Annotated in this window: 194 protein-coding genes, 3 tRNA genes and 2 pseudogenes (1 of these 199 cut by a window edge); 95 read left to right on the top strand and 104 right to left on the bottom strand. The window is 41.7% G+C overall.

Annotated features, from left to right (window positions below; all coding sequences use genetic code 11):
• Positions 1-882 precede the first annotated feature (882 nt).
• The 3 genes from NSTC745_RS18750 to NSTC745_RS18760 all read right to left on the bottom strand — a co-directional run bounded on the left by NSTC745_RS18750 (position 883) and on the right by NSTC745_RS18760 (position 3,015).
• Positions 883-955 (bottom strand) — tRNA-Arg (locus tag NSTC745_RS18750).
• Positions 956-1,002: 47 nt separating this feature from the next.
• Entirely contained in the window at positions 1,003-2,193 is a 1,191-nt protein-coding gene (locus NSTC745_RS18755; protein ID WP_445638487.1) for a murein hydrolase activator EnvC family protein, read from the bottom strand.
• A gap of 60 nt (positions 2,194-2,253) precedes the next feature.
• Positions 2,254-3,015: an alpha/beta fold hydrolase gene (locus NSTC745_RS18760; protein WP_445638488.1), complete on the bottom strand. Its 762-nt coding sequence runs from the start codon at positions 3,013-3,015 to the stop codon at positions 2,254-2,256.
• An 81-nt stretch (positions 3,016-3,096) separates the two neighbouring features.
• Here NSTC745_RS18760 and NSTC745_RS18765 point away from each other — a divergent pair, with 81 nt between their 5' ends.
• Positions 3,097-3,495 (top strand): nuclease A inhibitor family protein, encoded by a 399-nt coding sequence (locus tag NSTC745_RS18765; RefSeq protein WP_445638489.1) that lies wholly within the window; start codon positions 3,097-3,099, stop codon positions 3,493-3,495.
• 84 nt (positions 3,496-3,579) lie between these two features.
• Here NSTC745_RS18765 and NSTC745_RS18770 read toward each other — a convergent pair whose 3' ends face one another.
• On the bottom strand, positions 3,580-4,425 hold the full coding sequence (locus tag NSTC745_RS18770; protein WP_445638490.1) for a DNA/RNA non-specific endonuclease: 846 nt from the start codon (positions 4,423-4,425) through the stop codon (positions 3,580-3,582).
• Positions 4,426-5,424: 999 nt separating this feature from the next.
• Between NSTC745_RS18770 and NSTC745_RS18775 the strand changes: the two genes are divergently transcribed.
• From NSTC745_RS18775 to NSTC745_RS18795, 5 genes are all read left to right on the top strand, one after another.
• Positions 5,425-6,627 carry an ABC exporter membrane fusion protein gene (locus NSTC745_RS18775; RefSeq protein WP_445638640.1) on the top strand — a complete coding sequence of 401 codons (1,203 nt, stop codon included), beginning with the start codon at positions 5,425-5,427 and terminating at the stop codon, positions 6,625-6,627.
• 119 nt (positions 6,628-6,746) lie between these two features.
• Positions 6,747-7,919 carry an ABC transporter permease DevC gene (gene devC, locus NSTC745_RS18780; RefSeq protein ID WP_445638491.1) on the top strand — a complete coding sequence of 391 codons (1,173 nt, stop codon included), beginning with the start codon at positions 6,747-6,749 and terminating at the stop codon, positions 7,917-7,919.
• A 180-nt stretch (positions 7,920-8,099) separates the two neighbouring features.
• Positions 8,100-8,804, top strand: a complete 705-nt coding sequence (locus NSTC745_RS18785; protein ID WP_445638492.1) for a DevA family ABC transporter ATP-binding protein — start codon at positions 8,100-8,102, stop codon at positions 8,802-8,804.
• Positions 8,805-9,661: 857 nt separating this feature from the next.
• Positions 9,662-10,597 (top strand): M23 family metallopeptidase, encoded by a 936-nt coding sequence (locus NSTC745_RS18790; RefSeq protein ID WP_445638493.1) that lies wholly within the window; start codon positions 9,662-9,664, stop codon positions 10,595-10,597.
• Positions 10,598-10,716: 119 nt separating this feature from the next.
• Positions 10,717-11,262: a late competence development ComFB family protein gene (locus NSTC745_RS18795; protein ID WP_096539836.1), complete on the top strand. Its 546-nt coding sequence runs from the start codon at positions 10,717-10,719 to the stop codon at positions 11,260-11,262.
• 351 nt (positions 11,263-11,613) lie between these two features.
• On the opposite strand, the gene NSTC745_RS18800 is transcribed toward NSTC745_RS18795, so the two are convergent.
• Positions 11,614-12,645: a L,D-transpeptidase gene (locus NSTC745_RS18800; protein WP_445632281.1), complete on the bottom strand. Its 1,032-nt coding sequence runs from the start codon at positions 12,643-12,645 to the stop codon at positions 11,614-11,616.
• 234 nt (positions 12,646-12,879) lie between these two features.
• On the opposite strand from NSTC745_RS18800, the gene NSTC745_RS18805 reads away from it, so the two are divergent.
• The 3 genes from NSTC745_RS18805 to NSTC745_RS18815 all read left to right on the top strand — a co-directional run bounded on the left by NSTC745_RS18805 (position 12,880) and on the right by NSTC745_RS18815 (position 14,875).
• Positions 12,880-13,074 (top strand): hypothetical protein, encoded by a 195-nt coding sequence (locus tag NSTC745_RS18805; RefSeq protein ID WP_096539840.1) that lies wholly within the window; start codon positions 12,880-12,882, stop codon positions 13,072-13,074.
• Between the two features lie 369 nt (positions 13,075-13,443).
• Entirely contained in the window at positions 13,444-14,100 is a 657-nt protein-coding gene (locus NSTC745_RS18810; protein ID WP_096539842.1) for a sigma-70 family RNA polymerase sigma factor, read from the top strand.
• Between the two features lie 157 nt (positions 14,101-14,257).
• Positions 14,258-14,875, top strand: a complete 618-nt coding sequence (locus NSTC745_RS18815; RefSeq protein WP_445632282.1) for an anti-sigma factor family protein — start codon at positions 14,258-14,260, stop codon at positions 14,873-14,875.
• 915 nt (positions 14,876-15,790) lie between these two features.
• On the opposite strand, the gene NSTC745_RS18820 is transcribed toward NSTC745_RS18815, so the two are convergent.
• The 3 genes from NSTC745_RS18820 to NSTC745_RS18830 all read right to left on the bottom strand — a co-directional run bounded on the left by NSTC745_RS18820 (position 15,791) and on the right by NSTC745_RS18830 (position 19,179).
• Positions 15,791-16,579, bottom strand: a complete 789-nt coding sequence (locus NSTC745_RS18820; protein ID WP_445632283.1) for a PspA/IM30 family protein — start codon at positions 16,577-16,579, stop codon at positions 15,791-15,793.
• A 163-nt stretch (positions 16,580-16,742) separates the two neighbouring features.
• The gene (locus tag NSTC745_RS18825) at positions 16,743-17,498 is read right to left on the bottom strand and encodes a PspA/IM30 family protein (RefSeq protein WP_445632284.1); all 756 of its coding nucleotides are present in this window, start codon (positions 17,496-17,498) and stop codon (positions 16,743-16,745) included.
• A 331-nt stretch (positions 17,499-17,829) separates the two neighbouring features.
• The gene (locus NSTC745_RS18830; protein ID WP_445632285.1) at positions 17,830-19,179 is read right to left on the bottom strand and encodes a hypothetical protein; all 1,350 of its coding nucleotides are present in this window, start codon (positions 19,177-19,179) and stop codon (positions 17,830-17,832) included.
• A 347-nt stretch (positions 19,180-19,526) separates the two neighbouring features.
• On the opposite strand from NSTC745_RS18830, the gene NSTC745_RS18835 reads away from it, so the two are divergent.
• Together NSTC745_RS18835 and NSTC745_RS18840 are read left to right on the top strand one after the other, a co-directional pair.
• Entirely contained in the window at positions 19,527-20,069 is a 543-nt protein-coding gene (locus NSTC745_RS18835) for a DUF721 domain-containing protein (protein ID WP_445632286.1), read from the top strand.
• Positions 20,070-20,580: 511 nt separating this feature from the next.
• Complete coding sequence (locus NSTC745_RS18840; RefSeq protein WP_445632287.1) at positions 20,581-20,895, top strand: hypothetical protein; 315 nt, start codon at positions 20,581-20,583, stop codon at positions 20,893-20,895.
• 127 nt (positions 20,896-21,022) lie between these two features.
• Here the strand turns inward: NSTC745_RS18840 and menB are convergent, their stop codons facing one another.
• Positions 21,023-21,856 (bottom strand): 1,4-dihydroxy-2-naphthoyl-CoA synthase, encoded by an 834-nt coding sequence (gene menB / locus NSTC745_RS18845; protein ID WP_445632288.1) that lies wholly within the window; start codon positions 21,854-21,856, stop codon positions 21,023-21,025.
• 159 nt (positions 21,857-22,015) lie between these two features.
• Here menB and NSTC745_RS18850 point away from each other — a divergent pair, with 159 nt between their 5' ends.
• Entirely contained in the window at positions 22,016-22,840 is an 825-nt protein-coding gene (locus NSTC745_RS18850) for a DUF2887 domain-containing protein (protein WP_445632289.1), read from the top strand.
• Between the two features lie 28 nt (positions 22,841-22,868).
• Here the strand turns inward: NSTC745_RS18850 and NSTC745_RS18855 are convergent, their stop codons facing one another.
• Both NSTC745_RS18855 and NSTC745_RS18860 read right to left on the bottom strand, forming a co-directional pair.
• Positions 22,869-23,123 (bottom strand): XRE family transcriptional regulator, encoded by a 255-nt coding sequence (locus NSTC745_RS18855; RefSeq protein WP_445632290.1) that lies wholly within the window; start codon positions 23,121-23,123, stop codon positions 22,869-22,871.
• Between the two features lie 106 nt (positions 23,124-23,229).
• A complete protein-coding gene (locus tag NSTC745_RS18860) occupies positions 23,230-24,537 on the bottom strand; it encodes an NF041680 family putative transposase (protein WP_445632291.1) in 1,308 nt (435 codons plus the stop codon).
• Positions 24,538-24,827: 290 nt separating this feature from the next.
• Here NSTC745_RS18860 and NSTC745_RS18865 point away from each other — a divergent pair, with 290 nt between their 5' ends.
• Entirely contained in the window at positions 24,828-25,496 is a 669-nt protein-coding gene (locus NSTC745_RS18865) for a hypothetical protein (protein ID WP_445632292.1), read from the top strand.
• Positions 25,497-25,703: 207 nt separating this feature from the next.
• Here NSTC745_RS18865 and NSTC745_RS18870 read toward each other — a convergent pair whose 3' ends face one another.
• Positions 25,704-25,886: a hypothetical protein gene (locus NSTC745_RS18870; RefSeq protein WP_445632293.1), complete on the bottom strand. Its 183-nt coding sequence runs from the start codon at positions 25,884-25,886 to the stop codon at positions 25,704-25,706.
• A gap of 54 nt (positions 25,887-25,940) precedes the next feature.
• Complete coding sequence (gene menD, locus NSTC745_RS18875) at positions 25,941-27,791, bottom strand: 2-succinyl-5-enolpyruvyl-6-hydroxy-3-cyclohexene-1-carboxylic-acid synthase (protein ID WP_445632294.1); 1,851 nt, start codon at positions 27,789-27,791, stop codon at positions 25,941-25,943.
• Positions 27,792-28,082: 291 nt separating this feature from the next.
• On the opposite strand from menD, the gene folB reads away from it, so the two are divergent.
• The 3 genes from folB (at position 28,083) to NSTC745_RS18890 (ending at position 31,285) form a co-directional block, all read left to right on the top strand.
• The gene (gene folB, locus NSTC745_RS18880) at positions 28,083-28,451 is read left to right on the top strand and encodes a dihydroneopterin aldolase (RefSeq protein WP_445632295.1); all 369 of its coding nucleotides are present in this window, start codon (positions 28,083-28,085) and stop codon (positions 28,449-28,451) included.
• Positions 28,452-29,025: 574 nt separating this feature from the next.
• Positions 29,026-30,306 carry a diguanylate cyclase domain-containing protein gene (locus NSTC745_RS18885; protein ID WP_445632296.1) on the top strand — a complete coding sequence of 427 codons (1,281 nt, stop codon included), beginning with the start codon at positions 29,026-29,028 and terminating at the stop codon, positions 30,304-30,306.
• A gap of 418 nt (positions 30,307-30,724) precedes the next feature.
• Positions 30,725-31,285: a sugar O-acetyltransferase gene (locus NSTC745_RS18890; RefSeq protein WP_445632297.1), complete on the top strand. Its 561-nt coding sequence runs from the start codon at positions 30,725-30,727 to the stop codon at positions 31,283-31,285.
• Here the strand turns inward: NSTC745_RS18890 and NSTC745_RS18895 are convergent.
• Positions 31,282-31,662 carry a calcium-binding protein gene (locus tag NSTC745_RS18895; RefSeq protein WP_445632298.1) on the bottom strand — a complete coding sequence of 127 codons (381 nt, stop codon included), beginning with the start codon at positions 31,660-31,662 and terminating at the stop codon, positions 31,282-31,284. The genes NSTC745_RS18890 and NSTC745_RS18895 overlap by 4 nt on opposite strands.
• Before the next feature lie 1,190 nt (positions 31,663-32,852).
• Between NSTC745_RS18895 and NSTC745_RS18900 the strand changes: the two genes are divergently transcribed.
• On the top strand, positions 32,853-33,539 hold the full coding sequence (locus tag NSTC745_RS18900; RefSeq protein WP_445632299.1) for a hypothetical protein: 687 nt from the start codon (positions 32,853-32,855) through the stop codon (positions 33,537-33,539).
• 487 nt (positions 33,540-34,026) lie between these two features.
• On the opposite strand, the gene NSTC745_RS18905 is transcribed toward NSTC745_RS18900, so the two are convergent.
• Complete coding sequence (locus tag NSTC745_RS18905; RefSeq protein WP_445632300.1) at positions 34,027-35,568, bottom strand: phytoene desaturase family protein; 1,542 nt, start codon at positions 35,566-35,568, stop codon at positions 34,027-34,029.
• A 77-nt stretch (positions 35,569-35,645) separates the two neighbouring features.
• Between NSTC745_RS18905 and NSTC745_RS18910 the strand changes: the two genes are divergently transcribed.
• Both NSTC745_RS18910 and rbsK read left to right on the top strand, forming a co-directional pair.
• Positions 35,646-36,047: an HNH endonuclease gene (locus NSTC745_RS18910; protein WP_445638641.1), complete on the top strand. Its 402-nt coding sequence runs from the start codon at positions 35,646-35,648 to the stop codon at positions 36,045-36,047.
• Positions 36,048-36,168: 121 nt separating this feature from the next.
• Positions 36,169-37,128 (top strand): ribokinase, encoded by a 960-nt coding sequence (gene rbsK, locus NSTC745_RS18915; protein ID WP_445632301.1) that lies wholly within the window; start codon positions 36,169-36,171, stop codon positions 37,126-37,128.
• A gap of 50 nt (positions 37,129-37,178) precedes the next feature.
• On the opposite strand, the gene mreD is transcribed toward rbsK, so the two are convergent.
• The 3 genes from mreD to NSTC745_RS18930 all read right to left on the bottom strand — a co-directional run bounded on the left by mreD (position 37,179) and on the right by NSTC745_RS18930 (position 39,744).
• Entirely contained in the window at positions 37,179-37,814 is a 636-nt protein-coding gene (gene mreD / locus NSTC745_RS18920) for a rod shape-determining protein MreD (protein WP_445632302.1), read from the bottom strand.
• Between the two features lie 26 nt (positions 37,815-37,840).
• Positions 37,841-38,638 (bottom strand): rod shape-determining protein MreC, encoded by a 798-nt coding sequence (gene mreC, locus NSTC745_RS18925; protein WP_445632303.1) that lies wholly within the window; start codon positions 38,636-38,638, stop codon positions 37,841-37,843.
• 98 nt (positions 38,639-38,736) lie between these two features.
• Positions 38,737-39,744: a rod shape-determining protein gene (locus NSTC745_RS18930; RefSeq protein WP_445632304.1), complete on the bottom strand. Its 1,008-nt coding sequence runs from the start codon at positions 39,742-39,744 to the stop codon at positions 38,737-38,739.
• 369 nt (positions 39,745-40,113) lie between these two features.
• Here NSTC745_RS18930 and NSTC745_RS18935 point away from each other — a divergent pair, with 369 nt between their 5' ends.
• Positions 40,114-40,479 carry a single-stranded DNA-binding protein gene (locus NSTC745_RS18935; RefSeq protein ID WP_096539884.1) on the top strand — a complete coding sequence of 122 codons (366 nt, stop codon included), beginning with the start codon at positions 40,114-40,116 and terminating at the stop codon, positions 40,477-40,479.
• Between the two features lie 87 nt (positions 40,480-40,566).
• Here the strand turns inward: NSTC745_RS18935 and NSTC745_RS18940 are convergent, their stop codons facing one another.
• The gene (locus tag NSTC745_RS18940; protein WP_445632305.1) at positions 40,567-41,316 is read right to left on the bottom strand and encodes an SIMPL domain-containing protein; all 750 of its coding nucleotides are present in this window, start codon (positions 41,314-41,316) and stop codon (positions 40,567-40,569) included.
• Between the two features lie 222 nt (positions 41,317-41,538).
• On the opposite strand from NSTC745_RS18940, the gene NSTC745_RS18945 reads away from it, so the two are divergent.
• The 5 genes from NSTC745_RS18945 to murI all read left to right on the top strand — a co-directional run bounded on the left by NSTC745_RS18945 (position 41,539) and on the right by murI (position 49,607).
• Positions 41,539-41,952, top strand: coding sequence for an EVE domain-containing protein (locus NSTC745_RS18945; protein WP_445638642.1), 414 nt, complete (start codon positions 41,539-41,541; stop codon positions 41,950-41,952).
• 86 nt (positions 41,953-42,038) lie between these two features.
• Positions 42,039-43,493, top strand: a complete 1,455-nt coding sequence (locus tag NSTC745_RS18950) for a cation:proton antiporter (RefSeq protein ID WP_445632306.1) — start codon at positions 42,039-42,041, stop codon at positions 43,491-43,493.
• Positions 43,494-44,346: 853 nt separating this feature from the next.
• A complete protein-coding gene (locus tag NSTC745_RS18955; protein ID WP_445632307.1) occupies positions 44,347-46,218 on the top strand; it encodes an N-acetylmuramoyl-L-alanine amidase in 1,872 nt (623 codons plus the stop codon).
• Positions 46,219-46,728: 510 nt separating this feature from the next.
• The gene (locus NSTC745_RS18960; protein ID WP_445632308.1) at positions 46,729-48,612 is read left to right on the top strand and encodes an N-acetylmuramoyl-L-alanine amidase; all 1,884 of its coding nucleotides are present in this window, start codon (positions 46,729-46,731) and stop codon (positions 48,610-48,612) included.
• Between the two features lie 128 nt (positions 48,613-48,740).
• The gene (murI, locus tag NSTC745_RS18965) at positions 48,741-49,607 is read left to right on the top strand and encodes a glutamate racemase (RefSeq protein WP_445632309.1); all 867 of its coding nucleotides are present in this window, start codon (positions 48,741-48,743) and stop codon (positions 49,605-49,607) included.
• A gap of 62 nt (positions 49,608-49,669) precedes the next feature.
• Here murI and NSTC745_RS18970 read toward each other — a convergent pair whose 3' ends face one another.
• The gene (locus NSTC745_RS18970; protein ID WP_096539897.1) at positions 49,670-49,867 is read right to left on the bottom strand and encodes a hypothetical protein; all 198 of its coding nucleotides are present in this window, start codon (positions 49,865-49,867) and stop codon (positions 49,670-49,672) included.
• Positions 49,868-51,015: 1,148 nt separating this feature from the next.
• On the opposite strand from NSTC745_RS18970, the gene sds reads away from it, so the two are divergent.
• Positions 51,016-51,987 (top strand): solanesyl diphosphate synthase, encoded by a 972-nt coding sequence (gene sds / locus NSTC745_RS18975; RefSeq protein ID WP_445632310.1) that lies wholly within the window; start codon positions 51,016-51,018, stop codon positions 51,985-51,987.
• 572 nt (positions 51,988-52,559) lie between these two features.
• Here sds and NSTC745_RS18980 read toward each other — a convergent pair.
• Entirely contained in the window at positions 52,560-53,033 is a 474-nt protein-coding gene (locus tag NSTC745_RS18980) for a hypothetical protein (RefSeq protein WP_445632311.1), read from the bottom strand.
• A gap of 204 nt (positions 53,034-53,237) precedes the next feature.
• Between NSTC745_RS18980 and hetZ the strand changes: the two genes are divergently transcribed.
• The 4 genes from hetZ (at position 53,238) to NSTC745_RS19000 (ending at position 58,684) form a co-directional block, all read left to right on the top strand.
• Entirely contained in the window at positions 53,238-54,440 is a 1,203-nt protein-coding gene (gene hetZ, locus NSTC745_RS18985) for a heterocyst differentiation protein HetZ (RefSeq protein WP_445632312.1), read from the top strand.
• A complete protein-coding gene (locus tag NSTC745_RS18990; RefSeq protein ID WP_445632313.1) occupies positions 54,433-55,413 on the top strand; it encodes a PatU in 981 nt (326 codons plus the stop codon). The genes hetZ and NSTC745_RS18990 overlap by 8 nt, the downstream gene beginning before the upstream one ends.
• Before the next feature lie 569 nt (positions 55,414-55,982).
• On the top strand, positions 55,983-58,307 hold the full coding sequence (locus NSTC745_RS18995; protein ID WP_445632314.1) for a transglutaminase TgpA family protein: 2,325 nt from the start codon (positions 55,983-55,985) through the stop codon (positions 58,305-58,307).
• Positions 58,308-58,393: 86 nt separating this feature from the next.
• Positions 58,394-58,684 (top strand): type II toxin-antitoxin system Phd/YefM family antitoxin, encoded by a 291-nt coding sequence (locus NSTC745_RS19000; RefSeq protein ID WP_445632315.1) that lies wholly within the window; start codon positions 58,394-58,396, stop codon positions 58,682-58,684.
• 336 nt (positions 58,685-59,020) lie between these two features.
• On the opposite strand, the gene NSTC745_RS19005 is transcribed toward NSTC745_RS19000, so the two are convergent.
• From NSTC745_RS19005 to NSTC745_RS19020, 4 genes are all read right to left on the bottom strand, one after another.
• On the bottom strand, positions 59,021-59,347 hold the full coding sequence (locus NSTC745_RS19005) for a DUF433 domain-containing protein (RefSeq protein WP_445632316.1): 327 nt from the start codon (positions 59,345-59,347) through the stop codon (positions 59,021-59,023).
• An 87-nt stretch (positions 59,348-59,434) separates the two neighbouring features.
• Positions 59,435-60,232, bottom strand: a complete 798-nt coding sequence (locus NSTC745_RS19010) for an ABC transporter permease (protein WP_445632317.1) — start codon at positions 60,230-60,232, stop codon at positions 59,435-59,437.
• A gap of 1 nt (position 60,233) precedes the next feature.
• On the bottom strand, positions 60,234-60,998 hold the full coding sequence (locus tag NSTC745_RS19015) for an ABC transporter permease (protein WP_445632318.1): 765 nt from the start codon (positions 60,996-60,998) through the stop codon (positions 60,234-60,236).
• Positions 60,999-61,039: 41 nt separating this feature from the next.
• Positions 61,040-61,993 carry an ABC transporter ATP-binding protein gene (locus tag NSTC745_RS19020; protein WP_445632319.1) on the bottom strand — a complete coding sequence of 318 codons (954 nt, stop codon included), beginning with the start codon at positions 61,991-61,993 and terminating at the stop codon, positions 61,040-61,042.
• Between the two features lie 467 nt (positions 61,994-62,460).
• On the opposite strand from NSTC745_RS19020, the gene NSTC745_RS19025 reads away from it, so the two are divergent.
• The 4 genes from NSTC745_RS19025 to NSTC745_RS19040 all read left to right on the top strand — a co-directional run bounded on the left by NSTC745_RS19025 (position 62,461) and on the right by NSTC745_RS19040 (position 64,734).
• Positions 62,461-63,063: a hypothetical protein gene (locus NSTC745_RS19025; RefSeq protein WP_445632320.1), complete on the top strand. Its 603-nt coding sequence runs from the start codon at positions 62,461-62,463 to the stop codon at positions 63,061-63,063.
• Positions 63,064-63,510: 447 nt separating this feature from the next.
• Positions 63,511-63,777: an extracellular matrix/biofilm regulator RemA gene (gene remA / locus NSTC745_RS19030; RefSeq protein ID WP_073639751.1), complete on the top strand. Its 267-nt coding sequence runs from the start codon at positions 63,511-63,513 to the stop codon at positions 63,775-63,777.
• 168 nt (positions 63,778-63,945) lie between these two features.
• Positions 63,946-64,545, top strand: coding sequence for a guanylate kinase (gmk, locus tag NSTC745_RS19035; protein WP_445632321.1), 600 nt, complete (start codon positions 63,946-63,948; stop codon positions 64,543-64,545).
• Between the two features lie 66 nt (positions 64,546-64,611).
• The gene (locus NSTC745_RS19040; protein ID WP_445632322.1) at positions 64,612-64,734 is read left to right on the top strand and encodes a hypothetical protein; all 123 of its coding nucleotides are present in this window, start codon (positions 64,612-64,614) and stop codon (positions 64,732-64,734) included.
• 26 nt (positions 64,735-64,760) lie between these two features.
• Here the strand turns inward: NSTC745_RS19040 and NSTC745_RS19045 are convergent, their stop codons facing one another.
• The 3 genes from NSTC745_RS19045 to NSTC745_RS19055 form a co-directional block, all read right to left on the bottom strand.
• Positions 64,761-65,282: a photosystem I reaction center protein subunit XI gene (locus NSTC745_RS19045; RefSeq protein ID WP_445632323.1), complete on the bottom strand. Its 522-nt coding sequence runs from the start codon at positions 65,280-65,282 to the stop codon at positions 64,761-64,763.
• 255 nt (positions 65,283-65,537) lie between these two features.
• Positions 65,538-65,687 carry a photosystem I reaction center subunit IX gene (gene psaJ / locus NSTC745_RS19050; RefSeq protein WP_445632324.1) on the bottom strand — a complete coding sequence of 50 codons (150 nt, stop codon included), beginning with the start codon at positions 65,685-65,687 and terminating at the stop codon, positions 65,538-65,540.
• A 38-nt stretch (positions 65,688-65,725) separates the two neighbouring features.
• Positions 65,726-66,220: a Photosystem I reaction center subunit III gene (locus NSTC745_RS19055; protein ID WP_445632325.1), complete on the bottom strand. Its 495-nt coding sequence runs from the start codon at positions 66,218-66,220 to the stop codon at positions 65,726-65,728.
• Positions 66,221-66,555: 335 nt separating this feature from the next.
• Between NSTC745_RS19055 and tsaD the strand changes: the two genes are divergently transcribed.
• Positions 66,556-67,605 carry a tRNA (adenosine(37)-N6)-threonylcarbamoyltransferase complex transferase subunit TsaD gene (gene tsaD / locus NSTC745_RS19060; RefSeq protein ID WP_445632326.1) on the top strand — a complete coding sequence of 350 codons (1,050 nt, stop codon included), beginning with the start codon at positions 66,556-66,558 and terminating at the stop codon, positions 67,603-67,605.
• A gap of 163 nt (positions 67,606-67,768) precedes the next feature.
• On the opposite strand, the gene NSTC745_RS19065 is transcribed toward tsaD, so the two are convergent.
• Entirely contained in the window at positions 67,769-68,680 is a 912-nt protein-coding gene (locus tag NSTC745_RS19065; protein ID WP_445632327.1) for an alpha/beta fold hydrolase, read from the bottom strand.
• Positions 68,681-68,897: 217 nt separating this feature from the next.
• The gene (locus NSTC745_RS19070) at positions 68,898-69,617 is read right to left on the bottom strand and encodes a hypothetical protein (protein ID WP_445632328.1); all 720 of its coding nucleotides are present in this window, start codon (positions 69,615-69,617) and stop codon (positions 68,898-68,900) included.
• Between the two features lie 505 nt (positions 69,618-70,122).
• Between NSTC745_RS19070 and NSTC745_RS19075 the strand changes: the two genes are divergently transcribed.
• From NSTC745_RS19075 to NSTC745_RS19100, 6 genes are all read left to right on the top strand, one after another.
• Positions 70,123-70,671, top strand: coding sequence for a GNAT family N-acetyltransferase (locus tag NSTC745_RS19075; RefSeq protein WP_445632329.1), 549 nt, complete (start codon positions 70,123-70,125; stop codon positions 70,669-70,671).
• 301 nt (positions 70,672-70,972) lie between these two features.
• Positions 70,973-71,046: transfer RNA gene (locus NSTC745_RS19080), tRNA-Pro, on the top strand.
• A gap of 862 nt (positions 71,047-71,908) precedes the next feature.
• Entirely contained in the window at positions 71,909-72,727 is an 819-nt protein-coding gene (locus NSTC745_RS19085) for a Tic22 family protein (RefSeq protein ID WP_445632330.1), read from the top strand.
• A 25-nt stretch (positions 72,728-72,752) separates the two neighbouring features.
• Positions 72,753-73,643, top strand: coding sequence for a peptide chain release factor N(5)-glutamine methyltransferase (prmC, locus tag NSTC745_RS19090; RefSeq protein WP_445632331.1), 891 nt, complete (start codon positions 72,753-72,755; stop codon positions 73,641-73,643).
• Between the two features lie 190 nt (positions 73,644-73,833).
• On the top strand, positions 73,834-74,436 hold the full coding sequence (locus NSTC745_RS19095) for an L-threonylcarbamoyladenylate synthase (protein ID WP_445632332.1): 603 nt from the start codon (positions 73,834-73,836) through the stop codon (positions 74,434-74,436).
• A gap of 209 nt (positions 74,437-74,645) precedes the next feature.
• A complete protein-coding gene (locus NSTC745_RS19100; protein ID WP_445632333.1) occupies positions 74,646-75,560 on the top strand; it encodes a sensor histidine kinase in 915 nt (304 codons plus the stop codon).
• A 583-nt stretch (positions 75,561-76,143) separates the two neighbouring features.
• Here the strand turns inward: NSTC745_RS19100 and NSTC745_RS19105 are convergent.
• The 6 genes from NSTC745_RS19105 to NSTC745_RS19130 form a co-directional block, all read right to left on the bottom strand.
• Positions 76,144-76,611 (bottom strand): GNAT family N-acetyltransferase, encoded by a 468-nt coding sequence (locus NSTC745_RS19105; RefSeq protein WP_445632334.1) that lies wholly within the window; start codon positions 76,609-76,611, stop codon positions 76,144-76,146.
• Positions 76,612-76,728: 117 nt separating this feature from the next.
• On the bottom strand, positions 76,729-77,121 hold the full coding sequence (locus tag NSTC745_RS19110; protein WP_445638643.1) for a hypothetical protein: 393 nt from the start codon (positions 77,119-77,121) through the stop codon (positions 76,729-76,731).
• 162 nt (positions 77,122-77,283) lie between these two features.
• Positions 77,284-78,267 (bottom strand): protein translocase subunit SecF, encoded by a 984-nt coding sequence (secF, locus tag NSTC745_RS19115; RefSeq protein ID WP_445632335.1) that lies wholly within the window; start codon positions 78,265-78,267, stop codon positions 77,284-77,286.
• The gene (gene secD, locus NSTC745_RS19120; protein ID WP_445638644.1) at positions 78,264-79,676 is read right to left on the bottom strand and encodes a protein translocase subunit SecD; all 1,413 of its coding nucleotides are present in this window, start codon (positions 79,674-79,676) and stop codon (positions 78,264-78,266) included. Before secD ends, secF begins: the two co-directional genes overlap by 4 nt.
• 224 nt (positions 79,677-79,900) lie before the next feature.
• The gene (locus NSTC745_RS19125) at positions 79,901-80,884 is read right to left on the bottom strand and encodes an alpha-ketoacid dehydrogenase subunit beta (protein WP_096539961.1); all 984 of its coding nucleotides are present in this window, start codon (positions 80,882-80,884) and stop codon (positions 79,901-79,903) included.
• A gap of 899 nt (positions 80,885-81,783) precedes the next feature.
• Positions 81,784-82,074, bottom strand: a complete 291-nt coding sequence (locus NSTC745_RS19130) for a helix-turn-helix domain-containing protein (RefSeq protein ID WP_096539965.1) — start codon at positions 82,072-82,074, stop codon at positions 81,784-81,786.
• A gap of 312 nt (positions 82,075-82,386) precedes the next feature.
• Between NSTC745_RS19130 and NSTC745_RS19135 the strand changes: the two genes are divergently transcribed.
• Together NSTC745_RS19135 and NSTC745_RS19140 are read left to right on the top strand one after the other, a co-directional pair.
• On the top strand, positions 82,387-82,503 hold the full coding sequence (locus NSTC745_RS19135; RefSeq protein WP_445632336.1) for a DUF6888 family protein: 117 nt from the start codon (positions 82,387-82,389) through the stop codon (positions 82,501-82,503).
• On the top strand, positions 82,500-82,712 hold the full coding sequence (locus tag NSTC745_RS19140; RefSeq protein WP_445632337.1) for a DUF6887 family protein: 213 nt from the start codon (positions 82,500-82,502) through the stop codon (positions 82,710-82,712). Before NSTC745_RS19135 ends, NSTC745_RS19140 begins: the two co-directional genes overlap by 4 nt.
• A gap of 148 nt (positions 82,713-82,860) precedes the next feature.
• Here NSTC745_RS19140 and hemB read toward each other — a convergent pair whose 3' ends face one another.
• Both hemB and NSTC745_RS19150 read right to left on the bottom strand, forming a co-directional pair.
• A complete protein-coding gene (gene hemB, locus NSTC745_RS19145) occupies positions 82,861-83,841 on the bottom strand; it encodes a porphobilinogen synthase (RefSeq protein ID WP_445632338.1) in 981 nt (326 codons plus the stop codon).
• A 440-nt stretch (positions 83,842-84,281) separates the two neighbouring features.
• On the bottom strand, positions 84,282-84,641 hold the full coding sequence (locus NSTC745_RS19150; protein WP_445632339.1) for a DUF4870 domain-containing protein: 360 nt from the start codon (positions 84,639-84,641) through the stop codon (positions 84,282-84,284).
• A gap of 125 nt (positions 84,642-84,766) precedes the next feature.
• Between NSTC745_RS19150 and prfC the strand changes: the two genes are divergently transcribed.
• The 5 genes and pseudogenes from prfC to NSTC745_RS19175 all read left to right on the top strand — a co-directional run bounded on the left by prfC (position 84,767) and on the right by NSTC745_RS19175 (position 94,765).
• On the top strand, positions 84,767-86,395 hold the full coding sequence (gene prfC, locus NSTC745_RS19155; protein WP_445632340.1) for a peptide chain release factor 3: 1,629 nt from the start codon (positions 84,767-84,769) through the stop codon (positions 86,393-86,395).
• 286 nt (positions 86,396-86,681) lie between these two features.
• Complete coding sequence (locus NSTC745_RS19160; RefSeq protein WP_445632341.1) at positions 86,682-88,922, top strand: M48 family metalloprotease; 2,241 nt, start codon at positions 86,682-86,684, stop codon at positions 88,920-88,922.
• A gap of 678 nt (positions 88,923-89,600) precedes the next feature.
• The gene (locus NSTC745_RS19165; protein ID WP_096539977.1) at positions 89,601-90,101 is read left to right on the top strand and encodes an RNA recognition motif domain-containing protein; all 501 of its coding nucleotides are present in this window, start codon (positions 89,601-89,603) and stop codon (positions 90,099-90,101) included.
• A gap of 1,326 nt (positions 90,102-91,427) precedes the next feature.
• A pseudogene (locus NSTC745_RS19170) lies at positions 91,428-92,693 on the top strand (glycosyltransferase family 4 protein); the annotation flags it as partial.
• A 338-nt stretch (positions 92,694-93,031) separates the two neighbouring features.
• Positions 93,032-94,765, top strand: coding sequence for an Rqc2 family fibronectin-binding protein (locus tag NSTC745_RS19175; RefSeq protein WP_445632342.1), 1,734 nt, complete (start codon positions 93,032-93,034; stop codon positions 94,763-94,765).
• Positions 94,766-95,528: 763 nt separating this feature from the next.
• Here the strand turns inward: NSTC745_RS19175 and NSTC745_RS19180 are convergent.
• The gene (locus NSTC745_RS19180) at positions 95,529-97,151 is read right to left on the bottom strand and encodes an iron uptake porin (RefSeq protein WP_445632343.1); all 1,623 of its coding nucleotides are present in this window, start codon (positions 97,149-97,151) and stop codon (positions 95,529-95,531) included.
• Positions 97,152-97,463: 312 nt separating this feature from the next.
• Here NSTC745_RS19180 and NSTC745_RS19185 point away from each other — a divergent pair, with 312 nt between their 5' ends.
• The 4 genes from NSTC745_RS19185 to NSTC745_RS19200 all read left to right on the top strand — a co-directional run bounded on the left by NSTC745_RS19185 (position 97,464) and on the right by NSTC745_RS19200 (position 100,576).
• Positions 97,464-98,483, top strand: coding sequence for a metal ABC transporter substrate-binding protein (locus NSTC745_RS19185; RefSeq protein ID WP_445632344.1), 1,020 nt, complete (start codon positions 97,464-97,466; stop codon positions 98,481-98,483).
• Between the two features lie 106 nt (positions 98,484-98,589).
• Complete coding sequence (locus tag NSTC745_RS19190) at positions 98,590-99,390, top strand: metal ABC transporter ATP-binding protein (RefSeq protein WP_445632345.1); 801 nt, start codon at positions 98,590-98,592, stop codon at positions 99,388-99,390.
• Positions 99,391-99,558: 168 nt separating this feature from the next.
• Positions 99,559-100,428, top strand: coding sequence for a metal ABC transporter permease (locus NSTC745_RS19195; RefSeq protein ID WP_445632346.1), 870 nt, complete (start codon positions 99,559-99,561; stop codon positions 100,426-100,428).
• Positions 100,429-100,503: 75 nt separating this feature from the next.
• Positions 100,504-100,576 (top strand) — tRNA-Phe (locus tag NSTC745_RS19200).
• A 222-nt stretch (positions 100,577-100,798) separates the two neighbouring features.
• Here the strand turns inward: NSTC745_RS19200 and NSTC745_RS19205 are convergent.
• The 3 genes from NSTC745_RS19205 to NSTC745_RS19215 all read right to left on the bottom strand — a co-directional run bounded on the left by NSTC745_RS19205 (position 100,799) and on the right by NSTC745_RS19215 (position 102,780).
• Positions 100,799-101,671 (bottom strand): hypothetical protein, encoded by an 873-nt coding sequence (locus NSTC745_RS19205; protein ID WP_445632347.1) that lies wholly within the window; start codon positions 101,669-101,671, stop codon positions 100,799-100,801.
• Positions 101,672-101,701: 30 nt separating this feature from the next.
• On the bottom strand, positions 101,702-102,085 hold the full coding sequence (locus NSTC745_RS19210; protein ID WP_445632348.1) for a hypothetical protein: 384 nt from the start codon (positions 102,083-102,085) through the stop codon (positions 101,702-101,704).
• A 188-nt stretch (positions 102,086-102,273) separates the two neighbouring features.
• Complete coding sequence (locus NSTC745_RS19215; protein WP_445632349.1) at positions 102,274-102,780, bottom strand: hypothetical protein; 507 nt, start codon at positions 102,778-102,780, stop codon at positions 102,274-102,276.
• 354 nt (positions 102,781-103,134) lie between these two features.
• On the opposite strand from NSTC745_RS19215, the gene NSTC745_RS19220 reads away from it, so the two are divergent.
• On the top strand, positions 103,135-103,365 hold the full coding sequence (locus NSTC745_RS19220) for a helix-turn-helix domain-containing protein (protein WP_445638645.1): 231 nt from the start codon (positions 103,135-103,137) through the stop codon (positions 103,363-103,365).
• A 345-nt stretch (positions 103,366-103,710) separates the two neighbouring features.
• On the opposite strand, the gene NSTC745_RS19225 is transcribed toward NSTC745_RS19220, so the two are convergent.
• The 5 genes from NSTC745_RS19225 to NSTC745_RS19245 form a co-directional block, all read right to left on the bottom strand.
• Positions 103,711-104,559 (bottom strand): hypothetical protein, encoded by an 849-nt coding sequence (locus tag NSTC745_RS19225; RefSeq protein ID WP_445632350.1) that lies wholly within the window; start codon positions 104,557-104,559, stop codon positions 103,711-103,713.
• Positions 104,560-104,564: 5 nt separating this feature from the next.
• Complete coding sequence (locus NSTC745_RS19230) at positions 104,565-106,841, bottom strand: hypothetical protein (protein WP_445632351.1); 2,277 nt, start codon at positions 106,839-106,841, stop codon at positions 104,565-104,567.
• Positions 106,831-107,082 (bottom strand): hypothetical protein, encoded by a 252-nt coding sequence (locus NSTC745_RS19235; protein WP_445632352.1) that lies wholly within the window; start codon positions 107,080-107,082, stop codon positions 106,831-106,833. The genes NSTC745_RS19230 and NSTC745_RS19235 overlap by 11 nt, the downstream gene beginning before the upstream one ends.
• Before the next feature lie 329 nt (positions 107,083-107,411).
• Positions 107,412-108,230, bottom strand: a complete 819-nt coding sequence (locus NSTC745_RS19240; protein WP_445632353.1) for a LamG-like jellyroll fold domain-containing protein — start codon at positions 108,228-108,230, stop codon at positions 107,412-107,414.
• 333 nt (positions 108,231-108,563) lie between these two features.
• Positions 108,564-108,890 carry a hypothetical protein gene (locus NSTC745_RS19245; RefSeq protein WP_445632354.1) on the bottom strand — a complete coding sequence of 109 codons (327 nt, stop codon included), beginning with the start codon at positions 108,888-108,890 and terminating at the stop codon, positions 108,564-108,566.
• A gap of 534 nt (positions 108,891-109,424) precedes the next feature.
• On the opposite strand from NSTC745_RS19245, the gene NSTC745_RS19250 reads away from it, so the two are divergent.
• From NSTC745_RS19250 to NSTC745_RS19260, 3 genes are read left to right on the top strand one after another with little or no spacing between them, the layout of a single operon-like run.
• The gene (locus NSTC745_RS19250; RefSeq protein ID WP_445632355.1) at positions 109,425-109,766 is read left to right on the top strand and encodes a hypothetical protein; all 342 of its coding nucleotides are present in this window, start codon (positions 109,425-109,427) and stop codon (positions 109,764-109,766) included.
• Between the two features lie 49 nt (positions 109,767-109,815).
• Positions 109,816-110,190 carry a hypothetical protein gene (locus NSTC745_RS19255; RefSeq protein ID WP_445632356.1) on the top strand — a complete coding sequence of 125 codons (375 nt, stop codon included), beginning with the start codon at positions 109,816-109,818 and terminating at the stop codon, positions 110,188-110,190.
• A 4-nt stretch (positions 110,191-110,194) separates the two neighbouring features.
• Complete coding sequence (locus NSTC745_RS19260; protein WP_445632357.1) at positions 110,195-110,599, top strand: hypothetical protein; 405 nt, start codon at positions 110,195-110,197, stop codon at positions 110,597-110,599.
• 443 nt (positions 110,600-111,042) lie between these two features.
• Here NSTC745_RS19260 and NSTC745_RS19265 read toward each other — a convergent pair whose 3' ends face one another.
• Both NSTC745_RS19265 and NSTC745_RS19270 read right to left on the bottom strand, forming a co-directional pair.
• Complete coding sequence (locus tag NSTC745_RS19265) at positions 111,043-112,212, bottom strand: site-specific integrase (RefSeq protein ID WP_445632358.1); 1,170 nt, start codon at positions 112,210-112,212, stop codon at positions 111,043-111,045.
• Between the two features lie 1,273 nt (positions 112,213-113,485).
• Positions 113,486-118,300 (bottom strand): amino acid adenylation domain-containing protein, encoded by a 4,815-nt coding sequence (locus NSTC745_RS19270; protein WP_445632359.1) that lies wholly within the window; start codon positions 118,298-118,300, stop codon positions 113,486-113,488.
• 951 nt (positions 118,301-119,251) lie between these two features.
• On the opposite strand from NSTC745_RS19270, the gene NSTC745_RS19275 reads away from it, so the two are divergent.
• From NSTC745_RS19275 to NSTC745_RS19285, 3 genes are all read left to right on the top strand, one after another.
• Positions 119,252-119,560: an RNA recognition motif domain-containing protein gene (locus NSTC745_RS19275; RefSeq protein ID WP_445632360.1), complete on the top strand. Its 309-nt coding sequence runs from the start codon at positions 119,252-119,254 to the stop codon at positions 119,558-119,560.
• 70 nt (positions 119,561-119,630) lie between these two features.
• Positions 119,631-119,819 (top strand): 30S ribosomal protein S21, encoded by a 189-nt coding sequence (gene rpsU, locus NSTC745_RS19280; RefSeq protein WP_015115835.1) that lies wholly within the window; start codon positions 119,631-119,633, stop codon positions 119,817-119,819.
• A gap of 263 nt (positions 119,820-120,082) precedes the next feature.
• On the top strand, positions 120,083-120,493 hold the full coding sequence (locus NSTC745_RS19285; protein ID WP_445632361.1) for a hypothetical protein: 411 nt from the start codon (positions 120,083-120,085) through the stop codon (positions 120,491-120,493).
• A gap of 155 nt (positions 120,494-120,648) precedes the next feature.
• Here NSTC745_RS19285 and NSTC745_RS19290 read toward each other — a convergent pair whose 3' ends face one another.
• From NSTC745_RS19290 to NSTC745_RS19325, 8 genes are all read right to left on the bottom strand, one after another.
• A complete protein-coding gene (locus NSTC745_RS19290; protein ID WP_445632362.1) occupies positions 120,649-121,101 on the bottom strand; it encodes a DUF1392 family protein in 453 nt (150 codons plus the stop codon).
• A 246-nt stretch (positions 121,102-121,347) separates the two neighbouring features.
• Positions 121,348-121,719 (bottom strand): hypothetical protein, encoded by a 372-nt coding sequence (locus NSTC745_RS19295; RefSeq protein WP_445632363.1) that lies wholly within the window; start codon positions 121,717-121,719, stop codon positions 121,348-121,350.
• Positions 121,720-121,835: 116 nt separating this feature from the next.
• The gene (locus NSTC745_RS19300; protein ID WP_445632364.1) at positions 121,836-122,960 is read right to left on the bottom strand and encodes an RNA-guided endonuclease InsQ/TnpB family protein; all 1,125 of its coding nucleotides are present in this window, start codon (positions 122,958-122,960) and stop codon (positions 121,836-121,838) included.
• A 435-nt stretch (positions 122,961-123,395) separates the two neighbouring features.
• The gene (locus NSTC745_RS19305) at positions 123,396-126,422 is read right to left on the bottom strand and encodes an NHLP bacteriocin export ABC transporter permease/ATPase subunit (RefSeq protein ID WP_445632365.1); all 3,027 of its coding nucleotides are present in this window, start codon (positions 126,420-126,422) and stop codon (positions 123,396-123,398) included.
• Between the two features lie 2 nt (positions 126,423-126,424).
• Positions 126,425-128,728 carry an NHLP family bacteriocin export ABC transporter peptidase/permease/ATPase subunit gene (locus NSTC745_RS19310; protein ID WP_445632366.1) on the bottom strand — a complete coding sequence of 768 codons (2,304 nt, stop codon included), beginning with the start codon at positions 128,726-128,728 and terminating at the stop codon, positions 126,425-126,427.
• A complete protein-coding gene (locus NSTC745_RS19315; protein WP_445632367.1) occupies positions 128,715-130,160 on the bottom strand; it encodes an NHLP bacteriocin system secretion protein in 1,446 nt (481 codons plus the stop codon). The genes NSTC745_RS19310 and NSTC745_RS19315 overlap by 14 nt, the downstream gene beginning before the upstream one ends.
• Positions 130,161-130,244: 84 nt before the next feature.
• Positions 130,245-131,624 (bottom strand): radical SAM family RiPP maturation amino acid epimerase, encoded by a 1,380-nt coding sequence (locus tag NSTC745_RS19320; RefSeq protein WP_445632368.1) that lies wholly within the window; start codon positions 131,622-131,624, stop codon positions 130,245-130,247.
• A 191-nt stretch (positions 131,625-131,815) separates the two neighbouring features.
• Positions 131,816-132,112, bottom strand: coding sequence for an NHLP leader peptide family RiPP precursor (locus tag NSTC745_RS19325; protein WP_445632369.1), 297 nt, complete (start codon positions 132,110-132,112; stop codon positions 131,816-131,818).
• Between the two features lie 312 nt (positions 132,113-132,424).
• Between NSTC745_RS19325 and NSTC745_RS19330 the strand changes: the two are divergent.
• Positions 132,425-132,874 (top strand): annotated as a pseudogene (locus NSTC745_RS19330) (helix-turn-helix domain-containing protein); the annotation flags it as partial.
• A 674-nt stretch (positions 132,875-133,548) separates the two neighbouring features.
• Here the strand turns inward: NSTC745_RS19330 and rtcA are convergent.
• From rtcA to NSTC745_RS19345, 3 genes are all read right to left on the bottom strand, one after another.
• The gene (rtcA, locus tag NSTC745_RS19335) at positions 133,549-134,601 is read right to left on the bottom strand and encodes an RNA 3'-terminal phosphate cyclase (protein ID WP_445632370.1); all 1,053 of its coding nucleotides are present in this window, start codon (positions 134,599-134,601) and stop codon (positions 133,549-133,551) included.
• A 172-nt stretch (positions 134,602-134,773) separates the two neighbouring features.
• Positions 134,774-136,105, bottom strand: coding sequence for an FAD-binding oxidoreductase (locus NSTC745_RS19340; protein ID WP_445632371.1), 1,332 nt, complete (start codon positions 136,103-136,105; stop codon positions 134,774-134,776).
• Between the two features lie 51 nt (positions 136,106-136,156).
• The gene (locus NSTC745_RS19345) at positions 136,157-136,288 is read right to left on the bottom strand and encodes a hypothetical protein (protein ID WP_445632372.1); all 132 of its coding nucleotides are present in this window, start codon (positions 136,286-136,288) and stop codon (positions 136,157-136,159) included.
• Positions 136,289-136,485: 197 nt separating this feature from the next.
• Here NSTC745_RS19345 and NSTC745_RS19350 point away from each other — a divergent pair, with 197 nt between their 5' ends.
• Positions 136,486-136,716 carry an addiction module protein gene (locus NSTC745_RS19350; RefSeq protein WP_445632373.1) on the top strand — a complete coding sequence of 77 codons (231 nt, stop codon included), beginning with the start codon at positions 136,486-136,488 and terminating at the stop codon, positions 136,714-136,716.
• Entirely contained in the window at positions 136,713-137,021 is a 309-nt protein-coding gene (locus NSTC745_RS19355; protein WP_445632374.1) for a type II toxin-antitoxin system RelE/ParE family toxin, read from the top strand. The genes NSTC745_RS19350 and NSTC745_RS19355 overlap by 4 nt, the downstream gene beginning before the upstream one ends.
• Positions 137,022-137,089: 68 nt before the next feature.
• Here NSTC745_RS19355 and NSTC745_RS19360 read toward each other — a convergent pair whose 3' ends face one another.
• The 3 genes from NSTC745_RS19360 to NSTC745_RS19370 all read right to left on the bottom strand — a co-directional run bounded on the left by NSTC745_RS19360 (position 137,090) and on the right by NSTC745_RS19370 (position 139,879).
• Positions 137,090-137,917, bottom strand: coding sequence for an ABC transporter permease (locus NSTC745_RS19360; RefSeq protein WP_445632375.1), 828 nt, complete (start codon positions 137,915-137,917; stop codon positions 137,090-137,092).
• A gap of 93 nt (positions 137,918-138,010) precedes the next feature.
• Complete coding sequence (locus NSTC745_RS19365; protein WP_445632376.1) at positions 138,011-138,763, bottom strand: ABC transporter ATP-binding protein; 753 nt, start codon at positions 138,761-138,763, stop codon at positions 138,011-138,013.
• 30 nt (positions 138,764-138,793) lie between these two features.
• Entirely contained in the window at positions 138,794-139,879 is a 1,086-nt protein-coding gene (locus tag NSTC745_RS19370) for an ABC transporter substrate-binding protein (protein ID WP_445632377.1), read from the bottom strand.
• A 191-nt stretch (positions 139,880-140,070) separates the two neighbouring features.
• On the opposite strand from NSTC745_RS19370, the gene NSTC745_RS19375 reads away from it, so the two are divergent.
• Entirely contained in the window at positions 140,071-142,083 is a 2,013-nt protein-coding gene (locus NSTC745_RS19375) for a protein kinase domain-containing protein (RefSeq protein ID WP_445632378.1), read from the top strand.
• A 356-nt stretch (positions 142,084-142,439) separates the two neighbouring features.
• On the opposite strand, the gene NSTC745_RS19380 is transcribed toward NSTC745_RS19375, so the two are convergent.
• Positions 142,440-143,507, bottom strand: coding sequence for an ABC transporter substrate-binding protein (locus NSTC745_RS19380; protein WP_445632379.1), 1,068 nt, complete (start codon positions 143,505-143,507; stop codon positions 142,440-142,442).
• Between the two features lie 21 nt (positions 143,508-143,528).
• A complete protein-coding gene (locus tag NSTC745_RS19385) occupies positions 143,529-144,011 on the bottom strand; it encodes a tetratricopeptide repeat protein (RefSeq protein WP_096538866.1) in 483 nt (160 codons plus the stop codon).
• Between the two features lie 283 nt (positions 144,012-144,294).
• On the opposite strand from NSTC745_RS19385, the gene NSTC745_RS19390 reads away from it, so the two are divergent.
• From NSTC745_RS19390 to NSTC745_RS19405, 4 genes are all read left to right on the top strand, one after another.
• Positions 144,295-145,554, top strand: a complete 1,260-nt coding sequence (locus NSTC745_RS19390; RefSeq protein WP_445632380.1) for a GTP cyclohydrolase II — start codon at positions 144,295-144,297, stop codon at positions 145,552-145,554.
• A 130-nt stretch (positions 145,555-145,684) separates the two neighbouring features.
• On the top strand, positions 145,685-146,893 hold the full coding sequence (locus NSTC745_RS19395) for a URC4/urg3 family protein (protein ID WP_445632381.1): 1,209 nt from the start codon (positions 145,685-145,687) through the stop codon (positions 146,891-146,893).
• A gap of 73 nt (positions 146,894-146,966) precedes the next feature.
• Entirely contained in the window at positions 146,967-147,602 is a 636-nt protein-coding gene (upp, locus tag NSTC745_RS19400) for a uracil phosphoribosyltransferase (protein WP_445632382.1), read from the top strand.
• A gap of 239 nt (positions 147,603-147,841) precedes the next feature.
• Positions 147,842-148,192: a DUF2294 domain-containing protein gene (locus NSTC745_RS19405; RefSeq protein ID WP_445632383.1), complete on the top strand. Its 351-nt coding sequence runs from the start codon at positions 147,842-147,844 to the stop codon at positions 148,190-148,192.
• 258 nt (positions 148,193-148,450) lie between these two features.
• On the opposite strand, the gene NSTC745_RS19410 is transcribed toward NSTC745_RS19405, so the two are convergent.
• The 3 genes from NSTC745_RS19410 to NSTC745_RS19420 form a co-directional block, all read right to left on the bottom strand.
• Entirely contained in the window at positions 148,451-149,056 is a 606-nt protein-coding gene (locus tag NSTC745_RS19410) for a DUF4360 domain-containing protein (RefSeq protein ID WP_445632384.1), read from the bottom strand.
• Positions 149,057-149,783: 727 nt separating this feature from the next.
• Positions 149,784-150,719, bottom strand: coding sequence for an ABC transporter permease (locus NSTC745_RS19415; RefSeq protein WP_445632385.1), 936 nt, complete (start codon positions 150,717-150,719; stop codon positions 149,784-149,786).
• Between the two features lie 90 nt (positions 150,720-150,809).
• Entirely contained in the window at positions 150,810-152,234 is a 1,425-nt protein-coding gene (locus NSTC745_RS19420; protein ID WP_445632386.1) for a CCA tRNA nucleotidyltransferase, read from the bottom strand.
• Positions 152,235-152,320: 86 nt separating this feature from the next.
• Here NSTC745_RS19420 and NSTC745_RS19425 point away from each other — a divergent pair, with 86 nt between their 5' ends.
• Complete coding sequence (locus NSTC745_RS19425) at positions 152,321-152,569, top strand: Ycf34 family protein (protein ID WP_190958542.1); 249 nt, start codon at positions 152,321-152,323, stop codon at positions 152,567-152,569.
• Between the two features lie 774 nt (positions 152,570-153,343).
• Here the strand turns inward: NSTC745_RS19425 and NSTC745_RS19430 are convergent.
• On the bottom strand, positions 153,344-154,636 hold the full coding sequence (locus NSTC745_RS19430; protein WP_445632387.1) for a hypothetical protein: 1,293 nt from the start codon (positions 154,634-154,636) through the stop codon (positions 153,344-153,346).
• A gap of 823 nt (positions 154,637-155,459) precedes the next feature.
• Here NSTC745_RS19430 and NSTC745_RS19435 point away from each other — a divergent pair.
• Positions 155,460-155,774 (top strand): hypothetical protein, encoded by a 315-nt coding sequence (locus NSTC745_RS19435; RefSeq protein ID WP_445632388.1) that lies wholly within the window; start codon positions 155,460-155,462, stop codon positions 155,772-155,774.
• 565 nt (positions 155,775-156,339) lie between these two features.
• Entirely contained in the window at positions 156,340-157,392 is a 1,053-nt protein-coding gene (locus NSTC745_RS19440) for a hemerythrin domain-containing protein (RefSeq protein ID WP_445632389.1), read from the top strand.
• 381 nt (positions 157,393-157,773) lie between these two features.
• Here the strand turns inward: NSTC745_RS19440 and NSTC745_RS19445 are convergent, their stop codons facing one another.
• From NSTC745_RS19445 to NSTC745_RS19490, 10 genes are all read right to left on the bottom strand, one after another.
• On the bottom strand, positions 157,774-158,970 hold the full coding sequence (locus tag NSTC745_RS19445; protein WP_445632390.1) for a M20 family metallopeptidase: 1,197 nt from the start codon (positions 158,968-158,970) through the stop codon (positions 157,774-157,776).
• Positions 158,971-159,100: 130 nt separating this feature from the next.
• Positions 159,101-161,131, bottom strand: coding sequence for an FAD-dependent oxidoreductase (locus NSTC745_RS19450; RefSeq protein ID WP_445632391.1), 2,031 nt, complete (start codon positions 161,129-161,131; stop codon positions 159,101-159,103).
• A 461-nt stretch (positions 161,132-161,592) separates the two neighbouring features.
• On the bottom strand, positions 161,593-162,789 hold the full coding sequence (locus NSTC745_RS19455) for a hypothetical protein (protein WP_445632392.1): 1,197 nt from the start codon (positions 162,787-162,789) through the stop codon (positions 161,593-161,595).
• Positions 162,790-162,923: 134 nt separating this feature from the next.
• A complete protein-coding gene (locus NSTC745_RS19460) occupies positions 162,924-164,300 on the bottom strand; it encodes a diaminopimelate decarboxylase family protein (protein WP_445632393.1) in 1,377 nt (458 codons plus the stop codon).
• A 253-nt stretch (positions 164,301-164,553) separates the two neighbouring features.
• Positions 164,554-166,440 (bottom strand): asparagine synthetase B family protein, encoded by a 1,887-nt coding sequence (locus NSTC745_RS19465; protein WP_445632394.1) that lies wholly within the window; start codon positions 166,438-166,440, stop codon positions 164,554-164,556.
• 6 nt (positions 166,441-166,446) lie between these two features.
• Positions 166,447-167,070: a DUF3859 domain-containing protein gene (locus NSTC745_RS19470; RefSeq protein WP_445632395.1), complete on the bottom strand. Its 624-nt coding sequence runs from the start codon at positions 167,068-167,070 to the stop codon at positions 166,447-166,449.
• A 109-nt stretch (positions 167,071-167,179) separates the two neighbouring features.
• Positions 167,180-167,368, bottom strand: coding sequence for a hypothetical protein (locus NSTC745_RS19475; RefSeq protein WP_445632396.1), 189 nt, complete (start codon positions 167,366-167,368; stop codon positions 167,180-167,182).
• Positions 167,369-167,497: 129 nt separating this feature from the next.
• A complete protein-coding gene (locus tag NSTC745_RS19480) occupies positions 167,498-167,752 on the bottom strand; it encodes a DUF7219 family protein (protein WP_445632397.1) in 255 nt (84 codons plus the stop codon).
• A 191-nt stretch (positions 167,753-167,943) separates the two neighbouring features.
• Positions 167,944-168,267: a hypothetical protein gene (locus NSTC745_RS19485; RefSeq protein WP_445632398.1), complete on the bottom strand. Its 324-nt coding sequence runs from the start codon at positions 168,265-168,267 to the stop codon at positions 167,944-167,946.
• A gap of 263 nt (positions 168,268-168,530) precedes the next feature.
• Complete coding sequence (locus tag NSTC745_RS19490) at positions 168,531-171,380, bottom strand: CHAT domain-containing protein (RefSeq protein ID WP_445632399.1); 2,850 nt, start codon at positions 171,378-171,380, stop codon at positions 168,531-168,533.
• Positions 171,381-171,714: 334 nt separating this feature from the next.
• Here NSTC745_RS19490 and NSTC745_RS19495 point away from each other — a divergent pair, with 334 nt between their 5' ends.
• Complete coding sequence (locus tag NSTC745_RS19495; protein ID WP_445632400.1) at positions 171,715-172,809, top strand: AAA family ATPase; 1,095 nt, start codon at positions 171,715-171,717, stop codon at positions 172,807-172,809.
• A complete protein-coding gene (locus NSTC745_RS19500; RefSeq protein WP_445632401.1) occupies positions 172,802-173,494 on the top strand; it encodes a DUF3226 domain-containing protein in 693 nt (230 codons plus the stop codon). The genes NSTC745_RS19495 and NSTC745_RS19500 overlap by 8 nt, the downstream gene beginning before the upstream one ends.
• Before the next feature lie 111 nt (positions 173,495-173,605).
• Here the strand turns inward: NSTC745_RS19500 and NSTC745_RS19505 are convergent, their stop codons facing one another.
• Complete coding sequence (locus NSTC745_RS19505; protein WP_445632402.1) at positions 173,606-175,183, bottom strand: alkaline phosphatase D family protein; 1,578 nt, start codon at positions 175,181-175,183, stop codon at positions 173,606-173,608.
• A gap of 118 nt (positions 175,184-175,301) precedes the next feature.
• Complete coding sequence (locus NSTC745_RS19510) at positions 175,302-175,850, bottom strand: PEP-CTERM sorting domain-containing protein (RefSeq protein WP_445632403.1); 549 nt, start codon at positions 175,848-175,850, stop codon at positions 175,302-175,304.
• Positions 175,851-176,518: 668 nt separating this feature from the next.
• On the opposite strand from NSTC745_RS19510, the gene NSTC745_RS19515 reads away from it, so the two are divergent.
• The 4 genes from NSTC745_RS19515 (at position 176,519) to NSTC745_RS19530 (ending at position 183,065) form a co-directional block, all read left to right on the top strand.
• Entirely contained in the window at positions 176,519-177,256 is a 738-nt protein-coding gene (locus NSTC745_RS19515) for a DUF928 domain-containing protein (protein WP_445632404.1), read from the top strand.
• Between the two features lie 167 nt (positions 177,257-177,423).
• Entirely contained in the window at positions 177,424-179,646 is a 2,223-nt protein-coding gene (locus tag NSTC745_RS19520; protein ID WP_445632405.1) for a CHASE2 domain-containing protein, read from the top strand.
• A gap of 248 nt (positions 179,647-179,894) precedes the next feature.
• Complete coding sequence (locus NSTC745_RS19525) at positions 179,895-180,203, top strand: hypothetical protein (protein WP_445632406.1); 309 nt, start codon at positions 179,895-179,897, stop codon at positions 180,201-180,203.
• 1,185 nt (positions 180,204-181,388) lie between these two features.
• Positions 181,389-183,065 (top strand): lipase/acyltransferase domain-containing protein, encoded by a 1,677-nt coding sequence (locus tag NSTC745_RS19530; protein WP_445632407.1) that lies wholly within the window; start codon positions 181,389-181,391, stop codon positions 183,063-183,065.
• Positions 183,066-183,301: 236 nt separating this feature from the next.
• Here the strand turns inward: NSTC745_RS19530 and NSTC745_RS19535 are convergent, their stop codons facing one another.
• The gene (locus tag NSTC745_RS19535) at positions 183,302-183,574 is read right to left on the bottom strand and encodes a hypothetical protein (RefSeq protein WP_445632408.1); all 273 of its coding nucleotides are present in this window, start codon (positions 183,572-183,574) and stop codon (positions 183,302-183,304) included.
• Between the two features lie 92 nt (positions 183,575-183,666).
• On the opposite strand from NSTC745_RS19535, the gene NSTC745_RS19540 reads away from it, so the two are divergent.
• From NSTC745_RS19540 to fdhD, 5 genes are all read left to right on the top strand, one after another.
• Complete coding sequence (locus NSTC745_RS19540; RefSeq protein WP_445632409.1) at positions 183,667-185,889, top strand: FdhF/YdeP family oxidoreductase; 2,223 nt, start codon at positions 183,667-183,669, stop codon at positions 185,887-185,889.
• Positions 185,890-186,616: 727 nt separating this feature from the next.
• Positions 186,617-189,532, top strand: coding sequence for a beta strand repeat-containing protein (locus NSTC745_RS19545; RefSeq protein WP_445632410.1), 2,916 nt, complete (start codon positions 186,617-186,619; stop codon positions 189,530-189,532).
• Between the two features lie 52 nt (positions 189,533-189,584).
• The gene (locus tag NSTC745_RS19550) at positions 189,585-189,800 is read left to right on the top strand and encodes a hypothetical protein (protein WP_445632411.1); all 216 of its coding nucleotides are present in this window, start codon (positions 189,585-189,587) and stop codon (positions 189,798-189,800) included.
• Positions 189,791-190,504: a Uma2 family endonuclease gene (locus tag NSTC745_RS19555; protein ID WP_445632412.1), complete on the top strand. Its 714-nt coding sequence runs from the start codon at positions 189,791-189,793 to the stop codon at positions 190,502-190,504. Before NSTC745_RS19550 ends, NSTC745_RS19555 begins: the two co-directional genes overlap by 10 nt.
• Before the next feature lie 6 nt (positions 190,505-190,510).
• Complete coding sequence (fdhD, locus tag NSTC745_RS19560) at positions 190,511-191,362, top strand: formate dehydrogenase accessory sulfurtransferase FdhD (RefSeq protein ID WP_445632413.1); 852 nt, start codon at positions 190,511-190,513, stop codon at positions 191,360-191,362.
• Positions 191,363-191,498: 136 nt separating this feature from the next.
• On the opposite strand, the gene NSTC745_RS19565 is transcribed toward fdhD, so the two are convergent.
• The 4 genes from NSTC745_RS19565 to NSTC745_RS19580 form a co-directional block, all read right to left on the bottom strand.
• The gene (locus tag NSTC745_RS19565) at positions 191,499-192,110 is read right to left on the bottom strand and encodes a hypothetical protein (protein WP_445632414.1); all 612 of its coding nucleotides are present in this window, start codon (positions 192,108-192,110) and stop codon (positions 191,499-191,501) included.
• A gap of 158 nt (positions 192,111-192,268) precedes the next feature.
• Positions 192,269-194,215 (bottom strand): hypothetical protein, encoded by a 1,947-nt coding sequence (locus tag NSTC745_RS19570; protein WP_445632415.1) that lies wholly within the window; start codon positions 194,213-194,215, stop codon positions 192,269-192,271.
• A 73-nt stretch (positions 194,216-194,288) separates the two neighbouring features.
• Complete coding sequence (locus tag NSTC745_RS19575; protein WP_445632416.1) at positions 194,289-195,275, bottom strand: glycosyltransferase family 2 protein; 987 nt, start codon at positions 195,273-195,275, stop codon at positions 194,289-194,291.
• A 77-nt stretch (positions 195,276-195,352) separates the two neighbouring features.
• On the bottom strand, positions 195,353-196,057 hold the full coding sequence (locus NSTC745_RS19580) for a TVP38/TMEM64 family protein (protein WP_445632417.1): 705 nt from the start codon (positions 196,055-196,057) through the stop codon (positions 195,353-195,355).
• Between the two features lie 288 nt (positions 196,058-196,345).
• Between NSTC745_RS19580 and NSTC745_RS19585 the strand changes: the two genes are divergently transcribed.
• Positions 196,346-196,759, top strand: a complete 414-nt coding sequence (locus NSTC745_RS19585; protein ID WP_445632418.1) for a VOC family protein — start codon at positions 196,346-196,348, stop codon at positions 196,757-196,759.
• A gap of 93 nt (positions 196,760-196,852) precedes the next feature.
• Complete coding sequence (gene ylqF, locus NSTC745_RS19590) at positions 196,853-197,734, top strand: ribosome biogenesis GTPase YlqF (RefSeq protein WP_445632419.1); 882 nt, start codon at positions 196,853-196,855, stop codon at positions 197,732-197,734.
• Positions 197,735-198,150: 416 nt separating this feature from the next.
• Here ylqF and NSTC745_RS19595 read toward each other — a convergent pair whose 3' ends face one another.
• Complete coding sequence (locus tag NSTC745_RS19595; RefSeq protein ID WP_445632420.1) at positions 198,151-198,771, bottom strand: hypothetical protein; 621 nt, start codon at positions 198,769-198,771, stop codon at positions 198,151-198,153.
• Between the two features lie 1,137 nt (positions 198,772-199,908).
• On the opposite strand from NSTC745_RS19595, the gene NSTC745_RS19600 reads away from it, so the two are divergent.
• Together NSTC745_RS19600 and NSTC745_RS19605 are read left to right on the top strand one after the other, a co-directional pair.
• Positions 199,909-201,555, top strand: coding sequence for an adenylate/guanylate cyclase domain-containing protein (locus NSTC745_RS19600; protein WP_445632421.1), 1,647 nt, complete (start codon positions 199,909-199,911; stop codon positions 201,553-201,555).
• Between the two features lie 96 nt (positions 201,556-201,651).
• Positions 201,652-201,999: a hypothetical protein gene (locus NSTC745_RS19605; RefSeq protein ID WP_445632422.1), complete on the top strand. Its 348-nt coding sequence runs from the start codon at positions 201,652-201,654 to the stop codon at positions 201,997-201,999.
• Positions 202,000-202,056: 57 nt separating this feature from the next.
• Here NSTC745_RS19605 and NSTC745_RS19610 read toward each other — a convergent pair whose 3' ends face one another.
• Complete coding sequence (locus NSTC745_RS19610) at positions 202,057-202,680, bottom strand: Uma2 family endonuclease (RefSeq protein WP_445632423.1); 624 nt, start codon at positions 202,678-202,680, stop codon at positions 202,057-202,059.
• 351 nt (positions 202,681-203,031) lie between these two features.
• Here NSTC745_RS19610 and NSTC745_RS19615 point away from each other — a divergent pair, with 351 nt between their 5' ends.
• Both NSTC745_RS19615 and NSTC745_RS19620 read left to right on the top strand, forming a co-directional pair.
• The gene (locus NSTC745_RS19615; protein WP_445632424.1) at positions 203,032-204,399 is read left to right on the top strand and encodes an NAD-dependent succinate-semialdehyde dehydrogenase; all 1,368 of its coding nucleotides are present in this window, start codon (positions 203,032-203,034) and stop codon (positions 204,397-204,399) included.
• Positions 204,400-204,526: 127 nt separating this feature from the next.
• Positions 204,527-206,170, top strand: a complete 1,644-nt coding sequence (locus tag NSTC745_RS19620; protein WP_445632425.1) for an acetolactate synthase large subunit — start codon at positions 204,527-204,529, stop codon at positions 206,168-206,170.
• 96 nt (positions 206,171-206,266) lie between these two features.
• On the opposite strand, the gene NSTC745_RS19625 is transcribed toward NSTC745_RS19620, so the two are convergent.
• Complete coding sequence (locus tag NSTC745_RS19625; RefSeq protein WP_445632426.1) at positions 206,267-206,503, bottom strand: hypothetical protein; 237 nt, start codon at positions 206,501-206,503, stop codon at positions 206,267-206,269.
• Positions 206,504-206,718: 215 nt separating this feature from the next.
• On the opposite strand from NSTC745_RS19625, the gene NSTC745_RS19630 reads away from it, so the two are divergent.
• From NSTC745_RS19630 to NSTC745_RS19640, 3 genes are all read left to right on the top strand, one after another.
• Positions 206,719-207,807 (top strand): ATP-binding protein, encoded by a 1,089-nt coding sequence (locus tag NSTC745_RS19630; RefSeq protein ID WP_445632427.1) that lies wholly within the window; start codon positions 206,719-206,721, stop codon positions 207,805-207,807.
• A gap of 2 nt (positions 207,808-207,809) precedes the next feature.
• Positions 207,810-208,031, top strand: coding sequence for a hypothetical protein (locus NSTC745_RS19635; protein WP_445632428.1), 222 nt, complete (start codon positions 207,810-207,812; stop codon positions 208,029-208,031).
• A 243-nt stretch (positions 208,032-208,274) separates the two neighbouring features.
• Positions 208,275-210,713 carry an AAA family ATPase gene (locus NSTC745_RS19640; RefSeq protein ID WP_445632429.1) on the top strand — a complete coding sequence of 813 codons (2,439 nt, stop codon included), beginning with the start codon at positions 208,275-208,277 and terminating at the stop codon, positions 210,711-210,713.
• 297 nt (positions 210,714-211,010) lie between these two features.
• Here NSTC745_RS19640 and NSTC745_RS19645 read toward each other — a convergent pair whose 3' ends face one another.
• A complete protein-coding gene (locus NSTC745_RS19645; RefSeq protein WP_445632430.1) occupies positions 211,011-212,027 on the bottom strand; it encodes a FecCD family ABC transporter permease in 1,017 nt (338 codons plus the stop codon).
• Between the two features lie 205 nt (positions 212,028-212,232).
• The gene (locus tag NSTC745_RS19650) at positions 212,233-213,084 is read right to left on the bottom strand and encodes a phytanoyl-CoA dioxygenase family protein (protein WP_445632431.1); all 852 of its coding nucleotides are present in this window, start codon (positions 213,082-213,084) and stop codon (positions 212,233-212,235) included.
• A gap of 326 nt (positions 213,085-213,410) precedes the next feature.
• Between NSTC745_RS19650 and NSTC745_RS19655 the strand changes: the two genes are divergently transcribed.
• Positions 213,411-214,349, top strand: a complete 939-nt coding sequence (locus tag NSTC745_RS19655; protein ID WP_445632432.1) for an alpha/beta hydrolase family protein — start codon at positions 213,411-213,413, stop codon at positions 214,347-214,349.
• A gap of 169 nt (positions 214,350-214,518) precedes the next feature.
• Here the strand turns inward: NSTC745_RS19655 and NSTC745_RS19660 are convergent, their stop codons facing one another.
• The 4 genes from NSTC745_RS19660 to NSTC745_RS19675 form a co-directional block, all read right to left on the bottom strand.
• Positions 214,519-215,142 (bottom strand): 4Fe-4S single cluster domain-containing protein, encoded by a 624-nt coding sequence (locus NSTC745_RS19660; RefSeq protein WP_445632433.1) that lies wholly within the window; start codon positions 215,140-215,142, stop codon positions 214,519-214,521.
• A gap of 240 nt (positions 215,143-215,382) precedes the next feature.
• Positions 215,383-215,550, bottom strand: coding sequence for a hypothetical protein (locus NSTC745_RS19665; RefSeq protein WP_445632434.1), 168 nt, complete (start codon positions 215,548-215,550; stop codon positions 215,383-215,385).
• Positions 215,551-215,658: 108 nt separating this feature from the next.
• Complete coding sequence (locus NSTC745_RS19670; RefSeq protein ID WP_445632435.1) at positions 215,659-215,841, bottom strand: hypothetical protein; 183 nt, start codon at positions 215,839-215,841, stop codon at positions 215,659-215,661.
• The gene (locus tag NSTC745_RS19675; protein ID WP_445632436.1) at positions 215,842-217,050 is read right to left on the bottom strand and encodes a tetratricopeptide repeat protein; all 1,209 of its coding nucleotides are present in this window, start codon (positions 217,048-217,050) and stop codon (positions 215,842-215,844) included.
• Positions 217,051-217,323: 273 nt separating this feature from the next.
• On the opposite strand from NSTC745_RS19675, the gene NSTC745_RS19680 reads away from it, so the two are divergent.
• The 4 genes from NSTC745_RS19680 (at position 217,324) to NSTC745_RS19695 (ending at position 222,157) form a co-directional block, all read left to right on the top strand.
• The gene (locus NSTC745_RS19680; protein WP_445632437.1) at positions 217,324-218,748 is read left to right on the top strand and encodes a protein kinase domain-containing protein; all 1,425 of its coding nucleotides are present in this window, start codon (positions 217,324-217,326) and stop codon (positions 218,746-218,748) included.
• A gap of 78 nt (positions 218,749-218,826) precedes the next feature.
• Positions 218,827-219,450: a Uma2 family endonuclease gene (locus NSTC745_RS19685; RefSeq protein WP_445632438.1), complete on the top strand. Its 624-nt coding sequence runs from the start codon at positions 218,827-218,829 to the stop codon at positions 219,448-219,450.
• An 889-nt stretch (positions 219,451-220,339) separates the two neighbouring features.
• Complete coding sequence (gene psbA / locus NSTC745_RS19690) at positions 220,340-221,422, top strand: photosystem II q(b) protein (RefSeq protein ID WP_445632439.1); 1,083 nt, start codon at positions 220,340-220,342, stop codon at positions 221,420-221,422.
• Positions 221,423-221,599: 177 nt separating this feature from the next.
• Positions 221,600-222,157 (top strand): cysteine hydrolase family protein, encoded by a 558-nt coding sequence (locus NSTC745_RS19695; protein WP_445632440.1) that lies wholly within the window; start codon positions 221,600-221,602, stop codon positions 222,155-222,157.
• Positions 222,158-222,314: 157 nt separating this feature from the next.
• On the opposite strand, the gene NSTC745_RS19700 is transcribed toward NSTC745_RS19695, so the two are convergent.
• The 9 genes from NSTC745_RS19700 to NSTC745_RS19740 all read right to left on the bottom strand — a co-directional run.
• Positions 222,315-223,283: a TauD/TfdA dioxygenase family protein gene (locus tag NSTC745_RS19700; protein ID WP_445632441.1), complete on the bottom strand. Its 969-nt coding sequence runs from the start codon at positions 223,281-223,283 to the stop codon at positions 222,315-222,317.
• Positions 223,284-223,741: 458 nt separating this feature from the next.
• Entirely contained in the window at positions 223,742-225,898 is a 2,157-nt protein-coding gene (locus tag NSTC745_RS19705; protein ID WP_445632442.1) for a CHASE2 domain-containing protein, read from the bottom strand.
• A gap of 146 nt (positions 225,899-226,044) precedes the next feature.
• Positions 226,045-228,120: an FHA domain-containing protein gene (locus NSTC745_RS19710; protein ID WP_445632443.1), complete on the bottom strand. Its 2,076-nt coding sequence runs from the start codon at positions 228,118-228,120 to the stop codon at positions 226,045-226,047.
• Positions 228,117-228,299, bottom strand: a complete 183-nt coding sequence (locus NSTC745_RS19715; RefSeq protein WP_445638646.1) for a DUF6760 family protein — start codon at positions 228,297-228,299, stop codon at positions 228,117-228,119. Before NSTC745_RS19715 ends, NSTC745_RS19710 begins: the two co-directional genes overlap by 4 nt.
• Entirely contained in the window at positions 228,263-228,646 is a 384-nt protein-coding gene (locus NSTC745_RS19720; RefSeq protein WP_445632444.1) for a phage tail assembly protein, read from the bottom strand. Before NSTC745_RS19720 ends, NSTC745_RS19715 begins: the two co-directional genes overlap by 37 nt.
• Before the next feature lie 221 nt (positions 228,647-228,867).
• Complete coding sequence (locus NSTC745_RS19725; RefSeq protein WP_445632445.1) at positions 228,868-229,215, bottom strand: hypothetical protein; 348 nt, start codon at positions 229,213-229,215, stop codon at positions 228,868-228,870.
• 121 nt (positions 229,216-229,336) lie between these two features.
• Positions 229,337-229,810, bottom strand: coding sequence for a phage tail protein (locus tag NSTC745_RS19730; RefSeq protein ID WP_445632446.1), 474 nt, complete (start codon positions 229,808-229,810; stop codon positions 229,337-229,339).
• Between the two features lie 140 nt (positions 229,811-229,950).
• On the bottom strand, positions 229,951-230,427 hold the full coding sequence (locus NSTC745_RS19735; RefSeq protein WP_096534267.1) for a phage tail protein: 477 nt from the start codon (positions 230,425-230,427) through the stop codon (positions 229,951-229,953).
• Between the two features lie 162 nt (positions 230,428-230,589).
• Positions 230,590-230,686, bottom strand: the 3' end of a protein-coding gene (locus tag NSTC745_RS19740) for a phage tail sheath family protein (protein WP_445632447.1). 1,562 nt of this gene lie beyond the right edge of the window; only the last 97 of its 1,659 coding nucleotides appear in the window; the start codon falls outside the window, past its right edge; it ends in the stop codon at positions 230,590-230,592.

Here is a 230,686-nt window from a genome sequence, read left to right on the forward strand (position 1 = left end):
AAGTCATAATAATACATTTTGCAAAATCTAGATAGTAGATTTGTGATTTTTTTTATTCATAATGGTTAACCGATGTAATTTAAACTACAGTCTGTAGCATAAGTGTTGTTGTTTAATACATATTGAATTACTGGAAAAGTTTTCGATCGAAGAATAATCAATAGCAATAATTTCTTGAAACAGATTAGCTGGAGTGATGACTACTCATCAAAACAGCTTTTCAAGTTACACGATAGCTACAGGCAGATTCAGTTAATTTATCATTTGGGTTAACAGCTTGTTATAGAAACAATAACATCCAGCACAATTAGTGAATTCAAGCTTTCCAGAGCATAAGCCGACAGAAGCCAGAATTCAAACAGGCTTTATCCTTGACTTTGAGACTGATTTTGCGTACTTCACTTTCTGGGAAATCCGTTGTTTATTTAAGCTTTCGTTAAGCGGTTTTTATGGGCTGCCCTTTTTCCAGATCGTCCGAAACAACTCATAGTTATAAAACTCCCCGACTTTTTATTTGAGCGTTTGAGAGATTTTACTGTTTACCTGGCTTAATTAAATCAAAAATGGATAAAGCAAAGCTAAGAGGATGTTTTAAAAATAGTGCCTCAGGCTTCCAAAGCTTTAAATTACTCTTATTCTCCTGGTTGTTTGAGAAAGCCCAAACTGTGAGTTTTCGCCACAGATATGATTAAAAGTACCAGGTACAATCGAATGTAGTAATGCGTATTACAAATTTTTGACTCTAGATATGGGTTTCTTCTCTTGTCCGCTCGTCCTGTTCGCTGATGATTCGGAACTAGCCAAACAAGCATGACAAATAGTAAGATTTAGGGGCACAACATGTTGCGCCCCTACGATTATTTGTACTTTTCTTAATTTCAACGAGCGCGGAGGGATTTGAACCCCCGACCCACAGAACCGGAATCTGTTGCTCTATCCACTGAGCCACGCGCCCTTAGTCTTCTGCATTATAGCACAGATGCGATCGCATTTGCTCTCGTATTAAAGATAATCGGCTGGATTAACGGGCGAACCATTACGGCGGACTTCAAAGTGGAGGTGGGGCCCAGTCGATAAACCTGTGGAACCAACAGCAGCGATCGCTTGTCCTCGTTCCACTGCTTGTCCATCACTAACATACAACTCGCTGGTATGTCCGTAGAGTGTGGTAATGCCATTGCCGTGGTCGATAATTACGGCTCTGCCATAACCACCATACCATCCAGCAAAAATCACTCTTCCCGAATCCGCTGCCCGAATTGTACTGCCGTAGCTAGCAGCAAAATCCAGGCCGGCGTGAAAGCGACGATAGCCGAGAACTGGGTGCATCCGCCAGCCAAAGGGACTGCTAGTAGCAGCATCGCTGGGATAAGCAAAAACCCCAGTTCCTTGAATCTTGATGGTTGTGCGGCTGTTGGTTTTTGCTTGCGCTGCTTCTGCTACCTTTTGCTGAATTAAGACTTCCAAATTTTGGGATTCTCTTTCTAGCTGATTTTGCGCTGCTTCTAAGGCGAGGCGATCGCTATTGAGGCGTTGAATCAATTCTGATTGTGATTGGGCCTGGGTTTGATAATCGGCTTTTTGTGCTAATAGTTGTTCGCGAATCAAAGCAATTTCGTTTTTTTGCTCCTCTACTTGAGTTTTTTGCTGATTTATAGAGTTTGCTTGGGCGTTGAGTTTTACCAAAATTTGTTGGTCTGCTTGATAAACTAACTTCAATTGATGGCGGCGACTGATAAAGTCGCTGATATTTTGACTTTCCAGCAAAACAGCCCATCCTTGACTCGCTGGCGATCGCTGGAGATAGCGCAATCGTGCTACTGTTGCTACTTGACGAGTTTCATAAGAACGTTGGGCTACAGCTAAATCATTTTCCAACTGTTGCAAGCGTTGGTTAGCAAGTTGCAATCGCGATTCACTCTCTTGAATATAGCTATCGGTGGTTTGTAGATTTTGCTTTAAACCAGTTAGGTTTTGTTGCGCTTGTTGTTGAAGATTTGTTAAGCGATCGCGTTCGTTGACCACACTCCGATGCTGCTGGTTCATTTGTTGCTGTTGTTGGCGTAGCATATCAATAGACTCTGTAGAATTGGCGTGTACTGGAATCAAAGCCAGACAAACCCAACAAATACAGCTAAATACAACAGATAAACCCCAAAAAATCTGGTTTTTTTCTAGAAATCGCGCTCTCATAGTGTGAGACTAACCAAAACGATGCTTTCATACACTATGAGGATTATTCCCAAAATCTGATTAATTCACTCTACTAGGGCGATCGTTAGTTAATACTGAGGCCAGATCGGCAGGACGAGATAAATGTGGGCAATGTCCTCCAGCCAGTTCTATGGCATCAACTCCCAAGCGCTTGCGTGCAGTGTAGCGCGACCATGCAGTAGATATTATCAAATCGTCAGTACAAAAAATATATTTATAATCTACATTTGGTAAAGCCTTCAAAGGATTGACTTCATAAATATATGCCATTGATTGCTGAGAACGCCTTTTTGAAAGCGCCCAGCGCATTACATCTGGTAGACAATCTTGATAGAAAATTTCCATTAATACGGCTTCATCTTCAAAGTCTCTACCAATAGAAACTGGATTAAACATATAAGGTTCATCATTAAATTGTTCGAGTTGACGTAAATCTTTTAGTTCGTAATTTAATGATTTGAGGCTATCAGAATCGAGATGATGAGAAAATTGGTCAATGGTACTGGTTCCTGGGCATGGAATCAGGGCGGTAAGGAATACCAATTCACGTACTTGATGGGCTTCTGCCACAAGGGGAATCACCGTACCAGCCATTGAGTGACCAACCAGCACAATATCATCATCAGTTTTTGGAAGCGTTTGCAATACTACATCCGCGAACTGCGATAAACTTGCAGATGCATCTTCAATCGGCAAATCCATTGCTACGGTTTTGTGACCTTGCGCTTCTAAGTAAGGAATTAGCAAATCCCAACACCAAGCGCCTTGGAAAGCACCATGAACTAGACAAAAAAGACTCATAGCGATTTCAGGTAAGTTTTCTAATGTGTGCTTATCTTCTACCTTACATCACCGTAAAAAGTTATCAACAACTAAAAGCGAATGACTAACAAAATAGCTGGAATTTTAAAACAATCTTCTGCTGATTTGTTAATGATGAGTGAATCAGAATACCCTTTTGAGGTTGTTTTCTGGACTGGGCCAGTTGACAGTCTCACAACTCAAAAATTACTCCAATTAACAAACCATCCCCAAGATTCGCAGGTTGAGGAAGTAGGTTTAGATTATTTCTTTCGGAATTGCGCCTATGAAAAAGAATGGCACGACGAACAACAGAAACAGAATGTCAAAAAATTTCAAACCCTTGTCCAGACGCTTAAAAATAACCTTAATGCAATCAAAGTTTATCGCATAGGTACGATAAATATTGATGTCTACATTCTTGGCAAAACATCATCCGGGGATTTAGCTGGTCTTTCGACTAAAGTTGTAGAAACTTAGCAGTTAATTGTTAATTCGTAATACTTGTCTGCCGCGAGTATTACGAATTAACAATTAAATTAAAGCTATGTAGCTTTAATTTAACTAGAGATTGTCAACTTTAGATTCGATCGCAGATTGAACAGATGTAGACACATTAGATAAGAAATTGTAGCCTGTTTTGAGTTCAATTGAATCAACAGAGACTCTATATGTTCTCCAATCGTTGTTTCTTATGCCTTGGCTATTAGGCATATCAACGCTGATAACCCTCGTGCTATTCGTAATCCCAGACGCTTCAGTACCGGGGTTAACGACTACAGCAATCTTCCAAACTCTATTCGGAACTTGAACTCTGCCATTAGCAATTGTATATCTAGTGCCATTCGAGCCAGTTCCACCCATACCGTAGGGCCCAGAAATAATATATAGTTCTTTACCTTGGCTCACTAAGCTTCTCAAATAGTTTTCTAATGAAGCCCAGGGTCCCTGATTATTATCTGGCGATTGTGGCACCATATTTGTCATCAAGAAGGTTGCAGAGTTATCAGTTACTGTTCTTGTTCTGTCAGCGGAAGGTGTCATATGTCCTCTATCAAACCCGCTACCAGAATAATCAGAGTCACTTACTCGATACCATCCTGTAGGGAGGCTGGTATCAGCGCGGAAGTCGTCTTGTCTTGGCGTTGAACCAAGCCACGACGAGTTTAATTGCCAAGACACCCAATTTGGAGTCCCTCTGTCACGGCTGTAACTGAGTGCATACTGGGATTTTAATAATAAATAGTTGTTTGGATATGAGACGTTTATTGTTGCATTACTTGGATTGCCTAATTTTAGATGCACGCTCGATGATTGTGCTTTCGTTGGGCGTAAATATGCAATGAGCGCTATAGGTAGGGCTACAGCTACACAAGGCAACAGAAATTTAAAAAGCCTAGTTTTACTCATACTTTTAGTATTGAAAGACACAATTAGTCTCTTAGGCTTATGTTCTAAAATCAAGTATTCAGTGATACAAAAAGCATAAAAACTGTAAATTATTAAGCTGATTTGAGAATATGGGCACAAATCCATAGTTTGTTGCAACATCTATCTCTTTAGTTGAGAAGCCAAGATGCACTTTTTCCTCACCACTACCAACCGTTTGATTTTCAAAGCAGGTCTATTATTTGATAAAAATAAGTATATTAATATATTTTGGCAAAATTCAATATTTTAAAAATATAAAATTTTATTGTAAACAAAAGTAAGTTGCAACTTTTACTGATAAATTACATTGTATTTAAAGACCGTAAATAACTTACTTAGGTAAAAAATAATTATAGTTTAGCTATTATTGCAATAGACATATATAGGAATCCAATTTGATTTCTGAAAAAATCTCAGTATCTGTAGGGGAGCCAGTGCGTTGCGGAGGTTCCCTCCGTTGTAGCAACTGACGTTGCGTTACGCCAGTCCGCTCAAGTCGGGAAACCCGCCCATGCGGCTGGCTCCCCTACGTATATTTCAAAAATCAAATATGAGTTCTATATCTTAAATTGATGTTTGGTGTATAGTTGCGTAGGTATAGGCTGTATTAAACCCAGCATCTATAGGAAATATGAGCATTAATTTAACCGATCGCAAAGACACAAATATTTAGTTTACTTACCTAATTTAGATCTGATTGTTGGCGCTGTTACAATCCGTAATTTCAGAAACGTTTACTATCACCATAAGTACTTTCATAAAACCACAGTAGTTCGCTAGTAACACAAAGCTCTGATTCATTAGATTTTGTTGTTCTACTATCTGGCTAAACCAGCTTATCTCAGTAAAATTCCAAAAATTTCCAATTTTATTAAGGGTTTTGCAGCGATCAATCAACAATTCTACATTTTGATTTTTCAATTCTGACTTCTTCAAATTGTTATTTTTTCTGCGCCACTAGTTAAGAGGTAATCTATGGTGCGAAACTCAAAGCTAGGGTACACAGCGTCCCCTAAGTCTATTCTGCGCCCATCCGTTGCTATAGGTATAATTGCATCTTTATTGGTTGGCGGAATAAGTTTTTATACAGTAAAACTCTGGCAAAATTCTGTCACTCAAGAATCGCAAGTGCCAGCAAAAAAATTGCCGCAGTTAAAAACGGTAACAGCCTTAGGAAGAATTGAGCCACAGGGTGAAGTAATTAAATTATCTGCTGCGGTGTCTGGGGAAGGAAGCCGAGTAGAAAAATTGTTAGTAAAGGAGGGCGATCGCGTAAAAGCAGGACAAGTAATTGCAATTTTGAGCAGCTACGATCGCCTCCTAGCAGCATTAAAAGAGACGCAAGAACAAGTCAAAGTAGCCCAGGCCAACCTAAACCGTACCCAAGCAGGTGCCAAACGCGGTGAAATTACCGCCCAAAAAGCAGCGATCGCCCGACTCAAAGCAGAACGCCAAGGCGATATTGACGCCCAAGCCGCGACAATTGCCAAATTTCAGGCCGAACTGCAAAACGCTCAAGCAGAAAACGGACGTTACGAGCAACTATATCAACAAGGAGCAATTTCCGCCTCCCAACGGGACAGCAAGCATTTAAATTTGGAAACAGCCCAAAAAAACTTGCAACAAGCCCAAGCGCAATTAAATCGCACCCAATCGACTAGCCAGCAACAAATCAAAGAAGCCACAGCCACACTCGATGGCATCAGCGAAGTCCGAGGCGTAGATGTAGCAGCTGCTCAAGCAGAAGTCAGTCGTGCCCTAGCAGCCATGAATCTCGCGGAAGTTAACCTCAAACAAGCCGAAGTGCGCTCGCCCCAAAACGGACAGATATTCAAGATCCACACTCATCCTGGCGAATTAGTATCAAATGATGGCATTGCTGATATCGGGCAAACCAGCCAGATGTACGTCATCGCCGAAGTTTACGAAAGCGATATTGCCAAAGTACATCCAGGGCAAAAAGTACAAATCTTTGGCGATTTTCTCTCGATTAAACTCCAAGGAATCGTAGATCGTAAAGGCTTGCAAGTACGGCGGCAAAATGTCATTGACACCGATCCTGCGAACAATATCGACAGCAGAGTAGTAGAAGTCCACATCCGACTAGATAAAGCCTCCAGCCAAAAAGCCGCCAACCTAACCAATATGCAAGTTAAAGCAGTAATTGAAATTAGTCATTAGTCATTAGTCATTAGTCATTAGTCATTGGTCACTAGTCGTTAATTATTCTCCCCTCTGCTTCCTCTGCCCCTCCGCTCCCTCTGCCCCTCCGCCTCCCTACTCCCCACTCACTCCAAACTATGGGATTGATTGAACAACTGCGACGCCGAACCCCTTTAGGATGGCTGCAACTGAGTCATGAAAAAAGTCGCCTGTTAGTGGCTTTGTTAGGCATTGCCTTTGCGGATCTTCTGATGTTCATGCAGCTGGGCTTTCAGACTGCGCTGTATGACAGTAACACCAGACTACATCGCAGTTTGCAAGCAGACATTGTTTTAATTAGTCCCCAAGCCCGTAATTTGCCAAGCTTGTCTACCTTTTCTCGGCGGCGACTTTACCAAGCAATGGATATACCGGGGGTGAAGTCAGCGGAACCGATGTATTTCAACAACACAATCTGGAAAAATCCTCTAACACACCGAGAGACGGGGGTGTTAGTTATCGGCTTTAATCCAGACAAGCCAGCCTTTGACTTACCAGATGTTAACCAGCAATTGCAGGCAATTAAACTCCCAGGTGCGGCCTTGTTCGATCGCGGTGCAAGAGGAGATTATCAAAAAGCGATCGCCCAAATTGAGGAAGGTAAACTCGTAACTGCGGAAATAGAACGCCGCACAATTATCATTAGTGGTTTATTCCAAGTCGGGGCTTCCTTCGGCGCTGAAGGTAACTTAATTACCAGCGATCGAGATTTTTTACGGCTATTTTCTGGGCGACAATCTAGCAGCGTCAGTCTAGGGTTGATTAAGGTAAAACCAGGCTATGACCCGAAAAAAGTGGCAGCAATGCTCAAAGCCTACCTACGAGATGATGTCAGAGTTCTAACCCATACAGAATTTATTGAATTTGAAAATAACTTTTGGAGAACAAATTCCCCAATTGGGTTCATTTTCAATCTGGGTGTATCGATGGGTTTTGTGGTGGGGGTAATCATTGTCTATCAAGTCCTCTCCACCGATGTTAATGCCCACGTTCGGGAATATGCCACCTTCAAAGCAATGGGATATCGCAATTACTACCTGCTAGGTGTGGTGTTTGAAGAGTCTTTAATATTAGCAGCACTAGGTTTCTTTCCCGGATTGGGAGTGTCCCTAGCACTTTACCAACTGACTCGCAAAGCTACAAATTTGCCCATGTACATAACACTGATTCGGGCATTACAAGTATTAGTGCTGACTATAGTTATGTGTGCAATTTCCGGTGCGATCGCCACCCGCAAACTCCAAGCCACCGACCCCGCTGATATGTTTTAAAAATTGTCATTGGTCATTGGTCATTTGCAAAGGACAAAGGACAAATAACCAATAGACCTCTTGCAAAAGTGCAAAAAGCACTTTTGTGGTGAAAGGCAAAATACCAAACCTTTCCCCTTTCCCTTTTCCCGACTTCTGCAAGAAATCTAATGACGACCGTCACGAGTAATGGATCTATTTATGACTAGTCAACCCGTCATCTCTATTAAAAATCTCGACCACTACTTTGGTCGCGGCTCACTCCGCAAGCAAGTTTTATGTAATATCAACTTGGAGATTAACGCCAGTGAAATTGTTATCATGACCGGCCCATCTGGTTCTGGGAAAACTACTCTGCTGACCTTAGTGGGTGGATTGCGTTCTACACAATCTGGTAGTTTGCGGGTGTTGGGGCGAGAACTGTGTGGTGCTAGCGCCCAAGAACTAATACAGGTGCGACGCCATAACGGCTACATTTTCCAAGCACATAATTTACATAGCAGTTTGACGGCAGTGCAAAACGTGAAAATGGCTTTGGAATTACACAAACATATCGGGTTAAAAAACATGCGAACTCGGTCAGCCCAGATGTTAGAGCAAGTAGGATTAGGCAACCACTTGGATTACTATCCCGATGAACTATCTGGGGGACAAAAACAAAGAGTAGCGATCGCCCGCGCCCTAGTCAGTCATCCCCAAATTATCCTAGCCGATGAACCCACCGCAGCCCTTGACAGTCAATCGGGACGAGATGCGGTCAACCTCATGCAAAAACTGGCAAAAGAACAAGGGTGTACGATTTTGATGGTTACTCATGACAACCGCATCCTAGACATTGCCGATCGCATCGTTCGTATGGAAGATGGTAAGCTCGACTCAAAAGTAAAACTCTCAGCCTGGAGCTAATCGGCTAAAATTTATAGCAAAGTGCTGAGTTTGTCATTCATCAATCATTACAAGTGTTGACTGTTGAGTTAGGAGTTATTTTCTTCATTTCCCCACTCCCCACTCCCTACTACACAAATTAAGTTTAAAAATCAAAGCGCATCCTATAAATTAGGGAAATTTGAGTTCAAAGCTCGATTATTTCGTCGATCTGTCGAAATTTCAAGCTTTAATCTCTATTATTGAAGCTTAGTAGTCCAAACGAAAAAAATTAAGTAAAACTACTGAAATTTTTTATATTTTACCAACACACAAAAAATCTGTTATTACTATGTAGATGGAGATTAGTAATAACATACTAAATTGAACTAGCTTTGTGTAAAATCCTAACGGGGTTAAATTTTTGGGTTATTTCTGGTACTTCCCCTCTGATTTAGCAAATTTAGCTGAATTGCTTAGACCAACTTTGACCTTAAAGTGTGGTATTGGTGTCCAGTTGAAGAAGTGTCCAGTTGATTCCCAGATTTTATTCAAGTACCATTATGTAGTGACTTTAACCAAAAAAAGTTTCTTTTGTTGCTTAACAAGCGATCCTTATGGCAAGCCACCAAAGAGGTTTTACCATCAATCAAGTTAAATTTTACAAACAATTACAATGTCATACACGTTAGTTATTAGAGTTAATAGAAATTTACAAATTCAGCTTACAAATCATTCTCCATTAGTAACTGTTCGCTGTTGACTTAATTTTCATAAGTGCCTAGACCATTGGGCAAACAAAATTTATGGCTTTCAACAATATCTGCTGTCAAAAGAAAATTCTACTAGTAATAAGCTAGTCTATTTTCCAACACAAGCAAGGGATTTATGGTAGCTCTATGATTACTGAGAATCGTATTAGCAATTCAAATAACAAGTTGCTCGACTTGAATGTCAAAAAATTGACAGCTAATGGCCGTGCAATAAATTTGTTAAAGGGAATCTTTGCTGTTGTGCCCATTACCTGGGCATTGCCTGTAGACGCTTTGCAAGTAAAAGTGGCTCCAACTAATCCTAAATTAGGGGATACACTTTCGGTAGAAATTAATTTAGATAACCCGGAGAATGGTATAAATCCAACAGTAGCTATTGGCAAAAACACATACCCAGCGTTTGAAATTGCACCCAATCAGTATCGAGCTTTTGTTCCTACAACTCCCTTGGAAAAAGCTGGAACTAGATCGCTTCGAGTGACAGGAGATGGTCAAGTGCAAAACTTGGCGGTGAATGTGCAAGATCGCAAGTTCCCCATACAACGCATTACTTTACCACCAGGTAAAGCTGGAGTGGACGCCACAGAGTATGAACTCATGCGCGTAGCAGCTTTCAAAGCACTACAAACACCAGAAAAGTATTGGAATGGAGTATTCCTCAAACCAAATGCAGGGCGCATGAGTACAAACTATGGTGTACGTCGCTACTATAATGGTAAATTTGCAGAGGACTACTATCATCGTGGTCTTGACTACGCTGGTGCTGCCGGTTCGCCCGTGATTGCTCCAGCCGCTGGGCGAGTTGCTTTGGTAGGTAGGGTATCCCAAGGATTTCGGATTCACGGTAACGTCGTTGGCATTGACCACGGGCAAGGAGTAACCAGTATTTTCATGCACCTGAGTCGTATTAACGTTAAAGAAGGTGATTTTGTCAAAGCTGGTCAACTCATTGGCGCAGTAGGTTCAACAGGTGCAGCCACGGGGCCACATTTGCACTGGGGTTTATATGTCAACGGGCTATCTGTCGATCCAACACCTTGGCGAACTAAGGTCGTGAAATAGTAGAGGCGGAATCGATCGCGTCTGTGTATAATTTGGATATTTTTGCCCAAACTAAGCAAAATCAATTGAATTGATACCGTCCCTACCTTCCTTGGCTAACATAAATGATGATAAGCGTTATGAGTATTGAAAAAATTGTAGAACAAGCTCTCCAGGATGGTTATTTGACGCCGGCAATGGAAGCAGAAGTCGGTAGAATCTGTGACAACGCTTCGGAACTCTCGATTGAAGAGTATATGGCGCTCGATCGCCTAATGGGTGCGCTATTGACAGGTGAGGTAGTGGCGGTACCTCGAAAACAATTCATTAACGTCATGGAAGAATTGGTACTCACAGAAGCGATCGCCAGAGTTGCTGAAATTGAGGCTACCAGCGAAAGTTCCCTTTCCCTTGATGTTGGTGACATTGCAGCCTACGCTCTCAATCGGCTACCACCCTTGTATGCAACTACAGAAGAAGGCGCCAACTACCAGCGCCAACGCGCTCAAGTAGAACTGCAAGAACTAATTTCACAGCAAGTAAATGAAGCGATCGGTCGTTACCTAGATCGACCTAATTTCTTCCCAGAACGACAAGCCTTGGGCAAAAGCACTGGCAATGAAGCTCTCGTGCAAATTGGTGCTTTACTTAAGGCATATGCGCCTAATTTTGAGCAAAAATTATAATTTTAAGAGTCATTGCTCATTGATCGTTTCCAAAAAGGACAAACAGCAAAGCCTGGGCGCTGGCTTGCAGCCAACAGATGCCAATTGCTTTCAGCCGGGAGACGCGACCAACGCAGTGGCTCAACTTTGTAACATAGGACAAATTACAAAACACAAAGTCTGAGTGTCGGCTTTTGACACTCAGACTTTTTAAAAGGGACAAAACGCAAATTTTGGCCGCTGGCTTCCAGCCAACAGATGCCACTTGCTTTCAGCCAGGAGACCCTAGTCGAGCAGTGGCTCAACTTTGTAACCGAGGATGAAGAAAAAATAACCAATGCCCGTTTGCCCTGTTTGCCCAATGCCCTTAACTCAATCACGCACTAACACAGTTGTTCCTAAACTGACTTGCTCGTACAATAATCTGACATCAGAATTACGCATTCTTAAGCAACCGTGAGATACAGCCGTTCCCAGCAGGTCAATATCCGGCGTCCCATGAAAGCCAATTTCATTCCGTCCATCTGACCAAAAGCCAATCCATCTATCTCCCAAAGGACTATTTGTACCCGACTGAAATACTTTGCCAGTAATCGGGTGACGCCAGACTGGAAAATGTCGCATGTGCATTACTTGGAAAGAACCCGTCGGTGTTTCCCAACCTTCCTTACCTATAGCTATTGGGTAGCTGGCTATTACCTCGTCTCCTGCGTATACGTAGGTACGGCGATCGCTTAAATCAACCACCACTTTTGTTTTACCAGATACTAGCTTATTAGATGGTATTTGTTGTGCTGAAGCTTGAGGCCATAGAGCTTTAGGCCAACTGTCCACAATTGGATTTTGTGTTTCTGCTTGTGCCACTAGCCGCGTGTTGGTTGGGGGTTCTGTGGGATTAGCTATATTTTTTTTAATTGTTTGGGACTTAGTTTCAGACTTCAACGCAGAAGGCTTGAGTGTAAAAGCTATTGGCTGAGTTACTTTAGGTAGATTTTTCTTAATTTTTTTTGACTTAGTTTGAGCCTTGAGTCTAGAAGACTTACGAACTGTTGCTTTAGCTACGTTCTTTTTAATTTTTTTCGACTGAGAACTATACTTAACAGCTGAAGACTTTGATGTTAACTTCCTTTCAACAGCTGAGCCTTGGACGTTTTCAACAGGAGGCATAGATGCGCCCAGCGCAACTTGTCCTAAACTCACCTGTGAGAAATTCTTCTTATAGGCTTCCTCTGGGCGGCTTCCTTGAGGATTGTTTAGGCTAGAGTCTTGCCGCATCGAAGCAGATGCAGACTTTTCAAACTGCCGTTGTGCCGTAGTAATGCGCCAATGCACAGCTAAAGACAAAAATGCTGTGCCAAAACAAAGCAACATTACCATACGCCCTACAGATTCATTTTTTACCATTGCTATTGCCTATTGTTTATCCCTGACGTATCCAACCGAAGAATTGGATGGCTTCATCATCCGATCGCTAAAAATTTATCAATACTTATCACTTCTGTTATAAATCTGCCAATAGCTCTGGGCAAACTAAGGCTATACGCGTCCCAGCAGCAAAAATTTAAGCGAGGAATATGATTCCTCCAAAGTTTAGGAGGTCGTAAGCCTCTACTCGGACTTTCTGGCACAACTTTGGAAATGCAGCAATCAATTATTAATGGTGTGGGTGGGAGAAAAACTATGTTTGAAAAACTATTCCTAGCAGTCACGATTACATTTTCCCTCAATTTCTTTTTTCAAGTTCACTTACCAGAACAAAATAACACTGGTGCTAGTTACGGGGTACAACCAGAACAATCAGCAACTATTCTGGTAAGAAAATCAAAAAAATAAACCACCATCATTGCCACCAGAGCAGCCCAACTTCTTAAAGATTATTGCCTAAATTTTAAAGGTATCAAGAAGTCAGAATTACAAAATTTTCATCTTCATCCTTATAACCAAATTTAATTATCTCGATCAAGCGTATATACCCAGTTGCTAAAAGTAACAAAATGTGCATATTTAACATACATTTGTTAGCTTATGGGTAACACAGAAATATCCAAGTAGTATAAGGATAAACAGGTTCTTTTTACTGCTATAAATTTAGCCAAACTTTTGTGCCTCAGTGTTCCAGTCATAAATCCGTCACCTTAGCAAGGAACTTGTGTCCTATTAGCAGGTCTAATAGAAAGGGATGATTTAGAGCCAGTACGATCTATGAGTCAGTCGATTACTGTATCCTGGTCAACGGTTGATGCAAAGTATCCAGAAGCATCAGTGCAAGTTGACAAACTTCCTAACCACGATTTAATTTTGCGTTGTCAAGCTGGACTGCGCCCCGATCGTGCTGCATTTGCGGAACTATTGCGCCGCTATCAAACCCAAGTAGATAGGGTTTTATACCATTTAGCTCCAGATTGGCCTGACAGAGCTGATTTGGCTCAAGAAGTTTGGATTCGAGTGTATCGGAATATTAACCGCTTACAAGAGCCGGCTAAATTCCGCGGCTGGTTAAGCCGCATTGCAACCAACTTATTTTACGATGAGTTGCGCAAACGCAAGCGGATTGTAAGTCCCTTATCACTTGATGCCCCCCGCTCAGTAGAGGATGGCGAGATGGATTGGGAAATTGCTGGTGATACCCCAGGGCCTGAAGAAGAACTAACAACCAGAGAATTTTACGAACAACTACGGGAAGCGATCGCGGATTTACCAGAGGTATTTCGTACTACTATTGTCCTGAGAGAAATTGAAGGCATGGCATACGAAGAAATTGCTGAAATTACTGGAGTTTCCTTGGGAACTGTCAAATCAAGAATCGCCAGAGCGAGATCCAGATTGCAAGCTCAGTTGCAAAACTATCTAGACTCCTAATTTACAGTATTTTGCCTCTGCCCAATGGCAGAATTTAAGCATTGATTAAGAATTACCACAAAGATGTAGAATACTTCCGCCATTAGGAGGAAAATTGAGTAATTTTTCCAAATTTTCGGTTCGCTTTACCCGTGTATGAATTGGTAATAATGTTAAGATGACTACTGATTCTCAGTTTAACGATCGTTCCCACTTACAACTTCCTGAAGATTTGTCAGAAGGAATGGCTGAGTATACCAATGAATCAACGGGTTTTATGGATATGGTGAAGCGCGATCGCTTCGAGTTATTAAGTGCTTATCTCGATGGTGAAGTCACAGCTGCCGAACGCAGGCAAGTGGAAGAATGGCTGGCCAACGATCCCTCAGTTCAATGCTTGTATGCCCGACTGTTAAAGCTAAGGCAAGGCTTACGGACTCTGCCAGTGCCGACAGCCCAACAGTCGCCAGAAGTAACAGCAAAGCAAGTATTGACACGTTTGCGCCGACGTTCTCGCTTGAACTGGATGGTTGGAAGCGCAGCCGCGGCGGCTTGTCTAATTGGTGCAGTATCTGGCTTAGTACCTGGTAACGGTTCGAGAACACCACAACTGGCACAACGACCACAAATACAGCCAGTACAAACGTCGTCGGAATCTGTAGTACCTCCTTCCTCGCTAATGGTGGGGCTAAATAACCCAGTAATTGAAATTCCGAAAGCAGCAGTAGCTTCTCCAGAAAATTCAATTTATCAGATACCACCCCAACGCCAAGACTCCAGAGACGACATAAATTAATTAATCGCAAAGTTAACAGATAATAACTTTACCTTGCAGTTAGACAAAGCCACTCCGCCAACCGTCAGGTTGGAAGACGCCTCCTAACTGGTCAACTCGCTCTAAACTCATTAAGTAAACTCAAGCCCAACCCAGAGAAAGGCACGCTCCCTGATAAGCCTCGATAGTTTTTCGGCTATAAAGGTTTTCTGACACGTCTCTAGCGGGGTGGTAACCTTCCAATACATCTAGCTGATTTAAAATCGCTGGGTTGGCAAAAGAAAGTAAATATCCCTAGACTTGGCTATCTCCCAGCGTCATCGCTGGGTAGTTCATCGGCAAAGCAAACAATTTGCCTTTTACAAAAGCTTTTTTGGCATCTACGATTTTGCCAGCACAAGATCTTTTATAGTTAGCTTCACCTCGTTTCTGAACTTTAGACTAAAGAAGAGCGAACGTCAGATAAGTAAGTGGACATAATTATTTAGAAGATGCATTTCGACCCTTCTCTACGAGAGGCTTCGCCAACGGCAAGCTCAGGGCATCGCTGCGCTCAATGCTCGAACCTTGAGAAAATGAGGGTTGAGTTTCGACTTCGCGGAAGTTGAGCGTAGTCGAAACTCAACCCTCGTCTTCTCAGGCATTGAGCATTGAGCGTACCCTTCGGGATCTTGCTTGGCGTAGCATCTCCCCTTGGGAGAATTCGAAATGCGTCTTCTAAATAATTGTGTCCACCTACTTATTTGAATTGATGGATGCAATATTGCTCCGAGCAAAAACCTGCTTGATTTCTAATTTTTTTAATTTTTCTTTTTGCTTGTGGTCAACTCACCTTCCTGAGTCATTTTGTCCTTTTTAGTCTCAAGTCCAGCATTAAAATGTAAAATCCCACAACCAACAGGCGTGGGACTGGCTCAAGTAAGTTTTTTGCCAATTTTACATTTGATCCAATTGTTTGCGTAGGGAATCTAACTCGGCATCAACCACATCATTAGACTTAGGAGCAGTAGTTTGTTGTTGGGTTGACTGTTGGGGCGGTAGTTGGGGTTGATTTTGTGGAGCCGCGGGTGGTAGCATTTGCGCTTTCAAAGCAGCTAATTCATCATCAACATCACTACCAGATTCCAACTGAGCAAATTGACTTTCTAAATCGGCACTTGCCAACTCTCCTGCTGACTGGGCGCGGGCTTCTTGCATCAAGACTTTTTCTTCCATCCGCTCGAAGGCAGCCATCGCACTGCTGGTATTCATGCCACGTACCATACCTTGGAGTTGTTCTTGGGCTTTGGCAGTGGTGATCCGAGCTTTGAGCATTTCTTTCTTGGTCTTAGCCTCAGAAATTTTGCTTTCCAGCTGGATTAAGTTGCGCTTGAGGGTTTCAACTTGAGTGCTTTGTTGATCTAAGCTAGCTTTGAGGGATGCGCTGGTGTCAGTATAAGTTTTCTTGCGCTCTAGGGCTTGTCTTGCGAGGTTTTCATCACCTTTTTGCAGTGCCAGTTGGGCATTGCGTTGCCACTTATTAATTTCATTTTGAGCATCAGTATACTGTTTATCAGTGCGTTTTTGGGCGGCGATCGCCTGGGCTACTCCCTGACGCAGTTGAACCAAGTCTTCCTGCATTTCCAGGATGGCTTGCTCTAGCATTTTTTCCGGATCTTCGGCTTTGTTTACTAGGTCATTGAGGTTAGCACTAACAACTCTTTTAATGCGATCGAATAATCCCATAACTTTGTTTTTCCTTGTTTTGGTTTACGCTCTTTGTTGGACAGTTAGCTTTTTTACTTTTTAATAGCTACCTATTTCAATGTAATCTTTCCGGTTTAGATCGGTGCCTCCCAACAACTCTTAATTGTTAAGATATCTCGAAGCTGTGCCAATTCACCCAACTTTAAGAGTCTTGTGTTTTGGGTAGCTGCTGTTGGGGAAGCTGCTCGATTTTCTGGTTGTCTTCCAAGAGGCGATTGTTGGGTTGCGTCTTTTCTGCCTCATTTAAAACTTGCACCTTCATGGCTGCCAATTCGGCATCTACATCATTAGTAGATTCCAACGACGCGAATTGTGTTTCCAAATCATCGCCACTAAGTTGAGCGATCGCTTCTGATTTTGCCTCAATCTGTAAAACTTTTTCTTCCATCCGCTCAAAGGCGTTGAGACTGCTGGTAGCAGAAACTCCACCGAGCATTTCTTGTAAGCGATAAGAGGCTTCAGCAGAACGAGCGCGAGCGATATACATATCTTTTTTAGTTTTCGCCTCGCCAATTTTTAACTCTAGCGATCGCATATCCTTTTTTAGCCTAGCCACTATCTCATTTTGTTGTTCTATCTGGTTAGAAAGAGCTTTTGTAGTTTCTTTATAAGCTTGGCGTTTAGTTAAAGCTTCCCGTGCTAAGACTTCATTGCCTTGTCGCAGTGCTAGCTGGGCGCGGCGATACCATTCTTCTGCTTGGGATTGGGCAGCAGCAGCTTGTCTTTCGGTGCGTTTTTGGGTGGCGATCGCTTGTGCTACACCTTGACGTAACCGCACCAAATTTTCCTGCATCTCCATGACAGTTTGCTCCAGAATCTTTTCTGGATCTTCTGCACTGCCTATCAAACTATTGAAGTTAGCGCGAATCACCCGCAGGATACGCTTAATTAACTCCATCTCTGCTCTCCATTCACGAAACTCAGTAGTGAGTGCTGACTGTTGAGTGCTAAATACTCAGTACTCTTAACAAATGAGAGGGAGTGGGTAGAGACGCCATTAACCCTTGTGTGTAGGGAATGGGCAAAGAAGGTGTTTGTTTCATTCATAACGAGTGGCGATCGCCGCTAGTCGAACGCTCCTAAGTATAAGTATTTTTGTAGTAGCGTACTAAACAACCAAGATTTTATATCTTCTACATCTCCACTCCGTACAAGTGATTAATCGCGTCTAGCCACTCTCTACTCCCCACTTAGCACCGTTATCTCATGGTATCGTACATTTTTACGACTCACGGCTCTTGAACTCGTGCTTTAATTCCTCTTGATTCTAGTAATCGCATATGTCTTTCTACTTGCTCTTTAGTCTTAAAAGCACCCAGAAAAACCAATTGTTTATTAGGTGATAAATAAGCATCGGGAATTATTTCCCGTGCCGAAGCTAAAGCACGACCTTGATTGTCTATCACTACGTGGTAAAACCCATCTGTAGATGGTTTGATTTCTGCATTTGGGCCAGGTGAGGTTTTTGGCTTTGGAGTCGGGGACATCGCAAGAGGTAAGGGCTTTGGTGTCGGTACGGGTGCTATGGCAATGGGATTTGTTGGTTTTAGGGGCGCGATCGGCTCAGGCAATGCGGCTTGAGGATTTGTCTGCGGGACAACTGGATTCGTTACAACTGGAGGCGTTGTTTGGGCTTTGGGTTTTAAGCCAACTACATCATTGGGGTCTCTCACTTCAGGAAACTCTTCGGCAGCCAGATTGGGATACTTAGGTATAGGTGTGCTTGGTGCCTGGATCTGAGATTGGGCATTGACGTTACTTGCAACTTCCTGAGTATTTTCTGGTGCGGCGGGCGAGTTACTATTAAACAACTTGGCTAAGTTCCACTGGGGCAAGCTTTTAGGATTAAAAATTACATAACCCAAAGTCAGACTCGCCACCAATAGCAGCAACATTGAGCCGATACCCAAAGGTGATAGTAAGCTGTCACTATAATTATTGGGTTTTTTAGTTTGTGGTTGTTCTTCTGTAAGGCTCCGCAACAGTGCTTCACTAGATTCAAGATAGTCATCTGGCTGCTTGAGTCCATCATCCGGTTGCACAAGATTTTCGCCGTTAGTATCTTTTACGACTGTTGGCACGATACTGCTAGTAAAGTTAGGCGGTGGTGGTGGAGGTTGAGTTTGTTTTTTAGCAGAATCCAACCTGGGGGGCACATTATTAAGATTACTCACTTCCTCAGTATTTACCGCCACTGGATCTGAGTCCGCCGGAGGATTAGGGGTTACAGATATCGCTGGTTCATCAATTTTTACTACAGATGAGGCTGGAGTTACCTGAGTATTCACAGGTACTGATACAGGCAAAGGTGGCGGTACATCGATCTTAGTTTCTCCTACTGATGGTGCAGTTATACTCAATGCTGTGGAAACGGCGGTGAACTGCTGAGATTGACTGTTGATGTAACTCCCAACACGGTATTGATTCGAGGATGCTGAACCAGTTCGCGTGCGTCGGTATCGAGCTAACTCTCGATCTAGCGGCACCTCTAAACTCGCTAGTGCTGCTGCTAGTGCTGGCTTCAGCTCAAGTGTTTTTGGCGATTGATTACCGGAATCATTCAGGGGGTTTTCAGTCATTACCTCTATACCTCAAACGTAGATTGCTGGAATTAACTTTAGACATATTTGTGCCAATATTAGCGAAAATTACTTAGAAGTGGGCATTGGCTATTGGGGATTAGGAAACAGAGATTTTCAGGCTTTGTTGTGAAGGATAGTTCATGAAGGTCTATCTTGAAAATAGGAAATAGGGCATTGGGGAAGCAGGAAGTGTAGGAGGTGTGGGAGGTGTGGGAGGTGTGGGAAGAGAGGGGGGCATAAATTCTCTTTCCCCCCACACTCCCCACACTCCCCACACTTCCCCATCCCCCCTCTCTCCCCACACTCCCCCATCCCCCCTCTCTCCCCACTCCCACGTTTTTACAATGTCGTTCAAATCAGTTAATGATATTTTAGGCATTCTCGAAAAGCAGGCTAAATGGCAGGAACAGCCATTTCAACAGTTGCTTAAATGTTGGGCAGAGGTTGTTGGTTCTGTGGCTGCTGGACATACTCGACCATTGTCGATTCAGCGCGATGTTTTGTGGGTAGCGACTTCTAGTGCAGCTTGGGCGCAAAACCTGACTTTTGGTCGCGCGGCTTTGCTTTTAAAGTTGAATAAAAAGCTGGCAACGCCGTTGGTTGATATTCGCTTTTCCACTGCTGGCTGGCAGCATCCATCTGTGGAGAGAAAACGGCAACAAACAATTTTGCCCCACGACCATCCGAGTTACGTTGGCGATCGCATTAGCAGCCCTGATAATACACCCAGTAGTCAAGATGCGAATGCGGCTTTTGGGCATTGGGCTAAGATTATGCAAGCGCGATCGCATGGCTTACCCCTTTGTCCGCAATGTGAATCCCCCACCCCACCAGGCGAACTTCAGCGCTGGGCAGTCTGTTCTGTGTGTGCTGCTAAGCAATTTTAAAGCCAGCCAATCCTAATTACTAAGCCAGAGGGAGTGTTGACTGATGACTGGGGAGATGGAGCGAAACTACGGCCACCACCCCACCATTCCAAACTCCAAATTTGTACAGACAAGGGTTAATCTACTCCTAACTCCTAACAAGAGTTCTAATTCTTGAGAAAAAATATATTTTCCTGCTAAAATATGCCGGGTGTGATAACAAAGCATACTATTTATCTATAATTATCTGCCTTAAGTTCTCCTTAAGGAAGAAGTTAAAAAAATCTATAAATCAAAAAGCTTAGTTTTAATCTTGATCCCTAATAACTTTTAGCCAAAATCTATAGCTATGCACTCTAATAAACATTGAAAAATATAACAAAAATATAAAAATATTCTAAAATTTATTTTTTCATCGGGATCGCTGAAACCTAGAGCAAATAATGATTTTTTGGCTTTCCTCCGTCTTTATATATAGAAGCAAAATATAAGGGTGAAATTCAGCCAGAAACGGCACTAATGATGAACCCAAATGAAACCTATTAAATCTTTAGCATCTGCCTGTAGATATTGCCGTCATTACCAGCCAGAAGGCCGCCGTGGCGGAGTGTGTCAGCAACTGGGAGCGCCAGTTCAAGCAAGCTGGAAGGCTTGTAATTTGGCGATCCCACCCTTTGCACCTTCTTGGGAAACTTTGGAAGATGCTTGGGGTTTGCCAGATGCAAAACCAGTTTTAGCTTGTTCTCAATCCTTAGTCTCAGATTTAGACAATCCTGCTCTTGCTCTTCTAGGGGAGACAACTATCTCTAGTTCACAAGAGGCTAAAACTAAAGCTGTACTTATTTAGTCACTCATTATTACTGGACTAGGTTCCTAGTCTGCTTAAAATAAGATTTGTTTTTAAGATTTTTAGTGCTGTAAACGTTGACATCTACCAAAATCGCACCCTTCAGGAAGGTGCGATTTTTGCAATTTTATGGTAGCCAAGGAAAAGAGCGAAAATCTGGCGGACGTTTTTCGAGAAACGCTTTTTTGCCCTCAGAACCTTCTTCTGTCATGTAATACAGTAGGGTGGCATTGCCAGCAAGTTCTTGTAAACCAGCTTGTCCGTCACAGTCAGCGTTAAATGCTGCTTTGAGACAGCGAATTGCGATCGGACTTTTTTCTAAAATCTCTTGTGCCCATTGAATACCTTCGGCTTCTAGTTGTTCGACTGGGACGATGCAATTAATTAACCCCATTTCTAAAGCTTGTTGTGCATCATATTGACGGCAGAGAAACCAAATTTCTCGTGCTTTTTTTTGCCCCACAATGCGGGCTAGATAGCTCGCGCCAAAACCACCATCAAAACTGCCGACTTTCGGCCCAGTCTGCCCGAAAATGGCGTTATCTGCGGCTATAGTGAGGTCGCAAATCAAGTGTAGGACATGTCCGCCACCGATCGCATATCCAGCTACCAAAGCGATCGCTACTTTTGGCATGGAACGAATCAAGCGTTGCAAATCCAGCACATTTAACCGAGGGACGCCACTATCATCGACATAGCCAGCATGTCCGCGCACGCTTTGGTCGCCACCAGCACAGAAAGCATATTTACCATCAGTGTGTGGCCCGTATCCAGTAAAGAGGACAACGCCAATGGTCGTATCTTCACGAGCATCGCAGAAAGCATCGTAAAGCTCAAAGACAGTTTTGGGGCGGAAAGCATTGCGTTTATGGGGGCGGTTGATGGTGATTTTCGCAATGCCATCGGTTTTTTGATACAAGATATCTTCGTAGGTTTTGGCAGTTTGCCAGTTGATTTGCATTGGTATGGAGTGTGCTGTTGCTTAGAGAATTTTATCGCGGACGTAGGGAGTTGCGATACCTGCGGTGGTCACTGAGCTTGTCGAAGTGTGGGCTAAGCCTACGCTAAGATTAATGTCTCAAGCTTTACAATCAGGGCTGGTAATTCATTAGCGATCGTAATGCGGCGCGACTCCATTTTCTACAAATTGTTCAAGCAATTTCCAGGATTGCTATTTGACTTAGTAGATCAACCACCCCCAGAAGCCGAAAACTACCAGTTTGAATCGGTTGAGGTTAAAGAAACAGCCTTCAGAATTGATGGAGTGTTTTTACCTCCCGCCAATGCAGTTTCTAAAATTGTTTTCTTTGCTGAAGTTCAGTTTCAGAAGGACGAAGATTTATATCACCGCTTCTTTAGCGAATTGTTTTTGTTTCTCTACCGTCACTCAATTCGTTACGATGACTGGTTTGGAGTGCTGATTTTTCCTTCTCGCAGTCTGGAACCATCAAATGTAATGATTCACCGCGCTTTATTGGAAAGTAGACAAGTCAGGCGAGTTTATCTCGATGAGTTGGGAGATTTACGACAACAACCTTTAGGATTGAGTTTAATGTTGCTAACAAATGTTACTTCTGAAACCGAAGCAGTAGAAGGGGCGCGGTTTTTGCTGGAACAAGCGCGGCAACAATCAGAGCAAGCGATAATTGATTTAGTGACAACAATTATTGTCTACAAGTTTTCTAACCTGAGTCGAGAGGAGATTGAAGCGATGTTGGGACTTAATCAGCAGGAACCACGGGCTATTCGGGAAGCTAAGGAAGAAGGAGAAAGAAAAATCGTTTTACGACAATTAAATCGGCGCGTGGGTAATATTCCTGATGCGCTTCTGTCTCAGATTCAAGGGTTATCGGTGGAACAGTTGGAAGCTTTAGCTGATGCTTTGTTAGATTTTTCTACTCTTGCTGATTTGGAAGGGTGGTTACAAAGTCAACCAAAAGAGTAAATTTTATACACAGGAGAAGGGCGATCGCTTATTCTACTTCTTCTATCTCATAAGCGCGATCGTCTAATTCTCCTAGTGCAGAAATAATCACAGGAGGTCTATCAGGAAATTCTGCTACAAGTTTTAGCTCTCCTCCCATAGCCTTAACATAACTACGCAATGTAGAAAGGAACAAGTCTGCACGTTTTTCTAGTCTAGAGACACTATCTTGACGAATTCCTAATAGTTCCGCCATAGATTCTTGAGTTAACTTTCTGGCTTTTCTAATATCTTGAAGTGTCATATTTTCGGCAATAAGCTCTTGACTGGAGTTTAGACTAAGCAACAAGAAACGACCCAGCAACGCTGAGTTGAAAAGAAACAGGCTTTAAAGATGAAAATCTAAGGTACTAAGCAGATTCTGGTTGCTTTTTGCGGGGCTTAGTTGTAGTTTTTTTGACTACGGGATAGCGAATTCTACGTTGTCGTGGTTTTCCTGGTTTCCAGCCTGGAGACTTTCCGCGAGGTTTAGGCGAACGGGCAGGAGTACCAATCACCGCAAAAATGCTCCCCATTGCTTGAGCAACTCTGCCAGGAGTCAAATTATCTAATGATTTCTGCCAAGGTAAAGGGTTATCAGCAACGATATCACGAGCCAACCACAATTCCCAAGTCATCACAGGCATGAGGTCACTCCAACGCTCACATTGCTTGGGACTACTCAATTTAGGTAATGTCCAGTGCAAGCGTTGCTTCAAAAAACGATACCAGTGGTCAACAGTAAAACGTCGGAGGTAGAGTTGCCAAACTTCTTCTAGTGGTGGCATTTCTTCCCCCACCCAAGCCAACCATAAAGGTTTTGATATACGTAGGTTGCCTTCTGCATCCAGACGCTCAACTCGAATCAGGGACATTGGGCGTGTCGCAGTTTGACGAAAGTGTAAATTAAACCACAAGCTCACCTTCACCCGTCCCAGTTTAGGATGGTTGACTTCTATACTCTCATTGGCTTCACTCCATGTGAGTGGTTCATTGAGTTTGAATTTGTCACCATGTTTCCTGGGTCGCCCTTTGCCAGAATATGGTGGTGGTGCGCCCCATAAACAAAGATTTGAACGCAAACGTACCAGAATATCTGCTTTGATATTGGTCGTCTTCAACACAAAAGGAGCGCAGCCATACTCACTATCCCAAACTGTAATTGGTCTAGTTGGTAAATGTTCACACACTTGCTGTAGTTGCCAGGTTGCCTTTTGTATCGGGTTTTCCCAACTGCTAATTCGCTCATGTCTCAAAGGTAACGCCCAACTGCCCGAATCCTCTGGTATCCAAGCAATGGTACTATATCCCTGACCAACGGTAATTGGTTTGTTTCCGGCTATGGTGACACTGCTGTGTTCAATTGTCCTCTCCTGCAAAGTTACCGCATCTGGGCGTGACCAAGCTGTGTGGTCGCCTGCTAACAACGGACGGCTCTGCGTTGGCATCTGTTTGATGTATAACTGCATCAATTTTTGTCGCTGTGGTCTGCTATCTTGTAATGCCTCGTAGATGCTTGGCCACTTACGTCTAAATACTGGTGATAGCGATAAATCTGCCAAACTGTAGGCGTTACGAGTCAGCAATATTGCATCCGTCAGTTCAAAAGTCACATCATGCGCTCTACCTAGATATCTGTACGCTGCTTGACGAAATTCTTCTAGTAAGGCACTTTTCATATTGGCAGGTGAGAGTTGGTGGTTCTTCTCTCAGCTTCTGCTAATAGGGGGACTGTGTTCAATCACACCCCTTATTTTTTCCTTTGAGGTCGGCTCTTTAGTCTAAACTCCAGTCTTGAGCGCGGGCTTCAATTTTTGCTCGATGTTGAGGTGAGAGTTTTTCCAGTACATCACTCAGTTTTGTTGTCATAAGTCAATTTTGCTTTTTATTTAAATTCATCTATATAAAAATATTATTACTGGGAACACTATTATTAGCATTTGTTTTCTCAGTAAAAGGATTTAAATATATGGATGACCTTAAAAATTTATTAAATCGTGCCTCATTTGAGGAGAGGAAAGCATTGGCAGAGATTCTTAAGGCATCACAACCAACAGCCGATTCTATTGTTGATCGTCTATGTGAGAAGAGCCAAGATCCTGCCAGCTATGTATTTAATGAAATATTTGATGATCATCCAAGTTATCAAAAAATAGTTAGGCGAGCTGCTAAAAAGTTAAACATCAAATGTAGTAAATATGAATCTGCTAGTGCAATGGAGGTCAAGATTGCACAGAAAGTTATGGAAACAATGTTAGAGAAAATGACACCAGAACAAAAGCGAGAAATGGAACAGCAGTTACAAAAAACAGCATCAGAATTTGATAAAGGAGGTGAATTATTAGGAGGTACTAGTATTTTTCTGGCTTTGACAGGTGCTAAATTGTCTGGTTTTGGTATTTATTTACTAGCTTCAACAACATTGGGTACGCTTACTGGCGTAATAGGAATTACTTTACCTTTTGTTGTTTACACAACAATGTCAAGTGCAATAGCCGTCATTATCGGGCCAGTTGGCTGGATAGGTGCAGGATTATTCACAGTATGGCAGTTGGCAGGCCCTAGTTATAAGAGAGTTATTCCAGCTATTCTTTATATTTGTGCTCTAAGAGCAAGGCTGGATGGTGGTTTTGCTTAATTCTTTTTCAATACGTCTGATTGTCTACACTGATTCCTCAGTTCGAGTTTGATTGCCGAGTTCAGCTTTAACTTCAGAATGTCTAGTACACTCTGGCGGAAGTTTACCTACCTTTAACAAGGGACTTAAGCCCCTTATTTGCTGTTTTTCTAGTTAATTATGATGGCTGGATTTCCGCCGTGCTGTACTAGCTATTTTGCCTCAACCTTAATGACGAACATCTTTAAGCTTAGTTATTTTGTTATCCACTACAACTACATATACTCCTCTAGTAAGTGGCTTTTGCACCATCCATTTGTCTTGCACTATAAACAATTCATAACCATTAATTTTTACATATTCAGTACCTTCTTCAACTGTCTTTCCAATCAGAATTCTTTCATCTATCATAATTTTTTATTGTCATGTACTAACTCTGAGTTATTATCTTAACTTCCAATATAGTTAAATCACAATATCCACAGCAAACTCCTTTAAATTCTCTTGTCGCCACTTAGCATCAGCTTTGCGATTTGTCTGCAACTCTAAAACTCGAATTCCTTTAGTAGGTAGCGGGTTCAATTTTTGCTGCAATTCTTCCCAAGAAATTATCAATTCATGCTGCACATTATAAGTAGCGCATAACTGTGCAAAATTAATATCCTGAGGAGTGCCGAAAAATTCTTCAAATGGTGGGTCAAATTTCGCAATGGGTAACATTTCAAAAATGCCGCCCCCATTGTTGTTAATTAACACAATTGTCAGATGTCCGACAAATTTATTGCGGATTAAAAAACCATTTGTGTCATGCAACAAAGCTAAATCTCCTGTTAGCATCACACTACTTTGCTGGCGATGGGCAATTCCTAAAGCTGTGGATAATGTGCCATCAATGCCATTTGCACCCCGGTTAAAATACGATCGCACTCTCAAATTATTCGGTTTCCAGAAAAATTCCACATCCCGCACAGGCATACTATTAGCAATAAACAACGGCGTTCCCGACGGTAGCGTCTGAGAAATTAACCAAGCTGCTTTCCCTTCAAATAATTCGTCCATATTCGCCATAGTTTGGTCAACAGCTGCCCTAAGTTGCGCTTCTGCTGCACACCACTGGCGGAGATAGTCGGGGGAAGATGGGGAAGTGTGGGAGGGGTGGGGTGGTGGGGTGGTGGGGTGGTTGGGTGAAATTCTCTCCCCATCTCCCCATCTCCCCATCTCTCCATCTCCCCCAACTCCCTCATCTTCCCAAAAAAACTGCTCTACACTCATTCGCAAATGCGTCGTCCTCCCGTGCAAAGGGTCGAGGTTTTGGTTGCTGTTGTCAATTACCCAACGTTGGGGTTGGTTTGCATCTATCCAGGTACGTAATTCTTTACTAGTAGGCATCTCTCCTATTTGAATCACCATTTCGGGTGCTAGCTGTTTAGCTAGTTGGTGATTTCGCAAAATCAGGTCATAGGTGGAAATTAAATAGGGGTTTTCGGCATAATTTCTCAGTGGGGAAAGTCCCTCTGCTAAAACAGGCCATTTGAGAGTTTGGGAAAGTTGAGCGATCGCCTTAGAATACTCCTGTGGTTGCTGCGGTTGGGCTACACCTGCAATAATAATGCCGCGATCGCATTGTTTCCATTCTTTGGGGATGGGGCATTGGGCATGGGGCATGGGGCATGGGGTAATGTTTGCGATTCCTCCAAAGAAGTCTTCGGGGTGGAATTGGGACTGTAAAAAACTCAAGTCAGTTCCATCGGGAACAGGTGCTAAAGGATCCCGAAAGGGAATATTCAAATGTACCGGGCCTTTTGTGGGGATTTGCGCGGTTTCCCAGCTATGAATTACCATTTGCCGCAAATAAGCTAACATTCCCATATCAGCAGAGGGTAAGGCTAGCTCGGTTTGCCAATTTGGGTAATTGCCATACAATCTCAACTGGTCTATGGTTTGCCCAGAGTGACAATCTCGCAGTTCTGGGGGTCTATCGGTGGTTAACACCAACAGTGGTACGCGGCTATATGAGGCTTCTATTACTGCTGGATAAAAGTTCGCTCCGGCTGTGCCAGAAGTGCAAAGAACTACTACAGGGCGTCCGGTTGCTTTGGCTTGTCCTAAGGCGAAGAAGGCGGCGGAGCGTTCGTCAAGCACGGAAATGGCTTCAATCTCAGGTGCTTGTTGAGCAAAGGCTACTGCTAAGGGTGTGGAGCGCGAACCAGGACAAATAATAGCACAAGTCAATCCCAGCTGCTTTAGTGTCTCTGTTAAGATATAAGCCCAAAGTTGATTAACATTTTTAAAGGCGATCGGCATCGAATCAAACATAGCTATAAAACAATCTTAAATTTTAGATTTTGTTTGGGGAAATTCAATTTAAAATCCGTCTTGGAAAGTTGGACAAGGAAAAGTTCGAGGCTCGGTTTTTGAACCTTCAAGGGTCAAAAGTAGCTTTTCCTCACCAATGCTCCCGATGGAAACCGACACTGCAAGGCGAGTTTGTTGGCAACAAAATTTCCAGACAGGCTAGCTTGACGCCACTTGATTTAACTTTGGGAAGGATGGCAATGTAGTGACTACACTTTCTACACAATGCACACAATTTGCTCTCAAACTTTTATGGACTGCATTTATTTAACAGGAATTCGCGGCTATGGCTACACTGGGTATCTGCCAGAAGAACAGGTGCTAGGACAATGGTTTGAGGTTGATGTGAGGTTATGGTTGGATATCTCCGCAGCGGCTAAAACTGACGCGATCGAAGACACTATAGATTATCGCAGCGTCATTAGCTTAGTACAACATCTGGTCAAAACTTCTAAGTTCGTTTTGGTGGAGAAGCTGGTAACGGTGATTGCAGATTCTATCCTCCAACAGTACGATCGCATCACACAAGTCCAAGTCACTCTCAGCAAACCTAGCGCCCCAATTCCAGACTTTGGTGGCAAAATCAGCATTGAACTGACTAAAAGTAAGTCCGATCTCTAAAATACAAAGCGTGCTTTAAACGACACCCATAAACTAGCAAAAACAGGGGTTTAACTGGTGTGTGGAAATATCTGACTAACAGAATTTTTCCTGCCATTTATTCCCCTTGTGCCTTCACTCGTTCTCAAAAACCTAAAGCCTTAAATAACCAAGTTTTAGATTATTCTTGCCCTTCTTCTGCTTCCTGGCTCCTTAAAAGTTTTTCTCTCAAAACCCACTTCAAAAGCAGGAAAGGAAAGATTAGTATGCTGTGAATTTAGGAAGTTTTATTCTTGATTAGTTTTTCGATAAATACTATACTAAATAATTTTACTTTTTATCAAGATAATTATTCTATATTGCTGAAGATCGATTTTTGATTCCTCATAATTTATCTCAGATATTAATAGCTTGATATTAACTGTATCTCATCGTCAAACTAGCTTCAGAGAACACAGATATTATCAAATGTAAATAACCTGCTGTTTGCTATTTACCAAGGTATTGAGAGATTGTTTATGATAAGATTATCGAATTTTAGATCGAGTTGATAGTAACAACGAAATCTCAACCTTAGCAAACAGGCTATCGTAACATGTTCCCCCGGAAAATCCTAGTTGTTGAGGATGAAAAAACCCTAGCCTCAAATATCAGAAAAATTTTACAAAACTTAGGCTATACCGTTTCAGAAATAAGTGAGTCTGGTGAAGAGGTAATAAAAAAGATAGCAGAAATTAAACCAAATTTAGTATTAATTGATATCTGCCTAGCTGGGGAAATTAACGGCGTGCGACTAGTGGATATTATCCAAAATAATTTCCATGTGCCTGCGGTCTATATCATAAATCGTTCCGAATATAAAATATTAGAAAACGATCGGCTAATTGAGCCTTTTAACTATATAATCAAACCATTTATTGAAAGGGATTTACATTTTGTGATTGAAATGGCTCTGTATAAACATCAGAGTGAAAAGAGATTACAGCAGGAAAAACAGAGGCTGACAGCAATTCTTAACAGTATCGGTCGCGCAGTCATTGTAACATATGAAAATGGTTGTATTCAAATGATGAATCCAATAGCAGAAATTCTGACTGGTTGGAAACAAAGCGAAGCTTTAGGCAAAGATTTAGAAGAAGTTGTTAGCTTAGTTGATAAAGATGTAGGAGAAGCGATTCAAAATTTAGCCATAGATGTAATCGAAGCAGGTGAAATTTCCAATTTACCAGAAAACTGTACGCTAATTTCCAAAGATGGGAAAGAAATACCAATAGAGGATAACTTTGCACCCATCCGCGATGGAGATGGCAATATTACTGGTGCAGTTTTAGTTTTTCAAGACATTACTAAACGCAAGGAAACAGAGGGACAATTGATCCGCAATGCGTTTTATGATGGATTGACAGAATTACCGAATCGTGTGTTATTTCTAGACAGGCTAAAACAAGCAATTGAACGTAGCAAACGCAAAAGCGATTATTATTTTGGAGTTTTGTTTTTAGATTTAGATAACTTCAAAGAGATTAACGATCGCTTTGGGCATGGAGTAGGGGATGATTTTCTAGTAGCGATCGCTAGACGTTTAGAGTCATGCTTACGTAGTGGCGATACTGTAGCACGATTTGGTGGCGATGAGTTTACCGTTCTTTTAGAAGATATTAGAGACGTTACTGACGCTACCAACGTTGCTAGACGTATTCAAGACTCGCTCAAGTTACCCCTTAGCCTCAACGGAAATCAACTACAAACTACAGCCAGTATTGGTATTGCTTTAAATTGTAATAGCTATGAAGAACCTGCAACCCTACTACGGAATGCTGATACTGCTATGTATCGAGCTAAACGCCAAGGAAAAGCTACTTATGCAATATTTTAGTACTGACTAAACCCTTTTGGGGTGAGTGTAAGGGTAATATAGCCCTAAAGTTTAATACCAATTTGAAATCAAAATACGCTATGGGTAAAGGCGTACAGCTGTCATACGAGTCAACTTAAGCCTTGGCGAATGGAATTCGCGGCTATACAGGCGAAGTCCGCCTGCGCGGACTAACGGATTTTGAAACCTGCGTAGGCAGGTTTTGTTTGTATAGACGCGGTTTCTAACCGCCCGTTTCGCGTTAAGTTAAGACCAATGACAGCTGTACGCCCCGACAGCAGATTTATGTGTCGCAAATATTTTTGAAAATGGTATGAGGTTGAAAGCGAATTAATTTATCAATAGCCATTTCCCTACACCCCGATTTCTTGACTAATGTGCAAAAATTACTCTGCTATCCATTGGGTATAAATCCGTCATGGAAAAAACCGAAAAACAGAAAATGCTTGCAGGCGAGTTATATTGGGCAGAAGATCCTGAATTAGCTGCCGAAAATAAACGAGCTAGTCGTCTGTTGCGAAAGTACAATTCTACAACCGAAGAGCAGCAACAGCAACGACAACAAATTTTGCAGGAACTATTTGGAAAAATAGGTCAACAAGTAACAGTCATACCACCTTTTCAGTGTGACTATGGCAGTAATATTTTCGCTGGGGATAAATTATATTTAAACTATGGCTGTGTAATTTTAGATTGTAATACAGTTCGCATTGGCGATAATGTTTTATGCGCTCCTTACGTGCAAATTTATACTGCCTATCACCCTACAGAACCGGAAATTCGCCTTTCTGGTAGAGAACTAGCAGCTCCAATTAATATTGGTAATAATGTCTGGATTGGTGGCAATGCAATTATTTGTCCCGGTGTAACTATTGGTGATAATACGACCATTGGTGCTGGTAGTGTAGTTACAAAAAATATACCTGAAAATGTTATTGCTGCTGGTAATCCTTGTCGCGTGATTCGGAATTTATCTTAAAATTTATACCCTCTACCAATCCAATAGAGCCAGTCTGCGATCGCTTCTTCAGTTTCGCTGTCAGTATCAATGGCTACTATTTCAGATAACTTGGCAGAATACACATCATCATCCTTACCATTAATATAAGCCACTTCCACCAACATATCTTTTAAGCACTCATCATCTGGTGCCATACCCAGGACTTCAACCGGTTTCTCCTCTACTGAACCTGATTTACGGTTCTTCTTATTCCATTTAGCCATAAATGGAAAATTCAGAGTTTCTTCCAGGTAGTAGTACCAACCCATAGCCCGATCTTCTTTATCTTCAGCATCTACAACGATCTCAGTTTGAATGCGATGCTCTCGGTTTTCGTCAAGTTCAACACTAGGCATAAAACAACGGTTTGCGTATGATGCACTATCTGGTATATCGTTTTAGCGACTGTCTGTCAATAAAAGGGAGTGGGGAAATGAGGAGTAATAGTTGAGTGTGGGGACAAGGACAATAACTCTTAGCTCCTCACTCAGCACTTCCATAACGCCAGAAACGCTAGTGTATTTAGTCTACCGCGATCGCTACCTCTATGAGTCTAGTACTCTACTATCAGACATCGCTTTACTTCTTAACCTAAACTTATAAATAAATTAAATATCGACTGATTTTTGATTACACCACAATAGTAAGCTAAAAGCTAGATAATAGTAATCAGGTATGATTAAACATAACTATATTGTAATCAGGTATTATGCCTAACACCTTATTCTTCAAGCTTTAGGCTCAATTATCATAAGTAATGTTTATTTATGTCTATATAATTTAATTTGAATTATTAATTGTATGAATTTAAAGATGCTATTAAATTGATAATTACTTTATTTAAACTTTAAAAACAATCTTATTTTCCTATTAACAGACTGATTTCCAAGCAACAATAGCCAACTCCTAAGATTGAACTAACAATTTAATAATAGACTTAAAAAAAAGTATGGTACTCTATAAAAAGAGTAGACAAGTATCTAGAAACATTGATGCAAACCATCATGAAATTCTATTTATGTATCTTCTTAGCAGCCACCTAACACTTATCTAGATTGTTTTTTGTCTAGAACCCCCAAAGAAAAAAGCTTTGTTGTTAAAATCCATAACTCACAATATGAAATCAGTGAATTTATAGGATTTAGATACTCAAGCTTAATACTAATATTTAACAGGTCTAACACTTTGAATTTTAGAGTTATGTTAACCGGAGGCAGAGCGTCTTCGGCTTTACTCGTGTATTTTCAGGAATTTTTAATGTGTTATTAAAGTAGCAATTAAACTTGTTATGCAAAATACAATGAAATTGGATTGCAAATTCAAAATATAAACAACAAAAAATTACAAAATATATCATCCAATTTATTTACAGCACTTTTCATTTGGATGAAATACATGCTTGGATACTAAATTATCATAAGGGCACAACATTGTTGTGCCGTTACTGTGGTCTATTCAACTGCAAATTGCTGTAGTTTGAAAATACAATCTCAATAAAATCTTTGAATTATCTAAAATCAAGCACATAAAATCAGGAGGATAATATATGCGTTTTTCTCACATTGGAGGAATTGTTGGTTGTACAACAGCAGCTTTAATAACAATTGCACCCATACAAGTAGAAGCTGCAACTTTTAAAGTGGAATCTGGAGTCACCAGTATCGATCGCGATCACGAAAATATTCTCAGAAGTATTGGGCTAATCATCACAGGTACTGAGGATACAGTGCCACCAATTCCCAGCGATTATTTAGTTGGCTTTCAAATCGACTCAGATACCAACTTTACCTTCAGTGACGAAGGTGGGTTTACTCCACTCTTTGGTACAATCGAACATATTGGTACTGTTACCTTTAAGGAGCAAACTACTGTTGGTAACTTCTCAATTGGTATTGCTCCCGGACGTACTGTTCCTAATGCCAGCGGACTTGTTTTAAGAGACACCATTTCGCCTGCAAATCCAATTTTGTTTGATTTGGGCGCTCCACAATCTGTGATATTTGACGAACAAAATTTAACTCTAACTCTGGCTGATGTTCAATTGTTCTTTTCTCCAGAGTTTGCTCAAACACTTGGTGACTCTAGTTTGGCAGGTTTATTTGCTGGAACTGCACGAATTGATGCTAAAGTTGCCGCCGTACCCGAACCTGGAAGTACCTTAGCAATTTTGGCTGCGGGTGCGGCTCTGTTGGCAGCTAGATTTTGTACTCAAAAAACTAAATACATTCATTAGAAGTCAGAAGTCAGAATTCAGAATTCAGAATTCAGGAGTCAGAATAGCCTTTTTTACTTCAATACGCTTGGGTTAAGCATTTTTTTCTTCTCTTTGCGTTCTACCCTGCGGGAAGCCGCTCCGCGTCTACGTTAAAAAAATTGACTTTGGCGTAGGGGCACAACAATGTTCATACCTGTCAACTTAAGTTCAAACACTTATCCCACAAGCGTTTTACCCCACCCCCAACCCCTCCCCTTGGCAAGGGGAGGGGCGATTTTGGCTTTAGACAAAATCGGGGTGGGGTAACGCGGAGCGGATCTTGATGGTAAGAGAGTAAATCCAAAATCGAGTTTTGACAAACGTTTCACGTTAAGTTGACACCAATGAACATTGTTGTGCCCTTACGATAATTTAGTATTCAAGCATGTATTCCATCCAAATGAAAAGCGCTGTAAGTACCTCATTAATTTATTCTGAATTCTGAATTCTGAATTCTGAATTGTTACTAAATGCATTTAATATTCTCAAGCATCTCTAAATGCTTGTTAACAGGTGCAAGAGTGTTGGCAGCAATCATCCCACTAGCGGCGACTGCTGGTAAACCAATACCAGGAAATGTCGAATCTCCACAGCACAACAACCCTGCTAAGGGAGTGCTGGGGCCGGGAAATATACCAGAACCAGCTGCAATTGCTGGGCCGTATGAACCTTGGTGACGACGCAGATAACGCTCGTGGGTTAAAGGTGTACCAACAAGGGTGACTTCGCAACGAGAGCGAATATCTGGAATAACCCGTTCTAGTGCTTGCCACATTACCTCTGCACGCGATCGCTTTTGTTCGGCATATTCTTCACTTCTTCTATCCATCCCCCGCCAAATAGCATACGGCTCATTTCCTGGAGTATAAACGTGAATCATATGCTTGCCTGGTGGTGCTAGGGATGAATCGAGAACTGAAGGAATTGATATGACCACCAAATTTTGAGGTGCTGTTACCCCCGCTTCCCAATTATTCACCACTACATAATGACATTGTAAATTTGGCTGTAATCCTTCGGCATTAATACCTAAATGCAGATGCATGAAACTATCGCACTCAGGCGTCGCTTGTCTTTGAGCGCGGAACTGTTTTGATGCTGCATTTTCACGTAAAAGCTTTAGCGTATCCCAAACCGATGCATTAGAAATTACTGCTTTGCGGGCGCGGATTTCTTGGCGATCGCGCAGACGCACACCCACTGCCCGATTACGCTCTACCAACACTTCCTCTACATGTGCGCTCAACATGAGCTTACCACCGTGACGCTGCAATCCTTGGACGAGGGCGTCAACTAAAGCACCACTACCACCAATCGGATAATCCAGCACCGCCCCAGGTTTATACCAGTCAGCAAACATAAATGCTACCTCTGCGGCGATCGTGCCATCTGCTGGCAGTCCCGAAAGCAGAAAACACAGCAAATTCAGCCAATTTTGAGTAAATTGGTCTTTGATAACACCATCCATAATTCGGCTGAAAGGCCCAGTCAGCTTGATGATACTTGCAATATGTTTCGCCATAGAAGGGGCAAATCGTCCCACAGTTTGAACTGCACCCAAATCAAAGCGTAATGCTGCCGGTGACATCGCCGTTGCTGCACTGGCCAGTGGTTCCATAATCCGCTGGAGTTGTTGCCATTGTGCTACAGCATCACGCCCGCGCAATTTCATCAACACTTCAGAAAATTGCTCAGCTCCAACTGACGTGTCAAAATAACCTTCTGGCAGATAACAGCCCCAAGTCTCGTAGGTGACGCATGGTAGTTCAGAGCCAATGGCATCAAGGACTTGGCGCAGCGGATTTGTCGAGGGACTATAAGAAAGCCCAGAGTAGAGAGACGGCCCACAGTCAAACTTGAAACCATTGCGCTCAAAAGAGTGGGCGGCACCACCAGGAATTGAATGACTTTCGCAGACTATCACATCAAAGCCATACCGCGCCAAAAGAGCAGCACAACTCAAACCGCCAATACCGCTACCGATGACAACTACATCTGTGTTTTGCATATCCTATGTTTGCAATGATGGTTTTTAAGTTTTGTTAAGCGATATTTGGCAGTATAGCTTGTTCCGATTGTTATAAAATCCCACTTATTAAGGACTGCGATCGCACCCTAGTAGTATGGGGCTGTTTTACCGTTGACCATATCATGCCGCAGTCTTTGGGTGGCTCAGATGAACTGGATAATTTAGCTTTAGCTTGTCATCGCTGTAATGAGCGTCACTATAATTTTACAGTAGGTACCGATCCTAAAACTCAAAAACAAGTCCCTCTTTTTCATCCCCGTCGGCAAAAGTGGTCTGAGCATTTTATTTGGACAAAAGACGGGAGAAAAATTTTAGGCACAACTCCTACAGGGAGAGCAACTAGCCATAGCTTTGACTTTAATGATGAACGTCGGGATGAGCCTTCGATTCAAGTAGCCCGTGGTTTTTGGGTAGAAGCGGGTTGGCATCCACCCCAATCAGATCCGCGTCAAGAATAAGAAAAAATGCCTTCTTGCTATATTCAGTTCCCACCAAATACCTAACTCCAAACAATTTAAGCACTGCGATCGCACCCTATACTATGAGGCTAAATAACTTGTAAGCTAAACAAAAATCACCATGACTATTATTGTTTTTGGCAGCATCAATATGGACTTGGTAGCCACAGCACCCCGTTTACCAGTCGGCGGAGAAACCTTACTCGGAGAAGATTTTTTTCAAGTTTCGGGAGGTAAAGGAGCCAATCAAGCTGTAGCCCTAGCCAGATTAGGAATTCCTACTCAAATTGTCGGGCGTGTTGGTGCTGACAATTTTGGTGTAGAACTTGTCAAGAATTTGCAAGCATCTGGCGTGCAGACAAACAATGTTTTCGTTGATGAAACTGTTAGTTCTGGAGTCGCCATCATCACTGTAAGTCAAGCTGGAGAAAATCAAATTGTTGTCATTCCTGGTGCAAATGGACGCGTCGATCGCGAAGATGTGCAACGATTATCTCAGTTATTACCAGAAGCTACAGCATTACTTTTACAGTTAGAAATTCCGATTTCTCAGGTGGTTGCAGCAGCGAAAGCAGCCAGAAGCGCAAACATCAAAGTCATTCTTGACCCCGCACCCGCACAATCTAATCTACCTGCTGAACTTTATCCATTGATAGACATTATCACGCCCAATGAAGTGGAGGCTGGGCAGTTGGTGGGTTTTGCTGTCGATGGAGAGGAAACAGCAGCCAAGGCAGCTGAGATTTTATTGCAAAAGGGGGTTAAATGTGCGATCGTCAAATTGGGAGCCAAAGGTGTTTTTTGTGCAACTGCCCATGAAAAATTTTTTGTACCAGCATTTCCAGTTGATGTAGTTGACACAGTAGCTGCTGGCGACGCTTTTAACGGCGGTTTAGCAGCAGCACTTTTTCAAGGAATATCCTTACATCAGGCAGTTATTTGGGGTGCAGCAGCAGGCGCTTTAGCCGCCACAAAATCAGGCGCACAAACCTCACTACCAGATAAGTTGACATTTGATGCTTTTCTCAAAGAAAAAGTTAAGCTCATTCAATCCTCTTTTAGAGACGGAATTTCACCCTGACTAATGACTATTAACGGTTAACAGTCATCAGCCAACACTTAACAGCCAAACTATTGCTCCAAAAATTTTATCCGCTGCCACCAAAGATTCAGGGGATAATAAACCACAGGCGCCCAGAGACTACTAAGAATCGCTGAAGCAAGGGCGACACGTTGGTAGTATGTCCAAATATCTCCGGCTTGGCTTAGGCTGTGCCCACCGTAGGCATTACCCATGAAAGTTAATTGCAAACCAAAGATAGTTTCTCCCAAAACTGCCATCACGAAGACAATTACAGCGATAGAAATAAAATCCTCTTCCATAAAGCGCTGTTTCTGGAGCAAACCAGTCAAAAGTCCCACTATACCTAAACTCAGGGCATGAGTAGGTAATGGTGATGTCATTCCATCTTGAAGTAGCCCCAAAATTATCCCCGCCAATGCTCCGGTAAACATTGTGCGCTTCACACTCCAAGCCACCACCCAAATTAACAGCCAGTTTGGGCCAATTCCCAGTAATTCCATACCTGGCAAGCGGGTTGGCAACAATAGTAAACATAACACCACAGACCCAACTGTCACCATCCAACCCATCAACTGACGTACAGCAGGATGCCAACGAGAAAGCGGTGGAATTTGGATTTTCGATTTTCGCTTTGGCGATTTTGGCTTTTTCTGTCTGCTGCCAACAAATGCAGGAATCTTCATTTTTGTGTGGATTTTTAAGGAAAAATTTACTTAGACTTTTGTACCGACTTTTCGGTTTCCAAATCTTGGTTTTCTAGCTTTGGATAAACAGCTACCCAATCTAGAAAGCGTATTGGCGGAAAAAGCTCAACTTTGGCTACCGAGGCTGGAAGTTTCTTTAAATTCAGCGACTTGATTCGTCCTACTGCCAACCCGGATGGAAATTTCTTGCTATAAGCAGATGTGGAAACTAAATCTCCTACCTTTGCATTTGGGACTTTTTCATAAAACTCCAGCACAGCCTCCGCAGAAAAATCTCCTCGCAAAACACCTTTCGCGGACGTGCGGCTAATTGTTACACCTACTTGACTCTTAAGATCGCTGATTAACAACACGCGGCTAGTATTGGGAGTTACACTTTCCACTAAACCGACCAATCCGCCATCCGCCTTAACTATATAGCCTTCCTGAATCCCAGAATTAGTACCCCGATTCAGGGTAACTTGTTGCCACCACTGGTCAGCACTACGTCCTACCACTCGCGCTGGAATTGGCTTTGATGCCAGTGGTTCTTTTTCCACATAACTCAATAAATTTTGTAACTTTTTCTTTTCGCTTTCCAAATCTACTATACGAGTTTGTAACTCTAATATCCGAGCATCTCTAAGACGTTCTTCTGGAGTTGGCCCTGACTGTAACATCTGCAACGGACGGGTAATTGTATAGTACGTTTCAAGTATCAACTCACCTTGAGTCTGTCGCAATATCCAAGCACTACCAGCTATTAGAGCTAACACCCCAATTTGCAACCCTTTATTATCCCACCAACGCCGTACTGTAACCATATATACCTTTATATACTTAATAATTAAGTTCTACCTGGATTCTATTTATATAAAACCCAAATAGAACTCAAATAGAACTCAAGTCTGATATTTTTTCGCTACATATTGCGAGAGCGAGCGCTGAAAACTCGTTCCATTTGCTTAAAGTTTTCTAACACACGACCTGTCCCCAGCACAACACAGCTTAGAGGATCGGCGGCAATGTGGGTGACAATCCCTGTTTCATGGCTAATCAGGGTATCTATACCTTTGAGCAAAGCACCACCACCAGCCAGCATAATACCTCTGTCAATAATGTCTGCTGCTAGTTCTGGAGGCGTGCGTTCCAATGTTCGCTTCACAGCTTCTATAATTACCGATAACGGTTCGAGCATACTTTCACGGATTTCTGGGCCTTTGATTGTTACAGTTCGTGGCAAACCAGAAAGTAAGTGTAAGCCCCGAACTTCCATCATCAGATCGTTATCATCGTTAGTGGGATACGCAGAACCAAGGCGAATCTTGATCTCTTCGGCAGTACGTTCCCCTATCACTAAGTTGTGCATTTTCTTCAGATACTGAACGATTGATTCAGTGAGTTCATCCCCAGCAATGCGTACTGATTCGCTCAGCACCGTACCTTGAAGACTTAGCACTGCAACTTCTGTGGTGCCGCCACCAATGTCAATGATCATGTTACCAGTAGGTTCAGTAACAGGTAATCCTGCTCCAATCGCCGCTGCTACAGGTTCATCAATTAAGTAAACTTCCCTTGCGCCGGCTTGTTGAGCTGCGTCCATCACAGCTCGCCTTTCTACTCCTGTGACGCCGCTGGGAATGCCAATGACAATCCTCGGTAAAATCAGGGATCTACCTTCATTTACACGTTGAATAAAGCTTTTGAGCATCAGCTCGGCAACCTCGAAGTCAGCGATTACGCCATCACGCAGGGGGCGCAGAGCAATAACATTTCCAGGCGTCCGACCGAGCATTTTCTTGGCTTCTTCTCCTACAGCCAAGGCCACCTTTTCAGTTTGATCGATGGCAACCACTGAAGGTTCTTGGAGTACAATACCTTTACCAGATACATAAACAAGAGTATTAGCGGTACCGAGGTCGATACCCATATCCCATGATGTGCGAAAGTTCCTGAAAAGCCCCACGCGTCTCTAAGCCCCCTATGTGCTACTTTTTGACTACAACAGTTAAGAGTTAATAGTGTTATATGCTATTCGTTTCTATCCTGAGTCCAGTAAACTAGACTATATTTTTATATAATTCCCAGCAATATTTACTATGTCTCAGGCATCTATTTTTTGATATTCTCTTGTTGACTTAGTATATCCGTATACTTTTATGTGTTTCCCCCAGTTTTATGTATAATTTTTCAATTCAATATATTGTTAACTCTTTAAGGGATTATTTTCAATAGTTTGGCAATCAGCTATGATGGGAGTCTAGCTCGATCGGTACAATTGTACTAAAAGGTAACGCACATGAGTATCAATGTTGTCACTCTTGTCGGTCGCGTAGGCGGCGATCCAGAAATAAAATATTTTGAGTCTGGTAGCGTTAAGTGTAGATTGACACTAGCAGTAAAAAGACGATCGCGTAACAGCGACCAACCTGACTGGTTTGAGTTGGAACTTTGGGGAAAGACAGCAGAGTTTGCAAAGAATTACGTGCAAAAAGGTAAACAAATTGCCGTTAAAGGTTCGCTGAAGTTCGACGCTTGGAGCGATCGCCAAACAGGAGTAAACCGCTCTAAACCAGTTATTCTAGTAGACCAAGTGGACTTATTAGGTTCTAGGCAAGATGGAGACGGAGGCGGAGGCGGAGATTTTTCGCCAGATAATTTCTAATTCGTCATTAGTCATGTGTCATTAGTCCTTTGTCCTAACTAATGACTAATGACCAATGACAAAGGACTAATAACTAATGACTAATGACTAATAACTAATTTGCAACGTTACAGATGCTTCTACTTCCTGTTCGCCACCAACTACAGGGGTGGAAGCATCAGCTTGTTGAGCTAACTTGGCAGCCTCAGCACGGAATAACACAGGTGGTCGAGGCGGACTGGCATTATTAACTTGAATGCTTACCACTTCTTTTGGTGACAAACCCAAGGCACTGAAAACGGCATTAGCTTGCTGCCTAGCATCTTGGGTAGCTTCTGCTAATGCTTGGTTTTGTGCCTTAGCGATCGCTTCATCATTCGCAACAAAACTAACAGCCTCAATTTGTGTTGCACCAGCTTTGACTGCACCATCTAGTAATGTACCAGTTTTCTCAATTGGAATGCGAAAACTTACGGTGTTATTGGCAGCATAGCCTGTAATGCGTTGCACGTTATTGTTGTAGCTATAAACTGGGTTGAGCCGGATACCAGTGGTTTGTAATTTGTCCACATTTTGGTTTTTTAGGAACGCAACCACAGCCGACGATCTGCGGGCAGCTTCTTGCTGTGCTTCCTGTGCAGTTTTAGCCTGAATTTCGACTCCTAAACTGACTTGGGCTATGGTTGTGGGAATTGCTTCCGTTCCCCGACCGTTAACAGTCAAGGTTCGCCACAATTTATCCTTTTCTTGTGCCAACGCAGGTAGTGTAAAAGTTGTACATAAAAGCAAAGTTAAAGACAGTATTTTCCACAAATTTCCAGATGGAAACGGAGAACCGGGTAAAGCGGCTCTAGTCATAAGATTTGCACTCCTCAGAACAAATGTTTTTAATTAAGCGTATATAGCAATCCCTTGGTGACTGTTGAAAGTTAACAGCCACCACAAGTTTTTCATAATTCAAATGCGATCGCTAGATACGATTTGTATGTTTATACTTTGACACCACCAGAATCAAAAGCGCGAATGGTTACATTTTTGGAAACTAAAAAAAATTACATTAATTTATTGGGAGATTTGGGTATGGCCTATTGGCTGCTGAAAACTGAACCAGAAAATTATTCTTACTTCGATTTGGAACGGGACGGCAGTACAATTTGGGATGGAGTCAACAATCCTCTAGCCCTCAAACATATACGCACCATGCTTATTGGCGACTTGGCGTTGATTTATCACACAGGCAAAGAACGACAAGTTATAGGTCTAGCAGAAATAATTAGTCAACCTTATATCGATCCAGCACTCAATGATAGCAAACGGGTAGTTGTGGATGTGCGGGCAGTGCAAAAAGTACAGCAACCCGTCACCTTAACGCAAATTAAACAAGATGAAAAATTTACAGACTTTGACTTGCTGCGACTTCCTAGATTGTCTGTAGTCCCGGTTTCTCAAATCTATTGGCAGCGCTTGATAGATATGACAAATGGCACAGATTAAGCTTAGAAGCTGCAAATTTAGTATCGAAAGACAGATGTTTTTCAGAAACGCGTCAAAATCAAAGAGAAGGATTTTCACAGAACCCAATGCATTTGTTAAATCCAATCAGCTTCTCTTTTCCTCTGCTGGCTAGCGCAACACAAGCCGCAGACAGTTCAATGGTAGTAGCAGCAGTGCTATTAAGCTTAGTAGTAATTTACCTCGCCAGCAAAGTTGGTGGAGAGTTATCCAACAAACTAGGTTTCCCGCCCGTCTTAGGCGAACTCGTAGGTGGTGTAGTAGTCGGTATCTCTGTTTTCCACCTTTTGGTATTTCCAGAAGGCGGCACAGACGCTTCTAATTCTTTGATTATGACGTTCCTACAAACTACTGCTGGTTTATCTCCGGAAGCGACTCCAGCGGTGTTTGCAGCACAGTCTGAAGTCGTTTCTGTTTTGGCCGAATTGGGCGTGATTATCCTGCTGTTTGAAATCGGTTTGGAGTCGAACTTAAAAGACTTAATGGCAGTGGGCATTCAAGCCACCATCGTCGCATGTGTTGGGGTGGCAGTACCCTTTGCTGCTGGTACCGTAGGACTGATGACTTTATTCGGTATCAGTGCTGTACCGGCAATTTTTGCAGGGGCGGCTTTGACTGCCACTAGTATTGGAATCACTTCCAAAGTGCTATCAGAATTAGGGCGACTCAATTCTAAAGAAGGGCAGATTATTCTCGGTGCTGCCGTGATTGACGATGTTCTAGGAATTATCGTCTTAGCAGTAGTTGCCAGTTTAGCTAAAGATGGCGTGGTAGACGTTAGCAAAGTCATTTATTTGATTATCAGTGCCACTGGTTTTATTTTGGGATCGATATTGCTAGGCAATGTTTTCAATAGGTCTTTTGTGGCGATCGCTGATAAACTCAAAACACGCGGTGGACTGGTAATACCAGCATTCATTTTCGCTTTTGCTATGGCATATCTGGCCGCTGTCATCCACTTAGAAGCAATTCTAGGAGCTTTTGCCGCAGGTTTAGTCCTAGAAGAAACAGATAAGCGCAAAGAACTGCAAATGCAAGTCTGTCCCATTGCCGATATGCTGGTGCCAATTTTCTTTGTCACTGTTGGCGCAAAAACCGATTTGGGAGTCTTAAACCCAGGAATTCCCGACAATCGCGAAGGCTTAATTATGGCAACTTTCCTGATTATAGTAGCCATCATTGGTAAAGTAATCACAGGCTTAAGCGTGTTTGGCCAACCGGAAATCAATCGTTTAGCCATCGGTGTGGGAATGATTCCTAGAGGCGAAGTTGGATTAGTATTTGCTGGTGTCGGCGCTGCTAGCGGCGTTCTCTCCAAACCATTAGGGGCAGCAATTATCATGATGGTTATCTTAACCACCTTTTTAGCTCCTCCCTTGTTACGATTCGTATTTCCAGAACCAAAAACCGCAGATTCAGAGCAACTCATTTTAGACGGTGCTTCTGGAACATCGCTGGTAATTGAACCACCCCAGTCTAAGGTATCAGTGCCAGAAGGAACCACAGAATCTCGCGATAGCTAATCGCTGGGGTATAGGGGATGGGGAATGTTGAGTGTTGATTGTTGAGCAAAGGCAAAGACTTTGAAGCTTCGTGAGGAGTTATTATTCTCCCCTCCACCCCTGTGCCCCATCTCCCTACTGACATTGGAAACTTCTCTCCCCAAATCTCCGTCCCGTGTGATTATAAAATTGTCGTTTGTTTACAGTTTCTACTAGTATTCTGAATGTTACTTATTTTCACTTTCCCCTTGCTCCTCATACGAATTTATATCCAGAAGCGTAATTTATAAATTTCTCTTCTCTACTGCCTCAAAAGTGAAACTTACGATTTTAAAAACCAGATTCTTACCAGTTTTAATTTGAAGATTTCTCAAATAATTGAGGAGTAGCAGCCTTAAAAAAAAGCTAGATCGACAGACAGTAATGGGAATTATTTACTTAGTGCATCAATGCCAACAAAGAATAAATAGTTATCAGTTATCTAGTTTTATTCAAGGCCAGAGTCCGCCACCTGTATAGGTGAAAGCTTTCGTGCGGATCTAAATCCCGATATCAAACCTGGCAATTTTTAACTGATAAATCATATTAATTGAAGTGTGCCTTTATACCAATTTAATCAAAAGGCATCAAAGCTCAAGTTTAGGTGGTGACGGTGTGATGATTTAGCAATGAGTTGAGATCTTGACCCAAGCAGTGCTGAGCGATAAATATCAACAAATAAGTCAAATAAAGCACATAAATATCAATTGTTTGGCGATTTAATCCAAGAGTTACACGAGGGTTTAGGCTTGTTGAAATGTGAATTTTAGTAACTCTGGACTATATACTCAGCACTACTGAAGGCTCCCATGAATGTGAATTAGGAGAAAAGACTGTGAAATTACACTGGTTACTACCCAGCGCTATTGGAACTATCTTGATGCTATCGTCGCCTGCAATGGCGGCAAGATTAGAATCTTGGCGCTTTGATGCCAATCAAAACAAACTGGAAATCAATACTGTGGGGGATGTTCAACCCCAAGCACAACTAATTTTCAACCCGACTCGGTTGGTAATTGATTTGCCAGGAACGACGTTTGGGCGTCCCCAGGTAACGCAACAGGTGGGTAATGGTATTCGTTATATCCGTGTTGGGCAGTTTGACGCCGAAACAACGCGTATAGTCGTCGAATTGACTTCTGGTTATACTTTAGACCCCAAACGAGTCAAATTTGCGGGTACGAATGGCGATCGCTGGACAGTGCAATTGCCTAAGCCAGAAGTTGATAGAGCATCACCTTCAACAAATATTTACAGTGTAGTAACCCCAGATAGTCCTCAGCCCGAACTCTCAAGAGTCGTCGCGGCTCCACGAGCTGCAACACAAATTGAGAGCCTACAAGTCACAGGCGATGGATTTTTCCTCCGCACCAGCGGTGCAAATCCTCCGGTTCAGGTAGTTCGCAGCCGCGATCGCGCTTCGGTTTTCATAGATATCTCTGGCGCATCTTTATCACCACGGCTTATACAACAAAGTAATCAGCCCGTTAACAAGTTCGGGGTTAGCCGCGTTGAATTCACCCAACTGCGAAGTCAACCCCCTGGCGTTCGTCTAACTTTGCGGGTAGATAAAAATAGCCCAGACTGGCGAGCAACTAAAAGTGGTAACAATGGTTTGGTAGTTCTGCCTACTCGCGTTGTCACATTACCTGGAAGTAATAATTTTGACAGCCAATCAGAACCTTCTTCTTTTCCCAGCCCACCATTGGCTAACAACTCACCAGCTACAATTGAGTCGGTGGAACTGGCTGATAATGGTACGCAACTACTAATTAGAACCGACCAAACTGTATCTGCTACAGGAGTTTGGGATAGAAACTCTGGTCTGTTCCGCGTCACAATTCCCAATGCTAAGTTAGCTCCCAGAGTCATAGGCCCTACCTTTGCTGCCAATAGTCCGATTCTCCGGCTACGCCTGCAATCCCAAGCACCCAACACAGTTGTTATCTTAGTTCAACCAGCAGCCGGAGTACAACTTGGGCAACCCAGCCGCATCAGCGACCAGCTTTTGGCACTACCGATACAAGGCTCTCGTCGAGTTGTCACACTTCCTGGCAGACCCCCTTATACTGTTCCTCCGCTACCACCGATAAACCGGGGCCCATTCCCAGACCCAAATAACCCCAATCCCCAACCTGCAAGGCAACCACAACGCCCATTTACCAATGGAAGAGTAGTAGTCATCATTGACCCAGGACATGGCGGTAAAGATTCTGGAGCTGTGGGTATTGGCGGATTACGGGAAAAAGACATCATCTTGCCCATTGGTAAAAGAATAGCTCAAATTTTGCAGCAAAATGGCGTCCAAGTAGTTATGACGCGAGATTCTGACTATTTTGTCACCCTTCCGGGACGAGTACAATTAGCAGAGCGAGCTAATGCTGATGTGTTTGTTAGCATTCATGCTAATTCAGCAGGTGCGGGGCGTCCGGATGTCAGTGGCTTGGAAACCTATTATTACGATAGTGGTTTGGGTTTAGCTCGCACTGTCCATAATAGTATTCTCCAAAGCATAAATATCAAAGATAGGGGAGTGCGACGAGCTAGATTTTATGTCCTGAGAAAAAGTTCGATGCCTTCGATTTTGGTAGAAACAGGTTATTTAACTGGTCGCCAGGATAACGCTAAACTCAGAAGTTCAGCTTACCAAAATCAAATGGCAGAAGCGATCGCTCGTGGCATCTTGCAATACCTGAAGAGAAGATAAGTAATTGTGTCTAAATTTTTGAGCAAATAAATCTAAATGGTTACTAATTAATACGTGATTATAATGAGGATATTGCTAGTGTTAAGAACAAATTCACCTCACTTCGGCTCATCACAACCTCAAACTTCCAGCTGGCATAATTCTAATTACTCAGTTGTAGGCAAAAAATAACCTATTTTTTTGTACTTTATGTAAAAAATTTAGGTATTCTTGCGGCGGAATAAGAATCGCTTGTTTGTTATTGTCATCTGATGCTTTGTACGTCTAATTTATAGCAATCCAACTTAATTTGCGAGAAAATATCGTACACCTAAAGGCAAGAGGCAATTAAGGAACTCCAAATATCTGGGCTAATGGCATGGCAAAATCGGATGAGCGTGCTATATTTTACGCCATTAGCTGTGTCCTAATAACAGCGCAAAACTCAAGTGTAGGCGGTGACGGTGTGAGGATTTGCCAATATGTTGAGATGTTGACGGCTCCCATGAATGTGAATCAGGAGAAAGGACTGTGAAATTACGCTGGTTACTACCCAGTACTATTGGAACTATCTTCATGCTGTCATCGCCGGCAATGGCCGCGAGACTGGAATCTTGGCGCTTTGATGCCAATCAAAACAAACTGGAAATTAATACTTTGGGAGATGTCCAACCCCAAGCACAGTTAATTTTCAACCCAACTCGGCTGGTAATTGATTTGCCAGGAACGACATTTGGGCGTCCGCAGCTAAACCAACAAGTTGGTGGTGCAATTAGCGCTATCCGCATCGGACAGTTTGACGAACAAACAACGCGCATAGTCGTTGAATTGACGCCTGGTTATACTTTAGACCCCAAACAAGTGAGATTTCTAAGTACAACTGGCAATCGCTGGATTGTGCAATTACCTACGCCAGAAGCCGGAAATGTACCTGCAAGAAATACTCAAGAGCAAGAAATAGCTACAGTAATTCCACCAAGAACACCTACAGCAGCGTTATCTCCAAGAAATATTTATAATGTGGTGACAACCGACACAGTTAATCCACTTAACAGGGGAACAGTTGTCGCTAGAGTTACTCAAATTGAAAGCTTACGAACCACAGGCGATGGCTTTTTTGTTGCCACCAGTGGCGCTAATCCTCAGATTAAAATAAATCGTACCAGCGATCGCCAACTAATTAATATTGATATCGCTGGTGCAACTCTCTCGCAAAACCTACAGCAGCGAGATGTACCCATTAATCGCTACGGGGTCAGTCGCATCCAGTTTTCTCAACTGGAAAGTAACCCGTCTGTTGTTCGTATGACCTTACAGGTAGACAAAAATGGTTCTGACTGGCGGGCAACTACCAGTACTATTGGTGGATTCGTGGTTCTGCCGAGTCGTGGCATTGCCCAGCTACCAAGCAACAATACTCCACCTGCCATAACATCTGCGAATGATTCACCTGCCACTATTGAATCTGTAGAACTAGCTAATAATGGCACACAACTATTAATTAGAGCCGACCAAACTTTATCTGCCACAGGAGGCTGGGATAGAACCTCTGGTTTATTCCGCATCACCATCAACAATGCTCGATTAGCTCCTAAAGTTAAAGGGCCAACTTTTAATCCTAATAGCCCTATCCTCCGCGTTCGCCTGCAACCACAAGCAGCCAACACTGTCACAGTCTTAATTCAACCAGCAGCCGGAGTGCAAATTGGCGAACTCAACCAAGTCGGCGACCAGCTTTTGGCTTTGGAATTACGACGCCCTGGTAATATACCCCCCATTGTTTTACCTCCGCTTCCATCACCAAACCAAGGTCAATTCCCCAGCCCTACAGATAATCCCCGTCCCACATCCCAGGCACGCCCCCCAGTTCATAATGGAAAATTGCTAGTAGTTATTGACCCAGGACACGGTGGTAAAGACTCAGGTGCCCCCGGTTTGGGCGGACTGTTAGAAAAAGATGTGGTCTTGCCTATTGGTAGAAGGGTCGCAGCGATTTTAGAACAAAATGGCGTACAAGCAGTACTAACACGGGATGCTGACTTTTTCGTAGAACTTCAAGGACGAGTAGATATCGCCGAGCGAGTTAATGCAACTTTGTTTGTGAGCATTCACGCTAATTCGGTTGATAATCGCCCGACTGTCAATGGCTTAGAAGTCTATTATTACGACAGTGGTTATGCTCTAGCCGAAGTAGTTCGTAATACGATTTTGCAAAATATCTCTAGCATTAAAGACCGGGGAACCCGCAAAGCTAGATTCTACGTTCTCCGGAAAAGCTCTATGCCCTCGATTTTAGTGGAAACAGGTTATATGACTGGTTACGAAGATAATCCGCGATTAGGATCGCCAGAGTATCAAAATCGGATGGCAGAAGCGATCGCTAGTGGCATTCTCAAATACTTACGCCAAAGGTAATATAGTAAAAATACTCATTTAAGAGGTGGTCTTTAAACTTGTTTTTAGTACAGAATTTAGTGGTAAATTTGTCAATTCTCTGCTAGATTCTGTATTTTATATCCCAAAACCTAAATCAATATCTGCCTGTGTATTCATCTTCCATTTTTGAAGGAAATCTTGACGATTTTTCTAATCAAGAACCCCAATACGCCCCAATCGGTATTTTTGATAGTGGTGTCGGAGGACTGACGGTACTGCGACAACTGTATCGCCAACTCCCGAATGAATCAATTGTTTACTTTGGGGATACAGCTCGGCTTCCTTACGGAATTCGTTCACAAGCAGAAATTTTACAATTTACCCGTGAAATCCTCACCTGGCTGCAACAGCAGCAGGTGAAAATGGCGATTATGGCTTGCAACACCAGTTCTGCCCTAGCCTTAGAAACTGTGCGTCAAGAATTTAGCATACCCATACTAGGAGTAATCCTACCAGGGGCAAGGGCAGCAGTCCAGCAAGGAAAGCGCATCGGTGTAATTGCCACCCCCGCCACAGCAAAGAGTAATGCTTATAAGCACGCTATACTCGAAATCAATCCAAATGTCCAAGTCTGGCAAGTTGGATGTCCAGAGTTTGTGCCACTCATTGAGCAAAACCGCATTTACGATCCTTACACTGCTGAAGTTGCACGAGCCTATCTAGAACCTTTATTAGAGCAGGAAATTGACACCTTAGTCCACGGCTGTACTCATTATCCGCTCCTGGCACCAGTATTGCGATCGCTCCTTCCCTCTCAAGTCCAGTTGATTGACCCAGCTGTTCATGTTGTCGCTGCTTGTGCCCAAGAACTAGACTTGCTAGGCTTAAGAAGCACCCAACCACCACTACCAACGCGCTTTGCTGTCAGTGGTTGTCCGCAACAGTTTTCTCAGTCCGGAGTTAAGTGGCTAGGCTATACACCCCTGGTTGAACAGGTTTGCTTCACCGATATCGCTATTTCCCAACCCCAATAAAATTAATTTGTCATTAGTCATTAGTCATTAGTTTTTCTTTGCGTCAGACCGTCTCCCAATGCCTATTGACTATTAACTGCTTCAGTCACATTTGTCCTAACTGATATCTCCTGCTCGTGTTTTACTTCAACAGATGAACCAAAACTTCTGGGAGCAGTCTTTGTACCCGTCCGTTTTGCTAGTGCTAATAACAGGTAGACTGTGAACAAATATCCAGACGCTAAAATAAAAATCATCATAGGCACACTTCCGTAAATCATTGTTCTACTAGCACCCTTGGCAACGAATACAAAATTTCATGAAATTAGTAGAACTTCAGCCAACCAAGTAATTTCTTGATGGCTGTAGTTTCCTATGGTAGATCTACCTATAGAGATAAAATTCTCTACGGACAAATAATCTTCTATAATGCAATTTTTAGCAGACCATAAATCCCACAGCAGCTAAGTTGCCAATAGACAACCTAATACTGCAATTCTCAGCGGTCTACTCGATCTGCCTTATTTTCGCTCACATTACTGTGACAGGAGCAACACTCGCGCCGAACATTGGCTAAAGGCGTGTAGCTTCAAGCCAACAGAGTTATAAAGCGTAACTTTATAATCTAATTGACCTAGCCTACCATTAGCGACCTTTGCTTAGCGTCTCGCAGAGAAGGAGCGCCACCCGAAGGAATTCCCATAGGGATATCCGATAGCTCCGAACTAGGAGTTTCGCATATCGTTGGAAAAATCAAAGAATTTATTCCCTTAATATCACCAACGAAAAGTTATTTTATACACACAGCTACCATGTCCGTAAAATCAACTAACAGGTGACTTAACTTTTGGCGTGTGAGTATTTTAAAAATTTAAAATTCCTATATTTTAGCGTAACACAACAGCCCTGAATTTTAAGCCTATTTGTCTGCTAAATTTCAAATTTTTTCAATAGCTAGACTTCGGTCTGGAAAAAAATTTAGTCCGATACTAACCAATCTAATCCAGATTTCGCCAAAAGAGTCAATCAGCAATAATACTTATCTTTTTTAGTTGTGTCTGTAGAGGTCAGCGTACAAATACGGCAAGTGGATACCCTGAAATTTTGCACCAGCTTATTTGATTGCTATTTTTGTCGAGTGGGCATTGCTCAAGCCTTATTTTTATATTCTAGGTAGTACCCTACACTCAGGAAAAATTTCATAATAGCTCAGTAACACGATCTTCTGCGAACACTTTTCCTATACGATCGGAAGTTATATTCAAATTAAGCATAATTGCTGATTGACAAAATAGCAATCTTTATAGGCAAACCGATATACTCAAGAGTATGGGATTAGCTAATGAAAACTTTGCGCTGGCACAGGGTTATCTTAAAATGAGTAAAGGATATGTAAACTTTCGTAACCTAAGTCAGAGTCCGCCCATCCATGACCCCAGCCACCTCCCTGTTTACCCCTGTGGAAGCAGACCTGCGACAACTAGCAGATAACCTCAAACAGCTAGTTGGAAATCGCCACCCCATTTTGTTTGCAGCCGCCGAACATCTATTCGGAGCTGGGGGAAAGCGTATCAGGCCAGCAATTGTCTTGCTAATATCGCGGGCAACAATGTTAGACCAAGAAATTACCCCGCGTCATCGCCGCTTAGCTGAGATTACCGAAATGATTCATACAGCAAGCTTGGTACACGATGATGTGGTAGATGAATCAGACGTGCGGCGAGGCGTTCCCACCGTTCATAGTTTGTTTGGTAACCGCATAGCCATACTAGCAGGAGATTTTCTCTTTGCCCAATCTTCCTGGTATTTAGCAAACTTGGACAATTTGGAGGTGGTGAAACTGCTCTCAGAAGTAATTATGGATCTAGCTACTGGGGAGATTCAGCAAGGATTGAATCGTTTTGATGCCAGCATCTCTATTGAAACTTACCTGCAAAAGAGTTATTACAAAACAGCTTCGTTAATTGCTAATAGTTCCAAAGCTGCTGCTTTACTAAGTGAAGTGTCGCGAGAAACTGTTGAGCATATGTACAGCTATGGTCGTCATCTGGGCATAGCATTTCAAATTGTCGATGACATTTTAGATTTCACTAGCACAGCAGACACTTTGGGTAAACCAGTGGCGTCGGATCTCAAAAGTGGTCATCTAACTGCACCGGTTTTATTTGCTTTAGCCGAAAAACCATACTTGGAAGTGCTGATTGAAAGAGAATTTGCTCAAGAGGGAGATTTAGAGCAAGCATTAGCACTGATTCAGGATAGTCAAGGTATACAGCAAGCGCGAGAATTAGCTGCTCATCATACTAAATTGGCTATCGAACATCTTGCAGTTCTCCCACCCTCAGAGTCCCAGCAGGCATTGATTAACATAGCTGACTATGGGCTGAGTCGGCTCTATTAAAAAATGATTTTAGATTTTGCGAAAAGTTTCTAGCAAGATCCCTCTGGGTGCGGAGGTTCACTCCGAACAAAGCTTTTCAAGAAGGATTTTTGATTAAATAATTAAAAAAATCTAAAATTTCAAAATGTCTGTTCGCGCAGGGTTTTTGCCTCTAGTGTTAACTCCCAGCACGAAACAGATATGTCTCAGTTGCCTAAGTCCCGTTAATAAAACCTACTCAAATATTCTTGGGTGGGAATTTTTGGCTCAGCAGAAGTTAAAAAAAATGAGAATTGTTCGCTAGGAACTGTTTTTAAATCAATTTTAGATATTTCAGAAACTTGAAACCTAACCCACGAATCAGCAGAACTTAAACAAAAAAATTGATAACTGTTCGCTAGGAACTGTTTTTAAATTAATTTTAGATATTGCAAAGTGATAAGCGAAAAAATGGGTTCGTAATAGAGCAAATTTTTGCAAACGGATTATAAATTGAAAATTTTTGAAAAACTTTTGAGCGCCAGAAATGGCGCTCAAAAGTTTTAAAAACAGATATTGGGTTGTATCGAAAAAATCTCACATCGCAAATTACTCTATGCAATATCAGGGGGTATGGGTTTAGGCGATCGCATCTTTCGCAGCTGTTGTTGCATGAGTTTTTCTAGCTCGCTTCGCCGAACTTCAAAGGTATGAGTGGTCTGACCCGGCGTTTCCAAAAAAACGATACTATCTACGGGTTGTAATGCCACCAATTGAAACAAAATATGGGTCGCGGGAACAATTTTAGTTAGCATTTGAGGGTCAAGCCCAGCAGTGGAAATTAGGGAGACATCCTGTATGGTAGGAAAAGCGTAAACCACTCGCTTTTCTAATCCTGGATTAGTGCGATTGCTCAACGTAGTTACAACCCAGTTGCCCTCCGAACTTTGGAGAATATAGTACTGGGAGTAACGTAATTTCTGAGCGATCGCTCTTAAGGCAGGAGAAATTGCTGAAATCAGATTTGGTGTAATACCATCGCGGGGTGCATTGTCAATCAGCAATTGAATTTGTGCTTCTAAATCCATAATGACTTGTATACGGCTCCTGGGTAATGGCAATAACATCTACAAAATGCGAACAATCCCATTAAATTTGGGAATAATAAAATCAGGCACATCTCAAACGTAGGTAGGGCCTGCATTTAGCTTATAAGCAAAACCCAAAAAGCCAACACCCACGGTCGTACAGGTTGTATTTAAATAACTTAAGGTCTTTTGAAAACCGAGACTATGAATTCAGCCGCAACCGCAACTATTCCATCTGCAACTTTTCTGGGAGAAAATTCTATTGGTGTGGAGGCGATCTTTCAACTCCTGTCCAGGGAGTTTCAGCAGTCAACCAAAGCTTCGCAACAGAATTGCCACGATGTAGCAAGACGAATCACCACCGAAGTCTACCGGATTTGCAGTGAAAGCAAACGCATCCAAGCTTCTGGGGCTGTGGAAAGCTCGGCACTCACCCTCGCCCGACATCGGCTGCAACAGTGTCTTAGGTACTATCAGTTAGGTTCAAATCGGGGCAGGGTAGAATTACACAGTACTTTGAGCGCTATTATTTATCGTTACATTAATCCTCCTCAGAAGCAATTGAGCTATCAAGGACGGCTGACTATAATTGAAGACTTTCTACAAAGTTTTTATTTAGAAGCATTAAACGCTTTCCGGCGAGAAAATCAACTCGGTGCCACTTACCGCCCACAAACGCTTCTGGAATTGGCCGAGTATATGGCATTCACCGAACGCTATGGTAAGCGACGAATTCCTTTACCAGGTCGTCAGCAACAGCTAATTATCCTCAGAGCGCAAACTTTTTCCCAACAGCAACCCCCCGAAACCAGCGTAGACATAGAACAAGCCGCAGAAGGTAGCAATAGTGATGGGGACGGTTGGGAAGAACCAGCCATTCAGCAATTGCGCTCCACAATGGCAACCCAAACAGAAGCCGAACCTGAAGAGGACTCCTTGCGTTCCGTCGTGATTACGGAATTAATGAATTACCTCGAACAACGACAGCAATCTGACTGTGCTGATTACTTTTCGCTTCGCCTTCAAGATCTATCAGCACAAGAAATTGAGTCGGTTTTGGGTTTAACCCCTCGTCAGAGAGATTACTTACAGCAGCGCTTCAAGTATCATCTAATTCGATTCGCTTTGTTACACCGTTGGGAATTAGTTCATGAATGGCTGGAAGCCTCATTGCATACCAACTTGGGCTTAACTCCCCAGCAATGGCAAGCATACACAGCGCAGTTGGACAATAAACAGCGGTCTTTACTAGATTTAAAGCAACAAGGACAAACCGACGAAAAAATAGCTAAAACTTTAGGGTTGTCAATGGCACAACTGCAAAAACGTTGGTTTAAGATTCTCGAACAAGCTTGGGAAATTCGTAACTCATTAGTGTCCGGATCTGGTGCATCTACTCATGAATAGTGACTCAGAATCCTTACAAGACGAGTGTCTCTATTGGTTATTGACAGGTAATGTCAAAAACGAGGAGCATCCCTCGTTAGAATGTAAGGAAAATTACGGGGTAGAAAACCTCTTCAAGGAAGCCACTGCTTCAAAAAACAGTGAGTCAGAACTGAGAGGAACACCCCAGGCCTTTCTACCGGGAGAAATTCCTACTGTGCAAGATCGTTTCCAAGCCGTCCTTAAGCGTCGGTTACAAATCCAAATCCAAGACCAACCACCCTTGTTTCCTTGGGAAACACAATTAACCGAGTATCCCGATTTTCTTGATGAGCCGTCAATGGCACTGGTTCCTAGCTGGGGATGGATGGCACAGCAGTCGAAGCTGAATCTGCCGATTCCACTGCCAGAAAGAGTTTTCCAGCAATTGCTAGAACAGTGTCAGGCCTTGGTTACATCTTCAGTGCCGCTGGGGGCAAAATTAGTTCAAGTGGTGGAGAACTTTTTCCCCAATGAATCTCAGGCACTCAATGATATCGCTGGTTTAGTGCTAAGAAGCACTTATCGTTCCGTGAATACTCTGGACAAAATGCCGGATATTCAGAGCGATTATTCAGATTTACAACCCCGTCAACAGATGGCTTTGTCATTGCTGGCGGCAAAACAATTGCTGGAAAATCTGACTCTACCACTTTCAGCAACTAGTCCAGTAGTAGAAAGACAATGGCTAACCAGTGTTGGTACTTTAAACATTAAAGTAGAGTATCAATCTGTAGGTAAACTTACGAAGTTACTCGTTCAAGCCGATTTACCTGTTAAAGGAACTTTGACATTGCGGGGAAGTGGTACTCTAGCAATGACAACATCTTCGAGTTCTGGATACCTAAGTGTAGAGTTAGGCTGCGAGCAACTTAACCCAATTTATACCTTAGAAGTTGAGTTCCCAGAAATAGACGAACAACCTTTGTTGTTTGTAATTAGTCCCACAATGTAGTCTAAGTTGCTACCGCTAGCACGCTGCGTACAATCAGCGCTGAATATATTAAGATAACTTTTCCCTAGCTGTTGTTCGAGGCTTTGTTTCTCTTTCAAGACTACTAAAAACAGGGTGCTTACTTAATGTAGGTTGCCAAATCTTAGGCAGGTGTAGACTCACCCAATAACACCAATTTTGGAATATAGCAGGGAACAGGCAAAGAAAGTCTGTTGGCGTCGAGGTTTTAGGATAAGTTGGTGTCCTAAACTATGCTTCAACTGCTATAAAAGCTTTGGCGAATCGAATTTGCGCCATACAAACGTAGGCGTTCGTGCAGCCTCTTTTAGAGAAGGGGCCTGCTTGTGCGGACTGCGGAAAATTGAGTAGTCACAAAGCCTGAGGAAGGAGTTAATTCGGTGCTTTGTGTTGATTTAGCCACGTCTCTATATTTACCAAGCTATCACTTTTCCACTTATAGACGCTTAAAAACAGGATAAGAAAACTTTCGCCAACGGGAATACTTGATAGTAGGGCGGCTAGTTCCGTCTTTACCATTGTTTCCGTCGGATCTACACCTTAGACTCGAAATGTTTAACTTATCCAGGATGAATCGGTTTTGGCGTCTCTCTACAGGTAATTTCAGGCAGCAAAATACACAGGGTTCGCCTTCGACAGAAGTGGAAAATTCAATTTCCTTGCGGGTGCTGGTGCTAGCGTTGGTTATTTTGGGAATTGTGGCGACGGATATCGCCGCCGAAACTTCATTTAGCCTTTGGGCGTTACCTTTGAGTGTAGTAGGTGCGGTTTGGAGTTACTATCGTCGCCGCGACACTAATGTTGCAGTAAAGTTCTGCATCGCTATTGGAATGTTAATAGCGTTGGGTACTTTCTTTGGGCGGTTAGTGACAGAGTTGAATGATACGCGGTTGGGTTTAGCAGAGTTATTAATTCAACTACAGGTGTTGCATAGCTTTGATACACCCCGCCGCAAAAATTTAGGTTATTCGATTGTTATCGGATTAATTTTATTGGGTGTGGCTGCAACGCTGAGTCAGACTTTAGCGTTTGCACCTGTGTTACTGTTGTTTTTAGCGATCGCTCTCCCAACCCTAGTTCTAGATTATCGCTCGCGCTTGGGTTTGCAACCATTAAAAATACAAAAAGAAAAGACCCCAAAGGATAAATTTTCAAGTTTAAATTTTAAATTTTTAATTGTTAATTTTTTTGTAATTGTCGGTCTCGGACTGGCAATTTTTGCTGTTTTACCCAGGTTACCTGGTTATCAATTAAGAAGCTTTCCTGTAAGTTCTCCAATTGAAATCAAGGGCAGTTTTACAGGACGTAGTATTATTAATCCCGGCTATGTTCGTGGAGGTAATGGTAACGATCGAGGCGATGGTACAGGACAGGGCAAAACTGGCGAACCAGGAAAAGTAGATAATAATTTTTACTACGGCTTCAATAGCGAAATCAACCAAAACCTGCGGGGAGAGATGAAACCTAAGGTTGTGATGCGAGTGCGATCGCAAGCTGAGGGTTTTTGGCGAGTGTTGGCATTTGACCGCTATACAGGTAAAGGATGGGAAGTTTCTCGTAAAGATGATGTTACCACCATCAGGCGGCCGCCCTGGTCTTACCAAATTTTTATTCCCCCACCTCTGATTTCTGGTAAAACTCAAGAAGTAGTACAAACTTATACAGTGGTGTCGGATTTGCCGAATTTAATTCCAGCGATGGCTAATCCCAAGGAAATTTACTTTCCTACACCAATGATTGCAGTTGATAAAGAAAATGGATTGCGATCGCCTGTGGAATTATCAGAAGGCGTGACTTATACAGTTGTTTCCGAAGTACCGCGCCGCGATCGGACTTTGTTAGGTCAAACTTCTACTAAATATCCACGAGATATTAAAGACCATTATCTCCAAATCCCGCCCGAAATTGCTGAAAAAGTCCAGCAACGCACCGAAGAAATCCTCACGAAGTACAATCAAAACCGGGTAGGAAAGTCTTCTAAAAACTTAGATTCAGCTTATGAAAAAGCTCTTTACTTAGCTCAATACTTGAAGCAATACTATTCTATTCCGCAAAATGCCTTAGAATTTCCATATTTGGATGAAAAAGAAGACTTGGTAGAAGCTTTTTTATTCAAATACAAAGGAGGCTATCCAGACCACTTTTCCACAGTTCTCACAGTGATGCTGCGTTCCATTGGCATCCCAGCGCGGTTGGTGGCAGGATTTAGTCCAGGAGAGTTTAATCCATTCACGGGAATGTATGTTGTTCGTAATACAGACGCCTACGCGATGACGGAAGTGTATTTCCCGAAATTTGGTTGGTTTGCCTTCGATCCAATTCCCAATCATCCGTTGATACCTCCGTCAATTGAGGATACTGAAACTTTTAGTGTTTTGCGACAATTTTGGCAGTGGGTTGCTGGATGGTTGCCTTCTCCGGTGACAGGTTTATTGAATAATGTATTTGGGACAATATTTAGCTGGATTGGTAAAGCGATCGCTTGGTTTTTAGCTTTATTTACTCAAGGTTGGTTGGGTGTATTGACTGGCTTAATCTTGGGTACTACCATTGCTTTCTTTGGTTGGGTAGCTTGGGGACAGTGGCGAGAGTGGCGCAATCGTCGATGGTTAAAGAAATTGCCAGCAATGGAAAGCCTTTATCAACAAATGTTGCAATGGACAGCGCAAAAAGGTTTGGGAAAACATCCAGCACAAACACCACTAGAGTATGCCAAAGTTTCATACCAACATCATGCCCCAGCAACTGCTGAGATCATAGATGAAATTTGTCAAGCCTATGTTAGCTGGCGTTATGGTGGACAGAATCCTAATTTAAATGGACTGCGACAAAGATGGTATGAATTGAAAAAGGGGACTGGCGATCGGGCAAACTAATTAAGGAAAGTTTTGAGAAATATCAGTTGACAAAATCAACAAATTATTTTTAGCATCTAATTAGATGCTTTTTTAATGCTGACTCTATGATTGATATTTCAAAAGATATACATTCTCTCACCGAGTTTAAACGTAATACGACTGAGTTTTTGCAGCGTATTAAGCAAACAAAACATCCCTTAGTTTTAACTGTCAATGGAAAAGCAGAATTAGTTGTTCAAGATGCAGAATCTTATCAGGAACTTTTAGATGCTGCTGAGTTAGTAGAAACTTTAAAGGGTATAAAACTTGGTTTGGAACAGATGCAAGAAGGAAAAGGAAAAAAAGCGGAAGATTTTTTGAATGAACTGTTTGATAAACTAGACAATTCTCAATGAATCACAAATATCAGATAATCATACAACCAGCAGCGCAAAAAGCAATAGAAGAAGCTTATTTTTGGTTGAGTAATGATTCTCCTAGTAAAGCTAGACTGTCGTTATAAGGATTATATAAAACTATTTTATCTCTATAAACAATGCCTTATCGTTGTTCTCTAGCATTTGAAAATGATTTTTTTGAGGAATAAATTCGACAATTACTTTATGCAAAGGGAAGAAATGCCTATCGAATTCTCTTTACTATCGTTAATGATAATGTAGAGATTCTGTTTGTACGACATACTGCTCAAAAACCGATGATAGATAAATCTGATGAGGAATAATTGTCGTGGGTTAGGGTTGTAGCTTCAACAAGCGAGAACGAATAACACTCAAATCAGGTTTAACATTGGACAAACGTTGCTGTACAGATTCAGCTAATTGTTCTCTGTGATTAAGGTATGCTTCTACAGCGTTTTGATGTCGAAGATAGTAACCAATGGTGCTATAAACATCAGACAATGATAGAGTCGAGTACCTTTGGACGATAGACTCAGGGGACGCGCCATCCTGAAAAGCTCGGATTACGACTTCTAACAAAACCCTTGAATTCCCAACTCGAATTGCTCCGGTTTCATCTTCTCTAAGAGGAGGTGTTTCGCGGTCTAAAATGAAGCTCATGGGCTAATTTCCCTGACTAACTTGACGTAATGGTAACTTAACTCAGGTGCGATCGCCCCAGCCCTAACCTGAAAGTACTACAAAGACTCAACCTCGCATTTGCATCAAATTTCCTGAAGAGTAGCGACGCAATCCTTGGTAAAACACAGCGACACTAACTAACAGCACTGCAATCGATCCAGCTACTGCTAATAAAGCATGAATCCAAGATAGCGATCGCAATGCCTCAATTGGTAAATAATTCACAAATCCAGCCGGAAGCAGTGTGTACAGCAGTAGCTTCACTGTTCCCTCAAACAAAGTTGCTGGATAAGTACTGAAGGTAAGCATGGCATTTCGCCACTGCTGTGTAAGTCCTTCGGAATTGCCTAGATAAAAGCTGAGGCTACCTATCAAAACATTAAAGCCCACGAATAATGTTGCTACCGAAACTGTCAACCCAGTAAACAACGCTAAATGCACTGCATCAGGCTTGACAAAAAACAAATAAACCCCATACCCAAACAGCAGATCCCCCCAAGATGTAGCATTCATCCGTCCCAGGAGTAGGTGTGGTAAAAGGGCACGTGGATACAACATCCATACATCCAACTGTCCCTGCACAATCAGACTTGTCAGTTGCAAAGCATTACCACAGACAGTATGAGCCAAACCAAACCCTGTTGCTGCGATCGCCCAGAGAGTAATTACATCTTGCACTGTCCAACCTCGTAGCACTGGGAAGCGTGTAAAAAACAGCCCCCAAAATGTCACCCAGACTAAATTATTAAGTACCATTGCCATCACTTGTGTGAGGAATGCACCGCGATATTCTAAGTGAGCGTTCAGATTGAGCCAAATATAAGCCCCAGCTAATTCTAGATAGGAAATTAAACGCCAGAACATCTCAACCTCCATGCGCGTGGATACGTTTCACTGCCGTGCGGTACACAAGCGCCACCAACAGACTTAGCACAACTATGGCAACTCCCTGCCGCACTAACAATTCACCAGCAAAAGTTAAATCGGGATGCACAAATAAACGCGCCGGGCCATATAAAATACTGGCAAAAGGTAGAGCTTGTAGTACTGGCTGCCAGTTTTCTGGTAGTAGTTCCAAGGGAATCAGCATCCCACCCAAAATCATGGTCAACCGGGAGTAAATGAGCATTAATCCGGTGGTGTTTTCCAGCCAGAAAGCTCCTAAGCCTACTAAAAAGGTTGCCAAAAAATCTAATACAAATGCCAGTGGTAGCACCGCTAGGAATAATAAAATTCCTCCGAAAGTTAAAGGAATTGTGCCAACAAACAGCAGTGCTACTAGGGAAGCGATCGCTACATTCAACCCAAAGCGCACTGTACGCTCTCCCAAAGTAGTCCACAGGCGATACAAAGGGTAGGATAGAGGGCGGATTAGTTGTACTGCCAGCGCCCCCGTCCGTACATCCTCGTCTACCTCCAAAGCAACCTGGGGACTGGAAAGGACGATAGACTCAGTGATACCCAAATACCAAAGCATCTGAGCCAGAGTTAAACCTCCCAACTGCTCAGCATCCGTCTGGGCATAAGTGAGACGCCACAGTTGTAGAAAGATGTAGAGAATAACAAACAGGAAAATTCCTCTGGAAGCAACTTCTCCGAAATAAGCCAGGTTGGAGCGAGCTGCCGTCAAGCCGATCCAAGTATATTTACTGAAACTGTTCGCTAAAATTATCAGGCTGCCTGAGCATAAATGTGTGCAATTACTTCTTCCAGTGGTGGGTCTTCAATCGCAATATCAGCCACCGAACCCGCCTGGAGAATTTCAGTCATCACAGTTTCAATTGGTGTGATGCGGGTATTAACCTCCAGCTTGAGACTATATTCGCCAGCTTTGAGTTGTGTCACTCCTGGGAGACTGATTTCGGCGGGGGAAGTATGGAATTTGACGCTGAGAATCTTTGAGCCAAGGTATTGGCGGCGCATTGCTGAAACTTTGTCATCGAGTACCACGCGCCCGTGATTGATTACCACTACTCGCTGGGCTACCTGTTCGATGTCGCCTGCATCGTGGCTGGTGAGAAATACCGTTACCCCTTCAGTGCGATTCCATTCGCGGATGAGGTCGCGTAATTCCTGACGAGCAATTACATCCAGTCCAATTGTGGGTTCGTCGAGGAATAATACTTTAGGTGTATGGAGTAAACTGGCTGCTACTTCTGCTCGCATCCGCTGACCTAAAGACAACTTACGTACTGGGGTATTCCAAAACGGGCTGAGATCGAAACGCTCAACTAGTTGGTCGCGACGTTGAATATATTCTTGGCGATTGAGATTATAGATTCGCGCTAGTAACTCCAAGGTATCGCGGGGAGGTAGGTGATACCATAACTGCGATCGCTGCCCAAACACTACCCCAATCTGGTAAGCTAATTCGCGTCGATTTCGCCAAGGATTTAATCCCAGTAACCTTGCTGTTCCAGATGAAGGCTGTAGTATGCCTGTCAGCATCTTGATTGTAGTGGACTTCCCCGCGCCATTAGGGCCGATGAAGGCGATCGCTTGACCATGTGGAACGCTTAAACTAATCCCATCTACAGCCACAATCTCTTTGTGAGTGCGGTTGCGTCCCCAACCCCTACTTAGAGTAAACGTCTTGGATAAATTTTCCAGTTCTACCGCTGCCATCACCGATGAACCCCTTTAGGTGATTTTGTAATACAAGTATAATACAAACCCTGGCAGTATCATAAAACCTAGATTTTTAATAATTTTAAATCCAAACGAAATCCGTTCTGCGATTCAAGGTTGTGATGCGATCGTTCATCTAGCGGCATTGCTTGGAAGTCCTGAGGATGAAGCGAATGAAATAAAGTATCTTACTATAATAACGAGCTGTTCCAAATATAAGACTCGAACAAAAATGGTTCGCCTTTTATATATTTGCTACAAAGGCTTTCGGTAACATATTAGACCTCTTGCAAAAGTTACTTTTGCAAGAGACGGGGAAAGGTTAAAGGTTAAAGGTTTTTTCTTATTCCTTTTCCCTTTCCCCCTTCCCCTGCTTCTGCAAGAAGTCTATTGCCTATAGCCTGTTGCGTACCTCCACAACTAATTTCACAAGTCATTTAGGAATGCTATAGGAGATGATTTGAATGGCTTACAGTGATTTTAAATTAAGTGAAGTCATCCAAAAGTTTGGGCTAAAAATTGATGAGCAATCGGGATTATTTGCCAATATTCAGGAAGAAGATTATAGCGATCTACTAGCAACTATTCTTAGAGAAAATGTTGATTTAGCTGTTTCTATCAATACAGAAAAAGCGCGTTCTGAAATGATAATTAGCCCTATATTGCTAGAAGTCAGGCGTAAATTAAATTATGAAATTAGTTTGTTTTCAGGCGTTGATTTTAATGTTGATACTCAGAATGGGTTGAATGGCTTCTGTGATTTTCTCATCAGTCTTTCAAAAGAACAGCTTTTTATTCGCGCACCCGTAATTACCCTTGTAGAAGCAAAAAATGAAAACCTCAAATTAGGGCTGGCTCAGTGTATAGCAGAAATGGTAGCAGCCGATTTGTTTAACGAACAACAAGGTAATTCTATTAAAAGAATTTATGGTGCTGTGACTATTGGCACTATTTGGCAGTTTCTTAAATTAGAAGATAAAGTAGTTTCTATTGATTTAAGTGAATATTACATTAAAGATATAAAGAAAATTCTAGGAATTCTATTAAGCGCAATTAAGCAAGGTTAAGTCAGTTATTAAAAAGTACTAGTTGATTTTTAAACTAGTAGCTAACGCAGGATATGAGACTTACAGTGAAAAAACATCCCATCGTAGCACAGCTGTGTTAGCTCACAAATGTATAAATTATTTGAGATAATTTATTTTTCGGAAGTCCCTATTAGATTTTTACTCTACCTTTACTGAGTAGCTTTTGTTCTAATTCTTTTTCCGACCTAGATACTTGTTTCCAAAAAATAATGTACATCAATCGACTAGCTGATACAAGTATGATTTTCACTATATCTTTAGGTAGATTTTTGGGAATTTTAGGTGATAAATAGCTAAAAAAGCAGACATTATTTAAAAAACTACGGCTGACGTGAATTTAAGCGTTGTAACTCCTATTTATTGGCGATAACATGGAAATAAGTTTACTAAAAGCTTCTCAAACCGCGTTCGATACTCAGTTTTTTTATGGACATTCAGCTAATCAATATTGGCTTTGGCAACATCGTGTCTGCCAACCGAGTAGTTGCAATTGTCAGTCCAGAGTCTGCCCCGATTAAGCGGATTATTACCGATGCACGGGACAGAGGTCAACTGATTGATGCAACTTATGGCCGACGCACTAGGGCTGTAATTATCACTGATTCCAGCCACGTAATTCTGTCAGCGATTCAGCCAGAAACGGTAGCGAATCGCTTTGTGATTTCCCGCGATCATCAGACTGTAGATAATTGACAAGCAGTGGGTTAAAAACCTTACTCTATTTGCAGCCTATCGGCAGTACCATGTGAATTAGACCAATTTTTTGCCACCAACGTTACAAATCCTGTAGTCAATGGTGGGCTTGGCCACGAATACAAGAGTAATAAATAATATCTATTGATTAATTCACAGGTTAAACGGATGATCCGAGTTTTACCCATCCAGAGTCGCGCTACTAGCAAAGAATCTCCAAATCTAGGCAGATTAATTGTTTTAACTGGCCCTAGCGGAGTCGGTAAAGGTACTTTAATGCGATCGCTCCTACAGCGTCATCCGGAACTGTATTATTCCGTATCCGTGACGACCCGTTCTCCCCGTCCGGGGGAAATTGATGGCAAAAGTTATTACTTTATTAGCCGTAGTAAGTTTGAACAATTAATCACTGAAGGTGAATTTTTAGAATGGGCGGAATTTGCTGGTAATTATTATGGCACTCCCCGTGAAGCTGTGCTTAACCAGATTAATTCTGGCAAGTTGGTAGTGCTAGAAATTGAGTTAGAAGGAGCAAGACAAATTCGTGCTTCTTTCCCCAGTGCCTTGAGCATATTTATTTTACCGCCTTCATTTGAGGAATTGGAAAAACGGATACGCTCTCGCGGTCAAGACTCTGAAGATGCGATCGGCCGTCGTCTGCAACGCGCCCAAGAAGAAATTAAGGCCGCAGATGAATTTGATATTCAAATCGTTAATGACGATTTTAAAACTGCTTTAAATGACATCGAAGCGGCTTTATTTGGATAACATAGCATTTTTAACAACATACCCACCCCTAGCATTAATCAACAAAGGACACAAAGAAAAAGCTTTGTGTCCTTTGTCATTTGTCCTCTGTTACAAAGTCTGAGTGGAGGAAATCTCTCCTCAGACTTTGCCGTTTATCATTTTTCTTTCGTTATCGATCGCTTTTTGCTACTAATTACTAATCAATAACTAATGACCAATGACTAATGACCAAATTAACCAAATAAACCTTGAATTAATTCCAAGTTACTGGTTAAAAAGTAAGCCACTACCGCACCACCAATACCACCAATTAAGAAAGAACTGGCAAAGTTATTCCAGCTTTCTTTGGAGTTAAAAGCATCTGTCGGAGGATTGGGTACAGTAACACTCTTGAGCGCTTTTGGAGGATTACTATTGGCATACAAAGATAAAGCGCCGGTCAAAACAACAACTAAACCGATCGCTGATAATAAACCAGCTAAATTAGCATTAGCTGTATCCCGCAGTGGGCCCAATTTAGCAAAGGGGCCAAAAATCCAGTAACCGTGAGCTGCTCCCACCTCTAGCGCACGCCTACCAGCACTTAAACCTGGACGATAAGCAGGTAAGTTATTAATGAACCACTTGATCAAGGGAGAAGAATTAACCGGAGTTTCTAGGTTACCTATTTGCGGATTACCGAATGCAGGAAAAACAACTTCCCGATTTCTCGGATCGCTGGGGAGATTTTTGGATGCATCTACAGCTTGAGCCATATTATGTTCGCCTTTGAATTAAAATGGTGGCATTTTTATATTAATAATAATTGTAGCTAAAGATGTCTTTTGCTTAGGAAATTTAGAAAAATTAATTTAGCTAATTTGAAAGCTGTGAAACTCGCAATATATAAACATAATCGCGAGTTTCAAAAAACTATTTTTCCTGACTATTTAGGCGAAAATTTTGTCTAGTTAGTCCAAATAGACTAACTAAACAATTTCAGATAATTGCCCTAGAATTTCATTTTCCGCTTATGGTAGTGGGTGGAAAAGTAAATCTGGGAAAAAGCGATTGAATTCAATCAAAATACCTGCTGTGATTGTCAGCCATATAGTAGCTGCCACTGGCGCTGTGGAAAGAAATTTAATCAAATAGGATGAGTTGTCGGTTTTATCTGCCATGAATTTAGTCTCCAAACAAATGAATTAGTGAAACTGGTTTAGCGGGGGGAAATAGGAATTTCGGTATCTTTCGCTGCTAATTTACCAGAGGTTAATTCTTGGATTGCTGCTAGCGGCCAAGTAAAGCCTGTAGCAATGATAGGTAGTGCCAAAGCCAGATCGATTTGGATTTCTTTTTGTTCGGGATCGGCTTCCTTTTTGATCGTTTGCAGATAGGTACGACCTACCCAGCCAATCCAGCCAGCAATATATAAAAATAGAATGCTAGGGATCAAAAAATCACCAGCACGATCTAAACGACCATCAACAATCAAGTGGGGGTAACCCTCAGGACCGCACAGCGCTTGAGAATAACGCTCAAATCGCTTTCTTCCTGATTCTGGGTCACTAGTAGTATTCCGGGCATTAGCAGCTAGCTCTTGAAAAGCGGGATTGTCTCTGCAAGGTGTCAAATTAGCCCCTAGAGCTTGTGCTGGGGGGGCAAAGTTGCACCACAGACAAATCGCTAAAATCAAAGCAAACAATCGTCGCATAGAGTGTTTCCTTTTATTACAAAACAAAAAGTTCTTTGTACAAAACGAAGCGGCTTGTACAGTCTTTATTTGCATAACTAGGAAGTCATCATACTCTTGGGTGGGAACCGAGTAAAGTTTCAGTAAATAAAAGTTAAAGCTTCTCAACCAAGATCGCGTGGGAAATGGAGAATGGGCAGTGGGGCCTAGTGAGTAAGAACTGCTGAGTATATTAATTTTTGTAGTAGGGTAGTAAGCAAGGACGATTTTGTTTGTGCTACTCAAAATTTAGGACTCAGAACTCCGAGTTTGGAACTTCCTACTGCTTACTCCCCATTCCCCATTCTCTACCCTCAATGACAACCGTTTTAGCAATAGAAACTAGCTGTGATGAAACTGCTGTCGCAATTGTGAATAATCGTCAAGTTTACAGCAGCATTATCGCTTCGCAAATTCCAGTCCATCAGCAATATGGTGGGGTAGTGCCAGAAGTAGCGTCCCGCCAGCACTTGGAAACGATTAATCAAGCGATCGCTCAATCTCTAGAGCAAGCCAAACTAGACTGGGATAAAATTGATGGAATTGCCGCCACTTGCGCCCCTGGACTCGTGGGAGCGCTGCTGGTGGGATTAACTGCTGCCAAAACCCTGGCGATGGTACATAACAAACCTTTTTTGGGAGTCCACCATCTCGAAGGTCACATTTACGCAACTTACTTGAGCGAGCCAAGTTTAAATCCCCCTTTTCTTAGCTTACTGGTTTCAGGCGGACATACAAGCTTGATTTATGTTAAAGATTGTGGTATTTACGAAACGCTAGGGCAAACCCGTGATGATGCTGCCGGGGAAGCCTTTGATAAAGTGGCGCGATTATTAAAGCTGGGTTATCCCGGCGGCCCGGTAATTGACAAACTCGCACAACAGGGAAATCCCCAAGCCTTCCCATTACCAGAAGGAAAAGTTTCTTTACCTAGCGGCGGGTTTCATCGTTATGATGCGAGTTTTAGCGGGTTAAAAACGGCTGTATTGCGTTTAGTACAGCAGCTAGAGAAAGATGGCAAACAAGTGCCAGTAAAAGACGTAGCAGCTAGCTTTCAGGAGACTGTAGCGCGATCGCTAACCAAAAGAGCGATCGCCTGTGCCCTAGACTATGGTTTAGACACAATTGCCGTTGGAGGCGGCGTAGCAGCCAATAGCGGTCTGAGAAAAAACCTCCAAGCCGCCGCCACTGAACATAACCTACGGGTTCTATTTCCGCCGTTGAAATTCTGTACTGACAACGCCGCCATGATTGGCTGCGCCGCCGCCGAACATCTATCCTCTGGACATACATCGCCCTTGACACTGGGCGTTGAATCTAGATTAGCCCTGAATCAGGTGATGAAGTTGTATCAAACTGTTGAGTAGTCATTTGTCATTGGTCATTGGTCATTGGTCATTGGTCATTTGTAACTACCAATAACCAATGCCTCATAATGTCACTTGGTTCAAGCCGGGAAACGGCAAGGGCGCAATCGCTCCCCCATGTCTCATGCCTAATGACAAAAGACAAATGACTAATGACTATTGACTATTGACTCTTAACTATCGATCGGATGTAATCGGCTACTGCATCTGGTTGCTCTAACATAGCCAAGTGTCCGCAATTAGGAATTTCTAAAACATTATCACCACAGTATTGAAACAGTCTGTGGAAGCTAGCTAAATGACGGACGTACTTGGGTTCCATAACTTTGTCTTCCGAACCAGCCAAAAAATAAACTGGCTGCTGAAGTTGAGATACTAGCTCAGGTAAGCGGTTGATTTCTTCTTCAGTTGTAGAATCTAACAGAGTTCCCAGCGCCGCTTCTGGGTCAGCCACTACGAAATCAATCACCCGCTGACGCGCCCAATAGCGCTCTAAAGGACGCGCCACACTGGCTCTGGTAAACAGCAAATCAATTAAAGGCACTTGGGAGAGCCAACGCGGACGGATTTGCAAAAATTTCTGACCTGCTGAGCGAAACTGCTCAAAAGCTTCTTTGAGGTAAATACCGCCACCAGCGTTGATACAAATAACTCCCTTAACACACTCAGGTATTAGATCTGCTCCCCATAGAGCGATCGTACCTCCTAAAGAGTGACCAATTAGCCAAGCACTAGTAATATTTAGCTGTTCCAGAAGAATTGCTAAATCCTGAGCATAGGCAGCAGGGGTATAAAGAGAATCGAAAGGTGAACTAAACCCACTACTGGAGATGGGTGTCAGACTTACAGACGTTTGTGCCCGACTAAAATCAGTTTTTACCTGGGACTGGGATTCACCAAAACCCCGCAAATCATAGGACAGGCACTGCAAATCATCTGATAGGCGGGAAATCACAGGTTGCCAGTATCCACGGCTATTGAGCCAACCGTGAATAAATACTAAAGCGTGGGGGCAGGAAGTGGGAGCCGTTAGCTCGTATGCGTGTGGAACGCCCAAGATTTCAATAGTTGCCATACTTATATCGTACCCCTAAGGGTGGGTGCGACTAAATACGAAGTTTGAGGAGTTAGGAGTTCAGAGTTTGGAGTTACAAAATCAACAACTCCCAACTCCTAACCTCAGGTTATAGGGTACAGGAGATAAGACATAATTTTGGTTGAATATGCCTTGTAAGCCATAACCTACTCTCTTACTTAACTCCAAACTCTTAACTCTTAACTCCTAACTTTTTTCATCTCCCCAGCAACCTCTGTCGCACCCCTTCAGCAATTTTGTGACCCAGATATTCAGGAATCAAGCTTTCATTGGGCCCCAACAAGTAGAGAATCAGCCGCGTACGTCCGCGCCAAACGAGTAAATTGGCATTGACTACCAGCAGATCTTCCTGCCAGATGGCATACATTACTTTGTAAAATAATCCTGGTTGATTATCAGCTTCAATCACTAGGGCAGGGAGATGAAAAACCGGATCGACATAGAACTCAGTTTGTACCTGCTCTAAGCCCGTGTCAAGATTGAATTCTACTGCCAGCATTTCTTCTACCTCAAACCGACCTCCTAAAGCTTCGCGAATGGCGCGGCAGACATTTTCTGCGGTTTTATCGGTCAAGGCTTTACTACCACGAGAGACTAGCAGTTTGATAAAAACTAACATCGGCGGACGGATTTGACCGTATAGACTCAGACCGTGGATTGTTAAACCATAAGCTGCTAGTACACCAAAAATATCGCTGAGCAGAAAAGACTGGTTGCGGTAGGCAAAATGCAAGGCACTTTTGCTACCTTCCGGTTTCAGTTCAATAACAGCGCGTCTAGTCTTATAGAGACGGTAGGCTAGCCGTAAATTTTGTAGTTGAATCTCACTGCTGACGAATTGCTCATAAAACTGGGGAAACGCTCGATTAAAGCGCTTTAGGAGTTCCAGTGTCGAAGATTTTAAACCAGAAGCCATTGTTAAGGGTAAGACTCGCTTGCTTTCGTCACCTGGGGACTAGGGACTGGGTATTGAGAACTGGGGAGTGGGAAAAGTTTTCCCGGTATTCAAATCCCTGATATACCATTCACTCTTAAGCTAACCTGCATTTAAGCTGCATACGAACAATTCACAGGATCTTTGCCAGAATTGGGTTTTCTTTATTTATTTCCAGAAAAGTCACAAGCAGCTTGGGTTGTTTCCCACACAGTCAGCCAGAGGAATCACAACAGGGTATGATTTTTTTTGAATTACTTATATTCTTCCCTTTTGCTGAATTTTTACTAGGGTTTACAACAAAATGCTAAAGTTGAAGATGATTGGTGTGAAACATGCCCTTTGTGGCTAGTACGATTACAAATCTCGAAAACAACCCAAAAATTTTGAGTGTTAGGGGTAGTAAATGAGGCTAGCTACGTTAAGCATGAATCAACACTCCTGAGAGTGGAAGCCAATTTAGTTATATTACCCGAACCTTGTTGGCATGGGTTTTTGGAAAACTTGGTTTAGTACTCCTGAGTCTGTAGCGACAACTAGAACAAACTCATTTGAAGAACATACAGCGGAAACCGCGGGTAATAGCGCCAGTGGTGTTAGTGAAGCTTCTTCAAAAGAGGCTCGCATCGTCTTCAGTACAGAGCGAGACATCGATCTGTATGAACTAGAAGAACTCTGTGATGCAGTTGGTTGGTCGCGTCGTCCTTTAAGAAAAGTCAAAAAAGCCATTGAGCATAGTTTTCTCGTCGCCTCGATGTGGCAGGTAAGAGGAAACCAAAAACGGCTCATTGGTTTTGCCCGCGCTACTTCAGATCATGCCTTTAATGCCACAATTTGGGATGTGGTCGTTCACCCAGACTTCCAAAATCAAGGACTGGGCAAGGCACTGATGAAATACGTCCTCAAAAAACTGAGGAGTGAAGAGATTAGCAATGTGACTCTCTTTGCCGATCCTCATGTTGTAGATTTCTACCGAACTATGGGGTTTATGCCAGATCCAGAAGGTATTAAAGGTATGTTCTGGTATCCTCACTAAGAGCCGATTCAAATAAAACCCGATTTCCACAATAAAATCAGGTACTTTAGTAAAGTTGTATTGTTTTGATATGGTTTGGGAAGGTTAAGCCGACAAGCAAGCACAAAATATTATGTCTTGTAGAACTCAGTCGGCACAAAAACCTTTATTTAATTTAAAGGGGCTATGTATCTGGTGTTTACAGGGAAAAAAATTTTGCAAGAGCAGTATTATGTGATATAATAGCCTTAATGCTTTTGCTAAAGGGCGATCGCTTGTCTAAAAAGTCAGAACCCAACCGCAAAAAGTAGATAGGTGTAGCCGGGATGTAGCGCAGCTTGGTAGCGCGCCTGCTTTGGGAGCAGGATGCCGCAGGTTCAAATCCTGTCATCCCGATTTAGTTAAGAGATATTAATTAAACCCGTACTTATTGATAAATTTGGTTGGGTTTAATTGATATGTCTGATGAAAAAATCAAAAATTACTAACATTGCGATCGCTGAGGCACACTGTTAGCGAATCTCCACACACAGGTATACAAAGACGTAGCACTGCTACGTCTCTACAAGGTTTTCGGGTAAGGCAGAATTAATTTCACTAGATGTCTATATTTATTAAGGGTTTTTTGTCTGAGCAATCAAGTAAATCTACAAACTCTCTGAAAAATTTCTGCCATTTAGGGCAAATAGACTAAAGTTTTGTTGCTAAAATGAGCAATCAAGTTGCATATTTTCACGCAGAAAATTAATCTGGTTATTTTTGTCTTGGACTAGCTTTTTAAGGATGTTAGCTAAATTTAGTCTTTGATAAATAAGGTACTCGCGATCCTGTACTTTGTATAAATTTGAGAAGATATTTAGTTAGGGCTAGATGGAACGATTGATAAAGTCATGCCGTCACCCAGTATTAGAGAAAGTCAATACAATGGCATTTATTATTTTCAGGGTTAGAAAGACTTTTCACTGTTCGACAAGCCAAAAAATAAGCATCTACAGAATTTAGCGGCGAACAGCAAAGTAAAATTGACAAAAACACGACTTTAGCACAGTCTATTGGTAAAGGCGATATTATAACAATCTTCAATAGTTGGGATTATTTTACTTCGATCGTTGACTTTCAACAGTCAATTGACCTCATGAGTTGTTTACAAATAAATTTTCACAACTAAAATAGATTGCTATATAACTGAAGCTAGTTGGTGCTGTGCAAATCCAACCATTTGTTTAGTTTAATTGTCTTATTGATGCGAGGAGCAGTCATGAAATCATTGGTTCGTTGGGGCGCAACATTAGGTATAGCTGGGAGTGTCTTTTTAGGAGGACTTTCAGGAATAGGTAATCTGCCAGGACTAGGTAATCTAGAGGCGGTGGCTTTACCACAAGACCAAGTAGTGAAAAAGCTACAAGAAGTACCCGTATTCACTCTCACAAATCCCAAAGGCGAATTCGTAGTTCTTTCCAGGAACAACCAATCCAAGACCGTCTCTCAAGTAGGATTTTTTATTAGCAAGCAAGATGCTCAAAAATTCCTTGATAATCGCTTGAAAAAAGAAAATCCTCAACTGGCAAGCACCTTACAGGTAAGACCTTTGTCTTTGGCTGACTACTATAAGATAGTGCTGGAAAGCAAAAAGAAGTCAGACTCAGTAATTTATACTTTAGTCCCGACCCAAGCACAGGTAGCGTCAGCAACAAGTATGGTGAACGCAAATGGTAAAAAAGTTGAGCAATTCAACGGTATTCCTTTGTTTGTGCCGAAATTTAAAAAAGATAATAGCTATCTGACAATTCCTCTGGCAAAAGGTAACGAGCGCTACATTCCTTTCTTTTTTGAAAAAGAACAAGCTGTAGCTCTGCTTGATGAATTTAAAAAAGCCGTACCCAAGGAAGCAGAAAACACTGAAATTCAGGTGGTGGATTTATACGGTGTGATGGAAGCTCTCAATACTAGCAACGATCCCAGTATTAATAAAATTGTTTTATATCCATCGCGGGAATCTATCAATTTTATTCGATCGCTTGCGCCGAATCAGTCACCTGCTGCTAAGCCTGCTGCTGCACCCGCTCCGAAAAAATAATCGATTTGCTCTCCAAGGTTGAGGCATGGGGGACAAACATCTGATAGTTTCTGGTTTAGAACTTTGGCAGTGGCGGAATGCAGCAGTTAAAGCAGCTTGCGCCACTGATGTTCCACCAACAGAAGTAGATTGGTTACTCCAAGAAGTAGCTGGTTTAGATCGTTTGGCACTCCGTTTGGAGTCTTTTAAAAATTGGCCGCAAATTCAGATGCAATTACCTCTGGAAGAGTTAGATCGGTTGTGGCAGAGGCGATTAAATGAACGTTTGCCGGTGCAGTATATTGCCAAAGCTACACCTTGGCGTCAGTTTAAAATCGCCGTATCGAATGCGGTTTTGATTCCGCGACCAGAAACAGAATGCTTAATTGATTTGGCTGTAGCAGCTGGTGGTAATGCTTCGGGACACTGGGCGGATTTGGGTACCGGCAGTGGAGCGATCGCCATTGGACTAGCAGATGCCTTGCCAAACGCAACAATTCATGCAGTTGATTACAGCGTTGAAGCATTGGCGATCGCCCAAACCAATGCCAATAATTTGGGTCTGGCTGACCGCATTCGATTTTATCAAGGTTCTTGGTGGGAGCCACTGACATTCCTCAAAGGTCAGTTCAGTGGTATGGTGTCGAATCCCCCTTACATACCCACCAGTACCTTACCTAGTTTGCAACCAGAAGTATTCAACCACGAACCACATCTAGCTTTGGATGGTGGTGCTGATGGCTTAGATTGCATCCGCCATTTGATAGATATTTCTCCTCAGTATTTACAACCTGGTGGTGTCTGGCTGATTGAGATGATGGCGGGACAGGCAGATACAGTGCGAGAACTTTTAGAAAATCAAGGTAGCTATTGTAAAATTCAAATTCACCCTGACTTAGCTGGAATTGAACGCTTCGCCCTAGCTTATAAAAGTTAGGAGCGATAAGTAAAAATCTTTGCAAAAAAGGAATTAGCTCTAGGGGCGCACATCTGTGCGCCTCTACTGTATGGTTTAATATATCGATACTGCCTTTAACTAGAGTTGAAAATTGGTGTATGTCTGCATGAGAACGCTTTCGATCGCCGCTGCTAAATTTTAACTCTTAACTCCTAACTGTTTCGTAAACATGACCCAAGTTTCTCTAGAAAAGCTCATAGCTGGCGCACGCGCTGGTTCCTTGGTGAGTTTTCCCACAGACACGGTTCCCGCGCTAGCAGCAATACCAGAAAAAGCCGAATTAATTTTTGTGGCAAAGCAACGCAGTCAAGACAAACCTTTGATTTTGATGGCTGCTAGTGCTCAAGATTTGTGGCCTTATGTCAAAGGTAGCGAAAACGAGTATAAAATTTGGCAAGAATTAACAGATAAATATTGGCCGGGAGGGCTGACATTAGTGTTACCAGCAAGTCAGCTTCTGCCAAAAGTTATGAATCCTACTGACCCGACAACAATTGGGATTCGAGTACCTAACAGTGCGATCGCTCAAACTATTTTGGCGCAAACAGGCCCTCTGGCCACCACTAGTGCGAATTTCTCCGGTCAGCCGCCTTTGCAAACAATGGCTGAAATTACGGCTCAGTTTCCCGATGTTTTGACTCTGACAACGACAGAATCCGAGAATGAAATACTAGGATTGGGTATACCTTCCACCGTTGCCAAATGGACAGGAATTAATTGGCAGATTCTCCGGCAAGGTGCAATAAAGTTAAATTCATCGAATGATAAATAAATATATAGCGATCGTATTTTAGTTGTAAAAAATGTTATTGGTAGCTGTTGACTGTTAACAGTTAACAGTCAACAGCAGCAAGATTTCACAAATCATTTAAAACTGCTAGACATAGCTATAATGTTGTTTCCCTAGTTTCAACAGCCCAAAAATACGGAACTTTAATTTGGGTTGTTGTGGTCAATTAACAAGTTAATAATTGCCAAAATATGAATTGGAGTAACTGGATATATTTAGGAGCAGGAATAGCACTAGGTCTAGGTTTTTGTCGATTATTTAAGCGATTGCCAAACTCTTCATCTAGCTTATCCCCGGTAGCGCCATTAGACCAACAGGATATGCCATCAATATCACAACAAATGCAGCAAACCCAGCTAGCGTACTTGATGGCAAGAGAAATGAGCCAGTTTAAAGCTGGTTTTTTGGCGCGGACGACCCACGAATTGCGATCGCCCCTGAATGGTTTAATTGGTTTACATCAGTTAATTTTGTCAGATCTGTGTGAAAGTCCTGCTGAAGAACGAGAATTTATTGTCCAAGCTCATGAGCGAACCTTGAAACTGCTAAAGCTAATGGATGAAATTCTCAACGTTGCCAGAACCGAGCATGGTACAAATAAACTAGATATTCAACCGAGATCCTTAGCTAACATTTTGGAGGAAGTTTATAACTTAACTTATATGCTGGCGGCAAATCGCAATTTCCCGTTGCAATTGTTACCAGCAGACCCAGAAATTTATGTTTTGGCAGATCATCTCTGCCTCCGCCAAATATTAATCAGTTTAATAGATAGTGCCATTAGTCAGATGGAAGAAGGCAGCATTTATATTTCTACCAGCAATGCCTCTACAAATAATTTTGTGAATATTTGGCTAGATGTACCAGCGAATACCATACCTTCGAGCGAGCTAATTGACTCGATTAAATCTGAAAATCAGCTGAGTCAAGCTCATTTAGAGAGCGTTACCCTTTCTCCAGGAATGAGGCTATTAATCAATCAAATTCTGGTTGAAGTTATGGGAGGAAAACTAGAAATTTTCCCTTCTCCAATTCTCAAGGAATTACCGCAGCAGCACAGCAGACTACAAATTTCTATTCCTGTATCTGGTAGTGCTGAGTGCTGATTCAAAGCGGTTGGAAATCACAAAAGCCTTTTCGCTCTGCTAATAAATCCCCTTTAAATAATAAGTCTTTAAATGGATGATATTAAAAGGCTTAGAAGCATCGCTCAAATTCAATTTCAAGTTCAAAATTCAGATAAGTAGGTGGACACAATTATTTAGAAGACGCATTTCGACTTCTCCCAAAGGGAGACGCTACGCCAAGCAAGATCCCGTTCGCGCAGCGTCTCCGTTAGGAGAAGGGTAGGGTACGCTCAATGCTCGATCGCTGAGAAGGCGAGGGTTGAGTTTCGACTACGCTCAACTTCCGCGGAGCCGAAACCCGGCAACCTCTTTTTTAGTTGAATTTAGTGTTTCTACTTAATTCAAAGTTGAAAAATTAAAAAATTCTACCAATTTGAAAAAAGAATACGACAGATGCGTAGGGGCACAACAATGTTGTGCCCTTACGGATAATTGATGTGTCGCAAACATTATTTGAATTGGTATTATTTAATTAATTTTGAATTCGAGGATACCCCTGGAAAGAAGCAAGGTAGCAAGAGTGTATCGTAGAGAAGCGATAGTCAACAGTCAACGCACACCACTATTTCGGTGATTGTTCGAGTTCAACTTCTGTATCAGGAAGCAAACTCAGGTTAGCTAAGTTATGCAAGACCATCGTAGTAGTCGTGTTTGGCTGGAAACCAATCTTTTTGTAGAATTCCTGTTGATGAGTAGTCATCAGATAAACGCGCTCAACCCATCTCATGCGGGGATGGCTCAAAACAGTTTCCACTAAATTGCTTCCCAGACCGTTATTTCGATACTCTGGATGAATCACAACATCCCAAATCGTAGCGCGATATATGCCATCAGATGTTGCTCTAGCAAAGCCTATGAGTCGCTGACTGTCCCAGGCGGAAATCACTGGCTCACTGTTGGCAATGGCTATACTTAAATCCTCAATACTGCGGCCTTTTGCCCAGAAAGCTGAAATATTTAACAGTTCTTGGAGTTGATAAAGGTCAATTTCAGATTTGCGATCGCTAAATTGAATTTGAGGATTATTCATGTATTGCACTCACTTTGGCTGTATCTTAGCTATTGCTAAGTCATATTTTGCTGGAAATTGTTGAATGTGTATATCTATATGCAACGAGAGACAAAATTTAGTTAGCTAGGTCAATATTCAGTAACAAACCCACTTCCATAAAGGATGAGTTGGCCCTTGCTGACGTATTCGATAAACTTGTTTTTCTAAACGTTGTTTTTCTTGCTCTGGTAATCCCAGTAAGATATTGCGACTTTGCCAAACTAAGACAGCAGCAGTCATCCCAATACAAAAAGCTAAACCGAAGGTAGGCAGTGGATGATAGAAAAGTCCATATCGCACTGCTACCCAAGTAAAATATTGTTGCCACAGAGAAATTTCTGAACGTAGCCCCCATAAAGAAACAGGCGCAACAGTGAGCCATAAAAAGCTCACAAATAACCATCTACCATATACTGTTAGCTGGTATAGCCTTTCTACTTGTTGAGCAAATGCTGGGTCAGTTGTCATTTGTTCTTTGTCATTGGTCATTTGTTCTTTGTCATTTGTCATTTGTTCTCTCTTACAAAGTTCCGATGGTCGGGAACCTCTCTTCGAGACGCTACGCGAACGCAAGAGACTTTGCGCTTTGTCATTTGTCATTTGTCAGTTGTCCTTTTTATTCACTAATGACTAATGACTAATGACTAATGACTAATTACCCGCAGATGTATCAATTTCAGCATTAACTAACCCCTGAGATCTATCCGTGCGTTCTCGCCACAAAGTTAAGAGAGTGCTGGCGATGAAAATACTTGAATAAGCCCCCATTGTAAAGCCAATAATTAAAGCTAGGGCAAAATTCTTGAGTGTTTCTCCACCAAATAGAAAGATTGCAAATAATGTTAGCAATGTTGTTAAAGTCGTGTTGATAGACCTTGCTAGGGTTTGGTTGACGGCATCATCAACAATGTCAGCGATCGCTCTGTTGGGATTGATTGCCAGGGTTTCTCGAATGCGATCGTAAATCACCACTGTATCGTTGACTGAAAAACCTGTAATCGTCAGTAGAGCAACGATAAATAAGCTATCGACTTCAGTACCCAATACTAAACCTAAAATCGAAAAAATCCCTACTGTGACCAAGACATCATGAAATAGAGCGACGACAGCAAACACCGCATAATCTAACTGAAACCGGAAACTCAAGTAAATAATAATACCTGCAAAGGAAACGATCAGAGCTATTACCCCAGATCTAAACAGTTCTCCTCCCAGAGTCGGGCCAACGGTATCAAATTGATTTTTTTGGTCATCAAAAGTACCGATTTTTTCGCTTAAGGCATTTTGCAAGTTAGTACGCTGCTCGCGATCCAAATTTTTTGTGCGAATTAATATACCATTTTCTGCACCAGTGCTTTTGTCAGCGACAATTTGGATGCTGCTATCGCCGAGTCCTTGAGCTTTAGCGACTTCTCGAACGACGTTGATATCAATGGGGCGATCGCAGTTACCGGGTTTGGTACAATCCCTTTCAAACTGTAATCGCGTACCACCGACGAAATCCAAACTAGGACGAAGGGGTGCTTTAATGTTGGGGTTTTGCCAAGAAATCACCATTGAGATGATACCAGCTAAGATAATGGCACTAGAAATAGCCCACCAAAGCGATCGCGATTTGTTAATACTCAGTTTCATTGAGACACCTCTGCCTTATTTGATGTTGGCAGGTTGGGAGAAAAATATTCTGGTTTCCGCAGTGCGGGAATTGTATATGCTAAAAACATCAAGGTGCGAGTACAAGTAATTGCACTAAACATACTCACAGCTACACCCAAAGCCAAAGTCAGAGCGAAGCCTTTTACCAAACCAGCCCCTAGCCAGAATAGCGCAGCACAGGCGATGACTGTGGTCACGTTGCCGTCTAAAATACTCGAAAAAGCACGGTAAAAGCCAGATTCTATAGAACGATACAGCGATTTGCCTGCTTGCAATTCTTCCCGCGTCCGCTCAAAAATGAGTACGTTTGCATCAACCGCCATACCAATACTGAGAATAAAACCGGCAATTCCTGGTAGGGTTAGGGTCACACCCAACAGAGCAAAGGTAGCCCAGGTCAACAAGGAATAGATTAATAATGCTAGATCGGCAATCAATCCTGGTAGTCTATAGTACACCACCATAAATATTAATACCAAAACCAGACCACCAATACCAGCATAGATACTGCTAGTGATGCTGTCTTTACCTAAAGTTGCCCCAACAGTACGAATCTCTGCAATTTCTACTGGTACGGGTAATGCGCCACCGCGTAGCTGTACGCCCAAATCATTAGCTTGTTGTGCGGTAAACCGACCGGTAATTACGGCAGAACCTCCGGTAATTCCAGTAGAGGCAAATTCAATACCGACAGTAGGAGCGCTGATTAGTTCATTATCCAGAAATACACCAATACTACGCCCAGTCCCAGCAAGGCTTTTCGTCAGCTGAGCGAAAAGTTCACCACCCTTTTGGTCGAAGCGAATGGCAACATTCCAATTGTTACCTTGAGTGGGTTCGCCATAGGCATCTTTGAGGTATTTACCGATTAGCGGCGGGTTGGTGCTTTCAAACAATTCAACGATCGCTTGATTATTTTTCTGTAAATCTTCTTGATTTTTGGCTATTGCTGCTTTATCATTGCTTTTTCTCAATTCTTCTTGCTTTATCTTCAATTCAGCTCGTGATGTTTGGAAAGCTAAAAGTTGAGTTTCTGTATTCGGCTTTTGCGTGCGAAATTCTAACTGCGCCGTACCCCCTAGCACCCGTTCAGCTTGCTCTGGGTCGTTGACCCCTGGCAATTGCACTAATATCTTATCTGTGCCGACTGTTTGGATCACTGGCTCAGAAACACCCAAACCATTAATCCGACCTTCGACAACTTTCTTCACACCTTCCAATTCACGGTCACTGATTTGGGGAATTTCTGCTGATGGTTTCACCTGAATTGTGAGCTGTGAACCTCCCCGCAAATCAAGTCCAAGAGGTATCGGAATCGTAGCAATCACCGTTATCGCGGCGATTACTAGAACTAAAATCAAAATTAATAGCGATCGCTGTCTTTGCATACCATAACTCGCAACTGACAAAGGCTATAATAGCGCTCTTTTATGCAGTTATGAATGGAAAGTGGGCATTGGGCATGGGGCATTGGGCATTGGGTATGGGCAAGCAGGAAGTGTGGGAGGGGTGGGAGGATGGGGAAGAAATCTTTCCCCCCACACTTCCCACACTTCCCCATCTCCACATCTTTTCATCTCCCCTGCCTCCCCTGCCCCTCTGCCCCTCTGCGCTACACCCGCAAAGCTACCATTTTTTCTACAGCTTCCACTATTTGCTCTGGTTGGACAATGGTTAGTCTTTCCAGATTGCCGTTGTAAGGTGTGGGAATATCTTGGGAAGAAAGCCGCAGTACTGGTGCATCCAACTCATCAAATAAGCGATCGTTAATTGAAGCGATGACTTCTGCTCCTATACCCGCAGTTCGCATGGATTCTTCCACAACAATGACTTTATGGGTTTTTCTTACTGATGCACCAATGGTATCAAAATCTAATGGTTTGAGGGATATTAAATCGATTACTTCTGGATCGTATCCTTGTTTTTCAAGGGTTTTTACTGCTTGCAGCACGTGATGGCGCATCCGAGAATAAGTAATAATTGTGACATCTTTACCTTGACGCACAAGTTCTGCTTTATCCAGGGGAAGCAGGTATTCTTCTTCTGGTAAGTCTTCTTTTAAGTTGTAAAGTAGAACGTGTTCAAAGAACAATACCGGATTATCATCGCGGATAGCGGATTTTAGTAGTCCTTTCGCGTTTCTGGGTGTGGAACAGGCAACAATCTTCAACCCTGGTACCGCTTGAAAGTAGGTTTCTAGTCGCTGGGAATGTTCAGCCCCTAGCTGCCGTCCCACACCTCCGGGGCCGCGAATTACCATCGGAATTTTGAAGTTTCCGCCAGAAGTATAGCGCAGCATCCCAGCGTTATTGGATATTTGATTGAACGCTAGGAGTAAAAAGCCCATATTCATACCTTCGATGATGGGGCGCAACCCAGTCATAGCTGCTCCCACTGCCAAGCCGGTAAAGCTGTTTTCAGCGATGGGGGTGTCTAGAACTCGGAGTTCGCCATACTTTTGGTACAGGTCTTTGGTAACTTTATAGGAGCCGCCGTAGTGTCCTACGTCTTCACCAAGAACAAATACGCTGGAGTCACGCGCCATTTCTTCATCAATGGCTTCACGCAAGGCGTTGAAGAATAGTGTTTCTGCCATTTAGCCCTTTAGTACGATTATGGTTTTAGAATTTTATCGTGTGGTTGTGGCAAATACCGTGAGCGATCGCACTGGTTAGAGTTTAGGTTATTTAAACGAACCGCCCCAGGCATAAACCCTAAGAATTGCTAAAAAGTTTCTTTGTTGATTGTTTCTGATTTCTCATCTCCCATGCTGTCTGTTTAATTGCTATTTTCCCTCTAAGCAGGAACTAATCGCCCAGACAACTATATCAAAATTGTTACCCAACTCAATATTTTAGGTAAATATACGGTAGCAGATGTCTTGAAAACCAACTATTTAACAGACCAAGGAAGTGCTGATTTTTTGCTCATCAGCCGTGAGAAGGTTTATCAATCAAGATCGAAACTTTATCTTTCCAGTAGTGGTAGAAGCGGAATCTTCACTGGAGCAAAATCAAACATCAAACTTTAACTCCAAAACAGGGGCACAATTAGTCGCTGATGGTCAAATGCCTGACTTATGCTGCCTTCCCATTAGCTTAAGATGCCAATACCTGAGAAACATCAAGTTACCAAGACAGCTAACGCACTTTAGACTAGGAGTTGTAAATCAAAAAATCTACATTCCTAAGTTAGATTTTATCAACAAGAATCTAGAATTCAGGACTCAGAGTTCAGAATTCAGAATTCAGTATGACTGGGCGATAAGTAGAAGGCAACAGGCAGAAAGCAGAATGCAGAAGAGAAAAGTCAGTTGCTATCAAGCTTTTAAACTTTTGTATTTTACATTTAATTATGTCTAGCTACTGAGCGCAGCCCTAATGAGCCTGCGGCCCTGTGAACCTTGCTGTAAAACCGAACTTTTTCTAGTTATGCATTCAGAATTCTGACTCCTGAATTCTGAGTTCTGAATTCTGAATTCCGACTCCTGAATTCTCAGCTACAAACTGGCGAATCAGTTACTTGAGGTACTGGAGTATCTGGAAAGCGTCTCGGCCTACCTGGTTTGCGTTTATGTCGCTGATTAATTGACTTTTCACTTGCCGCTGCCAACTCTTCAGGTGTACATTTGAACAGACGCAAAGCATCTAAATATTTTTTTGGCGTCATAGTAGGTTCAGTACGCCCAGCCTCCCAGTTGCGAACACTAGTTTCGCTGATTGCAAGCCTGAAGGCGACCTCCGCACGGCTAAGACCAGCACGCTCTCTCAGGACTTGCATATCCATATTTCATGTTCCCCTCGAAAATATTGAAACCTTTTATTAAATCAATTGACATTAAATGGCAATTGAGGAAAATTTATTAACTATCTTCTTTTATAAGCGATCGCGTCCCCCTATTGCAAACACGAGAATCCCGTGTTTATGTATTATCACGGGGACAATATGCATAAAATATGTTTAAACACTTCGCAGTTGAAAGATGCCAATTTGACTCAAATCAGGTCAGAGTAAAAAATCTGTTGTAGTAATAATTTAAATATGCCTACTGTAGAACAATTGAAAACATTGTTTATCTTAAGTTTTTAGGCTACTAAAATGTATTTACTTGTGTTTTTATTACGAATTGATGAACGAACAAAAAATATTGTAATTCTCGCTGGTGAAGAAAATGAAATTCTAATTTACCTAGACGGAAAGTGGAGATATCTATGAGCAAACAAGATTTTATAACAATGCCCCGTGCCCAATTACGCCAATATATCCTTGACCGCAGAGAAGATGATGAAGCCTTTCAAATTTATTTAGATAGATTCACCTTTGAAGATTCTGTAATCTTCCCTGCACCGCAGTCAATAGATGATTTAGAAAATTTCCCAGAGTTACATCAACAGAACTTAGAAAGACTACGAAACCAAGCTTAAGGCTTCTCCAACATGCTCAAAAAACTTTTTCCAAAAATATCAATAAATCATAGCCAAGTATAAAATCTCACACCCAGACACCAAAACACAGCTCTTGTGCCTTTGCGCCTCTGCGTGAGATTTTTCAACTCTTACTCAATTCCTCACCCTACTTTAACCATCGCGCCGCATCTTTAGCATGATAAGTCAAAATCAAATCTGCCCCAGCGCGTTTCAAACCAGTTAAAGTTTCCAAAACCACACGCTCTTCATCAACCCAACCATTCAGAGCCGCAGCTTTAATCATCGAATACTCACCAGAAACATTGTAAGCTGCAACTGGTAAATTACTTGCTTCCTTCACCCGCCAGATAATGTCCATATATGCCAAGGCTGGCTTTACCATCAGCATATCAGCACCTTCGGCAATATCCAATTCAATTTCTTTAATTGCTTCGCGACTATTACCTGGGTCCATTTGGTAAGTTCTTCTGTCTCCAAATTGCGGCGTTGAGTCTGCTGCATCCCGAAATGGCCCGTAATAAGCCGAAGCATACTTAGCAGCATAAGACAAAATCGGTGTGTCTTGGAATCCAGCTTCATCCAAACCCTGACGAATTGCTTGCACAAAGCCATCCATCATCCCAGAAGGCGCGATGATATCCGCACCGGCATTTGCTTGAGAAACTGCTGTTTTTTTCAACAATTCCAAAGTTGGGTCATTTAAAACCCGTCCTGTCAAATCGCCAACTTGCAGATAACCACAGTGTCCGTGACTGGTATACTCACACAAACAAGTATCAGCAACCACAATCAAATCTGGTACTGCTGCTTTGACAGCAGTCGCAGCTTTTTGAACAATACCGCAATCATGCCAAGCGCCAGTAGCATCTACATCCTTATCAGCCGGAATACCAAATAGAATGATGGCAGGAATTCCTAAGTCATAAACTTCTTTCGCTTCTTCGACAATTTTATCTACCGAAAGCTGGTAGACTCCAGGCATAGATTTTACCTCATTAGCGATTCCGTCACCCGGTACGGCAAATAATGGGTAAATGAAATCGCTTGTTGTCAAAACAGTTTCACGAACCATCCGGCGCAGTTGGGGATGGGTACGCAAACGGCGGGGGCGATGTGTAGGAAACATAAAATTTTATGAAGAAAAACAACGCAATGGACACAAAACAAAGCGTCACAAAAGCAGGGGAAAAGTTTCCTGCCATCAGACAGACTACAAAAAGTGCTTAACTGACATTTGCCCTACCTGAATTAAGCTGTAGGGCAATTTTGTATTTTACAGCTTGATTGACATCTATCCGACGAGTTAGAAAAACAATATCAAAAATGGGCATGGGGGAGCCAGTGCGATCCTGTCGCATTGCGTCGGAAAGCAACTGGCGTCATGGGGCATTGGGCATTGGGTATTTATCTATATATCTATAAACAATAAGAAATTCACAGTTGAAAATTCTAAGACCCTCTAGGGCAAAATACTGGCTATTAATTGTTTAGAAACTAAAGGCACAAGAGCAAAATAAAAATAAACCACAATTATTAATGCCCCATGCCCCATACCCATTTTTTATGCTAAAACACTCGTAAAATAAAGGGATAGCGAAAGGGTGTATCAGGATTGCTAAAAATCTTAGTAATTGCCCAAATCGTTAGTCCCCAGTGCAACAAATAGCCAATACCTGCTAGTGGCCCCAGTAATAATAGTGGTAAGACCAGCCAACCGAATAGAAAAAACAACGCTCCTAGAATCGCTCCATAGAACCAGACATTAAAGTGGAAATTGATGGATTCTTTGGCGTTTTCTTTAACAACAGGATCGTCAGATACGAACAGTACAGCAATAGGTATACCGATAGATACAACAGCTGTGCTGAAAAAAATGGCTCCATGAGACAAGGCAGATAAAAGCTTTCGCTTGTCTGTGTCGTACATTCCTTTCTCCTAAAATTTCGTCAGAATTATTGATTATATTACGACCCGATCGCGAGCAACGTTGTCTTAAGATTAAAAGACTTGCCAACGAAAAAAATTAAGTTAAGTTACAAACAAATACAGTTATGTCAATTGAACTTGAGTCTGAACTCGATCGCGCAGTTGAACTTCGTCGCAACTTTGCAATTATATCTCACCCTGATGCGGGTAAAACGACGCTGACAGAGAAGCTACTGCTATACGGAGGCGCAATTCACGAAGCTGGGGCGGTCAAAGCACGGCGGGCACAGCGCAAAGCTACTTCAGACTGGATGGCGATGGAACAACAACGGGGTATTTCCATTACTTCCACGGTGTTGCAATTTTCATACCGAGACTGTCAAATAAATTTATTAGACACACCCGGACACCAAGATTTCAGTGAAGATACTTATCGAACTCTTGCCGCCGCCGATAATGCAGTGATGCTGATTGATGCGGCAAAAGGTTTGGAACCCCAAACTCGGAAGTTATTTGAGGTGTGTAAACTGCGGGATATCCCGATTTTTACATTTGTCAACAAACTCGATCGCCCAGGAAGAGAACCTTTAGAACTTTTGGATGAAATCGAGCAAGAATTGAAGTTGCAAACCTATGCAGTAAACTGGCCCATTGGCATGGGCGATCGCTTTAAAGGTGTTTTTGACCGACACAAGCAACAAATCCACCTGTTTGAGCGCAGCGCCCACGGTAGCCGAGAAGCCCGTGATACGATAGTGGAATTAGGCGATCGGAGAATAGAACAGCTGCTAGAACAAGACCTGTACTATCAACTGAAAAACGATCTAGAACTGTTGGAAGGAGTTGGCCCGGAGCTAGATTTGCAGTTGGTACACGAAGGCAAAATGACGCCAGTGTTCTTTGGTAGCGCCATGACAAACTTTGGGGTAGAGTTATTCCTCAAATACTTCCTAGACTATGCCCTCAAACCCGGTTCTCATCTCAGCAGTGTTGGCGAAGTTCCTCCTACATATCCAGAGTTTTCTGGGTTTGTATTCAAACTGCAAGCAAACATGGACCCGAAACACCGCGATCGCGTCGCCTTTGTCCGGGTCTGCACTGGTAAGTTTGAAAAAGATATGATGGTGAATCACGCTCGCACTGGTAAACTCGTCCGTCTCTCCCGTCCGCAAAAACTCTTTGCTCAGGAGAGGGAATCGATTGATGAAGCTTATCCTGGCGATGTGATCGGTTTGAACAATCCCGGTGTTTTTGCCATCGGGGATACAATTTACACGGGGCAAAAGCTGGAATATGAAGGGATTCCGTATTTTTCGCCGGAACTGTTTGCAACTCTCAGGAACCCCAACCCCTCGAAGTTCAAGCAATTCCAAAAAGGCGTTGCGGAATTACGCGAAGAAGGTGCTGTGCAAATTATGTATTCAACTGATGAAGCCAAGCGCGATCCAATTTTAGCCGCGGTGGGTCAGTTGCAATTTGAGGTGGTGCAGTTTCGTTTACAAAATGAGTATGGCGTAGAAACCATACTAGATTTATTACCCTATAGTGTCGCCCGTTGGGTTGAAGGTGGTTGGGAAGCATTAAATAAAGTGGGACGTTTATTCAATACCACTACAGTCAAAGATAGTATGGGACGCCCAGTGTTGCTATTCCGGAATGAATGGAATTGCCAACAACTAGAGGGCGACCATCCAGAGTTGAAATTAAGCGCGATCGCTCCAGTATTTTCGAGTCAACAACCAGTGGAGGAATGAAGAAGAATTCAGAATACAGAATTCAGAATACAGAATTAATCAGTCGGAGTTAAAATTCTGGACTGATTGAAAGCTACCAAACTGAAAATTAGATCGGGTATTAAACTCGCTCAATTCATCCGCCAGTGGTACAGAATTCAATTCTGACTCCTGAATTCTGACTCCTGAATTCTGAATTCCTTCACAGGTTGGCTTAGCTGGACACAGTTGATTTCCACGGCATCTGAGGGTCGCGCTTTTGCCCAGACGTGGATCGTTTAGAAGAGATTGGAGTGCCAGAATCTGTATGCCTTCACATGCCAAATCGTCTTTGGAGGCTGGTTTAGTTGCCCTCAAGCAGGGAAATTACCAAACAGCGATCGCTCAGTTAGAACCTCTTGCTAGTAGCGAAAGTAATGCCACTGCTAACTTACAAGCAAGGGTTGGTTTAGTGATGGCTTATGCCCGTACTGGGGAAGTCTCTAAAGCGATCGCCTTTTGCGAAAATCTCATTGAGAGCAACAATCCTCAAGTTCAAGAGTGGGCAAAACGCGCTCTCGAACATTTGACAAAACGTCAAAAACCTGAACCAGAATCAAAAAATGTCGAAACTGGATTTGTTGCTTTTGAAAATTCATCCCCAGATACTCCTAAATCAGACGAGAAGCCAAAAGATGAAGTAACAGAAACCAAGAACCAGAATATCCCCCAAATGGTGCCATTAGCTAAACCCAAAGCTACTGTCATACCACCACCTCCGCCGCCCCCCCTTAATGGTTTCATGGGTTCCGTTACCCGCACCCAAGCCAAACTATTCGGTGTTATTTATTGGCGACAAGCACAACGCGCTAAGGCATGGCAGCCCCTACGAAAACCAAAATTAATTCCTTTGCGGCTGCTGGCTGCGGGAACATTCATCGCCCTGTTTTGGGTGATTCGAGAAATCCTCAAGTTAGTATTGGGAGCCATCAACCACGCTTTAGTCAAGCTCCCCTATGTAGAACCGTTACAGGTTTTATACAATGACCCGACACGATTTTTGCTCATAGCGTTGGTAATTTTAATCGCCGCATCACCTTGGTTACTGGATTTGCTACTGGCAAACTTGTACGGTCAACGAGAACTAGCTAAAGATGTATTGAACGGCCATAGTCGAGAAGCTGTCCGGGTATTACAACGTTGCTGTCAACAAAGGCATTGGCCTTTACCCAAACTGCGAATTTTGCCAATGGCTGCGCCAATTATTCTTACCTACGGTAGCTTACCACGGAACGCGAGAATTGTAGTCAGCAAAGGACTGTTAGAACAACTAACAGATGATGAAATTGCCGTTATTTATGCCACCCAGCTAGGGCATATTGCTCACTGGGATTTTGTTGTCATGTCTTTGGTGTTACTGGTGACACTACCAACTTATAAGGTATACGAGCAGGTATCGAAGTTGGGTGACAACATATCAGGAAAAATTTGGCGCACTCCTGTGACAATTGTGGCTAGTTTGATTTATGGAGTTTGGTGTTTGCTAACTGGAACTGCATTGTGGTTGTCGCGGTTGCGGCTTTATTATAGCGATCGCACCGCAGCTGAAATTACTGGTAATCCCAATGCTTTAATTCGTGGCTTGCTGAAAATTGCCATTGGAATTGCAACTGATATCGAAAAACAAGAACAAACCAGTTCGCAGTTGGAAAGCTTAAATATCGTCGCACCAATCGGCTACCAACAGAGTCTTTCTTTAGGCACAATTGCCAGTCATCTTTCTTTTGAATCTTTTTTGAAATGGGATGTTGTCAATCCCTATCGCCGATGGTTTACGATTAATAATAGCCATCCTCTGGTGGGCGATCGCATCGAACGCCTCTGCCAAATAGCCCGTCACTGGCATCTAGACACCGAATTACATTTCCCTAGCGAACAACCATCAAAAGTTAGGCGTCAGTCTTTCTTATTACAAATCGCTCCTTGGTTAGGAATTCCTCTCGGAGTTGTGTTTGCAGGTTTGGTGTGGCTAGCGTGGCAATTAGCATTCGCACTTAAATTTTTAAATCTCAAGTGGATTTATGAGGATTGGTCTTTCATTACAGGCTGCCTTTTGATTGGTTTTAGCATCGGTACAGTGATCCGGATTAATTCTTTCTTTCCCGATATTAAGCCGCCCACTTTGCAAACTGATGACTGCCTGCCTAATTTGTTAGCTGACCCGTCTACGTTACCCATTGACAGCATCAGCGTGCGTCTTGTGGGCAAATTATTAGGTCGTCAAGGCACTGCTAACTCCCTAGCCCAAGATTTAATATTACAATCAAGCGCTGGCTTAGTGAAATTACATCATGTTTCTTGGCTAGGACAATCAGTCAATCACCAGGATTTGATTGGTAGGCAAATTATTGTCACAGGTTGGTTCCGACGAGGAGCAACACCTTGGATCGATATCCAAACCCTAGAAACTCAAAGTGGTAAAACCATTCATAGCCCTCATCCCATTTGGTCTACTGCTTTAGCAGTTGCAGCGCAGGCTTGGGGTGCATACGTTTTTCTCACTGGTTAGTCATTAGTCATTAGTCATTGGTCATTGGTCGTTGGTCATTAGTCATTAGTCATTTGCTTTGGACAAAGGACAAAGGACAAAAGACAAACCGAAATGTAAACAAAAGTTGCAGGTTTTATTCACAAGTGTTACATTTATTTACACAAACAATAGCAACCGAAATAACTCAGCTTCATAGCTTTGTGATGAATTCGGATGCTTTTTCCCCCTCCATAGCATATTTATCCTCCCAACACAGCAGCAAATCAACCAGCCACTGGCTGGTTTTTGTTTCCAAAAATCTCGCCTTGAATAAAAAATGTGTTTTATGCTACGATGCGGTAATACTAAAGTCGAAAATGTGTGCGCTAAACTAGCTAGGTAGAAAATACCGTGGTAATGTAAAGGATGGTATTTTATTCTGCTAAAAAGAGCATTTAAAGAAAGCGCGTACTTTGGCAGACAGTAGACTATTAAATTTACAATTCTTAGAATTAAGGTGTTATTAGCTCATCGTAGTGTGGGCCTTTGGATTAAATAAGCTCGATCCCAACGAAAAACTGTATTGTATAAGTTGATAGTTTGGAGCAAAAAAATTGGTTGCTGGCAGTCTTTCTCAATAGCATCTATTTTAAAAGCCAAAGCCAAGTAATGGTTTTTTCACCTTGCCATGTTCATTCATTTCTGGAGGTATAGTTCATGTCCGTTCGCCTATATATAGGTAATTTGCCTAAAGAAGAAATCGATCGTCAAGATCTACAAGCAGTATTCGCAGCTGAAGGTGATGCTGTAACTACTAAATTAATTAAAGACCGGAAAACCGGCAAATGCCGTGGTTTTGGTTTTCTGACGGTCAACAATGACGAACAAGCTGACCAAATAATTGAAAAGTATAATGGTCAGATGTTTAAAGACACTCCCATTAAGTTAGAAAAGGCATTACCTCGTACAAAGGGTGATGAGGGCGAGGAGCAAGCTCCTAAAGCAGCTAGTGTTGCTAGTAGCAATCCTACTCCTAACACTAACAAAGAAGGTAGTCGTCGTGAGAAAGGTTCCAAGAAGCCTCGTCGTGGCAGTGGTGGTGGCACTTCTCGTGAGAGCACCACGACTACGGAATCAGACGCTATTCGTCCAGATCCCCGTTGGGCTTCGGAATTAGAAAAGCTCAAGCAAATGCTAGCTGCACAAACTACGAATTAATCCTTAAGGGGAAGATTAAAAATTAAAAATCAGAATTACTTTTTTGATTTTTAATTTTTAATTATTGATTTTTATCTAGCTCCTTAGTTAAAAGCTGGTTGCAGCTATTTTTGTAATTCTTATAGTGCAAAGCCTACTTTCAGGTTGTCTTTTAGATCTTAGATTTACCTATAGTCATTACTGAGAAGCCGCTTGCCCACCCTTACTGAAACTACAAGTTAAAGTAAGGGTCTATTTTTTTAGTATCCATCGGATAGTGCTAAAGCAGGCCGAAAATATAGTTACTATTTTCCTAATTTTAATGCTTGCTAAAAAATTAGATGCTAACGTCACAAGGATTTTTAATTTGGCTTAGTACACTCTTAGACTGAAGAACCTGAGACTGCTTAGCGTAACCCAACAATTAACGCCTAATATTAGATTTGCCTTTGTATCTTAAGATATCTTGCTACAACCCAAAAGTATTAGATTTTAGATAGCTCCTCGCCTCTATCTTTCACAAAGCAAAAGGCATACACGGAAACTCTTTCAGTGGGTAAAACTGAGGGAGTTAAATTTTTGGCACTTTTTTACTTGCTAAATCGCCACTCAGCGTCAAGGCTAGGTAAAGCGTAGCAACTGGTGTGTAAATTCTAATCGTTGGATATTTTTGCTTGCAACTTCGAGATATTTTCAATCTAGAATCAAGTTTTATTTTTGGTCAAAAGCAAATATTACTGATTACAAAAATTACATAACTTAAGCTTATGTCTAAATTTAGATTAAAGTTAAATACACTCAATTCAAAAGAATTAAAAACCAAAATTGGATATTTAGAATATCTCCTAAGTCTGGAAATTTTTAAATTTAAGCAGATTATAGGATTTTATTTAAAAGCATAAAAATATACTAATTATGACTCTCGTATGAATGAGGCTATATCTACAAATCTGCCAAAAACATTATTATTACTATAGCAAAATTAAATCAAATAATTCTTAACTTAAGTATAAATAATAACTCGTCTTTACTTTTTATCCATATAACCAAGGTAATCACTTTTTTAATAAATTTATCTATAAAATTAGCATTCTCCAAACACGACAAAGAATAGAATTTCATCTATCAGAAGGATTAGATATAAATATTGCCATTTATATATAAAAGAATTAAATACATATACTTAATCTAAAAGTATACTTCTGGCAGAAGATGTAAAAAATTATTAGAGATATTAAATTAAAGTCAATAATAATCAACGTTCTTAAATAATTCAGGAAGGCGTGCTATTAGACACGCCTACTTGGAATCGACTAAAACTTTGTTACAATCCGCAACACACAAACTATGAATACCACCGAAAAACGCATCGCCTTGATTTCCGTCCACGGAGACCCAGCGATTGAAATAGGGAAAGAAGAAGCTGGAGGACAAAATGTTTACGTGCGCCATGTGGGTGAAGCGCTAGCGCAGCTTGGATGGGAAGTTGATATGTTTACCCGCAAGGTTAGTCTGGAGCAAGACTCAATCGTTCAACATAGCGAGAATTGTCGAACTATTCGTTTAAAAGCAGGCCCCTTGGAGTTTGTGCCCAGAGATGATATTTTTGGATATTTACCAGAATTTGTGGAAAATTTCCTCAAATTCCAAATAAAAAATGATATAAAGTACCAGCTAGTTCACACTAACTACTGGCTTTCTAGCTGGGTAGGGATGGAATTGAAGAAAATCCAAGGAGTTAAACAGGTTCACACCTACCACTCTTTAGGAGCAGTAAAATATAACACGATAGATAATATTCCGCTGATTGCCAGCCAGCGATTGGCTGTGGAAAAACAAGTGCTGGAGACAGCAGAACGAATTGTAGCTACGAGTCCGCAGGAAAACGAACATATGCGATCGCTCGTTTCCACAAAAGGCAATATCGATATCATTCCCTGCGGTACAGATATTCAGCGATTTGGTTCGATTGGACGAGACGCAGCGAGATTAGAATTAGGAATCGCTCCAGATGCCAAAATTGTATTGTATGTCGGTCGTTTCGATCCACGCAAAGGTATAGAAACCTTAGTGCGTGCGCTAAATGAGTCTCAACTACGGGAGTCCAACAACCTCAAGCTAATTATTGGTGGTGGTAGCACTCCGGGTAATAGCGACGGAATTGAGCGCGATCGCATTGAACAAATCGTCAACGAATTAGGGATGAGCGACTTGACCATCTTTCCCGGTCGTTTGAGTCAAGATATTTTGCCAACTTATTACGCAGCAGCTGATGTTTGCGTTGTTCCCAGTCACTACGAACCCTTTGGATTGGTGGCAATTGAAGCGATGGCCAGCGGTACCCCAGTAGTAGCAAGCGATGTTGGCGGACTTCAGTTTACTGTAGTTAACGAACAAACAGGTTTATTAGCACCAGCGCAAGATGTAGCTGCTTTTGCAAATGCGATCGACAGAATTCTGTTGAATCGAGAATGGCGAGATAAGTTGGGTAAAGCTGGTAGAAAGCGCGTCGAAACTAAGTTTAGTTGGGATGGCGTTGCAAATCAACTGGGCGAACTCTACAACGAGATTTTGGGACAAACAGCCGAACAACCAGAACCAGTATTACTCACTACCAAACAATCAGAACCAGTATTACTCACTACCAAACAACCAGAACCAGTATTACTCACCACCAAACAATCAGAACCAGTATTACTCACTACCAAACAACCAGAGCCAGCATTACTCACCACATAACCTAATATCCTTAGTAATAGGTAATTGTGAATAAGTAACCCATAATCATCAATAGTAGGGTGGCACGGGAGTGCTACCCTACTATATTATGTAGCGTGTTACATCTTCAACACTGCTAAAAATTTTTACTGCTTTTTCAAATCATGCCAGTCTGGACTAGACGCGATAGCATATACTGGGCATCGATATTTGAAAGTTAATAATTAATTTTTGTGCAACCAGTTGACTTTACCACCCTAAAAGCTGCTTGTAGCGAACTACGCGCGAACTGGCTACCCTCTAGAACAGAGCAAGTTTACCAGCGCGATCGCTATACTATTGCCATAGCATTACGCACCTTGAAACAGCGGGGTTGGCTAGAGATTTCTTGGCATCCTCAAGCTGCACATATTTGCATTGGCGATCCGCCACCACGAATTCCTGATACCTTCACCTTCAGCCAACAACTGATACACCAATTGGGTGGTTTGGCCTTAGTGGCAATTGAAGCGATCGCTCCTTGGGAGCGCGTTATCGATCTACAATTTGCTCGGCGTCCTGGTGAAAGCGCCCTATATCATGTGTATGTAGAAATTATCGGCAAGTATAGCAATGTCATTCTCACCGATGCTAGCAATATAACCATCGCTCCCGCACATCAAGTCAGTCAGCAACAATCTAGCGTCCGTCCCATTCAAACCGGACAACCTTACGAAACACCACCTAAACTGACTGGGACTCTCCCCAATTTGAGCGAATCTCAAGAACGTTGGCAAGAACGGGTAAGTTTAGTACCAGGAGCAATCAAGCGGCAATTACTCAAAAGTTATAGTGGTCTAAGTGCTGCGCTGCTAGAATCAATGTTGTTAGCAGCAAATATCCCACCAGAAACATCAACCGATACCCTTAAACCTGAAGATTGGCAAAGGTTGTTTGAGCGTTGGCAAGAATGGCTGCAAGCGTTAGATTCAAGTAAATTTCAACCCGCTTGGACAAAAGATGGTTACACAGTAATGGGTTGGGGTGGAGTAGAAAGCGCCAAAGACACCCAAGAATTACTCAACCGTTACTACACCGACCAACTCAATCAACAGTTATTTTCCCAATTGCGGCATCAGTTGAGTCAGAAATTAAATAATATTTTGGAGAAATTACACAACAAAGCTCAAACCTTTAAGACACGCTTGCAGCAATCAGATCGAGCCGATGAATATCGCCAAAAAGCTGATTTATTAATGGCTCACCTGCAAAACTGGGAACCGGGTATGAAAGAGATAATTATCCCAGATTTTGAGAATAATCAGCCAGTAGCGATCGCTCTGCAACCGGATAAAAACGCCGTCCAAAATGCCCAAAGTCTTTACAAACAGCACCAAAAACTCAAACGCGCTCGTTCTGCTGTGGAACCGCTACTTTTAGAAGTGCAGACAGAAATTGATTATTTAGAGCAAGTGCAGGCTGCGATCGATCAGATAGATAACTACCAGACAGCAGAAGATTTGCAAGCTTTAGAAGAAATTCGCGAAGAACTGATTGGGCAAAAATATTTACAAGATCCAGAGTACCGCGATCGCACTAGCAATGAAAACTCCATCAGCAACTTTTATCATTACCGTACTCCCAGCGGCTTTGAAGTATTAATCGGTCGCAACAATCGCCAAAATGACCAATTAACTTTTCGTGTGGCTGGGGATTATGACCTCTGGTTCCACGCTCAAGAAATTCCAGGTAGCCATGTACTACTACGTCTCGAACCCGGTGCTGTTGCAGAAGAGGCTGATTTGCAATTTGTTGCTAATCTTGCAGCTTACTACAGTCGCGCTCGTCAGAGCGACCAAGTACCAGTAGTATACACTCAACTAAAACACGTCTACAAACCCAAAGGCGCAAAACCCGGAATTGCCATTTACAAGCAAGAAACCATCCTCTGGGGAAAACCACAATTAGTCGTTGGGCATAGGGCATAGGGCATAGGGCATAGGGCATGGGGCAAGCAGGAGGTGTGGGAGGTGTGGGAGGATGGTGAAGAAATTTTTTCCCCCTCTCTCCCCACACTCCCCACACTCCCCCATCTCCCCATCCCCCCTCTCTCCCCACACTCTCTGCTCCCCTTCTCTACCCTACGTTGTAGCCAATTCTCCTCATAGATAGAAGTTTTTAAATTTTGCTTATATCTTTTTTTGATGAAATTTTCTGAAAAAACTGTGTTGGCTGTTACAATATTGTTAAGAAAAGTTGCCCGTTGCATTTTGGGAACGCGCAATTGGGTTTTAACTCTCTTGAGAAGACAACGCGAAAAAAAACATTTTTTAGACCAGCTGTGGGAGGCTGGTCTTTTTGTTATTATCAGCAAACTTTTTCTTGGGTTTTGGTGAGATGAAGTACTCGATGGTTTGTCAAAGACAAATCAAAAACGGCTTAAAACTCACTTTAATGTCATCAGATCCTCACATTTACCGACATAATAAATTGGCTGTAAAGGCGTACAACTGTACCCTCCGACTTATATATCAGGTATTTCATGAAATAGTATTACGTGTGCCTTCAAGGAGAATATTAAAATTTTTACTCCATTATTGCCATAGAATTACTTAAATTTATTGCTTTGCGTTCTTGGCGATTAGTTAAAAAATTAAGTACTCTTACAGTGGTAAGGGAGTAATTTTTAAATAGCACTGAAAATCAAGACGCAAAAGATAAGTTTGCGTCTTGATTTTGAGATTTTCAAAATTAGAAACTGAATGTGGTTCTCAGGGCACCAATAACAACATCATCATTATCATTGTTATGATCTGGCGATGTTAGCCAAATGACTCCTGGGGTAATGGTGATATTATCACTGAGCTTATATTGGTAGAATGCTTCCAAATGATAAGATGTGTCCTCATCTTCAGCTAATCCTACAAGACTAGAACTTGTAACTTTAGGCTCCACACCCGCAATAATACCTGCTAAACTACCTTTTGTACCGAGGTCGGGAAAGCCAAGGGTAACAGCATAGTTCCAAATGTCAACGTCTCCACGGTTTCCTCTCAAGCTTCGAGTGTTAGTGTATCCAACCCAACCACCTAAAACTATGTTATCAGTGATGCCAATGGATGCTTGCACGCCGTAAGAGTTACTGGAAAATCCGACTTCTTCTTCTGGTAAACCCTGGATAGCTGCTATATCTTGGAAGGTTGCTGCATTGCTGCCTGTGAGTAGTGGTTGGTTGTAAGAATTGATGTAAGTTAAACCAAGAGAAATGCGATCGTTTGGTTGAACTGTCAGCTGTGCCAGGGCACCATAAGAACCATTGAACAAACCATTATTAGGTGTAGGGTTATTAGCTGTACCACTCAAATACCCTAGACTTAGCGATAATTGTTCGCTAAATTCGTATGTTAATCCTAAACCAGCACCGTTTATCTGGTTATAAATTGGGTTGCGCGTACCAAAGGTAGACAAAGCACCAAAGGCACCATCACCATCAAAGATATTGACAGTACTAGTTAGGTCGTCGGCTGCACCTGCATTGGCAATAGCAACCACCTCTGTCTTCTTGCCCAAGGGAAATCTGTAAAGTAGTGCATCGATCGCAGCAGTAGTGGTACCATCCTCACCAGCAAAGAATAAATTGCCCTCTGGCGTACCAATGTCAGGGCTGAGAATATTATTCGCCTGGATTCTAGTGAACAGGGTGTCTTGTCCTGTGAAGCTGGTGACAAGTTCTATCCGCGCCCGTACCCCTAAAGTGGTATTTTCGTCTGTAATTTCTGCGCCGTTGACTGTATTTCCTGACAAAACATCGCTAACGACGGCAACAACTTGTCCTTGCAGTTTAGTTGTAGTAGAAAACTGATTGGCTTCTAATTCAGCTGTGCGTGCTTCTACTGCATCCACACGGCCCCGGAGTGTCGCTAGTTCGGCGGAAAATTCTTCTTGCAGTTTTTGTAGTGCGGCTAAATCTTGTTTGCTAACTAAATCGCCTGTGGCTGTGGCAATTAATTCATTAACGCGATCTAGACAAGCATTCAAACCAGCAGCAAACTCATACCGCGTCAGTGCCCGATTACCACGATAAGTGCTATTTGGATATCCTGCAATACAACCATAGCGTTCTACTAGCGATTGCAATGCTTGAAAAGCCCAGTCTGTAGTTTGCACATCTGACAACTGAGACACTGAAGTAACTTGTGCCATTGTTTTATTTTCAGATATGCTCTCAACCTTGGTGTTTGGACTAGCTAAAACTTGCGATCGATCGATTTGGGAAGTACCAGATGTTTCACCTGCAAATGCAGCAGTACTCAGAAATACCATTGCACTGCACACAGCTGGACTAAATAGCAGATATTGATAAACTTTTTGCATTTTTCTCCTCACACCAATCTACAATTCGCGCTCACACCGCGCTTTTTTGAAAGCACATTTTATTAAAAACTCGTCAGTAATCTTATCAGAAGTATGCAAGCTTTTTAAAAAATTATGTCAATAAACCCTAATTGTTTTGGGAAAACTTAATTGCAAATGGCTCGTTACTCAATAATTAATTGTGATTTATTATACCTATCAAATATTTATTGAGAATGAGAATTACTATAATATCAGATGTAGAATAAGTATCATTGTCAACAAAAATTGTGGTCAAAGCATAATAACCATCGGTTTTGCGGAGGAAACAACGTGGTGGGGAATTGGAGAAAATTTAGAACATACAGACGACGAAACGGCATCGTATCATTAATTGCTCTGCTAATATTGTCGATCGCTGCTGGCTGTAGCGAATCGAATCAGAATCAAGGAACAGCTGTCCAACAGTCCCCACAAGCACGAGAAGTTGCATCTACTCCAACAGCACAACCCAGAAAAACTAAAGTGGTGACTACATTTTTGCCCATATATTTGTTTACCAAGGCTGTGGCTGGAAATGTCGCCGATGTCGAAATTTTAGTGCCACCTGGTACGGAGGTACATGAATACCAGGCGACACCGGAAAATGTGAAAGCGATCGCCACTGCTAATGTATTAGTAAAAAATGGTTTAGGGTTAGAAGAATTTTTGTCAGATACTGTCAAAAATGCCCAAAACTCTAAATTAACAGAAATTGATGCCAGTAAAGATATTAAACCCTTAAATGAAATTTCACCTGTTGAGAAAACAGCCAAAACTCAAGAAGATCGCGAGCACGAACATGCTAAAGGAAATCCTCACGTTTGGTTAGATCCGGTTTTGGCAAAACAGCAAGTAAGTAATATTCGTGATGGTTTAATAGCAGCCGATCCAGGAAATAAAGCTACTTACGAGGCTAATGCTGCGGCTTATATTAAAGAATTAGAAACATTAAACAGCGAATTTCAAGAGACATTACAAAAGAATCCGAATTGCACTTTCGTGACCTTTCATGATGCATTTCCATACTTAGCCAAACGCTACAAGCTCAAGCAAGTTTCTGTGGTGGAAATTCCCGAAGATCAACTTTCACCAATAGATGTGCAAAATGCAATTAACGCCGTAAAAAAGTATAAAGTTAAAGCCTTATTTAGCGAACCAGGAGTCGATAATAAATTGCTGACTAGTCTTTCAAAAGACTTGAAGTTAAATTTGCGTACTTTAGATTCTTTGGAAACTGGTGAAACAAATCCACAGTATTATTTCCAAGCAATGAAAGCTAACTTACAAACTTTAGAAACTGCATGTAAATAGATTTGTTATTAGTCATTTGTCCTTAGTACTTTGTCTCTCGTCCTTTACAAATGACCAATGACCAATGACCAATGAACAATGACCAATAACCAATAACCAACGACTAATGACTAATAAGATTGCTATTTTAAAAGTAGAAGGATTAACAGTCTATCAAGGCAGTTATCTAGCTATACGAGATGTTTCCTTTGAATTGTTGCCAGGAACAGATACAGCTATAGTTGGCCCCAACGGTGCTGGTAAAAGTACTCTCATAAAAGCCGTTTTAGATTTGATACCTCGGAGTGCTGGTACGATTGAAATATTGGATCGGCCAATTGCAAAGCTGGGGTATTTGCGTCACTTGTTGGGGTATATGCCGCAAAATTTCTTCTTCGATCGTAGCTTTCCGATTTCTGTCAGGGAATTGGTAGGACTAGGATGGACAAGCGAAGGCAAAAGGCAAAAGGCAAAAGGCAAAAGGGAAGATTCATTTTTCTCAAAATTATGGAGACAAGACTGGGATAAATCGTTAGCAGTAACAGAAGCTTTGCGGCGAACCGATGCTTATCATTTACAGCATCAAGCTATTGGTACTCTTAGCGGCGGCCAGTTGAAGCGCGTGTTGTTAGCTTATTGTCTGGTGAAGCCACGGAAATTGTTGGTACTAGATGAAGCCTTTGCTGGGGTTGATGTACAAGGCGCCGCAGATTTTTACGCTTTGCTAAATGAATTAAAGCGGCAAGAGGGTTGGACAGTATTGCAAGTTTCCCATGATATTGATATGGTCAGCCGTCATTGCGATCGCGTGCTTTGTCTCAATCAAACCATTGTTTGCACGGGAAAACCAGAAATTGCCCTTTCACCGCAAAATCTCTTAGCAACCTATGGGCCAGGGTTTAGTCGCTACCAACACAATCATAATTAAGTTGGGCATTGGGCATTGGGCATTTGTTTTTCTTTGCGTCCCCGCGTCTCCCCATCTCCCCACTCTCTATTTTTCTTGAAAGTTTTGAATTCAAAACTTGACTCGGCTTCATATAAAATACATTACAAACTCGATCGTGATAACTTATCAAGGGCATTGCCCATAAGTATGGATTTCTTCAATAATTGTCAGATAGCTTGGCTAGCGATCGCTAACGGTAATAACTTAGCCAGCTTATTACAATACCCCTTTATGCAGCGGGCGATCGTAGAAGCTGTACTAATGGGAATACTTGGCGGGATGTTGGGTAGTTTTGTTACCTTGCGCCAACTATCTTTTTTCAGTCACGCCGTTGGTCATGCAGCATTGGTGGGTGTAGCTTTGGGTGTGCTGTTACAGGTAAATCCTACTTGGATGCTGTTACCTTTTACCTTAATTTTTGGTGTTGTTGTCCTCTACTTTATCGATAAAACCGACTTAGGTAGCGATAGCGTACTTAGTATAGTGCTATCTGGGGCATTAGCGATCGGGCTAATTCTCACTAGTCTAATCAAAGGATATCGTGGCAACTTGATGCAAGTACTGTTTGGCGATATTCTGGCGCTTGATGTTACAGATTTGATTTTGACGCTGCTGGTACTTGTGGGGGGTTCCATATTTTTACTATCAACTCTGCAACAGCAAATTTTATTGACACTTAACCCAGATGTAGCGCAGGTTCAAGGTATTCCCGTGCAATTGTACCGCTACGTTTTTGTGGTCTTGCTTTCACTCGCCGTTGCTGTAGCAATTAAAGCTGTTGGCGTTTTACTAGTAAATGCCTTTTTGGTGATTCCCGCCTCCACTGCCAAACTAATGAGTCACCGGTTTAGCGGGTTTCTAGCCATTTCCGTAATCGTCGGTTCCACCACCAGCATTACTGGAATCATTGTCTCAGGCCTTTTCAGCATAGCTTCTGGCCCTAGTATTGTTCTTGTCCAGTTTCTACTCTTTTTAGCTGTTGTCATCTGGTTTAAATTGACCTTGAAAGCTGCATAAATATTTTTCTCCAACCTCTTGCAAATTCATTTTATCTTTGCTACATTTATTAATCGTGGCTCAAAAAAAGCCCCTGCCGGGATAGCTCAGTCGGTAGAGCAGAGGACTGAAAATCCTCGTGTCACCAGTTCAAGTCTGGTTCCTGGCATACATTACAAGAAAAATTGACACTTGCATATCGCATAAACTTGCATAGTACTTGCATACAGCGAGAGATATCATATTGGATTGCGTTTAGCAGTGCAAAATGTACACCAGTTACAGATCTCCTCCAAGAAATACCGATCAATCGGAACAAGAAGCAGTATCCCCTTTCTCACTATGCAAGTCGTATGCAAGAAACACCAGTGATAATGGTCTAAGCGATCGCTTACGATAACTTACGTGGACGCCCTCTCTTGCGTGGTGCTGTCTTCTCCGTTTCACTAGAATCGGCGCTAGACCGTGTGATTGTATCTTCCTGTCCTAATACTGTTGTTACTACGCTATCTACATCAGGTTTCTCTACTTCAGTATCATCATCATTGCCATCAGATTCACTATCGTCACAATCAGAAAGATCGTAATTCATCGACTCGAAACCCGTTGTAGTAGTGAGTTCATCTGTCTGTTCCTGACGAACAGATGACCCTTGACTTACCGCGTCGTCGCTCATGCCCCATGTTTCGTAGTCGATCTCGTCATCATGCTCGACTTTGTTGTTAGAGCTATCCTGAACACGCGTATCATCGACGGCGGTATTACGAGGTTCGTCTACAGCATTAACGGTAGTCAACTCATTTGAGACATCGGCGGTAGCAGGTTCGCTGCATTGTGGACTTAGTTCTAAGAGCCATTGCTCTACTGTTTTGTGCGGGAATCGCTCATGCAGGCGCTGTGCTTCTGTTCTTAATTGCTCTCGTTTTGCGCGATCGCCTCTCGTTAGTGCGTACTCCTTTAACTCAGCGAAGAAAAAATTATAATATTCTTCGTTTAATTCTTCATTCAAAAATATACCTAATCGTTCTACTACCGTCTTGAATACTGTCTCAATGACGTATTCCTTGTCGAAGGTTACCATCATTTGACGAGCGTTTTTATCATCCCTGATCAGTCGTCGCATCCCTCGTTTACGAAGCATCTCAGGCGACAGTCCAGCCGTGTGCAATCCTGGTGTATAGTACTGCCTTTTAGCTTCTTTCCAGTGAATATCCCCGATGTGTTGGTAAGTTTTTCCTTCGTCTTTCTTCCTACTTCTGACCATAATTCCCTTGATTCTTGCGACTATGTGTATTTAGCGAAAAATTCTTGCAGATGACCGTCGATGATGTACCACCGATAAAAACCTATTGAATAAAGTCTTCAATGATTTATTCAATGAATTATTCAATAAACTTTCCTTAGCACCCAACTCATACCGATTTGTATCGATACCGTTCTCAGTTGGTCTTATAGCAAAACTGGGGAACCGATCGGGTAATTCTTCGATGGTTATTCCGTTGGCAAACCGATTTATGATTCTTTCTACTTCGTGTTGTGTCTCTACAGTTATTGAACCGCAGAATAAACCACCTAATCTCGTTCGATATGGGTTGTACCAGCGAGTTAATTTGTAGCCATCTGCATTAGATAGCCTTACTACTCTGATATCCCAGCCATTAGCTGCATAAACGATCATTTTTTGACCGTTCACTCTATGGTATATAGCTTGTCTTTTCACTACCTTTGTTACCTAAAACTGTTTTTGTGTGTGTTGGGAATTGATTTTAGAGCGTGCTATGAGAACCATTCAATAAAGCATTGAATGAATTATTGAATGAAATATTGAATGGTTTCTATTTGATGTATAATTCCCACTTTCAAGGCTTAACTAATACCGTCTCTTATTTGACCTACTAACCACTTTTCCATACCAAACTCTAAAGCTGCATCAGTCACCTGTGTTGGTTGATAGCCATTAGACACGTTTCTCTCCCCCATCTCGCATTTTTTGATGATATGCTCGACCGCTTTTTTAATCGCCTGTTTGTCATCACCTGGATACAGTGACGCGACTAGTCGCAAGCCATACGGGTCATGTGTCTTAATGCACTCGTGTACTACTTTCTCGTAGTCTTCTGCGTTCACAAGAAAGCAACCAAAATCTATGTATACGTCAACCACTTTCTTGACTATCCGTACCGCCTCACGTTTGCCAGTAGGTGCTATCATTTGCCACTGGACAGGCATCGCCTGAGTTTTCCTGAACTTTTGGTCAGTAGCCTCGACAATCCACGCGTCATTGTCGTATGGACGCCCTACAACACATAATGATGTACCAAATACCTCATGAGTCACGTAATCGTTGCTTAGTTGCACTTTATTGTTCGTCATCGTCTTACGCCATGTATGGTGTCTTAGCTTGCCAATTACCGCGATCGCTCGTTTTATAGCTCGACTCGTGTCTCTCAGTACGTCGTCGGAAGCTTTCAAGTATTCGCTGTATAGGTATCAGTACTTGCAGTTAAGCACTATGGAAGTGTTTGATCTCCAACCCCTTGCTATAACTACATTTGCTTTTACGTTTCCACCTTGGCTGAGTGGCATGAATCAAAGATAACCTAGTCTCACTTGGTATAGCAATAGTTAGACTTATAATATTTATCTATCCAATATCACATTTTTATATAACTCAGTGATGGTTAGACTAATGACAGTGGGATACAATAGCAATAGGTAATGAGGCTAATGACAGTGGAAATCAGGCTTAAGCAGATCAGAGAATCTAGAGGGTTGTCCCAGAACGCGCTAGCAAGACAACTAGAGATGTCGTTAGGGAACGTCCAGAATATTGAGTACGGTAAAGCCAAATCTATTCCACTGGATACCCTAGAGAGGCTATGTACGGTACTTGATTGTCAGATAGGTGACTTACTTGTTTTAGTCAAAAATAAAGACAGTACAGCAAGCGATGGTTAGCAAATATCAGTTAATAGAACCATAAAACTAAAAGAGGGGTATACGCTACCTCTCTTTTTTTTGTATTTAATAAATCATTCAATATTTTATTCAATGGATTATTCAATATTTTATTCAATAGATCCTACATACACCACACAGTAAACGGGTGGTAATCGATTGGATTATTACCCGCTTCTTTTACTTTATTCAATAAAGTATTGAATACCAAAAAATGGTGATACTCTATCGATTCAATGATTACTGAAATGTATACACCCTCTTTTTTATTGCGTCATAAAATAGGTCGTCAAATACGCCGATAAAAACGACGTATATAACGACGATGTAAAAATAAGGGGTACATCATACCGCAACGAGCGAATTGTACCTTGATGTTGTGTCTATCAGGAATACAGGGTTTTTGATATTCGGTATCTGCACGTAAGCGTACCGAAATCTCACGTTAGCAGTAGGGCGATACCGTCTTGCTTTAACCTGTTTCTCGTATGCTGTAACGGTCGTAGGCGTTGACTGAGATGCTTTTTTGGGAGTACTAACGGTCATCTTGTCGTCATCAAAAACGACATCCTGACAAGCGAGAAAACGTCTGATAAGGTCTATTGCGTCGGCTTCTACGTTACCGTACAACCGCAGTTCGTACCCTTTTGCCTTATCTTTGTAGTAGTAGATGTTCTTACCCTTCGTAAATACGACGCCCTTTCTTGCTTCTATGAATTCTGCTTTCACTTTGTTGGCGAGTGACTTGGCGTTGAGTTCCGTAAATGTTGCCGCCGTCTCATTCATTAACCTGAAACTATATTCAGCGTCTACAGCATTCTGTCCCACCGGCACGCTCGCCTTATCTTGTGAGAAGTACAGTTTCACGATTGGGTGACCTTCTACCGGTGGTGCGATATCTTCCTTGGAGCCGTAGTAGGTTATCAAGTCTTTTCTACTCTGTCCCAGGATATCGAAGAACAGCGATGTACGCATTCTCATCACGGCGTCGTTATCGTCATCCACTATCTCGCAAGCTACTCTCAGGGCACTACGAGAGGTTGCGATGTTGGGCTTCCAGTCGTTACCGAGATCGCTGAAATACCGGCGAACGAGTGCATTGTACTGCTGTCTATACACCTTCTGTAAGTGTTCAAAGCTTTTGAAATTCGCTGGCAGAGAGTCAGAGGGCGGTTGATTGGGTGTAACTGTCATGGTGTTTACTCTCCTTCTGCATCATAGAAGTCGTCTAGCGTAATGTCGTCAAAGTTACCGCTATCCGCTTTCGCTTGTTCGTATTCAGCAGCGGTTACCTTGGGCACGGGAACCTCTAGACCTGGCTTGTAGTGGACTGTGTTACCTTCAGCATCCTTTACTGGGTTGCCGTTGGCGTCTTTCGGGTCTTCTTGTGCAAGTTCTCTTTTTAAGTCAGCGACACTTGAGTCTATGCCGTCAAAAGCTGCTTTGAGAGCAACTGGAACCGCTACCACCATCAAGACGGAACTTAATCTATCGCCAGTCCTTGATAGGTAATCAAAGAATTTACCCTTAAGGTTGGGTTGTGGATTCATCATCGCGTATGCTTTTTCGCCTACCACACCCCACTCGCGTAATGCATTACCAATCTTGCCGACATTACCGCCAATTACCTCCATACCAGCGGTTAGGATACCTCCGAGACTAGCAATCTGGTTAAATACATTACTAGCAGCCTGATAAATCCTATTCGCCTCCTGCCATTTTTCGGTAAGAAGTGTATAGTTTTCGGCTCCTATAGCGGTCTTGATGATATCCTCTGTCGTTTTACCAATTACCGCTCCCACGTCAATTGGTGTACCATTAATGCCCTTGGGGACAACGAAACCTACGACTTGGTTAACTATGGTAAGGAATGTTTCACCCAATGCACCCGACAGCATTAGGGCATTGTGTACCGTAGCGGCGAACGTCAAGACTGCCAGAACCTTCTCGACATAGGTATTCTTGGCGATATCTTCGATAAATTGTGAAAGCCCGCCAGTAACCTGTTTACCGAGTTTGTTGTTGATAACGTTCAGCAATGCCAATTGTGCGGCGTCACTAAACTTAGACACAACATCCCAAATTTGCTTACAAAATACCAATATCGGCGTCAATACTGCCATTATCGGAGTTAAAATACGCGATCGTGTTGTGTTATGTTGTACCGCGTTTTGATTACGTGTTTGATTGTGTTGACTAATAATCAATGCCCTTAAACTTGCCAAGTCTACTGGATTCATATCACCATCTCTCCCATTTCTTCCCGGCGTTCCCGGCAACCCCTGTAACCCACGCTCACCACGCTCACCACGGTCACCCCTCCTACCAGGGATTCCCGGCAATGTAATTACTTGTGTTATTCCTGGTGCGCCCTGCCTACCGGGTATACCCGGTTCACCACGCTCACCCGGTCTACCTGGTATACCTGGATCGCCTTTATCTCCCTTGAGTCCCCTTAATCCCTTAAGTGTTTGGTACAAAGTGAGAGCCGTTAACGCTACTCCTAAAGCTTCCACACTTTTCTGGAACGCTTGCCCTGCTAATCCTTTCGCTTGCTCTCCAATGGTTTTAGCTTCCGTTGCTTTCCCGATCGCTTGATTTGATTTTTGATTAGCAGCATCAGCGGCATTAATAGCCGTGTTCGCCTGTGCCGCAGCAAACCCAGCCCGACTTAAAGCACTTGCCCCGATACTTTGGGCTTGATTAGCTATTCCCAGTGCAGCATCGGAGATACCTTTGATAAATGTGATATTTATCTCAGCCTTACCAAGCCTATTTTTTATGCCTAATAAATCTCCTAATATTCTGCTTACATCGCCACCTAACGCTATTACCTGTCCTTCAACTGCGTCGATGCGCTGCCCTAGCACCTCCAATACCGCTAATTGCTCTAGTAGCGTAAAAATCGTTGCAATTACGTTGAATATTTCGAGTATCCGCCCTGCCAGGATGCCGACTTTACCAAGTGCCTGACGACTGATGCCTACTGCCTCACCAGCCTTGAATATCGCCTCACCCACACGACGTTCAAAACTACCGATCGCACGCCCTAAACTATCCACGCGAGAGCCTATACCCTGTACTATACCCTTAACGCCGGATACGTCATTTGCTGCATTAATAGCGGTACGTGATGCCGTAGACGCCGTTGTTTCTACTACGTTCAGCCGTGCCTTGTTTAGCGCTGCTGCGATTTCGGCGTCAGAAGCTTTACTAAAGGACTTATTTGCAAGTCCCATCGCCTCCGAGGCACGATCAACCGCTTTTTGTATTTTTGGTTGAATGTCCCTAAGTCCCACACTTACCGCCGCCGTTGCCGCTGTTTCGGCTATCCCCGGTAATTTGGGTAAGATACTTTGCTCTGATAACTTCACTGAGCGTTGTACGATAGCATTTTCGTTTACACGAGGAATAGCCGCTATTTCCGCCCTAAGCAATGCAATCTCTCTCGCTAAATCGGCACAATTATCCGCCATTTTTCACCTTCAATGCTGTACGCATATCGTGAATTTGTTTGGTATTTGATGCACAATCTGAGCAACAATATCCTGGGTACTCGTCGGTTTTGCACTCACAGTAACCCGGTGGGCAGCGATCGCGTATGCAATTTACTTTGAAGGTAATCGGTGATATGCCGGTATCCTTATAAATTAATACGTCATCATGAAGGACACGAATAACGTCGTAATTAGCGTCGTAATCCACGACGAATGTCATATCACCTGTGTTATCGCTGTAAACACTATCGAATTCCGCTTGCACTCTATTGCCGGTGACCACCGATCTGTCAACAATGTACGTGCATGGTAGCTCGGTAGATGGATCGTTGCCGATCTGACGAAATGTGCCTGTACACGAAATAGAGCGAATATTACCGGGCGCAAAGTGATTCAACGGTGCGTTACCAGTGAACTGAAACTTTTCTTTATCGACTGCGGTTACTGTTACTTCAATCGGTAAACTGCCCTTGAAAATTACACTTTTTACCTCACCGTTACCCTTGGTATACGTGAGTTTTGCGCTTGTATCTTCGATGCTGCAATATGTCATGATGTGTATGCCAAAGTTGGGACATTATACTCAAAGGTTCTTACCCTCGTTTCTTGAATATAGGCATTTTGTAACGCCCTGTACCTAGCGCTACCTCCGGCGACCGATAAAGGAGAAGCACCAATATTTAAAGTGGGATTTCCACCTAAAAATATCTGTCCACACGGTATAGAAGCACAACATTCACCATCCACGAATAACATCAAATTACCGCTAAATTTAATACCGCAAATGTGATGCCATGCACCCAATGAATGTGTTTTATATGAGTTGGCAGAATAAGAAAATCCACCACTTCCTATCTGTACATAGAATGTATTGGCGTTCGAGCTAGCATCGCTGTGATTACGTCCGATCGTTAGCCAGGATGAAGACGAGTATTCGAGGTATATCAATGACGCCATATACCCATTACTTGAATACGCTGACGGTAGCCAGCAAAAACATTCTAGCAACCAATCTCCATAGAACAGAAAATCACTTGATGCGGCGCACGTAAGATACGATGGCGTGGTGCTGGGAAGAAATAGCGATTTAGTGCCAAGTTTCTTCTGTGTAGTCGATAACGATGGACTGCCAACACTTGATATTGAGTGACCATAGATGTCAACGATATCGCTGTCTAAATGCGCTAGAAATACGCTTCGTGCTGTCTGTACTGGTGATGTCAACGCTGATGCTTGAGCCACACCAGTTAATAAATTTGCTCTCGTTATTCGCCGTGTGATGCCATCGGCTTGTTGAATGGGAATGAGATCGGTGTTATCTGGTGTAAATTTCTCACTCCCAATCTGGGAGATCTGTATAGGATTCACAGACGATAGTATCCTTTATCGATAGGTTTATGTCATCCCTGGAAGTGTATTTTGATTCCCAAATAAAAACATTCAGGAGTTCATATAAATTCGTTCGGTCATACCCAATTGGGTAGCCTTCCTCTGTGATAATTGGGTTACCGTTTTCGTCAGCGAGAAAGGCTTGGAAGAAGGTGGCTGCACGTACTAGAATCGCCACTAATAATGATTCGGCAGAGTTGTTAATGAATGGGGTAAGTGTTATTAAATCACTCTTCTTTATCGTTAGTGTAGTCGATGTTTGTACGGCTCCATCACCAAATAAATCAGTTAGCGAAATAATGGGGTAAGACATTAGTAGTCATCGGCATCAATAGTAATACTACCAGCCGCTTTATAGAGTGAAACAGTGATATCATCCTGACGATATTTATTCTCACCACGGATAGCGAAACTAGGAAGATAGCCATCGGAGATTGATACACTTTGATCGGTATTAGCATCAAAGTTTGCCGACGAAAGATAGTTTTTTGCGGTTAGAAGTATCGCCGTAAAAAGTGATTCCGCTGTGTTATTAGCGCTAGCGGTAAGTGTTAGTAAATCGGCTTTTGTGATGGTCAATGTTGTGGATGTTTGGATAGCATTTGCCCCAAACACTTGTTGCAATGTAGGTTCTGCCATGATCGTAATACCGTCCGATAGTAGTGTGTATTTGATAAGCATTTTTGTAGCATAGCGGTCAATGTTATTCGGCAATCGCTCGACGTACATCAAAAATACATAACGTTGCTATCAACGACGTGTATATCGCTTATACGATATAACAACTGATTACCGCCAAGTTATTGGTAGCATTTGGGCGATACTTTCACCGCACCTAGTCAAGGTATGAAGGGTATATAGTCAAAACGTCGTCAACGCTCGACATAAATAACGACGTAATAAAGGACATATTAGAACGACGTATTACAAAAGACTGTATAAAACCCGAATAAAATAACACCTACTATCACGCTAGGTATTAGGTGGATAGGGTTTAAGCGATCGCCAAAAAGTAACCAGCATACCCAAACACTTACCACGGCTATATTTGACCTATTGCAACCGTGCGTTAACCCAACCCTGGAATCCTATAGGTTACCGATTGCTCCGAACGTTTAGCGTACTGGGTATAAAAGGAATATACACAACTCGCCCCACTGGAGGGAAAACGCAATGGCTAGAGCCGCAGTAGTAGCACATGTTATTGGTGCTGCACCCAATCAATTCTTGATGGATTTACCCGACGTATACGACGGTATCGGTACAAGCATGGGAGTTCTGAAACTTACTGGTGACCCACCTGCGGGTGCTGATAAAGTCAGCCTTCAATACGCAATCAATACCGGCAAGGTTTTCCACGTTGCCGTGTCTTACGTGGTGAACGGTAAGCGTAAGCGTTCCAAGTTGATCTGCGATCGTTCTCACATTGGTACAGCGCTTTCCATTAAGGGTAAAACCTTCCGTGGTCAGACAATTACCGGTGCGGTAATTCCGTCCCATATCACCCTCGGTTAGACCGTATCGCCCATTAGTAAACAACATCAAATAAAGGAAGCAATAAACAATGGCTGGATTGTACGATACCCTCAAAATCACTGTTGACACCCAAGAGTACTTTTTTCGAGGTACTAAGGGTTTCTATACCGGTGCTATTGCCACAGCAACCGGCGTTAGCGTTACCACTGACGAGGCAGAGTTAAAGATGCCCTTGATACCGGTCAAGGAATTGATCAAAAGCGGTATTCTTCGTAACGCCGTAGCGATCGCCAAAGTAGGTACAAAGTCCTACCGCATCAAGCTACATTACACCCTAGCAAAAGCCGCTACCGTAGAAGCCGCCATCGTGGGTGCCACCGTTCCAACTGTCGCCGGTCGTGTGTCCAGCGGTGGTACGTTTACCGCATTCAGTAACCCATTACGCGTAACCGGTAGGAGCTAGAGACATGGTTTTGCAGTTAGGTGATGCTTCAAAATGGTCACTCTTCTATCAAGAGACTTTCACTCAACGGTACGATCTGCCGGTCACACACGCTGACTATTCATTGATCGGTGAGTTAGTGATTCCTGTACTGTTTGATAGCCACGTCCTAACTGTTAAAGCCACCTCGCCAGACGCGAAACCTAACTGGAAACAGTTGGGGTATGTGAAACAGAAAGTACGTACCGCGATACAGGAAGGGGGAACAGTGGAGAGTTTCGTAAACCAGCGTTACCTACTCTCCCTCAACCAACCCACGCTATTAATGTTCGATAAAGAGATTGCGAGTACCTACGCTCTTTGGTTTCGCCCTTTCAATTGGTTCAAAACCGTATCATTGGAAATTTACGAATACACCGGTACTGTGTGATTTATAGAACGACATAAAAAACGACATTTATAAAGACGTTATTAACGACGACTTTAAAATAAGGGGGTATACGCTTGAGATATGAAAATAAATCCTGATTTTTGGATAGGTTTGACGTTCCCGATCGTGTTTGCCATCATCATCAAAGTTTGGGAATTTACCGCACAAGGGAACACACGAAACAGGGATGTAATGCAAAAAATCCTTCTACAACTAGAGAGACATGAGGTACTGTTCTCGGAGATGCAAAAGGATATACACGAGCTACGGGGGAAATTCTAAAATATGTGTGTTCACAGGGTAGGAATCAAAGCCTACCCTTTTTATTTGGATATTTGGTTGAGATACCCTTATAAGAACTATTCAATAATTCATTCAATAAATTATTCAATGTTTTATTCAATGACTCCATATAGGGTATTATCCTATCGCTAGCACTAGTTTTAGTTACTCGGCATTGCGATATCGCCTACGTTACCCAGATATCTTTTAGCGATCATGTTGGGAGAATTACCTACCCACCGAGCAATCATCATACTGTCTACACCAGCACGTACCATCATTGTGATAGCGGTATGCCTCATCTGATAAGGATTTCTGTATTCTATATCTGACAAGCTTTCAAGTATTGTTTTCCACGCCCTACTAGCGAAATTATGCCAGTCTATAAAACCACCTTTTTTGGCTGGAAATACAAAATCATCATTGCTGCATTTTTCTGGCTTAATACCATCAATAATGGACTTCAGATGATCGTTAATAGTGATAGATCGCTTTGATTGTGTTTTTGTACCCGCTTCTATTTCGCCGCTTGCTGTTAGCTTTTGACAGAAGGTAATCTTTGCGCCTTTAATGTGCTTCCATTGCAACGCGATCGCCTCTTCAGGTCTGCAACCTGTAGTAAATAGAAATTCCACTAAGGGAGCGTAATACTTATAACTATCACTACCGTAAAACGCCTGGATTATCTGCTTGCGCTCACTATCACTAAAAGGATTGATATCGTCCTTAGTGCCTGTATTTTTCGTGGACGGTATTAAGTTCTTTTTGTCCTGAAAAGGATTAGATTGCAGCTTTCCAGTAGACACACCCCACTTACAACAAGCGTTTATCAGTTTCCATTGCTTTTCGAGGCTACTAGTAGATGTACCTTTGTGATCATTCACTAGCCATTGCATTACGTCTACAGCGTCTCTCACTAGCTTATGCGGACATCTTTTAATCTTGTTTTTGATACGGTCATAATCGATCATGCTATTAGAGGCTAAGGTTTTAGACTTAAACAGTGTGTAATCTTCAAACAGTTGCAACAGGTCAACAGCATTCACTGAGAGCCTAGCAGCAATGATCGCTTTTGCTTCTTCGGCGTCCTGTATAGCCGCTTCCTTTGTTCTACCCTGCAATGCGTTCGGCTTGTATTTTGTCAACGTTGGATCAAAATATCCGGCTATACAGTCTTGACGTATGCGGTTGGCAATTTCCTCAGACTTAGCGATCGCTAACTTGTCAGTGTACTTACTGCCCGGTGCTGGGTTAAAACTGTACTGCTTGCCAGCATAAGTAAACCTAATTATTATCCATCCGTTATTATTTCTGACTTTAATTTCTCTCATGTGGTGTGCCTTCAAAACGCCTATCTACCTCTATTCTTGCATACTATTTGCATACAAAATAGGATGCCATAAGGATGCTTGAAATATTTTCTTTATATATCAAGCATTTTCAACATTATTGAGATAGGACTGAAAATCCTCGTGTCACCAGTTCAAGTCTGGTTCCTGGCATACAATTCAGACCCCTTGAAATCGTTGGATTTTAAGGGGTTTTTGCTTTATGAAGCCTGATTAATCAACAAAAAAATTCTAAATCTTAGAAAAATTTTGGGTATTTTTTGATGTCTTTAAGCAAAAAATGGGTGTAAATTGGGTGTAAAAGGGACAAGTACAGCGAGTTTAAGAAACCGCAAGTTAGTCCAAGTACTTATGCAAAAGACTTTACTAAGCATCGAAATCATATCGCTAAGTTACCTACGCGATCGCTAGACGAGGCATCTGCTATTCGAGATTATCTTTTATCGAATTTAACTCCAGACGCGGCATACCTTTATCAGCTTATGCGTGGAAGCACATATTAACAGTAATGCGATCGGTAGATGGACTGGAACGTTAGCCAAAATGATTGACAACCACTATGGCGCTACTAACTTTACAAACCTTAGACCACCTGAGCTTTCTTAAAGGAGGAATTAAATAATGATAGAGCGATCCAGCAAACAATAACAATACCAGATTACCGGAAGACACTGTTATATAAACGGTACTAGAGGCAGGTTTACCAGTAGTGTAATACCAATTTGAAAAAAGAATGCAACAGATGGGTAGGGGCACAACATTGTTGTGCCCTTGCGGATAATTGATGTGTCGCAAACATTATTTGAATTGGTATAACTTGGCTTTGTTTGGACTATCATCTATTGCAAGCATGGCGGATCGGCAATTATTCTCATACAGATTCTTACTCTTTCAATACGATCGCTACTGGCTGGGAGCGAAACTGATGTACTATCGTGCTTTTTGCACTTTTGCGATCGAAGGGACTCATCTTTATTGGGGAAAGGGAAAATACCAAACCTTTCCCCCTTTTCCCGACTTCTCCAAGAAGTCTAATAAGCTTAATATAATTTGATAAACTTTTGCTCCTTTGAGTGAGTTAGATCGAGGAATAAGTAAGTGGACATAATTATTTAGAAGATGCATTTCGACTGCGCTCAATGCTCGAACCTTGATAAAATGAGGGTTGAGCGAAGTCGAAACCCGGCAACCTCAAGTTAAGTTTAATCTAGTCCTTCTACTTATTAAGCTCAAAATCATAGCGTGAAGGTTACTGCTATCTTGAGGGTGGTGAATTTAAGAAACCACTACTAATGAAATATGAGAAGTATTTATCCAGCAGCTTAGTATCCATTGGCGGACAAACAATTCCAGAATCTGCTAATCCATTCAGGGTATTTTGATAGTCATAATCAACTATATTTTGATACAACTCCATGATTGTCAAAACATTTTGATAGACCTTTTCAGACATCATCGGTAAAAGCGGATGTAAAACATTTTCCTGAGAGTCCCTGAAATTTGCAATTAGCTCATCTTTCCACTGAGTATATGGTAACTTCTTCAGTTGATAACCATAAGAACAAACAAACTCAAAAAGCTCGATGATGCCTAGATTGTAGTCTGGCGGGGGTACTATATGGAAAGCTTTTCCTAGAGATTCTTGCTTTTTGGATAAATGAACAATTGCTCTGCTGGCGTAATCTACAGGAATCAATTCTTCTTTTTGATCTATCAGTTCTGGAAAACTACCAAGCTGTATGCATCCTTTAATAACTCTAGGCACAAAAGCATCTTGTGTATGAGCAATGCCGGTATCGCTATGTCCCATGAGAAATCCTGTTCTGAAGACGCTAACAGGTATTCCCCTAGACTTGGCAACCCATACAAGATTTTCGGCTACCCATTTGGTTTGAGCGTAGCCAAGATCTAGAGCAACATAGTCTTTACAAGACTCGATGTCGTCATTTTCGTAAACTACTTTTTGTCCTGTAAAATGGCTGATTGCACCAAAAACAGCAATGGTAGAAATGTAATGCATTGGTTTGACTTTGCCCATACAAGCTAATCTGAGAACTTCTTGAGTTCCAAGGACATTGGATGCCTTGATTACAGAGTATGGTTTAGCAAAATTGACTTGGGCTGCACTGTGATAAATGGTATCAATTTCCAGACCCAGTTTTTCAAACTGTTCAATAGGAAGACCCAAATATGGCTGTTCTAAGTCTCCCGGAATCGCAATTACATGAGAGCTAAAATTTGGGTGATGAAGGGAATATTTTTCTAGGTTTTGTTGAATCTTTTTCAACCCTTCATGCTCGTTTTGGGAGCGCACCAGGCAGTATATTTTTGCTTGAGTTTGATGTAGCAGTTCATCAAGTAAAAAAGCCCCTAAAAAGCCCGTAGCTCCTGTGAGAAAAACATGACGCAATTCATCGACCTGAGCGACAGACCTTCCTTGAGCATCGATCGCTACATCGAGTACTACCTCAGATTTTAGATCGATCGCACTGGTTAAAGTAGAAACGCCATCTCGACGTACTGTCTCTATTACCTGAGCCAGTGCTCTGATAGTGGATTTCTCAAACAGGATTTTTAGGGGTAAATCTACTTGAAAGGTTTCTCTCACATAAAAAATCAACTGAGATGCTAGCAGCGAATTACCACCAAGCTCAAAGAAATTATCGTGAATCCCAACTTCTGCGATCGCCAAAACTCGGCTCCAAATTTCAGTCATTTGTTGCTCAATTGGGGTACGAGGTGCGACAAATACTGCTTTTAAATCGCTTCTATCCATGTCAGGCTCTTGTAAGCCCAGAAGGTCTACATTGCCTTTGGATATTCGCTGAGTTTGGCGAACGCTTGCTCCCGTCTGACGATTGCCAGGGAATGTTAACACAGGTAAGTTAGAAATTGTCTGGTCTGGGTTAGAGACAATACTCTGTAATAGAACAGAAAAATGTTCCACCATCACAGCGATCGTCTCAGCTTTAAATAGGTCAGTACTATATTCCAAGTTGCCCGATATCCCTGCTGCTGTCTCGCGCAGTTCGAGGTATAGATCGAACTTGGATGTCCCGTTGTCAATTCCCAAGCGGTTCATTGTCAATCCGGGAACAGTCAGCTTAGGCATTGGGGTATTTTGAAGATGAAACATCACTGAAATCAGTGGATTTTGGTTTAAGCCCCGCTCGATGTGTAGGGCGTCAACTAGTTTCTCAAACGGTAAGTCTTGGTGGGTATAACCCGATAAAGCTACTTCCCTGACTCGGCCTAACAACTGCCGGAAACTTGGGGAGCCAGACAAGTTGGTTCGCAATACCAAAGTATTGAGCAAAAACCCAATTACTCCTTCTAACTCAGAACGGTGGCGGTTGCTAATAGGAGCGCCTACTAAAATGTCTTCTTGCCCTGTGTAGCGAAATAGGAGTGTCTGGAATGCTGCTAACAAGGTCATAAACAAGGTAGTACCTTCTTGACGCGAAAGAGCATTGAGGGCATCAGTTAGGGATTTGGGGATAACGACCGATTGACGCGCCCCCTGATATGTTGGCTCCAACGGTCGTGGATAGTCGGTGGGCAATTCTAATATGGGTAGACTGCCACTCAAATTTTGCTGCCAATAAGCAAGCTTATTATCTAAAATTTCACCTTGCAGCCACTGGCGTTGCCAAGCTGCAAAGTCCGCATACTGAATCGCTAAGTCAGCAAGGGGAGAGGGGTTACCAGTGGAGAAACCTTGATAGAGGGCTGATAGTTCCTCGAAGAAAACACTCAAAGACCAATCATCACAAAGAATGTGGTGGAGGTTAAGGACGAATATATGTTCCTCTGAACTCAGTTGCAGTAATGTTGTTCGCAGCAATGGCCCTTGAACTAAATCGAAAGGACGTTGAGCTTCTTTAAGTACGATGTGGCGGACTTGAGATTCTTGCTCGTCTGGAGACAGCCCTTGCAGGTTCGTTATTAAGAGTTCGATGGGAAAAGTTGAGTGGATGACCTGTATGGGTTGTCCGTTGACGCTGGAATAAGTAGTTCGCAGGACTTCATGACGTTTGATAATTTCATTCAAGCTCTGCTCTAATATTGTGGCGTTGAGTACGCCTTTGACGCGAAAGGCTTCGGGAACATTGTAAAAAGCATGGTTGGGTACGAACTGGTCAATAAACCACAACCGTTCTTGCCCAAAGGAAAGCGATAAATCCCCATCGCACCCAATGGATTGTATTGGCACAACAGAGCATCCTTTGTCTTCCTGTTGTGCTTGTATAATGCTTTGGGCTATGTCAGCGATGGTGGCCGCTTCAAACAAATGCCGCATTGGCAACTCAACTTGAAAGGTATCGCGGATGCGGCAGAGGATCTGAAAGGCTAGTAAGGAATGTCCTCCCAACGCTAAGAAATTGTCATGAACGCCAATGTTTTTTAGACCCAATACTGTAGACCAAATTTCTGCTACTCGTTCCTCAATAGGCGTGCGAGGAGCAACAAACTTCTCATTTGCATTCAAAGTTTGAGTGGGTGCTGGGAGTGCCTTACGATCGACTTTTCCGTTAGCTGTTAACGGTAAAGCACTCAATTGCACAAACCGAGAAGGGATCGCGTGGTCAGGCAATTTCTGTTTGAGAAAACGGCGTAAATCACCAACATTCGTATCTGATGATTCGGGCTTGGGAACTACGTAAGCTACTAGGCGTTTGTCGCCAGGGGAAAATTCTCTAGCAATCACCACAGCTTCTTGCACGTCAGGATGTTGCCACAGTGCAGTTTCAATTTCTCCTAGCTCAATACGGAAGCCGCGAATCTTTACTTGTTGGTCAATGCGTCCAATATATTCAATGTTGCCGTCTGGTAAGTAGCGAGCTAAATCCCCAGTTTTATATAATTTTGAATTGTTGAATGGGTTGGGAATGAATCGCCGATCTGTCAGTTCTGGGCGGTTGAGATAGCCTCTAGCTACTCCCTCACCAGCAATGTAGAGTTCGCCCTCAATACCCGTAGGTACCGGCTGCATGTGTTCGTCCAAGATAAGACAGGTAGTCTTGGCGATGGGACGGCCGATAGTCACGATGGTGTCACCTTTCTTCACTAGGGCAAATGTCGAATAGGTCGTATCTTCCGTAGGGCCGTATAGATTAAAGACTTTTTGAATATTGTCCAACTGATAGATCTGCTGCACCAAACGATTTTGCAGAGGTTCGCCTGCTAAATTAACGGTGCGAACAGAAGCGGGTATACCTTGAATTCTAAGTAACTCTGCGATCGCAGATGGCACTGTATTAATCAGGGTGACTTGTTGAGCGGCAGGTAAGGTAGGCAAATACAACGCATTTTCCGCCAAAATCACCTTACCACCCCAACAGAGGGGAACAAATATCTCGAAAACTGAAAGATCGAAGCAAATAGATGTTGCAGCCAGAACTCCGGCTAGATCCTCGGTTGTAAAAACTTCTTTTGCCCAATGCAACAAAGCCACTGTGTTGTGATGTTCGATAGCTACCCCCTTAGGTTTACCAGTCGAACCGGAGGTGTAAATGACATAGGACAGGTTTTCATCTGTCACTAGGCAAGTTAGATTTTCCTGGCTTTGTTGAGTAATTGCCTCTGCATCCCTATCTAGACAAACCACATGGGCTTGATGCTCTGGAAGCTTTGAAAGTAGATTGTGTTGGGTCAGTAGTATTGGTAACTGTGAGTCCTCTAACATCAAGGCTAGGCGCTCTGAGGGATAGGCCGGATCTAGAGGAACATAAGCTCCGCCTGCTTTGAGAATCGCTAATAGTCCAACGATTGTTTCCAGCGATCGCTCCAGGCAAATGCCAACTAAAACCTCAGGTTTGACATTTAGAGCCTGTAGATAGTGCGCTAGTTGATTAGCTCGCTGGTTAAGTTCTTGGTAAGAAAGCTGTTTGTCTTCAAAAATGACCGCAATTTGCTCAGGTGTTTTTTCTACTTGATATTCAAATAACTGATGGATACATACCCTACTTACGTAAGCTGCTGGATTTTCGTGCCATTCCAGAAGCAATTGCTCTACTTCTGCCTTGGGTAGACTAATGTCTTGTTGATAACGTTCAGTTGAAGCTCTCATGAATGTTCAGTATTTTTTGCGACTACAATCTTAGCCTTGAATACTTAAATTGGCTAGTCATTGAAGGAGGCAGGGGGCAGAAGGCAGGGGAAGCAGGAGGCAACAGGCCAATCAGAGGGGATTCAGACTCCCTCTGATTGAAGACCACTAAATCTAAGATTTAGTGAGGGTCTTAAACCCAGTTTGGCCAAGGCAAAAGGCTTACCTTAAAACTTTTTCTTCCCTCCTACCTTGCCCGAAGGGCAGATAAAGAATTGCTCATTTTGAGTATGATGACTCTCGCTTTACCCGTTTTTTGAGGAGTTAGGAAAACAAGTACGCCAAAAGGTATATTCAGGACGCCGAAAAGTTTTGCGATGCCTTCTGTGCGAGACCTACGCCTAGCTTGGTTTCCCTCAAGGTACGGCGGGCGTAGCGATCGCCAAAAAATAGTAGTGTATGATACAGTTCGTAGAAATATAAAAAGCTGATTGCTTTAGGTAAAAAATAAGCATAGCTTATGGATAAGCAACTAAATCAAGCAAAAGCAGCCAGACACTTAATCAGTTGAAGATTTATCGAAAATTTGGGTTTAAAGCTCCGACCCAAAGCAGCGCTTTTGTGAAATACTGGTAGTAAGTCGCTTTGGGGACTAGTCTATAAGTAAAGCTATCGGGAGATATGTTTGGCGCTAGGCATGAAACCGTAAGACCAAAATTAGTATTGCTAGTAAAGGCAGGATTCAGCCCAAGAATCACAACACTTTGAGGGCGGTGAGTGTCAAATTAACAGTTAATCATCTATTAACCTTTTACTAGGTGCAGAAAATTAGCTTCTATGTCATCCTAGAAAATGAGAGTTAATTCGGTGAGTATTTTTGTTTTTAGTATTGACAGGTTTTTCCCTTTTGGTATTTACAGACTTTTCTCCGAAATTTAAATCTCTACACATTTATGATTTTGGAGATAATCAATGTCAATTTATGTAGGCAACCTCTCTTACCAAGTTACAGAAGATGATATCAAGGGTGTTTTTGCTGAATATGGTACGGTAAAGCGGGTTCAATTACCTACTGACCGAGAAACAGGTCGTGTACGCGGCTTCGCTTTCGTGGAAATGGGAACAGAGGCCGAAGAAGCAGCTGCCATTGAAGCTCTTGATGGTGCTGAATGGATGGGTCGTGACCTGAAAGTTAATAAAGCCAAGCCCAAAGAAGACAGAGGTTCTTCTGGTGGGGGACGTGGAGGATATGGTGGCGGTGGTGGACGCGGACGCTACTAAGATTTAAAACCAGAAATTTGAGAGAGCGAATTTTTAGTCCATTGATGAATTCAATTAAGTAGGAGAGATAATGACCCAAATAATAGTAGGTGAAAATGAACACCTTGAGTCAGCCTTACGCAGATTTAAGCGAGAAGTTTCCAAGGCGGGCATTTTTCAAGATATGAGAAAGCATCGTCACTTTGAAACGCCTATTGAAAAATCCAAGCGCAAAAAACTTGCCTTACAAAAGCAGGGTAAAAGACGTTTCCGTACTTGAGAACTGACAAGATATAAATAAATGCCCCTATATTTTATAGGGGTATTTTTTTATACAATTTATTTTCAAAAATCAAATACAGCGTTTTTCAGGTAAATGAAGTATACGGGTAGGGGCTTTACATCTGTAAAGCCCCTACTACGATCTGTACCTCAGCAACTTGCAATCTGCTGTATGAATCCTATAATTCTCATTTAAAGATATGCTCATGGTAGATTTTTAACAGTGCGGTCTGTTGTTCCCACCTCACCAATATACACACTATGAAAATCCAGCGATTGCAGGAACTCAAGCAAAAACTGACTAATGAAGCAGACTTGTCCCATATCTGGTCATTTTATATGGATAATTTTGCGGATAGTCCAAAATTTATTGAATTGGGTGAGCCTATATATAGTGAATATCTAAATGGTGTCCTACACAAAACTTGTCAGCAAATGTTTGGCAGGACAATCAAAATTACTGACTTTTTCTCGATCTACATTGCAAAGTATCGTTTATTTCATGGCCCTTTCCAAGCTGAACGACGTATTGGGGGTGTGATTTATTTCGAGGATGTAAAAATTGGGTTAATTGCAGTGTCGGCAGATTATCCTCCTACCGATGCGGTTAAATATTCACGTTTTTCTGAGATCCTTCAATTCCCGACACCTAATCGCAACGATCTAAATTGAGATAAGCTCAAAGTATAGAGGACTTCCAACAAGTGCGATGTCTGGGACAAGCCGCGATGGGTGTACGCATTAATGAATTATAAAGTTCAGTAATCTTAGATTGGTCGCCCAAGCTGCTAGTTAACTTGGTGCTGTTTACTACTAACTGATAATAGTCATACACCAACATTTACTAAATCGGCATCAGCAAGCCATATTGTTCTGCTTTGGGCAAAAACTTCTTCTAAAATTGGGGAGTGCCACTCTACTCCATAAAGCCAATTATCTTTGAGGCTAAAAATCCCTTGAATAATACGGCGTGTCGGCTGTTCGCCGAAATCAACCTCAACTATGTCCCCCAATTTAAAAGCTGGAGTAGAAACAGTAGGCTTTTCGAGTACATTTGTTCGGTAAAATTCTTGCTCAGGTAAGTAGAAAGTTTCACCCTGACAAACAATTGCATAAATCCATTGGTGTCTTTCCCACTGAACACCACAGCAGTAGCCTGACAAGTCTGAGATTGGCAACAAAACTTTTTCTAACATTTTCACTGCTAGTGGAGGCATGGTTTGACCCCATTCAGGAGAAATATGCCAACAGGATTCTAAGGCGGTAATTTGGTTAATCATCTGGGAATCTAGTTCTCTTTTTTATACATACACTCCTTCGATCGCTTCGATCCGGAATATAATTTAAATTCGCAAGTAGTTTGGATGGTTTGATTTTTCACCAATTGAGATTGGTAAGTGAATCGACTGTTTTTCGTCAACAAACGACCTTTGCTTTGATTGTACTTGGTCGGCTCGACAAGGATTTAACGATCGCCTGTTGACACGAATCAGAAAATCTATCGCGCTTGGGTGCAAACGACATTCTCATTTCTGTTTGCAGCTTGCGGTAAGTTCTACATTGTAGAAAGTTCCCGGCTGGGGTTTAATTGAACCCAACTCCTGGATAAAAGCATTAAATCTTGTATTGCCTATCCGGTAGCCAGCTTCAGCACAAGCAGATAAACCTCCTTCGATGGGAATAGGAGAACCCGCCTTGGGACTATATACAATGAATTTATCGACAGTGCCAGTGGCGATCGCAAACCCGATAACCTGGCGAATTGTTCGCAAAGCGGCATTATCTAAGGAACCACCAGTACTGCCAATACTGATATTAACCGCACGATTTTCAGCAAACGCCGGCGCACTAATTGACACTACTGCTCCAACAATCATTAAACAAGCGAACTTCTTCATTTTCCTCTCCTGCAAAAAATTGAGAAACTAATACAGAGGTTCCGACATGGATGAGGTACATCAGAGATTTTACTATTTGACATACTCCCCACCATTCAATGGTGGGGATTCTAGGCTCAAACAGCAAATGCAGTTTCAAACCGACTTACATCGCCTAACCCAATGGTTGATGCCCCAACCATTTGAATATTGAGTGCGGCGTTTTCATCCCTTGCGTTCACTGACTGACAACCCGAACAACGCCATTCTCTGATAGACAAATCAAGACTTTCTAAAACCTGGCCACAGTGCGAACAAGTCTTACTACTGGGATACCATTGGTCGATGAAAACAACCCTCTTTTTCTTCTTTTTGGCAACCCATTCTATAATTTGTAGAAACTCACCAAATGCCAAGTCTGATATTTTTCTACCCCAAAGACGTTGCATTCCTTTGAGGTTGAGCGTTTCAAAACATAGCACATCAAACTTATCAGTCAAATGATGAGCCAATTTCCACGCGCAATCACGCCGACGATGAGAAATATCTTCGTATCTGCGTACTAAATTTTTTCTGGCTCTTTCACGATTGATTGAGCCTTTTAATTTTTTGGAATGCTGTCTGCTGGCTACTTTGATGGCGTTGAGGGACTGCTTAAAAAATTGGGGTGACTCAATTTTAGTACCATCTGAGCAAGTGAGAAATGTCTTTAGTCCAAAATCAAACCCCGCTATTTTACCAGTCGTGGACTTGGTTTCTGACTCAGCATAATTATCAACCACTACTACCATAAACAATTCACCCAACGGTGTACGTTTTATGGTTAATGTTTTGACTGTTCCTTCTATCTCTCTAGACTTCCAAAACTGATATACTCGCTGACCTATTTTTACCCTATTGCCTCCCAAAAACTTATAACCAGCTTGTTTTAAACTGAATGATTTGTATTTTTTAACTTTCTTAAATCCTGGTGGTTTAACTCCTTTCTTGTTATGTTTAAAAAACAATTGGTAAGCTTTATCGATGCGTTGACAAATATCTTGTACTGCTTGAGAACCTACGGTTTGCCAAAATGGGTTACGCTTTCTTAATTTGGCAATGTGAGACTGAAGTTTTACACAACTTAAATGCTTGCCCCACATTCGGTAGTAGCGTTTGTGTAGCGCAATGCAATGATTATAAATTACCCCGGCAGCATTTATCATGCGTTTGAGGTGTCTATTTCTTTTGTGTTGATATAGCTTAAACTTTAGTGTTTTCATATTAATATTTTACCAAAAATATGAAGCTAAAAACTCAAATTATTTCTAAATTAAGCAAAGTCGCCCTTGAAGGGCGTTCGCGCAGAGAGGCTTTAAACCCATGTTTTTGGTAAGAATTTCAGATATCGCGTTGTACCTCACTCCGCACAAAACCTATGTAAATAAAAAATATAGACAAACTATTTATCGGAGAGTTTCCATTTGAAGAATTCAGTTGTCTCAACGTCAAAAGAGGCTCTTGAGCAGGGAGCAGGGAGCAAGGGGGAGAGACTTGGACACAGAGCTTGTACTCCGCCCAAGTCTGAGGCATATTATTGATTTTGCAGAAAAAGCGTCAATCCTTCTGCCCTGCTGTCTAAATGTGCAAATTAGGTGCTTAACAGGTTAGCTCAGTCCCCCTGCTCCCTGCCCCCTGCCCCCCTGCTTCTTCGGTCGCTACGCCATTTGCCGAGCCATTAACTGGGCAAATAATCCCTCTACAGCAGCTAATTCCTGAAAATTTCCTTGCTGTACAACCCGGCCTGCTTGCAGTACATAAATGCGGTGAGCGTTGCGGATGGTACTAAGTCGATGAGCGATCGCTATTCTGGTAACTTGTAACTTATCCAAGCTTTCATTGACGATCGCCTGGGTTCTGTTATCTAACGCGCTAGTAGCTTCATCAAATAACAAAATGCGGGGTTTTAATGCCAGAGCACGAGCAATCAATAATCGTTGTCTTTGCCCTCCAGAAAGATTACTGCCCCCCTCACTAATGACAGTATGCATTTCCATTGGCATAGCTGCAATATCCTCAGCCAACCCAGACATCCGTGCAGCTTGCCAAGCTTCATCAAGTGTGATATTAGCACCGCTAGCTATGTTGTCAAAAATAGAAGCTGACGTAATCTGACCATTTTGCAAGACTACACCTAACTGGCGACGTACCGCCCCAACATCCAAACCAGATAAATCTTGACCATCGTAGTATATAGCCCCATCTTCAGGAGTCTCAAACCCCAGCAGCAATCTAAATATAGTAGATTTCCCGCTTCCAGAGCCGCCTACAAGTGCAATAAACTCCCCAGGTTCGGCATGAAGAGTGACATTATCTAACGTCAGCGCTCCTTCTTGGCGATAGCGGAATGTGAGACGATCGACTTTAATTCTGCCCATGAGTTTGCCAGGGTCAGCTTTGCCCAGATCGACTTCTGGTATACTTTCTAAAATTGGCTGGGTGCGCTTCCACTGGGGAATAATTTGTAATGCGTTAGTAACTGTATTACTTACGTCCGTAGAACCTTTGATAAAGGTGTCAAAGGCAGTTTTAAAAGCTAAAAAAGTCCCAATACTTAGTCCGATACCACCTGTAGTTTGAGGGTTTTCAAGTAGCTCGATGGTGAACCAGAAGAGGATAGCAGAAGTTAGTGTAGGCATTATTGTATTGAAAAGCGTAATGCCATCTTCAATGTTCTGCGTGCTGAGTTCTAGTTTGATTTGCCGACTGTAGTTTTTACTCCAAGCAGCAAAAGCTCGCTCTTGGGCACCAGCAACACGCAGTTTCGCAATGCCATTAATCAGCTGTACCGTCTGTCCAAAAATATTTCCCTTGAGTTCTAGCAATGGCTGAACTTTGCGGACTAGGAGCGCTCCGGAAAGTGTGGTGAGTGCGATCGCTACTACAGCAAAACCAACAGCAACTAAAGCCAATTTCCAGCTGTAGTAAAATAAAAGCAATAAGTTTAGCAATGCGAAAAGACTAGTCATCAAGTTTATTAGGGTGGGGCCGCTAAGTTGATGACGAATCGCACTAATTGTTGTGACGCGGGAATGAAGGTCGCCCGTTGTGTACTTACGAAAAAACGATACCGAGAGATTAAGCAGACGATCCCATATAGCTGCTTGAGCGGTGACATCGCCAAACGTTTCCACACGCAACAGGGCTAGCCCCTGAGTTAGACGAAATAACCCCGTTGCCAAAGCAGCAACCAACAACCCTAACCCAACTTGTAACAGCAATCCGCGATCGCTATCTGGAATCGCGTTGTCAATCAAAATGGCAGTGGCGTAGGGTGTAAGCATTCCCAACAGCGTTACAGCAATTCCAGTCAAAAAAATCACAAGCAAGTCTCTTCCGCGATCCTTAAATGCAAACTGCAATAAACCCACACCCTTAAGCCCTTTATCGGGTAATGACCGATAAAACATATAGGCAACGCGGATGAGAGTCTCAACGCTGCTATCATTTACAGGCACACGCGTTCGTTGAACTGGATCGAAAATTTCGTAGCTATTAGCCGAAATCGGTAATAATGCTACAGGTTGATTATCCGCCTCAGTGTAACCAACTAGAGGGCCAGAATCCTTCTTCCACCAGCTCTCCCGCAGCAAAACCCGTCGCATCCTCACCCTGGAAGCCCGCACAATTGCTTCCAAGGGATTCTTGAGCCGCTTGAGGTTTTCTGACTGAGCAGGGGGGCGAATTGTTATACCTAAATATCTTCCTACCGCACCAGCAGCAATTAACAAAGGTGTACCTTCCAAGAGAAAAGGTGCTTTATCGGGCAATAGCGGCGATACCAGTTCGCCCAGAGCCTCAGCAGTAACTTGATGATTGAGGTGTTCTCGATCTTGAAGGCGCTGTAGTTCTGCCTGGGCTTCCTGTTGCTCTAGGAGGCTAATATAGTCAAGAAGTTGAGTATGAAGTTGGGATAATCCTCCTAATAGGGTATCAGCATTGCGAATTGCGATCGCGGTTTGAGTAGATAGTTCAACTGACTCCATTGCTTGTAACCACATACGATCGCTGAGGGGAAAAATTCCCGTTTTTGGGTCTAGAGTTAGTTTTTGCAGTCCCATCCAACTGAGACTTCCTTTGTGAATTTGTACCCAAGCGATCGCACCAGGTTCGGGTTGAAAAGTCTGGCGATCGTTCAAAGAAAATCGTGCTTGTCCGACAGCCTGAACTTGAATCGGTGGTGTAGCAATGTCCAAGAGTACAGCATTGATATGCTCAAGCCAGCCCTCTACCAAACTAATCACTGTGGCATCCCCATCAACAACTAACTGCCGAAAGCATTCTCGATCCACCCTCACCAGTTCCGTCTCTCCAATCGGCACTGCTAAAAGTTGGTGGTGCTGATTGCCAGAACTAGTAGTCTGGCAACTCAAAAATGCTGGGTGAGGGCTGGGGAAAGGGGAAAGGGAAAAGGGTAAGGGATTTAAACCCTTTCCCCCTTCCTCCTTCCCCTTTACCCCGCCTAGTAGTTCGCTTGGCGAACTACTAGGAAGGGTTCCGAAAAGAGCTTCTTTAGAGTCGCAACTAAACAGATAACGCCGAGTTCCTTCCTTAACAGCAAATAGGGCTACGGAGCCAGACTTAACCACCCAAACAACTTGTGGATCGTCCAGCAGTATAGGTTCATTGCCCTTAAGCCTGCACGCTTGCCCCTGTAAATCTGTGATTTTAACTTGGTTGACCATTTTTAAACTCCTGGAAGTGCTTCGCCCTCACTTCGGATCAATTCTGAGTACATCCCTTCCATTTGCCACAATTTCTGGTGAGTTCCTCGTTCGACTACCTTTCCGCTCTCAAGGACGATGATTTCATCGCAGTCTCGGATGGTGCTTAATCGGTGTGCGACGATAATGCAAGTGCATCCCCGACGCCGCAGATTTCGGTCAATAATTTTTTCTGTCTCAGAATCCAAAGCGCTGGTGGCTTCATCCACGATTAGGATAGAAGGATTGTTCGCTAAAGCGCGGGCTATTTCTAAGCGTTGTCGCTGGCCTCCACTTAAATTCACAGCGCCTTCGCTCAGTTGTGCATCAAATCCCCCAGACATTGAGAGAATTACATCGTCAATGGCAGCATCGCGGCAAGCTCGCATTAGACTTTTATCTGAGATTGTGGTATCCCATAAAGTTAAATTTTCCCTGACAGTTCCGCCAAACATCAAAATTTCCTGCTCCACAAAAGCAACGGAATTAGTCAATACGCGATGGGGAATTTGCAACCTGGGTTTACCATCAAAGCAAATTTCTCCCTCCCAAGGTTCGTAAAGCCCGCTTATCAATTTGGCAATGGTAGACTTACCAGAACCGCTCCCACCTACTAAAGCTACTCGCTGTCCTGGTGCGATCGAAAGATTAAACTTTTCAATCGTGGGAGGCTCCAAGCGGCTATAGCCAAAGGTAATATTCTCTAGCTCAACATACCCCTGCAATTTAGGAACAAGATAAGCGGATAAAGAGAAAATTTCTTTCTTATTTCCCTTATCTCCCCCTGCCCCCCCTGCCTCCCCTGCCTCCCCTGCTCCCCCTGCCCCCTCTGCCTCTCCAATAGGGTTATCCAACACATCATCTAGGCGAATCAAATTCCCCTCCATTTCTTGGAGAGTACTGCCAAAACTCACTAGATTATTCACAGGTAGCAAAAAGCTTTGCATTAGTCCTTGAAAAGCTACCAGCATCCCAATGCTGAGATGTCCATTCATTACCCGTAAACCACCGACAACCAACAAAGCCATTGATGAGAGCGAAGAAAGAAGCGTTGGTAATACGGAGAAAGTTTGATTGGTCACTCCTAATTCTTGCTGGGAATTGATTGCCTTGGTGTAATAACCCGACCAGCGAGAAAAGAAATCTGACTCCAACCCAGATGCTTTGATGGTTTCTATACTCTGGAGAGCGGCTATAGATGTTCCGGCAGCTTTGCCATATTCTTGGATTAAACGCTGATTTGCATCTTTACGCTGACGAGAGATCGATCGCAAGGTGAAGATATTCACAGCAGCAAAGCAAACTACAACCAAGGTCAATACTTTGTCATATTGCAGCATAACCAGTACGTAAACAATTACCATGACCGTATCGATCGCTGTAGTTGCCAACTTCCCCGAAAGTACATCGGCAACTTGGTCATTAAGACTGGTGCGGTTAGTAATTTCTCCTGCAAACCGTTGGGCATAAAAACCAACAGGTAAACGTAGAATATGCCAAAGAAAACGGCTGGACATTCCTACAGATAGCTTGACTTTTAAACGACGCAGATAACGCAGCCGTAGTAGCGTTAACGACCCTTGAAGTACGGTGGCGATCGCCATTGCCAAAAGTAACGGACGCAACCACTGGTATCGTTGCTGAACTAGGATTTCATCTACAAATATTTGGCTAAATACTGGTATCGCCAGTCCAACAATTGTTAAAAGAAATCCCGCTACCATACAGTAAATCAACGCCCCAGTAGCGCCCTGTAGCCGCTCCCACAAAGATAAAATCAGGCTTGGTTTACGCCCCCCTTGCTGAAATTCCTGCCCTGGTTCCATAACCAGCGCCACGCCAGTATACCCTTCGTCAAATTCCTGCCGGGACACCTTCCGCGGTCCCGTGGCGGGATCGTTGAGATAAACCGACTCTTTGCCAAATCCTTCCACAACCAAAAAGTGGTTAAAGTTCCAAAACACGATATAGGGAGGGCGCAGGTCTGGAAGTCGATCTAGTTCCTTTTTAAAACCTTTTGCCTCAAGTCCGTAGTTTCTAGCAGCTTTGAGGATATTAGAAGCTTTACTGCCATCGCGGGAGACACCGCACAGAGTCCGCAGTTCTGGCAGAGGCACAATTCGTTTGTAGTAAGCCAAAATAATTCCCAAAGCAGCAGCCCCACATTCCACAGCTTCCATTTGCAAAACGGTGGGTGTTTTTACTCGCTTGCCTTGAGGTTGCAGTAGCTTTTGCAACTCTTGAAAAGGATTAATCGGTGTCACCGATGAAGAATTAATAGATACCACCGATCGACCTCAGGATAGGTAAAACAAACGTAATTGGCGATCGCTCTTCAACTTTGACGCGAACAACTGTAGTAGTTCCCGAAGAAATCTTCAGTTGCGGTCCGGTGGAAGAAGACCATTTGTAGCCACTAAAGGTTGTTTGGTCGCGCTTGAGGTCAGCAAATACTTGCATGACTCCTTCCTGCTTCTGGCCTACTAAACCTGCAACTACTTCTGGATTGCCCACCACAGTAGCGGCTGCTTCCCGTGTAATCGGAAATGCTGAAACAGCGGTGATAGTACCCACGATGCCGCCGAAACGTTCCCGCTTTACGGTTTGCGGCGTAATTTGCAGTGTCATACCCTGTTGAATTTTCTTGCCATCCCCAACCGGAAAATAAGTTATGCCAACCAGCTGGCTGGATGGATTTTCTGCGTCTATGCTGCCTAAACGAGTTCCTGCATTAATCACCTGCCCAGGATTAACAGTAATTTCTAAAATGCGTCCTGAGTGTTGGCTGATAATTTGGCTGTTATTGCCTAATTCTTGTTCTAGTTTGGCTATTTCTCGCTTGACTTCTTGAATCTGGTTTTTTCGGCTAGTTGCAGTTTGCAAGTCTTGTTGAGCGACGCTGGCAGCTTTAGTATTCTGTTCTTGCAGCTGGGCTTGAATGTTTTTGATTTCGTTCAAATTCTGGAGGTATTGCCGTTGTGCGTCGGCTTCCTTGAGGTCGAGTTGCTTGAGCTGCGATTCAGCCTCATCGATGCTGGCACGGGCATCATCGTATTGTTGCCGCGCTTCTAGGACGATATCATCGGGAACCGCTCCCTGTGTGAATAGTTTTTGGCGGTTATCCAATCTCTTTTTATGGGTGGGAAGTAGTCCCTGGAGGGTTTGCAAGCGTTTTTGGAGGCTTTGGCGATCGCTTTGTATTGACACTAGCCCCTTTTCCCTGAGGATCGGTGTCAAATCCCGCACAATCTTTAGCCTTTGCTGGAGGCTTAAGCGAAGTTCCTGGAATGCTTTTTTATCAAGTTCCTGACGCTGGGTTTGTAAAAAGCTAGCGTTACGATCCTGCTGTTCGAGTTGAGTTAATTTCCCACGCGCTAGTTGTAGTTGCTTGTGCAGATCGATCTGGTCAAGCGTTGCTAGTACATCTCCCTTTTTGACGATATCGCCCACATTCACATTTAGAGCCGCTAACTGTCCTGCACTTTTTGACTGTAACGGCATCACTGTACGCGGATAAATTAGTACTCCTCGACCCTCGACGGTAATAGGAATGCGTCCATAAATACTCCAGATTGCAGCCACAACTACCAAGGAACCCAAGGCGGTTAAAGGCAACCAGCTTTTAGGGCTAACCACCTGCATGAGTTGGTCTAGCCTTTCTGGAGAAGATAAACGCTCTAGTGACTCTTTGCGGAATAAATTTTGCTTCTGGTCAACCATTTAATCACCCTAGCTTCATCGAAGATTAGGTTTCAGAGCATTAAAAAAAAATCACAGCTTAATGCTTTTGTTAACTAGAAATTATCAACTTGTAACTAGTATTTGAGATAATTTAGATTTTGGCTCATCGTCTAAAACTCCTTTTTCTAACATCAGATTTAAATTGTGAAATATATAAGCAGGCAAAACATTACGGCTGTCAAATATAGAAACAATCTCTTGGGCAGTTTTGCCACCATTATGTATGATTTCACCTAACTCATTTAGATAGGAATCATAACGAAATCTAAAAGTTTTTAAATTGGTTGATAGTTGGAAACCATCAGCAAGGCTTTCATACTCCAGGTCGCTACGGAAACTCATTAGCTCAGATTGTCTAACTGTCAGAGGCATATTGTCACCTATCATTCTTTCAAGAAGAATTTTTAGCTGCTTGGCGTCAGAGAAAGTAGCTTCGTCATAAACTATGTAGCCCAACGGCCAGCGATCGCTTGCATTGCAAGGACTGATAAGCTTAACACTACGGTCAACCATGTTGAATAAAAATCCTGTTACACAAGCAATTGTTCCTTGGTAAGGAGTTTTGCTATCTTTTTCTGCTTTTTTGAGATTTCGCTTTCGCGTTCTTCCAGCTTCTGCTTTTGTAGTATTAGAACCTTCATTTTGCAGTGCTAATTTAACAAATGCTAATTCCTCCGCACTAAATTCTTCATGAACTTGATTGAACATTTTTAGGGAAAGAATGGAGAAACGATCCAGAGGACATCCCTTTTCACCTGCAAGTTTCAGTAGCGATCGAGTCCGAGATGGATCTTTCAAAGGTTGAGCTGTAGTTGTTTGGGGAAACATTCCCAAAACTTCATAAAAATCACTACAAAATTTTTCGTAGTCTGGATTATCAAGGGGATCTGTTGCCCAATAACAAAAGCCTGCACCAGCCGCCTCTCCCAGTAATTCTTTGATTAATTCAAGGACTTCGCGCCATAATTGTGCATTTTCTGGAGTGTAAAAGAAAATGTCACTGAGGCGAGGTGCAGCTACTCCACAAAACCAGCATCCAACAGAACATCCTTTATTGAGTTCAAAACAAACAGGAGCATGAATAATTGAATCGCAAACTGGCTTGAGAAACTGACTTTCAGTGCGAGCAATTTGTCGCGATCGCCACGCTTTAAATTGAGAATTAGCGGGACTGTTTGCTATAGACCTAATTTTTTGTGGTCTAATTTGTTCAGCAAGTTCCCAATAATTTCTTAAAAAAGTAGAATCTGAAAATTTATTTTCGTTCTCTTTAGTAAACTCTGTATCACATAACGCCTTTATTTCTTCTGGATCTGCTTTGATATTGTAATCAATAATAGCTCTATACGGATCTCTAGATACTTGCTCTCTAAAATTTGGATCTGCATGATATCTTTCTATGAAACGTTTTGTATGGCTTAAACTTAATAATTTTGTTTTCATTGTTGTTAAGTCATTACTAAAATACTTTAATTTTTGGTACTGAATATTTGAATTTTAGAGACGCGAATTTCGCGTCTCTAGCAAGGATTTTGGCTTAACTGGATGGTATTAAGCTACAGTAAGCCTATTTTGTTTTAGCTTTGGTAGTTAGAGTTCATCTTCAGAGATATTTTAATATTTTTGAAATACCGCTAAGGAGAACCTGCTATGACTCCAGAAGTTACAAAATGCCATCCTCCTGCTACAGCTTCCAAAGCTTCATCAGATAACTCTTCAGAAACCTGTGGACTTCTAGGAAGTGCTAAATAGATAGTATCTGCTGTTTCCTCCACTACTCGAATTGTGAGATTCTTGGGTAGCTCTTGACCTAGCTCTCTTCCATACACCGCTTTAGGATTGCTGATTAATTCTTTTTTAAACGCTTCATCTTTCCAGGCTTTTGCGATCAATTCAGATTCAATTTCTCGGCGACCTTTATTTGCAGACATGTGATTTTTTCCTTGATATTAAAGAACTCAATAGAACTGTAATTGATACGAAAAATACGATTGCAAAAACATTACTATATAACTTTTTAAACCGCATTTTGAAATCTCAATTTATGTTCTTAATATCAGCTTATCGACTATAAGATTTAGCAGCAATTAACAATTTTTCGGTGGAACTAACAATTTTTTAGTTAGCTAATACCAATTCTATATATAGGACTCCTATTTGATTTTTGAAAAAATCTCAGTATCTGTAGTAGCGTGTCAAGACTAAAATAGTGCAATAGATAACGCCAAAAAAGGGGGGAATCGATGGGAAGAGGTCGTAGAGAGAAAGTACTTTTGAATACACAGCAAAGGGAAAAACTAGAATCTCTGAGTCATAATGGATATGCCCCAGCCAAAAAAATATTGCACGCACAAGTGCTACTGATGTGTGATGAAGGTGAGGGTGCAACGAAGAAATGGACAGATGAAGAAATTAGTTGTGCCCTTAACCTGCATCGCAATACGGTAGGAAGAATTAGGAAAAGATTTTTGGAGCAAGGCGAACAACCAGCCCTAAATCGTAGTCAACGAAAAACTCCGCCAGTCAGGGCAAAAATAGATGGTCATGCCGAAGCCCAAATCATCGCATTGTGTTGTTCTGACCCCCCCGCAGGACGAGCGCATTGGAGTCTGAGACTATTAACCGAAGAAATTAAAAAAAGAAACATCATCACGGAAATTTCCATAGAAACAGTTAGAAACACATTAAAAAAAATTAGATCGGGATTATCCCCAAGCAACCAAATTAAGAAGTAAAAAGTAAAAAATAAAAAGTAAAAAGATAATCCCCATAAATAAATTTAGGGGATTTAATAAGGAAGTATTATTTCTCGCGCTATGCGTCTCGAAATAAATGTTTTTATTTCGTTCCATAAATGAATTTAGTTGCTCTGTGACCATTATTCTTTTTCTTTATGAGTGCCTTTTAACTTTTAACTTTTGCCTTGTTCGGTCAAATTACTCAGCGATCGCCTGAACACCCATAATATTGCTTCTGTGTAATTATCCATTGATTGATTGTTGTTGGCGATCGGCTAACGCAGCACATCTTTTCGTATTGGCTGTTGAGTGTTGACGGTTGACACTCAATTAACAGTCATCATGTAGCTAATACCAATTTGAAAAAAGAATGCAACAGATGGGTAGAGGGACAAAAATGTTGTGCCCTTACGGATAATTGATGTGTCGCAAACATTATTTGAATTGGTATAAGGTGATTTCTAGGGAAGAAAATACCAACGCTGACGAGTTTCGACTGCGCTCAACTCTCGACTATGAAGTTGGTTAAGCGACTTGCCCTGAGCGGAGTCGTACCCCTACGGGGAAGCAAGCTACGCGTAGCGTCTCGCTCCAGAAGAGAGTCGAAACCAACGGCTGGGGTAAATTCATCAATGGAATTGACCTAAATGCATCACCGACACTCTTTTTTGAGCTTCATCTACCTTAATTTGCGCCAATCCAAACTGTTGAATTACTCCAGCATTGGTAGTCAAATGACTACTCACCTGGGCTACTCGATAATGACTTTCTTGTGAGGCTAAAGCCGCTGGCAATAATAACTGATCTGCTAAGTGTTCATCTACTGCTGCGCCTGTGTGATGAAACTCAAGTAGTTGCTGACAAGCAATTTCCGCAACTGTTTCGGCTGATAACCGCAAACGTCCAAAGCCACCAAAACCAGCTAAGCTGTTTTGATACTCAGCAGTGAGAAAAATACCCGCCCCTGGTGCAACGCCTTTTTCTCGTGATGCTTGCACAGCAACTTTTAAATGCGCTTCTCTTAACAAGTTTTCGGCACGATTGGCCATCCGTTGGGGAATGTGGGAAGGTAATTCTGTTACCACTGCAACTCCGCGCACTTGCTGTAAAGTCCCCCGTTCCAACAAATCGATCCCGCCAAGTTGACAACCACCAGTAACTTGCAATTCTAGTTCTCCGCCACCTTGGGGATACCAACCCCAAGCACCTAATTTGACTTTTGCTTGTACTCCCATACGTTGCAATATCCGCAGATAAACTTGCTCGATGTATGTGACTGTGGGGCTAAAGTTCACATGAGTTCCACCTTTGAGCGTTACCTGGGAATTGCCTGGTGCTAGTGCTAAAGGCAGGAGAATTGTCTGAAGAATGAGAGCGATCGCACCCGCAGAACCACCAGGTTGTGCTTTACTAACATCAAAGGCATAAGTTCCAGCTTGCACAGCACTACCTGGGATAAATTCCAGTTGCATCGAACCCAAAGCATCACCCCATAATTGGGCATTACAAATTCTAGCTGCGGCACGAACAGCTGTTAAATGCTGCGGTGCTAGTCCTGGCTTTTTGCGTCCGGCGCGAATACCTATAATCCGTATCGGTTCGCCAGTGATAGCGGCTAGACTTAAGGAAGTGCGAAGAACTTGTCCGCCTCCTTCTCCGTAAGAACCATCAATTTCAATCATGGGTGATTTTGGGATGTTCAGAAGTCAGAATTCAGAACTTGTACTGAGCGTAGTCGCAGTATTCAGAATTCAGAATACTTCAAATTTTTACAACGGATTTCAAGAAACGTAAAGTAGACAAACTAAGATTGTTAGCCAAATATAAAGCCTGTTTTACTTCTGAATCCTGCTGTCATTGCAGAACTTTGCTTTTACCAGGGTTCATTAAACCATAGGGGTCTACTATTTCTTTAAATTTTAACTGCTCAGGATCGATAACTTTTCTTCCACCTTCTTCAATAATATAGGTGTGAGGATTGGCAATAGCCACACCGCGTTCTTCGTGATAGTGCATAATTTCGTTGAGGCGTTCTTCTGTGGTGTAGCGTACAAGTTGCAAACCACCAGGAACTACAGCACCATTGACGCGACAAAATTCTAAATGCATCATCACTTCATCGCCAAAATGATTATACATATGCTCTATAAGTTGCAGACTTTTAGCCGCAGGAAACATGCTTTGTAGGTAGGTAATTCCAGTGTCTACAGTCCGGGCGTGTAACGTGGTGTGGTTCCAGGTAAATTCTGCTAATGGCGTACCTTTAGCTGCTTCCTGGGCTGATTTTTCATAAGTAATCTGGCCGCCATATCGCTGCACCAAACCAGGCAATAATTCTAAACTCGGTTCGGCAACCATCAAAAATACCGCATGGATACCTTCAGGAATGTATTGTTGTAAGGTGTGAAAATATTGGGGAATTGGCGATGCGAAGACAGAAATCAATTTTTTAATCATGCCATCGGCATTGCCAAGGGTATGACCAAACTTTGCTGCTGCGATAAAGTCGTCAAATGTAACGATGACTTCTGCCCAAGGATAAGCAGGCCCTAAGGGAATTTCGACTTCGGTAATGATGCCGTTAATGCCCCAAGCATGGTTAACCTTTTGTACATCGTCTTCCCGCAACTCGATCGCTTGGGGTTCATCTTCTAAAGTTACCACTCGCAGTGCCAAGATATTACCGCGATCGCGTAACGATCCATATTGTATGGAACCAATACCCCCACTCCCCCCAGCAATAAATCCGCCAATTGTGGCTGTGCGGTAAGTCGAGGGCGCCATGCGGATTTCCCAGCCGATTTCTCGTGCTTTTTTATCTATAGCCGCCAACTTTATCCCGGCTTCTACCCGCGCCACCCCTGGCTTTATCCAAAGAATCTTTTGCATCCGCGTCATGTCTAAAATTACGCCACCATGCAATGGTACGCATTGCCCATAATTACCAGTACCAGCACCCCGCACGGTTACGGGTACGCGGTATTTCGCACAAGTAGCCGCAACTTTTAAAACCTCTGCTTCATTAGTGGGACGCACCACAATATCGCCCACTTTTCCCTCTAATTTCGGCACAAGCACCGGGCTAAAGGTGTGATAATCCTGGGATAATTTTGCCACTTGGGCGGGTTCAGTAATAATTTCTATGCCTTCTAGAGAATTAATCAAGGCATCCAAGTTGGTTGTCATAATTTATGAATCAGGGCTTCTAAGTTGATTATTGTCATAGCTTATTATTAATTACCCTAAGCCATAATCTGTATATTTATACTTGTAAGGAGCTTGCAAACCGATAACAATATATTTGGTGTTACTCCCACGATCGCTAATTCTTCTGCTGGATTGCGATCGCTTAAATTCTGTTGCAGCCATTTGGCATCTTTAATATCAGAATACATTACGCATCGATAAAAACAATTAATTTTAGTAAACTCAAGATTTGTTAACACCTGTTAAGATTAAAATGTATTAAAGTCTATAAAATTGATAAAATAATACAATATTGAATTTTAAGTCATTGTTTTCAGATTATTAATCTAGTTGTGAATGTGTTGGTAAGACTTCAAAGTATGAGTGAAACTGCCGAAAAACTTAAACTCGAACTTTCTCAGCTTTCTGCAAAAGAACGTGCTGAAATCGCCTACTTTTTAATTCATTCTCTAGATGAAGATATAGATGATAATCTAGAAACTGCTTGGGATAATGAATTAACCGAACGATTAGAGGATATTAATCATAAAACAGCCATTGGAGAAGCATCATCTCAAGTTTTTTCTGAGTTACGAGAAAAGTATTTGTGAAGTTTATTGTTATCCACACCGAAGCGCGAAAGGAGCTTGATGCTGCAATAGCTTACTATGAAGCTCAAAAAGTAGGCTTGGGATTAGATTTACTGTCTGAAGTGGAAAAAGCTGTAATGAGAATTCAGCAAAATCCTAATTTAGGAACTCCATACAAAATTCAAGGAATACGTCGTTATACTATTCAAAGTTTTCCCTATTTGATTTTTTATACTGAGCTTGAAGAGGTGATTTGGGTTATTGCCATCGCGCATGGTAAGCGCAAACCGAATTACTGGAAACAAAGAAATATCGAAATTGAATAAAAAATTTGGACGCTACAGGAATTAACTCTTGAAATTCTTCTACCTCTAAAGCATAATCAAATTCCAATCTAGTTTTCTTCTTTAAGAGCACTTTCATGCCACTTACTTAATATAAAATCAGATAAAGTACTCAGACCAACAAAAATCAATACACCCAACCCAGTTGTCAGAAATAGTGCTGCAAACATCCGAGGAATTTGTAAGTTATAGCTAGATATCAAAATCCGGTAAGCAATACCTGATTTCGCCCCACCAGTCCCGGCGACAAATTCCGCAACTACGGCACCAATTAATGCTAAACCACCGCTGATTTTTAACCCACCTAAAAAGTAAGGCATGGCACTAGGTAAACGGAGATATAGTAGTGTTTGCCAGCGAGAAGCTTTGTAAAGTTGGAATAAGTTGAGTAAGTTACGGTCAACGCTGTTGAGTCCTAATGTAGTGTTAGAAACGATAGGGAAAAAGGCAACTATCCAGGCACAAACTACTAAGGCAGCAAAGGTGTTATTTTTTAGCCAAAGAATTATTAAAGGTGCGATCGCTACTATAGGAGTTGTTTGTAAAATTACCGCATAGGGAAATAAACTGCGTTCAATCCATTTACTTTGAGCAAACAAAATCGCCATCAGCAAACCGGAAGTTGCCGCAGCGACAAAAGCCAAGATTGTGATTTGCAGTGTAATTAATAATGATGGAAAAAGCTCATTCCAGTCAGTAATTAAGGTTTGAAATACTAATATTGGCCCTGGGAGGATATAAGGAGGTAAATGCATTACCCGCACCAAGATATCCCAGAGTAATAATACTACAATACCAACTGCGATCGGTGCAAAAACATCAGCAGAAATTAATTTATTCAGTGTCTTTTGTGACTTAATATAACGAATAAACAGCATTTTCAAAAGTTTTAAGTTCAAATTAACGAACCGCAAAAAACACGCAGATAGAGAGTAATTTTCGTATTTCTTTCTCTGCGCCTCTGTGGTTATTTATCTCATTCCTTGGGCTAAATGCAGAGAAATTTCACGGCAATATTGGTTATACAGCAATGATGTACGAAAGTCATCATCACGGGGATAGGAAGCATCAATTTTGATATCTGCTATGATACGTCCGGGACTTGTCCCCATCACTAGGACTCGATTTGATAAATAGACTGCTTCGTAAATATTGTGGGTGACAAAAACCACTGTCCAGTGCTGTTGACACCATAAATCGAGTAAATCGCTATTGAGTTTACTACGAGTAATTTCATCTAATGCCCCAAATGGTTCATCCATTAACAAGACATTTGGCTGAGTTACTAATGCCCTAGCAATTGATACCCGCATTTTCATCCCACCAGATAATTCGCGGGGATAGTTCTCCTCAAAACCTTCTAATCCTACCAGCGTTAATGCCTGCTGCACCAATTTTTGGCTCTCTTTTTTAGACATTCCCGCCAACTTTAGTGGTAGGCGTATATTCTCCCAAACGTTTGCCCAAGGCATGAGTGCAGCATCTTGAAAAACAAAAGCCAATTTTTTTGCTTGCTGAGTTATGCCCCAGTTAATATTACCAGAACTCATAGGCCCCAGTCCGGCAATCAATCGCAGTACTGTACTTTTACCACAGCCAGAGGGACCGACTAAACTAACGAATTGTGCCTCTGGAATTACTAAATTCAAGTCTTGCAGGGCAACAGTACCATTGGCGTAGACTTTGGTAATGTGACTGAGTGTGATAATGGGACGGTTACTCATGCAAAAAGTTTGAAGGATAACAGCGATCGCTCACTTCTTGTAATAGCCTACCCCTTTATTCACAAATTGCAAGGTAAAGGCATCTTCGTAATTGATATCCGCATTGAAAACTCCTGCTTTTACCAAATTATCAAAGAATGATCGCCAGCGTTCTTGTGTCATCGCACCTATACCCATCTGTTTTGCCTCACCTCCAGTAATTACAGAATATTCTTTGAGTTTCTGAAGGCTAAAATTTAACTGCTCATCGGTCATATCTGGATTATCTTTTTTGATGAGATTATTACCTGGAACTGGTTCTTCAAGGTAGCTATACCAGCCTTTTATTGAGGCATCAACAAATCTCTGTACTAAATCAGGGTTGCGTTCTACTAGTTTTTTTGTCGTTTCAATTGTAAACCCATAAGCATTGTAACCATAATCTGCTAACAGAAAAGTTACTGGATCAAATCCTCCTTTCTTTTGAATCTCAAAAGGTTCAGCTGTCAAAAGACCTTGTTGAATAATACTTTTATCTTTAATGAATGGTTGAACATCAAAATTGTACGGACGCTTCTGGTCGTCTGTAAAACCGTACTTAGCTTTCAAAAATGGCCAGTAGGTGGCTTCACCACCAGAACCAACTAAAATTGGCTTGCCTTTGAGTTTTTCTAGGGAGTCGTTACCCGTACCTGGGTGGACAATTAAAACTTGGGGGTCTTTTTGAAACATGGCAGCTACTGTAATCAAGGGAACACCATCTTTTAAGGCTCCAATTGCATCGCCACTATGCCCCATGATTAAATCAACAGATCCCCCCATCAATAATAAGGTGTAATTACCCCTTGGACCACCTGGCTTGATGGTAACATCCAATCCATGATCTCTATAAATACCTGTAGCTAAAGCCTGGTAGAAACCACCATACTCTGCTTCTGCCACCCAGTGGATACTAAAATTAATTTTATCTAGTTTACCCTGAGTTCCTGAGTTAGCAGAGGGAATTACTGTTGTTGTTTTGCTGTTGTTTGTACAAGCTGCTAGTATCCCAGTGCCTATTGCCATTGAGCCATACTTGAGAAATTGACGGCGGTTGATGCCACAGATTCCATTATCAGAGTCATATAGCTGGCTCATCTCATGCCTCTTGTTTTCACTGAATACTGTATTTAAATATACTCAATATTAATGTCAAAATTATAGTATAAGATTATCATAACCGCCGAGATTTTATTTCCATATTTGGCTGAGGTGCATGACAATTTACTTAAAATATAATCACCTAATCTTGTGGGAATAATATGTAAAAAAAATTATATGAAAAAACGATGAGCTTGTGTATTAATTATCACTGCCAAAACCCCGAAAATCATAACTCTACGTTATTTTGCCAAAGTTGTGGATCGGAATTGTTACTAGAAGGGCGCTATCGAGTTGTTAGCCTGTTAGGAGGTGGTGGCTTTGGTAAGACCTACGAGGTAATTGAACGCAGTGGTACAACAAAAGTTTTAAAGGTTCTATTACATAATAATCCCAAGGCTGTATCGCTGTTTCAGCAAGAAGCTCAAGTCTTGATTCAGCTAAATCATCCTGGTATTCCTAAGGGGGAAGGATACTTTACTTTTTTACCTAATAATAGTCAAGAGCCTTTGCACTGTTTGGTAATGGAGAAAATTGAGGGACTAACCCTTGACCAATATTTACAACAGCGCAATCAACGCCCCATCAATCAAGATATAGCACTGGAATGGCTAATTGAATTATTTACTATTCTGCATCAAGTGCATCAAAAAAACTTTTTTCATCGAGATATTAAGCCGTCTAACATCATGATCAAAGCTGATGGACAATTGGTATTAATTGACTTTGGAGCAGTGAGAGAAGTTACACAAACTTATATTTTAAAACAAGCGGCTGGGCAAGTAACAGGAATAAATTCTCCGGGATTCACACCAGCAGAACAACTGAATGGACAAGCGGTTTTAACATCTGATTTCTTTGCTATCGGTCGGACATTTGTGTATTTATTAACAGGTAAATTACCGAACGACCCAGATATTTATGATATCAATACAGATGAAGTACTATGGCGAAATTTCGCTCCGGGAATATCGCCGTTATTAGCAGATTTAATTGATGATTTAATTAAGCGATCGCCAAGTCAACGTCCCCAAAGTACCAATGTGATTTTGCAACGGTTAGCACAAATTGAACGTGCTATGAAAACTCAAGCCAAGTCAAATCCTACCAAAAATTCTGCAAATTTGAAAATAGGATCGCAAACACGCCGTCGCTTTAGTTTTGGCAACACCTCGCCTGTGGTGATGGTAATTATCGGAGCAATTGCTGCTAGTGCGGTAATTTTATTAGTAATTCCGTATTTTACTCGCGGTGACTTGTTTACTATAGTAAAATCAAATCCTGCTGAAGAATGGGCGAAAAATCTAGCTTTGGTAAATACCTTAACTGGTCATTCTGAGGCAATTTCATCTGTAGCAATCGCACCTGATGGAGAAACCATCGCTAGTGCCAGCCATGACAGAACAATTAAGTTATGGAATCTGCAAACTGGTAAACTCATCCGCACAATTTACGGGCATTCACTCCCAGTTTTATCGGTGGTAATCAGTCCGGATAGTCAGAGCTTGGCTAGTGGTAGTTTAGATGAGACAATTAAGCAGTGGAATCTGAATGATGGTCAACAAATTCGCAGTCTGAAAGCAGACGGCTACGTAGCTTGGAATAATGCGATTGCCATTAGTTCTGATAATCAAACTATCGCTACAGGTAGTACAGATAAGACTATCCGGTTGTGGAATTTCATTAGCGGTCAACGGTTGCGTACCCTCTATGGACATACACTGCCAGTATTATCAGTAGCCATCAGTCCTAACGGACAGATTCTTGCTAGTGGTAGTACGGATAAAACTATCCACTTATGGAATCTCAGCACTGGCCAACAACTTTACACTCTCAACGGACATGCAAGTTGGGTAACTTGTTTAGCTATTAGTCCAGATAATCGCTTGTTGGCTAGCGGTAGTCTTGACAAGAAAATTCAAGTCTGGGATTTGAAAACTGGTGAATTAATTCGTACTTTGTCGGGACATTCTTACTCGATTTTAGCAGTTGCCATCAGCCCCGATGCTCAAATTATCGCTAGTGGTGGTTTGGATGGGGAAATCCGACTGTGGAATCTGGAAACTGGAAAACTACTGCATACCATCGCTGCACATACCAAGCAGGTTGTTGCTTTAGCTATAAGTCAAGATCGCAAGACTCTTGTGAGTGGTAGTGCAGATGATACAGTTAAAGTCTGGCGATCGCCTTCAAATAAGTAAGTCGGCGCTAATCTTTCCAGCTATGTTAATAAACTTAAGCTCATCAGAGTGCTTAGAGCTGATTCGTAAAGAAAATCTAAAGAGAAATGAATCTAGCTTGACTCAGGTTATAGGCTAAGTCGAATGCAGTTATATTCTTGCCAATGAGTCGTCTACCAGCAATTGAGAATCCGCACCGCAAACCCTACCCAAGTGATTTAAGCGATCTCGAATGCTTAATTAACCTGAGTTCGGGATAAGCTAAAACCCTGATTTTCTCTTTGGCTAAAAACCATATTATCTCGTAGAATAAACAGCAAAATAGTCTTAACCCGAACTGACGTTTTGTTTACGAATCAGCTATTAAGTTCTTCTTTTTAAACTTTTTGATAAAATCCTACGTCTTTATTTACAAATTGCAAAGTGAATGCATCTTTGTAATTGACGTTGGGTTGATAAATTCCTGCACTAACCATGCTGTCAAAGAAGGATTTCCATCGTTCTTCGGTCATTGCTCCGATACCTTGTGTTTCTGCTGCGCCCGAAATAATAATTCCATATTCTTTTAACTTTTGAATACCGTAGGTAATTTGCTCGTCTGTCATTTCCGGATTATCTTTTTTAATTAGCTCGTTACCTGGTTGCGGATTCTGCAAATAACTGTACCAACCTTTAATTGACGCATCCACAAATCGCTGCACTAAATCTGGGTTTTTTTCTACGAGTTCTTTTTTGGTTTCAATAGTAGTTGCATAAGTTTGGTAACCAAAATCTGCTAATAAAAATACTATTGGCTTAAACCCGCCCTGCTTTTGAATAGCGAAGGGTTCAGATGTGATATAACCTTGCTGTACTGAATTTTTGTCAGTGAGAAAAGGAGCTGGATTAAAGTTATAAGGACGCTTTTGCTCGTCGCTAAAACCATATTTAGCTTTTAGAACAGGCCAATAGGTAACGTTAGCAGAAGCAGAGACATAAATCGGTTTACCTTTGAGGTCGGCAAGAGTTTTAATCGCTGTGTTGGGATGGGCGATGAGACACTGTGGATCTTTCTGAAAAATTGCTGCGACTGTGATTTTGGGAATACCTTGCGCTACGGCGTTCACGGCATCAATGCCGTAACCCATAAAAAAATCTACCGCACCCCCCATCAACAATTGAGTACCACTACCTACCTGGGGGCCGCCCATTTTGATAGTGACATCTAAACCGTAGTCTTTGTAAATACCAGTGGCGATCGCCTGGTAGAATCCCCCGTGTTCTGCTTGTGCTATCCAGTTTGTGCCGAATGTCACTTTGTCCAACCCAGAACTTTTCGTTGGCAGTTGGTTGTTGTTAGTACAAGCTGCAATTAAGCTGCTAGCAATACAGATAGAACCGTATTGAATAAAATCACGGCGAGTGAGGCGATGATTTGTTGCTGATGAGGGTGAAGACGGATTCATAAAAAAGTATGATGCTCTCTCCTATCTACCGTCGTAACTCAATCTATACGTACATTCTAGAATCAATTTTTGATTCACCAGCGAATAGGGTTGAATTTCGAGAGCGCGTTTAAAAGCGCGGATTGCCTCGCCATATCTTCCTAGTGCTGCGTAACACAAGCCCATACCATGAAGGGCACCAAAATGTATTGGATTTATCTGCACAACCATCTGACAATCTGCCAGAGATTTTTGATAATCGCCAATGCTGTAATAAAGAAAAGCTCGCCGATTCCAAGCTTCAGCAAAATCTGGCTGTTCTCTGAGCAGTTCCGTCAGTGCTGTTTCAGCTTCAGTAATTTCGCCCGCATCCAGTAATTTTTGACTGCGATCTATCCTTTCTAGCCCATAGATTCCCTTTTGCTGAAACCAGATTCGCCAGATTTTTCTGGTTGCCTGTTCGCGGACTGTAGCATCGGGATTTTTTAACTCTTCAAGTAAGGAATTGATTGATAAAGAATCCATGAATTTGAGATCGGTGAATATACCTTTATTTTTACTTTCTCACAAAAATTAACGTCTCAAACATTTTTAAAGTCATCTTTAAATTTACGGAGATTAATTGCTATTTATGAAATTTCTGTGTTATTTTTTGTATTCGACATGACTGATGCCAAACTCGATATTGAAACTCATAACTGCTTGTTGGTAGGGATGTCACGCTTTTAAAAATAAAAACTAACTATAGGTAGTTGACAATTCCTTAGTAACTAATAGTTCATAAAAACATTACAAAAAATTCCCGACTATGCCAAAGCAAAACGACGTTTCCAGGCATATTGTTCTTACTTCCCATCCTAGTAGCTTTGGCCCTAAGCCAGTTCCCATTCAATGGGGGGCAGACGATCCCATGCAAAGGGGGCCGATTATTGCCACTCTGACTAAGCAAGCACATCGCAACGTCATTGGCACTCATTCTGGAAGTTATGCGATTTATCGCGCTCTAGCAGTGGCTAGCGGTGCTTTGCAGTCAGATCGGAGAGCCGATTTGACAAATACATCTCCAGTAGAGCATATCGGCCCTTACCCCAGTTGGTTTGATGCCGAGAAGATAGTATCTCTCGATCCATTTGGGGCGATCGCATCTGAGGTATTTTCATCCTATTACCAACAGGGGTATGATATTCGTCCCACCATCGCCATCACGAAAGCTCACATTAATATGCCGGAACTGCAAGATGCGATAGACAAAGGGCGCTTGCAGGTAGATGGCAAAATTATGAAATCGGGTGGCGATTTAGTTGTCATTAAAGCCGCCATTGAACCAGTTTGGTATTTACCAGGAATTGCCAAGCGTTTTGGCATTTCAGAGGCGCAATTGCGCCGCGCTTTATTTGAACAAACCGGCGGGATGTTTCCGGAATTGGTGACGCGTTCGGATTTGGAGGTGTTTTTGCCGCCAATTGGAGGCGTGACAGTATACATTGTCGGCGATATTGCTGCGATCGCCGATCCCAATAAACCCGTAGCCGTGCGAGTTCATGATGAATGCAACGGTTCTGACGTATTTGGCTCAGATATTTGCACCTGTCGTCCCTACTTGGTACATGGAATTGAAGTATGCGTTCAAACTGCACAGTCAGGCGGGGTGGGTGTAATTATCTATTGTCGTAAAGAAGGCCGCGCCTTAGGAGAGGTGACAAAATTCTTAGTATACAACGCTAGGAAGCGTCAAGAAGGAGGCGATCGCGCTGATGCCTACTTTGCCCGCACCGAATGTGTCGCTGGCGTCGAAGATATGCGCTTCCAAGAATTGATGCCAGATGTTTTACATTGGCTGGGTATTACCCGCATTGACCGCATGGTGTCCATGAGTAATATGAAATACAATGCCATCACCCAGGCGGGAATTGAGATTGTAGAAAGAATACCAATCCCAGAAGATTTAATTCCCCAAGATGCACGCGTAGAAATCGAGGCGAAAAAAGCCGCTGGATATTACACCACAGGCGATGTCTTAGATGCTGATGGCTTGGCTGAGGTGAAAGGTCGAGGCTTGGTAGAGTAGGGAGGTGGGGAGTGTGGGGAGTGTGGGGAGTGTGGGAGGAAAGAGAATTTATGCTTCCCCCTCTTCCCCTTCCTCCCACACCTGCTGCTTGACCCATGCCCAATGACCAATGACTAATGACTAATGATTAATGACTCATAAACTAATTACATATCTTCGTTCCCCAGTGGCGATTCGGGAACGATGCGGCCAACTCTTTACAATGGCGAATGAGGGAAAATCGCGTTATTTTAATTGCGATTTAACGCAATTGACAAAAGTTGCAGATTATGTAATTGAAGTCATGCGTTGTGATTACCCAGATTTGCAAATTCCATTTCATAGCCGTTGGCGACATTTTGAGGCTGGGGGTGTAGCGCGTTTAGCTGTCTTAGATACTCAGTTGGCAGGACTAACGCCTCTGGAAAAAGCTGCTGCTAAGTTTGATTTGGCAATTGTTAGTGTGTTGTTGGATGCGGGTGCGGGTAACAACTGGCGTTATCACGAACAAGAAACTGGGTTAAAATTGGGGCGATCGGAAGGTTTGGCTGTAGCCAGTTTTCAAATGTTTTGTGAAGGTGCTTTTTCCAGCCATAATTTGCCCCAAGTAGATGCTCAAAAATTGCAAGGATTTACAGAAGCAGAACTCGCCACAGGTTTTCAGGTAAACGCAGAAAATCGTCTAGTGGGAATTTCTGGGCGTTTAAAATTATTGCAAAAATTAGGACAAGCTGTAGCCTCTTCACCTAATTTGTTTGGTAACGAAAACCCTCGTCCAGGGAATTTGGTAAATTATCTTTTGGGTAAATCTGAAAATGGACAGTTAGCAGCTGCAACAGTTTTTAGTGGAGCTTTAGAAGGATTTAGTGAAATTTGGCCTGGGAGATTAGAAGTTGCTGGGGTAAATTTGGGAGATGTTTGGCGACATCCAGCTGTTAGCGATGATGGTTTAGTACCTTTTCACAAATTGTCTCAATGGCTGACATATTCTTTATTAGAACCACTACAGGAACTCGGTTTAATAATTACAGGTTTAGATGCCCTTACAGGATTACCAGAATACCGAAATGGGGGATTGTGTATTGATTTGGGACTTATTAATGTGAAAGATTTAGAGATTTGGCGATCGCCCCATTCAGTAGCGTCAGAAGTTATAGTTGAATGGCGGGCTTTGACGGTGATTCTCTTAGATTATATTGCCACTACAGTGCGCGAAAAGTTGCATATGACTCCCGAAGAAATGCCATTAGTGAAAATTCTCCAAGGTGGAACATGGACGGCTGGGCGAAAAATTGCCGCTGAACTCAGAACAGGTGGTACATCACCTATCCAAATAGATAGTGATGGTACAGTATTTTAACTATCAAATTTTATCGCAAGTAGCTATAGCAATCGTTGATTGTTAACCGTGGACAGTCAACAAACTACAAAATATGCACAACCAAGTAACATTAATTCAACATCCCTTGATTCAGCACAAACTAACGCTGATGCGGAAAGCTGAAACCAGCACCACGAAATTTCGCACTCTTCTCAAAGAAATTAGCCTGTTATTGGCTTATGAAGTCACGCGAGATTTACCGCTGAAATCCGAACAAATTCAAACACCATTAGCTTCGATGAATGCACCAATGCTGGCTCCCGATAAAAAATTGGTGTTAGTCTCTGTGATGCGTGCGGGACAAGGAATTTTGGATGGGATGTTAGAGTTAATACCATCAGCAAGGGTGGGGCATATTGGTTTATATCGTGACCCCAAGACTCTAATTCCTATTGAGTATTATTTCAAAGTTCCTCATGATGTTGACAAGCGCGATATGCTTGTGGTCGATCCAATGCTGGCTACTGGGAATTCAGCTGTGGCAGCTGTGGAACGCCTGAAATCAACTAATCCGCTATCAATTAAGTTTGTCTGCTTACTTGCTGCACCGAAAGGTATTGAGCGTTTCTGCCAAGCGCATCCTGATGTACCGCTGTATACTGCTGCCATTGATGAGCATTTGGACGAGCATGGTTATATTATCCCAGGATTGGGAGATGCAGGCGATCGCTTGTTTGGTACAAAATAACTAATTACTCATAGAGCTAAAGACGAACGAGTAGTAATTAAATACACATCATTGATTAATAATTGACACTTCTACTATGTGGGATTGTTTTCCTGAAAAGTCATCTTAAATACATTACATTGATACACGAACTTAATCTAAAGCATCGATACAATTCTCAGAATATTACCTGATATAGTATAATTTTCAAAACTCCTAACTTGGAGACTCTAAAAATGAATATTCTACTTTAACTACTAATGATACAACCTACTATTGGACAACTAGAAACAGAAATATCAGACCAGGTTAAAAATTTATATAATGAAAGATTGGGACAGCCTCCTACCCAAATTATTTGCCATTTTTTTGATACCGAAATTGTAATTTCTTTAGAAAACTCTGTTACGCGCGTTGAAGAAACTCTACTTCAAGGAGGCTATGACAACTTAGCCGAACAAGTCCGATTATATTTAGATAAATTAATTAAACCACAATTGAAAAAAATAATAGAGCAAATTGTTGGTAAACCTGTCCTTGACTTGATGACGAATACAAATTTAGCAACAGGTCGTACTGGAATTATTGTTGTTTTAAAATCTATTACCTGAAATGTATCTTCGAGGAAAACTTCAAAAATTTAACTGATTGACTTAGCAGCAGATTGACAGTTAAAGGCTATTTATAAAGTAAAAATAAAAATGTTGTAAGTAAGTCGGCACATAAAACCAAACTGTGTAAATAAAAGTAAACAAGCTCAAATCCTTTTACCTCCTGCTCCCTGACCCCCTGCCTTATCCACTACTTACTTGCGTGTCAATTAGCCTTTCCAAAGCTGAGAGTTTGGTTACTCCCAGCTTGGAAAAAACTTAACGACACTGACGATATTTGATGTGATAAACCAAACCACGATGGGCAAGGTCAAAGGAGTCAACAGTAGCCATCCCTTGACCACTGGCGGTCATCGCAGCATTTACCCGCATATTTACACTGTCGCCACAGCGCGACCAGACATCAGCCACAGTCACTAACTGGTCTCGAACGTTGTAGTCAGTTTCGCCGTTAAACACCCTAGAAAAAACAGGGCCGCGCTGACCAGCAAAAAAGTATTCGGCTCTGAGTCTGCCAATTGTAGAGGGAGCAACATACCCCCGATAATCGGCGTCATATAGGGAAATTTGAAAGCCTTGCGGTACTTGAATCGGAATGCTCAAATTACAGCTTTTGCGTCTTTCTGCTGACTTATTCCCCACAGCGATAAATCGATCGAATAAAATACTTAGCTCTTGACCATCGGGACTGACGCTGACGCTAGCAGAACCATCGGGGCAACCATTACCACCATATTGTGCGCCTAAAATTTCAACTTTGTCGTTAGCAAGAGCCGGGCCTATGGAAGCCGTAATCAGTGTTGCCGCAGCTAGAAAAGCTTTAACAAAGTTAACACTTCTTTTCTGAAAAATTTGACTATTCATTACTCACCTAACTTGAGTATTTTGTACAGTGTTAGCTCCAAATTTGTGATAAATAATTCCGGAAAAATTTTCAGAAAAATTTTGTAAAAATCCTGTATCTTTTGAAATAATTCTTTATATCAAACTTGTAATTTTTTCGACAAAGTTTGTATCGTTAGAGCTTATTTTGTAAGCTCTATCTTGTCAAATAATTAACTTATTGACGATGAAATTAAGTATAAGTTTGCGAACTATAATTTTTAGAAAATTTAAACTCTCAAGCTCTTGATTAGAAAGCGCTAAGTAGCTCAGGGCAAGGGACATACACACATCAAACTTACTGAAAGCTAGTTTGATGCGGTCTACTTAAGCTACATTTATATACTGAGATAAAATATAGTTGGCTCATAAAAACGTCTCAACAAAGTGCAGTGTCATCAACCAGAATTAGCACGGAAATTATATAGTTTTTGGAGATAAGTACACATAATTATTACTCGCTAAATAAAACATCTAGCGACCTACAATTAGCGATGGTTTTTCTACTAATGAATTCTGATTTTTTTGACCTCTAAATTTTTAGTTAAGCCTTCAATATTCAATCTGTGCTTGCTTAACGACTAAAAAGTTTTATCTAGTGTTCCCGCAAAAGTGGAATAAACGATCGCTGTTAATTTAAAATTACATATTGATAAAAAATGTGTTCTAAAAAGCACATACTTTATAAGTATTTAGTATTCCTAAACCCCTACCGATCGCGATTTTCAGGCAAATAGGGAATACCTAATGCTTTTGGGGTTACAGATTTACCAGTCTTACTTACCAATGCCAAAATTGCGATCGCATAAGGTAACATCACCAGAAATTGATAAGGTATATTTGCCCCTAACGCCTGAATTCGCAACTGCAAGGCTTCTGTAGCGCCAAATAACAAACAAGCCAAAGCAGTGCTTACAGGATGCCACCTACCAAAAATTAAAGCGGCGATCGCAATAAATCCTTTGCCAGCACTCATGTTTTCCGTAAAAAATCTTACTTGCACTAAAGCGAGATTCGCACCTCCCAAACTTGCAAGACAGCCGGCGATCGCCACCGCCCAATACCTCACTGATTCTACGTTTATTCCAGCTGTTTTCGCTGCCTGAGGATGTTCTCCCACCGCTCGTAAAGTCAAACCAAAGCTTGTACGAAATAAAATATATGTACTTATAATTACTAATAAAACTAGTAAATATACAAAAATATTTTGTTGAAATAGCAACGGCCCCAACAGCGGAATATTACCAAGACCAGGAATAACTATCGCTTCAATTCCCGGTAATCTTTGAGTACTAGCACCGCTAAACACCAACCGCGCCAGAAACGATGTCATCCCTGAAGCTACGAGATTAATTGCTAAACCTGATACCAGCTGGTCAACACGCAAAGTTACACACAAAAAAGCATGAAGTAGACCAACCAAACCCCCAGCAATCAAAGCTGCAAAGACACCAACCCAAACATTACCTGTGTAAAAAGTAGCAACGGCACTACTAAAAGCTCCAGTCAGTAACATCCCTTCTAGGGCAATATTTAGCACTCCCGAACGTTCCGAATACAACCCGCCAAGTGCGGCAAATGCTAGAGGTACAGTTAGACGCAGACTCGCAACTAAGTAATCGGAAAAGAAAGTTAGGTTATGCATAAAATAATAATTGGGCATTGGGCATTGGGCATAGGAAAGAGGCAGGGGGGCAGAGAAGAAAGAACTTGTACAACAACTCTCCTCTGCTCCCTATCTCCCCTTGTCCTCCGAAGTTTGGAGCGGAGGTTTCCTCCGCTCCAACTTCTCTCCTTGTCCCCTTGTCTCCCCTGCCTCCCCTGCTCCTCTGCCCCTCTGCCCCTCCGCCTCAATCAACTGATGTGCCAATGCGATCGCCTCTGTTGCTGTGGAAACTTTCCCCTCAGCTTGTGCGATCGCAATTTCTGTTAACAATTTGCCTACTATTGGTGAAGCTGGAATATCTAGTGCTATAATCAACTCCTTCCCACTGACTAATGTAGTGGGATGAGCGACCAGATCGTCAGGGTTAAGGTAGCGGTTGATTAAAGGTGCAAAGACAAGGCAACGCGTTGCATAGGCTTCCTCTGTTGTAGCGACTGCTGTGTTTAGCTGCTTGTTGCCAGACATCGCCTCTACCAAATTATTAGATGCTACGGCTAGTGCTACCGTGGCAGGAAACACAATATCTGCATCTTGGAACAAAAAGTATTGTTCTCGCAAAGACATATTTGCCACTTTCAGCTGCGGGGATAATTTTAAAGCAGTGCTTACACCGCGAATTTCAGCACGACTGTAGGTAAGTTCCTGTAATTCTATTTCTGCTAATTCTGGATCTGGGTTGACAAGACAAGCAAGTTTAGCAATGGCTAACCAAGTTGTTTTGATGGTATCCCGGACACATGCTTGTAGTTGTACTCCCAGTTGTTGCCAATTTTGAGCGAGTAAAACTGCTGCATCGTCAACAGCTGCTAGTTTATTTAAACTTTCACGGGTGGCGCTTTTGAAGAAAGGTTTAACTAAACCATCTTCCCAAGCACTTGTTATCCAGGGAGTACCCTGAGAATTTGCCAATAAATAACCGATTTCTACCCGGAATCGTTCTGCTGCAACTTTGCTGATGTGTGATGCCAAAGAACGAATTGTGGTTTGGGTCGCTGGCTCGATAGTAAAATTCAGTTGGGCAGCTTGGCGATAAGCTCGCATTAACCGCAAAGGATCGTCTTCGAGGTTTGCAGGTGATACCATTCGCAAAATGCCTTGTTGTAAATCTGCATAGCCTTGTAGAGGATCGATGATTTCTTGGGTGTGGGGATTGTAGGCGATCGCATTTATTGTAAAATCCCGTCTGTGCAAGTCAACCTCTAAACTGTCTCCTTCTTGTTGGGCAAAATCAGCCGTGGCGTGGGGAAAAACCACACGGGCGATTTGTCGTTGTGCATCGAGTAAGACAAACCCAGCATTATAATGATGGGCGATCGCTTTTGCTACCTTTACCGCGTCAGATGGGATTACAAAATCTAGATCCAAGTATTCGCGAGTTCTGCCAAGCATGGCATCGCGAACGGCACCACCCACCATATAAGCGGGTTGTGGCAATAACACCAAGCTAAAAGGCCAATTTTCGGGAGCTAGGGTAGAAGCAACAGAAGAATGCATTGTAATAAAAATCAACCCAGCAACTAATGAATAAGACTCCAGCTTAAGCTAGATTAACAATAAAGGCCCCTGGAGTTGGTTCTATTATGTGTATTTGCGTGAACTGCCACTATGTAGACCGCTGTCTCACCTATCATGCCGTAGAAGGGCAGCACCAACAACCCCACTTGACCGAAACACCAGATTTTGATCCGAATGAACCTTCTATCAACGTCAACATCCGGACTAAAGATGATGTGATTGAAATGGAATGGGACGTTGTTGGTTGTTTGAGTTTTAAGCGGGAAATGGGTAAATGGTCGAAGTTGCGTCCTGGAGAATTAGTGCCGACTTAAAATTTTGGATTTAAGATTTGCAATTTTAGATTGGCAATTCAATTCCAAATTTATTTACAAAAATCTTGGCAAAATTATGAATTGTCTGTAGGGGCATATAGTTCGCCCCTACCTATTTCTATGCAGCATTGCCCTAAAGCATAAAAAACAGAAGACTAATACTAATTTGGAAAAAGAATGTGACACTTAGGTAGGGGCACAACATTGTTGTGTCCTTATGAATAATTCATGTGTTCCCAATACGGTTCAGTTAACGTGTTTATCCCTCGAAGATCCCCCCAACCCCCCGATAAATTGGGGGACTTTTTCTTCTAATTACCGCCTTTTTAAGGGGTCGCCACAGGCGGGGGGATTTTATCCGAACAGTATTGCATGTATTCCAAAAATTATTTGAATTGCTAAGTAGAAGGACTAAATTAAACTAAAAAAGAGGTTGCCGGGTTTCGACTTCGCGGAAGTTGAATCTCGACTTCTCTACGAGACGCTACGCGAACGCTCGATTACCGCGTAGTCGAAACTCAACCCTCATTTTCTCAAGGTTCGAGCATTGAGCGCAGTCGAAATGCGTCTTCTAAATAATTGTGTCCACTTACTTGTAACAAAATCATTTGCAGAATTAGGGCGGGCTTTTCGGCCCACCCCACAATAGTTTCAGGAAATTTAGATATGCAAACTAGATGCGGAATAAGCGATCGCTTTGACAAATATGCTGAAAAATGCACTACTCTAACCGAGATAGAAAAAGCGATTCCCAATCCCAAATCCAAAATTAACTTAACGAATGCCATCATTATCAATTGCGCTGTAGCTATCGTTAGGAAAAAGCCCCAACCAAGGGTCAGAACTAGGAGTTAAAAATAGTTGGGCGTATACTTGCTGATTGAGCGTTTTCACATTCTTTGTTTGGTTACCTTCCATAAACCATTGATGAATTTGGCTGTGCAATATATATTCATTTCTGACTGTATCTAAAGCCATTGCAGCCTCAAAATTTTTCACTATTATCGGTAAATTATCTTTTGGAGTGTTGGCAGGTTGAGACTTTTTAGCTTTAATTAAAGAAATGCTGTTTCGATCTAACTTGGCATCGCTGGCATACAGTTGAGCAATTTTGTTCCAAGTTTCTTGGTCGGTAATTTCAGCTAAAGCCTTTTGATTTTGTTGGGTATTGGGCTGGAGAGCAGTGAGCATTGGTGTTTCAACTCTCATTTTAGAAACTGCCAGAGAACCTGCGATTTGGGCTGTTGGTGGTTGAGTGGAATTACTGGGAGATTCTACTAACTTTGGAGGAGACTGAATACCCAAGCGGGATAAGTCTGCAAGCCATTGGGCTTGGATGGAATTGTAGCGATCGCTGTGGTATTTTCTTAAAAAAGCCTCGCGATCGCCTGGTGTAAGTTTGCTATAGTTTTTTGCTACTACTTCAGCCTGCTGTAACTGCCGTAGAAACGCCTTAGGGCCGTATAACCCCGGAATTGCATCGATTGGGCGACCGGATGCATCTAATATATAGTGAATGCTATTGCCTGTAATTGTCCGTTCCAACTTGCGCCCATCACCGAAATCAATTGTAACTTGCGGTACAGGGCGCACTGATTCCCAGTGCAAAATAAAGCGGTCTTGAAGCAGCCGAGAAATTTCACTATTGGGATATAGCGCTACCCTAAAGAATCTACTATTAGCACAACTCAAATCGCGATCGAGTCTACCCAACAAGCGCAAAGACAAAATGGGTTTACCGCTGATTTTGGCAGCAGCTTTGGCTTGTTCGATGTCTGTATACCAATACAGACGAGAGGCGTAACAGTCCCGTTGTTGGCAGAGTTCGTCTAAAGCCGTCCGCAGTGCAGCAGAAGGTAAAACATTACCTGAAGAATAGTTGTTTAACTCATTGGCATGAGATTTGAGGAATATCTGCAAGCCATTTGCACCCTGTTTGCGAAGCACAGAAGCTTCTTGAGATAACTTGGAGGTTTCAGTTACAGGAGTTTGAGCATGAGCTGTCTGCAAAAGAGAGAGGCTAACTAGTATGAGTACGAAGGGATTTTTGAGAGTTCTAAATTTCATAAATCTTAAAAGAATAGAAGTGTGGATGTTAAGCTATTACGCTTTTAAATTGCACAGTCACTCATCCTGTTGACTAGTTAACTGCCAACAAACCAGAAAAATCTAATTTAATTTCCAAGATTGAACGGATGCTAGTAAAGTTTCTCAAAAGGATAAGTAGGTAGACATAATTAATGTAAACTACAAAAGTTTAAAACCCCAATAACAACTGGCTTTTCCCTTCTACCTATTACTTAGTAAATCTTCAAAAATCCACATGCAGTAGATTGCAACTTTGTGAAGTACAGATAATTGCGGAACCCGTAGGGTACGGTGGTACCCTTCTCTAAGAGACGCTTTCAGTAAACGGGTTTTAGCAGTACGCCCCTACCTGTGTACTTGATTTATCTAAAAAATGCTGTAAATCTTAAGCTTATAGGCAAATAATTTTCTCGGTACTTACCTAATAAACTCAGGTTTTTATCCGTCCCTTAACATTTACAGGTATTTATTTACGGAAGCAACTTCATCAAAAGTACAAATTATTAAAATTCACATGTATTAATTTTGTATTGAAATTTATTTGAACTAGAAAATGATAGTGCTGTGATGAAGATTGATTTTTTTTAAATCAGTAATATTTCTGTTTAAAATCAAAGCAAATATAACTAAATTATTGATATTGTAAGTTGCACTAATTTCTAGTCACAGCTAGAAATGGGTAACAGGCTTTATTTGAGAGCGCAATAAGTTATCTGGGTAAAATCGCGATTTCCTTTGAGACAGAAAACAAATACAAGCTCTGAAAACTTGGAATATTTATTAACCAATTTGACAAATCACCATGCAAAAATATATTTGGAAGCTGCTAATGCTGGTATTAGCAACAATTTCGACTTGCTCTATTGCTCCATGCCATGCTCAAACGGCTGCAAAATCTGATAATCAAAATACTGACAACATTAGTTCTGTATCTTCAAATTCACCTTCTGCTATCCAATTGCGTGATTTAGTCAATTCTACTGATAACAAATCGACTGTGATATCTGAGACAGTGAGTAACACTTCTGTTTCTCAAGCTAATATAACTGCACCTCAACCCAAGGTCAGAATTCCTATATTCAGCAGAATTTTTCGCACACCTTCGATGGGGCAGTAATTAAGTACTCAGACAAACCAATTTATTATAATATTGCGTCTATGGCAGAGAATAGGGAACAGGCTTAAAAGTTTCTTGATGTTGAGCTTTTTCGATGGTATTTTCAGGTGAATAGACTACGCGTTAGGGACACAGTAATGCTGTGTCCCTACGTCTATGTGTAGATGTGGTTCATATCTAGGAAAACTATTGCAAATCCATCGGCTGTTCCACAGCTTCCTTGTATATCTAAATTTGATTAAAGTCTTGGGGTTGGAACATCTTGTCTGTCTTAATTATGCAATTGAAATGTAGAGCAGTTTAATCATCCTAGAGACATAGTTTTTTGTGCTCCAGAATGGGTAATCTCTTGAACTTGAATGAATAGTGAATAGGTTGCCCTGATTGGAATTACAAATCAAAGCGATCGCCCCGATTCATATTTTTATTTTGCAGTAAAAACTTGATATTTTTCTACCCACAGTTGTGAAGGCAATCGCTCAAAAGAAAGATGGAATCCCCCTAACGTCTATGTAAACCTGATATTAGCAATAATTCCAAACACTTTGTTAGAGGAGAACTCAGGATGGTAGCTAGTTTAGATGATACGAAACGCAATGCTATTGCTGTGAAATTAGCAAGTATCAAAGCGCTGCAACAATTGGTCATCGAAAATGAACAACTCCTTTTGAAAGAAGGACTTGATTCCGAAATTGCCGATCGCATCCGCAATTTCATCAAAGATGATGAAAAAAATCTTGGTGTTTTGGAAACTGTAATTACTCAGTATGGCATTCAGGCTGAACCCAAAAAAAACGTGACAGAATTTATTGAAAAAGCTCGCGAATTGTTTAAGGGTTCAGAGCTAAGCCTATATGAAAAAGTATCTCAACATGAATTGCTGAAACATCAAATTGTAATGAGTGGTTTGATAGTCCACAAAGCCGCTCAAAAAGTTGGTGCTGATGTAATAGTGGCGATCGGGCCTTTGAATACCGTTAACTTTGAAAACCGCGCTCACCAAGAGCAACTCAAAGGTATTCTAGAAATTCTCGGCGTCCGCGAACTAACTGGACAAGATGCAGATCAAGGAATTTGGGCACGCGTTCAAGATGCTTTGGCTGCGGTAAGTGGCGTAGTAGGTAGTGCTGTCACTCAAAATAGTGACAAAAAGGATTTGAATATCCAAGATGTCATTCGCCTCGATCACAACAAGGTAAATACTCTGTTTACCGAACTGTTACAAAGCAACGATCCACAAAAGATCCAAGAATACTTCGGTCAAATTTACAAGGATCTCACAGCTCACGCTGAAGCTGAAGAAGAAGTTGTCTACCCAAGAGTACGTTCTTTCTACGGGCAAGACAACACCCAAGAACTGTATGACGAACAAGCCGATATGAAGCGTCGGTTAGACCAAATTAAATCTATCAGTCCCTCTGCACCCGAATTTAAAGATAGAGTCAAAGAACTGATGGATATTGTTGGCGACCACGTTCGTCAAGAAGAAAGCACAATGTTTGCTGGAATTCGCAACAACTTGAGTACCGAGCAAAGCGAGCAACTCGCTACTGAATTCAAAGCTGCTAAAGCCCGGATTCAAGAAAGATTAGGCGTTGTTACTGAATCTAAGATCTAATCTGACTTAGTTGCGATCTGAAATTGCTAGGTAAATAGAGCAACTCCTAACACTATGTGTTAGGAGTTTTTGTTTATTTTTGAGGACTGGGGACAAGGGGAGATGGGGGAGTGTGGGGAGTGTGGGGGGATGGGGGAGTGTGGGGAGTGTGGGGAGTGTGGGGGGATGGGGGAGTGTGGGGAGTGTGGGGGGATGGGGGAGTGTGGGGAGTGTGGGGAGTGTGGGGAGAGAAGGGGGAAAGATTTCTTCACTATCCTCCCACACCTCCCACACCTCCCTCTCCTCCCACACCTCCCACACTTCCCACACCTCCCACACCTCCCACACCTCCCACACCTCCCACACCTCCCACACCTCCCACACCTCCCACACTCTCATTACCTATTGCTTACAATCCAAATTCTGTTGCCAATATTTATAAGCTGCGTAAGCCATAGTCACAACCCCAGTGATAATGGCAGATTCATTAACTTCAAATTGGGGATGGTGTAATGGGTGGTTAACGATTCTTTCTTTGTAGCCTACACCCAAGCGAAACATTGAGCCAGGGACGCGTTCTAAATATATAGAAAAATCTTCGGCACCAAGGGACGGTTCGGGTAAGACTTGAACGCGATCGCTACTCCAAGCTTCTTCTGCGGCTGATTGTAGCAATTGTGTCAAACCGTAATCATTTTGAACGCTAGGTACGCCCTGACGATAATTAACTTGATAGCTTGCTCCATAAGCACGGCAGACGCTAGCTACAATATTTTCGATCCAATTTGGCAAATGGGCGCGGGTTTCAGGATGAAGCGATCGCACCGTTCCCAATAACTGTACTTTATCAGCAATCACATTGGCCGCTCTGCCGCCATTAATTTTACCAATGCTCAACACCACAGGACGTAAGGGATTCTGGGTGCGGCTGATGGCTTGTTGCAATGCAGTAATCACTTGAGATGCAACCCAAATGGCATCAATCGCTTCATGGGGACGCGCCCCATGTCCAGATTCGCCAATAATCAAAATTTCTAGATCGTCAGCAGCAGCAGTCAACGCCCCATAACGCACCCCAATGGAACCTGCGGGTATAGAAGGAAAAACATGAACCCCTAATATAGCTGAGACGTTTTCCATCGCCCCATCTTTCACCATCCAGCTTGCCCCTTGGGCAATTTCCTCGGCTGACTGAAATAAAAACCGCACCTTACCACCCAATTCTTCTGCTATTTGGGCAAGTATCATTGCCGTTCCTAATCCCACCGTGGTGTGGACATCGTGACCGCAAGCGTGCATCACACCAGGTGTGCGAGAGGCATATTCCAAATTAGTGGCCTCTTGAATTGGCAAAGCGTCCATATCGGTGCGAATTGCCAATAAACGCTCATTTTGACTAGTGTTTTGCAGTTCGCCGATAACGCCTGTTTTACCGACCCCTTCTTGGACGTGCAAACCACTAGAAGACAAAACACCAGCTACAAAAGCAGCTGTTTGGTATTCCTGACCGCTGAGTTCGGGGTGGGAGTGAATGTGGCGGCGAATTTCAATTAAGCGAGGTGCTAGTTTTGCTGCTAAGTCTTTAATACGAGTAAGCATCGATATCAATTTGTCTACAGGCTTGCTTCTATGATAAGAAACTGTTAATAAATAGAGCCAAAAATAAAGGTTTTTGGGAATTAGGAACTAGAAATCGTTTTCTAATACCTAATACCCAACACGCAATACTTTATCGCCAATCTTCCCAGTTTTGGTTAAAAATAGATGTATCCGGGAAGGCAGTCGGGTTACCATTTTTTTCCAACAAGCGTTTGAGTGCTTCTAGCTGTGGTTCTGGTTTGGGTAAGTCATCGACTAGTTGGTAAGGTGCGATCGCATTTTTAATCGCAAAGCTAGCAACGGTTCCCGCAGCTGCACCAGCCGACCATTCAAAGGAATGTACTCGATAAGCGGCGGCGGCAATATGACTAGTGCCAATACTTTTACCTCCTACCAGCAAATTGTCAATTTTCTGGGGAATCATCGCTCTCAGGGCGATTTGGAAGGGATAAGCTTGACCGGCACCGCGTCTTTCACCTGCACGTTCTGTATTACCAGGGGTTTCTGGGGGACTGTTGGTCATACAAGGATGGAAATCTATGGCGTAGTGACCAATACCCACAGCGTCGGGGAAGATGGTAGAACGAGTCCGGCGCATTACTTTGTCTGGTGAAATCTCCCCCGCAATTACAGATGTCGCTTCTAACCCCGCTAGTGCGGCTGTTAATTGCCGATACATATCTGCTGGCAGAGTTTTGCGGTAATATTCGTCATTGTAATTGCGGCGAGAAATATCAATTTCCCAAATAGTAAAGCCTCCCGGCTGCCCCCAACTAGGGCGGCCAATGATACGGCGTCCTTCTCGCATGTAGGGATATTTCGATAAGCCATGTACTGTGCCCATTGGCGACTTTAGCCCCATCAGAAAGCGGTTATTAGTTCGCGGCTGCTTAACACCTTCTCCTAGTTGAGAATCTGTAGTTCCAGCCACCAACCAGTAATAGTAAGAGAGGGCATTTTCTTCACCTTTGCGGAGGGTTTCTGTCCGCAGTCCTCCCATCCAACCCCCTGGCTGTAACTGTCCGGTACTTTGTAACTGTTGGCGAGTATAAATTAGGTTATCCTTGGCTGTTCCTGGGCGGTAGTCGTTACCCCAAGTCCAGTTTTGCATCGAAATATCCCCTGGCGTCGCCGCATTAAAAGTTACACCACCAAATTTTGTGGGTTGCCCTTTGTCGGGACTCCAAATGCGACGGTAGGTGAAAACTAAGTCAAAATTAGCCAGTCGTGTTAATTCATAGCTAAAGTATGGCGAGTATTGTAAATAAAATGGCGGCATTGTCTGGGGTTGCGGTTCCTTAGTTGCCTCCATTGCAAAGGTGTAGGTAAAGCCTTGAGGGCAATAAGGATCGTTGGTGGTGCTGGAAGCAGAAGGTTCTAAGTAAGAACGGGCATCAATGCCTAAGCGGTAGGGGACATCAGCAAGGGCGATAATTTCCCCGGTTTCGCTGGCGTCTACAACATACCACTTGGGGGCATCTCCCTTAGTTTGCTTGGGAATGAAACGGAGAATATTTTTGGTAAATAGAGACGAGTTATCGTAGCGATAGGCGTCTTCAATGACTTGAGATAAAGTTAAACTGTTAAGGGGTGGTGCGTCTTTTGCTGGTTGATGTTGGATGGCGATCGCACTATTAATTAATTTACCATCAGCACCGATTTCCAAATCCTTAATTACCGTGTTAGGAAACCATTGCAGCTTTCCTTTGCCCTGCTTTTCGGCATCTTTGAGCATCTGAGCCAAAATGGCATGAGCATCGCGGGGAAGAAAACAAGACTCACTAACCCAGCAATCACCAGGATTCAGTTTACCGTATTTACGCTCAATGCGGTTTCGCAATTCCAGATAACCGCGAGAATAGAATTGCTTTGCCCGTTGGGTTGGACGTTCATCTAATGCAGATGTCCCTTGGGCAGAAATTTGTCCTCCCAGCCAGTCAGTAATTTCGGTGAGGCAAACAGTTCGTCCTGCGAGTAATCCTTCATAAGCTGTAGCCGCACCGGATAGCCCCCCACCCACAACTAAAATATCGCAATTGATACTTTTATTTGGGCTTCTGGGTGGTGTTCCATTTGCCCCATCAAGTGCGACTAAGCTAAATATTAAATTGAGACCGAACAGCGATGTCAAACCATAACCGACTTTGTGTCTACATTTCATTGTTAGTAAACCCTTTCAAATCCTCTGTCACCTTGTAGACGGTAGCATCGAAGAAATGTCGATCACAAGTATATTGAATTGAAACTATGGAGAATGATTGAGGGTGACGCAAACAGAAGTCCGAGGGTTGGCTTTTGGCGATCGCGCAGCTAATGGGATTCCGATATAGGACTCATATTTGATTTTTGAAATATACGTATTACGACACCCTTCTTAAGGATTTGGTGCGTTATGCTTCGCAATAACGCACCCTACAGATACTTAAATTTTTTGGCGTTGGTGAGTGGAAATATGAATTTAACTCACGCAGAGGAGCCACTGCGTTGGGCGGGTTCCCCGACTTGAAGCAAGTGGCGTCGCGCAGAGTCGCAGAGAGTAAGAGTTGAGAAGAGTTAATTTTTGAATTTCATATTCAAATTCAGCAATGCCAATTTTTTCAATAATCAAATCGGATTTTGATATTAACCAAAACTTTGAACAACGTAGATATCATTTCCTGCATTATCGGCTAAAAACAAGCCGCTGTCAGTATTTTCGATGTTTTGGCTACCAGCAATACCTTTTTGCAGAATTTGAATTATTCTTTGGGGGCTAAAAGATTCCAACTCCACAAACTTTCCAGATTCTAAAAATTGTATTTCTTCAGTAGAGAGATTTTGAAGAATTTCTCCAGATAATTTTTTTGCTGCTTGCGCCGATTCTGGAGAAGTTTGAATAAACATTCCGCGTTTAGCAGCAATAATTTGGCGTGGTGTTAATCCAATATCAATAATTATAATATTGCTATCTTGAAACCATTTAGGACTAGTGCGGAGATGGCGAACTAAACCGATTCCTTGGGGACTGCAATCATGGAGAGCATAGACTTTAAGATCGGGATTGCGGCGTAGCATTTGCATCATAGTTTCAAAAATACCTTGAGGGTAACCAGTGATGCTGAGAATTGCACAGTTATTTTCAAAATGGAAATTATTAGCGATTAATAGTTGAGCAATAGTAGCGCGATCGCAAACTATTAACCGATCGAAACTGTAAGCAGTAACTTCAGGATTAAATGTAGCGAGGGTTTTGTCTTCGCGTGGAGAAGGAAGAATTTTGACAATTAAACCATTAATTTGTCGCCAGCGATTTATCCAATTTTCAAATTCGTTTTGAGAAAATAAAAATTGTTGTGTTGATAGTCCTGAGTTTTGTAGCTGTTGAGTTCCCAAGTATATCGATACCATTCCCATGAGGACGCTCAAGGTAAAGGCATAGAACGAACCGATCGTTAATATGCTGGTAGATATTCCTCCAGCTAGAATGATAATTCCGATAATTTGTAAAATTCTGGCATTGGCTCTGCGACTTTTGAGGCTAAGTTTACTAGAATCGCTATCTTGAAAAATCTTAAAAATATAAATAGCATTAAAAATAAACAGTAATAAGACGACAATTTCATGATTGCCGCCTGTTACACTAGCCGACAAAAAACCTATAAGTCCGCTCAAGAATACATAGTTTAAAAACAAACTCAATCCTGAAGAAAACGATCTCCCTCCAAGACGCATATTTAAAAAATAAAATAATTGTTTCGGTGTAAAAAATAAAGTATTATTAACAGAAATATCTGATAAAACTTTGGCGAAAAGAGGGTCAGTAATTTTAACTTTACTCATACTCGTGGGTTCAAAAGCAAACGGATGATTGCATTGTAAACACCGACCTTGATTAGCTGTTCGGTCTTTTAATTTATTATCAGTTCCGCATTTAATACACTTCATAATTTTTATTGGATATTAGTAGTGAACCTTTAGTTATCCAACACCTGATTCGCCAGCAAAACATTGTAGTCTTCTCGTTGGCGAATTAGTCGATGTCTGCCATTTTCTAACAAAACTTCCGCAGGTTTAGGGCGGTGTAAAAAGTGAGATGACATAGCATAGCCATAAGCACCCACATCTAAAATGGCAATAACATTACCAATTTCTAATGCTGGGAGTTGGCAATTTTTCCCTAGATAATCTCTGGAGTAAGTTGTGTTACCGCAAACATCGGTTGTGAATAGGGAGTAGGGAGTGGGGAGTGGGGAGATGGGGAGATGGGGAGATGGGGAGGTGGGGAGATGGGGAGATGGGGAGGTGGGGAGATGGGGAGGTGGGGAGGTAGGGGGACAACTTGCAGCAATTTCTCCTTGTCCCCTTGTCCCCTTGTCCCCTTGTCCTCTTTGCCAGGTGATGATTTCTCGGTATGTACCGTGTACTGAAGGTACTGGAAGATTCGCAACGGTGGTGTCAACTCCGAGAATTTGTTTATCTCCTTGCCATTTTACAGAAACAACTTGAGCAAGCATTGTTGCACATCCAGCGATCGCAGCTCGTCCCGGTTCAATTACCAGATCAATTTTCCTTGGTAAACATGCAATTTTCTCGCTCAACTCAGTCCCAAATATTTCCCAGTCAAATCCTACTGCATTGTGATGGTAGGGATAGCCAAAGCCACCACCAAAATCGAGATATTCCCAATCTGGCAAAAGTTGTGCTGTCCCAATTACTCGATCGATTACTTGGGTGAAAGCTGCTGTAGCATTAGTTCCCGTCCCTCGATAGAAATGTAAACCACTCAGCTTCACTCCAACCTCACCAGCCAAAGCGATCGCCTCAGCAAATTCCTCAGGACGCACGCCAATGCGGCTATCTCCAGTAATTTCTGGCAAATTAACACGCAAACCCAGGCGGGGGGAAAAAGAGGAAGTTGTACAGTTAGTTAAGATTTCGCAGCACAACCGTAACTGATCGAGGCTATCTAAATTGAGAGTTGTAACTCCCCAATTGAGAACTTGTATCATCTCAGCCTGGTTTAAATTGCTCCCAGTGTAGACAATTTCACTGGGATCGAAACCCGCTTGCAAACCGAGAAAAATATCTCCTGGCGTATTAGCGTGGAGTCCCCAGCCAGCTGAGCGAAAAATTTTTAACAGCGCAATGTTACCATTAGTCACGCTGGCAAAGCGAAATTGTGTATGAGGATAGCTGATAGCCCCAGTTATATACTCAATAGTTTTGCGTAAGCGATCGCCATCATAAACATAAAGTGGAGAACCGTATATACTTATTAACTCCTGCGCCTGTTCCCAAGAAAATGGCGGACTCAGGGAAGTTTGAAAGTTAGAAAATTTGTTACTCTCCATAATTTCAACTTAGTTGCTCCATCTAAGTAGGTAGACATAATTAAATGTGGCCTTGCTGAATCATGGGATGAAACCCGATCTATTGAAATCTTAAACTCCTTATTCTCTCTGCGCCTCTCTTGCCTCTGCGTGTTAGCGTAGCGGGGCGTAGCCCGATAAATCATCCCGTAATTATGCAACGCCTAAATGTAAAATACAAAAGTTTAAAACCACGATCGACACTGGCTTTTCCCTTCTGCCTCATGCCTTCTCCTTATAAATTACGAATTATTTGGTAATTTTTCCATAGCCAACGCGGTAACCAAAACGGATGATTCCAAGATTGTTTGCTGAAGTTTTCATTTAAGAAGTGCGATCGCCAAAGTTGCCACATAATCAATAACCAGAGAATCTCACCAATTCTACGGCCTTGAATAGCTGCTCCGAATTTACCTTCAACTATTTGGGTAGCGATGTGAGGGTTGAAATGATTGTTAGCACCCAGTATTTCTGGATTTAGCCAAACACCAATTTGATGCCAAAAATCATTTAAACACCAAGAAGTTAAAGGAACTCCCATACCACGCTTTTGTCGCCAAACAATTTCGTGTGGCAGCCAATTTTCTACAGCACGTTTGAGGATATATTTTTCACAAGCTCCTTTTAAGCAAAGTTCTCCAGACAAACCGAATGTCCACTGTGCTAAATCTAGGTTACAAAAAGGCGATCGCACCCACAATCCATTAGCCAACCCCAAAGCACTAGCACGAGGATGGATATTTTGCGCCCCTTTGAGCATCAAACCACCACGCCGGAGACGATGTAGCAAAGATGGACACTCAGTAGCATCTAGAGCCGCCAACAACCAATCTTCAGGATGCAAATTCTCGATCTCGGCATATATTTCTGGCTGATAAACTTGAGACTCGTAGCCCCAAAGCCGATGAAAAGTCCGGAGATATTGCTGGATAAAAGTTTCCTCTCCAGCGGGATTTTCCGACTGATAAACACCTGCGGCAATTAAAGGTTTATTCGTCCAACCAGCAAATAATTGATCTCCACCTTCTCCATTAAAAATTATCTGAGTTTCTTGACTAGCTCTTTGAGATAGCAGATACAACGGAACGCACGCGCCATCACCAAAAGGTAAATCCAATGCTTCCACAGTAGGAATTAAAGCATTTTTAATATGATTTGGTTGTGCTGCTACTTTTACTAAAGGAATTTTCAGAAATTCTGCGACTTGTTCAGCATAGGAATATTCTGGAATCCCTGCATGACCAAAATCCAAAGTGTAAGCGCGGACTTTCACCCCTGCTTGCACCAGTAGCGCCGCCACCACAGAAGAATCAAGTCCGCCAGAGAGAAACACTCCCACAGGTTCATCGCTTAAATCAGCAATTTGTTGCTCAATGGAATTTTTCAGAAGGACTTGCAATTGTGCGATCGCTGTAGCTTCATCTGTTAGCTGTTTTGGAGCTTGTCGCCAAGAATTGATATTTTTAGATTTAGGTGTTTCAAGGATATTTAAATTGGGATTGCGCCAAATCAATTCAGTCCCAGCCGGAACTGCAAACACTCCAGTCACAGGAGTTAAAGGTGTCGGAACATAAGAAAAACAGCTATAGCCGTATAAACCAGGAACGCTAACATCTGGCTGTTGCAAAATCGGTAAGAGTAATTTTAGTTGAGTTGCAAACCAGATTGCTTGTCCTTGCACAGTCCAATACAAAGGCATCTTTCCGAAAGGTTCTCTGCCCAAAATCAGGCAATTATTTTCCTCTAAACTTACCCAAGCATCAGGCGAAGTAAATATTCCTGACGCCGAAACACCAGCAATTTGATTTTTTAACAGTGAATAATTTCTATCCAGTCCTATATAAACAACATTCCAAACAGGAAAATCATCTTTTTCCTGACAATTGAGGCAAAAAGTCTCTGAAATTCTTATTTCTAATAAATTACCGCTATCATAATTCTCTCTGTGCCCTCTGTGATTCGATTTTTCCTTACCCGGAAAAGAGGAAAAATTCAAAGCCTCTCCCCTAGTAGGGGAGAGGTTTGGAGAGAGGTTTTCCAAAACACCAGTTAACAGCGCTTCCAACTGATGTTGAGCGCCGTAACCCCAATACCCAAAAAAATTATGTGGGATGTCGCCCATATTGGACTAGTTCACTTGAAAGGTTTCATCGCTAATTTGGCGGCCTTCCAAAAACATTTGCACCTGCCATTTGCCAACAGTTGCATCTGAATTAATTGTGTGGCGACACTGAGTATTCCAAACAGAGGTATTAATTCCGCGGGTTTGATAGCTGTTTTGCTTGACAATTTGACCGTTTGGGTCTAGCCAATTACAAGAAAGAGCTAGTTTTTTACCCAAGGGTGCATCCTTCAAGGTGACACGATAAAAAACTTCTGGATTGCTTTGGCGGGAAATTGTGTTTAAATTACTACTATTATTTTGCGCTAAAGTAATGCGGTCTTGTTGAGCAGAAACACGAGCAAGTGCAGAATTTTGTTGCTGCATAACAAATATTGTCGATGCGCTCACCACTGCTAAGAATGCTACCACCCCAGAAGTAATCCATCGATTTTGGCGTTGTTGCACCGAGAGTGCTTGACGACGATTCAACTGAACTATAGCTTCATCTAATAACTCAGGGGGTAAGTTCATCTCCTGTAAAATTTCTTTAACCTGCTGTTGGTCTAATTCTGCTTCTCGACGCGTTTGCAGACTTTCCACTTCAGTGACTATTTGTGCTAATTCCTCTTGAGTCAGTCGCGGCGTCATAGCATAACTCCTGTTTAAAAAAGTTGATGGCGCTTGTTGATGATGTGCAATACAAAGAGTGTTTGGGAGAAGATACCCTACTGAATTGCAAAAAGTTACGCATCATCAACTACAAGTTTATTTCGTTGCTTTTCGGATTTTTTTCCAAAAATTTGCGTATCCTGCCGCAGGCATCGCTATTTTGATTATAATGAGGTGTTTTGGTGAATGCTAAAGTGCGTAGTTTACCGCCGTAGGCATCGCTCCTAACAGCGAAAACCACACCCAACATTAAACCCAGTCCTGAATTAGCTTCCAAAAACTAATTAACTCGATCCGAAAACTCTTAATGCTAATATTAATTGTTTATTTTTTTAACAGTTTGGAAAATTTTCGATAATTTTATTTATCAAATGTATCAAAAAATATCAAATAAGTTTTTAAAACTTTAAATTTCTTTATTTACACCAATAGCTAGTTCCTTTTTGCTATGTTTCAGCTGTTTCCAAAGCACCTTAATTTGCTCGTAAGCTTCTTCAGTAGATAATTTTCCACCTGTTTGCAGACAAGTGATATAAGTAATTTTTTGGGCAAACTCTTGCAGGTTGGCATTAAACACCAAATTCTCTGGCTGAAACCTACCATAATACCGACTACGAGGGTAAAGAAAATTGTTTTTGTATTCTGGGTTGGGGTGTGTCATGAATTTACTGTCCGTAAGTTTTACTGGAGTTCTAGACTGAACTTTTATCCAAATCTAAATACACACAAGAAATTCAAATTCCAGAACCACTGCTCAAAATCAAGGGCATTGGGTGGTTAAGAATGTTAACAGTTAACTGTTCAATGAGAAGTTATGATTCTCCCATCCGCACCCTGCCCCTATGACTTATACTATTTAGCAAGATTTTCAAAGTCTGTTATTGCATAAGCAAACTCTCTAAAAGCTGTCTTAATTAGAACCTCCTTGGTTCCTCTCTCCAGCGAAGAATTGCGTATGAGGTCTGTTAATTCTATAAACAGCAGAGAAAACATAAAACGATCTTGGCGATCGACTTGTTTCAAACAAGAGAATATAAATTCATAAAGCTCTGTTTTTCTTGGCTTAGTTTGTTCATCCCATATCTGCAACCCAAGCCGAAAAGTTCTCAAACGGATTTCGTTAGTATTGTAGGACGCGTCTTTGTAGCGCACTGATACGCGTTGGGGTAAGTCCATGAGTTTTAGCTATGCATATTTAATGTAAAGTAATTATTCACTTATATCTCGCCTCATCCGGAAAAATTTCCATAGGGCATTGGGCATGGGGCATGAGGAGATGGGGGAGTGTGGGGAGAGAGGGGGGATGGGGGAGTGTGGGGAGTGTGGGGAGAAAGAGAATTTATGCCCCCCTCTCTTCCCACACCTCCCTCTCCTCCCACACCTCCCACCCCTCCCACACCTCACACACTCCCCACACCTTTTACCCATACCCCATTCCCTCATTTCCACTCACCTTGTAGAGTAAAAGCTGCCCAATAATAAGGTGCAGCATATTTTTGAGTGCGCCAAATTTCGAGTTGGGCTGTTCGCAATGCTGCCGCAGGCTTTAATCCTTCTTGCAGCATCTTTTTATAAAAGACTGTCATCAATTCTGATGTTGCCTGGTCATCTACACTCCACAGACTTACCACAACTCGTGGACTCCCTGCATACATAAACCCTCTAGTTAATCCTACCAATCCTTCTCCTCTAACTTCCCCTCCCAGTCCGGTTTTACAGGCACTAAGTACTACTAGTTCTGCTTGGAGGTTGAGATTAAAAACATCGTGCAAGCGCAAAAACCCATTTTGTGGCATTCCTTTGTCGTCAAATAGTGACAACACCATACCTGATAACTCTGGATGTTTGCTATTGAGAATGCCATGAGTAGCAAAATGAATGATGCGATATTGACTCAAGTCATTGCTAGTTGCAGTGTTACGGCTAGCGGTAAAGTCAAAAGCTGGCTTGGCTTTGTTAGCTGGAACAAGGGCGAGAATTTGCTCGGCTTCGTGACGTGTAAATTTTAAACGCTCAAAATTAATTTCTGAGTCTTTAGCAGCTCTATTTAAAGCGAGGGTGTTTAAATTAGCTTCTGTTACAGCTGGATGAGACCCTTGTACTTTACTTTGCAGACGTTCATCATCAATACTAAAAATGGGATCTGCTAACACAATTAATGTCTTGGCAGCTGGTTTGCGTTCTTTATGTTCATTTCTGAGAATAGCCACTGTAGAAGCTGAAGGTAAAGTAATAACTTCGTGATTAATTAGTAATGGTTCATAGCTACTATTTTTTTGGGAATTAGGTTTAGTCAAGGCGGCAAACGGTACATATTGCAAAGCACCATCGCTGACAACTACTAAGCGTTTATTTTCAAGTTGCGGGGCTACTGGTGCAAGTATGATTTTAGATAGAGCATCTATGGATGGGCTATGTTTGAGATATGGGGTAGTAATTTCTTGACGTAACTTTTTAACGATCGCTTCAATCTCTGGACGCTTGGGTAGTTCGTAGCTGGTGATACTCTTATTAGTAACCGCCCACAGATAACTCCGGTTTTCGCCTAAAGAGTATTCTAAAAGTAAGGTGTTCTCATCAAGTACTTGCTGTTGAATTTGGGCAAGTGAAAGAGGTTGCGGTTGAGTTAAAGCTGCATAATGTGGACTCGTGGTACGGATTTTTATCTGGACTTGCTGATATTGTTCTAAAACAGCTTCATTTTCTTTTTCTAAATCTTCCACTTGGGCTTGAGTGTAGTTTCCACCTAATAGCTGTATCCGACGTTTTTCTAAAACATCAAGTTGTTTTTGTAAGTCGCGTTCTTGAGAAAGTAATTTTGGTTCCACACCTTGGCGAATATCAGCTTTAGCTTCTGTCAGCAGTTCCAAAAGACTGCGGGCGCGAGCGCGTTCGCTGGTTTGCAGCGCCAGAGCATCATATCCTTTGGATGGTTCCTGCTTGTGCAGTTGCATCAACAAATCAATATAGAATTGATAATAGTTCTGTACGGTAGCAAAATAGGAAGCGCGGAGTTCCTGAGAGTTAATTTTGGTACGTAGGTCTTCAACAATGTTGATAACTATTTTGATTTGATTCAAGGCAGCGTTAAGATTTCCCTGTTTGCGTTGAGCAGAAGCCATGTTATAAAAAGTCAGAGCTTCTCCTCCTCTATTTCCTACTTTTTGGTATAAAGACAGAGATTGCTGGTAATAATCCAGCGCCTTTGGTTGTTCTCCCAAATCTGAGTATATTAAGCCAATATTGATGAGGTTAGCTGCTAAACCTAATTTATTTTCTGTAGATTTAAAGAGAGGTAAAGATTGCTGTAAATAATCTAGTGCTTTTTGTTCTTCTCCTATCTTCAAGTAGAGATTACCAATGTTATTTAAGGTGCGAGCTTCACTTAATTTATCTCCTAAATTTTTGCTGATAATCAAAGATTTATGAAAATAATCTAGCGCTTTTTCTTGTTGTTGTAAATCTGAGTAAATTGTAGCAATATTGTTAAATGAAGTAGATTCTGCTAACTTGTCTCCCATTTGTTGATTTAAAGCCAAAGATTCGTTAAAATAATCTAATGCTTTTTGCTGTTGTCCTAAATGTAAGTAAATCAAGCCAATATTATTAATAGTACGGGCTTGCCCTAATTTATCTCCCACTTCACGCCTGAGGGTAAGGGATTGTTGAAAATAATCTAGTGCTTTTTGCTCTTCTCCTAAGTTTAAGTAGACATTACCAATGTTGTTGATAGTACGGGCTTCTCCTACTTTATCTCCCATCTCTCGCTTGAGTAACAAAGCTTGGTGAAAAAAATCGAGGGCTTTTTGCAATTCTCCTATATCTGAGTAGAGGTTACCAATGTTGTTGAGGGTAATAGTTTGTCCTTTTTTATCTCCTATTTCGCGTCGAAGTAATAGGGCTTGATTCAAATAAAAGAGTGCTTTTTGTTGTTGTCCTAAATCTGAGTAAATTTTGCCCAGATGACCGACGGTAAAAGCTTCTGACGAACGATCGCCTATTTTCTGATACAGTGGAAGTGCTTCTTCAAATTTAGCGATCGCCTTTAACAAAGATTCTCCTGTTCCTTGCTCGTATAGCTTCTTTCCCTCTTTATATGCTGCATCAGCAGCAGCGCTAATTGCATCGTTGGTTTTTGTTTTCTGTGCAATGTTTATCGGGTATTCTTTAGCAATCGCAATATTTGATTCTGTAAATAACAAAATGCTGGTAAAAAGAACAATACTACGACTTGCTACAAATGGGAAAATTTGCCATTGTATTGAGTTAGATATTTGAAATTTAGTCATATACATCTGGTTTTTCTAGCTTCCTAAGATTTAGGATTCCCAAAAGCAAGTAAAAAACACTAGGCTAGCTCATTTGAGAAATTAATTTGCTACAAAGATTATGTAGACTCGTTCCTATGTAAGTTTGGTAGGATATTAATTTTCTTTACAATCGTGCTATATATTCTATGATTGCCTATGTTATGTATGGAAGCAATACTATTAAGCAGTCCGAGCATTATAGGTGGTATTATTAGCGTAAGCTAACTATTTGAGCTACTCATGTATGAATTGAAGATAAATTTTATGTTTTTTAGGTAAAATAAAATTAAACTATTTAAAGGTGGAGATTATAGTGATTAAAAATATTAAAATAAAAAATTTTAGATGTTTTAATGATTTGAAAGTATCTGGGTTTGAAAAAATAAATTTAATTAGTGGAAAAAATAATGTGGGAAAAACTGCATTATTGGAGGCATTATTTATAAATACTGCTCCACGTCCAGAGACAATTATTTTTCTCCGACATGTAAGACGAGAACAGTTAAGTTTTAGTAAATCTTTACCTGAAAGAACCTGGAATAATTTTTTCTTTCGTCAAAATAAAAGTAATGAAATTGTAATTGAGGCTAAATTAGAGAATGAATCTTCAAAAATAGTTGAGATATACGTTGATGAATCTATAAAAGATTTTTCAGATGAAATTGATGAGCAAAATAGTGATAATGAGATACAAGAGAATATTATAAGCCTTTTTTCTGGGAGTGAGTCAGTGCAATCTGTAATGCACCTTAAAACAAGGATTAATCACGGAGAAACTTTTGAAACTTTAATTATTTCAAGCACAAAGGGATTGCTAGCAAGAGATATAAAAATTCCTGACATTAAAAATGCTTTTTTCATACCTTCATTCTTAAGAGTTTCTAGTAGAGAGTTAGCAATGGAGTTTGATAAGGCTCGGTTAAACGAGAAAAACCATGAAGTTCTAAGAGCTTTTCAGGCTATTGATTCTTCGATTGTAGAGGTGGAAAGCTTTAGTATTGGCGAACCAACTGTTTATCTTAAAAGAGAGGGAGAAAGTAGGTTACCCTTGTCCTTATTTGGTGATGCAATTAATCGCATCGCTGATATTATCTTAAGGCTTGTGAATAATGAGAATAGTATTTTGCTGATTGATGAAATTGAAAATGGGATTCATCACTCTAGTCAAGTCTATTTTTGGACTATTCTTTACAAGTTGGCTAATGATTTAAATGTGCAAATATTTGCCACAACCCATAGTCTAGAAATGACTGAGGCTTTTATTAAAGCTGGCTCAGAATATCAAAATACAGCTGCTCATTTTGAACTAACAAGACAGATTAAAACCAACAGGATAGTTGCTATAAGGCGAGATTTGGATACTTTGGATTATGGGATCAGCCACAACAAAGAGGTGAGAGGTGAGTAGTAATATTTTGATTGTGGAAAGCAAAAATGATAAATGTTTCCTTCAGGCAGTTATTCGTGATCTCCAACAAAATATACAAGTTGCACCCCCTATAATTTCAGATGAAGATTATAGGTTAATGGAAGGACTAGATAAAAAAAAGTTAACAGATGCTCTCAAAGATTTAAAAGCTGATATACAGAAGGGGGGGATTGAAAGAGTAGGTATCATTATTGATATTGATAATTTTCCAAAAGAGCAGAGAATTAGCTTTATTAATGAATGTGTTCAAGAAGCTTTTACTGAAGCGTCATTACTTACAACAGTTAAAGAATTCGTAACTTTAACTGTTGAAGATATAAATATCAAGCTGGCTTGCTACTTTACCAACGTTGGTGGACAAGGGGAACTTGAAACAGTCCTAAAACTTATTAAAAAGGAAAGTTCTGTTTATGCTGATTGTTTAGAGAGTTGGAAAAACTGTTTGCAAAAGAGTGGTCAACAAATAACCGTTAAGGAATTTGATAAATTTTGGGTTGATATGTACATCAGATTTGATACTTGCTCAAAAAAGGAAAAAAATCAAGCAGAGCGTAAATGTAGCATGAAGAACTTTGATTATGTAATGACTCACAAAACAAAGATTTGGGATTTTGGGCATCCTGTTTTGAATGATTTAAAAGACTTTTTGCACCTATTTTGTTGATCCCATCACAATAGTATCCAGCAAGCTTGATAGATTAAGTTGTAGGGACGTACAGCTGTACGCCCCTACCATCAGATATTTTGTGAAATGGTATACCTAAGAATTAAAAAATTAGGCTGGTTGTATTTCTGGATTACCGTCTGTAACTACAAATGAAGCCTTTTTGCTAATGGTGCCAAATGGAGTTTCCACCTCTGACAGCGCAAGATAATCTGCCTTCCAGGTTGTGGGAGTCACATTACAGCGAACATACCCCCGTCTATTGTTGTAAAACTTAACCTGTGGGTTTTCTGCGATGTAACCGGGGATAGTGTCTGAGCCATTTCCACCGGAGGATATTGAAGTACAGACGAATTCACTCCCCACCGTAGCAGATTGTGGGTTATTAAAGTCAGCCTTTAAATCTATTGCCCAGTGGTTATGGACATCGCCTGTTAAAACTACTGGATTAGATGGTTTACGCTGTTCTAAGAAATTCAAAAGGCGATCGCGGGAAGCTACATAACCATCCCACTTATCCATACTATAGGTTTCGCCTGGCCCTTCTGTTCTATCTATCTGAGCAACTATAACTTGCTGAGCTAAAACGTTCCACTTAGCCTGTGATTTATCTAAGCCATCATATAGCCAATCCTCCTGTGCTTTACCAGTAATGGTTCCATTCGGTTCTAGTCCACAAGGACGCGGTTTAGTACCATCATCACAAGGCTGGTCGGTGCGATATTGGCGAGTATCTAACACGTGGAAGGTTGCTAACTTACCAAAGTTCAGTCGGCGATAAAGTTGCATATTGGGGCCGACAGGACGTTGTAACGGACGCAACGGCATGTGTTCGTAGTAAACCTGATAAGCAATAGCCCGTCGTTGGAGGAAAATTGCTGGGTTTTGGTCTGGTTCGCTATCAATTTCTGAGATGTCGTTGGCGTAGTTATTTTCTACCTCGTGGTCATCCCAGGTAACAATCCACGGAAACGCTGCGTGGGCTGCTTGCAGGTTGGTATCGATTTTATAGAGGGCGTGACGGTTGCGGTAATCTTCTAAAGTGAAAATTTCTGAACTATTGTGTTGTCTGGGAGTAGTGGTTGAGATTCCGCCTTCATAGATGTAATCGCCAACATGGACTACTAAATCGAGGTCATCTTGTGCGAGATATTTATAAGCGGTATAGAATCCCTGCTGATAGTTTTGGCAGGAGACAAGGGCAAAGTTCAACTTATTCAAGTAGCCATTCGCTAAAGGTGCAGTACGAGTGCGACCAATGGGGCTAGAGTCTTGACCGACAATAAAGCGATACCAATACCAAGTATCAGATTGCAGTCCTTGTACCACAACTCGCACTGAGTGAGCCAGTTCTGGGGTTGCCAGTACCGTACCTCTGGAGACAATGCGCTTCATCTGTTCATCAGTAGACACTTCCCAGCGAATTGGTACATTCACTGGTGGCATTCCGCCGCCGTTCAAGGGTTCGGGAGCCAGACGAGTCCAAATCACGACGCTGGTGGCATCGGGATCGCCCGATGCTACACCCAAAGTAAAGGGATAATTAGAAAATCTGGTTTTGGCACTCGCTGTTTGATGAGAAAATTGGTTAGCGATCGCCAAACCACTCAATGCTCCTGCCCCAATAATTAAGTTACGTCGTTTGATTCGACTCTGCAAGAGCTTTTCAATATTATGAAAATCTACCATTTTTTACTCCTGGTTAACTAGTATGGTTTGTCATTTTTACTTCGTCATTTGCCTAATAACTAATAACCAATGGCTAATGACTAATGACTAATGACCAATGATTAATGAAAATCAAAGATTAAGCTTTAACTTTTTTGATCGAAATTAATTTTTTCTTCGTCATCAACCCAAGACCACAAGCTAAGAAAACGCCAGCTAAAGCCGTAGGTTCAGGTACTCTTGTATAAGAAACTGTACCTGAAATTAGTTCGACATCGGAATCAGTTGGAGAGAAAATTGTAAAATCCTCACCAATAATTTCGTAGCGCAGTGAATTGGCATAATTCGTTTTGTTGTCGAATGTATAATCTAAACCTAAAGATGGTTTTCCTGTGGAAAACGCTGTTGAATATACAAGGGGAAAGTCTGGATAGTTGATATCATCCTGTTCCGTGTAAACTGTAGAATCGCCTTCAAATTGGAAAGAAAGAGACTTGGCGATCGCTACGGAATTTTCTTCGCTTAAACTTGAATCATCAAAGCTAAAAAACCCATTTCCTTTAGTGGTGGGGCTATCAACACTGAAAGCATAATTAATAATTGCAGCAGACACAGATTTTGCATCTAGAGTTACAAAACCTATAGCCAAGCTAGCAGCAGCAAGCACTAATTTTGGAACCAATTTCATCTTTTGCTCTCCTCACGATAAACTTATGCAAGCAATACACGCTGGTGACTACAGCAGAATCTAAAATTAAAAGTTGAGAAGTAAAACGGGTTTAATCCCTGGCTACCTGAACTAGTATGTCTACTTCACAGTTTTTGAAATTCTTTGTATTAATTAATTTCTTGTTAATTAATACATTTTTTTCTACTTTTACAAGCAATAGCTCGCAACCGCTAATTAGAGCGATCGCAATAAAATTTTGATTATTCAATTTGAAAAACAAATTTTTCAATACTTCAAACAATCATATATTAAAATCCTAAGTTTAAGCGAAGTTTAATTATGGGTAAAAATCTCCGAAAATTTATTTTACTAATCAAATAATTGCTCAAAGCTAAGATATTTTTTTTGGAAAATTTTTAGTCGACTTTTACTGATATAATTTCCGTTTAAAGATGTGCTTAAAGGATTTACATAAAACTACATACTGTAGCGTACTAGCTTTAAATTGCCGACTTGTTGGAGAAGCCTGGGATCTCGGCCGATGAAGCTTCGTACTATTGAGAATTTGTAGTTGATTGTAGTTGAATGTGAAATCTCAGTCTGCTTTTGGGAATACTTGATTTAGTCAACTGATTGTTGGCAATTTGAGCTATCCAATCTAGAACCAAGCCATTTTGAGATAAATTATGAAATTGATTAAGTCATCTCAATATTTTCTAGTCTTTTCCTTACCTTTATTTTTGAATTTTGCTCATACTTTTACACTACAAGCACAAGCTCAGTTATACCAACCAAACAAAACTTGGGAAATTAGTCAAACATTTAAGCCGCCGAAGCGGGGAGCGCCTCCTGTGAGTAGTGGTGGTTCAACTCGTGGTGGCTCTTGTCTGACAGGCAAAAAACTTGTAACTCCATTAATTCCTCAAAATAAATTAGGACTGACACTTAATCAACGTCCAACATTTTTCTGGCATATACCTGAATCTTCAGTCAAAACAGCCAAGTTTTTGCTTTTTGCTGATAATGACCAGACACTATTGTATGAAACGTCTTTTACGCTTCCTAATAAATCTGGAATTTTTAGCTTTACACTTCCTGACACCGCCCCAGCATTGGCAGTAAATAAAACTTATCACTGGTATCTGACAATTGTTTGTAATGCTGAAGACTCCAGTGAAAATCCAATTGTAGATGGTTGGGTGGAGCGAACTAAACCGGAATTAGCATTATCTGAGGCGTTAAGAAAAGCAGATTTGCGGAAATTGCCCACCATCTATGCAGAAGCCGGAATTTGGCATGAAGCCTTGGCTACTTTAGTACAGCTACGCCGGACTGAGCCGAATAATTTAAAAGTGAGGATGGATTGGAGACAATTTTTTAAATCAGTTGATTTAAGCGCGATCGCTTCAAGTCCATTGATTTAAATATGGGGGATTGGGCATGGACATTGGAGGTATGGGAAGCTTTGTTGTAATCTCTCCACACTCCCCACACTTCTCTCATTTCCCCACTTTATACAGACGCGTAGACAACTCGAAGAGCGGCTTCTCGTAAGAGTATAATCGCGTCTATCTACTCCCTATTTAATGTTATGTGGAAAAACCTGAAGCCGCGAATTTGGCAATGGCGCGGTGTTTTATTTACAGTTCCAAATATTACAATTCTAGTGATTGGATTACGGTTAACTGGATTATTGCAATTATTAGAATTGGCTGCACTAGATCAATTTTTTCTCCTCCGCCCACGAGAACCAGTTGATACTCGTATTGTAATAGTTGAAATTAATGAAGCAGATGTCCGCAAGCAAGGACAGTGGCCAATGACAGATACGGCGCTTGCTAGTGTATTAGAAGATATTAAAAAGCAGCAACCTAGAGCGATCGGCTTAGATATTTATCGGGATTTACCTGTAAATCCTGGGCATCAAGCTTTAGTTAAAGTGTTTGAATCTACACCTAATTTGATTGGCGTACAAAAAATTTCTGATAGTTTTGATAGTTCTTCAGTTGATGCCTCTCCAGTTCTCAAGCAACGCCATCAAATTGGAGCAAACGATTTACCTTTAGATGGGGATGGAAAAATTCGTCGAGGTTTGCTTTACCTGAATTTAGAGAATGATGAAGTTCTAGAAAGTTTTGCTTTAAAATTAGCTTTATTGTACTTAAAACCTGAAGGAATTACTCCTAAATCAGCAGCAACTAACTCTAATTTTTTGCAGTTAAATCGCGGTGTTTTCCCTATTTTTGAAGCAAATGATGGGGGCTATGTGCGAGCGGATGCAGGAAGCTATCAAGTACTTTTAAATTATCGAGGCAGGATACAACAATTTCTCAAAATTTCTCTGAGAGATTTACAAAACAAACGCATCCCAAAAGACTTAATGCGCGGTAAGGTAGTATTAATTGGAGCCACAGCTGAAAGTTTGAAAGATCTATTCTATACACCTTATAGCAGTAATGTACTTACTGAGCCAGAACGTATGGCAGGTATTACAATTCATGCTAATTTAATTAGTCAAATTTTGAGTGCGGCTTTGGATGGTCGTCCAGAGATTAAGACTTTACCCGAACCAATAGAATGGCTATTGATTTTTAGTTGGTCAGCTATCGGTGCAATTTTGTGTTGGGTACAACGTCACAGCAATAACCAAAAGATTTTTCTAGCTGTGGGTCTGGCGGCTTTTTGTTTACTTGGCGGTAGCTTTTTGGCATTTCTAAGTAGTTGGTGGATTCCCGTTGTTCCTTCACTATTGGCATTAGCAGGTTCTACCATCGCACTTACTCAGTATATCGCCCAAGGTTCGGCTCAGATGCGAAAAACTCTCGGTCGTTATCTCACTGATGAAATCGTCGCCAATATCTTAGAAACTCCTTCTGGGTTAAAGTTAGGAGGAGAACGCAGAAAAGTGACAGTTCTCGTATCTGATTTAAGAGGATTCTCGGCTATTTCTGAACAATTATCTCCTGAGGAAGTAGTCAGAATTCTCAATCTTTATCTAGGAGCAATGACGGATGTAATTAATCAGTATAAAGGTACGATTAATGAATTTATGGGCGATGGCATATTTGTAATTTTTGGTGCGCCAATTAGCCGTAAAGATGATTCTCAAAGAGCGATCGCCTGTGCTATTGCTATGCAATTGGCAATGCATAAAGTAAACGAACAAAATCAACAAATGAATTTACCAATCCTCGAAATGGGAATTGGAATTAATACAGGCGAAGTTGTGGCGGGAAATATTGGTTCTCAAAAACGCGCCCAATACACAGTTATCGGCAGCCATGTCAATTTAGCAGCCCGAATTGAAACTTATACAGTAGGCGGGCAGATTTTGATTTCGGAAAATACCTCTAAAGATGCCAATATTGATCTTAAAATTGCTGGAGATTTAGAAATAAAACCTAAAGGTATAAAAGACCCAGTAAAAATTTTTGATATTCGTGGTATTGGCGGTCAACATAACTTGTTTTTGCCGGAAGATGATGAAAAAATGGTCAGCTTAAATCAAGAATTACCTGTAGAATACAGCATTTTACAGGGAAAGCAAGCGGGTGGAACAATATTTTTAGGAGCTTTAGTTTGGCTCTCAGAAAAAGCAGCACAACTCCAATCTTTACAGTCTTTAGAACCCTTAAGTAATCTTAAACTCAAGTTATTAATTGAACCAGAACTAGCTACAGAAGAAGAATATATTTATGCTAAGGTAATTAAACAAACTGATGTTGACAACCACCTTTTTCTAATTCGATTTACAGCTATTCCTCCAAAAGCGATCGCACTTCTTAATGCACTCCGTCAAACCGAGCGATCCTAGCGCATCAATAAGGAGATGCATCTAAATACGGCAACCCAAAAAAGTAGGTATTCCAACTTTTTGAAAACAGTAACAATTGTTGCTGATAGAAGCTGGCGATCGCTGTAAGATTTTGAACTTAAGTCAGATCCAACTCTAATAAATCCTTAATAATTCGTAATTAATGATATAGAAGAACTAATTTTAGTTTTGGGTATAAAAAACATAACTCCTTGTAAAACTGAGATTCAATTACATCCAAACGACAAATGACGAACGTAGAAAAATTTCAGAAACTAGTAGACCTTGCAAATGAATATGGGATTATTTGCCAGCCAACACCAGAAGAATGCTTGATTGCATCCTTACCTGGAGACGATGATTTTTTATTAGCTTTTACTTGGTCTGGTGCAATTGAAGGAGAGTCGCCAGAACACGAATTAATAGCAATTAGCGTACAAGATATAGTCAAAGAAGTTACCGTTGCAGCTTGGCAGATTCCTATTTATTTATTCGGAAACGTTTTGAGGCAAGCACAGATGCTTGTTGCTGCCCACAAAGATTTTTGGCGTTGCTGAATCAAAAGATAATTCTTGTAGAGCGGGCATCCGGAGTGCCAGAAAATACAAAGGATGGGCTTTTCGGCTCATCTTATAAAGCCTCCAAAATCATCCCGCTTTTCCTGCAAAGCTTAATAACTAATATCTCTGTTAACGGTGGCGCGGATTTTTATTCCAAAAGCCATGTCTGACAACAAGCTGCTAGGCGTCTAAGCATTTCCCAATGCACTCATCAGTCTGCAAATTAAATGAGCGAACTGTAAACACTAAGAAGATGCGATCGCTCTCAATTACTTATCCTTGAAACACTCTTTTGCATTAAGAGGCCGCTTTGAATATTACTTTATCAAATTTTGCATCTACCTTGGGTTATAAATATTATAAAATTTATTTTAACTGACAAATTATTCTCTTTTAAAAATAAAAAAAAATTCTCTTCTTTGGTTAATTTTTTTTAAATGTCTTAACTGTCTCATTTTTAGTTCTTTAACTGTCTTAACTGTCTTAACTGTCTCATTTTTAATTCTTTAACTGTCTTAACTGTCTTCTAATTCGGTTATTTAACTGTCTGCTTAATTGTCTTATAAATTTTTAATTATTTTGTATAAAATCTTACTTTTTGTATTTTAAAAAGACAAATAGAAAGAAGATATAGTAACAGCTTTAAGCGTTATTTATCGCTTGAATATATTGTTTCTACGCTGGGATAAACTGTCCAGATTAGAAACATAATACAGTGCATATACATATAAATAAGTAAAAAATTTAACTTTATTGTACGGTTGTTGTGATTTAAGTTCTCAAACTTGAGGAATTTTTTGAATCTTCACCTGCTTGCAATTTATTTTAAATAATGCTTTTATCAAGTTAATCAACGGTGTTTATATAGCATTTAGTTTATTGGCTGTTTAATTGATGCCTAAATGTTTGTTACTGATGTGTTATGTAGCTATTGTCCTATCTAGTTGAGGTAATTACTTATTATTCAAATCTCTACGCATCTTTGCATATTTGCATCTGTGCGTTATTGCTAATGATAAGTTTTCAACCCGATATGATATTAGTTCGGCATACTTGGTTAATAAAAAAATTCAAAGACCTCTACATCAAATATCAAATAGCATTCATGTTCAACAGCAAAAAGAACCATATCGGTTTTCAAGTCCAATCTTTGTAAATTCAAGTAAGAAAGGAAAAAAACAAATGGTTACCCATCCCGTAGTATTGATTCCAGGACTCGTAGGATCGAGGCTAAAAACATATAATAAAAAAGAATCAGAAGAAGGTGTGACTGGCGGTAAACTTTGGGTGGGTCAAGATATGGCACCACCAAAAGGTCAAAAAAGTGAGAAAGTAGATGAACAAACAGATGTAGAATATCCGCCATCGAATATAGTCGGACTTAATGCACCAGTATATGCTATCAAAACAGATCAACCTACCGAAGATCCTGTTGTAGCTAATTGGAAAAAGAACCTGAAATTGAAGGATAATGGCATAACCCCAGAAGTAGAAACAGAGCCAAATCCGCCGCTAACAGAAGATGACCCAAAAATTCAATTTAATCGATTTGTAGATGGAGTAAATGGGATTAGAAATTTAGCTGCTTCTCAAGATGAGCTAGATCTTCTAAAAGGTCTAGGGAGTAGCCCACTGATTTCTAAAGAGAAGCGAGAAGAGTACCAACAATTGTACGCAACTTTGTTAAGAGTGAATTACTTTTCAGAATTAATAACTGCGTTATTAGAAACTGATGAGTACCGAGGCGACCCAGCTTTGTTGCCCGCAAATGTGGTAGCCCTTCCTTATGATTGGCGAATAGCCCCAACAGGTTTGGAACAGCGATATCAATATTTCTCTAATCTCAAGAGTACTATAGAGAAATTATACAAACCCAGTATAATTCCACTTAAACCAGCTACGCCTGTGGTCATAATAGCCCATAGTATGGGAAATAGGATGACGCAATATTTCTTGGAGTGGATTAAAAACGATCCTTCCGCAGGACAAGCCTGGATAGATAAACATATAGAGCGATACATAGCAGTTAGCCCACCGTGGATAGGTGCGCCACTAGCAATTCGTCTGCTGTCAACAGATGATGGATTTAATATAGGAGGAGCAAGTTTATCGGGCATCAAAAAGGTATTACAATCCTTTTCAAGCATTCCTTCGCTATTGCCATTAACAAAAGCGCAGTACCAGTATTTCAACACAACAGATTTTTCGTTTATTAGAAATGAAGGTGTTGGTGAATCACAAACAATCGCTCCCGGTGACTTTAGAGCGGAAACAACCGAAAATATATTACAACTTGGAGGAGCCGAAAGTACGACGCTGAAATATATCAAGGATTATTATGAACAAGATCCGAATTTCAGTGAAGGAGAATTCGGGAGTAAAGTGGTAACAAGCCCACCCGTCAAGAACATCGATGTCATTTATTCAACTGGTTTTAATTCACCAGTAGGAGCATACTACTATCAAGAAGGAGAAGAACTAAAAGTAGCGAGTTACTTGGGTACGCTCGAAGAACCTGTGGAGGACGGAAACTTCGTTGTAATAGGGGGAGTAAGATTGGAAAAAGCGGATAGAACACAACAACTGATATCAGATGATGGAACCACGAATTCAGGAGATGGAGTCGTTGCATACGGAAGCTTGGCATACTTTAGGACATGGCAGCCAAATCCAGATGTACAAAACCAAACAATAACTCCATATCCATTTGCTAAGCCTCAAGAGCCTGAAGCTCCAGAATTAGTAGAAAAAGGGATTGATTTAAGCCATAACGCAATTTTAAGACACCCAGACGTGATTGCAACAATTTTCAGTTTGTTGGGGGTATCAAAAACAACACCAACATCTGTTAGGGCATAATTTTTCAGAAGATTGATTGAAATTTGACAGAAAGGCGATCGCAGACTCTTGGCAGAGGGCGATCGCCTTTATTATTCTCGTTTTACAGTAAAAAATTTATACCTTTTAATCCCTTAAATCAAAAATACTTTAAAAGTATTTGTAGCTAGTGTTCAAGGATAAAATCCAACTTGGGCATCAAATTTTATAAGCAATATTTTCAATAACTTTGCCTGAACTTTATCTTTTGACTAAATTCAATAAGCAAAAACAGCTTTGACTTTCTCAAAAGCAGCTTTGACTTTCTCATTTCGGTATATTCCGCAAGCAAAAACAGCTTTGACTTTCTCAAAAGCAGCTTTGACTTTCTCATTTCGGTATATTCCGCAAGCAAAAACAGCTTTGACTTTCTCAAAAGCAGCTTTGACTTTCTCATTTTGGTATATTCCGCAAGCAAAAGCAGCTTTGACTTTCTCATTTTGGTATATTCCGCAAGCAAAAGCAGCTTTGACTTTCTCATTTTGGTACATTCAGCAAATAGAAGGATTTCTAACTCACTGCTACTCATTTCCTAATCAAAACGATAGCCTAAGAGAATCCCGCAACTCACATACATTACATCATGTTACCCAAACCCAAAAAACACTGGACACCTTCAAATTGGGCGAGTTGGAAGCCTTTCGGCATCGGCGAACAGTACCCGAATAACTACTGGGAAGTATTTCGGGCAATTTGGCTTTCTCGCGACCAACTGCCCTATGCATGGAATATTCTAAATAAAGGTGTTTGCGATGGTTGCGCTCTCGGAACAACCGGGATGAAAGATTGGACTTTAGATGGCATTCATCTGTGCAATGTCCGCTTGCGGTTGTTGCGGATGAATACGATGCCAGCTTTTGAATCGGTGCTACTAGAGGATGTTTCGCAGTTGCAAAAGCAAAAAAGTGCCCAATTGCGCGACTTGGGAAGACTTCCTTACCCGATGATGCGTCAACGTGGTGAAAAAGGCTTTCGCCGTGTGGACTGGGATGAAGCTTTAGAGGTAATTGCAAATCGTATCCGCGCCACTACACCAGACCGCCTCAGCTTTTATGTTACCAGTCGCGGCACCGTTAACGAAACTTACTATGCTACGCAAAAAGCTGTGCGGGCAATGGGAAGCAATAATATAGATAACGCTGCTCGTATTTGTCATTCTCCTAGCACAGCAGGGTTAAAAGCCGCTCTCGGTGCAGCAGCTACGACTTGTTCTTATAAAGACTGGATTGGTACTGATTTGTTAGTATTCATTGGCTCGAATGTTGCCAATAATCAGCCTGTTACCGTTAAATATCTGCATTATGCAAAAAAAGCTGGCACTAAAATTGTAGTAATTAACACCTACCGCGAGCCAGGAATGGAGCGTTACTGGGTGCCGTCAATTGTTGAAAGTGCGCTTTTCGGTACTAAGTTTGCCGAAGATTTCTTTTTAATTAACATGGGTGGCGACATAGCATTTTTAAATGGCACGATAAAACATCTAATTGCCAACAACTGGGTAGACGAATCATTTATTAATTTACATACAGTCGGCTTTGCAGAACTAAAGGCATCTTTAGAAAACCAATCTTGGGAAGAATTAGAACGGCTTTCCGGCGCATCTCGCGAGGAAATGTACGCCTTTGCCAAAATGGTCGGGGAAGCCAACAAAGCAGTATTTGTTTGGAGTATGGGCATTACTCAGCATGAGTGCGGTGAAGATAATGTGCGGAGTATTATCAATTTAGCCCTTACCAAAGGTTTTGTCGGTCGGGAAGGTTGCGGTTTAATGCCAATTCGCGGTCACTCTGGAGTGCAGGGTGGTGCAGAGATGGGGTGTTACGCCACCGTATTTCCTGGTGGAAAACCCATTACCCCAGAAAATGCTGCCCAACTAAGTCAGTCTTGGGGCTTTGAGGTGCCAGCAACTAAAGGTTTAATTGCTCCAGAAATGATTAATGCCGCACATCACGGACAATTAGATGTGCTGTTTTCCGTGGGTGGAAATTTCCTAGAAGTACTGCCAGAACCAGATTATGTGGAAAGTGCCCTCAAGCAAATACCGCTGCGGGTGCATATGGATATTGTTCTCTCCAGCCAGATGTTAGTGGAACCTGCTGATACTGTGGTGCTTTTACCTGCCACAACTCGCTACGAAATACCAGGGGGAGTGACAGAAACTAACACCGAACGCCGGGTAATTTTCAGTCCAGAAATTCCGGGGCCGCGCATTGGCGAGGCGCGTCCAGAGTGGGAAGTGTTTTTGGAATTAGCAAGGCGCGTCAGGCCAGATTTGGCAGACAAGTTAGTTTTTGCTGATACATCTGCAATGCGTCAAGAAATTGCTCAAGTCGTCCCACAGTACGCTGGTATTCAACATTTACAACAAGCCGGCGACCAGTTTCAATATGGCGGTTCGCATTTGTGTTTCGGCTGGAACTTCCCCACAGCCGATGGTAAAGCACACTTTGGAGTTTTATTACCACGCCAGCGAGAATTACCAGAGGGCTGTTTTTTCGTAGCAACCCGCCGAGGAAAACAATTTAATAGTATGGTGCAAGAACGCAGAGATGCAATTACCGGGGCAGTACGAGAAGCAGTGTTAATGAATGCTGCTGATGCGGCAAAGTTCGGTTTAAAGGATGGGGATCGAGTAATTCTGAAAAATGAGTTAGGCGAGTTACCAGGGCAAGTTTACATTGCACCCATTCAATCAGGTAATTTACAAGTACATTGGCCGGAAGGGAATGTGTTATTAGATAAAAGTAAGCGATCGCTCGAAGGTGTTCCTGATTATAATGCGATCGCCTACTTGGCAAAAATTTAAATTTTTAATTCATAGCGATCGCACTCATGATACTTGACGCTTGTTGTAATTAATGCATTGAGGTTGCGATCGCTAAAACTTTATTTGGCAGGTTATAAAATTAACTCTAGCTTGATTAAAATTGTATTTAGTCTATTGACAATGGTTGTATTTTCATCAGATTATCTAAGTGTTTCTCAAGTTATCAAAACGATTTGAAGTTATCAAAGTAAAATTGTTTGATGACATCAGACATCAAGATTGCGATCTAACGCCGATTTAATTAAAAAAATTGCGTACAACCGCAAAATATTGATTCTTTATTCCCCACTCCAAAAGATACCCCTATTTTCTACTCGCTAACGGTACTTGCTCGACATTTGCATACCAAATGACCGCAGTCGCTTGTCTCTGCTGGGAGCAAATAAGTTCAGAAATTAAAGCCGATTAATATATCAACATAATTCGTAATTGAATTTTGTAATTACGAATTACAAGCGATCGTGTGCAGTCCAATTTTAAAGGGTAGTAGGAGCGATCGCCGATTCTACACAACTAGAAATCAATGTTTATCTATAGCAAGTGCTAGCGATATCAAGTGCCTTTAAATAGGTGTCATCCCATTAAGGCAAGCACGAAATTTTCAGATGGGAAGATAAAACTTCATCGACTTGAGAGCATTGTTCAGTTCAACTACATCACTCCCTACTCACTTTTCCCACAATCAGAAAAAACATAGGAGAAAATCATGGCAAATTCAGTTTTCAATCTTTCTGACCTCAACGGCAACAATGGCTTTACGATTGATGGCAGTGCTGTGGACTCTACTTTTCGTTCCTTATCAGTCAGCAATGCAGGGGATATCAACGGTGATGGCTTTGACGACGTAATTATTGGCGCACCTTTCGCCTCCCCCAATGGTAACTTTGCTGTAGGGCAAAGCTATGTAGTGTTTGGCGGGACGGATGCGGCTAGTAGTGGTAGCCTCAACCTTTCCTCTCTGAATGGCACTAATGGCTTTGTCATTAACGGTATCGCTACATTTAATTTATCAGGCATATCGGTCAGCAATGCAGGGGATATCAATGGTGATGGCTTTGAAGACTTGATTATTGGGGCATTTTATGGATCTGGCAATGGTATTACTTATACAGGGCAAAGCTATGTAGTGTTTGGCGAACCGAATGTGGGCAGTGGCGGTAGCCTCAACCTTTCTGACCTAGATGGTACTAACGGCTTTGCCATTAATGGCGTTGCGGCTTTTGAATATTCAGGCTTTTCAGTCAGCAATGCAGGAGACATCAACGGGGATGGCATTGAGGACTTGATTATTGGGGCACGTATTTCTGGCGTTACAGATAGCTCTCGTAAAAGGCAAGGCTATGTGGTTTTTGGCGGGACAAATCTGGGTAGTACTGGTAGCTTTAACCTCTCTGAACTCAATGGCACTAACGGCTTTGCAATTGATGGTATTCCTGGATTTGACTTCACAGGCACCTCGGTGAGCAATGCAGGAGACATTAACGGCGATGGCTTTGACGACGTGATTATTGGTGCGGTTAGTTCGACTTTTGACCCTTACAACAGGTTAGGACGCAGCTATGTGGTGTTTGGGGGGACAAATGTAGGCAGTAGCGGCAAGATCGACCTCTCCTCCCTTAATGGCATTGATGGCTTCGCGATTAACGGTGTTAATCCTAGTGATAATTCAGGCTCCTCAGTCAGCAATGCGGGAGATATTAACGGTGATGGTATTGACGACCTGATTATTGGGGCCTCAAATGTCTCCAATTTTCCAGGGCAAAGCTATGTGGTATTTGGAAAGACAAATCTGGGGAGTAGTGGCAGCTTCAACCTCTCATCCCTCGACGGTACTAACGGTTTTACTATCAACAGCAATGAAGGTAGCTTTTTAGGCACATCGGTGAGCAATGCCGGAGATATCAATGGTGATGGCTTTGAAGACTTGATTATTGGGGCACAAGGAAAAAGCTATGTGGTGTTTGGAGCGACAAATGTGGGTAGTAGCGGCACTCTCAATCTTTCCTCTCTGGATGGTACTAATGGCTTCGTTATTGACCCTATTGCTCCTTTTACGACAGCATTCTTATCAGTCAGCAAAGCAGGGGACATCAACAATGATGGTATTGATGACCTGATTATTGGGGCATCTGGTGTCCGACCCGACCCCAACACCAGCGATTATGCAGGGCAAAGCTATGTAGTTTATGGCAACGCTGCCCCCATTCTCGACTTGAACGGTGCTGGTGCAGGCATTAATTATGCCGCCACCTTTAGCGCTATTCCTGTTGCAGTCGTCGATACTGCCAAGCTTACCGTTACTGACACTAACACCTCCACCCTCAAACAAGCCACCATCACCATTACTAATCGCCAAAATGGGACAGCTGAAAGTCTCAGTGCTAAGACCGCTGGCACCAGCATCAGCGCTAGCTACAATGCTACCACTGGCATCCTCACCCTTAGTGGTACAGATACACTAGCCAATTACCAAAAAGTTTTGCGGACGGTAACTTACAACAACACTGCTGCAATTCCTAACACTACTACCCGCATTATTCAGTTTGTCGTCGATGACGGTCAAGCCTACAGCAATACTAGTAAAGTTGCTACTACCACCTTAAAAGTCATACCTCCCATCACAGGAACTGCTGGTGCAGATACTCTCATCGGTACACCTGGCAACAACATCATCGATGGCAAAGCTGGTAACGATACCCTCACAGGTAATGGCGGTCAAGATAAATTTATTATTCGCCGAGGCGATGGCAATGACATCATCACCGATTTTGGTGGTGTAGGTAAAGGTACAAATCCATCAGCAACGGTAATTGCCAATGTTGACACACTGCAATTTATTGGGGCTGGCTTGACTGCTCAAAATCTGCTGTTGACTAAAAATGGTAACAACTTAGAAGTCACCTTTGAAAATGTGGCTAACACCAAAGTCACTCTGCAAAACTTTCAGTTAGAAAACCTAGATAACTTGAAAGCTTCTGGAACTAGACCAGCCATTGGCAATATTCTGTTTGATGGGCAAACTACTATCAGTGACAGTTTTAATGTTCTGGATGCCAATTCTGTTGATACCACCATCGGCATCAAGAATACAGTGACTTTCCTCAATGACCTCAATAACAATCTTACAGGTTTAGATAACTCCAATGATGTCATCAATGGTCAAGGAGGTAATGACAAAATTGATGGCTTAAGTGGTAACGACCTGCTTAGAGGTGGAACTGGCAATGATACTCTTATCGGTGGTGCAGGCAATGATACCCTTGTCGGTGGTGCGGGTGCTGACAGATTCCTTTACAACACCAATGCTGTCTTTGCGAGTTCTGCTGTTGGTCAAGATATTATTACTGACTTCAAACGCTCCGAAGGTGACAAGATTATCTTGGATAAGACTACCTTCAGTGCTATTACTTCCGCTGCGGGAACAGGTTTTAGTAATACTAATGATTTTAAAATCACTTCTAGTGCCGGAACAAGCACAGCAAAAATTGTTTACGATCCTGTAACTGGGCAGTTATTCTATAACCAAAATGGTAGCGCGGCTGGTTTTGGCAGTGGTGGTCTATTTGCGACTCTCAGTGGTGCGCCGACTCTCAGTGTATCAGATTTTGTAATTCAAGCTTAGTTGCCTAAAGCACAAAACCCTAAGTTCAAAGCTCAATCAAGGAACGGGCAAAATGTCCGTTCCTTTGTGCAAGCGCAAAACAAAAATAGCAGGAAATTCTGTTTGGCTAATGTTGCTGATGCCAAATAAGTATTTTCCTCAAGATGTTCCTGATTATAATGCGATCGCCTGGTTGAAAAAATCTAAATTTCCTGGTTTTAACAACATCTCTAACTTCTACTGCTACGCTAAACTTATATCACCCCAAAACTTGCAGCCATGTCTGTAGCTAAAGATGTAATATTTCCTTCAGGAAATATAGAAAGTAACGAACCGCCATTGGAAACATACTTACATTTGCAACAAATGTTGCTACTAATCAAATGCCTTGATTGGTGGTGGCGTGACCTCAATAATTTCTTTTGTGCAGGGAATATTAGCATTTATTACAGTCCACGCCAACGAAAATCAGAAGACTTCCGAGGGCCAGATTTCTTCGTGGTGTTGGATACTGAACGCAAGCCCCGTGATAGTTGGGTGGTTTGGCAAGAAGATGGTAAATATCCCAACTTTATTATAGAAATACTTTCGGATTCTACAGCAGCAGTTGATAAAGGACTAAAAAAACAAATTTATCAAGACATCTTCCGCACTCCCGAATACTTTTGGTTTGACCCGAAAAATTTAGAATTTGCTGGATTTATTTTAGTTGGTGGTACTTATCAGCCCATAGAACCAAACCCTCAAGGATTATTGTGGAGTCAGCAGCTAAGTTTGTATTTGGGCGTTCATGAAAATCAATTACGCTATTTCAATGCAGAAGGACAGTTAATGCCTACACCTGAAGAAATTGCACAGTGGGAAGCCGAACACGCCGAACAAGAAAAACAACGTGCCGAACAAGAAAAACAACGTGCCGAACAAGAAAAACAACGTGCCGATCGCTTAGCAGCAAAACTGCGAGAATTAAATATAGATCCCGAAAATTTATAAAAGTTGATGGTATCTAAAAATAGACAAGCTGGTAGCAAAACCAAAAGGCAAGTTTGGGTTGTGGAAAATGGTAAAGTGCGATCGCGTTTGGATCATCTTACCACCGAAGAACCTTTAGAAATTCGCCTCGCTCCCTTCCAAAAAACTGTAGCTGTTACCATGCGAACACCAGGCGCAGATTTTGAACTAGCTGCTGGTTTTCTCTATGCTGAAGGAGTTGTTAACCGTAGGGAAGATATCCAACGTATTAGTTATTGCGTAGATGAATCAGTAGATGGCGAGCAACGATATAACATTGTAAATGTAGAACTGCGGCATGGGTTAATTCCAGATTTACAGCCCTTGGAGCGTCATTTTTATACTAGTAGTGCTTGTGGGGTATGTGGTAAAGCCAGCCTTGAGGCTTTGCATTTGCGGGGATGTTCGGCGATCGTTGCGGATCTAACAGTAACACCTGAAATTATCTACAGCTTACCAGATCGGCTGCGAGCTGCTCAAGGTATCTTCACCGCTACAGGGGGTCTACATGCTGCGGCCACCTTCGATGCTCAAGGACAATTGTTAAATCTGCGCGAAGATGTTGGGCGCCACAATGCTTTAGATAAATTAATTGGTTCTGCATTTTTCAGTGACGAATTACCTTTAAATAATCATATTATCTTAGTCAGCGGGCGCTCTAGTTTTGAGATTTTGCAAAAATCTGCAATTGCTGGAGTTCCCATTGTTTGTTCTGTTTCTGCTCCCAGTAGTTTGGCTGTGTCTGTGGCCAAAGAATTTGGAATTACCTTAATTGGATTCTTGCGCGGAGAAAGATTTAATGTTTACACTGGCTTGGAAAGAATAAAGGCTATAAAGTGAAATATGAATTTTAATTTTCAATTGGTTGTTTTTAAATTTAAATTTCTGAGAAAATTAAGATAAAAATTTGAGTACATAATTTAGAGTTTGACTGGCAAAACCTTGGAAAAATGTACTAATTATAATTTAGCTTGCTTTAATTTTGAACTATAAGCAACTCTATAAATGGAGTTTTTGCTTCACCTGTCCAAATTTCTTCTAGTTGCTGCGTATTTTGGCTTGAGAGTTCGTCAATTTTGACTTCTGTTTGTGAGTTGTAATATATAAATCTAAACTGATATACTCCTGGCTTCAAAGGTTTAAGTATCCAGCCACCATTAAAACCTGTGGAAATACCAACTCCTAACCTATTACCCCAAATCCAAAATGTTTGTGCTTCAATAAAAAAAGTTACATTTGCTTTTGGTATCAAAGAAGGATAACTATATTCTTCTGATTGTGTATAGCTAAACCAGCCACCTTCCACTAATATTTCATCATCTTCACCTACAATTTCTGGATATAACAAGTCTGAAGCCAATTTAAATCGAAGAGTCTTATCTGTATTATTCGTGATGCGTATACCAACTTGTACAGAATCAATAGGAAAAATTTCTCCCTCTGATAGTGATAAAAGTTGCAAAATATAGCGCAATTTTCCTATACAGTTTTTTTTGGGAACTGTTAATACTTGCTTTGAAACTAGGGTTTCAAAAGAAATCCCATTGATTTCAACACTATTACTAGCATTGTCTTCAAAATATGCCATCTTGACTATACTCTCAAAATTTGTGGCAGAAGTTATAGAAAATATTAAATTAAATAACCTGTAAATATTGAAATCTCAATTTAGCATCAAGTCAAATATGTATTATGTATTCAATTAAACTTTAATAATCAATTTGACTGATAAGGATTAGTTAATAGTCAATCTGCCTTGTTCGCTGAATGCTTATATAACCGAAATCTAAATACCTTATCTTGGTCTCTGTTTTCTAATTTTTCTCCTTTGGAAAATCTATCTTTCACACTAGTTACGAATTGATAATCATTTATCAAACTTTGTAAGCCTGTATGTAATTCTTTTGGATTTAATTGATTGAAAGCACCATAAAAATTTGGCGAACCATCATAAATATCTTGAATATAAAAACCGCCTTTACCTGTATCAACAATCCACTTTGGTGGATTGGCTTTTAAAACAGAAACTGTCTCGCGTGCAATCTTGAAAGTCAGAGCATCTGAGTTTGTGATATCAATACGTGTTGGATTTTTACAATCTAGCAGAGTATATAGAACTGATGCCGAGCCATATATAAAACAAGAGTCCCCAGGTTTAATATTTTGTTGTAGCATCGAAAAAGCTTGTACTTTCTCTTTTGTTACTTTCACAAATTTTGTCATAGGGTGTTCTAAGGGATAACGAGTATTTTGATAAAAACCAGGAATGTAATACTTTGCTTCTACACCAATGGAGTCGCGAACCACATATCCAGAAAATAAACTGGCTGTAATAAATAAAAATGCCAATGCTAATCCTTTTTTCCAGCTAGTGGAAATTTTGGTTGACATCATTATAGTCAGCGTTGCTGAGAAAATTAAAACATCGTCATCTGTATATGCTCTACCAGGCCAGGACATCTGCATAGCCCAAGTTGTTCCTAGCGCGAGAGCTATCAGTAATGGAAAAATTGGATATGGCAATCCGAAAAACTGTTTACTCTTCTCAGGAAAAATACAACTAGCTACTAAAGCTAGACTAAAAAATGTTCTTGGTATGTCATAAGAAAGTATATTGTTCCCGCCTAAAATTCTATTTCCCAAGAATGCACCTACAATTAGCAAAATCAGAAGTACTAATGTAGGATTTAGCCGATACCTATTTAAGATTCTGGTTCCTCTGTCTCCTCCGTAGTTCGATGTTCTCTGAACTGGTGTTGCTGTCAATGCATTGGAATTAAAATTTTGATTAAATATTAATTTTTCTGGGTTTGCGATTATTAAGAGAAATAGTACACACAAAACTAATGGGGAAACTAGGTAGACAATAATTTCTGCTATAGAAGAATTACGGTAAATTGCTCCACCCGATAAAGCATCGATTAAACTGAAAAAAGTGCTGATATCTTTTTTTTCCGAAGCTCCAATAAAAAGATGGTAAAATGCTTGTGATAAGCTGTTATTCCAGAATAAAACTCCTACTATTAATCCTAATCCTAAAAAAATTCCGATTAAAAATGGAGCTAAAAGAGACAGCAAATATTTTTTTAAATCTCTCAAAGTATAGACTAAAATAATTGCTAACGTAACTACTATACAGATAGTTCCGTTACTTTGGCGTGCTGCGATCGCTAAAGCTAGAAAAAATCCGGCTGTAGTCAAATATATAAATGAAGCTTTTTTGGTTAAGTTATTCAGACCAAGAATGATTAAAAAACTAGTAATCGATAAAAACAAAGTCACATAGTTATCATTTCCTCCTCGATAAAGTACGGGATGCATGAATAACCATCCACTACAAAGAGAGAATGAGATGAGCCTTGAAGTAAATTGCCTACAAGATAAATAAAAGAAAAATAGGGTGGTAATCTTCACCAAAAACCTAGCAACTAAGCTACTTAGGTAATTTTCTCCTAAGATTTTTTGAAAAAAAGCATCTATAAAAATACCGATAAATCCAGTTTGGTAATCAAAATCTCTGTAGGGAAAATCGCCATGCAAAATCCTATTACCAAAATGAAATATTTGACTTGTATCTGACCAGTTCATTCCATATAGTGAGAGAGGGAATGTAATGAATACAGTAGCAATTAAAAGTAGGAATAAAGTATAAGTTTCTCGAACTCGATTGGATCTTGCCATTTGAATATTCATTTCTTGGCCTCAAATTTGAAAGAGGATTTTTTAACTTTAGAAATGATACTTATCGAACATCCTATGAATTCGCTTATGGACGACAAGAAAGAGATTTTTCATTCATAGATTCAGACATGAAGCCATAACAATCTCGAACTAAATAAAGTGGACGTCCTTTTACTTCATCGTAGACGCGTCCGAGATATTCGCCTATCATACCGAGGCTTAGCAGTTGCACTCCGCCTAAAAAAAGTACTGCTACCATTAAAGAAGCATAACCAGGAATATCAATACCGAATACTAAAGTCCTAATTACTAAAAAGCTGGCGTAGGAAAATGAAATTAACGATATGCTAAGACCAAGGTAGCTCCAAACTTTTAAGGGAATTAAACTGAATGCAGCTATTCCATCAATAGCAAAGTTCCACAGTTTCCAATAATTCCACTTAGTATATCCTTGATAACGTTGAGGGCGATCGTATAATATTGAAGTCTGCTTAAAACCTACCCAAGCAAACAAACCCTTCATGAAACGATTGCGTTCTGGCAATTGTTTGAGAGCGTTGACTACACGTCTATCTAATAAACGAAAATCCCCGGTATTTGGGGGAATTGGAGTTTGACTCATCTTACCTATGGTTCGATAGAAGGCACTAGCAGTAAAACGCTTAATCCAAGTTTCTCCTTGACGCGATCGCCGAGTTGCATAAACTACATCATAGCCTTCATGCCATTTAGCAATTAATTGTTCGATTAATTCAGGTGGATCTTGCAGATCTGCGTCAATTGGGACTACTGCTGCACCAGTTGTATAATCAATACCCGCTGTCAGAGCAATTTCTTTGCCAAAGTTACGGGACAAGTTAACTACCTTAATTGCAGGGTTACGGTAATGATGTTCAACCAATAATTTGAGGGTATTATCTTTACTACCATCATTCACACAAACAATTTCATACTTCATGTTTAAACGAGTTAGTACTGATATTAATCGCTCAAACAGGTAGTCTATATTAGGTTCCTCGTTATACATAGGAACTACTACAGAAATGTCTATACTATCGTTGTTTAAAAGCATGTACAAAACCTCATAATTCGCTTGACGCTCAAAGAAACAGACATTAAATTAATTCTTATCTAACGAGAAGAATATGTTCATTTATCTTGAGGATGTATGTCATTTTTTGATGATTTCACAGCCTCTACACCCTTTGAGGGAAACGTGCGCCGACGGCGATACCATGTTGCTGCTGCTACTACCATTCCAGTTAGTGACAGAGCTAATATCACCGGCAAAAAATCTCCTGTACTAAAAGCTTTTAAACCGTAACTGCCTAACAATACAAAAGGTAGAACTCCAGGAACTGTACCCAGACTTGTACCGATAACATAATCTTTAAAGCTTACCGAAGTTAACCCAGCAGTGAAGTTTACTAAACCATAGGGCATAACTGCTACTAGGCGAATAGCAAACATATAAAATAATCCCGCACGGCGCACTTCAGCGTCCATTGCTTGCCATTTTCCAGCTAATCTTTTGGCTACTGCTTCGCGTCCAATAGTCCGGGTAAAAGTAAAAGAAACAATTGCAGCAATAATCGCTGCTAAACTAGTCCAAATAGTTCCTAGTACTGGGCCAAAAATTGCACCACCAGTCAAATTAAGTGCTGTTGAGGGCAGAATCATTACAGTTGCTACAACATACACAAGAATATAGATAATTGGTGCCCAGATGCCAGCAGACTTGAGCCAAGCTTGAATTTGTGTTGGATTAATGCCGCCTAGTAGATATATCGCTAAGCCTGTGGCAATAATGCAGACAACTGCGATGAGGAAAATACTGGTTTTATGATTTAGCATGTCCAAGCTTCAGAACTAAAACAATTCATTGAGTAGACTAGCTTCGATACGTCATAAAGAATTAATGCGTGTAATACGTGTACTGTACCATCATTTCCACCTAGTATTACAATAAAGTTCTTGTAAAGTTGAGTGGCTATGCTGCGTACACAAAAAGTTCAACGAGTGATAATTAGAAGCCAGTTATATTGAAACTAGAAGTTAAAAGCTACTTAGAAAGGTGATTTCACTCATTTTAATTTGAGATTTAAATTATATCCACTTACGTATTAGATAAATTACATAAATATGACTTTTATGTGTATTGATGCATTTGTTACCATAGCATCGGTTAATTGTGAAAATTTAGTGAATTTCTATACAAAATTGCTTAAGCAAAAGCCAGCTACTTGGATTCCGAATGTCTATGGTGAGTTTCATTTGCCTAGTATGCGATTGGGTATTTTTAAACCAAAGGACACTAATGAATCGGAATTTGAAATGATGTCTTTTGACTCGCCGCTTTGTGTCTACAGCAAAAGTAAGATAAGTTTATGTTTAGAGGTAAGTAACTTGGAAGATGCGATCGCTCACTTAACTGCTTTGGGCCATCCTCCACCAGGAAAGATTTCTATTGCTTCTCACGGCAGAGAAATTTATGCTTATGACCCTGATGGGAATCGTTTGATTTTACATGAAGCGAAAAGGAGCGTTGACTGCTGAGTTAGGAGTTATTCCCCTTGTCTCCTTTGTCTCCCTAATCTTCCCACTCCCTTTGATTGAAAATAATTAGTAATTGATAGTTAATAAAAAATTATGGCTATAACTAAAAACTATAAATTAAACCTGATTCAATGGTATCCAGGTCACATTGCCAAAGCTGAGAAGAATCTCAAAGAACAGCTAAAACGCGTAGATGTAGTGTTTGAGGTACGAGATGCCCGAATTCCTTTAGCGACTCACCATCCTCAAATAGCTGAATGGGTGGAGGGTAAGACACGGGTGTTGATACTCAACCGAGTAGATATGATTACGCCGCAAATGCGATCGCTGTGGGTAGATTGGTTTAAACGTCAAGGAGAAACCCCTTATTTTACCAATGCTCAACATGGTAAAGGTATAGCAGAAGTGGCACGGGCAGCCCAAGCTGCTGGGCTAGAGTTGAATAAAAGAAGAAGCGATCGCGGTATGTTACCCCGTCCAGTGCGGGCTGTGGTGATGGGTTTTCCCAATGTTGGTAAATCAGCTTTGATTAACCGTCTGTTAGGGCGGCGAGTAGTAGAAAGTGCAGCCCGTCCTGGGGTAACTCGCCAATTGCGCTGGGTGCGAATTTCAGAACATCTGGAATTGCTTGATGCTCCTGGTGTCATCCCTGCTAGGTTAGAAGACCAAGATTCAGCATTGAAATTAGCAATTTGTGATGATATCGGTGAAGCGTCTTACGATAATCAGCTAGTAGCAGCAGCATTAGTAGATTTACTGAACTATTTAGAAGCTGTAGCTACAGATTTGTTACCAAAAAAACCGCTAGAGTCCCGCTACCAACTCGATTCTATATCTGAAACTGGAGAAGCATATTTGCACGCCTTAGCAGAGCATCGTTACAAAGGTGATGTCGAACGAGCTGCAAGGCAACTTTTAACAGATTTTCGCAAGGGATTACTCGGTGAAATAGCTTTAGAAATTCCACCGAATTGAAGAAGAATTCAGAATTCAGTAATAGACTTACTTGCAAAACTTGAAAAAGGGCAGCCTTCGGCAGGAAAACAGCAAGAGACTCCATGAGTTGCACTCACAAGAAGCAATAAAAATTCCGGCGTTGCTCCCATTGCGGGATGATTTTACTAGTTTTGTGGGATGGGGCAAAAAGCCCGTCCCTTGTATTTTCGGCCGGGCAGGATGCCCCCTCCACAAGAATTATCCCTTGATTAGACTTCTTGCAAAAGTCTTTCTTTGCGTTCTCTTCTCTGCGCCTCTGTCTTGAAAAGTTCAGAGCGCCGGAAGCCGGCGCTCCGACTTTTCGCTGCGCCTCTGCGTGAGAGAAAAAAATATTTATGCAAGAGGTCTATTGAGCAACACGAAAATTCCTTTTCCCTACTCCCTATTTTTAACGGTCAATCTCTTAGTTGGGGATTCAAACCTACCACTAATTGATTGTGTGCCTTGGTGGGGCGTCTTTTGGTCTTCCTCTGAATTTGAACTTGAACTTCTGGATTATTCTTCAATTTTTGGAAGTCCGTTAAAGGTAAGACTTCAAACAAAGCGCAAATCTTGACAACAGAACGAGGATGATTTCGCCAAGCTTCGGGGAGAAGAGCTTGAGCAGCTACAGCATCTGACCAACTTAATAATCCATATCGATTTACCTTTTCAATTAAGGGCTTTAACACTCCTGTCCAAGGTCGATAGTTCCACAAAGATGATTTGCCCTCAATATCCAATAAATCGTATCCCAGTAACTTTAATCTCGGATGATTTTCTGGAATTTGGTGTTTGGTAGCATCTGCAAACAATAGATAATATTGCTGGCTAGATACCGGAATTGGAAGCCAATCGAGTAAGTTCCAAAGTTCTTCTAATGAATCTAGACGAAAGTTGTGCGAATAACTAAAGTGTGGATTGCACCAAGAATCAATACTCCGAATTTCATAACTAACAGGCAAACCAAGATTGTTTATATACTCTCTATATTCGTATTCATTAAAAAACTTAATTACTCTCGTACTTAACCACATTATTTTTACTTTATAAAATATTTAAAAATGAATTTTCAATGAGTTATTGTTGGTAACTTAACCTAAAGTAAGGTGTATCTCAAATTTTATATACCTCAGACAACGCTTTTAAAACGTCCTCTAACGAAGAACTTTGTTTATTTATGAATTTGCTAACCATCTTATATACACGACTAGTATTTGATTTTTGAAAAGCTATGTAGCCAGCTAGCCCAAGTAGCATAGGAGAGTTTCTCCGCTTGAGCATAGACGCCCAAAGTAAGGCTTTTCAGAGATTACTGGCGTTGCGTTAGCGACAAAATAACGCACCATTCTTAGATGATTTTGTACGTTAATTTTTACCGTAACGCACCCTACAAATATTTAATTTTTTTCAAAAATTAAACTGGATTCTTATATCAAGATACAGTTTATTAACAGCATAGTAAATTTATTTGACAAAAGATCCTACTTTTCTTACTTTTCGCACTTAATTAGGACTTACGCTTTCACAGAAAATACCAAATATGGATGATTTAAAAACCACATCTGTCGTAGGGGCACAGCAGTGCTGTGCCCCTACACCCAGGGTCTATTTACCATCAAAGAATGATTAATAAAAGCCTGAAACGGCCTATGCATAGAAACGCACACCATGATTAATTTGTACAGTGCGTAAGTCCTATTAATGTTACCGATATTCCAAGTTTTCAAGGCAATGCCCTGAGAGCTTGTTTTAAAAATTACCCAGTATAGTCTAAATAGAGATTTGCTGCTAATAAGCTTTGAAATCCCCATTTCTTTGTAATTAAATAAGAATAGTATATGCACTAACTTTTATTCTGGTTTATGAAGAATTAATCAAGGTATGATTAATAGTTTTAACGAAATTCAAAATTCTTGATATGGACGAGGTAGCGATCGCCGGTTTACCAACAGCTAAAAACGGGATTTAGCGAGACTTTAACAGGGTTATAGTTGAAGTTGACACTAATTTACAGCTAGGCTCCCCACATTGAATTTATTGTAATATCAGATACACGCAGTTGCCGGAATGCAATTAACAGTGTCATAAAGAAAAGGTGAAGAGTTAACCTGTAGGGTATAACTTACCCAAGAGTTGCCTGCACCTGTAGCTTCAATGGATCTATCACACTCATGACTGAACTCACCTTACGCCTACAAGAGGGAGATACCGAGACAACCATCGCAGTTGACCAAGATGTATTTACAATTGGTCGTTTGCCAGAATGTAACTTGTACCTACCTTTTGCTGGAGTATCCCGCAACCATGCGCGTATTTTAAAAACGGCTGAAGGTATGTGGACTATTGAAGATCTGGGCAGCAAAAACGGCACGCAAGTAAATAAATATCTTCTAAACTGTCCCCAACAGTTACATCACGGCGATGTCGTTTGGCTGGGTAATGTTAGCTTGGTAGTGCTGCTCACAAATCCGGTTTCAGAATCGACATTCACGCCAGAGTATGCCCCAACTTCGGAAACTAATGAGCAAAGAACAATCCTTCACAACGTCGAACAACTACAACAGCAATGGATTGCAGCTGATAGTAAAGATGGTAACATCAGCAATAAAGATAAAACCATTGCCCGTCTCAAAGACTTAGTTGATATTGCCAAAAATCTCTGTGCGGCGGCGTCCATAGAAGAAATTTTTTCCCAAGTGCAACAAGTTGTATTTCGGTATCTTGATAGTATCGATCGCTTGGCATTATTAATTGATGTTAATGGTTGCGGGCACTTAGAATTAGTGAATGCTGCCACTAGAAATGTTTCCCAACAAAAACATCTGCCTGCCGATGGTAGTTGGATTAGTCGTAGCATCTGCCAAAAGGTATTTGAAGAAAAAGTCGTCATTCAAACCGGTGACACTCATCAGGACGAACGGTTTGCCAGCGAACAGAGTATTTTAGTCAAAGGCATTCGCAGTGCAATGGCAGTGCCTTTATGGGATGAAAATAAAGTTGTGGGCGTTCTTTATGCCGACGCCAATCTTTCTTCTTACCATTGGGCAAATGAAGGCGAGGAAGAACTGAGCTTTTTTTCAGCTTTAGCAAATCTTGTGGCTTCTAGCGTCCAGCGTTGGCTACTGGCAGAAAAACTCAAAACTGAAGAAGTAATTCGTCATCGACTAGAACGGTATCATTCTCCAGCAGTGGTACAGCAGCTGATTTCTGTAGGCGCGTCGCCAGATGGACGTTTAGCGCCATCAGAGAGCGAAATTAGTATTTTATTTGCGGATTTAGTTGGTTTTACAGCAATTTCTGAGAGATTAACACCAACTGCGATCGCGCAATTATTAAATAATTTATTTGAAGAAATGCTCAAAGAAGTATTTACTTACGGTGGTACTTTAGATAAATATATTGGCGATTGTATCATGGCATTTTTTGGCGCTCCAGAACCGCAGCTAGACCACGCCGATCGCGCCGTAGCTGCTGCCAAAGGAATGCTAACTCGTCTCGAACATCTCAATGCCAATAATTTTTGGCAAGAACCCCTACAATTACGGATTGCAATTAATAGTGGTAAAGCCGTCGTCGGAGATGTTGGTAGTTCCCAGAGGGTGGACTATACAGCCTTAGGCGCAACAATTAATCTTGCAGCCCGCATGGAAGGAGTTTGTCCTCCGAGTGAATGCGTCATTAGTGAGGCTACTCATGCAATGCTTTCACAACCTTCAGATTTCCAAGAAATGGGAGATTATCGCTTTAAAGGTATCGATCGATTAGTGAAAGTTTATCAGACAAAATTGCAGCCAGTATCAACAATTATTAGTAGTTAGCTATACCACAGTTTTAGCCGTGAGTTTATTTTTGAATTTTGAATACTTCGACAAGCTCAGTACAAGTTTTGAATTTTGAATTCGGAGCAAAGCGACGTGACTCAATCCCAACCTCCATTACCACAACCTAAACTAGAAAGATCTGGTATTAGCTCTGACCAGTATTTTGAATTTACTCCAGAAAAACTAGAACTAAGCAACGGATATCTAGGTTATGGCGGACAAGACCAACTTGGATTTCATTTATCTGTTCTCACAAATATGGGATTGTTGACAGCAGTTCGACATACAAATTTGTCACTGTGGCTAGAAGCACTCAAAAGTGTGGTGACGGAAAAACTACCAAATGTCAACGCCGAACCAGAAGTAGCCCAAGCAATGCTCAATAAATTTAATAGGGCAATAGCAGATTTGAAGGCAGTGATTGAGTATCTTGAAAATTGACACGCCACTACAATCCGCAAGCAAGAAAAATCTAGGCAATCAATCCAAAATCTAAAATTAAATGCCGGTGCCAGCGCGAAAAATTTGCTCTGCGGTTAAATTCAACTCTGGAAAAATTAGTGATTGGATGCGGTCATTGCCTCGAAATTTACTAACTCGATACTCGCCTTCTTCTAAACAGCAAACCGAAATAGTAGGTTGTTTAGGGTTACCAATAAATTCCCTACCGCCCAAAGCTGCATAATCAATAATCCAATATTCAGGAATTCCCATTTCCTCATAGTCAGCGTATTTTTTTAGATAATCATCACGCCAATTAGTGGTGACTACTTCAATTACTAAAGAAATAGATGCTGCTTGAGTAACAGTTGATTGTTTTTTCCACAGAGGTTCGTTAACTAAATTAGGGAGATTTAGGACTAGCACATCTGGCGAATAAGCTGATTCGTTTTCCAGTGGTTTAACTAATACTGTTTTTGGGATGAAATAACGAAGGTTCAAGCGACTATATTCTAAAGTGATTTTTGTGGCTACAAATCCAATTACCTCTTCATGGTCGCCTGTTGGTTGCGGCATTTCGACTACTACTCCATCATATAGTTCGTAACGTTTTCCTGTGTTATCTGGATATTTAGCAACGAATTCATCGAATTTAACTAGTTTGCGTAAGGCTTGAGTCATGGCTGAGTTCCTCGAATTCTGTTAGCGCAGTCGGGCATAGCCCATTCTGAATTCTGACTTCTTCTTAATTGGTATATTTTATTTTAAAAATAGTTACCTACTTGTAATACTAAGCAGCTAGTTATTACCATTAGTAGGTAGTTAATAGCAACTAACCACTGACAAAAGACTAGCTTTTAAGTATAAATACATATTTAATTGTATATATTACTTCAATTTTAATTGCGAAACTGTAATATCTAACAACCAGTTCTTAACTAAAAGACTAGAATTTTGGTGTGGCTTCCAGAATAGATCTGTGTAACACTAGGAAGCCAACACTCAAGCTATGTTTTAACGGGAGGTCAGGTAATGGCGATCGCCACGATTAATCCCGCCACTGGGGAAACGCTTAAAACTTTTGAGCCACTCAATGATGCAGAAATTGACGCTAAACTCGATTTGGCAAATCGGGCTTTTGAAGGCTATCGTCAGACTAGTTTTCAAAAGCGATCGCACTGGTTACAAAAAGCTGCCGAGATTTTAGAGCAAGACAAAGCAGAATTTGCTAAATTGATGACTCTAGAAATGGGTAAGCCTTTCAAAGCTGCGATCGCTGAAGTCGAAAAATGCGCCGCGGTTTGTCGCTATTACGCCGAACACGCCCCTGGTTTTTTGGCAGATGTTTCTGTAAAAACAGATGCCAGCCATAGTTTTGTTCGCTACCAACCTTTAGGTGCAATTCTCGCAGTCATGCCGTGGAATTTCCCCTTCTGGCAAGTTTTCCGCTTTGCTGCACCGGCACTCATGGCGGGAAATGTCGGCTTACTCAAACACGCTTCTAATGTGCCGCAGTGCGCCTTGGCAATTGAAGAAATTATTCGCCGCGCGGGTTTTCCAGAAGGCGTATTTCAAACTTTATTGATTGGCGCTGCCAAAGTCGCCGGCTTAATGGCAGACGAAAGGATAAAAGCTGCCACCTTGACAGGAAGCGAACCAGCAGGCGCATCCCTAGCCGCCGCCGCCGGTAAAGAAATTAAAAAAACCGTTTTGGAATTAGGAGGAAGCGACCCGTTTATTGTGTTACCAAGTGCTGATTTAGAAGCAGCAGTTGTCACAGCTACTACAGCGCGGATGTTGAATAACGGGCAATCATGTATTGCAGCAAAACGTTTTATAGTCGCACAAGCGATCGCTGACAAATTTGAAAAACTGTTGTTAGATAAATTCGAGGCGCTGAAAGTGGGCGATCCCATGCAACCAGGCACCGATATCGGGCCGTTGGCAACTCCTGGAATTCTCCAGGATTTAGACCAACAAGTACAAACTGCTACAAAAAGTGGTGGTAAAGTCCTCATCGGTGGGCATCCATTATCAGATCGTCCAGGGAACTTTTATCCGCCAACCATTATCATAGATATCCCCCCCGACACACCAATTGCAAAAGAAGAATTCTTTGGCCCGGTTGCTTTATTATTCCGGGTTCCAGATATCGATGCTGCCATTAAACTCGCTAATGACACCCCCTTTGGCTTAGGTGCAAGTGCTTGGACAACCGACGATGGAGAACGCGATCGCTTGGTTGAAGAAATCCAAGCTGGTGCCGTATTTATCAACGGTATGGTCAAATCAGATCCCCGATTGCCCTTTGGTGGTATTAAGCGTTCTGGATATGGCAGAGAATTGAGTATCCAGGGTATACATGAGTTTGTCAATGTTAAAACCGTGTGGGTGAAGTGATAGGGGAGTAAGGAATAGGGAGTAGGGAATAGGGAGTAGGAAATAGAAATTTTCTTTGAACGCTCCCCACTCTCCATTCACCACTCCCCACTCCCCAATATTTATTGTCGCTAGTCAGGAAATAATAATGAATACAGCAGAACTCTTGGTGCAATGCTTAGAAAATGAAGGAGTACAATATATTTTTGGACTTCCAGGTGAAGAAAACCTCCATGTTTTAGAGGCACTAAAACATTCTTCGATTAAATTTATTACGACTCGTCACGAACAAGGTGCAGCGTTCATGGCGGATGTCTACGGACGGCTAACCGGAAAAGCCGGCGTGTGTCTTTCGACTCTCGGCCCTGGGGCCACAAACTTGATGACTGGGGTAGCAGATGCAAACCTCGATGGTGCGCCTTTAGTGGCGATTACCGGTCAAGTAGGAACAGATAGAATGCACATTGAATCCCATCAATATTTAGATTTGGTGGCGATGTTTGCACCTGTTACTAAATGGAATAAGCAAATTGTTAGACCGAGTATTACACCAGAAGTAGTGCGAAAAGCATTCAAGCGATCGCAATCTGAAAAACCTGGTGCAGTTCACATCGATTTACCAGAAAATATTGCTGCCATGCCTGTAGAAGGCAAACCTTTGCGTAAGGATAATATCGAAAAAACCTATGCATCTTTTGCTAGCATTCGGGCAGCAGCCGCCGCAATTTGCCAAGCAGTTAACCCATTAATTTTAGTAGGAAATGGGGCAATTCGCGCTCAAGCTAGCGATGCAGTCACGCAATTTGCCACATTGCTGAATATACCTGTTGCTAATACCTTCATGGGTAAAGGAGTGATTCCCTACACGCATCAATTAGCCTTGTGGTCAGTGGGATTGCAGCAAAGAGACTTTATTACCTGCGGATTTGATAATACAGATTTAGTAATTGCGATCGGCTACGATTTGATAGAATTTTCTCCCAAAAAATGGAATCGTGACGGCAAAATTCCAGTTGTGCATATAGGGTTAAATCCAGCAGAAATTGATAGTAGTTATATTCCTGATGCCGAAGTCGTGGGAGACATTTCAGATTCCCTCTATGAAATCTTAAAATTAGCAGACCGACAAGGAAAACCCGATCCCTTTGCCATTAGTTTACGAGCAAATATTCGCGCTGATTACGAACAGTATGCCTCTGATGATGGATTTCCCATTAAACCGCAAAAGTTAATTTATGACTTACGGCAAGTGATGGGGCCAGATGATATCGTCATCTCTGATGTTGGCGCACATAAAATGTGGATGGCGCGTCATTATCACTGTCATAGCCCCAATACTTGTATTATTTCCAATGGCTTTGCGGCTATGGGTATTGCGATTCCTGGTGCTTTAGCAGCAAAACTCGTTCATCCCAACCGCAAAATTGTTGCTGTCACCGGCGATGGCGGTTTCATGATGAATTGCCAAGAATTAGAAACAGCTTTGCGTGTCGGTACGCCCTTTGTCACCATCATTTTTAATGACGGTGGCTATGGATTAATTGAGTGGAAACAAGAAAATCAATTTGGCAAAGGTAACTCATCTTTTGTGCATTTTGGCAATCCTGATTTTGTCAAATTAGCCGAAAGCATGGGCTTAAAAGGTTACCGAGTTGAATCTACTTTAGATTTAATTCCCACACTCAAAGAAGCCCTCGCTCAAGATGTACCCGCAGTTATAGATTGTCCCGTAGACTATCGGGAAAATCGGCGCTTTACCCAAAAAGCCGGCGAATTGAGCTGTGCGCTGTAAAAAAATATTGTAGAGACGCGATTAATTGCGTCTCCACAAGAGTTAGAAGTTAGTTTTGGTAGGGTGCGTTACGCCTTAAGCTAACGCACCCCTTTACTAATTAATCGTCTTCTGAACGAAACTTCTACTTTCCTGCTTTTGGGCAATATTTTCCACTCCATCGCATTGCCTTTTGTCAATATCTGACTTAATAATGAGTCCATTATTATTGAGGGCTATTTCCACTCGGTATTGACCATTTACCATTTGAATAGCAGCATAAGTTATCGTGGCAAACATCATCACACCACAAAGTGATAAGGTAATTTGTAAAACTCTTAATTCTCGTTTCATGTTTAAAATCTTGAACTCGTTACATTCTCATTACAACTTGGTGCTGATTGAGAACTGAGTTGAGAAATAATCACCGATTAGACGAGTTGTTAGTTGATTATCGGTTAAGTTAAAGATGACTTTATTTTGTCGAATGCTGGAGGCGATCGCTAACTACTGAGACTATTTAGCTAGTATAAAAACCTGATATACTCACAGCAGATTCTCCATAAGGAATGATGGCGCGATCGCTGCGAGTAGCCCCAGAGTATATTGAAAAAGTCAAGTCAGCACCCCAGCGTCATGGCTATCCCAGCCAACAGTCCTTGGCTACTGATGTTGGTTTTTCCCTTTCCACAGTGAAAAATTTTCTCACTGGCAAACCTGTTGACTATCTAAATTTTGTAGAACTGAGCAAGAAGTTGGGTTTTGAGTGGCAAGAAATTGCTTACAAAGAACCTCAGCCAACCAACGGCGAACCATCACCCTTCATCACAGGCGCACCCATCACCCAACCGCGCTACTTTTTTGGACGCGAAAAAGAATTAAAACGCCTCTTCAACTTACTCAAACGCCATCCCCTGCAAAACGCTGTAATTATAGGTAAAAAGCGCAGCGGTAAAACATCCCTGCTGCACTACCTAAAAAATATCACCACTACCCCAGCAGAACAGTTGCGCCCTGAGCAAAAATCTGACTGGCTACCGCATCCAGAAAATTATCAATGGGTATTTGTAGACTTACAAGACGCACGAATGCAAAGGCGAGAAGGTTTACTCAAGTGCATCCTAGAATCACTGAACCTGCAAGTGCCAACACCTTGCGATTTAGATCGTTTTATGGATGTAGTCAGCGATAATTTGCATTCTCCCACAGTAATTTTATTGGATGAAATTGGCGTTGGCTTGCAACGTTGTCCAGAATTAGATGATAGTTTTTGGGAGAGTTTGCGATCTTTGGCGACTAATCACACAGGCGGAAATCTGGCATTTATCTTAGCTACCCCTGATTCACCAATACAACTAGCACATAACACAGGACACAGTTCACCCTTTTTCAATATTTTCGGCTACACCGCATATGTAGGAGCATTGACTCAGACAGAAGCACGAGAATTAATAGCAAGTTCGCCCATTCCCTTCACTGATGAAGATGTAGAGTGGATTTTGACACAAAGTTGCTGCTGGCCACTGTTGTTACAAATTTTGTGTAGAGAAAAATTATTTAACTTAGAAGAAGGGGAGAATAATGATAATTGGCGTGAGGAAGGATTACAACAAATCAAATCATTTACTCATTTATTAAATTCAGAACTAGCGGAGTAACTATGAAAGCACACCGAATAGAAACAACATTAACTGAAGACGGAACTTTGATCATCAAAGACTTACCATTTCAGGCTGGGGAAGCCGTTGAAATTATCATTTTAGAAAGTCACACTCATCCCCAAGAACGGAATTTGTATCCTTTGCGTGGCAAACAACCGTATCGTTATGACGATCCTTTTGAACCTGCTGTGCCTCTGGAAGATTGGGAAGTCTTGCAATGATAAATTTAAATTGTCATTGCGACGAGGAACGACGTTCGCGCAGCGTGTCACAGACAAGCAATCCCAGCCTTTGCGATTTGATTGCAATCGCACCAAAGAAAAGCCTACTAATCCTAGCCTTTGCGATTGATTCATTCCGCTAGCGCTGCATTCGCAATGACAGAGTATGTTCCAAGCAAGCATAACGAACTAAAGCAAAGCGATCGCAATAACTTATGAGTATTAAATAGGAGTGCAGAAACGTTGATTTCACCACAACTACCCTCCAACGCCTACACTAATACACCCCAGCAGCACCCCAACTTAATCCTCGGTAGCCTGCAACTGCTTTTCTGGTTTTTCTTTCGCCCTTCAGCGTGGCGTAACCATCTCAAGCACATTGACCCTATTTTAGACACCAACTCCTCACTGATTATCTTGTTGAGACAAGGGCGATGGCGAAACCTTGCTCTGTGGCGGCTGCTCATCCAGGGATACTTCATCTTGCCTATTCTGGCTAACTTACTGCTGGGCTTGGTGCTGTGGATGTCGAGTGAAAAAATCGCAAATATAGCTTTTCCCGTGGTGTTCGGCGTGGTGTTCGGCGTGGCATTCGACGTGGTATTCGGCATGGGGTTAAGCGTAGCGTTCTGCGTGGGATTAAGCGTAGCGTTCTGCATGGGGTTAAGCGTAGCTTCGCCCTGCGTGGCGTACGACGTGCCGTACGGCGTGGCGTTCAACTTGCCGTACGGCGTGGTGTTCAACGTGCCGTACGGCGTGGGGTCAATAGTGGAGTTCCGAGTGCCATTCAAAGTAGCGTTCGGCGTGGCGTTCTGTATGGCGTTCTGCGTGGCGTTCAAAGTGGCATTCAAAGTGGCGTTCGACATGGCATTCAGCGTGGCATTCGGCGTGGCGTTCGGCATGACGTTCTGTATGGCCTTCTGCATGGCGTTCAAAGTGGCGTTCGACGTGAGGTTAACAGTGGCGTTATGCGTAGCAGGAGGCGTGGGAGTAACTATTAACTCCTGGCGACCTATTCTATTCTTTCCATTTCTCTTTATCTGGAATTATCTCCTCTATAAATTAGACAAAAGGTGTAATGGTAGGAGCTTTTGTTTATTGCGTTATCACTCTGCCTTCTGGGATGAGTGGCAGCATTTATATCTGCCCAGCTTGGATAAGCATCTGCTCTTGGTAATCGAAAATAACCCAGTTGAAGGCAAAGCTGCTTTAGAATATCTCAGTACCAGCCCCCAGCGCTGGGCGGCTCAAGCTGCACAAATTGAACTGGATGCACGGAGTTTACAAGGCTGTGCTGATGTAGAAGCTATCCGTAAAGCTCATCGCAGTCTGGTAATTGACGAACTAAGGAGTGAAATTAGCCCTCTATTACAAATCTTTAGCCGTATCAGTGAGGATGTTGATGCTGCAATCAATCAAGCAAGTGCTTATAACCAGCGCTTACTCCTCAGAGATATTGCAGATAAATTAAATCTACAATTGCAGAATTTTACTCGTAGCAGCGACAAATACACAGTCCGTTTCCGTCCTATTATCAAAAGTTGGCGTGAGATAATCACCAACTATATAGATGAACTGGCTAAAATTACTGAACTGCGCCAAGAGATTGACTCGCCTTACATCATTGGCGTACCCCTCACACGGGAGCAAGAAATTTTCACGGGGCGTGATGACATCGGCTTACGCATTGAGCAACTACTTTTAGACCACCGTCGCCCACCTCTGCTACTCTATGGTCAGCGACGCATGGGTAAAACTTCTCTCCTCAACAACATCGGAAAATTACTACCCAATTCCATCATCCCGTTGTTTGTGGACTTGCAAGGCGCACCTTCATCAGCCAGTGACCATGCAGGTTTTGTTTATAACCTGGCTAGAGATATCCAGAAGTCAGCGAAAAAGCAAGGTGTAACTTTACCATCCCTAGCACGTGAAGTGCTAAAGTCTGACCCCTTCACTTATTTCTATGAATGGCTAGATAAAGTAGAACAGGCTCTAGGACAAAATACTGCTTTACTAGCACTAGATGAATTCGAGGTGCTAGACAACGCCATAGCAAAAGGTCGCTTTGACGAACAGGATGTTTTGGGAATGCTGCGTCACCTCATCCAACATCGTCCCCGCTTCAAGGTGTTACTGGCTGGCTCTCATACTATCGAAGAATATCAGCGTTGGGCTAGTTATCTGATTAATGTCCAAGTTGTGCATATCTCCTACCTCAAAGAAGCGGAAGCACGACAATTAATTGAACGTCCCGTTAAAGATTTTACTCTGCGCTATGAACCCAACGCCGTTGAGCGAGTATTGCAACTTACCCGTTGTCACCCATTCTTAGTACAACTACTCTGCGCGGAAATTATTGTTCTCAAAAACGAGCAAGACCCGTCTATCCGGCGATTAGCAACCTTAGCGGACGTGGGAGCAGCAATACCAGAAGCTTTGCAAAGTGGGAGCTTTTTCTTCGCTGACATTCAAAACAACCAAGTAAACACCACTGGACAAGCTATTCTACGTTTTATCGCTGCTCAAGGGGAAGGGGCTATAGTCAACCGCGAAACTCTATTACAACAGTTTCCTGATGTTGAGATTACACTTAAATTGCTGTTGCAACGTGAGTTAATTGAGGAAGTTGAGGACGGCTATCGCTTCCAGGTGGAGTTAATTCGTTGCTGGTTTGTCTAAATTCAGCAAATTTTAGATTTTAGATTTTGGATTTTGGATCGAAGATTCTTGTATCCAAAGTTTTAAAAGGTTTTATACCAATTCTGTATCAAGATGCGCCAGATATAAGAGATATAAGGAACGTAGACGCGGAGCGGCTTGCCGCAGGCTACCGCAAAGGACACATAGACGCGGAGCGGCTTCCCGCAGGGTAGAACGCAAAGAAAGAAACGAAGAAGAAGTAAAAAAATTTGGCGCAGCTTCACAAAGAAATGGTCAATCTAAAATCTAAAATCCAAAATTGATTCACCATTTGTATCACAATTTATTCAACCCAGCAGAACGACGATAAAGTAACCAGATAAATAGGGGTGAACCCAGCAAGGCGGTAACAGAACCTACTGGTAGTTCTACTGCTCCTAATCTAGAGAGTAAATCTGCAAAGGTCAGTAACCATGCACCTGCAAGGGCGGAAAGTGGCAAAACGAAGCGGTGATCTGTACCAACCAGCAGCCGGACAGCATGAGGAACAACAAGACCAACAAATCCAATTAAGCCGCCGATACTGACTGCACCTGCGGCTAATAGTGTGGCGACACCACCAATTAAAAGGCGCGATCGCGTTAATGAAATTCCCAACCCCACAGCCAAATCATCGCCCAAAGCTAACACGTTCACCGATCGCGCCAGCAAGCACCCCGCTACTAATGCAACGATGATGTAACCACTAGGAATAGAAATTTCTTGCCAACCCCTTCCATTCAGGCTACCTACTAACCAACTCAGCGCGATTTGAATTTGACCGTCTTCAGCTAAAAGCAGCAAGGTGCTTTGCACGGCACCAAATAAAGAACTCACCGCCACCCCGCCTAAAATTAGCCGCTCAACTGAAATTCCCGACCCCGCACGACCTAGTAAAATTACGATCGCTGAAGTCAAAATTGCACCTATCCAAGCAGCTAGAGGAATGGCGATTGGTAATATTTGCCAGGCGAGCATCAAGATTACAATTAATCCTGCACCCGCAGAAATGCCGAGAATAAAAGGATCGGCAAGACTATTACGTAACATTCCTTGCAACAAAGCTCCCGACATACCCAAAGCAGCACCCACGATGAGAGCCGCACAAATGCGCGGAAGACGCAAATCCCAGAGAATTGTCTGTTTAATCGGATCGCCTTCCCGAAGAAGGGCTTGCCAAAACTCAGACATACTCAAAGTTACCGCTCCTTGGGAAAGCGACAGCGCTAGCGTTACCACCAGCCCCACACCAAAGAGCAAAACAGCCCAAACTACGCGGTATTCACTGAAAATTGTCTGAAATAGTCTTTTCATTAATTCAGAGGGAGTAGGGAGTAGGGAGTGGGGAGTAGGGGAGGCAGGGGGAGCATGGAGAGGTGGGGAGGCAGAGGGGAAAAGGTTAAAGCGAAAAGGAAATAAATTTAATCTTTCCCCTTTTCCCCGGTTGGTGAGCTTGTCGAACCATACCCCTTTCCCTTTGCCCATGTTCAATGCCCAATGCCCAATGCCCTAATCCCTTTTAACCATAGGCACCACTGGGAAGAAATCCTAACAGTTGCTTTAATCTTGGGTCTGCTTGTTCGTAGCAGTGGCTGGGCATTTGATAATTCATAAAGGGTGCGTATTTGTGTCCAACCAGTCTCTTGGCGTAAGTAATCTGCGTAATGTAACGAGTGATAGAGGAAGAGTTTCTAGAGCCTCTATGCCAGACCTGATTGTTAAAACAAACGGCAGAACCCATTGCTCCCAAACAACTGTAAATTCGGTCTTCATATCCTGAAATATCACCGTCGCATAACTTACCAAACAGATGAGATCCTGGAATCACTTGAGTCGGGCCATTTTCTTCTGATAATACATCCGTTAGGTAGTAATTTACTGTGAATGCAAGAACATTCAAGCGAATGTTAGTCAAGGGTTTTCCATCCAGCGAAATTACATGAGGTGTGTCGTCTTGATGCCATGCATTTTTAGCTAATCCGTCAGTTTCTGGAGGAATCTTAAATGAGTTGTTATGGATAACATGAATTATATTAGCATTAGGAATACCATCATCTATTGAATAACCTGTTCCATTTGCGCCACCAATTAAATGTTCTGCAAAAGTCACAATTGGCTCTAAAGCAAAAAGATTTAAGTTCTCCTGTGAATGCTCGAACATTCGCTTCATTATTTTCTTAGATTTGTGGTAACCTTTACCTTCGGTCTTCTTGAGAGTTTCATCTAAATCGTTTCTCAGAAGTTCGCATTGCTCTGGTGTCAACACATTGTGAATTACTAAAAAGCCATTAGTATGAAAATACTCAATCCATTCATTTAGTTGCTCTGTAGCTATTTGTTTACCAGCTAGATATTGAGAATTTTTATCCATTGATTTATTTTGATATTAATACACAAGATAAGCTTGGTTTTTGAACCTGCTACTTCCAGTCGGAAGGTAAACTTTCAAAATTCGATATTCTCAAATTCTTAAGTTTTATGAAGAAAAGTTCAGTATGGTTTTGAGTTCGACTGTTTAATGAATATTTGTTGAAAACCTCGTTCTCTCATGGCTCAAACGATCCTTTAAGTATAGCTGTACTTAGTAAATACTATTTTATAATGCCTAGAAATATAAAGGGCGATCGCTAGCTACTTGACTACCTTCAAAATTTACTGCTTAAATCCTATTGACTAGTCATAATTGGAGGCAAATGAATGGTTTCGGATGGTGGAATAACCACAGATGCAGCTACTTTTAGCCCTAACCCTCTATTTGGATTAGTCAACAGCTATAAAACGACTATTCCCACTAATGGAGATTCGGCAGATATTTACTATCCGCTCATTCCAAGTTCAAATATTAATCAAATCAAAACTCCCATTGCTTTATTCTTACCTGGGTCGCGTGTTGATATATCACAATATTCTCAATTTGCTAATATCGTAGCGAGTTACGGATTTACAGTAATTGTTCCCGAACATATTCGTTCTTTATCAGATTTTGGATTCACTGGGTTGCTACCAGAAACATCACAAATTTCTCATGTTCTAGACTTTATGGTGGTAGAAAACTCGAATCCCAATTCACCAATTGCTGGTACTCTTGATTTGGATAAACTAGTATTACTAGGACACTCTTTCGGTGGCGCAGTTGGTTTGACTGCGATTGATAATTCTTGTATTTACCCAGTTTGTGAAGGTGAATTTCAACGCCCTCAACAATTAAAAGGAGCAGCTTTCTTTGCTACTAATACATTTGTAGGTATCGGAAAATTTATACCAATTAGAAATCAAGGGATTCCAATAGCTTTAATCTTAGGAAGTCAAGATGGCTCATCAGTAACTCCACAAACAACACAAACAAGTTATGACTTAATTCAAGAATCTCCAAAAGCATTAATTAACATAGAGGGTGCTAATCATTATGGCATCACAAATATTAACAATCCTCCTGCCGCTAGACCAGACCCAAATATCCCAACTTTGACACAGGAGAAATCAATTGAAACCATCGCTCGTTGGAGTGCGCTTTTCTTGCTTGCTTATATACTTGGCGATCGCGGTGCTTTGAATTATATCAACAATACAGGCGATCGCTTGGATGAAAATGTCACTGTCATCATTGAAGACAACGCGGGGACACGGGGAAAATGACAATTGAAGGAGGCAGGAGGCAGTCCAGATGAAGCAAGTTTCACCGCCAATCATGAAAGTAGTCTTTTCCCCACTCCCTACTTTCAACTCAGAAGTTAGGGGTCAGTTTTCCTCCTGCCTCCTGCCCCCTAACTCCTGCCTTCATTGATAACCAATGCCCCATACACAATTAAATCAATTCCAGTCCACCTCGATAGCCGGTAACAATGCGGCTACCATCCTTGAGAATGTGAACTTCGATTTGGTCGCTAGCCCAGGTAATCTTGTCAGATAAAGCAGGGTTAAATATATGAATTCTCTGGTTACTAGAAGAAACTGGAGAATTAGGAGAATTAATTGCCAAAGATTGCACGAAAGGCCCGTCAATTAAAATATCAAGTTGTTCTAACAATTCTTGGGAACCTGGCGGTGCAGATTCAGACTGTAGCTGCTTGAGGGTGAACCCAGTAAAAGACATTACATTCAACCCAGCAGCTTTTACCTTACGAGCTAAAGATGCTAGCGTAGGTGCTTGCCAAAACGGTTCTCCACCAGAGAACGTTACACCAGTGTTGCTAGGATTACTGAGGATGTTCTCTGCAATAGTATCAACGGCAACAATTTGGTTAGCCTCAAAAGACCAGGAGTCAGGATTAAAGCAGCCAGGACATTCACGCGGACAACCTTGCACCCAAATAACTGCACGACAACCAGGGCCATTGACTTCTGAGGAATCGACATAACCCATGATGTTGAGATACCCAGAGGGAATTTCTGTGAGTGCCAGTGATGGGTCAGTTGGCTTAGTTTCCATCTCTTTAACTCCTTTTAAAGCCTTGCCTGTTAACTATATAACTATAGCGAAATATTGTAATACTCCACCTTAGTAAGGAACTCAGGCTTTTTTGTCGGCGTTTGTACTCGATCGCTACTTAAAACGGGTATTTTTGATGGCGAATTTTGCTCGCAATACCAATTTTAAGAATGATTGTCAGACATGGAATACTTAGAGCAATTACTAGCTACTTTGTAACAATAAATTGAAAGTAATAAATTAACTCGCGTGTTCCCAATCACTCAGTAATTCATGCTGCTGTACTATTTTCTTCGACTTACGAAATGGTACTTTTGGAGTGCCAATATTCATCCCAGGAAAAGACTGTTTTTTAGTCTTGGTGGGTTTGGTTTCTTGTATCGTTGAACTGATTTGTGTGGTTTTCATTGCTAATTAGATGTTTAATTAAAACTTCAGCACTAATCTATAACATCAATTTCCAAATGGCAAATTTCTAAAGAGAGAAAAAATATTGAGTATGGGGCATTGAAAGTATCAAATGTTGAGTGTTGACTGGGGAGATGAGGGAGACAAGGGAGACAAGGGAGATGCGGAGATAGAAAAGTGTGGGGAAAAATGACGAGATGGAGGAGTGTGGGGAGTGTGGGGGGCAAGATTTCTTCCCCATCCTCCCACACTTCCCACACCTCCCACACCTCTCAATGCCCCATGCCCCATTTACATAACTCCCATCTCTTGCAACCCCTGGCTTAGTCTTTTGGCTTCTTGGGGGTTATGCTTTTCATGAAGGGCGATCGCTTTTTTGAATGCTGCTACACTTTCTTGATGATTGCCGACTTTTAGCAGTACTACACCTAAATTTTGATAGGCCTCGGCGTAGTTGGGATTTAAGGCGATCGCATTTTTATAACAAGCGATGGCATCTGTAAATAAACCCAAAGCTTTAAATGTCATCGCCAGATTATAATGTCCGGCAACAAAATTCGGATCGATGTTCAAAGCTGCTATGTAAGCAGTTTTCGCACCGTTGAAATCTCCTGCGGCTTTGAGTAAGTTTCCCAGGTTGTTGTACCCTCCTAGTTTGAGCATAGGATAAATTGGCAATTTAATTGCTGTTTGATAATGAGAAATAGCCTGTGGGAAATTTTTTAGGCGACTGTAGGCAATGCCTAAATGATAGTGAAGTTCGTACAAAATATCGTAGTTTTCTTCGCCAGCTGCGTGACTTTCATTTATGCGCTGTAATCCTCGTCTGAGTAACTCCATTCCTTGGGTAATTTTCCCTGTTTCCACATACAACGCCCCTAATTTACTGCAAACATAGGGATCGTCAGGATGAGTGGCGAAAAATCCTTCCATTGCTGCTGCGGCTTTGGCATATTTATTATTTTGAGCGATCGCACTTTTTTGATATCCTGTGTGGAGAATTGCTACTCCTGGTAAATAACCCACCTGCCAGTGTGGTTCTTTGGTTAAAATTGCCGACACGCTATCATCAACTAAGGCATGGTAAGGACGGTCAAAGTGAATATCTGGATGATTGCGGAATAATCTTGAAACCAGAGAATAAGGAGATTGTTCTGCACCAATCTCCTGACGGACAAGGTTGAGTAACAGGTATTCGTCCCTAGCAATGGCGTCTTGCAATAGCGGTACAATTCCTGGCGTGAGAGTTTCATCAGCATCTAACACCAAAACCCAATCACCAGTCACATATTTTAAAGCTGCATTGCGGGCGGCACTGAAATCATCACACCATTTAAAATGATGGACTTTCGCCCCGAACTCTTGGGCAACATAAGGAGTGCGATCGATTGAGCCTGTATCCAACACTACCATTTCATCTACCACTTTGTTGACACTGCTGAGACATTTGGGCAGTGTTGCTGCTTCGTTTTTCACAATCATGCACAGACTCAAACTCATACGCTAATCTTCGTTTAATTTAGTGTTTAAAAAATGGGAATGGGGCATAGGGCATAGGGTATGGGAAGAGGACAAGGGGAAAGGGAAAGGGGTAAGGCAAAAGGGTAAAGATTAAATTTATTCCTTTTCCCTTTAACCTTTAACCTTTTCCCCTGTCCAATGCCCTATGCCCTATGCCCTATGCCCAATGCCCAATGTCCCACTCAATTATGTGCAAAAATCAAGATTAACAAAATAAGTGAATGAGTAATTCCAGCAGCAAGGGGGAATTTAATGCAGGGCCAAACCATCGGTGGACGCTACCAAATTCTCACCCAACTGGGACAAGGGGGGTTTGGTACGACTTTTTTAGCTCAAGACATACAAAGGACAGGAAATCCGCAGTGCGTTGTTAAGCATTTTAAACCATTCTCTACTGATACATATACTTTAGGGGAAGACAAACGTTTGTTTGACAGGGAAGCATTAATTCTGGAAACGTTAGGAAAGCATGACCAAATTCCTCAATTATTGGATCACTTTGAAGAAAATGAAGAATTTTATTTAGTTCAAGAATTTATTTCAGGTCATGACATTACTGAAGAAATACCACCTCTAGGTGAGCGATTGAGTGAATACGAAACTATTAAACTTTTAAAAGAAATTTTGGAAGTTTTAGCATTTGTCCATCAACATAATGTGATTCATCGGAATCTTAAACCTGCTAATATTAAGCGCAGACAGTTAGATAACAAGATTGTGCTAATTGATTTTGGGGCTGTTAAACAAATTAGTACTCAAATGACTAATGCTCAAGGGGAAACAAGTTTTACAGTTGCCACTGGTACTTCTGGTTATATGCCAAGCGAACAAGCTAATGGCACTCCAGAGTTGAGCAGTGATATCTATGCAGTGGGAATTATTGCTATCCAAGCTTTGACAGGAATTAATCCTGCTGACTTTGGCACTCAAGGACTACCAAGAAACCCGCATACAGGAGAAATTGATTGGCGCAATCAAATACAAGTGAGTCAGCAGCTAGCAGAAATTATAGACGCGATGGTGCTGTATGACTTTCGCCAGCGTTATCCCACAGCAACATCCGCATTGCAAGCTTTAGAAATGCTAGAAAAAATACCAGATACTAAAATTGAGAAAACCTTACAAGTAGCACGGCCGCAGAAATTTTTCCTTAGTGCAGGAATAACGGCAGTAGTCGCTACTATAAGTCTATGGTTATTGCAATTACAAACTCCTAACCAAAATTTTTTGATATATCAAGATTCTAGCTATGGTATAAAAATCCAATATCCAGAAACTTGGAAAATTCAAGAAACGCCAAATTTAATAACTAAAGGGTTAGTAACATTCTTATCACCTAAAGAAACTGAAAAAGATAATTTTCAAGAATTTTTCACTATAACTATTGAAAATTTTTCTGGTACATTGCAAGAATCGCAAGATTTATTTATTAATGAAATCAAAGCTACTTTATCTGATGCAACTATTGTAAATACAAGTGAAAGAACTCTAGCAAAAAAAAGAGCTAATCAACTTATCTTTATGGGCAAAAATGGAAACAAGAATCTAAAAAATTTACAAATTTGGACTTTAAAGGGGAATCAAGCATATATCATTACTTATTCAGCAGCACTAGATGATTACGATCGCTTCTTGCCCACCGCAGAAAAAATGATTGAATCTTTTGAAATTCATTAATGATTTTGTCAGGCTAAAATTAGACAGATGGCTGTCAGGTAAAAATACTGTCCACCGCACCACTATTTGAGATAAATCATGGCTCAAGCTTTACCTAAACAAATAACTTTTGATGAATTTATCGAGCGACTGCCAGAAAATTCAGAGGTACGCTACGAACTGCACGATGGGGTAATTATCGAAATGCCAAAGCCGACTGGGAAGCATTCAAATGTGACTGGTTTTTTGATTGAAGAATTAGTTTTAACTATCATCCAAATGGGAAAGCGTGGTATTTGGACAATTCCCAGAGAATCGATTGTCAAGCCTAGCAATGAAAAATCTGGCTATGAACCAGATATCATTGTTTTAGATCGAGATGCTATCAGTAGTGAACCTCGTTGGGAACGCGAATCAATCATTGAGAATGCGACGAGTGTAAAATTGATTGTTGAAGTTGTCAGTAGTAATTGGCGTGATGATTATCATAAAAAACTGGCTGATTATGAAGAGATGGGTATTCCTGAATACTGGGTTGTGGACTATGCTGCATTCGGTGGACGTGTGTTTCTTGGGAATCCCAAACAGCCGGCTATCTTTATTTACCAATTGATTGAAGGTGAATATCAAGTTAGCCAATTTAAGCGAGATGATTCATTAATATCATCAACATTCCCAGACTTAAATTTGACTGCTGACCGGATTTTTCAAGCAGGAGAATGAGAAAGGCGATCTAAATCAGCGCGGTTAGGGGCTGGTAAAAATTTGTACCTCCAGCATAAGTAAGTTAATTGATGGTTGCAGTTGTAGTAAATGCACTCAGCGAACCTATCAAAATCCATATCAATCTTTGACCAAATAACTTGAATTTTAAAGTTCTTAACACCCCACCCCCAACCCCTTTCAAGGGTAGGTTTCCTGGATTTCACATTTTGACTGACGCGGGGACACGGGGACGCGGGGACGCAAAGAAAATTTTGAAGGCAAAAATTGAGATCTGAGGACTGAATTGAGAAAAACCTGCCCTTGAAAGCGGGAGATGGGGAGATGAGGCAATACGGTTTGGTTAAGATCCCCCCGCCTACGGCGACCCTCTTAAAAAGGGGGATTTAGGAGGATCTACAAGTATTGAATACAACACCAAGAAGTTTTCAGACATCCTCTTAGGATTAGGAATGCAACCAGCGCTCAACCAGAAGTCGGCGAGGCTATGCTTTATCGCCTAAATCGGGCAATGGAAGATTTGGCAGCAGTGACAGAGTATTTAGAAGGGTAGCAGACAAATTCCTACAGTAGTATCTTTCATGTACAGGACTTACGCAATATGTGACTGAAAACCTTATTCAAGCGTAGCGGTAATTCATGAATTACCTCTACTTTCGTTATCTTTTGCGTAAGTCCTGATGTAGCAGACTGAGGAGTGACGCTCTTTTTTCCTCGCTTATGCGTCTGGACACTCATCTAGCTTTTAAATAAGTAAAGTTAATCATTTCTATTGACTCTACAAAATTATTAGCACTTGATTAACTTTTGTAAAGCAGTGTAAAGTATACTCACAGGCGAAAACAAAAGCGCCTGATTCATACATAAATTCAACCGCACTTATAAAACAATGACAGCAACCATTCAACAGCGCCAAAGCGCCAACGTATGGGAGCGGTTTGCAAACTGGATTACCAGCACCAACAACCGCCTTTACATCGGCTGGTTCGGCGTCCTAATGATCCCCACCCTGCTAGCCGCCACCGCCTGCTTCGTAATCGCCTTCATCGCAGCACCACCAGTAGACATCGATGGTATCCGCGAACCAGTAGCAGGTTCCTTACTTTACGGAAACAACATCATCTCCGGTGCAGTAGTACCTTCTTCTAACGCAATTGGTTTGCACTTCTACCCAATTTGGGAAGCAGCATCTCTTGATGAATGGCTCTACAACGGCGGCCCTTACCAGTTGGTAATCTTCCACTTCCTGATTGGCGTATTCTGCTACTTAGGTCGTGAGTGGGAATTGTCCTACCGCTTGGGAATGCGTCCTTGGATCTGCCTAGCGTTCTCTGCGCCAGTAGCAGCAGCAACCGCAGTATTCTTGATCTACCCCATCGGACAAGGTTCCTTCTCTGACGGTATGCCCTTGGGAATCTCCGGAACCTTCAACTTCATGATTGTGTTCCAAGCAGAGCACAACATCCTGATGCACCCCTTCCACATGTTAGGTGTGGCTGGTGTATTCGGCGGAAGTTTATTCTCCGCAATGCACGGTTCTCTGGTAACTTCTTCCTTGGTTCGTGAAACAACCGAAAGCGAATCTCAGAACTACGGTTACAAGTTCGGTCAAGAAGAAGAAACCTACAACATCGTTGCTGCCCACGGTTACTTCGGTCGCTTGATCTTCCAATACGCTTCCTTCAACAACAGCCGTTCCTTGCACTTCTTCCTAGCTGCATGGCCTGTAATCGGCATCTGGTTCACCGCCTTGGGTGTAAGCACAATGGCGTTCAACCTCAATGGTTTCAACTTCAACCAATCCATCATCGACTCTCAAGGTCGCGTAATCAACACCTGGGCTGACATCATCAACCGCGCTAACCTGGGTATGGAAGTAATGCACGAGCGTAACGCTCACAACTTCCCCTTAGACTTGGCTGCTGCTGATGTTGCTCCTGTTGCTCTAACCGCTCCTGACATCAACGGTTAATTGCTAGCCTAGTCAACTGAAAATTAAATAGAATCAAAAGCGCTCTCCTTTTTGGAGGGCGCTTTTTAGCATAAAAGCTCGACAGTTTGGGATTTTGGATTATTTTGGTATTGCTAATCCAAAATCCCAAAAAATTCATTGACAAATACTTCCAAGTTATCAGGGACAAGAATCAATATGAAACGAGCCTTATTAGTAATTGATGTTCAAAACGAATACTTCACAGGTAAACTACCAATAACCTATCCATCGGGAAGTTTAGATAATATTCTTCAAGTAATGAATATTGCTAAAGAGCGAGATATACCTGTGATTGTTGTTAGACATACACAGCCGCTAGAAAACTCTCCCATTTTTCAAAAGGGAAGTCCAGAATGGGAGCTTCATCCAGAAATTGCCAAATATCCCTACGATCTCCTGATTGAAAAAAATTTGCCAGGAAGTTTTACTGCAACAGAGTTAGAGTCTTGGCTCAAAGAAAGGAATATCGATACAGTTGTCATCTCTGGATACATGACTCAAATGTGTTGTGACACAACCGCTAGACAAGCCGCCCATCTGGGTTTTTCTGTAGAGTTTCTTTCTGATGCGACAGGAACCCTCGCCTTTGAAAATAATGCCGGTACTGCTACTGATGAAGAACTTCATAGAGCAACTTTAGTTGCCCAAGATACTTTTATTAGTAAGGTAATAAATACCTCTAAATGGATTAATAATCTTGAAGATACGAATTAAGTTCAAAAGCAAATTTTTGGCTAGTGTCAAATAATTTTAGATTTTAGATTAACCTCATGCCGTTGATACTGGGGCTTGAATTTTGTAGGGAAGCACAGTTAGCTGTGCTTCCCTACTATGTAAATTATTTAAATTGCAACCCTATTGACGTTGTACTTTATGAAAGTACTGGTTGGGCTTCGAGTTTCTGGGCTTGGTTTTTCAAAACGGTTGGTAATTCGCTGTTGAAAGCTTCACCTTCTACCACTTGGGAGCGGAAACCGTCAACTCCAACTGGAACGTCGCCTGTGATGGTAGTGCGGTAAAGTACGCGCTCGACTTCTATATGGTCTAGATCTTGAGGGGCTAAATGGGCGGTGGCGCGGTTGTCCCAGAAGGCAATATCACCATTGTTCCAGCGGAAGCGGGTGGTGTAGGCGGGCTTGGTAATCTGGTTGAAGAATAATTCAAGCAGCAGGTCGCTTTCTTGTCGTGACACGTCAAGAATGTGCGAGGTGAAGCCAGGGTTCACGAACAACGCACGTTCGCCCGTCTCAGGATGAACCCGAACCACTGGATGGATGGAAACCAAAGGATTGGCAGCGATGCGTTGGGCAATCTTGCTGTTGCTAGGCAAATTCAAACGCGCATTAAAACGATGTTCGGCTTTGAGTGTATCTGCAAGCGCCCGCACGGGTGCTGACAGACCCTCATAAGCTGCAACCAAATTGGTCCACTGTGTGTCGCCACCGATGCTCGGAACGTTAACCGCACGCAAAATTGAACCCGCAGGAGGGTTGACAACTGCTGTCACATCCGTGTGCCAGCGGCTCTCGTAGCTGGAACGGCGTAGACCATTGCGCTTTTCGTAGCGGCTGCGGTCAATAGGCAGGATTTGTGAGTAACCTTCGATAGGCTCATCTTCGTGGGGATGTGCGTAGGTTACTTCGCCGAAACGAGATGTAAAGGCGATTTGTGCAGCGTGGTCAATGTTCTGACCGCGAAAGAATACAACTTTCCACTTCAATAGTGTTTGACGAATTTCTTGGACTGCTTCGTCGTGCAGAGGACGCGAAAGATCCACGCCACTGATTTCGGCACCGATGAAACCAGCTACTGGTTTAACTTCAATGTGCTTGTAGCTCATGTAGATTCTCCATTCAATCCATAGAGGAGTTTTCGCAAAGTTCGCTTTCTTTGGTTGCTATCTACGGTAATCAAAGGAAGCGATCGCAACTCTCAGTATTATACGGTAACTTGACCGAGTTACCGTATAATAAATGTAAAGTTATGAAAAGAACCCAAAATGTAGCCTGATACTAAGTTGCAGTCAAAGATAGTAAGGTTGGCAACAGCGATCGCAGTTTGGAAACAGATATCTCAGTCCATACCCAAGTTATTACGAAAAAGGAGAAAACAACTAAATTATTTGAGCTTTACTCCCCGGACGCAAAGCCGCAACCATAGCCATCCGAAGCCACTTCCAATGAAATAATAGGGAAAATCTGCCCAAGTGAAGACGCTACCTATTAAATAAAATGTGTTGTAATTTTCTATTCTTCTGAGAACTGACTCTTGAATTATGAATTTTGAATTCTTTAGTATTTATAAACTTTCAATAATTTTTAGCACTTCTGCTGCTGACTGATATCTTTGAGTAAAGTCGTAATGTACCATTTTATTTAAGATAAGAAATAAATCATTTGTAACCTCAGCTAAGTCGCGCCAACTCTGCCAAACGTCTGTATTACCATCAGGTTCAGTTTGAATAATTACTTCACCAGTATTTGCATCTCTGCGAAATACTCTTGGGTCTACTCCAGTTAAAGCTTGTATACCCATAATTCCCAATGCATAGATATCGCTGTTTAGTTTTGGTAACCCACTCATTTGCTCAGAAGGAGCATAACTAGGAGTACCAATTGAAATAGTTTGATATTCTTGTTGTTGGGGCTGGATTTGTTTAACAGCGCCAAAGTCAATTAAAACAATGTGCCGATCTGATTCTCGTCTAATTAAGTTACTAGGTTTGATGTCTCGATGAATTACACCATAGCTGTGAACAAAAACAAGCACTTGTAAAACTTCTTTTAGTATGTCCACAACTTCAGTTTGTTTGAGTCGCACACCAGAAATTAACTCTTTATCCATAGCGTGGCCCCGGACAAATTCTTGCACTAAAGAAAACTGACGATTTTCTTCAAAAAAAGCTAACAATTGGGGAATCTGTGGATGCTTACCTAAAGTTTCTAAAATTTCGGCTTCAGCGTCAAATAAGCGCCTGACAACATTTAAATATTCTGCATCTTGGCGGGGAGGTCGTAATTGTTTAACTACACACTGGGGATTACCAGGGCGCTTGATATCCTCAGCTAAATAAGTATTACTAAATCCTCCAGAACCCAAGCGTTCAGTAATTCTGTAGCGGCTGTTTAGTAACGTGCCTAGTGCAATTTCTTGCCCGATAGAATCAGCAATTACTGTTGGCGCTTCATTGGAAGCATCACCGCGTTGCCGTAAAAGTGCTTGTAATTCGATAATTAATTGTTGGTGTTCTTGAACTCTTTGTGTAATTTCTTTTTGCTCTTGTTTAGTTTGATAAGCGGTATATGCAAGGACACTCCCACCAGTAAATACTAACCCCAACATTGGAGGTATTACTGGTAACCATCCAGCTTGAGTAAAAATGAAAAAATTACCTGCAAATAAAACTGCTAGGGCTGTTGCTCCTGCTAATGCTAAAGCTAAAGGATGCTGAATTCGCCATACTAATAAACCACCAACTACAGTCCATCCCCATATCCAAAGAACTTTACCCCACTCAGGGATAAACCAAAATAGAGGCTGTTGATTAAGAACGACACTAAGAATTTGACTAACACTCTGGGCATGAATTTCAATTCCTGCCATCTTGCCAGAATTATCTGACTTACCACTAGCAAATGGTGTATTCAAAATGTCAAGTAAACTATTTGCTGTTGAACCAATTAAAACGATACGGTCTTTAACTAAATCTGGTTTAACTTTATTTTCAAGGATTTCTGTAATTGTTACTTGTTGGGCAATTTGATGACCAGAACGGTAATTCAGCAGGATTTGGTAACCATTGGTATCAGCTTTTTCATAACCGCCAGCATTACTTTGCAGGGGTTTAAATACAATATTTCGTAATTTTAATTCCTTATTTGGGGTAAATTCTGGTTGAATACCACCAACTTCTAAATATTTGAGTGCTAGCTGTAAACTAAAGGAATATGTAGTTTGACAAGGGTCAGATTCATCTGAACTAACTAATAATAAGTTGCGGCGAATTGTAGAATCAGTATCTTCTACAACATCGCTAAATCCCACTCGCTCTGGTTCAACACCTTGAGGAGAGGCAACTCCGGGATTTTTAAAACCAGAATGTTTGCAGATGGGAATGATGAGATCGCTCTGTTGTAGGCGTTGTAGTAGTTTTTCGTGACCAGGCTGTACTGGTAAATCGCGAAAAATATCTAGACCAATGGCTCGCGGTTCGTATTCTTCAAGTTTGCCTAACAGTCGATCTAAAAGTTCGCCAGACAGCGGCCAAGTCAATTTTTGAAGATCTTGTTCAGTTAAAGCAACAATCAACAGACGAGAGTCTGGGCCAGGGTCAGGGCGTAATTGCATCATCTGGTCGTAGACTCTCATTTCCAGAGGTTCAAAAACCCCAAGTTTTTGAATACCTACTAGTAAAAGTGTAGCGATCGCACTTGAAAAAATAACCGGCTGTCTCAATAAACTTTTGAATTTGGCAAACATTTTTTTACATCAGGGCATTGGGCATTGGGCATGGGGAAAGGAAAAGGGGAAAGATTAAATTTATTCCTTTTCCGTTTAACCTTTAACCTTTTCCCCTACCCCCTCCCCCTCCCCACTTAGTGCTAATTTACTACCTGTTTGAGATAATGCACGATCGCCTTTGCTGTTGGTACATTAGTTGCCAGTAAAACTTGATTAATAGTGCATAATCTCAGCAGTGCTTCTTCATTTGCTTGACCAGGCTGAGGTTGTAGCAAATCTCTCAAGAAAATCACCGCTAAAATTTCTCCCGACCCAACCAATGAAGCAATTGTTTGAAATCCACCAGAAGTTGGTGCGGGAGTTTGTTGACTAATAGTTATACCTGCTTGTTGATGTAAAACTTCGCTAACTGATGGCCAGGTAATTGTATAGCTTTGGGAGAAAAATTTTTGATGCTGAGCAACCAATTCAGCAAGTTCCGATTTCTTGCTTTCGTGAGCAATTAGTACTATGTTTTTTTGAGCGATCGCTTTTGCAGGCTCACTTACAATCTCTTCTGAAATTTCCTCAGATTCAGTTGCTTCTACTTCAGATGAAATCTCCTCAGATTCAATTGCTTCTGCTTGAGAAACTTCTTCAACAGTTTGACTGATGATTTCAGGAGCTTCGTTTTCTACTGGCTCCAAAGATTGAATCTCGCCCGATCTAGAAACTTCATTTACATTGACTTCTTCTGTACTTGTATCAGTCAAATCAACGTATTGATTACTGAAAACTTCTGGAACATTATCATCAGATGTCCTGAAGCTTTCAGGAACTTCGCTGACTGTTCGATCGGTTTCTACTCGCTCTATATCTGTCAAGTCTTCTGAGTGAATTGGCGAGCTTTCAGGAACTTCGCTGACTGTTTCATCAGTTTCTACTCCCTTGACATCTGTCAAGTCTTCTGAGTAAATTTGTGTGTCTAAATCTCCTAATTCTTCACTAGTTTCCTCTATAACTTGGGTGGATGTGTCCTGATGTTGAATGTCTACATCTTCACGAACTTCGCTAGTTTCTGGGATAACATCGCTCGCAACTTCATTAACATCTGCGATGTTTTCTGTAGCAATTGGCGTATCCAAGTTTACTACTTCTTGTTGAGTCCCTTCCGCAACAGCATTCTCTTGGGATACTCGGTTAAATATATCACGCGGCTGCACGAAAGTGACTTCTGCCTCTAGTGCGGCTTCAAATTCTGCATCGCGATCTTCAGTAGCTTGGAAAATAGTACCCTCAGTAAGATCGCGCGGCTGTACAAAGGTGACTTCTGCTTCTAGTGCTGCTTCCAACTCTGCATCGCGTTCCTCATTAGCTTGGGGAATGGCGTTTTCTATTTCACGCCGTTGTACAAAAGTAGCTTCTGCTGCCAGTGCTGCCTCAAAATCTGTAACTTCATCATGAGTAGTTTCCGCAGGTGTAATTTCCTCCTTAGGAGTCTCGATAACATCTTGAGGTGTGGCTATTGCCTCATCTGAGTGAGCTTGGCTGGCTTCTGGAACTTCTATTTCCTCAACATCTAGGATAACTTCTTCAACAACTAATGTACGCAAATCTACAATATCATTACGGACATCGTGTGGAACTTCGCTGACAGCTTCTGGTGGCTGAACAATATTTTCCGAGCTAGTGATTTCAATAACTCGGATGTCATCATCAGTTTGAGTAGAAGCAACTTCTGAAATTTCGCTAATTTCTGGTGTTTCTACTTGGTTAGTAATTGGCGTTGAAACTTCGCTGACTACCTCTGGGGCTGGACTAGCAACATTGGGAGTGCTGACATTTTCAGGCGATCGCGATCGCGAAAACAAAGAAGGATCTATAATTCTAAAAACAGTTTCTGGTAATTGCTCGGACAAAGGAGCCACTGCTTCCATAATCAGAACGTAGTCTGCAATTCTGATCACGTCTCCATCATTCAAAAGATATGGTCGCTCCTTTTCAGCTTGTTTACCATTAACTATTGAGCCATTTCTACTGCCAAGGTCACTGAAGTAATAAGTACCACCTTTGACAAAGAACTTACCATGTTGCCGACTGACATCAGGACTATCCAAGACTAAATCAGAAGTAGGAGAACGGCCTATTATCCATTCTCCCCTCGTTGTAGTGTCTATGGTAAGGTCAACTTCATTGATTTCACTTAGAGTTGGTGAATAGCTAACTTTTACTTTCATATTAATTTTTGGTTAATTTTATTGATTTCCGCTACCCAACGCTGACGGGTAGTATGTTCTAAATTTAAAATATCATCTTGTGACCAATGAAAATGATAAGCAATAAAAGCTACCTCCTCATATAAATTATCAGAGGGGTAGCTTATGACTCCCCCGCCAGTTCTAGCTCCACTGAAAATTCAGTATTGCAGTGCGGACATTGTGCCGGAATATGTGCATTACCTTGCTGGTTAATTCGATTGTAAAATTCTCGCAGATAGGCAATATCATGTACGAGCAGTCCTTCAAGTAATTCCGGGCTAACAGAGTTGAGACTACCCAAGCGAACGATAACGCGTGCAAGCATTACCAAGACGCCGTAAGCTGGATTTTCTTGAACTTTGCGTTCTTTTTGCACCAAAATTTCATCTTTAGCAGTGGCTAAACGCATCACTCCTTGACGATGTACTCGGTTTTCACCATCACTCAACCCTCTAGGAAGAGTGAAAGTAAATTCAGTGCAGAGATTATCCTTTTTACGGGCCATAGGTAATTTGGGTGTTGGGCATGGGGCATTGGGCATGGGGCATGGGGATGAGGGAGATAACGCAGCAGAAATGAGAATAAATAATAATGATACAAGTCGCTAAAGTTAGTCTTGTTTAAAATCTAGGTTGCTACTGGACTGAACTTTTGAGCAAATAATACAAACAAACACAATTTGGTATTAACTCAGCATTCTCAATGCTCAATGCCCCATGCCCAAATTCAATTTTGAAGTATTGGCTCAGGAGAATTAACTACATCTTCTGCTGAAGAAGTTTCGCCTTCCAAGCCATTAATTCGACGATAAAAATCTTGAAGATAATTTAAATCCTGAGCAAAAAAGTTTTCTACTATTGCAGGACTAATATCAGTTAAAGCACCCAAGTGGGTAATCACGCGGGACAAGATAATAATTGTGGCATAAACTGGATTAGCTTTTACCCTTGGGTCGCGCAAAGGTGCAATCTCATCTATGGCTGTTGATAATCGCATTACACCCTTGCGGTGGAGGTTGCCTTCAGAGTCTAGATACCCTTTAGGCAGTGTAAATTCAAACTCTGTGGGAAACATATTTCTCTTAAATTAATTAGACTTCTCGCTTTGAATGGGGGAAAGGGGAAGGGGTAAAGGGGAAAGGGAAGATTCTTCATTTTTCCTTTAACCTTTCACCTTTTCCCTTTTCCCCTCTGATTTATTGCGTGCGTTGAAATTCCTCAAAGGCAATCTCCAATTCTTCAATTTCTATTTCATGGCTGTTAGCGTTGAGATCGGCAATTTTGTAACTGGTAGGCCAAGCGCCAGCTAATTCAAATCTAGCTTCTTTGTTAGACGCCTGATCGTAAATAGATAAAGAAATAAACTCACGTTTTTGGGCCCATTTACCATCTTCAACATCTTCAAACCACTTCCATAAATCTTTGGAAGCGTTCAGACCTTTACGCAAAGTAATATTGCCATTTTTCGCATTACCAGGAAGTTTTGTTCTGACTGCTTTACCTTTTGAAGCAGTCCCCCATTTTTGAGAAGTGACTTCACAAATTTCAATGACTTCCTGGGTTCTTTTAAAGCCTTGGCATTCCAAAAAATAGCCATCGCTATCATTTTGACCTATGTCTAATCTTAAAAAGAAACGATAGTTTGTCAGAATTTCTGGTATGGCAGCCATTGTTTTTTACACTAGGAGAGAATGGGGGCTGGGAAGATGAGGAGATGAGGAGATAGGGAGGTGGGGAGATAATTTCACTGCGTCACCCCATCACCCCATCACCCCATCATTCCCCAGTCCCTTATACAAAAAATTAAGTTTTATGCTCTGACTTCTTTTTGTTGAGCGATGATTTCATAACCCTCAATAGATACTTCAATTTTCTCTGTTGCCGGGTCATTTTTTGTCACATCAAATTCTGGGCCTGTATAAGATTCAGGGAAACAAGCTTTTAGGTTATAACGAATAACTTCGGTTTTCTTATCTTGGGTATAACCAACAACTGAAATTGCTTTGCGATTTTCATCCCATTGACGAGGTTTTCCATCTTCGCTACAGGCTAAAAACCATTTGTGTAGACTTTCGTCACCATTGTAATTCATGGTAATTGTGACATTATTAAACTCTGCCTGTCCGGGGAGATTTTGGCGTAATGTCTTACCATTTTTACTTGAGCCTCTAACACCTTTGGTGGCATTATTTTTTGCACCCAATCCGGTGACTGATTGAACGAATTTTTCAGTGATGCCGTCTGCTTCAAAATAGAACACAGACGCGACTACATATTCCCCAGGCATATTTCATCTCCTAAATAAGTGAATAGTCATTTGTCATTTGTCATTTGTCATTTGTCATTGGGCATTGGGTAGTGGTTGTGAATTATTCTCCTTGTCCTCCTTGTCTCCCTCATCTCCCCATCTCCCCATCTCCCCATCTCCCCATGCGCCATGCCCTATGACTTATTGCTGCTCGTCAAGTGCATTCCATTGACTGATGCGGAAGATTACAAACTCCGCTGGTCTGACGGGACAAACACCGATTTCGACATACAAACGA

The organism is Nostoc sp. DSM 114161, from assembly GCF_052692665.1.

Bases quoted from the DNA above. Each gene is read 5' to 3' on its own strand.
- NSTC745_RS18755 (WP_445638487.1), bottom strand. From the start codon at position 2,193: ATGAGAGCGCGATTTCTAGAAAAAAACCAGATTTTTTGGGGTTTATCT.
- NSTC745_RS18760 (WP_445638488.1), bottom strand. From the start codon at position 3,015: ATGAGTCTTTTTTGTCTAGTTCATGGTGCTTTCCAAGGCGCTTGGTGT.
- NSTC745_RS18765 (WP_445638489.1), top strand. From the start codon at position 3,097: ATGACTAACAAAATAGCTGGAATTTTAAAACAATCTTCTGCTGATTTG.
- NSTC745_RS18770 (WP_445638490.1), bottom strand. From the start codon at position 4,425: ATGAGTAAAACTAGGCTTTTTAAATTTCTGTTGCCTTGTGTAGCTGTA.
- devC (WP_445638491.1), top strand. From the start codon at position 6,747: ATGGGATTGATTGAACAACTGCGACGCCGAACCCCTTTAGGATGGCTG.
- NSTC745_RS18785 (WP_445638492.1), top strand. From the start codon at position 8,100: ATGACTAGTCAACCCGTCATCTCTATTAAAAATCTCGACCACTACTTT.
- NSTC745_RS18790 (WP_445638493.1), top strand. From the start codon at position 9,662: ATGATTACTGAGAATCGTATTAGCAATTCAAATAACAAGTTGCTCGAC.
- NSTC745_RS18795 (WP_096539836.1), top strand. From the start codon at position 10,717: ATGAGTATTGAAAAAATTGTAGAACAAGCTCTCCAGGATGGTTATTTG.
- NSTC745_RS18800 (WP_445632281.1), bottom strand. From the start codon at position 12,645: ATGGTAAAAAATGAATCTGTAGGGCGTATGGTAATGTTGCTTTGTTTT.
- NSTC745_RS18805 (WP_096539840.1), top strand. From the start codon at position 12,880: ATGCAGCAATCAATTATTAATGGTGTGGGTGGGAGAAAAACTATGTTT.
- NSTC745_RS18810 (WP_096539842.1), top strand. From the start codon at position 13,444: ATGAGTCAGTCGATTACTGTATCCTGGTCAACGGTTGATGCAAAGTAT.
- NSTC745_RS18815 (WP_445632282.1), top strand. From the start codon at position 14,258: ATGACTACTGATTCTCAGTTTAACGATCGTTCCCACTTACAACTTCCT.
- NSTC745_RS18820 (WP_445632283.1), bottom strand. From the start codon at position 16,579: ATGGGATTATTCGATCGCATTAAAAGAGTTGTTAGTGCTAACCTCAAT.
- NSTC745_RS18825 (WP_445632284.1), bottom strand. From the start codon at position 17,498: ATGGAGTTAATTAAGCGTATCCTGCGGGTGATTCGCGCTAACTTCAAT.
- NSTC745_RS18830 (WP_445632285.1), bottom strand. From the start codon at position 19,179: ATGACTGAAAACCCCCTGAATGATTCCGGTAATCAATCGCCAAAAACA.
- NSTC745_RS18835 (WP_445632286.1), top strand. From the start codon at position 19,527: ATGTCGTTCAAATCAGTTAATGATATTTTAGGCATTCTCGAAAAGCAG.
- NSTC745_RS18840 (WP_445632287.1), top strand. From the start codon at position 20,581: ATGAAACCTATTAAATCTTTAGCATCTGCCTGTAGATATTGCCGTCAT.
- menB (WP_445632288.1), bottom strand. From the start codon at position 21,856: ATGCAAATCAACTGGCAAACTGCCAAAACCTACGAAGATATCTTGTAT.
- NSTC745_RS18850 (WP_445632289.1), top strand. From the start codon at position 22,016: ATGCGGCGCGACTCCATTTTCTACAAATTGTTCAAGCAATTTCCAGGA.
- NSTC745_RS18855 (WP_445632290.1), bottom strand. From the start codon at position 23,123: ATGACACTTCAAGATATTAGAAAAGCCAGAAAGTTAACTCAAGAATCT.
- NSTC745_RS18860 (WP_445632291.1), bottom strand. From the start codon at position 24,537: ATGAAAAGTGCCTTACTAGAAGAATTTCGTCAAGCAGCGTACAGATAT.
- NSTC745_RS18865 (WP_445632292.1), top strand. From the start codon at position 24,828: ATGGATGACCTTAAAAATTTATTAAATCGTGCCTCATTTGAGGAGAGG.
- NSTC745_RS18870 (WP_445632293.1), bottom strand. From the start codon at position 25,886: ATGATAGATGAAAGAATTCTGATTGGAAAGACAGTTGAAGAAGGTACT.
- menD (WP_445632294.1), bottom strand. From the start codon at position 27,791: ATGTTTGATTCGATGCCGATCGCCTTTAAAAATGTTAATCAACTTTGG.
- folB (WP_445632295.1), top strand. From the start codon at position 28,083: ATGGACTGCATTTATTTAACAGGAATTCGCGGCTATGGCTACACTGGG.
- NSTC745_RS18885 (WP_445632296.1), top strand. From the start codon at position 29,026: ATGTTCCCCCGGAAAATCCTAGTTGTTGAGGATGAAAAAACCCTAGCC.
- NSTC745_RS18890 (WP_445632297.1), top strand. From the start codon at position 30,725: ATGGAAAAAACCGAAAAACAGAAAATGCTTGCAGGCGAGTTATATTGG.
- NSTC745_RS18895 (WP_445632298.1), bottom strand. From the start codon at position 31,662: ATGCCTAGTGTTGAACTTGACGAAAACCGAGAGCATCGCATTCAAACT.
- NSTC745_RS18900 (WP_445632299.1), top strand. From the start codon at position 32,853: ATGCGTTTTTCTCACATTGGAGGAATTGTTGGTTGTACAACAGCAGCT.
- NSTC745_RS18905 (WP_445632300.1), bottom strand. From the start codon at position 35,568: ATGCAAAACACAGATGTAGTTGTCATCGGTAGCGGTATTGGCGGTTTG.
- rbsK (WP_445632301.1), top strand. From the start codon at position 36,169: ATGACTATTATTGTTTTTGGCAGCATCAATATGGACTTGGTAGCCACA.
- mreD (WP_445632302.1), bottom strand. From the start codon at position 37,814: ATGAAGATTCCTGCATTTGTTGGCAGCAGACAGAAAAAGCCAAAATCG.
- mreC (WP_445632303.1), bottom strand. From the start codon at position 38,638: ATGGTTACAGTACGGCGTTGGTGGGATAATAAAGGGTTGCAAATTGGG.
- NSTC745_RS18930 (WP_445632304.1), bottom strand. From the start codon at position 39,744: ATGGGTATCGACCTCGGTACCGCTAATACTCTTGTTTATGTATCTGGT.
- NSTC745_RS18935 (WP_096539884.1), top strand. From the start codon at position 40,114: ATGAGTATCAATGTTGTCACTCTTGTCGGTCGCGTAGGCGGCGATCCA.
- NSTC745_RS18940 (WP_445632305.1), bottom strand. From the start codon at position 41,316: ATGACTAGAGCCGCTTTACCCGGTTCTCCGTTTCCATCTGGAAATTTG.
- NSTC745_RS18945 (WP_445638642.1), top strand. From the start codon at position 41,539: ATGGCCTATTGGCTGCTGAAAACTGAACCAGAAAATTATTCTTACTTC.
- NSTC745_RS18950 (WP_445632306.1), top strand. From the start codon at position 42,039: ATGCATTTGTTAAATCCAATCAGCTTCTCTTTTCCTCTGCTGGCTAGC.
- NSTC745_RS18970 (WP_096539897.1), bottom strand. From the start codon at position 49,867: ATGATTTACGGAAGTGTGCCTATGATGATTTTTATTTTAGCGTCTGGA.
- sds (WP_445632310.1), top strand. From the start codon at position 51,016: ATGACCCCAGCCACCTCCCTGTTTACCCCTGTGGAAGCAGACCTGCGA.
- NSTC745_RS18980 (WP_445632311.1), bottom strand. From the start codon at position 53,033: ATGGATTTAGAAGCACAAATTCAATTGCTGATTGACAATGCACCCCGC.
- hetZ (WP_445632312.1), top strand. From the start codon at position 53,238: ATGAATTCAGCCGCAACCGCAACTATTCCATCTGCAACTTTTCTGGGA.
- NSTC745_RS18990 (WP_445632313.1), top strand. From the start codon at position 54,433: ATGAATAGTGACTCAGAATCCTTACAAGACGAGTGTCTCTATTGGTTA.
- NSTC745_RS18995 (WP_445632314.1), top strand. From the start codon at position 55,983: ATGTTTAACTTATCCAGGATGAATCGGTTTTGGCGTCTCTCTACAGGT.
- NSTC745_RS19000 (WP_445632315.1), top strand. From the start codon at position 58,394: ATGATTGATATTTCAAAAGATATACATTCTCTCACCGAGTTTAAACGT.
- NSTC745_RS19005 (WP_445632316.1), bottom strand. From the start codon at position 59,347: ATGAGCTTCATTTTAGACCGCGAAACACCTCCTCTTAGAGAAGATGAA.
- NSTC745_RS19010 (WP_445632317.1), bottom strand. From the start codon at position 60,232: ATGTTCTGGCGTTTAATTTCCTATCTAGAATTAGCTGGGGCTTATATT.
- NSTC745_RS19020 (WP_445632319.1), bottom strand. From the start codon at position 61,993: ATGGCAGCGGTAGAACTGGAAAATTTATCCAAGACGTTTACTCTAAGT.
- NSTC745_RS19025 (WP_445632320.1), top strand. From the start codon at position 62,461: ATGGCTTACAGTGATTTTAAATTAAGTGAAGTCATCCAAAAGTTTGGG.
- remA (WP_073639751.1), top strand. From the start codon at position 63,511: ATGGACATTCAGCTAATCAATATTGGCTTTGGCAACATCGTGTCTGCC.
- gmk (WP_445632321.1), top strand. From the start codon at position 63,946: ATGATCCGAGTTTTACCCATCCAGAGTCGCGCTACTAGCAAAGAATCT.
- NSTC745_RS19045 (WP_445632323.1), bottom strand. From the start codon at position 65,282: ATGGCTCAAGCTGTAGATGCATCCAAAAATCTCCCCAGCGATCCGAGA.
- psaJ (WP_445632324.1), bottom strand. From the start codon at position 65,687: ATGGCAGATAAAACCGACAACTCATCCTATTTGATTAAATTTCTTTCC.
- NSTC745_RS19055 (WP_445632325.1), bottom strand. From the start codon at position 66,220: ATGCGACGATTGTTTGCTTTGATTTTAGCGATTTGTCTGTGGTGCAAC.
- tsaD (WP_445632326.1), top strand. From the start codon at position 66,556: ATGACAACCGTTTTAGCAATAGAAACTAGCTGTGATGAAACTGCTGTC.
- NSTC745_RS19065 (WP_445632327.1), bottom strand. From the start codon at position 68,680: ATGGCAACTATTGAAATCTTGGGCGTTCCACACGCATACGAGCTAACG.
- NSTC745_RS19070 (WP_445632328.1), bottom strand. From the start codon at position 69,617: ATGGCTTCTGGTTTAAAATCTTCGACACTGGAACTCCTAAAGCGCTTT.
- NSTC745_RS19075 (WP_445632329.1), top strand. From the start codon at position 70,123: ATGGGTTTTTGGAAAACTTGGTTTAGTACTCCTGAGTCTGTAGCGACA.
- NSTC745_RS19085 (WP_445632330.1), top strand. From the start codon at position 71,909: ATGAAATCATTGGTTCGTTGGGGCGCAACATTAGGTATAGCTGGGAGT.
- prmC (WP_445632331.1), top strand. From the start codon at position 72,753: ATGGGGGACAAACATCTGATAGTTTCTGGTTTAGAACTTTGGCAGTGG.
- NSTC745_RS19095 (WP_445632332.1), top strand. From the start codon at position 73,834: ATGACCCAAGTTTCTCTAGAAAAGCTCATAGCTGGCGCACGCGCTGGT.
- NSTC745_RS19100 (WP_445632333.1), top strand. From the start codon at position 74,646: ATGAATTGGAGTAACTGGATATATTTAGGAGCAGGAATAGCACTAGGT.
- NSTC745_RS19105 (WP_445632334.1), bottom strand. From the start codon at position 76,611: ATGAATAATCCTCAAATTCAATTTAGCGATCGCAAATCTGAAATTGAC.
- NSTC745_RS19110 (WP_445638643.1), bottom strand. From the start codon at position 77,121: ATGACCAATGACAAAGAACAAATGACAACTGACCCAGCATTTGCTCAA.
- secF (WP_445632335.1), bottom strand. From the start codon at position 78,267: ATGAAACTGAGTATTAACAAATCGCGATCGCTTTGGTGGGCTATTTCT.
- secD (WP_445638644.1), bottom strand. From the start codon at position 79,676: ATGCAAAGACAGCGATCGCTATTAATTTTGATTTTAGTTCTAGTAATC.
- NSTC745_RS19125 (WP_096539961.1), bottom strand. From the start codon at position 80,884: ATGGCAGAAACACTATTCTTCAACGCCTTGCGTGAAGCCATTGATGAA.
- NSTC745_RS19130 (WP_096539965.1), bottom strand. From the start codon at position 82,074: ATGGATATGCAAGTCCTGAGAGAGCGTGCTGGTCTTAGCCGTGCGGAG.
- NSTC745_RS19135 (WP_445632336.1), top strand. From the start codon at position 82,387: ATGTATTTACTTGTGTTTTTATTACGAATTGATGAACGAACAAAAAAT.
- NSTC745_RS19140 (WP_445632337.1), top strand. From the start codon at position 82,500: ATGAGCAAACAAGATTTTATAACAATGCCCCGTGCCCAATTACGCCAA.
- hemB (WP_445632338.1), bottom strand. From the start codon at position 83,841: ATGTTTCCTACACATCGCCCCCGCCGTTTGCGTACCCATCCCCAACTG.
- NSTC745_RS19150 (WP_445632339.1), bottom strand. From the start codon at position 84,641: ATGTACGACACAGACAAGCGAAAGCTTTTATCTGCCTTGTCTCATGGA.
- prfC (WP_445632340.1), top strand. From the start codon at position 84,767: ATGTCAATTGAACTTGAGTCTGAACTCGATCGCGCAGTTGAACTTCGT.
- NSTC745_RS19160 (WP_445632341.1), top strand. From the start codon at position 86,682: ATGCCTTCACATGCCAAATCGTCTTTGGAGGCTGGTTTAGTTGCCCTC.
- NSTC745_RS19165 (WP_096539977.1), top strand. From the start codon at position 89,601: ATGTCCGTTCGCCTATATATAGGTAATTTGCCTAAAGAAGAAATCGAT.
- NSTC745_RS19180 (WP_445632343.1), bottom strand. From the start codon at position 97,151: ATGCAAAAAGTTTATCAATATCTGCTATTTAGTCCAGCTGTGTGCAGT.
- NSTC745_RS19190 (WP_445632345.1), top strand. From the start codon at position 98,590: ATGACTAATAAGATTGCTATTTTAAAAGTAGAAGGATTAACAGTCTAT.
- NSTC745_RS19195 (WP_445632346.1), top strand. From the start codon at position 99,559: ATGGATTTCTTCAATAATTGTCAGATAGCTTGGCTAGCGATCGCTAAC.
- NSTC745_RS19205 (WP_445632347.1), bottom strand. From the start codon at position 101,671: ATGGTCAGAAGTAGGAAGAAAGACGAAGGAAAAACTTACCAACACATC.
- NSTC745_RS19210 (WP_445632348.1), bottom strand. From the start codon at position 102,085: ATGATCGTTTATGCAGCTAATGGCTGGGATATCAGAGTAGTAAGGCTA.
- NSTC745_RS19215 (WP_445632349.1), bottom strand. From the start codon at position 102,780: ATGACGAACAATAAAGTGCAACTAAGCAACGATTACGTGACTCATGAG.
- NSTC745_RS19220 (WP_445638645.1), top strand. From the start codon at position 103,135: ATGACAGTGGAAATCAGGCTTAAGCAGATCAGAGAATCTAGAGGGTTG.
- NSTC745_RS19225 (WP_445632350.1), bottom strand. From the start codon at position 104,559: ATGACAGTTACACCCAATCAACCGCCCTCTGACTCTCTGCCAGCGAAT.
- NSTC745_RS19230 (WP_445632351.1), bottom strand. From the start codon at position 106,841: ATGGCGGATAATTGTGCCGATTTAGCGAGAGAGATTGCATTGCTTAGG.
- NSTC745_RS19235 (WP_445632352.1), bottom strand. From the start codon at position 107,082: ATGACATTCGTCGTGGATTACGACGCTAATTACGACGTTATTCGTGTC.
- NSTC745_RS19245 (WP_445632354.1), bottom strand. From the start codon at position 108,890: ATGGCAGAACCTACATTGCAACAAGTGTTTGGGGCAAATGCTATCCAA.
- NSTC745_RS19250 (WP_445632355.1), top strand. From the start codon at position 109,425: ATGGCTAGAGCCGCAGTAGTAGCACATGTTATTGGTGCTGCACCCAAT.
- NSTC745_RS19255 (WP_445632356.1), top strand. From the start codon at position 109,816: ATGGCTGGATTGTACGATACCCTCAAAATCACTGTTGACACCCAAGAG.
- NSTC745_RS19260 (WP_445632357.1), top strand. From the start codon at position 110,195: ATGGTTTTGCAGTTAGGTGATGCTTCAAAATGGTCACTCTTCTATCAA.
- NSTC745_RS19265 (WP_445632358.1), bottom strand. From the start codon at position 112,212: ATGAGAGAAATTAAAGTCAGAAATAATAACGGATGGATAATAATTAGG.
- NSTC745_RS19270 (WP_445632359.1), bottom strand. From the start codon at position 118,300: ATGAGAGCTTCAACTGAACGTTATCAACAAGACATTAGTCTACCCAAG.
- NSTC745_RS19275 (WP_445632360.1), top strand. From the start codon at position 119,252: ATGTCAATTTATGTAGGCAACCTCTCTTACCAAGTTACAGAAGATGAT.
- rpsU (WP_015115835.1), top strand. From the start codon at position 119,631: ATGACCCAAATAATAGTAGGTGAAAATGAACACCTTGAGTCAGCCTTA.
- NSTC745_RS19285 (WP_445632361.1), top strand. From the start codon at position 120,083: ATGAAAATCCAGCGATTGCAGGAACTCAAGCAAAAACTGACTAATGAA.
- NSTC745_RS19290 (WP_445632362.1), bottom strand. From the start codon at position 121,101: ATGATTAACCAAATTACCGCCTTAGAATCCTGTTGGCATATTTCTCCT.
- NSTC745_RS19295 (WP_445632363.1), bottom strand. From the start codon at position 121,719: ATGAAGAAGTTCGCTTGTTTAATGATTGTTGGAGCAGTAGTGTCAATT.
- NSTC745_RS19300 (WP_445632364.1), bottom strand. From the start codon at position 122,960: ATGAAAACACTAAAGTTTAAGCTATATCAACACAAAAGAAATAGACAC.
- NSTC745_RS19305 (WP_445632365.1), bottom strand. From the start codon at position 126,422: ATGGTCAACCAAGTTAAAATCACAGATTTACAGGGGCAAGCGTGCAGG.
- NSTC745_RS19315 (WP_445632367.1), bottom strand. From the start codon at position 130,160: ATGGTTGACCAGAAGCAAAATTTATTCCGCAAAGAGTCACTAGAGCGT.
- NSTC745_RS19320 (WP_445632368.1), bottom strand. From the start codon at position 131,624: ATGAAAACAAAATTATTAAGTTTAAGCCATACAAAACGTTTCATAGAA.
- NSTC745_RS19325 (WP_445632369.1), bottom strand. From the start codon at position 132,112: ATGTCTGCAAATAAAGGTCGCCGAGAAATTGAATCTGAATTGATCGCA.
- rtcA (WP_445632370.1), bottom strand. From the start codon at position 134,601: ATGATTGAAATTGATGGTTCTTACGGAGAAGGAGGCGGACAAGTTCTT.
- NSTC745_RS19340 (WP_445632371.1), bottom strand. From the start codon at position 136,105: ATGACAACCAACTTGGATGCCTTGATTAATTCTCTAGAAGGCATAGAA.
- NSTC745_RS19345 (WP_445632372.1), bottom strand. From the start codon at position 136,288: ATGGCTGCAACAGAATTTAAGCGATCGCAATCCAGCAGAAGAATTAGC.
- NSTC745_RS19350 (WP_445632373.1), top strand. From the start codon at position 136,486: ATGAGTGAAACTGCCGAAAAACTTAAACTCGAACTTTCTCAGCTTTCT.
- NSTC745_RS19360 (WP_445632375.1), bottom strand. From the start codon at position 137,917: ATGCTGTTTATTCGTTATATTAAGTCACAAAAGACACTGAATAAATTA.
- NSTC745_RS19365 (WP_445632376.1), bottom strand. From the start codon at position 138,763: ATGAGTAACCGTCCCATTATCACACTCAGTCACATTACCAAAGTCTAC.
- NSTC745_RS19370 (WP_445632377.1), bottom strand. From the start codon at position 139,879: ATGAGCCAGCTATATGACTCTGATAATGGAATCTGTGGCATCAACCGC.
- NSTC745_RS19375 (WP_445632378.1), top strand. From the start codon at position 140,071: ATGAGCTTGTGTATTAATTATCACTGCCAAAACCCCGAAAATCATAAC.
- NSTC745_RS19380 (WP_445632379.1), bottom strand. From the start codon at position 143,507: ATGAATCCGTCTTCACCCTCATCAGCAACAAATCATCGCCTCACTCGC.
- NSTC745_RS19385 (WP_096538866.1), bottom strand. From the start codon at position 144,011: ATGGATTCTTTATCAATCAATTCCTTACTTGAAGAGTTAAAAAATCCC.
- NSTC745_RS19390 (WP_445632380.1), top strand. From the start codon at position 144,295: ATGCCAAAGCAAAACGACGTTTCCAGGCATATTGTTCTTACTTCCCAT.
- NSTC745_RS19395 (WP_445632381.1), top strand. From the start codon at position 145,685: ATGACTCATAAACTAATTACATATCTTCGTTCCCCAGTGGCGATTCGG.
- upp (WP_445632382.1), top strand. From the start codon at position 146,967: ATGCACAACCAAGTAACATTAATTCAACATCCCTTGATTCAGCACAAA.
- NSTC745_RS19405 (WP_445632383.1), top strand. From the start codon at position 147,842: ATGATACAACCTACTATTGGACAACTAGAAACAGAAATATCAGACCAG.
- NSTC745_RS19410 (WP_445632384.1), bottom strand. From the start codon at position 149,056: ATGAATAGTCAAATTTTTCAGAAAAGAAGTGTTAACTTTGTTAAAGCT.
- NSTC745_RS19415 (WP_445632385.1), bottom strand. From the start codon at position 150,719: ATGCATAACCTAACTTTCTTTTCCGATTACTTAGTTGCGAGTCTGCGT.
- NSTC745_RS19420 (WP_445632386.1), bottom strand. From the start codon at position 152,234: ATGCATTCTTCTGTTGCTTCTACCCTAGCTCCCGAAAATTGGCCTTTT.
- NSTC745_RS19425 (WP_190958542.1), top strand. From the start codon at position 152,321: ATGTGTATTTGCGTGAACTGCCACTATGTAGACCGCTGTCTCACCTAT.
- NSTC745_RS19430 (WP_445632387.1), bottom strand. From the start codon at position 154,636: ATGAAATTTAGAACTCTCAAAAATCCCTTCGTACTCATACTAGTTAGC.
- NSTC745_RS19435 (WP_445632388.1), top strand. From the start codon at position 155,460: ATGCAAAAATATATTTGGAAGCTGCTAATGCTGGTATTAGCAACAATT.
- NSTC745_RS19440 (WP_445632389.1), top strand. From the start codon at position 156,340: ATGGTAGCTAGTTTAGATGATACGAAACGCAATGCTATTGCTGTGAAA.
- NSTC745_RS19445 (WP_445632390.1), bottom strand. From the start codon at position 158,970: ATGCTTACTCGTATTAAAGACTTAGCAGCAAAACTAGCACCTCGCTTA.
- NSTC745_RS19450 (WP_445632391.1), bottom strand. From the start codon at position 161,131: ATGAAATGTAGACACAAAGTCGGTTATGGTTTGACATCGCTGTTCGGT.
- NSTC745_RS19455 (WP_445632392.1), bottom strand. From the start codon at position 162,789: ATGAGTAAAGTTAAAATTACTGACCCTCTTTTCGCCAAAGTTTTATCA.
- NSTC745_RS19460 (WP_445632393.1), bottom strand. From the start codon at position 164,300: ATGGAGAGTAACAAATTTTCTAACTTTCAAACTTCCCTGAGTCCGCCA.
- NSTC745_RS19465 (WP_445632394.1), bottom strand. From the start codon at position 166,440: ATGGGCGACATCCCACATAATTTTTTTGGGTATTGGGGTTACGGCGCT.
- NSTC745_RS19470 (WP_445632395.1), bottom strand. From the start codon at position 167,070: ATGACGCCGCGACTGACTCAAGAGGAATTAGCACAAATAGTCACTGAA.
- NSTC745_RS19480 (WP_445632397.1), bottom strand. From the start codon at position 167,752: ATGACACACCCCAACCCAGAATACAAAAACAATTTTCTTTACCCTCGT.
- NSTC745_RS19485 (WP_445632398.1), bottom strand. From the start codon at position 168,267: ATGGACTTACCCCAACGCGTATCAGTGCGCTACAAAGACGCGTCCTAC.
- NSTC745_RS19490 (WP_445632399.1), bottom strand. From the start codon at position 171,380: ATGACTAAATTTCAAATATCTAACTCAATACAATGGCAAATTTTCCCA.
- NSTC745_RS19505 (WP_445632402.1), bottom strand. From the start codon at position 175,183: ATGGTAGATTTTCATAATATTGAAAAGCTCTTGCAGAGTCGAATCAAA.
- NSTC745_RS19510 (WP_445632403.1), bottom strand. From the start codon at position 175,850: ATGAAATTGGTTCCAAAATTAGTGCTTGCTGCTGCTAGCTTGGCTATA.
- NSTC745_RS19515 (WP_445632404.1), top strand. From the start codon at position 176,519: ATGAAATTGATTAAGTCATCTCAATATTTTCTAGTCTTTTCCTTACCT.
- NSTC745_RS19520 (WP_445632405.1), top strand. From the start codon at position 177,424: ATGTGGAAAAACCTGAAGCCGCGAATTTGGCAATGGCGCGGTGTTTTA.
- NSTC745_RS19525 (WP_445632406.1), top strand. From the start codon at position 179,895: ATGACGAACGTAGAAAAATTTCAGAAACTAGTAGACCTTGCAAATGAA.
- NSTC745_RS19530 (WP_445632407.1), top strand. From the start codon at position 181,389: ATGGTTACCCATCCCGTAGTATTGATTCCAGGACTCGTAGGATCGAGG.
- NSTC745_RS19535 (WP_445632408.1), bottom strand. From the start codon at position 183,574: ATGTACCAAAATGAGAAAGTCAAAGCTGCTTTTGCTTGCGGAATATAC.
- NSTC745_RS19540 (WP_445632409.1), top strand. From the start codon at position 183,667: ATGTTACCCAAACCCAAAAAACACTGGACACCTTCAAATTGGGCGAGT.
- NSTC745_RS19545 (WP_445632410.1), top strand. From the start codon at position 186,617: ATGGCAAATTCAGTTTTCAATCTTTCTGACCTCAACGGCAACAATGGC.
- NSTC745_RS19550 (WP_445632411.1), top strand. From the start codon at position 189,585: ATGTCCGTTCCTTTGTGCAAGCGCAAAACAAAAATAGCAGGAAATTCT.
- NSTC745_RS19555 (WP_445632412.1), top strand. From the start codon at position 189,791: ATGTCTGTAGCTAAAGATGTAATATTTCCTTCAGGAAATATAGAAAGT.
- fdhD (WP_445632413.1), top strand. From the start codon at position 190,511: ATGGTATCTAAAAATAGACAAGCTGGTAGCAAAACCAAAAGGCAAGTT.
- NSTC745_RS19565 (WP_445632414.1), bottom strand. From the start codon at position 192,110: ATGGCATATTTTGAAGACAATGCTAGTAATAGTGTTGAAATCAATGGG.
- NSTC745_RS19570 (WP_445632415.1), bottom strand. From the start codon at position 194,215: ATGAATATTCAAATGGCAAGATCCAATCGAGTTCGAGAAACTTATACT.
- NSTC745_RS19575 (WP_445632416.1), bottom strand. From the start codon at position 195,275: ATGCTTTTAAACAACGATAGTATAGACATTTCTGTAGTAGTTCCTATG.
- NSTC745_RS19580 (WP_445632417.1), bottom strand. From the start codon at position 196,057: ATGCTAAATCATAAAACCAGTATTTTCCTCATCGCAGTTGTCTGCATT.
- NSTC745_RS19585 (WP_445632418.1), top strand. From the start codon at position 196,346: ATGACTTTTATGTGTATTGATGCATTTGTTACCATAGCATCGGTTAAT.
- ylqF (WP_445632419.1), top strand. From the start codon at position 196,853: ATGGCTATAACTAAAAACTATAAATTAAACCTGATTCAATGGTATCCA.
- NSTC745_RS19595 (WP_445632420.1), bottom strand. From the start codon at position 198,771: ATGTGGTTAAGTACGAGAGTAATTAAGTTTTTTAATGAATACGAATAT.
- NSTC745_RS19600 (WP_445632421.1), top strand. From the start codon at position 199,909: ATGACTGAACTCACCTTACGCCTACAAGAGGGAGATACCGAGACAACC.
- NSTC745_RS19610 (WP_445632423.1), bottom strand. From the start codon at position 202,680: ATGACTCAAGCCTTACGCAAACTAGTTAAATTCGATGAATTCGTTGCT.
- NSTC745_RS19615 (WP_445632424.1), top strand. From the start codon at position 203,032: ATGGCGATCGCCACGATTAATCCCGCCACTGGGGAAACGCTTAAAACT.
- NSTC745_RS19620 (WP_445632425.1), top strand. From the start codon at position 204,527: ATGAATACAGCAGAACTCTTGGTGCAATGCTTAGAAAATGAAGGAGTA.
- NSTC745_RS19625 (WP_445632426.1), bottom strand. From the start codon at position 206,503: ATGAAACGAGAATTAAGAGTTTTACAAATTACCTTATCACTTTGTGGT.
- NSTC745_RS19630 (WP_445632427.1), top strand. From the start codon at position 206,719: ATGATGGCGCGATCGCTGCGAGTAGCCCCAGAGTATATTGAAAAAGTC.
- NSTC745_RS19635 (WP_445632428.1), top strand. From the start codon at position 207,810: ATGAAAGCACACCGAATAGAAACAACATTAACTGAAGACGGAACTTTG.
- NSTC745_RS19645 (WP_445632430.1), bottom strand. From the start codon at position 212,027: ATGAAAAGACTATTTCAGACAATTTTCAGTGAATACCGCGTAGTTTGG.
- NSTC745_RS19650 (WP_445632431.1), bottom strand. From the start codon at position 213,084: ATGGATAAAAATTCTCAATATCTAGCTGGTAAACAAATAGCTACAGAG.
- NSTC745_RS19655 (WP_445632432.1), top strand. From the start codon at position 213,411: ATGGTTTCGGATGGTGGAATAACCACAGATGCAGCTACTTTTAGCCCT.
- NSTC745_RS19660 (WP_445632433.1), bottom strand. From the start codon at position 215,142: ATGGAAACTAAGCCAACTGACCCATCACTGGCACTCACAGAAATTCCC.
- NSTC745_RS19665 (WP_445632434.1), bottom strand. From the start codon at position 215,550: ATGAAAACCACACAAATCAGTTCAACGATACAAGAAACCAAACCCACC.
- NSTC745_RS19670 (WP_445632435.1), bottom strand. From the start codon at position 215,841: ATGGGGCATGGGGCATTGAGAGGTGTGGGAGGTGTGGGAAGTGTGGGA.
- NSTC745_RS19675 (WP_445632436.1), bottom strand. From the start codon at position 217,050: ATGAGTTTGAGTCTGTGCATGATTGTGAAAAACGAAGCAGCAACACTG.
- NSTC745_RS19680 (WP_445632437.1), top strand. From the start codon at position 217,324: ATGCAGGGCCAAACCATCGGTGGACGCTACCAAATTCTCACCCAACTG.
- NSTC745_RS19685 (WP_445632438.1), top strand. From the start codon at position 218,827: ATGGCTCAAGCTTTACCTAAACAAATAACTTTTGATGAATTTATCGAG.
- psbA (WP_445632439.1), top strand. From the start codon at position 220,340: ATGACAGCAACCATTCAACAGCGCCAAAGCGCCAACGTATGGGAGCGG.
- NSTC745_RS19695 (WP_445632440.1), top strand. From the start codon at position 221,600: ATGAAACGAGCCTTATTAGTAATTGATGTTCAAAACGAATACTTCACA.
- NSTC745_RS19700 (WP_445632441.1), bottom strand. From the start codon at position 223,283: ATGAGCTACAAGCACATTGAAGTTAAACCAGTAGCTGGTTTCATCGGT.
- NSTC745_RS19710 (WP_445632443.1), bottom strand. From the start codon at position 228,120: ATGAAAGTAAAAGTTAGCTATTCACCAACTCTAAGTGAAATCAATGAA.
- NSTC745_RS19720 (WP_445632444.1), bottom strand. From the start codon at position 228,646: ATGGCCCGTAAAAAGGATAATCTCTGCACTGAATTTACTTTCACTCTT.
- NSTC745_RS19725 (WP_445632445.1), bottom strand. From the start codon at position 229,215: ATGTTTCCCACAGAGTTTGAATTTACACTGCCTAAAGGGTATCTAGAC.
- NSTC745_RS19730 (WP_445632446.1), bottom strand. From the start codon at position 229,810: ATGGCTGCCATACCAGAAATTCTGACAAACTATCGTTTCTTTTTAAGA.
- NSTC745_RS19735 (WP_096534267.1), bottom strand. From the start codon at position 230,427: ATGCCTGGGGAATATGTAGTCGCGTCTGTGTTCTATTTTGAAGCAGAC.